This window comes from Actinopolyspora alba, assembly GCF_900112765.1.
In the GTDB taxonomy this organism is placed as follows: Bacteria; Actinomycetota; Actinomycetes; order Mycobacteriales; family Pseudonocardiaceae; genus Actinopolyspora; species Actinopolyspora alba.
Genome location: NZ_FOMZ01000010.1, coordinates 1 through 230,686, shown reverse-complemented (window position 1 = coordinate 230,686; position 230,686 = coordinate 1). Strand labels below are relative to the sequence as shown.

General features: G+C 68.0%; 210 protein-coding genes, 1 tRNA gene and 1 pseudogene (1 of these 212 cut by a window edge). 141 read left to right on the top strand and 71 right to left on the bottom strand.

Going from position 1 to position 230,686, the window contains the following annotated elements; all coding sequences use genetic code 11:
* The 3 genes from BM150_RS16825 to bluB form a co-directional block, all read right to left on the bottom strand.
* Positions 1-639, bottom strand: partial view of a hypothetical protein gene (locus BM150_RS16825; RefSeq protein WP_245755554.1) — the 5' end (the start) only. Its footprint begins 672 nt before the window's first position; only the first 639 of its 1,311 coding nucleotides appear in the window; it begins with the start codon at positions 637-639; its stop codon lies beyond the left edge, outside the window.
* A gap of 60 nt (positions 640-699) precedes the next feature.
* Positions 700-2,235 carry a GGDEF domain-containing protein gene (locus BM150_RS16820; RefSeq protein ID WP_245755553.1) on the bottom strand — a complete coding sequence of 512 codons (1,536 nt, stop codon included), beginning with the start codon at positions 2,233-2,235 and terminating at the stop codon, positions 700-702.
* 63 nt (positions 2,236-2,298) lie between these two features.
* The gene (gene bluB, locus BM150_RS16815) at positions 2,299-2,979 is read right to left on the bottom strand and encodes a 5,6-dimethylbenzimidazole synthase (protein ID WP_092928220.1); all 681 of its coding nucleotides are present in this window, start codon (positions 2,977-2,979) and stop codon (positions 2,299-2,301) included.
* A gap of 218 nt (positions 2,980-3,197) precedes the next feature.
* Here bluB and BM150_RS16810 point away from each other — a divergent pair, with 218 nt between their 5' ends.
* The 7 genes from BM150_RS16810 to BM150_RS16780 all read left to right on the top strand — a co-directional run bounded on the left by BM150_RS16810 (position 3,198) and on the right by BM150_RS16780 (position 10,583).
* Positions 3,198-3,890 carry a response regulator transcription factor gene (locus BM150_RS16810; RefSeq protein ID WP_092928219.1) on the top strand — a complete coding sequence of 231 codons (693 nt, stop codon included), beginning with the start codon at positions 3,198-3,200 and terminating at the stop codon, positions 3,888-3,890.
* On the top strand, positions 3,887-5,350 hold the full coding sequence (locus BM150_RS16805) for a sensor histidine kinase (protein WP_092928218.1): 1,464 nt from the start codon (positions 3,887-3,889) through the stop codon (positions 5,348-5,350). Before BM150_RS16810 ends, BM150_RS16805 begins: the two co-directional genes overlap by 4 nt.
* 310 nt (positions 5,351-5,660) lie before the next feature.
* A complete protein-coding gene (locus tag BM150_RS16800; RefSeq protein ID WP_092928271.1) occupies positions 5,661-6,500 on the top strand; it encodes a DeoR/GlpR family DNA-binding transcription regulator in 840 nt (279 codons plus the stop codon).
* Positions 6,497-7,594, top strand: a complete 1,098-nt coding sequence (gene galT / locus BM150_RS16795) for a galactose-1-phosphate uridylyltransferase (protein WP_092928217.1) — start codon at positions 6,497-6,499, stop codon at positions 7,592-7,594. Before BM150_RS16800 ends, galT begins: the two co-directional genes overlap by 4 nt.
* A 95-nt stretch (positions 7,595-7,689) precedes the next feature.
* Positions 7,690-9,516: a S1C family serine protease gene (locus BM150_RS24785; protein WP_245755551.1), complete on the top strand. Its 1,827-nt coding sequence runs from the start codon at positions 7,690-7,692 to the stop codon at positions 9,514-9,516.
* Between the two features lie 205 nt (positions 9,517-9,721).
* Positions 9,722-10,222 (top strand): molybdenum cofactor synthesis domain-containing protein, encoded by a 501-nt coding sequence (locus BM150_RS16785; RefSeq protein WP_092629600.1) that lies wholly within the window; start codon positions 9,722-9,724, stop codon positions 10,220-10,222.
* A 172-nt stretch (positions 10,223-10,394) separates the two neighbouring features.
* Positions 10,395-10,583: a hypothetical protein gene (locus BM150_RS16780; RefSeq protein WP_092928269.1), complete on the top strand. Its 189-nt coding sequence runs from the start codon at positions 10,395-10,397 to the stop codon at positions 10,581-10,583.
* A 116-nt stretch (positions 10,584-10,699) separates the two neighbouring features.
* Here BM150_RS16780 and BM150_RS16775 read toward each other — a convergent pair whose 3' ends face one another.
* From BM150_RS16775 to BM150_RS16765, 3 genes are all read right to left on the bottom strand, one after another.
* The gene (locus BM150_RS16775; protein WP_139219566.1) at positions 10,700-11,356 is read right to left on the bottom strand and encodes an SAF domain-containing protein; all 657 of its coding nucleotides are present in this window, start codon (positions 11,354-11,356) and stop codon (positions 10,700-10,702) included.
* Between the two features lie 303 nt (positions 11,357-11,659).
* Positions 11,660-12,019: an FmdB family zinc ribbon protein gene (locus tag BM150_RS16770; protein ID WP_092928215.1), complete on the bottom strand. Its 360-nt coding sequence runs from the start codon at positions 12,017-12,019 to the stop codon at positions 11,660-11,662.
* Positions 12,020-12,241: 222 nt separating this feature from the next.
* Entirely contained in the window at positions 12,242-12,838 is a 597-nt protein-coding gene (locus tag BM150_RS16765; RefSeq protein WP_217641698.1) for a 5-formyltetrahydrofolate cyclo-ligase, read from the bottom strand.
* Positions 12,839-12,875: 37 nt separating this feature from the next.
* Between BM150_RS16765 and BM150_RS16760 the strand changes: the two genes are divergently transcribed.
* The 6 genes from BM150_RS16760 to BM150_RS16735 all read left to right on the top strand — a co-directional run bounded on the left by BM150_RS16760 (position 12,876) and on the right by BM150_RS16735 (position 17,866).
* The gene (locus tag BM150_RS16760) at positions 12,876-13,799 is read left to right on the top strand and encodes a UTP--glucose-1-phosphate uridylyltransferase (RefSeq protein ID WP_092928213.1); all 924 of its coding nucleotides are present in this window, start codon (positions 12,876-12,878) and stop codon (positions 13,797-13,799) included.
* 64 nt (positions 13,800-13,863) lie between these two features.
* A complete protein-coding gene (gene glp / locus BM150_RS16755; protein WP_092928212.1) occupies positions 13,864-15,087 on the top strand; it encodes a molybdotransferase-like divisome protein Glp in 1,224 nt (407 codons plus the stop codon).
* Positions 15,088-15,166: 79 nt separating this feature from the next.
* Entirely contained in the window at positions 15,167-15,832 is a 666-nt protein-coding gene (locus BM150_RS16750) for a GNAT family N-acetyltransferase (RefSeq protein ID WP_092928211.1), read from the top strand.
* Positions 15,833-16,344: 512 nt separating this feature from the next.
* Entirely contained in the window at positions 16,345-16,986 is a 642-nt protein-coding gene (gene sepX, locus BM150_RS16745; protein ID WP_245755548.1) for a divisome protein SepX/GlpR, read from the top strand.
* 90 nt (positions 16,987-17,076) lie between these two features.
* Positions 17,077-17,149 (top strand) — tRNA-Ala (locus tag BM150_RS16740).
* 339 nt (positions 17,150-17,488) lie between these two features.
* On the top strand, positions 17,489-17,866 hold the full coding sequence (locus tag BM150_RS16735; protein ID WP_092928268.1) for a DUF1330 domain-containing protein: 378 nt from the start codon (positions 17,489-17,491) through the stop codon (positions 17,864-17,866).
* 102 nt (positions 17,867-17,968) lie between these two features.
* On the opposite strand, the gene BM150_RS16730 is transcribed toward BM150_RS16735, so the two are convergent.
* From BM150_RS16730 to BM150_RS16715, 4 genes are read right to left on the bottom strand one after another with little or no spacing between them, the layout of a single operon-like run.
* Complete coding sequence (locus tag BM150_RS16730) at positions 17,969-19,015, bottom strand: acyltransferase family protein (RefSeq protein WP_217641697.1); 1,047 nt, start codon at positions 19,013-19,015, stop codon at positions 17,969-17,971.
* A complete protein-coding gene (locus BM150_RS16725; protein WP_092928209.1) occupies positions 19,012-20,007 on the bottom strand; it encodes a D-alanine--D-alanine ligase family protein in 996 nt (331 codons plus the stop codon). Before BM150_RS16725 ends, BM150_RS16730 begins: the two co-directional genes overlap by 4 nt.
* Complete coding sequence (alr, locus tag BM150_RS16720) at positions 20,004-21,149, bottom strand: alanine racemase (protein ID WP_092928208.1); 1,146 nt, start codon at positions 21,147-21,149, stop codon at positions 20,004-20,006. Before alr ends, BM150_RS16725 begins: the two co-directional genes overlap by 4 nt.
* Positions 21,146-21,757, bottom strand: a complete 612-nt coding sequence (locus BM150_RS16715; RefSeq protein ID WP_092928207.1) for a M15 family metallopeptidase — start codon at positions 21,755-21,757, stop codon at positions 21,146-21,148. The genes alr and BM150_RS16715 overlap by 4 nt, the downstream gene beginning before the upstream one ends.
* Before the next feature lie 560 nt (positions 21,758-22,317).
* On the opposite strand from BM150_RS16715, the gene BM150_RS16705 reads away from it, so the two are divergent.
* The 4 genes from BM150_RS16705 to BM150_RS16690 all read left to right on the top strand — a co-directional run bounded on the left by BM150_RS16705 (position 22,318) and on the right by BM150_RS16690 (position 26,027).
* Positions 22,318-23,781: a catalase gene (locus tag BM150_RS16705; protein ID WP_092928205.1), complete on the top strand. Its 1,464-nt coding sequence runs from the start codon at positions 22,318-22,320 to the stop codon at positions 23,779-23,781.
* Positions 23,782-24,001: 220 nt separating this feature from the next.
* Positions 24,002-24,550 (top strand): RNA 2'-phosphotransferase, encoded by a 549-nt coding sequence (locus BM150_RS16700; protein ID WP_092928204.1) that lies wholly within the window; start codon positions 24,002-24,004, stop codon positions 24,548-24,550.
* A gap of 162 nt (positions 24,551-24,712) precedes the next feature.
* Positions 24,713-25,516 carry a maleylpyruvate isomerase N-terminal domain-containing protein gene (locus tag BM150_RS16695; protein WP_092928266.1) on the top strand — a complete coding sequence of 268 codons (804 nt, stop codon included), beginning with the start codon at positions 24,713-24,715 and terminating at the stop codon, positions 25,514-25,516.
* 259 nt (positions 25,517-25,775) lie between these two features.
* Complete coding sequence (locus tag BM150_RS16690) at positions 25,776-26,027, top strand: SHOCT domain-containing protein (protein WP_092928203.1); 252 nt, start codon at positions 25,776-25,778, stop codon at positions 26,025-26,027.
* 74 nt (positions 26,028-26,101) lie between these two features.
* Here BM150_RS16690 and BM150_RS16685 read toward each other — a convergent pair whose 3' ends face one another.
* Entirely contained in the window at positions 26,102-27,847 is a 1,746-nt protein-coding gene (locus tag BM150_RS16685) for an SDR family oxidoreductase (RefSeq protein WP_092928265.1), read from the bottom strand.
* A 183-nt stretch (positions 27,848-28,030) separates the two neighbouring features.
* Entirely contained in the window at positions 28,031-28,954 is a 924-nt protein-coding gene (locus BM150_RS16680) for a LysR family transcriptional regulator (protein WP_092928202.1), read from the bottom strand.
* A gap of 72 nt (positions 28,955-29,026) precedes the next feature.
* On the opposite strand from BM150_RS16680, the gene BM150_RS16675 reads away from it, so the two are divergent.
* Positions 29,027-30,508 (top strand): MFS transporter, encoded by a 1,482-nt coding sequence (locus BM150_RS16675; protein ID WP_245755547.1) that lies wholly within the window; start codon positions 29,027-29,029, stop codon positions 30,506-30,508.
* A 57-nt stretch (positions 30,509-30,565) separates the two neighbouring features.
* Here the strand turns inward: BM150_RS16675 and BM150_RS16670 are convergent, their stop codons facing one another.
* From BM150_RS16670 to BM150_RS16655, 4 genes are all read right to left on the bottom strand, one after another.
* Positions 30,566-31,189 (bottom strand): bifunctional 4-hydroxy-2-oxoglutarate aldolase/2-dehydro-3-deoxy-phosphogluconate aldolase, encoded by a 624-nt coding sequence (locus BM150_RS16670; RefSeq protein ID WP_092928200.1) that lies wholly within the window; start codon positions 31,187-31,189, stop codon positions 30,566-30,568.
* Positions 31,190-31,642: 453 nt separating this feature from the next.
* Positions 31,643-32,593, bottom strand: a complete 951-nt coding sequence (locus tag BM150_RS16665) for a sugar kinase (protein WP_092928199.1) — start codon at positions 32,591-32,593, stop codon at positions 31,643-31,645.
* The gene (locus BM150_RS16660; protein ID WP_092928198.1) at positions 32,590-33,483 is read right to left on the bottom strand and encodes an SMP-30/gluconolactonase/LRE family protein; all 894 of its coding nucleotides are present in this window, start codon (positions 33,481-33,483) and stop codon (positions 32,590-32,592) included. Before BM150_RS16660 ends, BM150_RS16665 begins: the two co-directional genes overlap by 4 nt.
* Before the next feature lie 76 nt (positions 33,484-33,559).
* Positions 33,560-34,318: a FadR/GntR family transcriptional regulator gene (locus BM150_RS16655; protein ID WP_092928197.1), complete on the bottom strand. Its 759-nt coding sequence runs from the start codon at positions 34,316-34,318 to the stop codon at positions 33,560-33,562.
* Between the two features lie 310 nt (positions 34,319-34,628).
* On the opposite strand from BM150_RS16655, the gene dgoD reads away from it, so the two are divergent.
* Positions 34,629-35,774 carry a galactonate dehydratase gene (dgoD, locus tag BM150_RS16650; RefSeq protein WP_092928264.1) on the top strand — a complete coding sequence of 382 codons (1,146 nt, stop codon included), beginning with the start codon at positions 34,629-34,631 and terminating at the stop codon, positions 35,772-35,774.
* A gap of 652 nt (positions 35,775-36,426) precedes the next feature.
* Here the strand turns inward: dgoD and BM150_RS16645 are convergent.
* Both BM150_RS16645 and BM150_RS16640 read right to left on the bottom strand, forming a co-directional pair.
* Positions 36,427-36,657, bottom strand: a complete 231-nt coding sequence (locus tag BM150_RS16645) for a DUF397 domain-containing protein (protein WP_342752589.1) — start codon at positions 36,655-36,657, stop codon at positions 36,427-36,429.
* Complete coding sequence (locus BM150_RS16640) at positions 36,635-37,480, bottom strand: helix-turn-helix domain-containing protein (protein WP_092928196.1); 846 nt, start codon at positions 37,478-37,480, stop codon at positions 36,635-36,637. The genes BM150_RS16645 and BM150_RS16640 overlap by 23 nt, the downstream gene beginning before the upstream one ends.
* Before the next feature lie 852 nt (positions 37,481-38,332).
* On the opposite strand from BM150_RS16640, the gene BM150_RS24205 reads away from it, so the two are divergent.
* Together BM150_RS24205 and BM150_RS23815 are read left to right on the top strand one after the other, a co-directional pair.
* Positions 38,333-38,854, top strand: coding sequence for a hypothetical protein (locus BM150_RS24205; protein WP_175496874.1), 522 nt, complete (start codon positions 38,333-38,335; stop codon positions 38,852-38,854).
* Positions 38,851-39,384: a hypothetical protein gene (locus tag BM150_RS23815; protein ID WP_139219565.1), complete on the top strand. Its 534-nt coding sequence runs from the start codon at positions 38,851-38,853 to the stop codon at positions 39,382-39,384. Before BM150_RS24205 ends, BM150_RS23815 begins: the two co-directional genes overlap by 4 nt.
* A 302-nt stretch (positions 39,385-39,686) precedes the next feature.
* Here the strand turns inward: BM150_RS23815 and BM150_RS16625 are convergent, their stop codons facing one another.
* Positions 39,687-41,726, bottom strand: coding sequence for a neutral/alkaline ceramidase (locus tag BM150_RS16625; RefSeq protein ID WP_092928194.1), 2,040 nt, complete (start codon positions 41,724-41,726; stop codon positions 39,687-39,689).
* 210 nt (positions 41,727-41,936) lie between these two features.
* On the opposite strand from BM150_RS16625, the gene lat reads away from it, so the two are divergent.
* A complete protein-coding gene (gene lat / locus BM150_RS16620; protein ID WP_092928193.1) occupies positions 41,937-43,301 on the top strand; it encodes an L-lysine 6-transaminase in 1,365 nt (454 codons plus the stop codon).
* Between the two features lie 37 nt (positions 43,302-43,338).
* Here lat and BM150_RS16615 read toward each other — a convergent pair whose 3' ends face one another.
* Positions 43,339-43,941 (bottom strand): response regulator transcription factor, encoded by a 603-nt coding sequence (locus BM150_RS16615; protein WP_092928192.1) that lies wholly within the window; start codon positions 43,939-43,941, stop codon positions 43,339-43,341.
* A gap of 97 nt (positions 43,942-44,038) precedes the next feature.
* Positions 44,039-45,226, bottom strand: a complete 1,188-nt coding sequence (locus BM150_RS24535; RefSeq protein ID WP_217641696.1) for a sensor histidine kinase — start codon at positions 45,224-45,226, stop codon at positions 44,039-44,041.
* 168 nt (positions 45,227-45,394) lie between these two features.
* Between BM150_RS24535 and BM150_RS16605 the strand changes: the two genes are divergently transcribed.
* Complete coding sequence (locus BM150_RS16605) at positions 45,395-46,333, top strand: ATP-binding cassette domain-containing protein (RefSeq protein WP_092928261.1); 939 nt, start codon at positions 45,395-45,397, stop codon at positions 46,331-46,333.
* Positions 46,330-47,070, top strand: coding sequence for an ABC transporter permease (locus BM150_RS16600; protein WP_092928191.1), 741 nt, complete (start codon positions 46,330-46,332; stop codon positions 47,068-47,070). The genes BM150_RS16605 and BM150_RS16600 overlap by 4 nt, the downstream gene beginning before the upstream one ends.
* A gap of 42 nt (positions 47,071-47,112) precedes the next feature.
* On the opposite strand, the gene BM150_RS16595 is transcribed toward BM150_RS16600, so the two are convergent.
* Positions 47,113-48,690, bottom strand: coding sequence for a dolichyl-phosphate-mannose--protein mannosyltransferase (locus BM150_RS16595; RefSeq protein ID WP_245755546.1), 1,578 nt, complete (start codon positions 48,688-48,690; stop codon positions 47,113-47,115).
* An 11-nt stretch (positions 48,691-48,701) separates the two neighbouring features.
* On the opposite strand from BM150_RS16595, the gene rsmI reads away from it, so the two are divergent.
* From rsmI to BM150_RS16560, 7 genes are all read left to right on the top strand, one after another.
* Positions 48,702-49,562 carry a 16S rRNA (cytidine(1402)-2'-O)-methyltransferase gene (gene rsmI / locus BM150_RS16590; protein WP_175496873.1) on the top strand — a complete coding sequence of 287 codons (861 nt, stop codon included), beginning with the start codon at positions 48,702-48,704 and terminating at the stop codon, positions 49,560-49,562.
* A gap of 83 nt (positions 49,563-49,645) precedes the next feature.
* Complete coding sequence (gene upp, locus BM150_RS16585) at positions 49,646-50,269, top strand: uracil phosphoribosyltransferase (protein WP_092928189.1); 624 nt, start codon at positions 49,646-49,648, stop codon at positions 50,267-50,269.
* Positions 50,270-50,718: 449 nt separating this feature from the next.
* A complete protein-coding gene (locus BM150_RS16580) occupies positions 50,719-52,104 on the top strand; it encodes a glycoside hydrolase family 18 protein (RefSeq protein WP_092928188.1) in 1,386 nt (461 codons plus the stop codon).
* Between the two features lie 290 nt (positions 52,105-52,394).
* Entirely contained in the window at positions 52,395-53,576 is a 1,182-nt protein-coding gene (locus tag BM150_RS16575) for a glycosyltransferase family 2 protein (protein WP_245755545.1), read from the top strand.
* A gap of 619 nt (positions 53,577-54,195) precedes the next feature.
* On the top strand, positions 54,196-56,031 hold the full coding sequence (locus BM150_RS16570) for a RiPP maturation radical SAM C-methyltransferase (RefSeq protein WP_092928187.1): 1,836 nt from the start codon (positions 54,196-54,198) through the stop codon (positions 56,029-56,031).
* 24 nt (positions 56,032-56,055) lie between these two features.
* Entirely contained in the window at positions 56,056-56,658 is a 603-nt protein-coding gene (locus BM150_RS16565) for a DUF5825 family protein (RefSeq protein ID WP_092928186.1), read from the top strand.
* Between the two features lie 135 nt (positions 56,659-56,793).
* Positions 56,794-57,939: an MFS transporter gene (locus BM150_RS16560; protein ID WP_217641693.1), complete on the top strand. Its 1,146-nt coding sequence runs from the start codon at positions 56,794-56,796 to the stop codon at positions 57,937-57,939.
* 63 nt (positions 57,940-58,002) lie between these two features.
* Here the strand turns inward: BM150_RS16560 and BM150_RS16555 are convergent, their stop codons facing one another.
* Positions 58,003-58,455 carry a flavodoxin family protein gene (locus tag BM150_RS16555; RefSeq protein WP_092928184.1) on the bottom strand — a complete coding sequence of 151 codons (453 nt, stop codon included), beginning with the start codon at positions 58,453-58,455 and terminating at the stop codon, positions 58,003-58,005.
* Between the two features lie 597 nt (positions 58,456-59,052).
* Here BM150_RS16555 and BM150_RS16550 point away from each other — a divergent pair.
* Positions 59,053-59,781, top strand: a complete 729-nt coding sequence (locus BM150_RS16550; protein WP_175496871.1) for an FkbM family methyltransferase — start codon at positions 59,053-59,055, stop codon at positions 59,779-59,781.
* A gap of 522 nt (positions 59,782-60,303) precedes the next feature.
* Entirely contained in the window at positions 60,304-60,597 is a 294-nt protein-coding gene (locus tag BM150_RS16545; protein ID WP_217641692.1) for a peptidase inhibitor family I36 protein, read from the top strand.
* A gap of 150 nt (positions 60,598-60,747) precedes the next feature.
* Here BM150_RS16545 and BM150_RS16540 read toward each other — a convergent pair whose 3' ends face one another.
* Entirely contained in the window at positions 60,748-61,065 is a 318-nt protein-coding gene (locus tag BM150_RS16540) for a hypothetical protein (RefSeq protein ID WP_139219563.1), read from the bottom strand.
* Positions 61,066-61,316: 251 nt separating this feature from the next.
* Between BM150_RS16540 and BM150_RS16535 the strand changes: the two genes are divergently transcribed.
* Positions 61,317-62,279, top strand: a complete 963-nt coding sequence (locus BM150_RS16535) for a pentapeptide repeat-containing protein (protein ID WP_217641691.1) — start codon at positions 61,317-61,319, stop codon at positions 62,277-62,279.
* A 590-nt stretch (positions 62,280-62,869) separates the two neighbouring features.
* Here BM150_RS16535 and BM150_RS16530 read toward each other — a convergent pair.
* The 3 genes from BM150_RS16530 to BM150_RS16520 form a co-directional block, all read right to left on the bottom strand.
* Positions 62,870-64,570: a phospho-sugar mutase gene (locus BM150_RS16530; protein WP_092928258.1), complete on the bottom strand. Its 1,701-nt coding sequence runs from the start codon at positions 64,568-64,570 to the stop codon at positions 62,870-62,872.
* 46 nt (positions 64,571-64,616) lie between these two features.
* Positions 64,617-65,435, bottom strand: coding sequence for a purine-nucleoside phosphorylase (locus tag BM150_RS16525; protein WP_092928179.1), 819 nt, complete (start codon positions 65,433-65,435; stop codon positions 64,617-64,619).
* A gap of 151 nt (positions 65,436-65,586) precedes the next feature.
* Positions 65,587-67,434, bottom strand: coding sequence for a serine/threonine-protein kinase (locus BM150_RS16520; RefSeq protein ID WP_245755544.1), 1,848 nt, complete (start codon positions 67,432-67,434; stop codon positions 65,587-65,589).
* A 340-nt stretch (positions 67,435-67,774) separates the two neighbouring features.
* Here BM150_RS16520 and mbhE point away from each other — a divergent pair, with 340 nt between their 5' ends.
* The 11 genes from mbhE (at position 67,775) to BM150_RS16465 (ending at position 79,859) form a co-directional block, all read left to right on the top strand.
* Positions 67,775-70,324 carry a hydrogen gas-evolving membrane-bound hydrogenase subunit E gene (gene mbhE, locus BM150_RS16515; protein WP_245755543.1) on the top strand — a complete coding sequence of 850 codons (2,550 nt, stop codon included), beginning with the start codon at positions 67,775-67,777 and terminating at the stop codon, positions 70,322-70,324.
* Positions 70,321-70,887 carry an MnhB domain-containing protein gene (locus tag BM150_RS16510; protein ID WP_092928177.1) on the top strand — a complete coding sequence of 189 codons (567 nt, stop codon included), beginning with the start codon at positions 70,321-70,323 and terminating at the stop codon, positions 70,885-70,887. Before mbhE ends, BM150_RS16510 begins: the two co-directional genes overlap by 4 nt.
* Positions 70,884-71,306, top strand: coding sequence for a Na(+)/H(+) antiporter subunit C (locus BM150_RS16505; RefSeq protein ID WP_092928176.1), 423 nt, complete (start codon positions 70,884-70,886; stop codon positions 71,304-71,306). Before BM150_RS16510 ends, BM150_RS16505 begins: the two co-directional genes overlap by 4 nt.
* The gene (locus BM150_RS16500) at positions 71,303-72,838 is read left to right on the top strand and encodes a Na+/H+ antiporter subunit D (RefSeq protein ID WP_092928175.1); all 1,536 of its coding nucleotides are present in this window, start codon (positions 71,303-71,305) and stop codon (positions 72,836-72,838) included. The genes BM150_RS16505 and BM150_RS16500 overlap by 4 nt, the downstream gene beginning before the upstream one ends.
* Entirely contained in the window at positions 72,831-73,445 is a 615-nt protein-coding gene (locus BM150_RS16495; protein ID WP_175496869.1) for a Na+/H+ antiporter subunit E, read from the top strand. The genes BM150_RS16500 and BM150_RS16495 overlap by 8 nt, the downstream gene beginning before the upstream one ends.
* A complete protein-coding gene (locus BM150_RS16490) occupies positions 73,445-73,711 on the top strand; it encodes a monovalent cation/H+ antiporter complex subunit F (protein WP_092928174.1) in 267 nt (88 codons plus the stop codon). Before BM150_RS16495 ends, BM150_RS16490 begins: the two co-directional genes overlap by 1 nt.
* On the top strand, positions 73,708-74,058 hold the full coding sequence (gene mnhG / locus BM150_RS16485) for a monovalent cation/H(+) antiporter subunit G (protein WP_092928173.1): 351 nt from the start codon (positions 73,708-73,710) through the stop codon (positions 74,056-74,058). The genes BM150_RS16490 and mnhG overlap by 4 nt, the downstream gene beginning before the upstream one ends.
* 207 nt (positions 74,059-74,265) lie before the next feature.
* Positions 74,266-75,924, top strand: coding sequence for a BCCT family transporter (locus tag BM150_RS16480; RefSeq protein WP_092928172.1), 1,659 nt, complete (start codon positions 74,266-74,268; stop codon positions 75,922-75,924).
* 435 nt (positions 75,925-76,359) lie between these two features.
* Positions 76,360-76,728, top strand: coding sequence for a hypothetical protein (locus BM150_RS16475; RefSeq protein WP_092928171.1), 369 nt, complete (start codon positions 76,360-76,362; stop codon positions 76,726-76,728).
* 405 nt (positions 76,729-77,133) lie between these two features.
* Positions 77,134-78,453: an amidohydrolase gene (locus tag BM150_RS16470; RefSeq protein ID WP_092928170.1), complete on the top strand. Its 1,320-nt coding sequence runs from the start codon at positions 77,134-77,136 to the stop codon at positions 78,451-78,453.
* Positions 78,454-78,497: 44 nt separating this feature from the next.
* Positions 78,498-79,859, top strand: coding sequence for a M20 family metallopeptidase (locus BM150_RS16465; RefSeq protein ID WP_425427427.1), 1,362 nt, complete (start codon positions 78,498-78,500; stop codon positions 79,857-79,859).
* A gap of 165 nt (positions 79,860-80,024) precedes the next feature.
* Here BM150_RS16465 and BM150_RS16460 read toward each other — a convergent pair whose 3' ends face one another.
* Complete coding sequence (locus tag BM150_RS16460) at positions 80,025-80,231, bottom strand: DUF397 domain-containing protein (protein ID WP_092928169.1); 207 nt, start codon at positions 80,229-80,231, stop codon at positions 80,025-80,027.
* 17 nt (positions 80,232-80,248) lie between these two features.
* Complete coding sequence (locus tag BM150_RS16455; RefSeq protein ID WP_092928168.1) at positions 80,249-81,118, bottom strand: helix-turn-helix domain-containing protein; 870 nt, start codon at positions 81,116-81,118, stop codon at positions 80,249-80,251.
* 537 nt (positions 81,119-81,655) lie between these two features.
* Between BM150_RS16455 and BM150_RS16450 the strand changes: the two genes are divergently transcribed.
* From BM150_RS16450 to BM150_RS16440, 3 genes are all read left to right on the top strand, one after another.
* Entirely contained in the window at positions 81,656-82,219 is a 564-nt protein-coding gene (locus tag BM150_RS16450) for a hypothetical protein (RefSeq protein WP_092928167.1), read from the top strand.
* A gap of 456 nt (positions 82,220-82,675) precedes the next feature.
* The gene (hisS, locus tag BM150_RS16445; protein WP_092928166.1) at positions 82,676-83,971 is read left to right on the top strand and encodes a histidine--tRNA ligase; all 1,296 of its coding nucleotides are present in this window, start codon (positions 82,676-82,678) and stop codon (positions 83,969-83,971) included.
* 107 nt (positions 83,972-84,078) lie between these two features.
* Complete coding sequence (locus BM150_RS16440; RefSeq protein WP_092928165.1) at positions 84,079-84,714, top strand: hypothetical protein; 636 nt, start codon at positions 84,079-84,081, stop codon at positions 84,712-84,714.
* A gap of 888 nt (positions 84,715-85,602) precedes the next feature.
* Here the strand turns inward: BM150_RS16440 and BM150_RS16430 are convergent.
* Entirely contained in the window at positions 85,603-86,061 is a 459-nt protein-coding gene (locus BM150_RS16430) for a gamma-glutamylcyclotransferase family protein (RefSeq protein ID WP_092928163.1), read from the bottom strand.
* Between the two features lie 423 nt (positions 86,062-86,484).
* On the opposite strand from BM150_RS16430, the gene BM150_RS16425 reads away from it, so the two are divergent.
* From BM150_RS16425 to BM150_RS16410, 4 genes are all read left to right on the top strand, one after another.
* The gene (locus BM150_RS16425; RefSeq protein ID WP_092928162.1) at positions 86,485-87,888 is read left to right on the top strand and encodes an NAD(P)H-quinone dehydrogenase; all 1,404 of its coding nucleotides are present in this window, start codon (positions 86,485-86,487) and stop codon (positions 87,886-87,888) included.
* 260 nt (positions 87,889-88,148) lie between these two features.
* Positions 88,149-88,556: a thiol-disulfide oxidoreductase DCC family protein gene (locus BM150_RS16420; protein ID WP_092928161.1), complete on the top strand. Its 408-nt coding sequence runs from the start codon at positions 88,149-88,151 to the stop codon at positions 88,554-88,556.
* 313 nt (positions 88,557-88,869) lie between these two features.
* The gene (locus BM150_RS16415) at positions 88,870-89,781 is read left to right on the top strand and encodes a neutral zinc metallopeptidase (RefSeq protein WP_092928254.1); all 912 of its coding nucleotides are present in this window, start codon (positions 88,870-88,872) and stop codon (positions 89,779-89,781) included.
* Between the two features lie 206 nt (positions 89,782-89,987).
* Positions 89,988-90,875 carry an MIP/aquaporin family protein gene (locus tag BM150_RS16410; RefSeq protein WP_092928160.1) on the top strand — a complete coding sequence of 296 codons (888 nt, stop codon included), beginning with the start codon at positions 89,988-89,990 and terminating at the stop codon, positions 90,873-90,875.
* Positions 90,876-90,893: 18 nt separating this feature from the next.
* On the opposite strand, the gene BM150_RS16405 is transcribed toward BM150_RS16410, so the two are convergent.
* Positions 90,894-92,219 carry an aminodeoxychorismate synthase component I gene (locus BM150_RS16405; RefSeq protein WP_092928159.1) on the bottom strand — a complete coding sequence of 442 codons (1,326 nt, stop codon included), beginning with the start codon at positions 92,217-92,219 and terminating at the stop codon, positions 90,894-90,896.
* A gap of 160 nt (positions 92,220-92,379) precedes the next feature.
* Here BM150_RS16405 and BM150_RS16400 point away from each other — a divergent pair, with 160 nt between their 5' ends.
* From BM150_RS16400 to BM150_RS16365, 9 genes are all read left to right on the top strand, one after another.
* The gene (locus BM150_RS16400) at positions 92,380-93,048 is read left to right on the top strand and encodes a Maf family protein (protein ID WP_092928158.1); all 669 of its coding nucleotides are present in this window, start codon (positions 92,380-92,382) and stop codon (positions 93,046-93,048) included.
* Between the two features lie 65 nt (positions 93,049-93,113).
* Positions 93,114-93,209 carry a putative leader peptide gene (locus tag BM150_RS25285; RefSeq protein WP_425427425.1) on the top strand — a complete coding sequence of 32 codons (96 nt, stop codon included), beginning with the start codon at positions 93,114-93,116 and terminating at the stop codon, positions 93,207-93,209.
* A gap of 156 nt (positions 93,210-93,365) precedes the next feature.
* Positions 93,366-94,757: a dicarboxylate/amino acid:cation symporter gene (locus BM150_RS16395; RefSeq protein WP_245755540.1), complete on the top strand. Its 1,392-nt coding sequence runs from the start codon at positions 93,366-93,368 to the stop codon at positions 94,755-94,757.
* A gap of 359 nt (positions 94,758-95,116) precedes the next feature.
* Positions 95,117-96,904 (top strand): acetyl/propionyl/methylcrotonyl-CoA carboxylase subunit alpha, encoded by a 1,788-nt coding sequence (locus BM150_RS16390; protein ID WP_092928157.1) that lies wholly within the window; start codon positions 95,117-95,119, stop codon positions 96,902-96,904.
* A 50-nt stretch (positions 96,905-96,954) separates the two neighbouring features.
* On the top strand, positions 96,955-97,350 hold the full coding sequence (locus BM150_RS16385; RefSeq protein WP_092928156.1) for a DUF1707 SHOCT-like domain-containing protein: 396 nt from the start codon (positions 96,955-96,957) through the stop codon (positions 97,348-97,350).
* A 134-nt stretch (positions 97,351-97,484) separates the two neighbouring features.
* Positions 97,485-98,126 (top strand): DUF3558 domain-containing protein, encoded by a 642-nt coding sequence (locus BM150_RS16380; RefSeq protein WP_245755539.1) that lies wholly within the window; start codon positions 97,485-97,487, stop codon positions 98,124-98,126.
* A 190-nt stretch (positions 98,127-98,316) separates the two neighbouring features.
* Positions 98,317-98,697, top strand: coding sequence for a PE domain-containing protein (locus BM150_RS16375; RefSeq protein WP_217641689.1), 381 nt, complete (start codon positions 98,317-98,319; stop codon positions 98,695-98,697).
* Between the two features lie 28 nt (positions 98,698-98,725).
* Complete coding sequence (locus BM150_RS16370; protein ID WP_092928155.1) at positions 98,726-99,616, top strand: PPE domain-containing protein; 891 nt, start codon at positions 98,726-98,728, stop codon at positions 99,614-99,616.
* Positions 99,617-99,648: 32 nt separating this feature from the next.
* The gene (locus BM150_RS16365) at positions 99,649-100,443 is read left to right on the top strand and encodes an ESX secretion-associated protein EspG (RefSeq protein ID WP_092928250.1); all 795 of its coding nucleotides are present in this window, start codon (positions 99,649-99,651) and stop codon (positions 100,441-100,443) included.
* A 94-nt stretch (positions 100,444-100,537) separates the two neighbouring features.
* On the opposite strand, the gene glpD is transcribed toward BM150_RS16365, so the two are convergent.
* Positions 100,538-102,280, bottom strand: coding sequence for a glycerol-3-phosphate dehydrogenase (glpD, locus tag BM150_RS16360; RefSeq protein WP_092928154.1), 1,743 nt, complete (start codon positions 102,278-102,280; stop codon positions 100,538-100,540).
* Between the two features lie 149 nt (positions 102,281-102,429).
* On the bottom strand, positions 102,430-103,224 hold the full coding sequence (locus BM150_RS16355; protein WP_092928153.1) for a DeoR/GlpR family DNA-binding transcription regulator: 795 nt from the start codon (positions 103,222-103,224) through the stop codon (positions 102,430-102,432).
* A 342-nt stretch (positions 103,225-103,566) separates the two neighbouring features.
* Here BM150_RS16355 and BM150_RS16350 point away from each other — a divergent pair, with 342 nt between their 5' ends.
* The 5 genes from BM150_RS16350 (at position 103,567) to BM150_RS16330 (ending at position 107,890) form a co-directional block, all read left to right on the top strand.
* Positions 103,567-104,310, top strand: a complete 744-nt coding sequence (locus BM150_RS16350; protein ID WP_092928152.1) for an MIP/aquaporin family protein — start codon at positions 103,567-103,569, stop codon at positions 104,308-104,310.
* Between the two features lie 226 nt (positions 104,311-104,536).
* Positions 104,537-106,045, top strand: coding sequence for a glycerol kinase GlpK (gene glpK, locus BM150_RS16345; RefSeq protein WP_092928151.1), 1,509 nt, complete (start codon positions 104,537-104,539; stop codon positions 106,043-106,045).
* Between the two features lie 146 nt (positions 106,046-106,191).
* Positions 106,192-106,986 (top strand): putative protein N(5)-glutamine methyltransferase, encoded by a 795-nt coding sequence (locus tag BM150_RS16340; RefSeq protein ID WP_217641688.1) that lies wholly within the window; start codon positions 106,192-106,194, stop codon positions 106,984-106,986.
* Between the two features lie 94 nt (positions 106,987-107,080).
* Positions 107,081-107,383 (top strand): hypothetical protein, encoded by a 303-nt coding sequence (locus BM150_RS16335; RefSeq protein ID WP_245755538.1) that lies wholly within the window; start codon positions 107,081-107,083, stop codon positions 107,381-107,383.
* 198 nt (positions 107,384-107,581) lie between these two features.
* Positions 107,582-107,890, top strand: a complete 309-nt coding sequence (locus tag BM150_RS16330) for a DF family (seleno)protein (RefSeq protein WP_092928247.1) — start codon at positions 107,582-107,584, stop codon at positions 107,888-107,890.
* 179 nt (positions 107,891-108,069) lie between these two features.
* Here the strand turns inward: BM150_RS16330 and BM150_RS16325 are convergent, their stop codons facing one another.
* Both BM150_RS16325 and BM150_RS16320 read right to left on the bottom strand, forming a co-directional pair.
* Positions 108,070-108,354 (bottom strand): acyl-CoA carboxylase subunit epsilon, encoded by a 285-nt coding sequence (locus BM150_RS16325; protein WP_245755537.1) that lies wholly within the window; start codon positions 108,352-108,354, stop codon positions 108,070-108,072.
* A gap of 118 nt (positions 108,355-108,472) precedes the next feature.
* Complete coding sequence (locus BM150_RS16320) at positions 108,473-110,110, bottom strand: acyl-CoA carboxylase subunit beta (RefSeq protein WP_092928149.1); 1,638 nt, start codon at positions 110,108-110,110, stop codon at positions 108,473-108,475.
* A gap of 219 nt (positions 110,111-110,329) precedes the next feature.
* Here BM150_RS16320 and BM150_RS16315 point away from each other — a divergent pair, with 219 nt between their 5' ends.
* The 11 genes and pseudogenes from BM150_RS16315 to BM150_RS16265 all read left to right on the top strand — a co-directional run bounded on the left by BM150_RS16315 (position 110,330) and on the right by BM150_RS16265 (position 120,393).
* Positions 110,330-111,163: a biotin--[acetyl-CoA-carboxylase] ligase gene (locus tag BM150_RS16315; protein WP_092928148.1), complete on the top strand. Its 834-nt coding sequence runs from the start codon at positions 110,330-110,332 to the stop codon at positions 111,161-111,163.
* Between the two features lie 259 nt (positions 111,164-111,422).
* Complete coding sequence (locus tag BM150_RS16310) at positions 111,423-111,932, top strand: PH domain-containing protein (protein ID WP_092928147.1); 510 nt, start codon at positions 111,423-111,425, stop codon at positions 111,930-111,932.
* 132 nt (positions 111,933-112,064) lie between these two features.
* On the top strand, positions 112,065-113,015 hold the full coding sequence (locus BM150_RS16305; RefSeq protein ID WP_092928146.1) for a hydroxymethylglutaryl-CoA lyase: 951 nt from the start codon (positions 112,065-112,067) through the stop codon (positions 113,013-113,015).
* The gene (locus BM150_RS16300) at positions 113,012-113,680 is read left to right on the top strand and encodes an adenosylcobinamide amidohydrolase (RefSeq protein WP_092928145.1); all 669 of its coding nucleotides are present in this window, start codon (positions 113,012-113,014) and stop codon (positions 113,678-113,680) included. The genes BM150_RS16305 and BM150_RS16300 overlap by 4 nt, the downstream gene beginning before the upstream one ends.
* Positions 113,681-113,825: 145 nt before the next feature.
* Positions 113,826-114,320: a YbaB/EbfC family nucleoid-associated protein gene (locus tag BM150_RS16295; RefSeq protein ID WP_139219562.1), complete on the top strand. Its 495-nt coding sequence runs from the start codon at positions 113,826-113,828 to the stop codon at positions 114,318-114,320.
* Positions 114,320-114,649 carry a WXG100 family type VII secretion target gene (locus BM150_RS16290; RefSeq protein WP_092928143.1) on the top strand — a complete coding sequence of 110 codons (330 nt, stop codon included), beginning with the start codon at positions 114,320-114,322 and terminating at the stop codon, positions 114,647-114,649. Before BM150_RS16295 ends, BM150_RS16290 begins: the two co-directional genes overlap by 1 nt.
* Positions 114,650-114,654: 5 nt before the next feature.
* Positions 114,655-117,081, top strand: coding sequence for a TNT domain-containing protein (locus tag BM150_RS16285; RefSeq protein ID WP_139219561.1), 2,427 nt, complete (start codon positions 114,655-114,657; stop codon positions 117,079-117,081).
* 234 nt (positions 117,082-117,315) lie between these two features.
* Positions 117,316-117,573: pseudogene (locus BM150_RS25130) on the top strand (hypothetical protein); the annotation flags it as partial.
* A gap of 394 nt (positions 117,574-117,967) precedes the next feature.
* Entirely contained in the window at positions 117,968-119,176 is a 1,209-nt protein-coding gene (locus BM150_RS16275; RefSeq protein ID WP_092928246.1) for an MFS transporter, read from the top strand.
* Between the two features lie 64 nt (positions 119,177-119,240).
* Positions 119,241-119,822: a sugar O-acetyltransferase gene (locus tag BM150_RS16270; protein WP_092928141.1), complete on the top strand. Its 582-nt coding sequence runs from the start codon at positions 119,241-119,243 to the stop codon at positions 119,820-119,822.
* Positions 119,823-119,835: 13 nt separating this feature from the next.
* The gene (locus BM150_RS16265; protein WP_092928245.1) at positions 119,836-120,393 is read left to right on the top strand and encodes a TetR/AcrR family transcriptional regulator; all 558 of its coding nucleotides are present in this window, start codon (positions 119,836-119,838) and stop codon (positions 120,391-120,393) included.
* A gap of 144 nt (positions 120,394-120,537) precedes the next feature.
* Here the strand turns inward: BM150_RS16265 and BM150_RS24775 are convergent, their stop codons facing one another.
* From BM150_RS24775 to BM150_RS16230, 7 genes are all read right to left on the bottom strand, one after another.
* Complete coding sequence (locus tag BM150_RS24775) at positions 120,538-120,933, bottom strand: hypothetical protein (protein WP_245755535.1); 396 nt, start codon at positions 120,931-120,933, stop codon at positions 120,538-120,540.
* Positions 120,934-121,002: 69 nt separating this feature from the next.
* Complete coding sequence (locus BM150_RS16255; protein WP_092629473.1) at positions 121,003-121,485, bottom strand: hypothetical protein; 483 nt, start codon at positions 121,483-121,485, stop codon at positions 121,003-121,005.
* Positions 121,482-122,825, bottom strand: a complete 1,344-nt coding sequence (locus BM150_RS16250; protein WP_092928140.1) for an RAMP superfamily CRISPR-associated protein — start codon at positions 122,823-122,825, stop codon at positions 121,482-121,484. Before BM150_RS16250 ends, BM150_RS16255 begins: the two co-directional genes overlap by 4 nt.
* Entirely contained in the window at positions 122,822-124,045 is a 1,224-nt protein-coding gene (locus BM150_RS16245) for a type III-B CRISPR module-associated Cmr3 family protein (protein ID WP_092928139.1), read from the bottom strand. Before BM150_RS16245 ends, BM150_RS16250 begins: the two co-directional genes overlap by 4 nt.
* Positions 124,042-124,599, bottom strand: a complete 558-nt coding sequence (locus BM150_RS16240; protein ID WP_092928138.1) for an RAMP superfamily CRISPR-associated protein — start codon at positions 124,597-124,599, stop codon at positions 124,042-124,044. The genes BM150_RS16245 and BM150_RS16240 overlap by 4 nt, the downstream gene beginning before the upstream one ends.
* Positions 124,596-126,011, bottom strand: a complete 1,416-nt coding sequence (locus tag BM150_RS16235) for a Cas10/Cmr2 second palm domain-containing protein (protein WP_092928137.1) — start codon at positions 126,009-126,011, stop codon at positions 124,596-124,598. The genes BM150_RS16240 and BM150_RS16235 overlap by 4 nt, the downstream gene beginning before the upstream one ends.
* The gene (locus tag BM150_RS16230; RefSeq protein ID WP_175496868.1) at positions 126,008-128,080 is read right to left on the bottom strand and encodes a TIGR03986 family type III CRISPR-associated RAMP protein; all 2,073 of its coding nucleotides are present in this window, start codon (positions 128,078-128,080) and stop codon (positions 126,008-126,010) included. Before BM150_RS16230 ends, BM150_RS16235 begins: the two co-directional genes overlap by 4 nt.
* Before the next feature lie 104 nt (positions 128,081-128,184).
* Between BM150_RS16230 and BM150_RS16225 the strand changes: the two genes are divergently transcribed.
* Both BM150_RS16225 and BM150_RS25280 read left to right on the top strand, forming a co-directional pair.
* Positions 128,185-129,351: a hypothetical protein gene (locus BM150_RS16225; protein WP_092928135.1), complete on the top strand. Its 1,167-nt coding sequence runs from the start codon at positions 128,185-128,187 to the stop codon at positions 129,349-129,351.
* A 1,734-nt stretch (positions 129,352-131,085) separates the two neighbouring features.
* A complete protein-coding gene (locus BM150_RS25280; RefSeq protein ID WP_175496867.1) occupies positions 131,086-131,271 on the top strand; it encodes an Imm1 family immunity protein in 186 nt (61 codons plus the stop codon).
* Between the two features lie 134 nt (positions 131,272-131,405).
* Here BM150_RS25280 and BM150_RS16215 read toward each other — a convergent pair whose 3' ends face one another.
* From BM150_RS16215 to BM150_RS16205, 3 genes are all read right to left on the bottom strand, one after another.
* The gene (locus BM150_RS16215; protein ID WP_092928133.1) at positions 131,406-131,597 is read right to left on the bottom strand and encodes a DUF397 domain-containing protein; all 192 of its coding nucleotides are present in this window, start codon (positions 131,595-131,597) and stop codon (positions 131,406-131,408) included.
* Between the two features lie 535 nt (positions 131,598-132,132).
* Positions 132,133-132,324 carry a DUF397 domain-containing protein gene (locus BM150_RS16210; protein ID WP_092928132.1) on the bottom strand — a complete coding sequence of 64 codons (192 nt, stop codon included), beginning with the start codon at positions 132,322-132,324 and terminating at the stop codon, positions 132,133-132,135.
* Entirely contained in the window at positions 132,321-133,181 is an 861-nt protein-coding gene (locus tag BM150_RS16205; RefSeq protein ID WP_175496866.1) for a helix-turn-helix domain-containing protein, read from the bottom strand. The genes BM150_RS16210 and BM150_RS16205 overlap by 4 nt, the downstream gene beginning before the upstream one ends.
* A 151-nt stretch (positions 133,182-133,332) precedes the next feature.
* Here BM150_RS16205 and BM150_RS16200 point away from each other — a divergent pair, with 151 nt between their 5' ends.
* From BM150_RS16200 to BM150_RS16175, 6 genes are all read left to right on the top strand, one after another.
* Entirely contained in the window at positions 133,333-133,557 is a 225-nt protein-coding gene (locus BM150_RS16200; RefSeq protein WP_092928243.1) for a hypothetical protein, read from the top strand.
* Positions 133,554-133,805, top strand: a complete 252-nt coding sequence (locus tag BM150_RS16195) for a hypothetical protein (RefSeq protein WP_092629492.1) — start codon at positions 133,554-133,556, stop codon at positions 133,803-133,805. The genes BM150_RS16200 and BM150_RS16195 overlap by 4 nt, the downstream gene beginning before the upstream one ends.
* Complete coding sequence (locus BM150_RS16190) at positions 133,802-134,230, top strand: hypothetical protein (RefSeq protein WP_092629494.1); 429 nt, start codon at positions 133,802-133,804, stop codon at positions 134,228-134,230. The genes BM150_RS16195 and BM150_RS16190 overlap by 4 nt, the downstream gene beginning before the upstream one ends.
* A gap of 333 nt (positions 134,231-134,563) precedes the next feature.
* A complete protein-coding gene (locus BM150_RS16185; protein ID WP_217641687.1) occupies positions 134,564-135,448 on the top strand; it encodes a radical SAM protein in 885 nt (294 codons plus the stop codon).
* A 12-nt stretch (positions 135,449-135,460) separates the two neighbouring features.
* A complete protein-coding gene (locus tag BM150_RS16180; protein ID WP_217641686.1) occupies positions 135,461-136,210 on the top strand; it encodes an AAA family ATPase in 750 nt (249 codons plus the stop codon).
* On the top strand, positions 136,207-137,085 hold the full coding sequence (locus BM150_RS16175) for a hypothetical protein (protein ID WP_092928130.1): 879 nt from the start codon (positions 136,207-136,209) through the stop codon (positions 137,083-137,085). The genes BM150_RS16180 and BM150_RS16175 overlap by 4 nt, the downstream gene beginning before the upstream one ends.
* Positions 137,086-137,437: 352 nt before the next feature.
* On the opposite strand, the gene hisN is transcribed toward BM150_RS16175, so the two are convergent.
* The gene (gene hisN / locus BM150_RS16170; protein ID WP_092928129.1) at positions 137,438-138,220 is read right to left on the bottom strand and encodes a histidinol-phosphatase; all 783 of its coding nucleotides are present in this window, start codon (positions 138,218-138,220) and stop codon (positions 137,438-137,440) included.
* Positions 138,221-138,511: 291 nt separating this feature from the next.
* On the opposite strand from hisN, the gene BM150_RS16165 reads away from it, so the two are divergent.
* The 7 genes from BM150_RS16165 (at position 138,512) to BM150_RS16135 (ending at position 148,177) form a co-directional block, all read left to right on the top strand.
* A complete protein-coding gene (locus tag BM150_RS16165; protein WP_092596070.1) occupies positions 138,512-139,186 on the top strand; it encodes a response regulator transcription factor in 675 nt (224 codons plus the stop codon).
* Between the two features lie 105 nt (positions 139,187-139,291).
* On the top strand, positions 139,292-140,560 hold the full coding sequence (locus BM150_RS16160) for an ATP-binding protein (protein WP_092928128.1): 1,269 nt from the start codon (positions 139,292-139,294) through the stop codon (positions 140,558-140,560).
* Between the two features lie 245 nt (positions 140,561-140,805).
* Positions 140,806-141,807: a hypothetical protein gene (locus BM150_RS16155; protein ID WP_139219559.1), complete on the top strand. Its 1,002-nt coding sequence runs from the start codon at positions 140,806-140,808 to the stop codon at positions 141,805-141,807.
* The gene (locus tag BM150_RS16150) at positions 141,797-142,876 is read left to right on the top strand and encodes a hypothetical protein (protein WP_092928126.1); all 1,080 of its coding nucleotides are present in this window, start codon (positions 141,797-141,799) and stop codon (positions 142,874-142,876) included. Before BM150_RS16155 ends, BM150_RS16150 begins: the two co-directional genes overlap by 11 nt.
* A 6-nt stretch (positions 142,877-142,882) precedes the next feature.
* Positions 142,883-143,599 (top strand): ABC transporter ATP-binding protein, encoded by a 717-nt coding sequence (locus BM150_RS16145; protein WP_092928125.1) that lies wholly within the window; start codon positions 142,883-142,885, stop codon positions 143,597-143,599.
* A gap of 259 nt (positions 143,600-143,858) precedes the next feature.
* Complete coding sequence (locus tag BM150_RS16140; RefSeq protein WP_092928124.1) at positions 143,859-146,402, top strand: alpha-L-arabinofuranosidase C-terminal domain-containing protein; 2,544 nt, start codon at positions 143,859-143,861, stop codon at positions 146,400-146,402.
* A 272-nt stretch (positions 146,403-146,674) separates the two neighbouring features.
* Entirely contained in the window at positions 146,675-148,177 is a 1,503-nt protein-coding gene (locus BM150_RS16135) for a family 43 glycosylhydrolase (protein ID WP_092928123.1), read from the top strand.
* A 138-nt stretch (positions 148,178-148,315) separates the two neighbouring features.
* On the opposite strand, the gene BM150_RS16130 is transcribed toward BM150_RS16135, so the two are convergent.
* Positions 148,316-149,002 (bottom strand): GtrA family protein, encoded by a 687-nt coding sequence (locus BM150_RS16130; RefSeq protein ID WP_245755534.1) that lies wholly within the window; start codon positions 149,000-149,002, stop codon positions 148,316-148,318.
* A gap of 149 nt (positions 149,003-149,151) precedes the next feature.
* Positions 149,152-151,770, bottom strand: coding sequence for a sigma-70 family RNA polymerase sigma factor (locus tag BM150_RS16125; protein WP_092928122.1), 2,619 nt, complete (start codon positions 151,768-151,770; stop codon positions 149,152-149,154).
* 367 nt (positions 151,771-152,137) lie between these two features.
* Between BM150_RS16125 and BM150_RS16120 the strand changes: the two genes are divergently transcribed.
* The 4 genes from BM150_RS16120 (at position 152,138) to BM150_RS16105 (ending at position 155,419) form a co-directional block, all read left to right on the top strand.
* Positions 152,138-152,929: a hypothetical protein gene (locus tag BM150_RS16120; RefSeq protein ID WP_092928121.1), complete on the top strand. Its 792-nt coding sequence runs from the start codon at positions 152,138-152,140 to the stop codon at positions 152,927-152,929.
* Positions 152,930-153,023: 94 nt separating this feature from the next.
* On the top strand, positions 153,024-154,208 hold the full coding sequence (locus tag BM150_RS16115) for a 5-(carboxyamino)imidazole ribonucleotide synthase (RefSeq protein WP_092928120.1): 1,185 nt from the start codon (positions 153,024-153,026) through the stop codon (positions 154,206-154,208).
* A 224-nt stretch (positions 154,209-154,432) separates the two neighbouring features.
* Complete coding sequence (locus BM150_RS16110) at positions 154,433-154,654, top strand: DUF397 domain-containing protein (protein ID WP_245755532.1); 222 nt, start codon at positions 154,433-154,435, stop codon at positions 154,652-154,654.
* Positions 154,655-154,957: 303 nt separating this feature from the next.
* On the top strand, positions 154,958-155,419 hold the full coding sequence (locus BM150_RS16105) for a DUF2599 domain-containing protein (RefSeq protein ID WP_092928119.1): 462 nt from the start codon (positions 154,958-154,960) through the stop codon (positions 155,417-155,419).
* A gap of 67 nt (positions 155,420-155,486) precedes the next feature.
* On the opposite strand, the gene BM150_RS16100 is transcribed toward BM150_RS16105, so the two are convergent.
* Positions 155,487-156,401, bottom strand: coding sequence for a DMT family transporter (locus BM150_RS16100; protein WP_092928118.1), 915 nt, complete (start codon positions 156,399-156,401; stop codon positions 155,487-155,489).
* 74 nt (positions 156,402-156,475) lie between these two features.
* On the opposite strand from BM150_RS16100, the gene BM150_RS16095 reads away from it, so the two are divergent.
* Positions 156,476-157,399, top strand: coding sequence for a LysR family transcriptional regulator (locus BM150_RS16095; RefSeq protein ID WP_092928117.1), 924 nt, complete (start codon positions 156,476-156,478; stop codon positions 157,397-157,399).
* Between the two features lie 135 nt (positions 157,400-157,534).
* Positions 157,535-158,026, top strand: coding sequence for a 5-(carboxyamino)imidazole ribonucleotide mutase (purE, locus tag BM150_RS16090; RefSeq protein ID WP_092928238.1), 492 nt, complete (start codon positions 157,535-157,537; stop codon positions 158,024-158,026).
* Between the two features lie 35 nt (positions 158,027-158,061).
* Here purE and BM150_RS16085 read toward each other — a convergent pair whose 3' ends face one another.
* From BM150_RS16085 to BM150_RS16070, 4 genes are all read right to left on the bottom strand, one after another.
* The gene (locus tag BM150_RS16085) at positions 158,062-158,847 is read right to left on the bottom strand and encodes a thioesterase family protein (protein ID WP_092928116.1); all 786 of its coding nucleotides are present in this window, start codon (positions 158,845-158,847) and stop codon (positions 158,062-158,064) included.
* 64 nt (positions 158,848-158,911) lie between these two features.
* Complete coding sequence (locus tag BM150_RS16080) at positions 158,912-159,643, bottom strand: TIGR03089 family protein (RefSeq protein WP_092928115.1); 732 nt, start codon at positions 159,641-159,643, stop codon at positions 158,912-158,914.
* A 117-nt stretch (positions 159,644-159,760) separates the two neighbouring features.
* A complete protein-coding gene (locus BM150_RS16075; RefSeq protein WP_092928114.1) occupies positions 159,761-161,239 on the bottom strand; it encodes an LCP family protein in 1,479 nt (492 codons plus the stop codon).
* A gap of 235 nt (positions 161,240-161,474) precedes the next feature.
* Positions 161,475-162,905 (bottom strand): LCP family protein, encoded by a 1,431-nt coding sequence (locus tag BM150_RS16070; RefSeq protein ID WP_245755530.1) that lies wholly within the window; start codon positions 162,903-162,905, stop codon positions 161,475-161,477.
* Between the two features lie 565 nt (positions 162,906-163,470).
* Between BM150_RS16070 and rfbB the strand changes: the two genes are divergently transcribed.
* Together rfbB and rfbD are read left to right on the top strand one after the other, a co-directional pair.
* Positions 163,471-164,445 carry a dTDP-glucose 4,6-dehydratase gene (rfbB, locus tag BM150_RS16065; RefSeq protein WP_092928112.1) on the top strand — a complete coding sequence of 325 codons (975 nt, stop codon included), beginning with the start codon at positions 163,471-163,473 and terminating at the stop codon, positions 164,443-164,445.
* A gap of 326 nt (positions 164,446-164,771) precedes the next feature.
* Positions 164,772-165,683 (top strand): dTDP-4-dehydrorhamnose reductase, encoded by a 912-nt coding sequence (gene rfbD, locus BM150_RS16060; protein WP_092928111.1) that lies wholly within the window; start codon positions 164,772-164,774, stop codon positions 165,681-165,683.
* A gap of 46 nt (positions 165,684-165,729) precedes the next feature.
* On the opposite strand, the gene BM150_RS16055 is transcribed toward rfbD, so the two are convergent.
* The 3 genes from BM150_RS16055 to BM150_RS16045 form a co-directional block, all read right to left on the bottom strand.
* Positions 165,730-166,218, bottom strand: a complete 489-nt coding sequence (locus BM150_RS16055; RefSeq protein ID WP_092928110.1) for a VTT domain-containing protein — start codon at positions 166,216-166,218, stop codon at positions 165,730-165,732.
* A 130-nt stretch (positions 166,219-166,348) separates the two neighbouring features.
* The gene (locus tag BM150_RS16050) at positions 166,349-167,443 is read right to left on the bottom strand and encodes a glycosyltransferase family 4 protein (RefSeq protein WP_342752591.1); all 1,095 of its coding nucleotides are present in this window, start codon (positions 167,441-167,443) and stop codon (positions 166,349-166,351) included.
* Positions 167,424-169,910, bottom strand: coding sequence for a glycosyltransferase (locus BM150_RS16045; RefSeq protein WP_139219567.1), 2,487 nt, complete (start codon positions 169,908-169,910; stop codon positions 167,424-167,426). Before BM150_RS16045 ends, BM150_RS16050 begins: the two co-directional genes overlap by 20 nt.
* 218 nt (positions 169,911-170,128) lie before the next feature.
* Between BM150_RS16045 and BM150_RS16040 the strand changes: the two genes are divergently transcribed.
* The 5 genes from BM150_RS16040 to BM150_RS16020 all read left to right on the top strand — a co-directional run bounded on the left by BM150_RS16040 (position 170,129) and on the right by BM150_RS16020 (position 173,022).
* Positions 170,129-170,587 (top strand): YbaB/EbfC family nucleoid-associated protein, encoded by a 459-nt coding sequence (locus tag BM150_RS16040; protein WP_092928108.1) that lies wholly within the window; start codon positions 170,129-170,131, stop codon positions 170,585-170,587.
* Positions 170,588-170,590: 3 nt separating this feature from the next.
* Positions 170,591-170,923, top strand: a complete 333-nt coding sequence (locus BM150_RS16035) for a type VII secretion target (protein ID WP_092928107.1) — start codon at positions 170,591-170,593, stop codon at positions 170,921-170,923.
* 1 nt (position 170,924) lies between these two features.
* A complete protein-coding gene (locus tag BM150_RS16030; RefSeq protein ID WP_092928106.1) occupies positions 170,925-171,866 on the top strand; it encodes a hypothetical protein in 942 nt (313 codons plus the stop codon).
* 91 nt (positions 171,867-171,957) lie between these two features.
* Entirely contained in the window at positions 171,958-172,452 is a 495-nt protein-coding gene (locus BM150_RS16025) for a DUF6346 domain-containing protein (RefSeq protein WP_139219558.1), read from the top strand.
* 51 nt (positions 172,453-172,503) lie between these two features.
* Entirely contained in the window at positions 172,504-173,022 is a 519-nt protein-coding gene (locus BM150_RS16020; RefSeq protein ID WP_092928104.1) for a DUF6346 domain-containing protein, read from the top strand.
* Between the two features lie 31 nt (positions 173,023-173,053).
* On the opposite strand, the gene BM150_RS16015 is transcribed toward BM150_RS16020, so the two are convergent.
* Positions 173,054-173,983 (bottom strand): glycosyltransferase family 2 protein, encoded by a 930-nt coding sequence (locus BM150_RS16015; RefSeq protein WP_245755527.1) that lies wholly within the window; start codon positions 173,981-173,983, stop codon positions 173,054-173,056.
* Positions 173,984-174,068: 85 nt separating this feature from the next.
* On the opposite strand from BM150_RS16015, the gene BM150_RS16010 reads away from it, so the two are divergent.
* From BM150_RS16010 to BM150_RS16000, 3 genes are all read left to right on the top strand, one after another.
* On the top strand, positions 174,069-175,232 hold the full coding sequence (locus BM150_RS16010; protein WP_245755526.1) for a glycosyltransferase family 4 protein: 1,164 nt from the start codon (positions 174,069-174,071) through the stop codon (positions 175,230-175,232).
* A gap of 125 nt (positions 175,233-175,357) precedes the next feature.
* The gene (locus tag BM150_RS16005; RefSeq protein WP_175496864.1) at positions 175,358-176,488 is read left to right on the top strand and encodes a glycosyltransferase family 4 protein; all 1,131 of its coding nucleotides are present in this window, start codon (positions 175,358-175,360) and stop codon (positions 176,486-176,488) included.
* A 118-nt stretch (positions 176,489-176,606) separates the two neighbouring features.
* A complete protein-coding gene (locus BM150_RS16000; RefSeq protein ID WP_092928235.1) occupies positions 176,607-177,497 on the top strand; it encodes a glycosyltransferase family 2 protein in 891 nt (296 codons plus the stop codon).
* A gap of 256 nt (positions 177,498-177,753) precedes the next feature.
* Here BM150_RS16000 and BM150_RS24195 read toward each other — a convergent pair whose 3' ends face one another.
* Entirely contained in the window at positions 177,754-178,236 is a 483-nt protein-coding gene (locus BM150_RS24195; protein WP_175496863.1) for a hypothetical protein, read from the bottom strand.
* A gap of 344 nt (positions 178,237-178,580) precedes the next feature.
* Here BM150_RS24195 and manB point away from each other — a divergent pair, with 344 nt between their 5' ends.
* The 16 genes from manB to BM150_RS15915 all read left to right on the top strand — a co-directional run bounded on the left by manB (position 178,581) and on the right by BM150_RS15915 (position 195,007).
* A complete protein-coding gene (gene manB / locus BM150_RS15990; protein WP_092928234.1) occupies positions 178,581-179,678 on the top strand; it encodes a mannose-1-phosphate guanylyltransferase in 1,098 nt (365 codons plus the stop codon).
* Between the two features lie 667 nt (positions 179,679-180,345).
* Positions 180,346-181,575, top strand: a complete 1,230-nt coding sequence (locus tag BM150_RS15985) for a sedoheptulose 7-phosphate cyclase (RefSeq protein WP_092928102.1) — start codon at positions 180,346-180,348, stop codon at positions 181,573-181,575.
* Complete coding sequence (locus BM150_RS15980; protein ID WP_092928101.1) at positions 181,572-182,663, top strand: ROK family protein; 1,092 nt, start codon at positions 181,572-181,574, stop codon at positions 182,661-182,663. Before BM150_RS15985 ends, BM150_RS15980 begins: the two co-directional genes overlap by 4 nt.
* On the top strand, positions 182,660-183,796 hold the full coding sequence (locus BM150_RS15975; RefSeq protein WP_175496862.1) for an alcohol dehydrogenase catalytic domain-containing protein: 1,137 nt from the start codon (positions 182,660-182,662) through the stop codon (positions 183,794-183,796). The genes BM150_RS15980 and BM150_RS15975 overlap by 4 nt, the downstream gene beginning before the upstream one ends.
* Positions 183,796-184,563, top strand: coding sequence for an SDR family NAD(P)-dependent oxidoreductase (locus BM150_RS15970; protein ID WP_092928099.1), 768 nt, complete (start codon positions 183,796-183,798; stop codon positions 184,561-184,563). The genes BM150_RS15975 and BM150_RS15970 overlap by 1 nt, the downstream gene beginning before the upstream one ends.
* Complete coding sequence (locus BM150_RS15965) at positions 184,560-185,393, top strand: sugar phosphate isomerase/epimerase family protein (protein WP_175496861.1); 834 nt, start codon at positions 184,560-184,562, stop codon at positions 185,391-185,393. Before BM150_RS15970 ends, BM150_RS15965 begins: the two co-directional genes overlap by 4 nt.
* Complete coding sequence (locus tag BM150_RS15960) at positions 185,393-186,046, top strand: HAD-IA family hydrolase (RefSeq protein WP_217641685.1); 654 nt, start codon at positions 185,393-185,395, stop codon at positions 186,044-186,046. The genes BM150_RS15965 and BM150_RS15960 overlap by 1 nt, the downstream gene beginning before the upstream one ends.
* A gap of 69 nt (positions 186,047-186,115) precedes the next feature.
* Positions 186,116-187,198: a zinc-dependent alcohol dehydrogenase gene (locus tag BM150_RS25125; protein ID WP_092928097.1), complete on the top strand. Its 1,083-nt coding sequence runs from the start codon at positions 186,116-186,118 to the stop codon at positions 187,196-187,198.
* 25 nt (positions 187,199-187,223) lie between these two features.
* Complete coding sequence (locus BM150_RS15950; RefSeq protein ID WP_092928096.1) at positions 187,224-188,126, top strand: NADP-dependent oxidoreductase; 903 nt, start codon at positions 187,224-187,226, stop codon at positions 188,124-188,126.
* Positions 188,127-188,246: 120 nt separating this feature from the next.
* Positions 188,247-189,431 (top strand): acyltransferase family protein, encoded by a 1,185-nt coding sequence (locus BM150_RS15945; RefSeq protein ID WP_175496859.1) that lies wholly within the window; start codon positions 188,247-188,249, stop codon positions 189,429-189,431.
* Between the two features lie 78 nt (positions 189,432-189,509).
* A complete protein-coding gene (locus BM150_RS15940; RefSeq protein WP_092928094.1) occupies positions 189,510-190,709 on the top strand; it encodes an MFS transporter in 1,200 nt (399 codons plus the stop codon).
* 106 nt (positions 190,710-190,815) lie between these two features.
* The gene (locus BM150_RS15935; RefSeq protein ID WP_217641683.1) at positions 190,816-191,952 is read left to right on the top strand and encodes an acyltransferase family protein; all 1,137 of its coding nucleotides are present in this window, start codon (positions 190,816-190,818) and stop codon (positions 191,950-191,952) included.
* Between the two features lie 80 nt (positions 191,953-192,032).
* A complete protein-coding gene (locus BM150_RS15930) occupies positions 192,033-192,815 on the top strand; it encodes an alpha/beta fold hydrolase (RefSeq protein ID WP_092928092.1) in 783 nt (260 codons plus the stop codon).
* 146 nt (positions 192,816-192,961) lie between these two features.
* Positions 192,962-194,185, top strand: a complete 1,224-nt coding sequence (locus BM150_RS15925; RefSeq protein ID WP_092928091.1) for an MFS transporter — start codon at positions 192,962-192,964, stop codon at positions 194,183-194,185.
* A 169-nt stretch (positions 194,186-194,354) separates the two neighbouring features.
* Positions 194,355-194,621 carry a FitA-like ribbon-helix-helix domain-containing protein gene (locus BM150_RS15920; RefSeq protein ID WP_092928090.1) on the top strand — a complete coding sequence of 89 codons (267 nt, stop codon included), beginning with the start codon at positions 194,355-194,357 and terminating at the stop codon, positions 194,619-194,621.
* Positions 194,622-194,671: 50 nt separating this feature from the next.
* On the top strand, positions 194,672-195,007 hold the full coding sequence (locus BM150_RS15915) for a PIN domain-containing protein (RefSeq protein ID WP_245755525.1): 336 nt from the start codon (positions 194,672-194,674) through the stop codon (positions 195,005-195,007).
* 123 nt (positions 195,008-195,130) lie between these two features.
* On the opposite strand, the gene BM150_RS15910 is transcribed toward BM150_RS15915, so the two are convergent.
* The 6 genes from BM150_RS15910 to BM150_RS15885 form a co-directional block, all read right to left on the bottom strand.
* Positions 195,131-195,760 carry a hypothetical protein gene (locus tag BM150_RS15910; RefSeq protein WP_245755524.1) on the bottom strand — a complete coding sequence of 210 codons (630 nt, stop codon included), beginning with the start codon at positions 195,758-195,760 and terminating at the stop codon, positions 195,131-195,133.
* 11 nt (positions 195,761-195,771) lie between these two features.
* Complete coding sequence (locus tag BM150_RS15905) at positions 195,772-197,019, bottom strand: WXG100 family type VII secretion target (protein WP_092928088.1); 1,248 nt, start codon at positions 197,017-197,019, stop codon at positions 195,772-195,774.
* Between the two features lie 19 nt (positions 197,020-197,038).
* Entirely contained in the window at positions 197,039-197,317 is a 279-nt protein-coding gene (locus tag BM150_RS15900; RefSeq protein WP_092928087.1) for a WXG100 family type VII secretion target, read from the bottom strand.
* Positions 197,314-197,685 carry an SAV_915 family protein gene (locus BM150_RS15895; protein ID WP_092928086.1) on the bottom strand — a complete coding sequence of 124 codons (372 nt, stop codon included), beginning with the start codon at positions 197,683-197,685 and terminating at the stop codon, positions 197,314-197,316. The genes BM150_RS15900 and BM150_RS15895 overlap by 4 nt, the downstream gene beginning before the upstream one ends.
* Positions 197,686-198,014: 329 nt before the next feature.
* On the bottom strand, positions 198,015-198,200 hold the full coding sequence (locus BM150_RS15890; protein WP_092928085.1) for a DUF397 domain-containing protein: 186 nt from the start codon (positions 198,198-198,200) through the stop codon (positions 198,015-198,017).
* A 14-nt stretch (positions 198,201-198,214) separates the two neighbouring features.
* Entirely contained in the window at positions 198,215-199,057 is an 843-nt protein-coding gene (locus BM150_RS15885; protein WP_092928084.1) for a Scr1 family TA system antitoxin-like transcriptional regulator, read from the bottom strand.
* A gap of 154 nt (positions 199,058-199,211) precedes the next feature.
* On the opposite strand from BM150_RS15885, the gene BM150_RS15880 reads away from it, so the two are divergent.
* Complete coding sequence (locus BM150_RS15880) at positions 199,212-199,544, top strand: hypothetical protein (RefSeq protein WP_217641681.1); 333 nt, start codon at positions 199,212-199,214, stop codon at positions 199,542-199,544.
* A gap of 117 nt (positions 199,545-199,661) precedes the next feature.
* On the opposite strand, the gene BM150_RS15875 is transcribed toward BM150_RS15880, so the two are convergent.
* From BM150_RS15875 to BM150_RS15860, 4 genes are all read right to left on the bottom strand, one after another.
* Positions 199,662-200,240 carry an NUDIX hydrolase gene (locus tag BM150_RS15875; protein WP_092928083.1) on the bottom strand — a complete coding sequence of 193 codons (579 nt, stop codon included), beginning with the start codon at positions 200,238-200,240 and terminating at the stop codon, positions 199,662-199,664.
* On the bottom strand, positions 200,237-201,580 hold the full coding sequence (locus BM150_RS15870; RefSeq protein WP_092928082.1) for a coenzyme F420-0:L-glutamate ligase: 1,344 nt from the start codon (positions 201,578-201,580) through the stop codon (positions 200,237-200,239). Before BM150_RS15870 ends, BM150_RS15875 begins: the two co-directional genes overlap by 4 nt.
* Positions 201,577-202,587 carry a 2-phospho-L-lactate transferase gene (gene cofD, locus BM150_RS15865; protein ID WP_092928081.1) on the bottom strand — a complete coding sequence of 337 codons (1,011 nt, stop codon included), beginning with the start codon at positions 202,585-202,587 and terminating at the stop codon, positions 201,577-201,579. Before cofD ends, BM150_RS15870 begins: the two co-directional genes overlap by 4 nt.
* 131 nt (positions 202,588-202,718) lie before the next feature.
* A complete protein-coding gene (locus BM150_RS15860; RefSeq protein WP_092928080.1) occupies positions 202,719-203,468 on the bottom strand; it encodes a site-2 protease family protein in 750 nt (249 codons plus the stop codon).
* Positions 203,469-203,916: 448 nt separating this feature from the next.
* On the opposite strand from BM150_RS15860, the gene BM150_RS15855 reads away from it, so the two are divergent.
* Together BM150_RS15855 and BM150_RS15850 are read left to right on the top strand one after the other, a co-directional pair.
* Positions 203,917-204,228, top strand: a complete 312-nt coding sequence (locus BM150_RS15855; protein WP_092928079.1) for a WhiB family transcriptional regulator — start codon at positions 203,917-203,919, stop codon at positions 204,226-204,228.
* A 332-nt stretch (positions 204,229-204,560) separates the two neighbouring features.
* On the top strand, positions 204,561-208,058 hold the full coding sequence (locus tag BM150_RS15850) for a glycosyltransferase (RefSeq protein WP_139219557.1): 3,498 nt from the start codon (positions 204,561-204,563) through the stop codon (positions 208,056-208,058).
* Positions 208,059-208,322: 264 nt separating this feature from the next.
* Here BM150_RS15850 and BM150_RS15845 read toward each other — a convergent pair whose 3' ends face one another.
* Positions 208,323-208,796 (bottom strand): metallopeptidase family protein, encoded by a 474-nt coding sequence (locus BM150_RS15845; RefSeq protein WP_245755523.1) that lies wholly within the window; start codon positions 208,794-208,796, stop codon positions 208,323-208,325.
* A gap of 265 nt (positions 208,797-209,061) precedes the next feature.
* Here BM150_RS15845 and BM150_RS15840 point away from each other — a divergent pair, with 265 nt between their 5' ends.
* The 6 genes from BM150_RS15840 to BM150_RS15815 all read left to right on the top strand — a co-directional run bounded on the left by BM150_RS15840 (position 209,062) and on the right by BM150_RS15815 (position 215,645).
* Complete coding sequence (locus tag BM150_RS15840) at positions 209,062-209,418, top strand: DUF3499 domain-containing protein (RefSeq protein WP_245755522.1); 357 nt, start codon at positions 209,062-209,064, stop codon at positions 209,416-209,418.
* A gap of 140 nt (positions 209,419-209,558) precedes the next feature.
* Positions 209,559-210,908: a phosphomannomutase/phosphoglucomutase gene (locus tag BM150_RS15835; protein WP_092928076.1), complete on the top strand. Its 1,350-nt coding sequence runs from the start codon at positions 209,559-209,561 to the stop codon at positions 210,906-210,908.
* 105 nt (positions 210,909-211,013) lie between these two features.
* A complete protein-coding gene (locus BM150_RS15830) occupies positions 211,014-211,241 on the top strand; it encodes a Trm112 family protein (protein WP_092928075.1) in 228 nt (75 codons plus the stop codon).
* Positions 211,242-211,246: 5 nt separating this feature from the next.
* Positions 211,247-212,326 carry an SIS domain-containing protein gene (locus BM150_RS15825; protein WP_245755521.1) on the top strand — a complete coding sequence of 360 codons (1,080 nt, stop codon included), beginning with the start codon at positions 211,247-211,249 and terminating at the stop codon, positions 212,324-212,326.
* A 157-nt stretch (positions 212,327-212,483) separates the two neighbouring features.
* Positions 212,484-213,767, top strand: coding sequence for a mannose-6-phosphate isomerase, class I (manA, locus tag BM150_RS15820; RefSeq protein ID WP_092928073.1), 1,284 nt, complete (start codon positions 212,484-212,486; stop codon positions 213,765-213,767).
* A gap of 372 nt (positions 213,768-214,139) precedes the next feature.
* Positions 214,140-215,645 (top strand): amino acid permease, encoded by a 1,506-nt coding sequence (locus BM150_RS15815; RefSeq protein ID WP_092928229.1) that lies wholly within the window; start codon positions 214,140-214,142, stop codon positions 215,643-215,645.
* Between the two features lie 437 nt (positions 215,646-216,082).
* On the opposite strand, the gene BM150_RS15810 is transcribed toward BM150_RS15815, so the two are convergent.
* Positions 216,083-218,749, bottom strand: a complete 2,667-nt coding sequence (locus tag BM150_RS15810; RefSeq protein WP_092928072.1) for a hypothetical protein — start codon at positions 218,747-218,749, stop codon at positions 216,083-216,085.
* A gap of 263 nt (positions 218,750-219,012) precedes the next feature.
* Between BM150_RS15810 and BM150_RS15805 the strand changes: the two genes are divergently transcribed.
* From BM150_RS15805 to secA, 7 genes are all read left to right on the top strand, one after another.
* Positions 219,013-219,654, top strand: a complete 642-nt coding sequence (locus BM150_RS15805) for a dTMP kinase (protein ID WP_092928071.1) — start codon at positions 219,013-219,015, stop codon at positions 219,652-219,654.
* A 127-nt stretch (positions 219,655-219,781) separates the two neighbouring features.
* On the top strand, positions 219,782-220,459 hold the full coding sequence (mtrA, locus tag BM150_RS15800) for an MtrAB system response regulator MtrA (protein WP_043576314.1): 678 nt from the start codon (positions 219,782-219,784) through the stop codon (positions 220,457-220,459).
* A 151-nt stretch (positions 220,460-220,610) separates the two neighbouring features.
* Positions 220,611-222,257 carry an MtrAB system histidine kinase MtrB gene (gene mtrB, locus BM150_RS15795; protein ID WP_092928228.1) on the top strand — a complete coding sequence of 549 codons (1,647 nt, stop codon included), beginning with the start codon at positions 220,611-220,613 and terminating at the stop codon, positions 222,255-222,257.
* Positions 222,254-223,990: an LpqB family beta-propeller domain-containing protein gene (locus tag BM150_RS15790; RefSeq protein ID WP_092928070.1), complete on the top strand. Its 1,737-nt coding sequence runs from the start codon at positions 222,254-222,256 to the stop codon at positions 223,988-223,990. Before mtrB ends, BM150_RS15790 begins: the two co-directional genes overlap by 4 nt.
* A gap of 155 nt (positions 223,991-224,145) precedes the next feature.
* Complete coding sequence (locus BM150_RS15785; protein ID WP_092928227.1) at positions 224,146-224,841, top strand: ComF family protein; 696 nt, start codon at positions 224,146-224,148, stop codon at positions 224,839-224,841.
* A 487-nt stretch (positions 224,842-225,328) separates the two neighbouring features.
* Positions 225,329-226,084 carry a ribosome hibernation-promoting factor, HPF/YfiA family gene (hpf, locus tag BM150_RS15780; protein ID WP_092928069.1) on the top strand — a complete coding sequence of 252 codons (756 nt, stop codon included), beginning with the start codon at positions 225,329-225,331 and terminating at the stop codon, positions 226,082-226,084.
* Between the two features lie 336 nt (positions 226,085-226,420).
* A complete protein-coding gene (secA, locus tag BM150_RS15775; RefSeq protein WP_092928068.1) occupies positions 226,421-229,288 on the top strand; it encodes a preprotein translocase subunit SecA in 2,868 nt (955 codons plus the stop codon).
* A 105-nt stretch (positions 229,289-229,393) separates the two neighbouring features.
* Here the strand turns inward: secA and BM150_RS15770 are convergent, their stop codons facing one another.
* A complete protein-coding gene (locus BM150_RS15770; protein WP_092928067.1) occupies positions 229,394-229,756 on the bottom strand; it encodes an Rv3235 family protein in 363 nt (120 codons plus the stop codon).
* A gap of 132 nt (positions 229,757-229,888) precedes the next feature.
* On the opposite strand from BM150_RS15770, the gene BM150_RS15765 reads away from it, so the two are divergent.
* Complete coding sequence (locus BM150_RS15765; RefSeq protein ID WP_092928066.1) at positions 229,889-230,329, top strand: HAD-IA family hydrolase; 441 nt, start codon at positions 229,889-229,891, stop codon at positions 230,327-230,329.
* Positions 230,330-230,686 lie beyond the last annotated feature (357 nt).

The following is a 230,686-nucleotide window of genomic DNA, read 5'->3' as shown; positions in this document are numbered from 1 at the left end:
TGCTCGCTCCCGCAACCGCGGGTTGTGCCGACCGAGCAGGGCCAGCTGGTCCTGGTGCGTCAGGCAGACCGCGGCGGGAACCGGCTCGCCGTCCCGCAGCAGTTGGTCGCGGGAGAGTCCGGCCACCTCCGAGGTGAATCCGGTCGTCGCGGGGCGGTGCTTGTGGTGGCCCGCCCCGTGCGAGAGCGTGAGCACCGGCATGTCGAGTTCGTGCAGTGCCCCGTTGCCGCTGGGGGAGATCGCCAGATCGAACTCCGCGGCGCTCGCCCGCTGCCACGGGACCACGCGCATCCCGGCCCGCCGGAAGTGGTCGGACAGGTCCGTGTCGAACGCCGACCCCTCGGCACGGGTGAACCGGGTCTCCACCCGGAAGTCGTCGGCGAGAACGGGCAGCACGTCACCGAGCCGGTCCAACGCCGTCAGGTTGCGTACGACCCCCAGTACCCGGCGCCGTACCGGAACGGTGCCCCACGGCTCCCGGCTCCCGGCTCCCGGCTCCCGGCTCCCGGCTCCCGGCTCCCGGCTCCCGGCTCCCGGCTCCCGGCTCCCGGCTCCCGGCTCCCGGCTCCATGCCCGGATTGTATCCGACGGCAGGCGGAACGAACCGTTCTCGCCGGAACGCTCCGGGGCGGAGGCCACGACCGTGAGCCGCGACCCTGTCGCCGCGCGACACGCCAGGGGTGGTGCCCGGAGCACCGCTCAATCGGCGGACAGGGCCTCACGGCGCTCCGGGCCGTCGACCTCCACGCGGTTACGCCCGCCGTGCTTGGCGCGATAGAGCGCGACGTCGGCAGCCGTGAACAGTTCGTCCAGTCTGGCCGGACCGGCCGCCGCGCCGATGCTCACCGTGGGTGGTTGCTCGATCTCGCCGAGAACCTGTCGCCAGTCGTGCCCGTCCACCGCCGCCCGGATGCGTTCGGCCACGGCCGGTCCCGCCGTGCGCGAATCCCCGGAGTAGGCGGCCAGCACCACCACGAACTCGTCGCCCGCCCAGCGGCAGATCAGGTCCTCGGCGCGGCATTCGGCCCGCAGCAGCGACGCCACCTCCCGCAGCGCGGCGTCGCCCATCGAGTGTCCCGCTCCGTCGTTGACGTCCTTGAACCAGTCCACGTCCAGCAACAGCAACCACGGAATGCCTCCCTGGGAGGCGCTGCGCTCCAGCAGTGCCGGTGCGTAGCGTTCCAGCCCCAACCGGTTGGCCAATCCGGTGAGCGGGTCACGCAGCGCCGCTGCCTCGGCCGCATTGGCCTTGCGCTGGGCGTGTACCGCGATGCGGCGTTGTTCGAGTGCCTGACCGAGCCCCTCCTGCAGCACCTGGATGGTTTCGTTGGCCGCACGCACCGCTCGCCGCAGGGCGGTGGCCTCGCCCACGTGGTCACCGAGGCGTTGGCACACCGACGACAGGTCGGTGGAGATGCGGTTGATCAGCATGGTTTCCCTGATCGTCTCCGCCTGGTACAGGGCACGACTCGCCAAGGTCCTCGCCTGATTCAGCAGGTTCTGCCGCCTGCGCACCTCGGCGAGCGTCCAGTTGGCGATGGACTGCGCGTACATGTCCGAGGCTTCCTCGGCTTCCGCCAGTGCCGAGGTGGCGCGTCGCTGCGCGTCGTCGACCTCCTCCAGTGCCACCAGTACCCGGCCGCTGCTGGCCAGTGCACGCCGGTGCACCGCCCCCTGCGTCCCCAGCCGGAACACCTCGTCGAACCGCACCAGCGAGTCGGACAGGTAGCGTTCCACGGACACACCGGAGACGACCACTCGTGAGGCCAGTGTGGCCCCCTCCCGCAGCAGGCAGTGCGCGAGCGTGGCCGGGTCGCCCACCTCCCGTGCGATCCGCACCGCCCTGCTGAGCAGTTCGATCGCGGGGGCGCTGTGCCCTTCGAGCAGATAGCCGAGCATGCTCAGCGCGTGGGCGGTCTCCGCGTCGCGGTGCTTCTCCGCGTCGAGCTCGGTCCAGGCGTCCGCGGCGAGTTCGAGGGCCAGCGAGATCCGTCCCAACCGCCAGGCGAGGATCGCCCGGTTCACGAGTACGATCGGGCGGTTCCACTCGCTGCCGACCAGGTTCGGCGCGCTGGCCACCGAATCGTCGAAGGCCGCCTCGCACTGCTCGATCAGGCCGGAGTCGAGCAACAGCCGTACTTGACGGTCTTGCTCGGGTATCCGGCCCGCCAGCAGCGGATCGTCCTGTTCCACGGCGTCCTCGCACTCGCAGATCGCGGCGCTGCGGGTTCTCACCGAGCCCGCGTGGGTCGGGTACCCGGAGTCTCCGCTTCGACTACCTGCTCTTCGAGCAACAGGCTACCGGGTGAAATCGTGCCGATACTTGCCGTCGTGTACAACATCCTCCAACCGCAACCTGCTGCGCCAGCCGTGGCGTTCCAGGTCAGGGGTCTCGGCTAGCTCACGAACCGGCCCGACGCACAACCAGGCGACCGGCCGGACGCCCGAGGGGATGTCCAGCAGTCTGCGCAGGAATTCCTCCCGGTAGAAGCTTACCCAGCCCACGCCGAGTCCTTCGGCCGTGGCTGCCAACCACAGGTTCTGGATCGCCAGGCACACCGAGTACAGCCCGGCGTCGGCGATGGCGTGCCTGCCGAGCACGTCCGGTGAACCGCGTTCCGGGTCGTAGGTCACCGCTATGCCGAGTGAGGACTCCACGATGCCCTCCACCTTGATCTTGGAGAAGGTCTGGGCGCGTTCTCCGCTGAGCTCGGCCGCGAACACGCTTCGTTCCGCCAGCACGTGCTCGCGGAAGGCGCGTCGAGTGGCCTCGTCGCGTACGAGGACGAAGTCCCACGGCTGGGAGAGCCCCACGCTCGGGGCGCTGTGCGCGGCACCCAGCACGCGGTAAAGCACCTCGGGGTCGAGCGTCTCGCCGGTGAACTCGGAGCGTACGTCGCGCCGACGGTTGATCACGTCGTAGAGGTCGGATACCGGCTGTCGGGATTCGGAGCGGCCGGATCGGTCTGCCGTTGTCATCCCGGCTATCCTGCCGTGCTCGCGGGTGTGATTCCCAGTGCCCCGCGACTGGAATGACTCCGCACACCATCGCCGCCCGCCGCGTCGGTCCGGCGTGCGGTGTGGCGGTCTCCTTGGGCGGTGCTCCGTTGTGATGCGCGCCATAAAACCCCGACTCGCCGGTGGCGACACCCCCACTTCTCAGTTCTCTCTCAGGGCTTCGGGTAAGACTGGGGGACATGCGCATACTCGTCGTCGACGACGACCGTGCCGTTCGGGAGTCATTGCGAAGATCTCTCGAATTCAACGGTTACCAGGTGGAACTGGCCTCGGACGGTCAGCAGGCCCTGGACTCGCTCGCCGCCGCGCGACCGGACGCGATGGTCCTCGACGTCATGATGCCCAAGGTGGACGGTCTGGAGGTCGCGCGCAGACTGCGGGGGACCGGTGACGACCTGCCGATCCTGGTGCTCACCGCGCGCGAGGCCGTTTCGGATCGCGTGGCGGGCCTGGACGCGGGGGCGGACGACTACCTGCCCAAACCCTTCGCCCTGGAGGAACTGCTCGCCCGACTGCGAGCGCTGTTGCGCAGGGCGAGTCCACCGGACCCCGAGGAGGGCATCCCGGAGTCACTGCGGTTCGCCGACCTGGAACTGGATCCCGGCACCCGCGAGGTGCGGCGGGGGAGCCGTGCGATCAGCCTGACGCGTACCGAGTTCGCGCTGCTCGAACTGCTCATGGCCCACCCCAAGCAGGTGCTCACTCGCAGCAGGCTGCTGGAGGACGTCTGGGGCTACGATTTCCCGACGACGGGCAACGCCCTGGAGGTCTACATCGGGTATCTGCGCCGCAAGACGGAGGCATCGGGTGAACCGAGGTTGATTCACACCGTCCGCGGTGTCGGCTACGTGCTTCGGGAGAATCCACCGTGACCACACCGGCCCCGCCACCTTCGGAACTGAGCGGCTCGCCCGCGTCCGAGGGACAGACCGGAAGATGGCAGCGGGCTTCGCTGCGCAACAGGGTGACCCTGCTGGCCGCCGCCTGCGTGGCGGGGGCCGTCGCGCTGGTCTCGGTCGGCGCGTTTCTGACGGTTCGGGACAGCCTCTACGAACAGGTGGACCAGAACCTGCGGGAACGCGCCAGCCAAGCGGTCTCCGGCCCGCAGGTGCTGGAACCCAACCTGCGTTCGGTTCCCGCGGCTTTCTACGCGGCGGCCAACTTGCGAATCTGCCTGGTCACCGCCGACGGCAGGGCGCTGACCGGGCCCGGTAAGACCCCGCCGTGGGGGCCCGCGGAGTTGGCGGTGGCGCGTGGTCTCACGGAGTCCTCGCTGCGCACCGACGACGCCACCAACAGCAGGGTGGTGGCGCTGCCCGCCGGGAACGACCGTGCCCTGGTCATGTCGCAGTCGCTGGCCTCGACCAAGGCCACGTTGGCCCAGCTCAGCGTGGTGCTCGTCGTGATCGGCGGTGCGGGCATCCTGCTCGCCGCCGCCGCTGGGACCGCCGTGGCTCGCACGGCGCTGCGACCGGTGCAACGACTCACCGCGGCCACCGAACGTATCGCTCGGACAGGCGACCTGCGTCCGATTCCGGTCAGCGGCGACGACGAGCTGGCACGGTTGACCACCAGCTTCAACAAGATGCTCGGGGCACTGGCCGAGTCCCAGGAACAACAGCGAAGGCTGGTCGCCGATGCCGGGCACGAACTGCGCACCCCGCTGACCTCGTTGCGCACGAACCTCGAACTGCTCATGGCCTCCGACCGGCCGGGCAGTCCCCGGCTGTCCGACGAGGACCGTGCCGAGATGCTCGGTGACGTGCAGGCGCAGATCACCGAGCTGTCCGCGCTGGTGGGAGATCTCGTGGAGCTGGCTCGGGAGGACGCGCCGAACGCGGTGCACGAGCCGCTCGAACTCGTCGATGTCGTGGAGCGGGCGCTGAGCCGGGCCAGGCGGCGTGCCTCCGAGGTGGAGTTCGACGTTCGGCTGGAGCAGTGGTCGATGCTCGGCGACGCCACCGCGTTGGAACGTGCGGTGCTGAACCTGCTGGACAACGCGGCCAAGTGGAGCCCCGCAGGGGGGATAGTGCGGGTGGAGTCCCGGCGGCTCGACGCGGGATTCGCGGTGTTCGAGGTCGCCGACAGCGGGCCGGGTATCCCGGAGGAGGACCGCAGGCACGTCTTCGAGCGGTTCTACCGTTCCACCGAGGCCAGGCCGTTGCGCGGCTCAGGGCTGGGACTGGCGATCGTCAAGCAGGTGGCCGAGCGGCACGGCGGAAGCGTGGCCGCGGGCGAGGCACCGGAGGGCGGAGCGATGATCTCGATGTATCTGCCCGGCCACGCCGATCCCGAGCAGAGCGATCCCCAACGGCCCGCGCGTTCGACCTGAGGCGGACCCGCCGTTCCTTCGGGGCGTGCCCGGTTCCGTCGCGCTGCCCGGCGCGGCTCGCGGACGGCGGTTACACCCGCCCTCCCGTCGCCGGCCCTGTTCCGGTTTCCCGTCCTGCCGACCGGACGGCTTCCCACGTCTCAGCGCACCCGGTGGGGTGGTGCCGGCTTTGTGTGGTTTCTATGCTGCTTCGTGTAGGGTATTGTTGGTTTGTGTTTACTTGACGAGTAAAGTTCGCGTGGTTTCGTGATGATTTCGATCGCGGCACTCGCGTCGGATTCGCGACGAACACGGCGGGGTTGGAGTGGTGATGCTGGCACGTCAGCGTCAGGACATGATACTGGACGAAGTTCGTAGAACCGGCGCTGTGCAGGTGAGCGACCTCGTGCAGCGCCTCGGCGTGTCCGACATGACCATTCGCAGGGATCTGGACACCTTGGCGGCGCGCGGTGCGGTCGAGAAGGTCTACGGCGGCGCCACCTCCGTGCTGGACCGCAGCACCGACGAGCCCGGTTTCGAAGCCAAGTCGGTGTACCAACCCGCGGAGAAGGAAGCCATAGCCGAGCGAGCCGCGCGGCTCGTCCGCCCGGGATCGGCCATCGGCCTCTCGGCGGGCACCACCACCTGGACGCTGGCACGTCATCTCGACGACGTCGCCGATCTGACCGTGGTGACCAATTCCGTGCGCATCGCCGATGTACTCCAGCAGCGCGGCCGTGCCGATCGCACCGTGATCCTGACCGGTGGGGTGCGTACCCCCTCCGACGCGCTCGTCGGTCCGGTGGCCGTGCGCGCGCTGCACTCGCTGCACCTGGACCTGGTCTTCCTGGGGGTGCACGGGATGAGCACTCGCGCCGGTTTCACCACACCCAATCTCGACGAGAGCGAGACCAATCGCGCCCTCGCGCGGGCGGCCAACCGGCTGGTCGTGATAGCGGATCACGCCAAGTGGTCCACGGTCGGTATTTCCACCATCGTCGGCCTCGAGGAGGCCGACGTGCTGATCAGTGATGACGGGTTGCCCGAGGAAGCGCGTCGGGTGCTCGGGGAGCGGATCGCGGAGCTGTCGATCGCTCCCGTCTCCGGTGAGCGGGACGAACCGGCCGATTCCACGTATGAGGACACTATGCGGGCGGAGAGTGAGCAGTGAGGCGAACCGCGCGGCAGCTGGCCGACGGGCGGGAAATCATCTACTTCGACTCGGAGGCCACGGCGCCGGAACGAACCGCCGAGGACCTCCGCGAGCTCGACGGGCCACCTACGGCACCGGAGATGCGGCGTGATCCGTTGACCGGCGAGTGGATCGCCATGGCCGCACATCGGCAGAGCCGCACCTACAAGCCGCCGGCCGATCTGTGCCCGTTGTGCCCCAGCGAGCCGGGCAAACCCAGCGAGATCCCGGAGAGCGACTACGAGGTCGCCGTGTTCGAGAACCGGTTCCCCTCGTTCGCCGCGCCCGAGGAACCGCCCGCTTTTTCCGGACCCGGAGTGCTGGACACCGATCCACTGGTCCGACGGGCTCCGGCCAGTGGCAGGTGCGAGGTCGTGTGCTTCACGTCCGAGCACCGCAGCTCGTTCGCCGCGCTGACCCCACGACACGCACGCACCGTCGTGGACGCCTGGGCCGACCGCACGGCCGAGCTCGCCGAGGTGGACGGGGTGGAGCAGGTGTTCTGCTTCGAGAACCGGGGCGAGGAGATCGGGGTTACGCTGCATCATCCGCACGGCCAGATCTACGGGTATCCCTTCGTCACCCCCAAGACCAGCCAGCTGCTGCGAAACGCCGAGGAACACCACCGAACCCACGGCAGTCACCTGCTCGGTGACGTGCTCGCCGCCGAGCGTTCCTCCGGGCAACGCGTGATCCGCGAATCCGAGCACTGGACGGTGTTCGTGCCACCCGCAGCCCGTTGGCCCGTGGAGCTCATGGTCGTCCCGCACCGTCGGGCCCCCGACCTGACGGCCCTCACCGCCGAGGAACGCGACGACCTCGCCGAGGTCTATCTCGACACGCTGCGCAGGTTGGACCGGCTCTACGACAGGCCGCTGCCCTACATCGCGGCATGGCAGCAGGCGCCCGTTCGGTTCGGCAGGGAACTGTCCTGGCTGCACCTGAACCTGTTCTCGGTGCTGCGCTCGCCGGACAAGCTCAAATACCTGGCCGGTTCGGAGTCGGGGATGGGAGTCTGGATCAGTGATGTGACCCCGGAACAGGTCGCGGAGCGACTGCGCGAGGTGTCCTGACCGGCCTGCCCGGCCCGGGGAGGCGGAACGGATTCATCGTTCGCTTCCAAGCCTGATCTCAGGCGGCTCTCAGTCGGATAGCGCAGAGTGGAGACATGAGCGAAAATCACCCTGGTTCTCCCGAGGAAGGTCAGGATCGCCCCGACACACCGGCCGAGTACGGTCCGTCCCGGCCGGAGTCCGGTGAACAAGGCGTCGCCGGTGCCGCTTCGACGGGGTCGGCGGACTCCGGAGAATCCCGGGAAAGCTCGGAGGGGCCGCCCCCGGACTCGACGCGGCGAGTCGACGCCTCCGAAGCCGCACCGGACAGCACCGAGGAGCCGACCACGTGGCAACGGGGAGTCCCGCGGCCCGGAACCGACCACCCCACCTCCACCGGTTCCCCCACCGGCACGGAAGCCACCGCCTCGTCCGACCCGTCCGGGGCCTCCGAACAGCCACCGTGGAGCCCGCAATCCGGTACGGAACCCCAGCAGCCGTACACCCCGCAACAGCCCCCGCAGCAGTCCCAGCAGCCCCACGGCTTGGGCAATCCGCCGCAGCAGTACCCGGGGCAGCAGTACCCGGGGCAGCAGTACCCGGGGCAGCAGTACCCGGGACAGCCGGGACAGCAGTACCCGGGGCAGTACTCCACCCAGCCCGGACAGCCGATGCAGCCGGGGCAGTATCCCGGCCAGTACGCGGGCCAGCCCGGTGCTGCCGCGGGTGGCCCGCAACAGCCGGGACAGTACGGCGCGCAGCAACCGCCACCACAGACCGATCCGCAATACCCCTACATGACCCAGCAGTACCCCCAGCCACCGGTCGAGGAGCCACCGAGATCCGGGCGTGGCGGTGCTCGTGGGCGTCTGCTGGTCGGTGTGACCGCGTTGGCCCTGGTGGCCGGCCTGGTGGGAGGCGCTGGGGGAACCTACGCCGTTTACCAGGCCACCGGGGGAAGCGGCGTAGTCACCTCCTTCGATCAGCAGGCACCCTCCTCCGAGAACAGCAGCAGCGCGCCCTCGGGGTCGGTGCAATCCGTCGCCGACACGGTGCTGCCGAGCGTGGTGCAGATTCAGGTGCAGACCGCCAGGGGTGCTTCGGGCTCCGGCTCGGGAATCATCATCAGCAAGGACGGCTACATCCTCACGAACAATCACGTCGTGGAGGGAGCCTCCCAAGCGGGCGGTGATCTCGTCGCGCGCTTCAACGACGGACAGGTCAGTCAGCTCAGCGTGGTCGGTACCGCCCCGTGGTCCGATCTCGCCGTGGTCAAAGCCGATGTCACCGGTCTGACCCCGGCGAAGTTGGGTAACTCGGGAGAGCTGGATGTCGGGGCCGGAGTGGTCGCGATCGGCTCCCCGTACGGGCTTTCCGGGACCGTGACCAGCGGTATCATCAGCGCCAAGGATCGCCCGGTCCGCGCGGGCGGGCAGAGCGGGACCCAGGCCACGGTGCTCAACGCGCTGCAGACCGACGCCGCGATCAACCCCGGCAACTCGGGTGGGCCACTCGTGGACATGAACGGCCGGGTGATCGGCATCAACTCCGCCATCTACAGCCCCAGTTCCTCCAGCGAACAGGCCGGATCGGTGGGGCTCGGTTTCGCCATCCCGATCGACCACGCCCGCAGGATCGGCAAGCAGCTCATCGAGGACGGGTCGGCCGCTCGTACCACGCTCGGTGTGCAGGTGCGGGTCGTCGGGAACGTCAACGGCGGTCTCGTCGTGGGGGTGCCCCCGGACGGGCCGGCGGCCGAGGCCGGCGTCAAGAGCGGTGACGTCATCACGAAGGTGAACGACCGCACGATCACCAGCGGCGACGAGCTGATCGCGGCCATCCGTTCCTACGCGCCGGGCGATACCGTCACGCTGACCATCACCAACAAGCAGGGTGGCAACAAGCACACGGTCGAAGCGACGCTGACCGGCCAGGAGCAGTGAGACCTCCGGCGGTGGTGCCCTCCCCCTTGAGTCCCCGGAGCCATCGAGCACCCGGATGGATCCGAGCACCACGCCGCACCCCCGATGATCAGGAGCAGACATGAACGGTCGATACGGCCGTGTCGTAGACCACCCGCTCCGCGAGGTGAAGACGTCGGATCCACTGGATCCGGACGACGATCCGTCGACCGCTACGGTGAGCGATATGGAACGCAACGCGCAGCGGTTGGGACGAGCGCTGGTGGTCGTTGTCGACGACCGGGTCGCGCAGAGTGAGCAGGAGGACACCACCGGTCCGTTGGTGACCGAGCTGTTGGAGGAGGCGGGATTCATCGTCGACGGCAGCGTCGCCGTCGCCGGTGAGACCGTGGAAATCAGGAACGCGTTGAACACAGCCGTGATCGGCGGCGTGGACATGGTCATCACCGTCGGCGGCACCGGGGTGTCGCCGCGCGACGTCACGCCGGACGCCACGTCCGGCGTGCTGGATCGGCCGGTTCCCGGGATCGCCGAGGCGTTGCGTGCCTCCGGGCTGGCGGCGGGAGCCGTCGACGCGGGGGTTTCCCGCGGTCTGGTCGGCGTCTCCGGCAGCACGCTGGTTGTCAACCTGGCCGGTTCGCGCGCGGCCATCCGGGACGGCATGGCCACGCTGACCCCGCTGGTCACGCACGTGATCGAGCAGCTTTCCGGTATCGACGGCATCTGACGGCGGTGCCACGTCGCGGGCGCGGTGCGCGGCGAAACAGGCCACCACCGGCCGTCACGGCGAACGGAGCACCCTGCAGGAGCACCACACGACCTCCCCGCTGTGGAGCACCGGAGGTGCGCACGGGGACGGCTCCGTGGCGGCGGGTGAGAACGAGCGGGACAATGGCGTCGTGAACCAGCAGGAATATCAGGCCGGGCGACAACCGGCTTCGCGGCGCCGATCCCGTTCGGTCGACGAGATTTTCGGCGATGTACTGCCGGAGACCACGGTGGACGAGCGTGACGGCCGTGACAGCTCCGAAAACGGGGGCTCGAACTCCTGGTACCTCGAGAACAGGCCGCCGCACCACGACTCCTGACCTTTCGGGCGAGGTCGGCGGGGCGGCGATTTCGCGAGAAATTGACGCCGTTCCAGCCGCGCGGCAGTTGGGGGTGAGAGCGATTCAGCGCGGGGTCGATTCAGTGCGGGGTCGATTCAGCGCAGGGTCATCGTCACCGATTCGTGTAGCGCCGCCGCGGCCACGTCGGCGGCGCGGCGGCGTTCGAGCCCGACGACCACAAGTGTGTCGCCTTCGGTGTCCCCCTGGGAGGGATGAACCGCTACGACGGCCGCTCGCTCGGCCAGTATCCGGGTGTTTCCGCTCCTGCTGCCGACTATGTCCACGTGCAGGCCGGGATGAAGCAGTTCGGCCACCGCCTCGTCGGCGGGCCGGATCGCGACCGCGGCTTCGGTTTCGCCCGTGGTCAGCTCGGTGAGCGGATCGTCCAACAGGCTCAGATCGGTCAGCGGTTCGCCGCGCCGTGCCGCGCGTGCCAGGACCTCGCCGGTGACTCGCTCCCGCTGCCGCAGCGCTCGGTCCGGAACCAGCCGCTCCGGCATCCGGACCGTCGTGACGTCCTGCGGGCCGACCCGACTCCCCGGAGTCAGATCTCGGGATGCGGTCAGTACCGTCTTCGTTCTCGAAGCGGTCCCGGAGTGCGCGGGCAGTGCGTACCACCCCGCCATCAGCAGCAGCACGGCCGCCAGGGCACGACGGAGCAGCACGATTCGTCTGCCCCGCAGCCGCATCGTCTCGCGCAGCCGTTCCCGCACGCCTCGCCGTAGCCGTCGGTCAGCGGTGCTCTCCCGCAATTCGATCTCCCGCTCGGTTCGTGGTGATCCTCGTCACCACGAGTCTGGAGCGGGGCGGAGGTTCCGAACAATCTCGACCGGATCAGCTGTGGAGCGTCGATCCGGATGTGGACGGCAGCGTGTGCGCGGAACCGGGCCAGGAAACCCGTGGCCCCGTGCGTCACTCTGCCGCGAGCCACCGTGCGGCCGAGCCGCGGAACGGATGGGGTGCCGAGCCGGGCCTGCCGGTGCGATCTCCCGCTGTCCGCCCGCGGCTCGCCCGGACAGCGGACGTACCTCGGGCTCCGAGAGGGAGCGGTTCTGTCAGTTCGTAGCCGCGGAGGTCTGCGTCTGGGATCCGGATGAGCTCGATTCCGAGGAACCACCGGAACTCCCGCCCGACGACTCGGAACTCCCGGAGCTTCCCGAACCGGAGCTGTCGGAGGAGCCGTTGCCCGAGCCGGAGTTCGTCCCCGCCGAGGCCCCGGACTCGCTCGACGAGTTCGACCCGCGGCTGTCGTTGCGGTAGAACCCACTGCCCTTGAAGACGACACCCACCGCGTTGAACTTCTTCCGCAGCTTGCCCGAGCACTCCGGGCAGTCGGTGAGCGAGTCCTCGCTCAACGACTGGAAGGTCTCAAAATCGTGCCCGCAGGCGGTGCAGGCGTACTGGTAAGTGGGCACGGGTCTCATACCTCCGGAATCGGACGGCGACGCATCGACGCGCCGCGCTCGGTGACACACGCGGTGCCGGTCCCCGGACAACGACATTGGCACTCGAACGGGACGAGTGCCAATACGATAATGCTGCACGGCTGGACACCGACGCAATCGGGGCTGCGTCACAATGCGACGTCGATAATGTCACGCGCCCGAAGGGGCTTCGGGAGTCGCCCGTAACCGAGATCACACCGGTAGGCGGGTGAATCCGGAAGCGGGGGTCATGACTCCGGTGACACGCACGTCGTGTGCCTCGGCGGGCAGTTCCTCGACGAACTCCGAATCCCGAACCACCGCCGCGAGCTCGGCCGAATCGTCGGCCAGCGGCAACGACCGGTCGTAGAAACCGGCACCCTTACCCAAGCGTACCCCTCGTCGGTCCACGGCCAGGGCTGGAACCAGCACCGCGCCCGCCTCCGAGATCGCCCCCGCGCCCAGGTGGGGCGTGCTCGGTTCCAGCAGTCCGTAGGTCGCACGACGCAGCGAGTCCGGCCCCTCGTAGGCCGCCCACTCCAACGGGTTCCTGCCCGCCATGACGGGCAGCAACACGCGGTGGCCCAGTGCCACGAGGCTGTCGAGCAGTTCCGGTGATCCAGGTTCGGACCCCACCGGTACATAGGCGCAGACGGTTGTGATCCGTGTCTCGGACAACCATTCGATTATCGTCGTTCGCAGCGCACGGTTCTCCTCGGTACGGGTTCGTTCGGTGAGCGCGTCACGTTCCGAACCCAGCCTGCGTCGCCACTGTTCTTTTCGGTTCAGTTCGTCTGCCGAGAGCGTCACGAGACGAAGGGTAGTCAATATCGCTAGGCTCGCGGTCATGAGTAGCCTGACAAGCTCGCAGGCGGCTGCGGCTTTCCGCACCGCGATCGTTCCAGCGGCGGGGCTGGGAACTCGCTTTCTCCCGGCCACGAAATCCGTGCCCAAGGAATTGTTGCCGGTCGTCGACACGCCGGGAATCGAACTGGTGGCGGAGGAGGCGGCCGAAGCCGGTGCCGACCGTCTGGTCGTCGTCACCGCTCCGGACAAGAGTTCGGTGGTCGAACACTTCCACCCCCAGCCGGAACTGGAAGCCACTCTCGAGGCCAGGGACAAGCAGCGACTGCTTCGCAAGGTGCGCCGGGCCCCGGAACTCATCACTGCCGATTCCGCCATCCAGGACAAGGCACTGGGACTGGGGCACGCCGTGGCCTGTGCCGAGCCGAACCTCGGTGCCGACGAGGACGCCGTCGCGGTGCTGCTGCCGGACGATCTGGTCTACCCCGCCAGTGCCGACGAGAGCGGTGTGCTGACCAGGATGTCCGAGGTGCGTGCCCGTTACGGCGGCAGCGTGCTGTGCGCCTTCGACGTGCCGCCCGATCGGACCTCTTCCTACGGCGTCTTCGACGTTTCCGACACCGAGGAGTCCGATGTCAAACGTGTCCGCGGCATGGTGGAGAAGCCCCAACCCGCCGACGCCCCCTCCAATCTCGCGGCCGCTGGCCGCTATCTGCTCGACCGCCAGGTGTTCGACGCGTTGCGGCGCATCGAACCGGGTGCCGGCGGTGAACTGCAACTGACCGATGCCGTAGCGTTGCTGATCGCCGAGGGGCACCCGGTCCACGTCGTGGTCCATCGCGGGACGCGGCACGATCTGGGAAATCCCGGAGGTTTCCTGAAAGCGGCGGTCGATTTCGCGCTGCGGGACTCCGAGTACGGGACTGACCTGCGAGAGTGGCTGGGCGAACGGTTGAACCGGAGCTGAGCTCCGTACGCCGCTGTCCCGTGCGCGTACCGGTCAACAGTGTCTTCGCCGAAGAGGTCGAGCCATGAGATCAGTGGATGAACAGCTTGCACGGGTACTCGCGGCCGCCGTGCGGCCTTCACCTGTTCGGGTGGCAATAGCGGAGGCACAGGGGCTGTTGTGCGCCGAGGAAGTCGTGGCGGAGCGGGCGTTGCCGGGTGCCGACCAGGCCGCCGTGGACGGCTACGCGGTTCGCAGCGTCGATGTTCGCCACGCCGGTAGTGAGCCGGTGGAGCTGCCCGTAGTGGGTGAGGTGACCGCCGGTTCACGACAGCCCCGTCGACTGCAGCCGGGGCAGACGGTTCACGTCACCACCGGCGCCCCGCTGCCGACGCTGGCCGACGCGGTGGTGCCGGTCTCGGAGACGGATCAGCATCCCGCCAAGGTCACGATCTGGCGTTCGGTGCCCTCGGCCGCCTTCGTCCGTCGCGAGGGTGAGGACGTGCGGTCCGGTGACGCCGCGGTCCGGCGGGGCACGGCGATCGGTCCCGCCCAGGTGGGGCTGTTGGCCGCGGTCGGCAGGAGCAAGGTGCTGGTGCATCCCAGACCGCGGATATCGATCATCTCGTTGGGCCCGGAACTGGTCGATGTGGACCGCACTCCCGGTGCGGGGCAGGTTTACGACGTGAACTCCTACGCGCTGGCGGCGGCGGCCAGGGATGCCGGTGCCGAGGTGACCAGGGTGGGCATCGTCGATTCCGATCCCAGACGCCTGCGCGAGGTGGTGGAGGGCAGGCTGCTGCTTTCCGAGATCGTGATCATCGCCGGCGGGGCGGGCGGCTCCGCCGCCGAGGAGGTCCGCTCCTGTTTGGCGGAGCTCGGCGAGCTCGACACCACGAGAGTGGCCATGCACCCCGGTTCCACCCAGGGATTCGGACGGCTGGGGCCCGACCGGGTGCCCACTTTCCTGCTCCCCGCCAACCCCGTAAGCGCTCTCGTCGTCTTCGAAGTGCTGATAAGGCCGCTGTTGCGCTCGGCGCTGGGCAAGGCGAATCCGCATCGTCGTTCCATAGCAGCGGAGCTGGTGTCGCCGGTTTCGTCCACGAAGGGGCGACGCGGCTTCGTGCGGGGCAGACTGCTGCGCGACGCCGAGGGCGGTTCCTACCTGGTGCAGCCGGTCGGTGGCTCCGACGAGCACCTGCTGGCTTCGCTGGCCGAGGCCAATTGCCTGATGATGCTCGACGAGGACGTCACTCAGGCCGTGGCCGGCGAGTGGCTCCGGGTGAGCTTCCTGTCACAGCGGTCCTGAGAACAGTGCTGACGCATTCGCTCGGCGTGGCGGTGTGCTTTCGAGTCAGCGTTTCCAGTGATGGGAGCCGGTGTTCGTTATGGCGGGAGCCGTCCCCGAATTCGAGCTCGCCGAGGGCAGACATCCCGGTTGGCCCGCCAGGGTCGGACCGCTGGTGGTGCCGGCGGGCAGGGTGGTGTTGCGTCCGCCCAGGCTGCGCGACGCCGCCGCTTGGAGCGAGGTGCGGCTGCGGGACAGGGACTACCTGCGACGTTGGGAACCCACCGGCGGTGACTGGAATCAGCGCAACACGAGCACTGCCTGGTTCGGACAGTGGAACGCGCTGCGCAGGATGGCGAGACGCGGCCATGTGCTGCCGTTCGTCATAACGCTGGACGGGGCGTTGGCGGGACAGCTCACCATCGGGAACATCATCCGGGGTGCGTTGCGTTCCGGATGGATCGGCTACTGGGTCTCACAGCGGAGCGCGGGTTCGGGAGTGGCCACCGCCGCCGTGGCGCTGGCCGTGGACCACTGCTTCGGTCCGACCGGACTCCACCGACTGGAAGCGACGGTGCGTCCGGAGAACTCACCCAGTGTGCGGGTCCTGGAGAAGTCGGGGTTCCGCCGCGAGGGGTTGTTCGAGCGGTATCTCGACGTGGCCGGAGCCTGGCGCGACCACTGGGTTTACGCGTTGACCCGGGAGGAGGTCCCCGAAGGGGCGGTGGCCGCGTTGATTCGAGCGGGTCGTGCCGAGCGGCCCTGACGGAGCCGCTCCGAGTCGGCTGCCGGGGCACCGGGCGTTCCGGCCGTTGTGCGGGGTCGATGATTCCGCCGAACGCGCTCTCTGATGATGTTGTGTATTGACGATCACACGATCTCATTAGGAATCACTGGTTCTTTCGGGTGAAATCCATCGACAAAATTTGATCACTGCGTGTCGTATCTTGCCCCGTTTGCGGGATTTTCGTGCGTGCTTGGAGCGAGCCGGGCTCGGCGTGGCTCCAAGACAGGTATGAGGGTTCTGGATAACGTGGACAGTGCAGGTGTGTGCCGCCGTTTGCCAGGGGGAGGTGGCAAGGTGTGCTCAGCGCACTGATTTTCGTGGGGTTGGCAGCGGCTTGGCTCGTCGTTCTGGTGCCCATGTTCGTCCGCCGCGGCCGACGAGTCCCACGTACGACGGATACCGCGTTGAACTCGCGAGTGGTTCGGCGCGGTGGCCAGTCCCGGCCCGGGGCGGGTGGAACGAGCGGCAGTGGAAACAAGGAGGCGCTCACGATGCCTGACAGCACAGCAGGCAAGTCCCGTTCATCGGCCGCGCGGGACGACTCGGACCGGACCGACGTCGACGACGAGTTCGACGCCACGGGGCGCGAGCACTGGCGTGGTCCGGACAGCGACGAGACCGGGGCGGGACGGCGTTACCGCCCCGGTCGTGGTGGCTTCGATCCGGACGCCGCCGCGCTGGCGGCACGTACCAAGTACGCGCGCAGACAGCGGATCGTGCTCGCCATGCTCGCGGTGGCCGTGGTGACCGCCGTGCTCGCCGGGTTGTCCTGGTCGGCGCTGTGGTGGGTGCACGGTCTCACCGATCTGCTGCTGATCGGGTACCTGGGGTATCTGCGTAAGCAGGTGCGGATCGAGGAGGATGTGCGCAGTCGCAGGCTCGCGCGGCTCTCCGGTGAGTCGGACGAGCGTGACGACGAGCGTGACAATGGGCACGAGGGCTCCCCGCACGCTGTGACCGAGTCCGGTTACCCGGCCGACGACCTCGTTCCGGATGAGAGGCCCGCGGGGGCGCGACCGGACGTTTCCCGTTCCGGGGACGCCGAGGTACTCGACATCGACGACGAGGATCCCGAGTTCGACGAACTCGACGACCGGTTGTGGCAGCCGTACCGCCGTGCGGTGGGAGAATAACGTCGAACGGCGGATGGGTGGGGGGTGTGCCCATCCGCCTGAGGCGGTTGCTATGCTAGTCGCGCACTCGGTCGGAAGGCCGGGAGCGCCGGGGCTGTAGCGCAGTTGGTAGCGCGTCTCGTTCGCATCGAGAAGGTCCGGGGTTCGATTCCCCGCAGCTCCACCGGGTCGCTCACTGTGCGAACCATTTTTCGAGGCCGTTCCCGCTGGCGAAGCGGGGACGGCCTCGTTTTTATCGCAGAGCCGGGTCGCGTGCCTCCTGCCCGCCAGGCACCAATGCGACACCAGCCCGACCTGATCATCGGTTACCTCGCCAAGACCGGGCTGGACCTCCCATCGCCATAACTCCGATCTCCAACCACCTCTGGCGGCGCGCGGAGGTATCCGAGTAGCGTACCGACTGGACGGTATGCGTGTCGGTGCTCGGTGTCCGAACTCGGGCGACCTTAGTGCTGTAGCGAATGCCGTCGCTACGAAAATCCGACCACGACAGGGAGTGTCGATGGCAGTCGATCCTGCGGCGGACGATCTCGCACGCGTGCTGGACGAAGTTCCGGAGGGACCTTTCGTGATGCTCAACCTGCTGCGGTTCACCCCGGACGGCCGCTCTTCATACGAGGAGTACTCGAGGCGGGCCAGGCCCTTGCTGCAACGTTACGGGGGTGAGGTCATCTATGTCGGCGATGGAACGACACCCTTGGTGGCCGAGGAAGGACAGGATTGGGACGCGGTGTTGCTCGTCCGATATCCCGATCGGGAGGCGTTCAGCCGTATGGTCGCGGATCCCGAGTACCAGCAGATCACCGGTTTGCGCGCCCGCGGGCTCGCCGAGGCCGTGCTCCAGCCGACTCTCCCCTGGGGCTCGCGTCGCGAATCCTGACGAGCTCGGGCTGCGGGGAGCGTCGCGCCGACCGCCAGGGTGAATCCCGGTACTGCAGGGCCGATTGTCCGGTAGGCGTCAGGTACCCCTCGAGTCCGCTGGTCATCGGGGTGCGGCCTCGGACGGTCGCCCGCGCCGTGTTCGGCCGCCTCGCATGACCGGTTGTTCGATGAATCGCCAGCTCAGCGCCGCCGCCACGATGGTCAGTACCAGGCCCAGTGGCCCGGCCACCGCACCCAGCTCGGGTCGCAGCCACAGGGTCAGCGGGTAGTTCCACAGATAGGCCCCGTAGGAGACGAGGCCGAGTGCCGCGAGTCCCCTGGTCAGCAACGCGCGGTCGGCCAGCTCTCGCCAACGTGACCAGACCAGCAGGAGCGCTGCCGTCAGAGTGGCGATCGCAGGGCCGATCAGCAGGTAGGTCAGCACGTGGCCGCGCAGCGGCAGGACCGACAGCACCGCCAGCCCCGCGAGGGCGAGCGGTACCAACTTGGCGGACATCCACTCCGGGCCGCGTAGCCGAGTGGCAGCGCCGATCACGAAGCACACGAACCACGAGGTGGGCAGCCCGTAGGCGTTGTCGGGGTACGGCCACAGCCAGACCAGGGTCGCCACACAACCGGCCAGCACGATCACCGCGGTGCCCACGAGCGCGGCCGTGACGCTGCGACGGGTCCAGGCCAGCGCCAACAGCGCCGGCCATACTAGGTAGAACTGCTCCTCGGTGGCCAGTGTCCAACAGTGGAACGCGGCACCGCCCAAGTGGATGACCGGCAGGTTGCCGGTGAACGTAAGCATCACGGCGACGGTGCTGGGCAGGCTGCCACTCTCGTCCAGCGGATCGACGGTCGCCGTCACCGCGATGAACACGACGACCATCGCGAGCAACGCGGGCAACAGCCTCCGGGCCCGGCGCAGGTAGAATCGCCGGTAGTCGATCCGGCCGTTGCCTGCCAGCTCCTTGGTCAGTACCCCGGTGATCAGGTAACCGCTCAAGGTGAAGAACATCACGATCCCGACCACGCCCGCACCGGGGAAGATGTCGGGGAACGCGTGACGCAGCATGACGAGCAGGACCGCGAGACCTCGCAGTACGTTGAGACCGACGATCTGTCCGCCCCGTGTGTTCTGTCCCTCTCCTGCTCGGCTCACCCGACTGCCTCTACGGTCGTTTCGTCGTCGGTCAGGGCCGATCGGATGAACCGGTCCAACAGCTCCGGGTAGGTCAGTCCCTCGGCGGCGAACATCTTGGGTACCTGGGACTCGGCCGTCATGCCGGGCATCGTGTTCACCTCGTTGAGCACGAAACCGTCGGAGGTCAGGAAGAAGTCGATCCGAGCGAGCCCGCGACAGCCCAGGGCGTCGTAGACCCGCAGGGCCGAATCGGTCAGTTCCCCGAGCTCGGCTCCGGTCAGCCGAGCCGGGATCTCGAACGCGGCACTGCCGTCGTACTTGGTGGTGGTGTCGAACAGTCCGTCGTCGACCAGAATCTCCAGCGGCGGTCCGACCCGGCGCCCGTGCTCCGGATCGTCGATCACGGTGACGTCCACCTCGCGGCCGGTCACCACGTGCTCCACCAGCACCCGTTCGTCCAGTTCCAACGCTGCCCGCAGTGCCGGTTCGAGTTCCGCCGCGTTCTTCACCAGGCGTACCCCGAAGCTCGATCCCGCCGCGATCGGCTTGACCACCACGGGCCGGTCGAAGACTACTGTGGACAGATCGTTCCGCGTGACGAGCCTGTCCGGCGCGGTTCGTACCCCGACTGCCTCGGCCACCCGCTTCGTCGCCCACTTGTCCATCGCGAGTGCGCCCGCGCGTACCGGCGCACCGACGTACGGGATTCCGGCCAGCTCGCACAAGGCGGCGAGACTCCCGTCCTCGCCTCGCGGTCCGTGCAACAGCGGCACCACCACGTCGCAGTCCGCGAGTACCCCGAGCGCGGCGGCGAGGCCGTCCGCGGGCGAGTTGCCGAGTAGCTGTTCGTCGGGACCTAGCCACCTGCCGTCGCGGCGGATGGTCAACGCCACCGCCTCGTACCCGGCGGGGTCCAGCGCCGCACGTACCGAGGCCGCGGAGGCCAGGGATACCTCGTGCTCGCTGTTCTGCCCGCCGCCGATCACGGCCACCCGTAACCGTCCGCTCATCGAATGCTCCTCCGAATCCGGTGACCGATACCGGTCACGATCTCGTGTGGGATGGTGCCCACCCAGTGCGCCCAGTCCTCGACGGTCGGTTCGCCGTCGTCCCCCGGGCCGAACACCACGGCCTCGGTGCCCGGCTCGACCGGATCGTCCCCCAGATCCACCACGACCTGATCCATCGAGATCACCCCGACCAGCGGACACCTCCTGTCCGCGATCAGGACACAAGTCTCCTCCGATACGTCCCGACGCAGTCCGTCGGCGTAGCCGATCGGTAGTAACGCCAGGTTGGTAGCGCGATCGGTCACGTGGGTGTGCCCGTAGCCGATTCCGGTCTCGGCGGGTACCCGCCGCACCTGGACGACGGGTGCGGTCAGCCGCAGCGCGGAGCGCAACCGTGTGCTGCCGGACGGGTCGATGCCCACCAGCCCGGCCCCGATCCGAACCAGGTCCAGATGGGTGTGGGGGTCGGTCAGCGTGGCGGCCGTGGCAGCCAAGTGCCGAATCGAGGGACGCAGCCCGACCTGTTCGGCCGCCTCCACCCCGTCGAGCATCACCCGCAGTCCGGTCGTGTTCGCCGGGTGGCCCGGCTCGTCGGCCCTGGCCAGGTGGCCCATCACCCCCACGACCGTGATGTGTCCGGCGAGCTCGGCTCGCCTGGCGGCCGTCATCAGGTCGGCCCACTCGTCCGGGGCGGCGCCGTCGCGGGCCATTCCCGTGTCGAGCTGGAGGTGCACTCGGGCCCGGTATCCGGACCACGCGGCGGCCTCGACCACGGCCGCCAGGTGGTTCTCACTGGGCACGGCGAGGTCGACCCGGTGCCTGCAAGCGGTCGTCACGTCGGCGTCCACCGGGTTCAGCCAGCTCAGCACCGGTGCGTCCACTCCGGTGGCGCGCACGGCCAGGGCCTCCGTGATCGACGTGGTACCGAGCCAGGTCGCGCCGCTCGCGAGCGCGGTTCTGACCATCGCGTGCAACCCGTGTCCGAACCCGTCGGCTTTCACCACGGCCATTACTTCGCCGCGTGCCTGCCTTACGAATCGACGGGTGTTGGCGGCCACGGCGGCCAGGTCGATCTCCAGCGTGGGCTCGTGGCCTCCCGCGGTGCTTCGGGAGGTCCGTGGGCGAGTCGCCGGCGCGTTCATGCCGGCACCTTCGCTTCGACAGGTCCGTAGATGGCGTGTCCGCTTTCGGTCAGTAACGCCCAGTACCGGTCCCCGTAGGACCAGTGCCACCACTCGGTGGGGTAGTTGACCAGCCCGGCGTTACGGAGAGCGCGTGCCAGTGTCGTCCGGTTGCGCCGTGCCGTCCGGTCCACCTCGGCGTCGAACCAACACGCGCCGTCGCTGTGCTCGGGGGTGGCGTCGACCGCCGTCCCCATCCACAGTTCCTCGCCCTCGTCGTCGACCAGTGTCAGGTCGACCGCCGCTCCGGCCACGTGCGGAGCCACCGCCACGGGGGCGACGAACCGGCTGGACAGCCGCTCCAGTTCGGCCTCGTCGGCGTCGGGATGCAGCACGCGTAACTCGCTGGTGTAGTCATCGATGATGGCCTGCTGATCGCTCACGCTCCGGTGGCCCTCCAGGACCCGCAGGTCCACACCGGACGGCAGCGCGTCCCTGGCATCGTCCAGCCGGTTGGCGAGCCCCGATCGCACCATGACCCCGGACGCGAAATCCAAAGGTATCAGCGGGTCACCGTTGTCACGCACACCGATCGCGCGAACTCGCGGGTCGGCCAGCAAGATCGTCATGTTGTCGACACTATGAATACACCGCGTGTCACCACATCGTCCGGAAGTACGAGCGACAGCGCCGAAAGGCCGGTTTTCTCTCCGCCCGGATGGGTCGATCGGTCGAGTGCCCGAGGAGGACGCTGTCGCTGCCTCCGTCCACACCTCGGGCAACACGATCAGTGTCTTTCCGCGTGTCCCGATTTGCTCCGTTCCGGATACGGGAGTGCACTGGGTGTATGGGGAACGGTGGTGTGCCGGTACACGGGATTCCACGCTCGGTCGGTCACTCGGTGTCCGGGTCGACCTCGCCGGAGCGGACGGATTCGGTCCGCGCGTGGCGCACGGGGGCTGATCGCCCGGCCCTGTGCGGTGCCGCTCCGGTGCGGAGTGCGGTCTCGCCGACCGGGGCTTACCAGGACGTACGTGTGCCCGGTACCGCGCCGTTGCCTGAATCCCCACGAGGACGGCGTGGACATGCTCGCCAGGGCCGAGGTCGTGTTGTGGGACCCGTCGCGGGGCCCGCCGGGTGAGCATGCGGAATTCGCCACCTCGAAACCACCACGAGGAGGGCACCAGCAGTGACGCAAGAGAAACCCAAACCCCCGACCACCACCGATGCCGGAATCCCGGTCGAAAGTGACGAGCACTCGTTGACGGTGGGACCCGACGGGCCGATCCTGCTGCAGGACAACTACCTCATCGAGCAGATGGCGCAGTTCAACCGGGAGCGGATTCCGGAACGCCAGCCGCACGCCAAGGGCAACGGCGCGTTCGGTGAGTTCGTGGTGACCAACGACGTCAGCGCCTACACGAAGGCTTCCGTGTTCCAGCCGGGCACCCGGACCGAGATGATGATCCGGTTCTCCACGGTCGCCGGTGAGCGCGGCAGCCCGGACACCTGGCGCGACCCGCGCGGTTTCGCGGTGAAGTTCTACACCAGCGACGGCAACTACGACATGGTCGGCAACAACACGCCGGTGTTCTTCGTCCGCGATCCGATGAAGTTCCAGCACTTCATCCGTTCGCAGAAGCGACGCGCGGACACCAATTCGCGCGACAAGGACATGCAGTGGGACTTCTGGACGCTCTCCCCCGAGTCGGCGCATCAGGTCACCTGGCTCATGGGCGACCGGGGGATCCCGAAGACCTGGCGGCACATGAACGGCTACTCCAGCCACACCTACATGTGGGTCAACGACCGGGGTGAGAAGTTCTGGGTCAAGTACCACTTCAAGACCGACCAGGGCGTCGACTTCCTCACGCAGCAGGAGGCCGACCATCTGGCCGGTGCGGACGGCGACTACCACCAGCGGGACCTCTATCAGGCCATCGAGAACGGGGATTACCCCAGCTGGACGCTGTACATGCAGATCATGCCGTTCGCCGAGGCCGAGACCTACCGGTTCAACCCGTTCGACCTGACCAAGGTCTGGCCCCACGGTGACTATCCGCTCATCGAAGTGGGGCGGATGAAGCTCAACCGGAACCCGACCGATCACCACACCGAGATCGAGCAGGCCGCGTTCGAACCGAACAACCTCGTTCCGGGAATCGGTCCGAGCCCGGACAAGATGCTGCTGGCCCGGTTGTTCTCCTACGCCGATGCCCACCGGGCGCGACTGGGAGCCAACTACAAGCAGATCCCGGTCAACTCGGCGGATGTGCCCGTCCACAGTTACAGCAAGGACGGCAGCATGCGGGTCAACAAGATCTCGGACCCGGTGTACGCACCGAACTCCTACGGCGGTCCCGAGGCCGACACGGCCCGGTTCGGCGAGTACTCCGGTTGGCACACCAGTGGGGATATGGTGCACGAGGCGTACACCCCTCGTCGGGACGACGACGACTTCATCCAGGCGGGCACGCTGGTTCGTGAGGTTATGGACGACGCCGCCCGGGAACGGCTGGTCAACAACGTCTCGGGGCACCTGCTCGACGGCGTCACCGAGCCGATCCTGCAGCGCGCCTTCGAGTACTGGCGCAACATCGACGAGGACATCGGCAAGCGCATCGAGCGGGCGGTCCGCAACCACAACGGCTGACCGTTCGGTTCCACTCGCCGCGCCTCCATCCGGGGGTGCTCCGGTGCGGTCGGGGCGCCCCCGGGTTGCGCGCGGAGCGTACCGCCAGCCGCGTGCCCGTCGATTTCGCGAGAAATCGACGTCGCCCAGCGGGTTGTGGCCCCACCGAGCGGTTGGTCTCCCGAGTCGCTCCCGAAAAGAAGTTGCGTTTCGTCCCGGTCGGTGCGTCAATGACCGGCGAATGGAACAACGGGAAATAGTGCGCGTGTCCAAGCGGCTCGCGCTGTATCTGCGCCATGCTCCCGACCGCATCGGTATCCGCCTGGATGCCGACGGCTGGGTGAGTGTGGACGAGCTGCTGTCCGCGTTGGACGAGCACGGTATGCCGCTCACTCGTGCTCGGCTCGCCGAGGTCGTGCTCCGCAACGACAAGTCACGCTTCTCCTTCGATCGCACCGGCGAGTCGATCAGGGCCAACCAGGGCCACAGCGTCGCCGTCGATCTCGATCTGCCGGTGACCTCGCCACCGGAAGTGCTGTACCACGGCACTGTCGAGCGCTTTCTGCCCTCGATCCGTGCCGACGGGCTCCTGCCGAGGAATCGCCACCACGTCCACCTTTCGGCGAGCGTCGCCGAAGCGCGTGCTGTCGGTGCGCGCAGGGGAACACCTGTCGTACTGGAGATCGCCGCACGCGAGATGGTCGAGGCGGACCACGAGTTCCGGGTCAGCACGAACGGGGTGTGGTTGGTCGACCGTGTCCCGCCGGGGTTCCTGCGTCGCGGTACCTGACCCGCTGCCACCCTCATTCCGGGACACCGGATGCTCTTTCCGCGTGCCCGGCGATTTCGCGAGAGATCGTCGCACCCCGTGCGGCTCCGTTCCCGCTCAGCGCGGCGGCGATTTCGCGAGAAATCGACGCATGGCGGGGTGGTTCGGCTCTACGGTGTAATCATGGGTGCACTGGACCACGAGCGCTACTGCTCGGAGATCGTCACGCAGGCCAAACTGCTGGGCAAAGCCGTCGACGGCGCGGAACCGGGCTCGGCCGTGCCGAGCTGCCCGGACTGGAACCTGGAGCGGTTGATGCTGCATCTGGGAGGTGAGTACCGCTGGGCGGAGCAGATCGTGCGCACGCGTGACCAGGTAGAGATCTGTGCCGCCCATGCCGACGGCGCCCCCGAGCCCACGGGGCAGGATCCGGCTTCCCTCGGGACGTGGTTGGTCGAGGGCGCCGAGGGGCTCGCGGATGCGCTGCGTGCCGCGGGGCCGGGGGTGGAGGTCTGGAACCCGATCGCCGGAGTGCCGTGGAACGCGCTCTCGTGGGCTCGACGCATGACGCACGAGACGTTGTTGCACCGGGCAGACGCGGAGTTCACGGTCGGCGCGGAGTTCACAGCGGATCCAGAGCTCGCGGTGGACGCGCTGGACGAGTGGATGCTGCTGTGCGCCCTGCCGCAGCTGTCGCAGGCCGATCCCGAGCTGCGGCGGTTGCTCGGTGACGGGAACACGGTGCACCTGCACGCCACCGACGTGCCCGACGAGCTCGCGGCGGAGTGGTTGGTCGACCTCACCGGGGAGGCGATCACCTGGCGTCGTGCGCACGAGAAGGCGACCGTGGCGCTGCGGGGGTCGCTGACGGGGTTGCTGCTGGCCGCCTACCTGCGAAAGCCGTTGTCCGATTCGGATCTCGAGGTGTTCGGCGACACCGAGCTGCTGCGCGGCTGGTTGGAGCGCGTCACCGTCTGGTTCCGCTAGGTTCCGCGCGGTTCGGTGGCCGCGCGGACGCGTCACCGGAGAACGGTGCCGCGCCCGCCCGGGCGCGTCACCGTCCGCGAGTGGGTCCTCACTTCACCGAGGCCACTCCGGCGCGGCCGCGTCGACGAGTGTGAAGTCGGACCGGGCCGTGCCGCCGGTGGTTCCGAAATCCTCCCGGTAAGAGACCGAAGTCCCTGGCCGTTTCCCGGTACTCGGCCAAGACTGGTGGTACGGGCGATCGCTCTCGGAAGGGGACACCATGATGTATGGCTATGGCCCCGGGTTCGTGTGGATGCTCGTTTTCTCGCTGGTGTGGATCGCTCTGGTTGTGCTGATCATCTGGGCGGTTGTTCGCCTCGTCCAGGACCAGCGTGTTCGACGTGGCGATCCGGAACCGCGCGTGGACGAGCCCGAGGAGATCCTGGCCAGGAGATACGCTCGGGGTGAGCTCGGCACCGAGGAGTACCAGCGGATGCGGGCCGAACTGGGGGAACGCAGAAGGCCGGATTGATCCAAGGCGATGGGACTCCCGGGGACGCCGATGGCATTCATCGCCCCGCGATCGGGTGAGTCCGAGGCGGGGGACTATCCCTGGGCTCCCTTTCCTCCTTGGCGGGAGCGAGTCACCGTTCGCAACAGGCCGGGCGTCAACCGCGAGAGCAGCAGGCCCGCCCTGGCCTCCGGGGTGATCGGTGCGACGGCTCGGTCGCGGCGTGCCGCCCGCAGGATCTCCGCCGCGGCGGCCTCGGGGGTGAAGGCGCGACCACGGTAGAGGCGCCCCGCTCGCTCCCGCTTGCGCCGTTGCTGTTCGGGCGAGCTTCCCACGAAGGTCGTCGTGTCGGTTATGCCGGAGCTGACCACGCCCGGGCACACCGCGGTGACCCCGATGCCGTGCGCGGACAGCTCACCCCGCAGTCGTTCGGAGAGGGCGAGCACGGCGGCCTTGGAGCTCGCGTAGGCGGGCAGTCCCGGTACCGGCAGATAGGCAGCCGCCGAGGCCACGTTGACGATCCGGCCGCCCTCGCCGCGCTCGATCAGCTGTTCGGCGAACGCCCGGCAACCGTGGATCACGCCCCACAGGTTCACGTCCAGGACCCGTTGCCAGTCGGCCTCCGTGGTGTCCATGAAGGAACCGGACATGCCGATCCCGGCGTTGTTGATCACTATGTCGGCTACGCCGTGCTCCTCCCGTACCCGTTCGGCCAGCTCCCGCACCGAGGAGCCCGTCGCCACGTCCACGCCGTATCCCGCGGCCACGGCCCCCTGCTCGCGCAGTCGCGCCGCGGTCAGCCGGGCCGCGGCTTCGTCCACATCGGCCGCCACGATCTCGGCGCCCTCCGCCGCGAAGGCGTGCGCGGTGGCACGGCCTATCCCGCTTCCCGCTCCGGTGACCACGACGAGTCGGTCCGCGAAACCCCGCCGGTCGACGTCGGTTCGGGCCCTGCGCAGTTCCCTGGACTGCTCCCCACCCTCCAGGTGCCGGACGAACTCCTCGGTGACGTGGGCGATCCGTTCCGGTGCGCTGCGGGGCAGCCAGTGCCCGCCCCGCAGGTACCGCACCCGCAGGTCCTCGACCCAGCGGTCGATCTCGGTCTGCATGGGGGTTCCGACGAAGGAATCGCCCGTGGGGGCGAGTACCTGCACCGGTACCGAGGTGGCGCGCGGGTTCGGAGTGCGGAACCGCCGCGAGGTGTTCCTGCGGTACAGCGCGAGCCCGGCCACCCCGTCGCCGGTTCGCGCCGTGATGTGCCGGGCACTGGGGTCCAGCAGCCGTATCACCCGCCGCATGATGCCGGTGCGCCACGCCAGTTCGGGGATGACGGGAAGCTGGAAGAAACCGATGTAGCCGGAGTGCGTGAGTTGGCTCACCAGGTCGCGGAGCCCTCGCGGCGTGGGACGGCGGAGTTTGCTCCGCATCCACTCGCCCGCGTGGTCGAGAGAGGGCCCCGAGATCGTGGTGAAGGAGCGGATTCGTTCCCGCAGCCGCGGATCGGTGACGGCCTGCCACGCCTGGATCGATCCCCAGTCGTGGGCCAGCAGGTGCACGGGGCGTTCGGGACTGACCGCGTCCATGACCCGTTCCAGGTCGGCGGCGAGCCGGTCGAGATCGTAGGCGTCGTTCCGGCGGGGTCTGTCCGATTCGCCCGCGCCCCGCACGTCGTAGGTGACCACGTGATACCGCTCGGCGAGCAGGGAGACCACCTCGTCCCAGACGTGCCGGTCGTCGGGATACCCGTGTACGCACACGATGCACGGACGTGCACGGTCGCCGTGCTCGCGCACCGCGAGCCGGATTCCGTCGCTGGTGTGTACTCGCGGACTCGCCGTCATGATCACGTCCTCGTCGGGTTCCCGAAGTCGTCGGCCCGCCGGGGCGGGCAACCGACCGGTCCGGGCGTCACTTCGTCCGGCCCGATCGACGAAGTAACTGTTACCACGAGTAACAGGAGGTTGTCGAACACCGAGCGGAACCCGTGAATCCGCCACGAGTCGTCGACTCACATCCCGCGCTCGTTACCCATGGGCAGGCGGGGGAAGGAGCGTGCCGGCGGTTCGGGTGATCGTGTCCAGCGCGGTGGCGATCGCCGGGCGGTCCCGGCTGCCGAGCCTGTTGGCCGCGAGGATGCGCCTCGCCGGTGCCGGCTCACCGCGCAGCGGGATGCGGGTGACGGGCCAGTCCTGGTGCAACCTGGCGAGCCTGGGAACGAGGATGATGCCGAAGTCGTTGGCCACCAGAGCTGTTCCGGTCTCCCACTCGTCGGCGTAGTGCGCGATGTCCGGGGTGAACCCGGCCGCCATGCACGCGGTGCGCACCAGGTGGTGATAGGTGCTGCCCGGTCGTCCCAGTATCCACGACTCGTCGGCGGCGTCCGCGAGCGTGACCGTCCGGCGCTCGGTCAGGTGGTGGTGCTCGGGTACGACCAGGTCGAGCGGATCGTCGAGCAGTGGATGCTGGTCGAAGCGGGTGTCCGAAGCGGGCGGCGTTTCGTCGGTGGCGATCAGCAGTGCCAGATCGGCATCGCCCGCCAACAGCAGATCGAAGCAGCGGGCCGGTTCGGCCTCGATGACCCGGACCCGCAGGTGCGGGTAGTGGTCCCGCAGCGCGGCGGCTGCCGGGGGAAGCAGGTGAGTCGCCGCGGTGGAGAAGCCGCACACGGTGAACGAGCCCTCGGTTTCGTCGGTGGCGGCGGCCAGTTCCGCCCGGGCGCGCTCGGCCTGTGCGGACAGCACCTCGGCGTGGCGCAGCACGGTCGTGGCGGCGGCGGTCAATCGGACGCCGCGTCCCGATTGGGCGATCAGCTCCACTCCGAGCTCGGCGGCCAGCTGGCGCAACTGATGTGACACGGCCGAGGGCGTGTAGTGCAACGCCTGGGCGGCGGCGGTAACCGTGCCGTGGTGGGCCACCAGCTGCAGCACCCGCAACTTCGGATCGATCATGTAATCATTTTGCACGGTCACATACGAAAACGTTTGCTTCTCTGCAGCAGTTGTCGTGGACAGACTGGTCTCGTGCTGTTCCGGAGATTTTTCGACGAAGACGGTTCCGGTCCCCGACTCACCACGGGCGGGATTGCCACCGGTCGCGCCCACGAGGTACGTACGGCGGTCTACTTGCTGGTCGTGCTCACCGCGGGGGCCTATCTGCCCAGCCCGTTGTACCCCGACTACCAGCAGGCCTTCGGATTCGGCGATCTCACGATGACGTCGGTCTACGCCACCTTCGCACTCGTCAGCGCGCCCGCCCTGCTGCTGTTCGGCCCGGCTTCGGACGCGCTGGGTCCCAGAACGGTACTGCGCGCGAGCGTGCTGGCCGACGCGCTCGGTTCGTGCTGCTTCGCGCTCGCCTCCGGTCCGGCCTGGTTGCTGGTGGGGCGCGCCGCGCAGGGAACAGCGCTGGGAGCCGTGACCGGGGCGACCAGCGCGCTGCTCGTCGAACGGGCCGCGAACAGGGACAGGTTACGTGCGTCCACAGTGGCCAGCATGGGATTCGTGGCGGGGACCGCAGTCGGGCCGCTCGTCGCGGGGGTGCTGGCCCAGTACGCGCCCGCGCCCCGCCTCTCGCCCTATCTGGTGCACCTGGCGCTGCTGGCGGTCGGGTGGTGCCTGGTCTCGGGGCTGCCCGCGGCCACTTCCCGAGTCGGTCGCTGGCGCCCGACACGCCCGCGGATACCGGCGGGGATACGAGCCTCGTTCACCACGGCCGCCGCTTCCGGCTTCCTCGCCTGGACCGGCGCGGGCCTCTTCCTGGCGGTCGTGCCGGTCGTGCTCGGTCGCCGGGCGGGAATCGAGAATCCGGCGATCACGGGCGCGCTGCTCTGCGCCGTGCTCACCTGCTCGGTGCTGATCCAACCGCTGGTGACCCGGTTCGGACCCCGCCTGGCGCAGCTGCTCGGGCTCGGCGCGTTGCTGAGCGGGCTCGTGCTGCTGGCGCTGACCGGCGGTGGTTCGCTTTCGGTGACCGCGATCGCGGCGGTGGCCACCGGAATCGGGCACGGCCTCACCTACAGCGGCGCCGGTGCCACCATCGACGCGGTAGCTCCCGAACGACAACGCGCCGGGGTGACCTCCGCGCTCTACATCGCCTTCTACGCCGGTGCCGGGCTGCCCGCTGTGGCGGTCGGACTGCTGACCCGCTGGCACGACATGGCCACAGCCGTGTCCTGGCTGGGTGCCGTCGCCGCTTCGCTCGTGCCGCTCGTCGTGGGGGCGCTGCTGCTGGCCGACCGCAACCGGCGGGTGTCGCGTACCGAGTTCCAGGCACGAACCATCGCCACGTACCAGTCGTTCCGCGAGCCCCGTCGGTTCGGCCGACTCGCTCGACGCGACGCGCCCGCACACCAGGACCGGCTCGAACCGGCCGGGGCCGAGCTCACTCGGCCGGGAGCCGGGCTCGGCAACGCTGCGTCCGAGCCGAACAGGGTGGGATCCGAGTCCAGCGGGGCGGAGTTGGAATCCAGCGGTGCGGGGTCCGAGCTCAGCCGATCGGGATGAGCCGTCTCGCCACCGGTCCCGCGTCGCGTCTCCCGGCCGTACCGGGTGCGAGCGTGATCAGCCGCGGGCCTGCCGAATCCGTCCCAGCAGTCCCGAGATACGTTCGGTGGCCTCCGCCTGGTCGCCTTCGGACAGCGCCGACCCCATCCCGACCGCGACCGCCCCGTTCGCTATCCAGTCGGGGGCCCGGTCCACCGAGACTCCGCCGGTGGGAACCAGCGGGGCCTGCGGCAGCGCCGCGAGCACGTCCCGCATGCTCTCCGGCGTCCACCTGCTGGCGGGGAACAGCTTGATCGCGTCGGCACCCGCTTCCAGGGCCCGCACCAGCTCGCTCGGCGTGTCGACACCGGGCAGCACCGCCGCGCCGTAGCGGTGGCCGGTGGAGATCACCTCGTCGTGCAGCGACGGCGATACCAGGAACCGAGCCCCGGCGTCGACGGCGAGCCGGGCGGAGGTGGCGTCCAGCACTGTTCCCGCCCCCAGCAGCGCGTTCGGGTACTCATCGCGGAGCTCCCGCAGCACCGTCGTGGCGCCCGACGTGGTCAGCGAGACCTCCAGCACCTCCAGGCCCGCGTTCAGGCAGGCCGTGGCGCGCCGCCTTGCCGATCGTGCGTCGGCGGCCCGGACGATACCCACCACCCCGTGCTCGGCGATGGTGCTTGATACCTGCCAGCGGTACATTCCTCTCCTCCGTACAGAACTCGAAACGGTATTCGTGTGCGTGCTCGGTTAGCCGTCACGTGAGTCGGCGCCTTGGGAGTGTTGGGCCGGCTCTTGAGTAGCGACCTACGCGGCGAGCGGCCCGGCCTCGCAATGCATCCGACTCACGCACCGGGGACACCCGCGCTGCGACACTCACGGTCGCTTCCCGGCGGTTGCTCCCACGGCGGTTGCTCCCACGGCGGCGATTTCGCGAGAAATCGACGCCGCACGGAAGAACCCGCGGCGGTGCGAGCTGCGCGGGTGGTTGGGGGTTCGGCACTGGAAGTGGCGAAGGCCCGGCATCGAAGCGGCCCGGCGATTTCGTGGGAAATCGACGCCCGCCTCCGCCGTGCCGCCCCAGCGGCACGTCAATTTCGCGAGAAATCGACGCCACCGGGGCCGTGCCGACTCCGCAACGGGTGGTCGAACGGTTCAGCGTGCGGTGACCTGCTCGTCCCCCACGGCCAGATCCCGCAGCCGCGCGTCGGGGAGGCCGTCCATGTCCCCGGGGATCTGCACCACGCTGCTCGCCACGGTGGCGGCCTCGGACAACGCCTCGGGCACCGGAATCCCCCGCAGTTGTGCGGAGAGGAACCCGGCGTTGAACGCGTCACCCGCCCCCACCGGATCCACAGCGGGCACCTCGGCCGCCCGCTGGAACCACTCCCGCTCACCGTCGGTGGCCCAGACGCCGCGCGAGCCCAGTTTGAGTACCACCAGCCGAGCACCCCGTTCGAGCAACCACCCGGCGGCGGCACGCTCGCCGACGCCCCCGCTGATCTCCTCGGCCTCGTCCAGACCGGTCAGTACCAGGTCGGCTCGCTCGGTGAGTGGGCGCAGCAGCTCGACCCATCGCTCGATCCCGGCGAGTTTGCGCCGGATGTTGGGATCCAGACTCACCGGAACCCCGGCATCCCGCGCCGCCCGCACCGCCCGTTCGGTGGCCGTTCTCGCGTCCTCGGACAGCGCGGCGGTGATGCCGGTCAGGTGCAGCAACCCGGCCCCACCGATCCACTCCTCGTCCACGTCCCCCTCGTGCAGGGCGCTGCCGGCCGAGCCACTCCGGTAGTAGCAGACCTCGATGGGGCGGTGCGCGTGCGCGTCGCGCACCAGCAGCCCGGTGGGCAGCGACTCGTCCACCACCGCCCGGGAGACGTCGACTCCTTCGCCGCGCAGGGTACGCAGCGCGGAACGGCCGAACGGATCGTCGCCCACCCGCCCGAACCACCCCACGCGGTGACCGAGACGGGCCAGCCCCACGGCCGTGTTCGACTCCGCTCCGGCGATCGAACGCCGGAACCCCGCCGCGTGTTCCAGCGGTTGTCCCTGCTCCGCCAGCAGCAGCCCCATCGTCTCGCCGAAGGTGATCACCTCGGGACTCAAGCGTCCTCCTCGGTCCGGAACGGGTGCACGCGGTTGCCCCGGACATCGGGATCGAAGCGGAACAACGCGCCCGCGTGGGGGTCCTCCCGGTTCTCGATGCCCTGCCGGGAGGTGGTGATGTAGAGGGTGTCCAGGTCGGCTCCGCCGAACGCGCAGGCGGTCACCTGGGGTGTGGGTAGCTCCACCCTGGTGAGTAGCTCGCCCTCCGGGCTGTAGCGGTGCACCGCCCCGCCCTGCCAGAGCGCGACCCACAGGCAGCCCGCGGCGTCCAGCGTCAACCCGTCCGGAGCGCCGAGCTCGTTCGGAATCCGCACCACGGGACGCCTGTCGTGCAGCTCGCCGGTGCCCGGCGTGACGTCGAACCGGTCGATGCGCCGGGTGGGGGTGTCCACGTAGTACGCCGCCCCACCGTCGGGGGTCCACACCAGACCGTTGGAGATGGTCACCCCGTCCAGCACCCGTTCGGTGCTCAGGTCGCCGTGCAGCCGCCACAACGCCCCACGACCGGGGGATTCGTCGTAGGCCATCGATCCCGCGTAGAACCTGCCGAGGGCATCGCACCCGCCGTCGTTCATGCGCACCGAGGGGTCGCTCCACAACTCGGGCAGTGACTCCGGTGTCTCGTTGCCCGGCCGCAGCAGGGCGAAGCCCCGTTCCAGCGCCAGCACCAGACCACCGCCCACCACCGGCCGTGCCACGGCGGCCACGGTTCCGACCTTGGTGCGGCCGACGGTGCCGCCCGGGACCATGCTCAGCAGGTCCCCGGCGAGCATGTCCACCCAGTGCAGCTGTCCGGTGGCCTCGTCCCAGACCGGTCCCTCGCCGTGCTCGGCGCGGTTCTCGGTCAACTGTTCGGCCCGGTGTACGGCAACGTTCGAATCGCTGTGCAAGCCGAAGAATCCTTTCGTGCCGGGTTCTGCCGATCCGGACGGTGCCGCCCGGTTCGGACACTGCCGCTGCTTTCGCTCAGCAGTCCGAATCCTGTCGCTCGCCCGGGGGGTCTTCTTCCGGTTTCCCCGGGGGTGTGTTGAACACGGCGCGCAGATCCCGCTCGGTGGTTCGCAGGTGCCTGCGCATCGCCTCGGCCGCTCCGCCGGGATCGCGTCGTCGGACCCGGTCGAGTACCTCGCGGTGCTGTTCGGCCGCGTCGGCGTGCGAACCGCCCAGCTTCCGGTGTCCCCGGTAACTGGCGATCATGCTGTCGTGCAGGCTGCCCGCCAGCGCCTCGATGAGCAGTGCCAGCATCCGGTTGCCGGAGGCTCGCGCCAGCAGTTCGTGGAACCGCAGGTCGGCCTCGTGGTACTCGGTGGCGTCCTCGGCCTGGTCCATCGCCCTGATCGCCAGTTCCATCGCGGAGACGTCGCTCGAACCGGCGTTGTTCGCGGCGAGCGTGCTGGTCTGCGTCTCCAGGCCGTGCCTGACTTCGAGCAGTTCGAAGGCCGAGCCGGGGTTCCAGCGCAGCAGGGTGTTGAAGAAGTCCCCGATCTGGTCCCCGCTGGGTGCGGTGACGCGGGGACGTCTTCCCTTGCGGATCTCCACCATGCCCCGTGCCTGCAGTGACCGGATCGCCTCGCGCACGGTCAGCCTGCTGACACCCAGCCGGGTCGCCAGCTCGGACTCGGAGGGCAGCAGCTCGCCCACCCCGAACCGTTCGAAGATCAGTTCCTCGAGTTCGGTCGCGGCGTCCCGAGTTCCCGGGCGCTCCGGTTCGTCGGTCTCGCTCATCCGTGTCCTCGGTCGCTCGTCGGGCGGCATCCGCCGAGTATCCCCGGCGTTCGGATCGGAAACCTATCAGATACGTTCTCACATCGATAGGCTTCATCCGGTTCGGACGAGTCGGCGAATACGCAGTTCATACTAATCGAGTGGTCCGATGATCGGGGCTTGATTGCTCCGGATGTGGTGTTGACGCGGATTTACCTGTCATACAGAATCTCTCGCTCGGCTCTGCACTCCTCCGGGAGGGCACGCGACCCCCGGCAAGCGCGGACACCGAACCCCACGAGCGAAACCCGACAGGCGAAACGGAGTGAACATGCGAATCACGGGGCTGGAGACTTTCCCGGTACCGCCTCGCTGGCTGTTTCTCAGGATCTCCACCGACGAGGGGATCGTCGGCTGGGGCGAACCGGTGGTGGAAGGGCGTTCCCACACCGTCGCGGCGGCCGTCGACGAGTTGTCCGAGCTGCTGGTGGGGCGCGATCCGCTGGCCATCGAGGATCACTGGCAGGTGATGACCAAGGGCGGTTTCTACCGTGGTGGTCCGGTGCTCTCCAGCGCCGTGGCGGGCATAGACCAGGCGCTCTGGGACATCGCGGGCAAGAGCTACGGCGTACCTGTGCACCGACTGCTCGGTGGGCCGGTGCGCGAGCGGGTCCGGGTGTATCAGTGGATCGGTGGTGACGAGCCCTCGGACGTGGCCGAAGCCGCCGCCGAGCAGGTCGAGGCCGGTTTCACCGCCGTGAAGATGAACGGCAGCGGCAGGCTGCGCCACATCGACACCCCCGCCGAGCTGGACGCGGTGGTCAGCCGGGTCGCCGCGGTGCGCGAGGTGCTCGGCGACGAGCGTGACGTGGCGGTGGACTTCCACGGTCGGTTCTCCACCGCGATGAGTCGCCGGGTGCTGCCCCGGTTGGAGCCGCTCTCCCCGCTGTTCGTCGAGGAGCCGGTGCTACCGGAGAACACCGCCAAGGTCCGCGACCTCGTCACCTCGACTTCCATTCCCATCGCGCTGGGGGAGCGGTTGTTCTCTCGCTGGGACTTCCGCGATGTGCTGACCTCCGGAATCGCCGTGGCGCAGCCCGATCTCTCACATGCGGGCGGGATCTCGGAGGTGCGCCGCATCGCGGCGATGGCCGAGGCGCACGACGTGACGCTGGCGCCGCACTGTCCACTCGGGCCACTGGCGCTGGCGGCCAGCCTGCAGGTCGCCTTCGCGACCCCGAACTTCCTGATTCAGGAGCAGAGCAGGGGAATTCACTACAACGTGGGCTCGGATCTGCTGGACTACCTGGTCGATCCGAGCCCGTTCCGGTTCGACGAGGGGCACGTCGCCGCGCCGCAGGCACCCGGGCTGGGCGTCGAGATCGACGAGGCGAAGGTGCGCGAGGCCGCCGAGCGCGGTCACCGCTGGCGCTCGCCGGTCTGGCGTGATTCGGACGGCGCCTTCGTCGAGTGGTGAGCCGGTGTCACGTCCTGCTCGGGTTGGGCGAGATGTCCGGGATCGCCGTGCCGGAGGCTGATCTCGAGCTGTGTGCGCTGCTCCGTGATCGTGGAGTCGAGTTCCGAGGCGAGGCGATCGACCCGCCCAGCACCAGCCGGAGGGGTGCTGGGCGGGTGGCACCACTACTGCCGGATGCGTACCGAGTACCTGATCGCTGCCGGTGACCACGCGCCGCCCAGCCCGGTCAACACGTGTGGAGAGAACCCCCTCGAACACCATCAGGCTGCGACGACGACCGGTCCACCTCCACGCCCGTGGAGAGCACGAACCGATCATCGACGAGCGCACCTGGGTCGACGGTCCACCTCCACGCCCGTGGAGAGCACGAGGTGGCGCGGCGTTTCTCGGCTTCGGCGGACGGTCCACCTCCACGCCCGTGGAGAGCACCCTCTGCGACCTGCGACGTTATGACCGCCGTTGCACGTTTTCGAGCCACCGCGACATCGCACCTCGGATGTGAGCTCAGTACTTCTCGGCCGGTTCCGGTCAGGAGCCATCATAGCCTCGGCAATCGAACGCCTCGATCTCGGCACATCACGATCAGCCATCGTGGCCGGAGAAGCGAAAAGTCCCGCCCGGCATGTACCGAGCGGGACTTCACGGCAGTGGTTCAGCCGTCGAGGCGGTCGCTTTTGATCGCGTCGAGGAAGGAGCCCCACCGCGAACGTGTGAACGCGAGGGTGGGGCTGTCCTCACCCAGTTTCGTGTCGCGTACTCCAGCGGCGGAAGGCGCGATCCCCACGTCAACGCACGCGCCGGTGCCATTGCTGCGGGTGGATTTACGCCACCGCGCCTCGGTGAGGTCGGGGGTCATGCCGTCACCCTCCAGCGCCAAGGTCATTCATGGTCTGTCGCAGCACGGATTGGGACTCGTGCAAGCCGAGCGCGTCCATCCGTAGCCGCTCGTAGACCAGGTTATACGTATCGAGGTGGTGCGGTCGATCCAGGTAATCCGCGCTTGTGATGTCTTCGACATAGATCGTGTGCTTGCGATTGTTGTGCAGCCGCAGGATGGTGAACGAGGTTCCGAGCGAGGCGTGGCTACCGGTACTGAACGGCAACACCTGCAGTGTGACGTGCTGGAACTCGGCGAGTTCGAGGAGCAGGTCCAGTTGCTCGTGCATGACCTCGGCTCCACCGATCCGACGTCGCAGCGCTGCTTCGCCGAGTATCACCGACAAGCGTGGCGGATCCGTGCTGTACAACTTCTCGCGACGTTGGACACGTCGTTTGACGAGCTGGTCGATATCGGGAGCCTTTGCCAGCACTGATGCTTTGGCTACCTCACGCGCGTAGTCCTCGGTCTGCAGCAGGCCGGGAATCAGCTCCTCGGCGAAGAGGAGGATCTCGGCAGCCCCGGCTTCCATCCCGACATAACTGCGAGCCCAGTCGGATACCTTGCCGTAGCTGCCTCGTCTGCGAGCTTCCTTACCGAGCTGACGTACCCGCTCAGCTGTGGTCTCGTCTACCTCGAAGTACCCGAGAAGCACCTCGATTTCAGCCGCGCTGAGCGTGGCCGCTCCGGTTTCCACCTTGCCGACTTTGGTGGGGTACCAACCGAGACGCTCAGCTACCTCTTCTCGTTCCTTGCCTGCTTGTGTGCGGAGCTGTTCCAACTCCATGCCGAGTTGGATGCGATGCATCGTCGGTTCCGAAGTGCCCATGCGTCTGCCTCCCGGTGGGCATCACAGCAGGATCGCCCCGGCTGAGGAGCAGCTACTGTCGCCCGTTCGCGGTAAATATAAGTCGTAATCCTACTTGTATTTCTTGTTAGCTTGTCTTCTTGAGTGTATACACTGTACTGTATCGAGTACAAAGCGACGTTGGTTGACTACCTAATGCGACAAGCTGGGTGGGGAGAGTCGGCCATCGTCCGTTTCGGATCGATTGAAGAAAGGGTTGGTTCGCAGCCTGTGGAACCTCGTGCCCTTGCCGGATCAGGCCACTTAGGTCAGCGATGCGGTATGGCGTGTATGTGGCTCAGATGCGTGTCGGTGCTACTGGAGCGAATTCGTGTAGCGCCAGGTGGCTCGAAAGCTGAGTCATCGATGTTTTGACCACTCGTCCGGTGGCGACCACCGGACGAGTAGCCCTTCCCGCGTCGTGTGCTTGGCGGCCTCGGACGCGGGGTTGGCTCCGTCATCCAGTCACTACTGATGTGGAGCGTTGTTGATGCTATCGCTTGTGATGGGACGCGTGTCTACGCGTCTGGAACCTTTGCACCTCGGCTGCCTGGTGGGGGTGGTGTGAGGTGGGTTCGTTGTTTCCGCGCAGTCTGGTGTGTGTGGTGTTGGCCGCGACGGAGGCCGATCACCGGTCTGGCCGGACACCACGGCTGCATGCGATCGAGCATCACCCCGGTGAGTACACGGCGTCGTGGGTGTTGTCGCTGTGTCAGGTTTATCTGGGGTTGGGGGAGGTCACGTCGCTGGGCGAGCCGGAGGCTGATCCGGAGCTGTGTGCGCAGTGTTGTTCCATGATCGCGTGGTCGGGTCGGCGGGGGCAGGTGGTGCGCCATGCCGTCGCTCGGTGAACTGTCCGTGCCGCCGCCCCGGTTCGTGACCGGCACCGGTTCGGGCGAGATTCATGCCACCGCCCCGTATAAGCGTGCCGAGTCCGCCCGTGTAGGTCAGGGGAAGGTGGCGTGTTTCTGTGGCGAGGCGGTCGAACTCGCCCCGCACCCGCCGGAGCGGATTCTGGGCGGGTGGCATCACTACTGCCGGGTGTGTTTGCAGTATGTGATCGGCGGCAGCGAGGCCCACTCGCCGAGCCCGGTCCATTCCTACGAGCCCTGGCTTCGTGACCTGGCCCAGCTCGACGTTTCGGCCACTGTGGACGGTGTGTCGGAGTGGTCGGTCGTCCCGTGTCGCCAGCAGCGTCACGGCCGAACGGTGCTGCGGATCAAACCCACTGCCGCCGGGATCGCGATCCTCGCGCCTGCCCCGGCTGCGGCTTCACTGTTCACGCTCGCCGAGGCGCGGCAGCTGCGGGATGCGTTGGAGGAGGCCATCGGTGCCAGAGCGGGGTGGTCCTGGTGACGCTGACTCTGCTGCTGCTCGCGCTGCGCCACCTGGTCAGGAGGGGACGTGTCCGAGTTCGAGATCGCGGTGCTGCTGCTGGCGCTGCTGACCCTGGTGTTGGCGCGGCTGGCCTGGGGACCGAACCGATAACCGACCCTCCCGGTCACGCCTGGTTCGCCAGCGTCTTCGAGTCGAAGTGGCACGCCTGCCCCAGCAACACACCAGCGGGAAACCACGGGCTGCGGGCGTTGTGCGGGCACCTGTCCCGACGCGGCCCCTACCGCGCTCGGGCCAGCAGCAGCCCGCCCGACGAGGACGACCGGTCGGTCTGCGACGCCTGCCTGCACGCCATCGGGCACCTGCCGCCCCGACCACCACGGCTGTCCCGGCTTCCTCCGGTGTGGATCGCCCACGGCGAGACCGAGCAGGGCTGGCCCACCACCGAGCAGGACTGGCCGACGACCGACCCCGACGAGCCTGCCGAGGACACCACCGCTAGTCCTTGTCCAGTGAGGACTTTCAACGACGGTCTCCGCCAAGCGGCCTGACCCCTGACCCGGGCGTGTGCCGTGACACCCCGACACCTCCGGCACACGCCCGCCCTGGCCCCGCACACCGCCGTGCGGGGCCACCCACACCGTCAATTTCGCGAGAAATCACCGCCCCCACTGCGGCAATTTCCCACGAAATCGCGGCCGCAGCGCCGTCAATTTCTCGCGAAATCGCCGCGACCGAAGCAGGGCACACCCCCAGACCGGTGCCGCGCCGGAACCTTCCCTTCCCCATCCGGCACGGCACCACCCCGGCCGGGGAACAGGGACCGCTCCCACCCCACCCCCGGCCGGGGATCTCACCCCACCCGGAACGTCCGCGACGTTCCGGAGAAGGGGGTGATCTCCCCGCCCACCGCCTTGGCGGCGCCGTGGTGCACCACGCGGTATTCGCCCTCGGCGGCGTCCGGTGGGATCGTCCAGCTGACGGTCGCGGTGGAGGCCGCCACCCCGCGACGTGCCCAGCGGAACCGGGTCGACCAGTCACCGTCGTCGGCCACCGTCACCCAGCCGTCGGCCGAGCGGCGCTGCACCAGCAGGTAGCTGCCGTCGCGGTGCAGGTCGTTGTTGGGGTGTGCCGAGGCGAACACCACCCGCACCGTCCCTCCGCGCCGGTAGTGCTCCTGGGGCTGTTCCAGCACGTCGCCGAACTCCCGGCCCACGGGTGGGGAGTCGAACACTACGCCCGGCTGCAACCGCACCCCACCCCCTTCGGGATTGCCCGCTGGGGACGGCCCCGGTTCGCTGTCCCGACCGGCGGCCATATCGGCCGCGATCCTGGCGAACTCCTGCTGGTAAGCGGGCAGCGACCACCTCCCGAACATGGTGTGACCGCCCTCGTAGGCCTGCTGGTCGTACTCCTCCGGAGTGGTCAGGTACCCGGCGTAGTCGTTGGCGTAGCCCGCCACCACGACGTCGGTGGGATACACACCGAGTTCGGCGGCCACTGTGCGGCGCAGCCGCAGACCGCCGACGATGCTGACCTCCTGCGGAATCCCGACCAGGTACAGCGTGCCGATCCGCACCAGCTGGATCGGCAGTATTCGCGGTACCCAGCCCATCGACCCCACCGGCAACAGGATCTCTTTCGGTGCCTGCCGGTCCCGCAGTCGCGGTGACGCCCGGTACAGCGCACGGCTGATCGTGCCGAAGAACGGGTTGTTGCCCGCCCCCTCCTCGAAGAAGGACGGCCCCGGACCGTCCTCGGCACCCGCCGCGAACGAGGCTCCCAGCGCCGCCGCGCAGGTCCGGTGCGAACTTCCGTCACCGGTGAACTCCGGGGCGACACGGGTGTCCGACATGTCGACATAGGACATTCGGTGGTCGATGCCGCCGTCCACGGCGGTGGTCGCCTCCCGCAGCAGCCGGGCCGCCGCGGTGTACTGCCGATCGCCGATGATTCGGGTGTTGGCGAACTCGTCGTCCGTGGGGCCGGTTCCGGGGCGCAGCTCCAGGTTCGGCGACATGTCGGCGGCGTTGGACTGCGCGAACGCGGCGACGAACCCGGGGTCACCCGTGCGGTAGTCCACCCCCGCGATCTCGCGCTCCCACCGGTAGGCGGCGTAGCCCTTGTTGTCGCCGCTGATGAGCGTGTTGTCCGGGCTGAGGCTGGTGGCGTGGGTGGCGAACCAGTTGATCGCGCCCACGGCTCGTCCGCCGCGTTCGAAGCGCAGCAGCACCGTGGCCGGGTCCGTGGCGTCGGGGAAGTGGTTCCGGTCCGCCGCCGGGTTGCGGTCGAACGCCGCGCGGGAGCGGTTGACGCTGGCGTTGGTCAGCTCGCCGCGTGCGATGTGGAGGTTGCCGGGAGCCAGGTCGGCGTCGGCGCGTTCGATCGATTCGGTGATGCCCGCCACCAGCGCTTCGAAGGTGCCGGGCTGGAATCCCAGCGTGGTGACGTTGTAGAGGGTGTGGCAGGAGAAGCCACCCGGTCCGGCGTGGGTGTGGGTGGCCGTCAGCAGCACGTTGTGCTCGCCGTAGCGCGTGCCGTGTGCGCGTGCCAGGCGTTCGAGCACGGCGCGCCGCACGGCCCCGAAGATCATTCCCGCGTCCACGGTCACCACGGCCACCCGCCGTTCGGGGGCGGTTCGTTCGGCGATGACGAAGGCGCGGGCGCGTTGCCGCTGGTGGATTCCGGTGGTGCGCTGTTCCAGCCGGGCGTAGCCCATCATGCCGTTCTCGGCGGGCTGGCCGGTCACGTCGCCGATGCCGCGACCGAGCAGGTAGTGCCCACCTCCGGGCTCGCTCGCCGCGGCGGTGCGTCCCGCGGCGGCGGCCGTCAGTAGTGCGGCCAGGCCGCCCCGCAGTACCGGGCGTCTGCCGAGCGTGGTTCCGCCGTCCATTGCCCACCTCCACACCGGGGATGACGCGCGTCACAGTAGCGCGGCGATCACCGAGAAGTGAATCTTTCTCGCTTAATATCGCCCAAAGGGATGACACCAAGAAAATCTTTCTCTTTGTTCGGAGTTAAAACGGAAAATATTGCTCGTTGTTCGTGATTTGGGGTATGAATTCCTTAAGGCGAGGTAGTCGCGGCCCACAGGAGGCTGAACATGACCGCACAGCGACTCGCACCGGTCGAGCACGACGCCGCTCCGGAGGCGCAGTCCCCGAACGTCGTCGACGAACTCCGCTCGCGGGTGACCGGTGATCTGCTCGACGTGGTCGTCGATCTCGACTCCGGCGAGGGATGCCGCCTCAGCGACCTGCGGGACGGCACCCGGTATCTCGACATGACGATGTACTTCAGCTCCGCACCGCTCGGCCACGGTCACCCCGGTCTGCGTACCCCCGAGTTCGAGGCGGCCCTGGTGCGGGCGGGCAGGGTCAAACCGGCCAACCCGGACTTCGCCACGATGGAGCAGGCCCGGTTCGTCGAGACCCTGCGGCGCGTGTTCGGGGATCCCGAGCTGCCGTGGTTGTTCTTCATCGAGGGCGGCGGTCCGGCCGTGGAGAACGCCCTCAAGGTGGCTTTCGACTGGAAGACCAAGCACAACGCGCGGCGCGGCGTGCCGATGCGCGGCTCGCGCGCGATGCATCTGCGGTGGGCCTTCCACGGTCGGACCGGTTACACGATGTCGCTGACCAACACCGACCCCAGGAAGGTGCGCGACTACCCGGCCTTCGACTGGCCCAGGATCCCGAGTCCCGCCGTGGAACCGGGGCCGCGGTGGGACACGGCCGAACTGCTACCAGCAGAACGGGAGGCACTGGACGCGGCGGAGGCCGCACTGACCCGCTACGGCAACGAGATCGCCTGCTTCGTCTACGAGCCGATCCAGGGGGAGGGCGGCGACCGGCATCTGCGTCCGGCCTTCCTGCGCGAGATGCAGCGGCTGTGCCGGGAGCACCACGTGCTCACCGTCGCGGACGAGGTGCAGAGCGGTGGCGGCATCACCGGCCACCCCTGGGCGCACCAGGCCCTGGGGCTGGAACCCGATCTGGTCGCCTTCGGCAAGCGACTGCAGGTGTGCGGCGTCATGGGCGGTAGGCGGGTGAACGACATCGAGGACAACGCCTTCCGCGAGCCCAGCAGGATCAGCTCCACCTGGGGCGGTTCCCTGGTGGACATGGTGCGAGCCACCAGGATCCTCGAAGTGATCGAGTCGGAGAACCTGCTGAACCACGCGGCGCGGATGGGGGAGTTGTTGCTCTCCGAGCTGCGTGGGCTGGCCGCTGAGTACCCGGATCTGGTCACCGCTCCTCGCGGTCGCGGTCTGATGGCCGCGCTGGACTTCCCGGACGGCACGCTGCGGGACCGGGTGACCGCCCTCGCCAGGCAGCGTCATCACACCGTTTTCCTGCCCTCCGGTCCGCGTTCGCTGCGGTGGCGCCCCGCGTTGTCGGTGCGCCCGGACGAGCTCACCGACGCCGTGGCCGCGCTGCGCGCGACACTGCGGGAGCTGTCCTCGGAGTGAGAATCCACAGTGGAACTCTCGTGCGTGGCGGGGGAGGTCAGATCCAACCTTCCTCCCAGGCACGACGAGCGGCCTCGTGCCTGGTCTCGGCACCCAGTTTGCTCATGGCCGCGGACAGGTAGTTGCGAACCGTCCCCGGAGCCAGGTGCACCCGCTGGGCGATGGTGCTGACCGAGGCCCCGTGCTGGGTGTGCCGCAGCAGCTCGATCTCGCGCTCACCGAGCGGGCAGTCCCCCTCGGTGAGCGCGCTGGCTGCTATCTCGGAGTCGACGTAGCGCCCGCCGTTGTGGACGTCGCGGAGAATGGCCGCGAGCTTGCTCGCCGGTGTCGTCTTCGGCACGAAACCACGCACCCCCGCGCTCAACGCACGCTTGAGCACTCCCGGCCTGGCGTGCCTGGTGACCAGTACCACCGGGGTCGCCGTGTCGCGCGCGATCTCGGCCGTGGCCTCGACACCGTCCAGTTCGGGCATCTCCAGATCCAGCACGGCCACGTCGGGGCGCTCGCGTGAAACGGCCTCGACCGCCTCGGTGCCGCTGCTGGCCTGCGCGAGGACCTCGATGTCGCTTTCCAGGTCGAGCAGTGCCGCCATGGCACCACGGATCAGGTCCTCGTCGTCGGCCAGCACGACACCGATCATGCTCGGGCGTCCTTTCGGAGTTTCCGTTCCGCCTCGGGTACTCGGGTGGTTCGTGCCGGTCGTTCCGATGCCACCGAGCGGGCCGCGGGGGAAGTCCTCAATCCTCCCCGGGCACCGGGGCGTGACCGACCAGCTCGAACCACTCGCCACGACGTTCGGCCGTAACGCTGCCGTGCATCGGGTCGAAGCGATCCCGCAGTCCGGCGATCCCCGAACCGGCGTCGTGCTCCGATCCGTTCCCGGCCCCATCGTTGCACAGGGTCACCGATATGCCGTCGGTGTCGTCGATGCGCAACTCGCACCGCCGGGCACCGCTGTGCCGGAGGATGTTGGTGGTGCCCTCGCGCACCATGGCGGCGAACAGCGACTGCAGCGGCGGCGGTACCGAAGTGCTGCTGCCCTCGACGGTCGTCTCGATGCTCGCCGCCCGCAGGATCCGTACCGCGTTGTTCAACTCGGTGGACAGATCGCTGCGCCGGTAACCGTGCACGACCTCGCGGGTCTCCCGCAGCGCCCGACGGGCCGTTTCGGCGATCTCGGCCGCTTGGGAGCGCGCGGCGTCCGCATCGCTGTCGATCATGCGTTCGGTCAGTTCCCCCTTCAGCGCGATCACCTGCAGGTGATGCCCCTGCACGTCGTGCAGTTCGCCGGCGAACCTCAGCCGCTCCCGCGCCACGGCCAGTTCCGCCTCCGTGCCGCGGGCCCGGTCCAGCTCGCACACCACGTCCCATATCCAGCCCTGCACCAGCAGCATGAACACCGTCATCGCCACCAGGAACGTCGCGTAACCCACCGTCACCGGGACGAACTCCTCGTTCCCCGTCACGACCACGCTCGCGCTCGCCACCCCGGCCGTCAGCACCGCACAGCCACAGCCCATCCACCAGCGGTGTTCGCGCCGTGACCCCGTCACGATCGCCGCCGCGAACAGGGCGGGCAGCAGCGCGAACACCAGGAAGGCGGGGATCTCCCGCGTGGTCACGTAGCCCAGCACGACCAGCGACGCGGCGAAATCCGCTGTGATCCGAACGGGCTCCCGCACGCCCGCGCCCATGCCGCGCATGATCATCCCGCACGCCCGGGCGCCCTCCACCGCGATGACCAGCACCACCGCCAACAGCACCGCCAGCTCGACGTTGTTGTAGAGCCCCGCGACCCGGCCGTGCACCAGATTGACGATCGCGAGCAGACAGTAGATCGGCGCGGTCGGCATCACCATCCACCAGGTGTAGCGGTGCACCCGGCGTACCCGTGCGGCGCTGTTCTCGGAAGCACTGGAGTCCACCGGGGCAGCATCCCCGATCCGGGCCGAGCCACACACACCGCAGGGGCGATTCGAGCGCGGTTGTCACGTGCCCCGATGACGGATGTCATCACCTCGACCGCCCCGGTCACCGACATCGGTGATCGCTGTTCCTACCGCACCGTCCCCGTGGGCAGCAGGCTCGGGGACATGTTCGAAGAAGTCGTCAACGTCGACGGGGTGCGCTGCTCCTACGGTTCCTTCGAGGCCGTGCGCGGCGTGCGATTCGACATTCGTGCCGGTGAGCTGTTCGCGTTGCTCGGCACCAACGGTGCGGGCAAGACAACACTGCTGGAAACCGTCGAAGGGCTCCGCCCGGCCACCGAGGGAAGCGTACGGGTGTTCGGCAAGGATCCGTGGCGGCAGCGGGCCGAGGTGCGCCCCCGCACCGGGATCATGCTGCAGCAGAGCGGATTCGCCGGGGAACTCACCGTGCTGGAGACGGCCCGGTTGTGGCGTGCCATGCTCCCGAACGCGAAGGACCCGCGCGCCGCTCTGGAAACCGTCGGGCTGCGGCACCGCGAGCGGGTTCGCGTCAAGCGGCTCTCCGGTGGTGAGCGCCGTCGGCTGGATCTGGCGCTGGCCACGCTGGCCCGCCCCGAGCTGCTGTTCCTCGACGAACCCACCAGCGGGCTCGATCCGGAGTCGCGAAGGGCCAGCTGGGAACTGGTGGCCGGTTTGCTGGCCGAAGGAACCACCGTGCTGCTGACCACGCACTACCTGGAGGAGGCCGAGCGGCTGGCCCACCGGCTGGCGATCATGCACCGCGGCGGGATCGCACTGTCGGGAACGCTGTCCGAGGTGCTGTCCGCCGAGAGCGCCCGCATCCGGTTCTCCGTCTCCGCGAGAGCTCCCGGACTCCCGGAACTGGCGGGAGAGGTGGAGCGGGACGGCACGGGCCGGGTGGACATCCGCACCGAGTCGTTGCAGCCCGATCTGCACCGGGTGCTCGACTGGTCGCGGGAGCACGGGATCCACCTCAGCGGCCTGCGCGCCCGGCAGGCCTCCCTGGAGGACGTCTTCCACGCGGTACGCGAGAGCGACGGCCGTCCCGGTCGGGCAACACAGCAGGAGGTGAAGTTCCGATGAGTACACCACTGCGGACACCACGTACCGCGATACCGGCGCTGCTGCGTGCCGAACTCAACCTGTTGCTGCGCAACCGTACTGTCGCGGTGACCGCCACGCTGCTTCCCGTGCTGCTGGGACTGCTGCTGACCAGGACATCCGGGCCCTCGACGGCGGTGCCCGCGCTGGCGACGCAGATCCTGACGATCCTCGGATTCACCGTCTACCTGACCGTGACCACCACCCTCACCAGCAGGCGCCAGGAGCACTACCTCAAGCGGCTCTGCTGCGCCGCGCCCTCCCCGGTGACAGTGCTCAACTCGCTGGTGCTCGTGCCCGCGCTGCTCGCCGTGGCGCAGCTCGCGGTAGTGCTCGCGATCGGGCTGCGGCTGCTCGCTCCGCTGCGGGTGGATCCGCTGTTCCTGCTGCTGGCGGTGCTGGCGGGCACGGTCTGCTGCGCCGTGGTGGGGGTGGCCACCACCGGTTTCACCTCCAGCGCCGAGCACGTCCAGATCACCACGTTGCCGTTCCTGCTGTTGCTGCTCGGTGGTGGGGCGGGTTCGGCCGTGGCGGGGCAGGCCGCTGAGCCGTTGCGGTTCACCCCCGGCGGGGCGGTCACCGACCTGGTGCGGCGTGCCGTGGCCCCGGGCGAGGGCGTGTTCACCGCGACGCTTACGGCTCTGGCGGTGCTGGCCGCGTGGACGCTGCTGGCCCTGCTGGTGGCGCGGCGCACCTTCCGCTGGGAGCCGCGCAGCTGATCGGAGTTCTCCGGGATTCCGGGGCGCTCGCGGCCGGGCCGTTCACCGCCACGAGGGGAGCCAGAGCTCGGCCGCCCAGCGCGCCTCGGTGATCGGGAAACCGTTCAGGATCGGCCACAGCCACACGAAGTTGGCCACCACCAGTCCGACGTAGAGCGCGACCACCAGCAGACCTGTCTTGCGGCGTTCGGCGCTCGCGTTCGAACGCCCCAGGATCTCGCCGAGCACCAGCACGATCCCCAGCACCAGGAAGGGCGCCAGCGGGGTGGCGTAGAAGTAGTACATCTGCCTGTCGAGGTTGACGAACCAGGGCAGGTAGCCGGCGCAGTAGCAGACCAGCACCGCGGCGTAGCGCCAGTCCAGCCGTCCGACGGCACGCCACACCGCCCAACCCGCGACCGGCAGCGCCACCCACCACAGTGCCGGGGTACCCAGCAGCATCGTGGCCTGCACGCAGTCGTCCTGGCCGCAGCCGGGCATGCCGGACTCGTAGTAGTAGAGCATCGGCCGCATGCCCATCGGCCAGGCCCACGGCTTCGACTCCCAAGGGTGCGGATCGTCGCCGGTGACCAGATGAGTGTGGAACTCCAGCACGTTGAAGTGGTAGTACAGCAGCGATCGGGCCATGTCGGGCAGGAAACCGAATCCCACGTCGTCCGCGACGGCCGCCGCGTGCCGGTCGGTGGCCGTCTCGCTCGCGTACCAGGCGGCCCAGGTGGCGAAGTAGACCACCAACGGCAGTACGAACAGCGAGGCGAACGTGGGCAGGGCGTCCCGCAGCAACGCGCCACGCCACGGGCGGGCCACTCCCGCGCTCCGCCGGGCCAGCGCGTCCCAGACGAGGCTGAGCAGGCTCAGGGCCAGCACGAAGTAGATGCCGCTCCACTTCACCCCGCACGCCAGTCCCAGCAGGATGCCCGCGCCGAACCGCCACCAGCGGAACCCCAACCTGGGCCCCAGCTCCGAGTCCCCGATCCGCTGTTCGGTGACGACCAGTGCCAGGCGGGCGCGCATTCGGTCGCGATCCACCAGCAGGCAGGCGAACGCGGCGAGCACCAGCACGGCGTGGAAGATGTCCAGCATGCCCACGCGCGCCTGCACGTGGCTGAGCCCGTCGCAGATCAGCAGGATTCCCGCCAACGCGCCCAGCAGGGTGGAGCGCGTCATGCGGCGTGTGACGCGCACCAGCAGCAGCACCATCAGCGTGCCCGCGACCGCGGCGCTGAACCGCCAGCCCAGCGGGGTGTAGCCGAACAGCCACTCACCGACCGCTATCAGGTGTTTGCCCACCGGCGGGTGGGCCACCAGCTCGTAACCGGGATTGTCCTCGAAGCCACCGTTGCGCAGCATCTGCCACGCCTGCGGGACGTAGTGCTTCTCGTCGAAGACGGGGGTGCCGTCGTCGGTCGCCTGTCCCAGTCGCCAGAAGCGGACCACACCCGCCAGCAGCGTGACCACCAGGGTCACGATCCATCCGCGCAGGCGATCCGTCGGTTCCCTCGGCGACAACAGCTTCGCCCGGTCGTGTTCGCCGGGATACCGGACCGGCGGGGTTTCGCCGTCGCGAACGGCTTCGTCGCGGGCGCTGCTGCCACCGGAGCTCGGCACGAGGACGTTCACACGCAAATCGTATGGTGGTTCTCGTGACTGGCGAATCCGGATCGGGCACATTGTTGCTGGCGGCCACCCCACTCGGCGACGCGCGCGACGCCTCCCCGAGGCTGACCGAGGCGTTGGCCACGGCCGATGTCGTCGCCGCCGAGGACACCAGGCGGGTCCGTGCGCTGGCGGGTTCGCTGCGAGTGGCTCCCTCCGGGCGGGTGCTGAGCTATTACGACGCGGTGGAGGAGAGCAGGCAGTCCACGCTGCTGGAGGCGCTGCGCGGTGGTTCGACCGTGTTGTTGGTCACCGATGCGGGAATGCCCAGCGTCTCCGATCCCGGTTACCGCCTGGTCGCGGCGTGCGCGTCGGAGGGCCTGCCCGTGACCTGTCTGCCCGGACCCAGCGCGGTGACCACCGCGTTGGCGCTGTCCGGGCTCCCCAGCGACCGGTTCTGCTTCGAGGGATTCCCACCGCGCAAGTCCGGGCCGCGCAGACGCTGGCTGGCCGGACTTGTGGCCGAGCGGCGCACCGCCGTGTTCTTCGAGGCGCCGCATCGCATAGCCGACACGCTCGACGACGCGGTGACCGTGCTCGGCCCACGGCGGCGTGCCGCGGTGTGCCGGGAGCTGACCAAGACCTACGAACAGGTTCGTCGTGGTGAGCTGGGCGAACTCGCCGAGTGGGCACGGGAGGGCGTGCGCGGCGAGATAACCGTGGTGCTCGCCGGGGCGGAAACCGCGGCACCCGAGGACCCCGCGGAACTCGTGGCCCAGGTCGAGCAGCGTGCGGCCACCGGGATGCGGCTCAAGGACGCGGTCGCCGAGATAGCCGAGATGGGCGGGGTGCGCAAGAAGGACCTCTACGACGCGGTGCTGGCGGCACGCGGCTGACGCGATCCCCGCCGAGGGCGAGCAGCGGAGTCCGCCGAGGGCGAGCAGCGGACCGCCACTGACTTGCCGATACCGTGGCGGTCATGGATGTGCGGGTCATCGATCACCCACTGACGCGGGCGCGACTGTCCACCATGCGTGACGCGCGGACCGACAACGCGGCGTTCCGGGCCGCGCTGCAGGAACTCACCCTGATGCTGCTCTACGAGGCGATCAGGGACGCCGAGGTGGCCGAGGAGCCCATCCACACCCCAGTGGCCCGCACCACCGGGTACCGGCTGGCGAACCCGCCGCTGCTGGTGCCGGTGCTGCGCGCCGGGCTCGGCATGGCCGATCAGGCCCACCGGCTGATCCCGGAGGCGCAGATGGGATTCGTCGGCCTGGCCAGGGACGAGGAGACCCTGCGTCCCACGCCCTACATGGAGTCGTTGCCGGACGATCTCTCGCGGCGTCCGGTGATCGTGCTCGATCCGATGCTTGCCACCGGCGGGTCGATGGTCCACACGATCGGACTGCTGCATCAGCGTGGCGCGAGCGACGTCACCGCGATCTGCACGCTGGCGGCCCCGGAAGGGATCGATCGGTTGTCCGAATCGGGGCTTCCGATTCGCGTGGTTACGGCGAGTGTGGACGAACGACTCAACGAGTCGGGGTTCATCGTCCCCGGGCTGGGCGATGCCGGTGATCGCGAGTACGGACCTCGATAATGTCCGACGGGGAGCTGTGCGTGCGTGCCGGGGACACCCACGCTGCTCACCCGCATGGTCGCGTCGCGACGGCGGTCTCGTGGGCGTCAATCTCGCGAGAAATCGACGCCGCACGGGAGGCCCCGCGGCGGTGCCGAGTACGAGGGTAGTGGGAGTTCGGCCTGCGTCGAAGGCCCGGCGATTTCGCGGGAAATTGACGCCGTCGCGCTGTGTGTCGAGTCATCACCGTGTGCGCCGCAGTGGGACCGCCACGGCGTCCCGAGCGTGGCAGTAAGTCCAGCGTGGATTCGAAAAGTCCGTCGTCCCCGGTGAACCGTGTCCACGGCATCGCGGATCCGGTTCCGCGGCCCTGCGTCCGAACGGGTGAAAGATTGGTCCATACCTTGACCAAACTTGGTCTAGACCACACGGTGTTGGGCATCACGTACCGACCCCATCGGGAGTGAGCGATGTCTCTGAGTACACGTTCGACGTGGCGATTATCAGCACTGGCAGCCGGAGCCGCGCTGTTCACCGGTCTGTTGGCCGCACCGGCCGTGGCCGACGGCGGTTCCGACCGGCAACGCGCCGATTCCGCTTCGTCGGCCACCGCCGAGGCGGCAGCCCAAAGTGGATCCCGCAAGGTCGGCTACTTCACACAGTGGTCGATCTACGACCGGCAGTTCTACATCAACGATCTGGTCACCTCGGGTACCGCCGAGAAACTGACCCACATCAACTACGCGTTCGGAAACCTGGACGCCTCCGGGCAGTGCTTCACCGGTAATCAGGCGGGTGAGGCCGACGCGTGGGCCGATTACCAGAAGCGGTTCTCGGCGGCCAACTCCGTCGACGGCGTCGCCGACACCTGGGACCAGCCGTTGGCGGGCAATCTCAACCAGCTGGCCGAGCTCAAGGAGATGTACCCCCACCTCAAGGTCTACATCTCGCTGGGCGGCTGGTCGTGGTCGGACAACTTCCACACCGCGGCCGCGACTCAGCAGTCCCGTGCGCAGCACGTGAAGTCCTGCATCGACATGTGGTTGCGGGGCGACCTGCCGCAGCTCGGCGGTTCGCCGCAGGGCGGCGAGGGCGTCGCGGCGGGCATCTTCGACGGCGTCGACATCGACTGGGAGTGGCCCGCTTCCGAGGGCGGCCCCGGCACCATCGTGGATCCGGCCGACAAGCAGAACTACACCGCCCTGTTGCGGGAGTGGCGCAGCCAGCTCGACGGTCTGGAAGCCGAGACCGGCGAGACCTACGACCTGACCGCTTTCCTGCCCGCCTCCCCCGAGAAGATCGACGCGGGCTTCGAGGTGAACAAGATCTTCGACTCGCTGACCTTCGCCACCGTGCAGGGCTACGACCTGCACGGTGCATACGAGGAGACCACCAACCACCAGTCCGCGCTGTACAGCCCGGCCGGTGATCCCTCCACCGAGCGGTTCAGCGTCGACAAGGCGATCGACACCTATCTGGCCAGAGGGGCTCCGGCGAACGAACTGGTGCTCGGAGTCCCGTTCTACGGCCGAGGATGGACCGGGGTTCCGGACCAGAACAACGGTCTGTTCCAGACTTCCACCGGGCCTGCTCCCGCCACTTACGAAGCGGGATACGAGGACTACAAGGTGCTCAAGGACAAGGTCGGCCAGTACACGATCCACCGTGACGAACAGGCGGGCTTCGCGTGGCTGTTCGACGGCAACACGTTCTGGACCTTCGACGATCCCGTGGAGATCGCCAGGAAGATGGACTACGTCAACGGCAACGGTCTGGGCGGCGCCATGATCTGGTCGCTGGACGGTGACACCGCGGACGGTGAACTGATGACCGCCATCGACGAGAACCTGAACTGATCCCTTCCCAGGCATGGGCCACGTGGCGGGCCCATGGTCCGCCCCGGCGATCCCCGTCGCCGGGGCGGATTTCCGCGGCGCGGCGATTTCGCGAGAAATCGCCGCCGGTCGGGGCCGCACCGCCGCCACCGCCGCACTGGAGCGGCGAACGGCGTTGATTACCGAATGTGACCGCGAGTCCGGCCGATCAGGCCGTCCGAACATCGCTAACCCGGCGTACGCACGTTGTTGACGTGCGGTTCGCACTGCCGGTGGGGTCCTTTTCCGGGGACGCATGGCAAGCTGTGCGTGTGGTATCACGACATAACGCTGTCCGAGGTGCTCTGCTGGCCGCGACGGTGGGCGGGACCGTGTATCGCAGCCTGCGCACCCTTCGGAAAGCGCGAGCCATTCTGCCGTTGGAGCAGCAGCCGGCGAGCACCGTGCTGCCGCCTACCGTGACCGTGGTGGTTCCGGCTCGCAACGAGGAGGACGTGCTGGACAACTGTCTGCGCGGCATCCGCGAGCAGACCTACGGTCGCGAACGCGGTCCGGACGACGAGGAACCGGCCCTGCGGGTCGTGGTGGTCGACGACGGCTCCACCGACGGTACCAGCGAGATCGCCGCCCGCCACGCGGCCGAGGATCCGCGAGTGCGGGTCGTACGCAGCGAGGGGCCGCCGTCGGGGTGGACCGGCAAGGTGCACGCGATGCACGTCGGTGTCGAGGCCGCGGGCGAGCCCGAGGCGGGCGAGTGGCTGATGTTCGTCGACGCCGACACCGTGCTCGCTCCCGAACTGCTGGCGAAGCTGCTGGCGACCGCGGAACACGCGGACGCCGATCTGGTCTCCACACCGGGCGGACCGCCCGCCGAACACTCGGCGAGCTGGCCGATACTGATGCCCGCCGGGCTGCAGATGATCGGTGAGAACGCCGATCCGGTCGGCAAGGGAAGCAAGGCGTTCGCCATCGGCCACTGCATCCTGCTGCGGCGCTCGCACTACGAGAAGATCGGCGGTTGGGCGGCACTGTCCGGACGTCGCAACGAGGACATCGCCATCGCCACCACCGTACGCGATCACGGCGGGATCACCAGGGTGGTGGAAGGGCTCTCGTACGCGACCACCAGCGGTATGGACCCCTTCCGGCAGGGATGGGACTCCTTCCGCAAGAGCTTCGTGGCGGGGACCAACGGTTCGCTTCCGCTGCTGCTCGGCATCGGGCTCGGCCAGATCTCGCTGTCGCTGGCCTCCCCGGTGATCCTCGCGGCGGGAGTGCGTGCTCGGAATCCGGCGTTGATCGCGCTCGGCTCGCTCGGTTGGGCGGCACAGAGCGCGACGCACGCCCGTACCGCGCGGGTCATGCACGCGGGATCCTGGTTGGCACCGGCCGCACCGTTCACCAACGCGGTCTTCGGCGGCATCATGCTGCACGGTGCTCTCGAGGTGGCTCGGGGAGTGACCAGCTGGAAGGGACGCGCCGCGAAGTTCTGAAGCGGGGCATCGCCGTTGGGCGGTCTCGCGTGGTGTGTAACGTCGCCGTAGGTCGGATGGGCGAGAACCTCACGGCGGATTGTCGCGAGATCGCGGTCCGCCGCCCGAACGCACGGCGGACGCGCCCTGTGTTGAACACGTTTTGAATTTTTTAGCTTACATTTCGTGACGGCGCTCCTTTCTTTCGGCTCGCCGGTGGGGGAGTGCTTCGGCTGATGCCCCGGGGAGCGGTGCCGAACTTTCCACGCCACTTCGACGTCCCCGACTTCCGGGCCCGCGGGATGCGGCGAACGGGCCAGCCGAGTCCGTCGAAATTTCCTGCTATCGGATCAGAGTGAATCCCGGAAGATTTGGATAGTGTCCGGTGTGGAACTTCGTTCTTGTCGAGGTGTGACGATATTTTCGGTCGACTCGCCGGGGCGGGGTTTCTGTTTTCGGATTTCCCGTGGGCACACGCAGGGAGGTGGATTCCGTGGAGCGGAAAACAGTTTACAACAATCCGAACGCTTCCGGGGTGAACGGGCCCGTCGGAGTGCGGATATCGTTGAAGTGACTCCGCGCGGATGGGGCGTCGCCCGCCCCATCCGTCCGTCCGCGTCTTCGAACTCGGGGTGCGACAGTGGAAATCACGTTGGTCAATATGCCGTGGGCTTCCCTGGATTTTCCTTCGCTGGCTTGTGGGATTCTGAAGTCCGCTGTGGAGTCCGCGCCGGAAAGAACGGATTCCGTGACGGTTCTGAATGCCAATCTGGACTTCTTCGACCGATTGAACGGTCGTTTCGGTGTGGATACCGAGGATTACGACTTCTTCTCGTTGGAGTCCTACTTCCAGGGTTGCGGGGACTGGGTTTTCGCCGCCGCGTTGTACGGGCGGAGCCGATGGCGCGTAGCGGAGTTCCGCGAACGTCGTGCCACGCGACTGTCCCCCGAGCGGCTGGACCTCTGTGAGCGGCTCCAGCCTCGCGCTGCTGAGTGGATCGGCGAGTACGCCGCCGAGCTCGCTCGCACGTGCGGGGAGGTAGTCGGCTTCACCACCACGTTTCAGCAGAACACAGCTTCACTGGCTCTGGCGGGTGAGCTCAGGAGACTTCGCCCCGACGTGCGGATCGTGCTGGGCGGGGCCAACTGCGACGGAGCTCAGGGGGCGGCCTGGCACCGGAACTTCCCTTGCCTGGATTACGTCGTGCGCGGTGAGGGAGAGGCCGCTCTTCCCGAGCTGCTCGAACGACTGGACAACACCGAGGAACTGTCCGGGATAGCCGGGTTGTGCTGGCGGGACGAGTCGGGGAATCCGGTCGTCAATCCCATGACCGCGACTCCGTTGGACGCGACCCGGATCGTCGCCCCCGACTTCGACGGCTATCCGGAACGCTTCGACCGCAGTGCCGCCTCGAACAGGCTCGAACCCAAGCTCGTGCTGGAGGGGGCGCGCGGATGCTGGTGGGGCGAGAAACACCACTGCACCTTCTGCGGGTTGAACGGTTCGTTCATGAAGTTCCGCAGCAAGACACCGGAGCGCTTCTACGAGGAACTGGTCGAGCTGGCCGGAAGACACCGCCTGCTGGACGTGTACCTGGTGGACAACATTCTGGACATGGAGTACCTGCGCACACTGCTACCCCGGATCGCCGACGCGGGGTACGACTTCAGGATCCAGTGCGAGATCAAGTCGAACATGCGCTACGAGCAGTTGCGGGAACTCGTACGAGCGGGGGTGGTGCAGGTACAGCCCGGGATCGAGAACCTGTCCTCACGGGTGCTGGACATCATGAAGAAGGGCGTGAGCGGTTGCCAGAACGTGCGGATGCTGCGCGACGCCCGTTCGCTGGGGCTGACGGTCATGTGGAACCTGCTGTACGGCTTCCCGGGTGAAGGGGCCGAGGACTACATCCCGCTGTTGGACCAGTTCCCGGCTCTGGCGCATCTACCGCCCATGGACGGTGCGAACCGAATAGCCCTGGAAAGGTTCAGTCCGTACTTCGACTTTCCGGAGCTGGGCTTTTCGGAACGGAGCCCGGACGACCAGTACTTCATCACCTATGACCTCCCTCGGGAGGAACTGGCCGACGTCGCCTACCTGTTCGAGACGAGCCCGGCCGGAATAGGCGGAACGCCGGAGCGGAAACTGCTGCACGCGGTGGAGGAGTGGTCGACGGCCCACTCGCGCAGCTGGCTCAAGTACGTGCTCGCAGGCGACGAGATCGTGATTCTCGGTGACAGACCGGCGTTTCCCGACACCGAGCTGGTGCTCGCGGGGTCGTTCGAAACGGAGCTCTTCCGCGTGCTCGATCAGCCACGCTCGACCCGATACCTGAAGCGTCGTTTCGGGGACGACCCGAAGTTGACCGCCAAACTCGACGAGTGGACCGCTTCCGGACTCGTTTTCACGGAGGGCGGCGAGTACGTGCACGTGGTGGCCGAGGACAACAACCAGGAGCTGTTTCAGCTGCGCTGATTCCGTCCCGACCGGAGGTCGAACGTGAGAGTTCTGTTGCGTGATTCGGCTGTCGGCTCCGTGGCCGAACGGTCCACCGATCTCGTGCCGCGAACCGATCCGGTCACCGAAGCCGCCGAGTTGTTCGAGGCGGGAGTGCGCGGTGTGGTGCTGCGCGATCCGGTTCGCCTCGACGGGAGAGCGGACGCGGCACGAGCTCTGACGCTGCTCCGCGAACTCGGAAGCCGAGGGGTCTCCTGCCGCTGGGAACTACGCGTCGAGGAAACGGAATTCGACTGGGTGGCGCTGTCCCATCTTCCGCCGCCGTCGCGGGCGTCGGGCCGCGTTCCGGTGGACGTCTCCGCCTGGACCGACTCCTGGTTCCCGTGCAAGTGCGTTCAGCGGGAAGGACCGGGTTTTCTCCAGATCCGGGACAGGAGGGGATCGGCTATGGAATGCTACACGGTGAGTGATCCGGAACTCGTTCGCGCGGCCCGTTCGCTGGCGGGTGGAACGACGCCCGACGGGATCGATTCCGGCACGAGGGAACGGTTCGCGGACAGTGGCCTCATCGTGCGGTTGGGGTCTCTGGAGTGGTGGGCTCCCGCGAGGATTCGTCGCTGGCCCGTGCCCGCGATGGCGGTGTGAACCACTGTCCGGTGTGAGCGGCTGGGAGAGCGTGTAACTGTGAACAGTGCTCCGGGGAATCGCACGGAGCGAGCAGTTCGCGGGGTACGGGGTGAACCGTTCCGGCGGCTGCTGGCGACCTGGACCGCTACTTCGGTGGCCGACGGGGTACGTGCCGCCGCTCTGCCGCTTTACACGGCGGTCAGCACTCGTGATCCGCTGGCTGTCTCGGCCGTGGCCGTGGCCGAGGTGGTGCCCTGGCTGCTGATCGCGCTGCCCGCGGGCGCGTTGGTGGATCGGCTTCGTTGCCGCGGCACGTTGGTGCTGGCCCATTCCTTCCGTGCGGTCGTGACCCTGCTGCTGGTGTGGTTCGTCCACACCGGCCAAGCGGGTTTGTCCGTGCTGCTCTGCTGCGCGTTCCTTCTCAGCAGCGCGGAGACCTTCGCCGACTCCGCGACGCAGTCACTGCTGGTTTCCGCCGCGGGGGAGAAGGATCTGGAGCGGGCCAACGGGCGCTTCGTCGGGGCGGAGACCATCGGCGTGGAGATCGCCGGGCCGCTGGCCGCCGCGGGACTGTTCGCCTGGCGGCCCTCGTTGTGTTTCGCGCTGACGGCCTCGGCCTTCTGCTTCGCGGCACTGTGGATACTGCGGGTGCCCCCCGAGATCGAACCGGAGCGTACCGGGGGCGAGCGTTCGATATTCGGGGAGATCAGGCAGGGTGCCGTGTTCGTGCTGGGCAGCCCCGGCTTGCGTGCCGTGGTGGGGACGGTGGGGGTGGTAGCGCTGCTGACCAGTGCCGTCAACACGATCGCGGTGCTCTTCGCGCTGGATGCGCTCGGACTCGCCCCCTCGACGGTGCCCACGCTGCTGGTCTGCGCGGCGGCCGGAACACTGGTGGCCTCCCGGGTGACCTCGGGGATGTCCGAGCGTTTCGGTGGGCCTACCGTGATGATCGCGGCTCTGCTCGTGCTCGCCGGTGGCATGGCCACACTGGAACTGGTGCGGATGCTGGCAGCGGCCTGGTGCTCCTACTTCGTCATGGGGTTCGGGGCGGGGATGTGGAACGTGCTGTCCGCCGCCAATCGGCAGCGGTTGACCCCGGAATCCATGATGGGACGCGTCACCAGCGCCTATCGGGTCTTCGCCTGGGGGCTGATGCCGTTGGGGGCCGGAATCGCCGGTCCGCTGGCCGAACTCACCTCACCGGGCACGGTCATCGTCGTGGCCGCGCTGTTGGTCGCGTTGGTGGCCGTGGTTTGCGCCCCGCTGCTGCGTGGGCTGGACACCGCTCCGCGTGGCTGAGGGAGTCCCGGTTCGGGCTGCTCCCGCTCGTGTCGAGCCCCACGGGGCGGGCCGGGCACGGACTCACTCCATCAGGTTCGCCGCCACGGTGGCGCCGAGTTCCCAGCACGCGTCCAACCCCGTCGAGTCGGGTTGTCCGGTGAGGTCCACCGGTTCGGCGACCTGCTGCCACCCCAGACCGGTGGTGATGGAACGAGCGGCTCGGAGCGCGCCCTCGGTGCCCTCGTTGCCGTGCACGTAGATCCCGAACGGCCTGCCGCCGGTGGCGTCCAGACACGGGTAGTAGATCTGGTCGAAGAAGTGCTTGAGCGCGCCGGACATGTAGCCGAGGTTGGCCGGGGTGCCCAGCAGGTATCCGTCGGCGGCCAGCACATCGGCGGCAGTGGCGGACAGCGCGGCCCTGCGCACCACCTCGACACCCTCGATCTCGTCGGTGGTCGCCCCCTCGACGACCTTCTCGAACATCGCCTGCATCCCCGGCGAAGGGGTGTGGTGCACGATCAGCAGTCGGGCCATGCCGCCAGTCTAGGAGCGGTGCGTCCGCTCGGTACCGCGACGGGTACGGGAATTGCTCACCGCGGTGATGACTTGGCCTTCGAGTTTGACCCGACCTCGGCGGTGTATTCCCGACTCGGTGAATGACCGATTGATCCTATTTCGGTTCGTCCGCCGACTGCGGATGCGGTACTTCTGCTCGTCGCTCCGTTGAACGTACGCGGTGATCGGGTCGCTATGTGCCTTCACTCTCCGGTGAGCGGTCCATCGTGCACTGCTCCGATTACTGCGGTAGATCGGTCCGTCTCGGAGCGCCGCACTTCAATCGTTGTGACGTATCGCACTGGTGGTAGCTCCGAATTATCCGTTCCAGTGGTGCGATGATCCCCTTCTCTGGTACATGTATAAAGGCCAAGATCATCACCTCGGGAAAGTTGCGTATTCCACCGATGTCCGCTTGCCTCCACTGCGGCTTCGGGGTTGTGCTTCCGTTCGTGGAAGATATCCCTTCGGGATGGGGAAACGTGATGCGCGCCCGGGGGACGATTGATTTTGTGGACCATTTTCGGGGTTGAACTGATGTTTGGGGACTACGTGTCGGGTACTAAATTTTCCGGAATGCCCTCGAAGGCTGTTTCCTTCGGGCTTCATCGACTTTCACGGCTGCGTCTGGTGGAGCCGGAGATCCAGGGTTTGAAGCGAGTGGTCGGCCCGGGTGACATCTGTTTCGACATCGGTGCCGCCTACGGTATGTACAGTTTTCCGTTGGCGGAACTCGTCGGGAAACAGGGGGCCGTTTATTCCTTCGAGCCGCAGAAAAAACCACACCGGATCTTTTCCTCGTTGGCTGGTGTGATCCGGAACCGGAACATGAGTATAACCCGAGGTGCGGTGGGTGAGACATCGGGCCGGAATACCGTAGCCGTTCCCGTGCGTTTCGGTCTCCCGATCCACGGTCATGCTCACATCCTCGACTCCGAACTCTCCCGTTCGGGAACCCAAGATTCGGGGAGTTTTCGTACGGTCGATGCGGACACGTTCTCCGTGGACGAGACGTGCGAGAAGATGGGGATCCAGCGGGTGGACTTCATGAAAATAGACGTGGAGGGGTACGAGCCCTCGGTGCTGGCGGGCGCGGAAAAAACGTTGAAACGGTTCATGCCGTCACTTCTGATGGAAATCGAGAAGAGGCATCTCGACAAGTACGGGGTGGATCCCGAAAAATTTGTTCGCCAGCTTCTTGAGCAAGGATACGACATGTACTTCTGGCACGGCGGTAATTGGCGTAGCGCCGATACTCTGATAGACGGTGTTCGAAATTATCTCTTTGTTCTCAGGAAAAGGTGAGTATTCCGAAATTCGACCGGAAAGGCCGTGTTTGCTAAATTTTCGGGACCTCTCGTCGGGGGAATTTTCCGCGGACCGGGTTTTGCCGGCGATTCGATGCCTGTCTCCGGTGATTCGGAAATATTTTTAACTTTATCCGCGGTAGTGCGGATCGCTGATTTTTCCCAGTGCTGCCGACCAACGTGCTCCGTCAAATGTTCTATTGACTGCACGGGGTGCACTGTGAAGATTCACGCGGGTTGTCTGTGTCGATACAGAACGCAACACTATCATAGATTTTTCTTGGTGTTTTCCGTGGAGAATATTTGTGACTTGTTCAACAGGTTCGTTGTTTGCGGGTTCACTCGTTGATCGGCATCGATGTCGGTCACTCGCTGGGGCCGAAAGATTACGAGGAGAAAAGAGGTTGTGTTGCGTAACTTGGTTAAGTTCTCCGTGACTGCTCTGATGACTGTCGGTGCGTTGTTCGGTTCCGCGTTGACCGCTTCAGCCGCGACATCCGTGACAGCGGAGGAGAGCTCTGTGACCGCAGGTGCTTCGGATTGCCCGCAGTACTACGTTTGCCTCTGGGTGGATGCCGACTATTCAGAGGCCATGTACAAGGTTCCCGGCTGGGAGGACAACCAGTGGCATCGTCTGCCCAACTGGATAAACAACAAGGCTTCCTCCTACTACAACAACACTGAGGGGCCGGTCACCTTCGGCGCCGGTGAAGGCGCTGCCTGGACCGTCGCGGCAGGTAAGGCCGAGAGTGACCTCTGGGCCGTTTTCGGTTCGTGGAATGACAGCATCACCGACGTTAAGCCTCTTGTGTGATAGTTAGGATCTGTCCGTGGGACACGGCTGTTGCCGCGTCCCACGGGCGTTTTTGCGGTAGTGTGTGGAATCCGAGCTTCCGATTCCCTCGTCGGAGTTGGTGAGGTGCCAACGCACCGTTCCTCGTTCGACTCTGCTGTGCCGCGGTTGTCAGCGGCGGTTCTCCCACCAGTTCCCGTTGGTCCACGTGGGGACCGGGACTGTTTTGGCGATGTAGAGCTCGTCCAGCGGTGCGACCTGGGAGCGCAGCTCCCTGGCGAGATGTCTCGGCAGGGCTCGGAGCGCGCGTTCCAGGTCGTCCCTGGCGAAGGGGGCGACGAACTCGGTGAGGTCGTTGTGCTCGCCCTGAAGTCTCGCGGCGGGGGCGTGACAAGCCCACTTCCATCGCTTGAGCGCTACTGCCACGCTCGCCGCGTCGAGATCTTCGCGGCCCAGCCGGTCCAGGGCGTGTGCCACGCGGCGTGACACACCGGGAATCTCGGTCGTCGGAGTCGTCCGTGGTGCGCGCCGAACGCGCGCGGGCCGGTTACGCGGCATCTTCCCTTCGGGAAGGGATCATCTCGGTAGCCATATCCCGAACGTACCCTGATCGCGCCCGTTCTTCGAATGCTTTGTTTCTCCGTAGCACGGCGTGGTGCCGTCGCGGCACCGGAGACTTCGAGCGGGGAGTTCGTCGATTCCGGCCAATCGCGCCGCGGGGTTTGCCATGATCGGGAACCGTGGCACGTTCCCAGCGAACCCCGGAAGTTCCCCGGGTGCTCAGCAACAGGGCGATCACGATCGGCGCCGTCGTGGTCGTCGGGATCACGCTGCTCTCGACGACCCTGCTGGTGGTCGTGCTGCGGGACGCGCCGCCCAAGGTGATCCTCGAAGCCGTACGCACCTCGGCGAGCATCGGAGTGGGCACGGGCGGCGCCGCCGCTCTCTGGTTGGCGGCCCGGCGGCAGCGCAGCACCGAGGTCAGCATTCTGCGCCGGGATCACGATGCCACCGAGACCCGGGTCACCGAACTCTACGGCAGAGCCGCCGAGCAGCTCAGCGCCGACAAGGCCCCGGTGCGGCTGGCCGGGATCTTCGCCCTGGAACGGCTCGGCCAGACCTACCCGACGCACCGGCAGACGATCGTCGATCTCATCTGCGCCTATCTGCGGATGTCCCCGGAGGCGTCGGACGAACAGCCGAGCCCCGAGCACGGCGGTCCCCAGGAGTTCGAGGTGCGGCAGGCCGCGCAGCAGGTGCTGGTCACCCACCTGCGGCTCGACGAGGAACCGGCGGAGGACTCGCTGTTCTGGCCGGACATAGCGTTGAACCTGTCCGGAGCCGTACTGCACACCTTCACGTTCTCCCGGTGCCGCGTGCGTTCGGCCACTTTCGCCGATGCCAGTTTCCACGGTCCGGCCGTGTTCCGGGGGACGCTGTTCGAGCGGCAAGCCGATTTCCGCGGAGTGCGATTCAGCGGCCTCGGGGATTTCCGCCGCGTCGGCTTCGAGGGCGAGGGCGTGACCTTCCGAGGTGCGACCTTCGCGGGAGAGGTGGACTTCGGCACGCAGACCACTGCCGCACTCACCGGGGCGATGACCCGGTTGGACGACGACACGCGCCGGAAATGGCCCGCCGACTGGGCCGAACGACCGTTGCCCGACGAGCCGGGTTGGGCCGAGCTCGTGGCGCGGCGGGGTTGAATCCCGCGAAACCGAGCTCGCGGGGGCTCGCCGCCCATCCCGCTCGGAAGAGCCGATCGGAAGAATCGACCGGAGATCTCCGACACGATGGAACCGAACGCGCTCGTGTCGCGTCACATCCGTGATGCTCCCGAACGGAACGGGAACATCCGGTTCGACACCGGTCGAATCGAGGCGAGTATTCGGTAGGGGAGCGAGGGGTATGTCCTGTTCGGTCCGGTCCGGCAATGAGGCGGATGCCGCGGAACACGCTGTACGTCGAACAGCGTGGCGACATTCCGGTGCCATCGCGGCCGGGCGGTCGGAGGGCGTGGCTTGGGGGTCACGCCACGCGGCTTGGCGGTCGCGTGCCGCCGCCGTGATGGTCCCGCGAAACCGCGTCGCCCACGGCGTTCGTACGGTACCGCCTACTCGTGTGCGCTTCGGTCGGTACGTGAGCCTCCCGGTGGACACCACCGCACGGCTTGGTGGTCGCGCGGGTCCCTCGTAGGTGATCGCGCTTTTCGATACCGGCACACGAGTCGGGTCGTTTCGACTCCTCCTGCCGAAGGGGAACCGGCCGCGGTTCCCGAACTGTCGGGCCGGCGCTTTCAGGAGCCGACCAACGAACGAACCTCCGAGGTGAGCGCGGCGAGCAGTTCCCGCGCACGGCCGCGCGCGGCTGTCAGCCCCGATACCCGCTCCGAGCCCTCGGTCGACTCCGGTCCCTCGACCGGGACGATCGTCTGCAGATAGCACTTGAGCTTGGGCTCCGTCCCGGAAGGACGGATCACCACCCTCGGTCTTCCGGACTTCTCGTCGCCCGCGTCCCGCAGAATCAGCACATCGGCCTCGGGCAGCAGGTCACGTGTTTCCATCGGTGTTCCGGCCAGTTCGGTCGGCGGGTTCCGCCGCAGCAGTCGCATCGTCTCCGCCCTCGTCCCCGGATCCGTCATGCGTACCGTGATCTGTTCCGTCTCGTGCACCCCGTGCTCGATCTCCAGCTCAGCCAGCCGTTCCGACAGCGTCGTGCCGTCACGTGCCAGCGTGGCCGCGAGATCGCAGGCCAGTACCGCCGTGGCGATCCCGTCCTTGTCCCGCACGTGATCCGGGTCGACGCAGTGCCCGAGCGCTTCCTCGTAGGCGTAGACCAGCCCGCCGCCACTGCCGTCGCCCGCTCGCATCAGCCACTTGAAACCGGTCAGCGTCTCGTCGTAACGCGCCCCGTGCGCGCGTGCCACCGACTCCAGCATGGAAGAGGAGACGATCGTGGTCGCCACCAGCGGATCCGGGTCGACTTCTCTGTCCATTGTGGATAGCACGTGGTCGCCGAGCAGCACTCCGGTCTCGTCACCCCGCAGCATCCGCCAGCCGCCCTCCCGGGTGGGCACGCCCAGCGCGCACCTGTCCGCGTCCGGATCCAGCGCCACGGCGAGGTCGGCGTCGATGTCACGTGCCAGTTCGAGTACGGCGTCGGTGGCGCCCGGTTCCTCCGGGTTGGGGAAGTCCACGGTCGGGAAGTCGGGATCGGGTCGCCGTTGTGCGGCGACGAAGTGCGTGTCGGTGAAACCGGCGTTCCGCAGGGCCCGTTCCAGCGGTTCGGCCCCCACACCGTGCAGTGCCGTCACCGCCACCCTTAGTCCTCCGGCACCGTCCCCGACGAGTTCGGCCACTCGTTCGAGGTATTCGGGCAGCGCACGCTCGTAGTGGTGCCAACCGCGCTCCCGGGGCACGGTGGCGGCGGCGCCCACCTCGGAGATCGCACCCTCGATCTCGGCGTCGTACGGTGCGGCGAGCGGGTCGCCTCCCGCCAGGTAGACCTTGTAACCGTTGTCGGTGGGCGGGTTGTGCGAAGCGGTCAGTTGTACCCCCGCGACGGCTCCCAGCGCCCGTGTCGCGCGAGCCAGCACCGGGGTGGGCAGCGGTTCCGGCAGTACCCGCACCTCGAAACCGGCCGCGCACAGCACGTCGGCCGCGTCCACGGCGAACCGGCGGGAACCGTGCCTGGCGTCGTGGCCGACGACCACGGTGCCCACCGTGCCGCGCCGACGAAGCCAACCGGCCAGCCCGGCGGTCGTGCGGATCACCACGGCGCGGTTCATCCCGTTCGGTCCCGCCCGGAGCGACGCGCGAATCCCGGCCGTGCCGAAGGCGGGTGAGCCCGCCACGCGGTCCGCGAGGTCCGACGCGGCGTCCGAGTCCCCGTTCACCGCACGCCGCGTCAGCTCGGACAGCTCCGCGTGGTCGGCCTCGTCGACCTCGCCCGCCAGCCACTCCCGCGCGGCTTCCAGGACTCGTCGTTCCCGGGACATCACGATCACCTCCGGCGATGCGCGCCGATCGGGCCGGAGAACTCGATCAGGAGCGCTCGGCCAGCGAGCGCAACAGCTTGCCCATCCTGCCCGCGGCGGCCCTGCCCGCCTCCAGCACTTCCTGGTGGTTCAGCGGCTCCCCGGTCATGCCTGCCGCGAGGTTGGTGACCAGCGACAGCCCGAACACTTCGGCGCCTCCCGCGCGTGCGGCGATCGCTTCCTGCACTGTGGACATGCCCACCAGCTCGGCACCCAGGGTGCGCAGCATCCGGATCTCGGCGGGTGTCTCGAAGTGCGGTCCCGGCATGCACGCGTAGACGCCCTCGGTCAGCGAGGGGTCGATCGAGGTCGCGATCTCGCGCAGCCGCGTCGCGTACAGGTCGGTGAGGTCGACGAACCTGGCTCCCACCAGCGGGGAGCGGGCCGTCATGTTCAGGTGGTCGCTGATGAGCACCGGCTGCCCCACGCTCATGTCCTCGCGCAGACCCCCCGCGGCGTTGGTAAGCACCACCGTGCGACAGCCCGCCGCCACGGCGGTCCGCACCCCGTGGACGACCTTTTCCACCCCGCGACCCTCGTAGAGGTGGGTTCGGCCGAGCAGTACCAGGACGCGCTTGTTCCCGATGCGCAGCGAGCGGATCCTGCCGGTGTGTCCCACCGCCGCCGGCGGGTCGAAACCGGGCAGTTCGGACATGTCGAGTTCGCTGTCGGGCGTTCCCAGCTCCTCGGCCGCGGGCTGCCACCCCGAACCGAGCACCACCGCCAGGTCGTGACCGGCGACTCCGGTCAGCTCGGCCAGGGTCGCAGCCGCGTTGCTCGCCACGGCCGCCGGATCGGGCAACTCCGATGTGGTGGAAGACGTCACAGTCGGTCAGCCTAACCAACGAGCCCGTCACGAGTCTCTCGCCCGTGCCGGAGCTCGCTCGGAACCGTGGTTCCTCCTCGCCGTGCTCGGGGGCGGCTCCGCGCGATCGGGAGTCGGCGCGCGATCGGGAGTCGGCCTGTTCGGCGAGTGGTCAGCTTTGGGTCTCGAACCGGTTCACGGTTCGTGCCAGCAGTCGTTGCGCCTCTCGCATCGTGGCGGAAGTGGTCACCCGCACGATCCACAGATCACCGTCGCGGGACATCAGCCGAGCCGCCACGTGACGCAGCAGTGGCTCCCGCTCCGTCGGATTCGCGTCGTACGATCTGATGAGCACGTTGTACGTCAGCTGCGTATCTCTCGGCGCGCCTCTCGCATCGCTGACGATGAATTTCCTGGAGCGCAGCTCGAAGGTGTTGTTCGCGCCGCGCTGTCTTTCCTCGAGGGCGGCTATGTAGCCCTCCGTGGTGTAGTCGCGCTCGTAGTAACCCCCGAACCGCTGCACCGCCAGTTCCGTCCTCCCGCCAGGGGAAACGAACCGAGCGGTCATGCTGCGGGTCGGGGTCTCACTGGTGTACTCCTGGTAGCGCGTCCACCCCTCGGGCACGGGCATGGAGTAGTAGCCGCCACCACCGTCGTTGCGATGTTCCAGCGTTCCGGTGTTCCCCTCCAGCTCCACGAGTTCCTGCCGCTGGAGGGTCTCGGGCCCCGGGTCGTCGTAGTCGGGGATCACCTGTTCGCCGGCGAGTATCCGGGTTCCCACGAACGATGCTCCCGCGGCCGGTACGAACAACAGCACCGCCGCCAGCGTCAGCAGCAACACGCCGAGCGGCGAGCGACGCTTCCGCTGCCTCGGTGGCTCGCTGGGGGTGAACGGCAGTGGTCCCGGATCGGCCGCCAGCGGGGCCGAACCCGGTTCGTCCGGTGCCCCGCCCGAAGCGGTGAGGTTCTCGGAGGCCCCACCGCTGTACCGCGGACCGTTGTCGCGCTGGGAACCGCTACCGGAGGCTTCCCCCGAGCCCCATCCGGATCCCGAGGCGGGCTCCGCGGGCCACGAGGATCCGGACCGTCTGCCCGGTTCCGAATCGGACCCGTCCGGCAGCGGTGTCCGCACCGTCGCCGATTCCTCTGGAACCAGCCCAGCGAACGGCTCCGCGCCGGGATCCGGCAGCAGCGGTTGCACGAGACCGCGCACCTCGCGCAGCGACATGCGCCGTCGCGGATCCTTGACCAGCAGGGCCGTGATGACCTCACCGATCGGGCCGGGTCTGGCCGTGCCGGGGACGGGGCCGTTGACCACCGAGTTGATGGTGGCGACCGGATTGTCGTCGGTGTCGTACGGCGGCACGCCCTCCGCGGCGGCGTACAGGGCCGCACCCAGTCCCCAGAGGTCGGCCGCGGCGGTGACGGTCTCGCCGGCCGCCACCTCCGGAGCGATGAATGCCGGAGTGCCCAGCATGATCCCGGTGCGGGTGAGCGTGGGCTCTGCCACGTTGCGGGAGATTCCGAAGTCGCTGAGCTTGATCCGCCCGTCCGCGGCCAGCAGGATGTTGCCCGGCTTCACGTCCCGGTGCACCACACCGGCCTGGTGTGCGGTCTCCAGCGCCGAGGCGACCGAGTCGATCACGACGGCGAGTTGGCCGTCGTCCAGCGGGCCGTGGTCGGCGATGATGTTCGCCAGGCTGTGCGAGGGCACCAGCTCCATCACCACGAACGGCTCGTCGCCCTCGCGGGCGACGTCGTAGAGGGTGACCACGTTGGGATGGACCACCACCGCGGTGGCGCGTGCCTCCCGCAGCGTGCGTTCGCGTATCTCCGCGGCCTCGGCCTCCGGGATGCCCGGTGGTAGCCGCACAGCCTTGATGGCGACCGGCCTGCGCAGCAGTTCGTCCATGCCGGACCAAACCGAGCCCATCGCCCCGCCGCCGATCCTGGCGCGCATTCGGTATCGGTCGGCGATCAGCCGACCGATACTGCTTTCTTCCGGTTCCTCCTTGGGCACGCCCCGATTCTCCAACAAGCCGCCACGACTGCTCCACAAGGTGTTCGGGCGACTTCACGGCGGCGTGATGCCCGGTACGGCGACCCCGCGCCGCCGTACCGGCCGACTTCCGGGAGCGAACGGGCAAGCCCGACGAAATGCCCCCGTTCGTGTTCCCGGCGTGTTACGGACAGTGAACTTTCCCACGTGATCGACTCTTCCGGAAGCCGGCCGCACGGCCGGTTCGCCGCCGAAACCGGCGGAAACGCTCCGGCCTGCCGCGAAACACCCTGGTCCGCGAGCCGGAACGATCGGGTGTTTCGGGCGATCGTGGGCTAAGTTTGACGGTGATCGGGCCATCGTGGCTGGTCCGGACAGCACAGACGCGGTACCGCTCGGGGTTCGCAACCGGCCCGCCACCACGGCGGCAGGCGGTGGCGGAAGCACCGTCGCACGGACCGTGTCGCGGCGCCGACGGCCGCAACGCCACAGCAAACCCGCAACGCCACAGCGGACCAGCAACGCCACAGCAGGGGAGGGATTCGTGCTCGCGCTGGTGATCTCGCACCTGCTGGTCGCGCTCCTGCTGCCTCCGGTCGCGATGCGCCACACCCGCGCCGCCTACCTCGTGGCCGCGCTGCCGCCCGCCGCGGCGCTGTGCTGGGCACTGGCGCACGCGGCGGCGGTGCTGGCAGGTGATCAGCCCGTCGAACGGGTGACCTGGTCGGCAACGCTGGGGCTGGAGTTCGTGTTCCGGCTGGACACCCTGGCGTTGGTGATGACGCTGCTGGTGTCGGGGATCGGTGTGCTCGTCCTGCTGTACTCCAGGTGGTACTTCGAGACCCCGAGCGGTGACGCGAAACGTTCCGCCCCGCTGTTGTTGGCCTTCGCGGGCGCCATGTTCGGACTGGTGCTGGCCGACCACCTGCTCACCCTCTACATCTTCTGGGAACTGACCACGATCTGCTCGTTCCTGCTCGTCGGTCAGTCCGGGGTGAGCAGGGAATCCCGCCGGGCATCACTGCAGGCCCTGCTGGTGACCACGCTGGGTGGCCTGGTGATGCTGCTGGGGTTCATCGTGCTCGGCGAGACGAGCGGCACCTACCGGATCTCGCGACTGGCGGCCGAACCGCCCACCGGTTCCGCCGCCGCGATCGCCACCGGGCTGATCCTCGTGGGGGCGTTCACCAAGTCGGCGCAGGTTCCGTTCCACAACTGGCTGCCCGCCGCGATGGTCGCCCCCACCCCGATCAGCGCCTACCTGCACGCCGCCTCCATGGTCAAAGCGGGCGTCTTCCTGATCGGAAGGCTAACGCCGGTACTGTCCGAAGTGTCCTATCTGCCCGTGGTGACCGCGGTGTTCGGGCTGGTTACCATGTTCGTCGGCGGTTGGCGTGCGCTGCGGGAGTACGACCTCAAACTGCTGCTGGCCTACGGCACGATCAGCCAGCTGGGGTTCTTGATGGTGCTGGCGGGCTCCGGGAGCTACACCGGAGAGCTGGCACTGGCGGGCATGCTGCTGGCCCACGGCGCCTTCAAGGCGACGCTGTTCCTGGTCATCGGTATCGTCGATCACCAGACCGGCACCAGGGACATCCGTGAACTCTCGGGGGTCGGTCGCCGTCTTCCCTGGGTGGCCACGGTGGCGGCGCTGGCCGCCATGTCCATGGCCGGGGTGCCTCCGATGATCGGATTCGTGGCGAAGGAGGCCGCGTTCGAGGCCTACCTCGGCGCCGGACCCGCGGTCGCGGTCGAGGTGGGGCTCGTACTGGGATCCGTGCTCACGGTGGCCTACACCGCACGACTGCTGGTCGGCGGTTTCGCGTCCAAGCGCGACACGATGCCCACCGAGGTCCACCCCCCGCCCGTCGGGATGCTGCTCCCACCCGCCGTCACGGCGCTGCTGTGCCTGGCGCTCGGGGTCGCCTACCCGGTGACCGACGAACTCGCCGCCACCTACGCCGAACGAGCCGTGGGCCACTCCGGGGAATACCACCTGGGGCTCTGGCACGGCTTCAACCTCCCGCTGGCGCTCTCCCTGATCACACTGCTCGGTGGCCTGGCGCTCGCCGCCTACAACGCCGGACTGAACCGGCTGCGCGACCGGTTGCCGAGCCCGCTCGACGCCCAGCGCGGCTACGAACGCGTCATGGGCTCGTTGGAACGGCTCGCCGTCGGGGTCACCGGCCGGGTGCAGGTGGGTTCCCTGCCCACCTACCTCGGGATCATCCTGCTCACGGTGCTGGCCGTTCCCGGCTCGGTGCTGTTGATCAGGGTGACCCCGATCGAACAGCTGCGCTGGTGGGACAACGTGCTGCAACTGCCGCTTGCGCTGGTCATCCTGATCGCCGCGGCAGGGGTGGTCCGCGCGACACGACGGATCACGGCGGTGCTGCTCGTGGGAGTCATCGGTTACGCCATCGGTGGGATGTTCATCGTCGGCGGCGGTCCCGACCTCGCGCTGACCCAGTTCCTGGTGGAGACGCTGACGCTGATCGCGTTCGTGCTGGTGCTGCGCCGGTTGCCCGCCCGGTTCACCGAGACTCCCTCCTCACGTCGGGTGCGGTTGCCGAAGGTGCTGATCTCGCTGGCGGGCGGGGTGTTCGTCGGGTTCGCCGCGCTGATCTTCAGCTCGGCGCGCGACACCCCCTCGGCGGTGAGCAGGGAGTACCTGGAACACGCGGAGGAGGGCACCTCCGCCACCAACGTGGTCAACGCGATCATCATCGACTTCCGCGCCTTCGACACCGTGGGCGAACTCTCGGTACTGGCCGTGGCGGCCACCGGAGTGGCCAGTCTGGTGCTCAGTGCCAGGTCCGCACGTCGCAGGAAACACGCCAGGTCCGACTGGGAATCCCTGTCCACCGCCGGGCGGGCTCCCGGCGAACGCGGCGGAAAGGGACGCACATGACCGATTCCCGAGCATCCGACGGGCAGGGCGAAGCGGCCGAGGGTGCCTGGTTCCATTCCGACGCTCCGGCCGAGCGCTGGTTGCTCTCCGGGTACAGCCGGGATCCCCGGGAACGAACCATCCTGCTGGAGCTCGTCGCACGCGTGGTGTTCCCGACGGTGATCGTCTTCTCGGTGTACCTGCTGTTCGCCGGGCACTACCGCTCCGGCGGCGGATTCAGCGGTGGTCTGGTGGCGGGGCAGGCATTCGTGCTGCGCTACCTCGCGGGCGGCAGGCTGGACGACAGCTCCACGGTGTCCATGCGCCCACCGGTGCTGATCGGGATCGGACTGACGACCGCCGTGCTCACCGGTCTGGTGCCGGTGCTGTTCGGCGGTGTGGTGCTGGAGAGCGCGAGCTTCACCTTCGCCGTCCCGCTGCTCGGCAAGATCAAGGTGGTCAGCAGTCTGTTCCTGGACATCGGTGTCTATCTGCTGATCCTCGGAGTGGTGCTCGACCTGCTGCGCACACTCGGATCGGGAATCGAGGCCGACATCGCCGCGCCGGGAGGTGGTCCGCGATGAACACCGTGAACCTGACGATGGCGATCGTGCTCGGCGGGCTCTACGCCACCGGGTTCTACCTGCTGCTGCAGCGTTCCCTGATGCGCGTGCTGCTGGGCATCGTGATCCTCGGGCACGGCGCCAACCTGCTGTTGCAACTGGCGGGTGGCAGTCAGGCCGGACGCCCCCCGATGCTCGGCGATGCCCCGATCGAGCGGATGGCCGATCCGTTGCCGCAGGCCATGGCTCTCACGGCCATCGTCATCACCTTCGCGTTGACCACGTTCCTGCTCGCCCTCGCCTACCGCGCCTGGCAGTTGCTCGGGCACGACGAGGTGCAGGACGACGTGGAGGACCGCAGGATCCGCAGGCTGGAGGCCGAGTTGGCCGAGGCGGACGAGGAGACCGAGCGGGAACTGGATTCGGAGGCCACCCGGTGAGCGAACTGGTAGCCGTTCCGGTGCTGCTTCCGCTGGCGGCGGCCGGACTGTCCATGGCGTTCGGACGGTTCGCCGACGTGCAACGCCTGCTCGGGCTGCTGGTACTCGGCGTGATCGTCGTGGACGCGGCTGTGCTGCTGTACTTCGCCGATGTGCACGGACCGCTGGTGCTGCACCTCGGCGGTTGGGCCGCTCCGGTCGGGATCGCGCTCGTGGCCGACCGGTTGGCCGCGCTGCTGCTGCTGATCAGCGTGATCGTGATGTTCGCGGTGCTGCTGTACTCCATCGGTCAGCGCATCACCGACTACGGGCGCGGAACCGCCAGCACCACCTTCCACCCCATCTACCTGGTGCTGTGCTCGGGAGTGTCACTGGCCTATTTGACCGGTGACCTGTTCAACCTGTTCGTGGCGTTCGAGATCATGCTCGCCTCCTCCTACGTGTTGATCAATCGGCGCACCACCGCGAGCCGGGTGCGGGCCGGGATGACTTACACGATCGTGAGCCTGTCCTCCTCGGTGCTGTTCCTGACCATGATCGGGCTGGTCTACGCCGCCACCGGCACGGTGAACCTGGCCGACCTCGCCCTGGAGATGGGGCAACTGCCGCCCGCGCCGGTGCGCGCGCTCGCGCTGCTGATGGTCATCGTGTTCGGCGTCAAGTCGGCCATGGTTCCGCTGCACTTCTGGCTGCCGGACAGCTACCCCAACGCGCCCGCGCCGATCACCGCCATCCTCGCCGCGTTGCTGACCAAGGTCGGTATCTACGCCATGATCCGCACCCAGATCCTGGTCTTCGAACGCGAACCGAGCTGGCCGCTGATGCTCACGCTGGCGATGGCGACGATGATCGTCGGCGCGCTCGGCGCGCTCGCGCAGAACGACCTCAACCGGATGCTGTCGTTCCTGCTCGTGAGCCACATCGGGTTCATGCTGTTCGGACTCGGCGTCTACGACATCGCCGGGCTGACCGGGGTGATCCTCTACATCGTGCACCACATCACGGTGCAGGCGACGCTGTTCCTGGTCAGTGGTCTGATCACCCGCTACACCGGAACGGTCGCGCTGAGCAGGATGGGGGGTCTGGCCAAGATATCCCCACTGGTGGCCGTGCTGTTCGCCGTGCCCGCGTTGAGCCTGGCCGGAGTGCCACCGTTCTCCGGCTTCGTCGCCAAGCTCGCCTTGCTGCGGTCCGGGATCGGGGTCGGCACGGTCTGGGGCTACGTGGCCACCGGTGTCGTGGTGCTGACCAGCCTGCTCACGCTCTACGCGGTGGCCCGGGTGTGGAGCCGGGCCTTCTGGGGCCAGGTGCGTGACCCCGAGGGCGATCCCGACCCCACCGACGAACTCGTCGTCGGTACCGGGGACACCTCGCCGGGGATGGTGCGGGCCACCGGGGTGCTGGTGCTGTCCACCGTGCTCGTCGCGGCACTCGCCGGACCGCTCGCCGAGGTCAGCCGGCGTGCCGCCACCGACCTGATCACCGGGGAGGCGTACCGCACGGCGGTGTTGGGAGGTGATTCCGGTGGTTGATCCCGAACCGCGCCACCGGCACCGGCGCCGCCCTGGCGGCGAGCACGTGGTCAGCAGACGGCACCCGATCGGGAGAGCCGTCCGCAGGTTGCCGCTGCTGGTCTGGCTGGTGCTGGTCTGGTTGCTGCTCTGGGGGACCTACGATCTCGGCACGGTCTGCTTCGGGATCGTGGTGGGGCTGCTCGTCATCGGGTTCTTCCCGGCACCGCCGATCGCCACCGACATCCGGCTGCGTCCGCTGCGCGCCGGTCAGCTCGTGCTCTTCCTGGCATGGGATCTGGTGGTCTCCACCGGGCGAGTGGCTTTCGAGGCGGTCGTGCGGGGGCCGCGAGTGCGGGCGTCGATCGTGGCGGTGACGCTGGTCACCGACTCGGATCACCTGATGGCGATGGTGGCCAACGCGGTCTCGCTCGCCCCCGGCAATTTCGTGCTGCAGATCGACCGAGCCAACCGGATCTGTTACGTCTACGCGCTCGGTGCGGGGGCACACGCCACCGATCGGGTGCGGCGTGAGGTGCTCGGCTGGGAACGCCGGGTGGTTCGCGCGGTGGGAACGGGCGAGCAGGTGCGGATGGTGGATCGGAATCATCGGTCGGAGGTCGGATGATGGGCGTGGTGTTCGCTATCACATTCGGTTTGTTGTGTCTGGCCGGATTGCTTTCTCTGGTGCGTTTGCTGCTCGGACGGGGCACTTTGGATCGCATAGTGGCGTTGGACGTGTTCATCACGTTGATCGTCGCCGCCACATGTGTGGGGATGGGCATGAACGAGGACGGATCGAATGTCGCGTTGGCCGCGGCATTCGCCCTGCTGGCGTTTATCGGTTCGGTCAGCGCCGCTCGTCTCGTCGAGAAGAAGGAGTCGCATCGATGAGCTGGCTGGATCTGTTCTCGGCGGTATGTCTGATAGCCGGTGCCGTGTCCTGTCTGTTCGGTGCGATAGGATTGTTGACTTTTCCCGATGTCGCGGCTCGGCTGCAGGCGGCGACCAAGCCGCAAACCCTGGGCCTGGTGTTGATACTGCTCGGCAGCGCGGTACATCTGGAAGTGCGATACGCCTCGGGGCTCATTCTGGTCGGGTTGTTCCAGGCCATCACGGCACCGGTGTTGGCGCAGCTCGTCGGGCGTGCCGCCTACCGGGCGGGCAGTGTTCGCCGTGAAACTCTCGACACCGACCACCTTGCGCGACGGATCGAGCACGAACGCGGTCGGACTTTGTGACCGGCGACATTTCTCGTGTTTCAACTGCATATCGTTTGGCGCTGGAGTTTCACATTCGGCGGAACAGTCTTTACCGTGGTTCGCTGTGATATGCGGTCCGCGCTGGGGAAGCCACCACAGTGGCCGAACGCGTCCGTTGCGATCTTTGGTTGCTTACGGCGCAGATGGCAATTGTGTCGATATGCGCTGGAAAGGTGACGTACAGTAATGAAACAGCATCTGAAAGAGCACACCAATCCCCCGGTGTTCATCACCTCGGGGATCCTGGTGATCGCTTTCGTGCTTTGGGGCGTGCTCGCGCCGTCGAATCTGAACACGGTCTCGACCAATGTGAATAGCTTCATCACCACCAACTTCGAGTGGCTCTACATCCTCTCGGCCACGTTCTTCGTGGTCTTCGTGTTGGCGATCATGGTCAGCCGCTTCGGCACGATCCGGATCGGTCCCCCCGATTCCCGACCGGAGTACAGCAATCTCGCGTGGTTCGCGATGCTGTTCACCGCCGGTATGGGTATCGGCCTGGTCTTCTACGCCGTCGCCGAGCCGGTCTGGCACTTCGGGAATCCGCCGGTCGGTGAGCCGGGAACCCAGGCCGCGGCGCAACGCGCGATGAACTTCACGTTCTTCCACTGGGGCCTGCACCCGTGGGCGATCTACATCGTGCTCGGCCTCGCGCTGGGTTACTTCGCCTTCCGCAAGGGCCTGCCGCTGCGTCCGGCCGCCGCCTTCTACCCGTTGATCGGCAACTGGATCTACCGCTGGCCGGGCCACATCGTCGACGTGCTCGCGGTGTTCGGCACGCTGTTCGGCCTGGCGACCTCGCTGGGGCTCGGCGGTAACCAGGTCGGTGCGGGCCTCAACGCGGTGTTCGGCATCGAGAACACCACGATGCTGCAGGTCATCGTCATCCTGGCGATCACCGCCGTGGCCGTGGTCTCGGTCATGTTCGGCATCGACAAGGGCATCCGGAACCTCTCGCTGATCAACCTGTGGTTGGCGTTCATCCTGATGCTGTTCGTGTTCTTCTTCGGTCCCACGCTGGACCTGCTGAACATGCTGGCCAGCAACGTCGGCTACTACTTCCAGCACCTGCCGGAGCTGAGCTTCCAGACCTTCCCGAACAACGGCAACGGCAGCGCCCAGGAGTGGCAGGCCGGCTGGACGCTGTTCTACTGGGGCTGGTGGATCGCCTGGTCGCCGTTCGTGGGTATGTTCATCGCCCGGATCTCCTACGGCCGGACGATCCGCAACTTCATCGGCGGCGCCATGTTCGCCCCGGTCGGTGCCTCCTTCGTGTGGCTGAGCATCTTCGGCAACTCAGGCCTGCGTAATGTGCTCTCCGGTAGCGAGGACGGTCAGGCACTCGTCGACGCCGGGTTCAACAAGGCGATGTTCGTACTGCTGGACCAGCTTCCGGTCGCCGACATCTTCTCGATCCTCGCCTCCGTGCTCGCGGTGGTCGTGGTCGTGCTGTTCTTCGCCACCTCCTCGGACTCCGGCTCGCTGGTGGTCGACATCCTCACCAACGGCGGCGACCCGAATCCGAAGTGGCAGCAGCGACTGTTCTGGGCGATCTCCGAGGGCGTCATCGCCTGCGTGCTGCTCGCAGCCGGTGCGGCCAGCGGCGCCGACGCGCTGAGTGCGTTGCAGACCGCCTCGATCGTGACCGGGCTGCCGTTCTGCATCGTGCTGCTGCTGATGTGCCTGGGTATCGCCAAGGCGCTCAGCCAGGAGCGGCCCAACCTGGCCGTGCAGCGTGAGCCCAGCCCGGTGGAGGGCATCCGCAGCAGTGCCGCCAGGACGCGCGCGAGCACCGGTAGCGGTTCCGGTTCGGACGGCTCCGTCAAGAAGGATTCCGACTCCTGAGCTGAGTCCGTTCGCTGAGACTACGGGGCTTCCCGGCCACACCGGCCGGGAAGCCCCGTTCTCTTTTCGAGAGTGGCTGAGCGGTTTGGGTGGCGGTGCGAGAGCCGCACCGCTGCGCCGGCGCGGCGATTTCGCGAGAAATTGACGGCGCTCGGACGGCAGCGAGCCGACCGACGTGCCCGGGAACCGTGTGGCGGTGGTCACAGGGGTGGTTTCGCCGTCCGGTCGGCTTCCGTCTCGGCTGCGCGTTCGAGACTTACGCGTTCGAGTGACCGTTGGTGGTCGTTCTGCTCCGATCTGGGGGATTTTTCGCTGAAAAGTCACTCATGGTGCCCAATATGGTGCAATGGTCACACTTAAGAGTGGCCACGGTTGGAGGTTCGGTTGTCTGTTGCGTGTGCTGTCCGAAAGCGACCCACGAGAGCAGGCGATCGTGTGACCGAAGCCACGCGACGCCGCTCGGCGCCGGTGCTCCTGTTCCGCTCGTTGCTGTTCGGCTTCGCGATCCTCCTCGCGGGGCAGTCCGGAGTCGCGGTGGCCGCCGAATCCCAAGCTCGTCCGGTGGTGGCCGAGTCCGCCGCTTCCGAGAGCCCGAGCCGCGCAGCGCGCGGCGTCGCGTCGCGTGAGGACGGTCACACGGTGGCGCAGTCGGAGGGGAACTCGCCCTCCGAGGAATCCGGGGGCGGGCAGGACAGCAGAACCGTGATCGGCGCGCTCGGTGTCGTTCTCGTCGTCGGGGTGCTGTTGCTCCGTCGCAAGCGCGGCAAGCAGTCACTCATGGTTCGGTGGCGCAAACGCAGCTGAACCCCCGCTTAACAGAACTCACGGTCTGTTTTGCGTGAATTTTCCGTCACTTGGACTAGACCTGAGCGAAATCCTGTGGGAGTTTCACAGTCGACGGATCGCGTGGCGAACCGACGACACTGTGACGTTGTCGGAATTCGCCTCTCGACTTCGGGCACTCGCCCGGAGAAGTGGGTCGGCGCCGGGAAGCCCCCCGACCGGTGCCGATCCACCCGACACCCCCGGCCCACAGCGCGCATTCGCCCGATGGCGCCGCTCGTTCACCGGTGGCCGTGTGGCGGCTTCGTCCGGTCTTCGGTCCCCCTGAACTCCTTCGCCCGTTCGGCGCGCCGAAGCGACCGGTGAGCTATCCGAGGCGAGTCCGAGGCGGCCACGAGTGCTCGTATCCTGCACTATGGGTCGCAAATGAGTACCGAATCCCCGCACAACAGTGGTCACGACACGGTTCGTCCGGCGAGGGAGCCGCTCGGTTCCGCCGGGCCGGAACCGTCGACGGGTGACCCGGGCCTCGCTTCGGCGTGGCGCGCCGCGGTGGACGAGTACCGAGCCGAGCTGCTGGGGCTGTCACACGGTCTCCACGCCGACCCGGAGGTCAGTTTCGCCGAGCACCGTGCCGCCGAGACCGTCTCCGGAACACTCGCCGCGCACGGTTTTCGCGTCCAGCGACCGGTGGCCGGGCTCGACACCGCTTTCACCGCCGATTACGGCTCCGGGGAGTTCGTCGTCGGGCTTTGTGCCGAGTACGACGCGCTGCCCGAGGTCGGCCACGCCTGCGGGCACAACATCATCGCGGCCGCCGCCGTCGGGGCCGCGTTGACGCTGGCCGAGGCAGCCGAACGACTCGGAATCACCGTGCGTGTGCTCGGCACACCCGCCGAGGAGATCGGTGGTGGCAAGATCACGATGCTGGAGGCGGGGCTGTTCGATCCGCTGGCGGTCGCTCTGATGATCCACCCCAGTCCGGCGGAGGTGTGTGCGCCGCGTTCGCTGGCCATCACCGATCTGCGAGTCAGCTACACCGGACGTGCGGCGCACGCGGCCGCGGCTCCGGAACTGGGGGTCAACGCCGCGGACGCGCTCACGGTGACCCAGGTGGCCGTCGGTCTGCTGCGGCAGCATCTGGAAGCCGGTCAGATGGTGCACGGCATAGTGACCTCCGGAGGGGCCGCGCCGAACATCGTGCCCGAGCGGGCCGCGGCCGAGTACAACCTGCGAGCGGCCGATCCCGAGTCGTTGGCCCGGTTGGAGGACCGGATACGCGCCTGTTTCGAGGCGGGGGGAACCGCCACCGGCTGTTCCACGGAAGTGGTGCGTGTCTCGCCCGTCTACACCCAGCTGTCCTCCGACGAGTGGCTCGCCGATGCGTACCGCCGCGCCGTGGTCGACCTCGGCCGTGATCCGGTCGCGCGTGCGGCCGAACGCGAGGGCGTGATCGGCAGTACCGACATGGGCAACGTGAGCCTTCGGGTACCGGCCGTGCATCCGATGATCGCCCTGGAGTGCGGGGATGCGGTCAATCACCAGGCGGAGTTCGCGGCGGCGTGCGCTTCACCCTCGGCCGACCGGGCCGTCCTCGACGGTGCCGCCGCCCTCGCCCGCACCGCGGCGGCTGCCGCTCTCGACGGGGACCAGCGAGAGCGCTTGCTGGCCGCCGTCCGCAATCGAACCGCTTCCGGGTTTCGACGGTTGTCGAACCGATTCCTCGCGTCGGGAGGCGTGACGTGACCGCGTTGAATTCGCTAGGTCCCAACACCCACGGTGGCAACTCCGTGGTCGACCATCCACCCGCAGACCCACTCGCCGAGGAGGACGCCGCGCGGGCACCCGGTGACCCCGGTGACAGGTCCTTCCGGGCGGAATCCACGACCGCGGTCGTCTCCAGCGGGCCGGAACGCGTCACGGGCGAGACCATCGGTCCCGTGCGATCCGGGGTTGCGGATCCGGGACAAGGGCGCGGGCCCGCCTGGCTGGACGAGTGGATGGCCGACAACTCCGATCTCGTCGTGGCCTGGCGCAGGGAGCTGCACTCCAACCCCGAGCTCTCGCGCGCCGAGCACCGCACCACGAGGCTGCTGGCCGAGCAGCTCGAATCGCTCGGTCTCCGCCCCCGCAGACTGCCGGTCGGGACCGGGTTGATCTGTGACATCGGGCAGGAGACCCACGTCGCCCGCACGGTCGCGCTGCGTGCCGACATCGACGCGCTACCGCTCACCGAATCCACCGGTCTGCCGTTCGCCTCCAACACCGAGGGAGCGGCGCACTGCTGCGGCCACGACGCGCACACCGCCGTGCTGTTGGGGACCGCGATGGCGCTGGCCTCGGCTCCCGGAACGCTGCCCGGTCGAGTGCGGTTGATCTTCCAGCCCGCCGAGGAGGTCATGCCCGGTGGCGCGCTGGACGTGCTCGCCGCGGGTGGGCTCGACGGTGTCGACCGGATCTTCGGGCTGCACTGCGACCCGCGGTTGCCGGTGGGCACGGTCGGGACTCGTATCGGAGCCCTCACCTCGGCCAGTGATCCGGTGGAGGTGCGGTTGACCTCGCCGGGTGGTCACACTTCCCGGCCACATCTGACCGCCGACCTGGTGCACGCGTTGGGGACGTTGATAACCGGGTTGCCGACGCTGCTCTCGCGCAGGGTGGATCCGCGTACCGGGACCGTGCTCGCCTGGGGCGCGGTGCGTTCCGGGGAGGCACCCAACGCCATCCCGCAGGAGGGGACCCTGCGCGGCACGCTGCGCACCGCCGACCGTGACACCTGGGCCGAGCTCGGTCCGCTGGTGCAGGAGCTGGTCCAGGGGCTGCTGGCCCCGCTCGGGGTCGGTTACGACCTGCAGCACCGGCGCGGTGTGCCGCCGGTGGTCAACGACGCGGAGAGCACCCGGCTGATGCGAGCGGCCATCGGTGAGGCGCTGGGGGAACAGGCGCAGAGCGGTACACCGCAGTCCTCCGGCGGTGAGGACTTCGGGTGGTACCTGGAGCACGTGCCCGGCTCGTTCGCCCGACTCGGGGTGGCGGGTGAGGGGATGCCGGCCAACGACCTGCATCAACCGAACTTCGTGCTGGACGAGCGCGCGCTGCTGGTGGGAGTCCGGACGATGGTCCACACCGCGTTGACCGCGTTGCGGGAGTAGGGAAATCCACCTTCCACTGTCTCCTGTGCGGATGGTGCTTCGTCCCTGATTTCTGTCCTGGAGTATCGTTTTCCTTGCGTCGACGAGCTTTCCCTGGGCAAAACGGCCCGCTTTCGGTTTACGCGTGGGGAATGCCGGAAGCGGGCCGTTCCCGTTCGAGCAGGCTCAGGTGAGACCGTTGTTCTCTCGCTTGATCGCACCCAGGAACGATGCCCATTGGCCGATGCCGAACACGAGCGTGCCGCCGTCGGGGTTCTTCGTGTCGCGTACACCGGCGAAGCCGGGCACGAGTGCTGCTTCCACACAGGCATCCTGTGTTTGGCTGCGACTGCTCTTGAACCAGTGAGCGCCCTGCAAGTCAGGCTTGTGCACGGTGTGGGACCTTTCGCTTATGTCTCGGGGGCATACGACTGCTCGGCCACTGAGCGGATCAGTTCCAAGGATTCCCTGGGGCCCACTGCGGCGGCTTGCAGTCGGTTCCACAAACTAACGTAGTCGCTCACGGCTTCCTTGCTGTCCAGGTATCTCGCATCGTCGAACGATTCGACGTAGACGAAGTCCAGGTCGGGTGTGGTACCAGGTGAGGGGATTGTCAGGATCGTGAAGTCGTAGCTGATCGCTCCCGCGTACGTCTGAGCGTCGAAAGGTATGACCTGCATGTGGATGTTGTCTTCCAACGCCAGGTCGTACAGATAGTCAAGCTGCTGTCGCATGACCCCACGATCGCCGATCTGCCGACGTAGACACGACTCGGAGAGTACGAAGGATGCCGAGGGTGGGGTCGACCGGGTGAGGATCGACTGCCGCTCCAGTCTGGCGGACACCGCCGCGTCCACATTGCTGTCATCGGCTCGTGGCGAGGACGTCTCCAACGCTCGGATGTATGCCTCTGTCTGCAGGATACCCGGCATGATTTCGCCACGAACCTGACGTATGTCGCTGGCGTCGGTCTCCAGGTCCACGTACTGCCGGAACCACTCGGGGAAGACAGACCGGTAACCACCCCATCTGCCGCGTGCGCTCCGGGTGCGTGCCAATTCGAGCAACCAGTCCTTGTGTTCCTGCGTGTCACCGTACTCATCGAGTAGCAACAGCAGATCGCCCTTGGTGATACCGGATTGGCCCAGCTCCAAGCGGCTGATCTTCGTGGTTGCGCAGTCGAGGATGCGTGCGGCATCCGCCTGTTCGAGGCCTGCCGCCTGACGGGCGTGGCGTAGTTCGTTGCCGAGCTGCAACCGCCTGACCGTGGGTGTGGCCATCCGTGTCCTCCAGGGGTGCCGAGTTTCTGCCGGGCACATTATCGATCACCGCACTTGCGGTTCGACGATCACCCTTTAGGAGTATTCACAAAGTAGGATTGCAGATTTAGAATCCTATAAAGGAAACCTACTTTAGTGAGGCTACATTGGAGATGCACTTTAATGCTTCTGCTGGAGCAGTGTTGATCGGTTACCCGGTGTTGCTCCTGGTCGCGATCGTCGTAGCGGTGTGGCTGGTAATCGACGTCGGCCGTGACACGTGGGGCCGGTGAGTGCTGTGCAGATCGTGATGTTCGGAGTCATCATCTTTTCCGCGCTCCTGCCTTGGGCAGTTGTGATCTACGACCTTGAGTCCATGCGCACTTGGCGGGCTGTTCGCCGTGCGCGGCGAACGACCCGCGCTATGTGGGTGCGCTACCCCGAGGCGCGACCCGCGCATGGACACCTGCCCGCCCAACACCCGGACAGCGGCGGACAGGTCATACCTCCGGTGGCCGGAGGAGTAGCAGGGATGGTCGCTGAGAGACGGGGGGCTCGATGAGCGTGATCTTGGCGCGCCTGCACGAGCGTCAGGCACCCGGCGCTCAGATGGTGCACATCTTCGCTGCTGAGCAGGACTCGCCGGATGGCATGCGCAAGGCGTATTGCGGATTCACCGCGCATTACTCGTGGCTGAAGAGTGTCAGCGGGTTGGCGGGTATGCCGTGCGAGCTGTGCCTGCTCGATGCGCCGCTGAAGGTCGCCGAGACGTCGGCCGAGGTGATCGAGCTGTCGACCGAGATCGACATGGCGGGGCCGTTGTTCGCCATTGGGTTGCGCGGCGAGCGCGTGTGGCACGAGGTGCCAAGTGATCCGATCGTCGGCGACTACGAGAGTCGCTCGGTCGTGCTCACCGTCTGTGGCTGCGTGGGTTGGCTCATGCCCGGCGATCCGTATCCCGATTGGAGCAGGTGTCGAGAGTGCGACGAAACACGAGGAGTGAGCGCGAGTGGCGACAATCCGGCCTGGATGGGTTCAGTCACGGATTTCGCGCCGAGGGCGGCTGCGTCCCTTCCGCTGATCGCCACGTCTCCGAGGAGACCGATCCGGTGGAGTGCCTGATCAGTGAGTGTGGCGAAGTGCTGCCGCTGGCGTTCGTGATGCACCACGACGGCGGACAGCGATGCGCCGCGTGTGCGCGTCTCACGTGCTTGTCCGGCTCGTGACGTCTACACGAACCAGATCGACCAGAGCCCGGCCTACCGTCGCTGCGCCGACCTTCGGCGGTGGGCCGGTTCCATTTCGAGGACGACTCATGCCCGAACCGCGTGGCTACATGCTGGCTATGAGTGGTGACCTGAACCCGGACCTTCCGACCCCGTAACCATTTCCGTCCGGGCGCGGACGTGGCCGGGTCGCAGAGTAGTGAGTGGTCGTCCCAGTGGGCTCCGCCCGCGCCTGAACTGCTGCGAGAGGTTCTGGACGGGTTGAGCAAGCTCACCTGACGCACCGTGCTGTTGGAGGCGACCGTTACGCTTAGTGCGGACCCGTAGTCATCGAGTCGCCCGAAGGATCACCGTGAGCGAGTACCTGTCCACCGAGCCCTACCGTGGAACCCGCGACTTCCTGCCCGACGAGATGTCGGTGCGCACTCAGGTGTTCCATCGGCTCTACGAGGTACTCGAACGTTACGGCTACCAGCGCTACGACGGTCCACAGTTGGAGCCGGTCGAGATTTACGAGTCCAAGTCCAGCCAGGAGATCGTCAATCAGCAGCTCTACACGCTGACCGATCACGGTGGGCGACGGCTCGCGCTGCGCCCGGAGATGACTCCTTCGGTGGCGCGCATGATCGCGGGCAACGCGGGTTCGCTGACCTTCCCGGTGCGCTGGTACAGCCACCCGAACTGTCACCGCTATGAGCGCCCCCAGCGCGGGCGCGTGCGTGAGCACTGGCAGATCAATGTCGACCTGTTCGGCTCGTCCTCCACGGCGGTGGAGGTGGAGTTTTTGGAACTGATTCACGACATGATGGCCAGCCTGGGCGCGAGTACCGACATGTGGCGGTTGAGGGTCAGCGACCGAGTGCTGCTGGACGCGCTGCTGACCCACATCGTCGGCGTTCCGCACGACAAGGTGCGCGAGACCGCGAACCTGCTGGACCGCTGGGAAAAGGTCAGCGCCGACACGCTGGCCGAAAGTGCTACCGAGATCGGCCTGTCGGAGGAACAGTTCGCCCGGCTGGCCGAGGTCGTCAAGGACGGTCGCGCCGCGATCGAGGAACTTCCCGTTGAGGTGCGCAACCAGTCCCGACTCATGCAGGTGCTCGACACGAGTGCGGCCGAGCTGATCGAGTTCGATCCGTTGATCGTGCGCGGGTTCGACTACTACACCTCCACGGTGTTCGAGGTGTTCGACACCGACCCGAGTAACCGCCGGTCGCTGTTCGGTGGTGGCCGCTACGACAACCTGGTGGGCCTGTTCAGCAACAAGGAGATCCCCGGCTTCGGGTTCGGGATGGGTGACGTCACGATCATCGACTTCCTCGACACCCACGGCCTGCTGCCGCGGCCGCGCACCGATGTGGATGTGGTGGTGATCCCCACAGCGGAACAGTTGTTCGATCCGGCGCGACGCGCTGCTCGGGTCCTGCGGGACGCGGGCCTGCGGGTCACCACGCCGCTGGATACGCGCAAGCTCGGCAAAGAGATCCAGCGCGCCGACAAGGCCGGTGCGCGAGCGGTGGTCATAGTCGGTCCGGACGACTGGGTATCCGAATTGGTCACCGTGCGGGATCTGGCCAGCGGGGAGCAACATCAGACGACGTTGCACGCGCTGGATTCGTCCGTACGGGCGATCATTCCGTCCGAGTGACACTCGTTTGTGAGCGTATGACCCACGATCGGAGTCTGGGCTGAAAAATAGGTTCCTATTTAAGCTGTTGCGGTATCAGGATTACCGGAAAGTGAAGGTAGGTTCCCATGCCCCTGAGCGGTACCCAGTTCCTCAACGGCATCGCAGAGCACGGTATCCCCCCGACTTGGGACGAGTTCGGCACGTACATGTCGCAGGACGGCGCGCTCGTGACTCATCTCGTCGCGGCGGTGCGGGAAGTCCACAACACCGGCAGCGATCAGGCGCGGGACGCCACCCTGCGCCTGTTCGATGAGAAGCGGGGCAACCTGGCCGCTGCCCGGAATCTGCTCGCCGACCGGATCGTGGCGTATCGCGAGTCCGGTCGGTGGGCGGAACTGGACGCGGTGGTGCGATCGGCCGATGTGGATCAACTCATCGACAGCATGCGTGTTCACTTCGGCTTGCACCCGTTCCCCATCGCGCTGGAGTCGGTGCGCTTCAACTTCGAGTACGTGCGCCAGCACGGCTTCGAGGCGTTCTACCGGATGACCGATGAGTACCTGTTCGAGATCGAACGCCTCACCACCGAGGCCCGGACGGCGTTCGAGACCGAACCGATTGGCGAGAGTTTCCCGCCGTTCTGGCTCTACAAACTCGACATGGTGAGTACGGAGGTTCCGTCGCATTGCCACATCTGCCAGAACCTGATCACCTTCGCCGAGCGCGCGCTGGATGATGATCGCGGCAGTTCTTTCGCGTAGAGCGCGATGAACAGGGCTTCGTTCTTGCTGCGATCACACGGAACCCTTGATGTGGAGTAGTCGCTCTCCGGTCCGTTGTGCAGGCCGGATCGGGATCCTCGTAGCGGATTCCTCGTCGCACTGCTCGCTGCCGGGTCGTACCGGGTTTCCCTGCGAAATCACCCGTCCGGGATGTATCACCGCGTGCCGTTCGGCTCTCTTGTCGGTATGAGCGAACGAACGGAACGAATCCTGTCGCGAGACCGGTGCGATCCCGAACTGCTCGCGGCCGTGCGTGCCGCCGGGGCGTTGCCCCGGGGGCGGCTGCGCGCCCGGTTCGGGCAGCGGCGACTGAGCGCCGCGTTGTCCCGTGGAACGCTGGCCGCGCAGTGGCCGGGAGTGCTGGTGCCTGCCGAGTCGCTGCACCGGCCGCGCACCCGCGCCCTGGCCGCGCTGTTGTGGGGAGCGCCCGGGGCGGTGCTGTCGGGGCCGACAGCGCTCGCGGTGCACGGCTGTGCTCCCGTTCCCACCACGACGTACCTCACCGTTGTCCACGACAGGCGGCCCCCGAGGGGAAGCGGACTCGTGGCCCGGCAGAGCCGGGTCCGCGAGTCCGAGGTGGTGGAACTGGACGGGCTGCGCACCCAGGTGCTCGACGTCGCGCTGACCGAGGTGCTGTGCACGGCGGGTGACGCGACGTTCGCCTCGGCGTGCCTGCGGCGGACGCTTTCGGCGATGACGCCCGCCGCGGCGCGCCAGCTCGTCGAGCTGGTGCGGCGGCGCGTCGCCATCAGGGCCGACCGGCGCGGTACGCGCCGTGCCCTGGCGCTGCTCGCGGCCTGTCCCCCGGTCGACGGCCGTGTCGATGATCGGATCCTCGCTGAGGAGGTCGCCGAAGGGACGGAGGGCTCAGCGAGCCGGGCCGGTGTTGCTGCAGGGCAGGGTGCGCAGTTTGGTCACGTAGTCGTTCGGCGCTCCGGCCCGCTCGGCGGCCTCGGCGATCAGTCCCAGGTAACGCGCGGAGGGCAGACCGCCCTCGTAGGCGTCGAGCACGTACAGCCAGGCGAGTGTCGGACCGTCCAGGGTGTGGATCCGTAGCCGCAGTTTCTTGTGCAGCCCCAGATCCGAGCCCTCCCAGCGGTCGAGTTCCTGCTCGTCCTCGGAACTGACGTCGTAGAGCACGGTGAAAACCTGCGCCTCCGGCTCCTCGACGATCGTCGCGAGTGCCCCTTCCCAGCCCACGTCCTCACCGCCGAAAGTGAGCCGCCAGTCCATCAACCAGCCTGTTCCCGTCATGGGCGAGTGAGGAGCGCGTTGCAGCATCTGGGTCGGATCCATGTTGGATCCGTAAGCGGCGTATAGCGGCACGGCTCACAGGATAACCACGCCTCGATCCGTTGTCCCCTCCAGCTGACCGTGCTCGGTTCGCTACTTCGTGTGCTCGCGTGACACGCGGGTTCCGGCGGGTACCGGTGGGCCGTGCGAGCGGGGTGGCGGCGTACCGTTGGACCGGCGGTTGCGAGCCCGGGGCGAGGGGTGCGAAATGGTCTCTACCAATTCCGGGCGAGGGCGATTCCGTCCCGCACGGCCGCGAGTTCGCCCGAGTGCCGTGGCCGTCGCGTGGTGCCGGAGGACGGTTCGGAACGCGAGCGGCGCGGAGCCGAGAACACGGTCCCGTGAGCGTGCCTACTCGATGTCGGTCCTCCCGGAGCGAGAACCGGTGGGAGGTTCCGCCGAGCAAGTACCCCGGCCAACCCGGGGTGACAAAGTCCTACGAGGAGGTAGAGCGAAGTGTCCCGCATCGTAATCATGGGAGGCGGGCCCGCGGGCTACGAGGCCGCCCTCGTGGCCGCCCAGAACGGGGCCGACGTCACGCTGGTCGAGGCCGAGGGGCTGGGCGGAGCCTGTGTGCTCTACGACTGCGTGCCGTCGAAGACCTTCATAGCCTCCGGGGGCGCTCGCTCTTCCATCCGTGATGTGCAGGAACTCGGTATTCGGGTCAAGGAAGGTGCCGCGGACGTGGACACGGCCGTGGTGCACGGCAGGGTCAAGGGGCTCGCGCTGGCGCAGTCGGCCGACATCCGTTCCCGGGTCCACCGGGAGGGCGTCCGGATCCTGGGTGGCCGTGCGCGGTTCGTCGACGAGACACCGGGGCTGGCGCAGCACCGTATTCGGGTCGACCTCAGCGACGGTGGGCAGGAGGAGCTCGTCGCCGACTCCGTGCTGATCTCCACCGGTGCGACACCGCGCGTGCTGCCGGGGGCCCAGCCCGACGGCGAACGCATCCTGACCTGGCGACAGCTCTACGACCTGCCCGAACTCCCCGAGCACCTCGCGGTGGTCGGTTCCGGCGTCACCGGCGTCGAGTTCGCGTCCGCCTACGCCGAGATGGGCGTGAAGGTGACGCTGGTCTCCAGCCGTGATCGGGTGCTGCCGCACGAGGACGCCGATGCCGCCGCTGTGCTGGAAGAGGTGTTCTCCGAGCGGGGAGCCAGTGTGGTCAAGCACGCCCGCGCCGATCGCATCGACCGCACCGAGTCCGGGGTGCTGATCCACCTCAACGACGGGCGTCGGATCGAGGCCAGCCATGCGTTGATGACCGTGGGGTCGGTGCCCAACACCGCCGACATCGGACTGGACCACATCGGTATCGAACCGGACCGTGGAGGCTACATCCCGGTGGACCGGGTGTCCCGAACCAGTGCGACCGGCGTCTACGCGGCCGGGGACTGCACCGGCGTGCTGCTGTTGGCCTCGGTGGCCGCGATGCAGGGGCGGATCGCGATGTGGCACGCGCTGGGCGAGGGGGTTACCCCGATCAAGCTCAAGACGGTGGCCGCCAACGTCTTCACCCATCCCGAGATCGCGACCGTCGGGATCAGCCAGCAGGCGATCGAGTCCGGCGAGGTTCCCGCTCGAAGCGTCGTGCTGCCGCTCTCCGGTAACCCCCGCGCCAAGATGGAGGGGGTGCGCCGCGGCTTCCTCAAGGTCTTCTGCCGTCCGGCGACCGGTGTGGTCGTCGGTGGTGTGGTCGTGGCCCCCAACGCCAGTGAGCTGATCCTGCCGTTGGCGCTGTCGGTGCAGAACCAGGTCACAGTGGAGGACCTGGCCAACACCTTCTCGGTGTACCCGGCGCTTTCCGGGTCGTTGACCGAGGCCGGTAGGCAGCTGATGCGCCACGACGATCTGGATTAGTGAGAGTCGGTGCCACGTTCTGCGTAGCTGGTTGCGTGGCGGAACCTCTCGCGGGCTCTCGCTCCGGGGAGGCCCGACATCGAGTAGGTACTACGCCACGTCGGGCCTTCCTCGCGAGAGCACCACGAGAGAACCCGCGGCGGTGCGAGGTGCCGTCGTGGCACCGGATTCGGGCCAGGAGCGCCGATGTCGGTTTCCGGTCATCGAGGCTTCCGTGCCTCGGTGTGCGGTGCGGGGGCGGTTCGCGGGACATTGGTGTCGTGACTGAGCTTCCCGCGCTGATCTACGACGGTGACTGCGGGTTCTGCACCCGCAGCGTGCGCCTGGCCGACCGGCTTCCGGTCCGGGTCAGTTCCGTGCCCTGGCAGGAGGCGAACCTGGAGTGGCTGGGAGTGCCCGAACAGCGGGCGCGGAACGAGGTCGTGTTCGTCGACGAGTACCACCGACTCCACGGTGGGGCCGCCGCGGTGGCGACGTTGTTGCGGCACTGCCGGGGCCCGTGGCGGCTGGCCGGATCCGTGCTCGCCGCGCCGGTGATCCGCTCGGTGGCGGAGGCGGTTTACCGCCTCGTGGCGAACAACCGGCACCGACTACCGGGTGAGACTCCCGCCTGTCAGCTGCCACCCGAGCGCCGCCCCGGCAAGCCCGATCGAGATTCCGGCCGCTGATCGGAGTTTTCCGGTCGGGTTGTCGGGTCGCTCGCTTGGGCGGAACCTCACGTCGGTTCTCGCTCCGGGAGGTCCGACATCGGGTGGCGACAACCGGTCGATTGGGACTTACCGTGTAACGGTTCGACATCCACTCCGGATCTCCTCGCGGAGTCCCGAAAGGTTCCGTACCTGGTCAGTACCGATTCCGACTCCGAAGATCCCCGGCCGCGACCACCGAAAACCATGAGTCCGGTGTCACCCTTTCGTGGATAATCATTCGGGATTGTCGCTGCCGAGTTTCCCGCGGGCAGGCGGGTAGGAGAGAGTGAAGGTGTTTCGGAGAAGACGTGGCGGCGCGGTCCCCGACCCGTGGGAGGACGATCCGCAGCCGGGCAACTCGCCGTTGGCGATCTTCGGTGTACTCGGCGTCGTGTTCCTGATCGTGCTGCTGGCCGTGGTGGCCGAGCCGGGCAAGCTGTTGGCCGGTGGGGGTGACGACTCGGAGACCACCGAGGTTCCCGAGATGCGCGACGGCGTCCCGCAACCCGGATTCGAGCCCGTCGCCCTGTTGGAGCACAACCCGCTCAATTCGGACAACGCCTCGCTGGAGCCCGCCGACTGCCGCATGCCGGAGCTCGTCGAGTCCGAGACCAGGATGCGGTCCTATTACGATGCTGCCGTGCGCTGCCTGAACACTCTCTGGCGTCCCGTTGTCGTCCGGGCGGATCTGAGCTGGGCACCACCCGAGGTGAGCCTGCGGTCCCGAACGAGCGACTGCAGTGAGACAGAGGGCACGAGCCGCCCCACCGCCTTCTACTGCGACGGCACCATCCACATGCCACGCCAGTGGGTGCTCTCCGACATCGGTACCCGGGAGCCCGCCCACCTGATGCTGCTGGCGCACGAGTACGGCCACCACGTGCAGCAGCGCGCCGGGATCCTGCGCGCTTCCACCGTCCGTCAGGAGGGGGTCGAGGTGCGAAGCCCGGAGTGGCTCCGGATCTCGCGCCGTCTCGAACTGCAGGCCGACTGCTATTCCGGAATGTTCATGGCCGCCGCCTCCGAGGGCGGGATGCTGCGGGACCGCGTCGCGGAGCGGTTCGTCTCGGCGGCGGGGAGCACCGAGCTCGGCGACACCCACGGTTCACCGGGCAACCAGCGGGACTGGAAGCTGACGGGCTTTCGGGAACGCACCACCGCCGCCTGCGACACGTGGAACGTCTCCGCCGAGCGGGTGCGCTGACTCCGCCATCCGTTCCCGCCGGTCTCGGCTGTCCGGCGTTCGCCCCGGTGTTCGGTTACGCTTTGTCCGTCCGTTCGCGCGGAGCGTGTGATCACCGCTCCGGCAGGGACGGAACCGGGGATTTCCGGCCGGGGACTCCGGACTGGGGGACTCAGGACAGGGGATTCCGGGCAGACACCACACGGCCCTCCGGGCGAGGAGGATCGATGTCCGAAAACGCCGCGCACGCACGAACACACTGGCGTTACCGACGGGGACTCGGCGGCGAGATGCTCGCCGAGGTGCTGGGGACCTTCATCCTGTTGCTGCTCGGTTGTGGCGCCGTCGCGGTGGCCGTGGCCGCGCTGCCCGAATCGGGCCGACAGGTGACCGACTTCGGCCCGGCCAACTGGCTGATCATCATCTGGGGCTGGGGCTTCGGCGTGGTCTTCGGGGTCTACGCGGCGGGTGGTGTCAGCGGGGCGCACATCAATCCCGCCGTGACCCTCGCGTTCGCCGTTCGCAGGGCCTTTCCCTGGTACAAGGTGGTGCCCTACTGGTTCGCCCAGGTCGTGGGGGCGTTTCTGGCGGCGGCGCTGGTCTACGCGGTCTACGCGCCCGCCATCAATTCCCTCAACACCTCCGAGGGGCTGGCTCGCTCCGAGTCGCTGGACACCTTCTCCATCTTCGCCACCTTCCCCGCCGAGTACTTCGGCGGCGGCTGGTGGGGGCCATTCTTGGACCAAGTGGTCGGCACCGGGATTCTGGTGTGCCTGATCTTCGCGTTGATCGACACGCGCAACATGGCGCCCTCCTCCAACATGGGCCCGTTCCTGATCGGGATGGTAGTCACCGTGATCGGCCTGACCTTCGGGCCGAACGCGGGCTACGCCATCAACCCGGCGCGTGACTTCGGCCCGCGGTTGTGGACCTTCGTGGCGGGCTGGGACGAGATCGCCTTCCCAGGCAGCTACGAGTGGTTCTCGTGGTACTTCTGGATACCGATAGTGGGGCCACTCGTCGGTGGTGTGATCGGTGCGGTGGTCTACGACCTGTTCGTCGGTCAAGTGCTGACGGAGCGGGCGAAACCCGAGGTGGGCCGCGTTCCCGAGTGACCACCCCGGCCGGGGAACCTACTCGCCCGGCCGTTCCAGCAGCGAGAGCAGCGGCGCCGCCTTGGTCAGGCACTCCTGCCACTCCGCGGTCGCGTCCGAGTCGGCGGTGATCCCACCGCCCACCCCGAAGGCGACCTCACCGGCCGAGTACTCCAGCGTCCGGATGGCCACGTTGAGCTCGGTGCCACCCACGGGCGAGGACATGCCCACGGCACCGCAGTAGACCTCCCGGGGGTCGGACTCCAGCTCGGAGATGATCTCGAGCGCGCGCACCTTCGGAGCGCCGGTGACCGAGGCGGGCGGGAAGGTGGCTCGCAGCAGCTCGGCGTCACCGGTATCCGGGGGCAACTCCGCCCGCACCTCGGAAACCAGGTGCCACACCCCGGGATGTGCCTCGACACGCAGCAGTTTCGGTGTTGTCACGGTGCCGGTTCGGGCGACCCGCCCCAGATCGTTGCGGGACATGTCCACGATCATCACGTTCTCTGCGATGTCCTTGCGCGAACCGCGCAGCACATCGGCGTTGTGATCGTCCTCGGGGCCGCGTCGCGGCGTGGTCCCCTTGATCGGGCTGCTCCGCACCACCCTGCCGTGCCGGGCCAGGAACAACTCCGGCGACAGCGAGGCCACCGCGCCCCAGTCCCCGGCCACATAGGCGGCTCGGGCGGGATCGAACCGCGCGCTGCCGGTGGCGAACAGCTCCAACGGGCTGCCGGTGAACGGGACCGCGAACCGGCTGCAGATGTTCGCCTGGAAGATCTCGCCGTCCGCGATCTCCTCCACACAGCGCCGCACGGACTTGCGATGTCGGTCGGCGTCGGGCACGACGACCGTGCCCGCGCCAGCGGTGTTCCCGGCCTTCCGGCCCGCCGCTTCCGCGACGAGCGCACCGAGTTCCTCGGCCCGCGCGTGCGAGTCCCCCTCGGTGATCGTCTCGAACCACCACTGCCCCCGCCGGTCGCGCCGCAACACGTGATCCGTCCAGCCCCACGCCGTCACCGGGAGACGTCGCCTGTCGGGGCGTGCTCCGGGCCTGTCGGGGCGTGCTCCGGAGGGATCGGTCAGTTCGTAGCCCAGATACCCGATCCAGCCCCCGCCGACGGCGTCCTCCGGGGCCCCGGGTTCGCGGGTGACCTCCGGCTGCCGCTCGATCACGTCGAACGCGGTGTCCGGCTCGACCGGAAGCACCCGGACCGAGGGAACCAGGACGGTGCTCCCGCCGAACCAGTTGCCCGTCAGCGCCGCGGGGGGTGGCAACCCGCGATCACTGGCACGTTGTTCGAGAGCACGCAGCACGTCGGTGGCTGCCGCGGCGCTCTCGAGGGGCCGGACGACTAATCGCACACCGCCAGTATGCAACCGTGCCGAACAGTCGTCCCGGGCTCACCCGAATCGGGTAATTTCGGTCACCGCTGTCGGCGGGGCGCGCGTCTCCGTAGCGGGCCACCAGCTTGACGGGACCACCGCGGCGAACCGGTCGCGGTTCACGACTACAGTCCTCGGTGTGCGTTTGGTACTGGCTTCCGCGTCGCCCGCCCGCCTGTCCGTGCTCCGCGCCGCGGGGGTGGAGCCGGTGGTGCGGGTCTCCGGGGTCGACGAGCACGCGGTTACCGCCTCGCTGCCCGATCCCTCGCCCGCCGAGGTCGTCACCGCCCTCGCCCGTGCGAAGGCTTCGGCCGTGGTGGATCGAGTGGCAGCCGAGTTCCCGGACGCGGTGATCGTGGGCTGCGACTCGATGCTGTGGACCCCCGGCGAGCACGCGGACGAACTTGTGGGCAAGCCCGAGACCCCGGAGCTGGTCGCCGAGCGCTGGGGACGGATGGCCGGCGGCACCGGCAGTCTGCTGACCGGCCACGCGGTGCTGCGGCTGCGGGACGGCACTACGGTGGCCGAACACAGCGATCACCTCGCCACGACCGTCCGATTCGGTCGACCTTCCCGCGCGGAACTGGACAGCTACATCGCCACCGGTGAGCCCATGAAGGTGGCGGGCGGGTTCACCCTGGACGGATTCGGCGGCTGGTTCATCAGTGGAGTGGACGGCGATCCCGCCAGCGTGCTGGGCATCAGCCTCTCGCTGACCAGGTCGTTGCTGGCCGAGGTCGGGGTCAGCGTGGTCTCACTGTGGAACGCGCCGAGCGCCGAGCGTGACGAGGCCGCCGTACCGGAGTGAGCACGGTTACATCCGGTGCTTTCGCGGAACAAAACGAAATCGCGGCACCGTTGACCACGATCGCGATGGCACCTTCACCCCGCCGGGCCCCGGCGCTGTACCTGACGCAACGCCTGCACGTCGATCTGCGACGGCAGGCCAGTTGTGTTTGTCGCCCGTGATTCCTCCGGGCGGAGTCCTCTCCCACCAACGGCGGTGATCGCTGCCTCCGAACGCGCGATCCCGTTCGACTTCTCCCGAGCCGATGCCGTTCTCGTGTCCGTTCCTCGACCGCCCCGATCACGGCGGTCGAATCCGTGAATCTCCGGGAGACAACCGTGTCCGATGTCGAATCCCCGCGACCAGCTCGTTTCCGGTTACGTTTCAATCCCAAGGTGTTCGGGCTGGCGGTGCTCGCCTCGCTGGTGCTCGGCGCCCTGCTCGGTTGGGTCGCCGACTCGACCGGGGCGGGCTGGCTCGTCACCACGCTGGACACCATCGGGTCCACTTTCACCAAGCTGCTGACCTTCACGGTGCTGCCGCTGATCTTCACCGCGATCGTGCTCGGCATCACCAGTCTTCGTTCTGTGGGCGGCGGCCGGACCGCTGCCCGCCTCGGCGGTAAGACCGCCGTGTGGTTCGCCGCCACTTCGTTGATCGCGGTGCTGATCGGTATCGGGGTGGCCAATCTGCTGCGTCCCGGCCAGGGGCTCGACATCTCGCCGGACCAGCAGCGCGTCGACGAGGTCAACGAGATGACCGGCGGCTCGTGGCTGGATCTCGTCACGGGACTCGTCCCCGAGCACCTGGTCGGTGCCTTCGCCAACGGTGAGACGCTGCAGGTCGTTTTCGTCTCGCTGCTCGTCGGGGCGGCGGCCTACAGCCTGGGGGACAAGGCCGGCCCGTTCGTGGAGTTCAACCGGGCCGTGTTCGAGATCATCCAGCGTGTGCTGGGATGGATCATCCGGCTCGCACCGCTCGGAACCCTCGGACTGATCGGCAACGCGGTGGCCAGCTACGGCAACGAGTTCTTCGTCCCGCTGCTCAAGCTCACGGGAGCCACCTACCTGGGGTGCGCGTTGGTGCTGTTCGCCGTCTACCCGCTGTTGCTGTGGTTCGTGGCCAGGGTCAGCCCCGCGAAGTTCTTCGGCAAGGCGTGGACGGTGCTCCAGTTCGCCTTCGTCTCCCGCTCCTCCGGTGCGAGCCTGCCGCTGAGCCGCCAGACCGTGGTCAACCTCGGGGTGGAACGCTCCTACGCGAGTTTCGCGGTGCCACTGGCGACCACCACGAAGATGGACGGCTGCGCCGCGGTGTACCCGGCGGTGGGCTCCATCTTCATCGCGAACCTGTTCGGCTTCCAGATGGGGCCGGTGCAGTACCTGACCATCGTGGCCGTCGCCGTGTTCGGCGCGATCGCGACCGCCGGGGTGACCGGCTGGTTCACCATGCTGACGTTGACCGTGGGGGCGCTGGACTTCCCGCCCGCCATGATCGCCACCGGAATCGCCATCGCCTACGCGGTGGACCCGATCATGGACATGATGCGCACGATGACCAATGTGGCCGGTCAGATCACCGTGCCCACGGTGGTCGCGCGTACCGAGGGGCTCCTGGACGACGAGGTGCTGCGCGCACCCAGCACCCCACCGCTGTTCAACGACCCGGAGGAGGCGACTCCCGCCGACTCGCGGGGCCCCGGCACGGGTGAGCCCGTTCCGGCGAGGGCCTGATCGAAGTTTTCCGGTCGCTCTGTCGAGCTACTCGCTCGGTGAACCTCCGGCCGGCTCTCGCTCCGGAAGGCCCGACATCGAGTAGGTAGCTGGATCCGTCGTGTTCCTGTTCCCGGCCGGTTGGGTAGCGCAACTTTCTGAGAGCCCACTCGACCGGGAACGTCGCGACGACCGGTGCCGTGTGGCCGGGGCGGGCCGTTTCGGAGGTCAGCCGCCCCGGACGGGGAGTGGGTGGCGGGACGTCCGGTCCGGCTCGCCGACGGCTGTGTCCGTTCGTGCTTCGACGGGCACCTACCCAGGTGAGGTGTCGAGCTCTTAGACTCTTGAGCGGCCCACGCTGTCGTGACAGGAGGTACGAGGTGCCCGAGCAGGACTCGACCACGCGTAATCGGATACGCAAGGTGCTGGTCGCGAATCGGGGTGAGATCGCGGTCCGCGTGGTGCGGGCGTGTGCGGATGCGGGCATCGGTAGCGTGGCGGTCTACGCGGAGCCCGATTCGGAGGCACCGTTCGTCCGGCTCGCGGACGAGGCGTTCGCACTCGGGGGAACCACCGCGGCCGAGAGCTATCTCGACATCGCCAAGGTCGTCGAGGCCGCCCGGCGCAGCGGCGCCGACGCGGTGCATCCCGGCTACGGTTTCCTGTCGGAGAACGCCGACTTCGCCCAGGCGGTGCTGGACGCGGGCCTGACCTGGATCGGCCCGTCGCCGCGCGCGATTCGGGATCTGGGGGACAAGGTCACCGCTCGGCACATCGCCACCAAGGCGGGCGCGCCGCTCGTTCCGGGAACGCAGGATCCGGTCTCCGGCTCCGACGAGGTCGTCGAGTTCGCCAAGGAGAACGGTCTGCCGGTGGCGGTCAAGGCCGCGTTCGGCGGCGGTGGGCGCGGCCTCAAGGTGGCCCGCACCATCGAGGAGATTCCCGAGCTGTACGACTCGGCGGTTCGGGAGGCCGAAGGGGCCTTCGGCCGTGGGGAGTGCTTCGTGGAGCGCTACCTCGACCGGCCGCGCCACGTGGAGGCGCAGGTGGTGGCCGACCAGCACGGCAACGTGATCGTGGTGGGCACCAGGGACTGCTCGTTGCAGCGCAGGCACCAGAAGCTGGTGGAGGAGGCTCCCGCCCCGTTCCTGACCGACGACCAGCGGGAACGCATCCACTCCGCCGCCAAGGCGATCTGCTCCGAGGCGGGATACCACGGTGCGGGCACCGTGGAGTTCCTGGTCGGCGAGGACGGCACGATCTCGTTCCTGGAGGTCAACACCAGGCTGCAGGTCGAGCACCCCGTCTCCGAGGAGACCACCGGCATCGACCTGGTGCGGCAGCAGTTCCTGATCGCCGAGGGCGAGCGGCTGGAGTTCACCGCGGACCCACCCGCGCGGGGACACTCCATCGAGTTCCGCATCAACGGTGAGGACGCGGGCAGGAACTTCCTGCCCACCCCGGGCACGGTCACCGGGTTCGTGCCGCCGGCAGGACCGGGTGTCCGGGTGGACGCGGGTGTGGAGACCGACAGCGTCATCGGCGGCCAGTTCGACTCGTTGCTGGCGAAGGTGATCGTCACCGGTGCCGACCGCACCGAGGCGTTGCAGCGTTCCCGCCGTGCGTTGGACGAGATGGTCGTGGAGGGCATCGCCACGGTGCTGCCGTTCCACCGGGTGGTGCTGCGCGATCCCGCCTTCACCGGCGCCGACGGTTTCACCGTGCACACCCGCTGGATCGAGACCGAGTTCGACAACACCATCGAACCCCACACGGGCGGCACCGACGCGGGGGAGAGCGAGCAGCGCCAGCGCATCACCGTCGAGGTCGGTGGCAGGCGGCTGGAGGTCTCACTGCCCGCCGGTCTGGGGGCGAACGTGGGGGGAGCGGACCCCGCGCCGGCCGCCAAGCCCCGTAAACGGCGTTCCGCCACCTCGGGGGCGGCCCCGTCCGGTGACGCGGTGACCGCCCCGATGCAGGGCACGGTGGTCACCGTCGCCGTCGAGGACGGACAGCACGTCGAAGCGGGCGATAAGCTGGTGGTGCTGGAGGCCATGAAGATGGAGAATCCGGTGACAGCGCACAAGAGCGGAACGGTCACCGGCCTCAAGGCGCAGCCCGGTGACTCCATCAGCCAGGAGACGACGCTCTGCGAGATCAAGGACTGACCGAACTACCTCCGGGCGACAACACGAGCGGAAAAGCTGGGTGAGCACCGTTGGCCGAGCGGGGCGATGGGGTTCGTATCGGTGATCAGGACCGCGATCGGGTGATCGCCCTGCTCGGCGAGCACTTTTCAGCCGGAAGGCTGGAGATCGACGAGTTCGACGAGCGGTGCACGCGGGCGGCCCGGGCGCGGTTCCGCGCGGACGTGGCGGTGTTGTTCGCCGATCTGCCCGCTCCTTATCCGGAGGTGTTGGTTCCTCGCGACTCCGGTCCGGCGGTCGAACCGGAGCGGGAAGGCGCGTCGCGCGCGCCGCGTGCTCGGCGCGGCGCGTTGCTCGGGATCTCCGTCGCGGTCGCGCTGCTCGGTCTGCTGGTGGTCACCAGACAGTTCTGGGCGCTGCTGCCGATGGTCGGTTTCGTTTTCGTCTGGTTCGGCACGCGCAAGTGACCTGTCGGTCCCGGCGGGGCGGAGCTCGGGAGCGGATTCGCCGATGGGTGTTTCGGTGACCCGCCCACCGGATCGGAGATCCGCGTGGAGTGCGTGACGAACACCAGCGGTGTCCGGTGGGTTACGCTGGCGGCATGCGCAGCCGGATGACCGCTGCACGGTTTCTGCTTGCCGGATTGGGCGGTGTGCTGTTCCTGCTCGGTGGATGTGCGGTGCTGCCGACCCGTGAGGCCGCCGACAGCGCGCCGATTCCGCCCGAGCCGATCCCGTTACCCGAACGCGAGAGCGGTTCGTTGCCGCCTCGGCCCACCGAGCTCTCGCTGCGGGGGCTGAACCCCTGTGGGCTGCTGACAGCGCGGCAGCGTACCGCGCTCGGCTTCGACCGCGACCCGTTGCCAGGAGTCGAGGAGGGGTTCGACAACGCTTCCACCTGCAGCTACCGGAACAGCCGGGCCAAGGTGGGAGCCCGGTTCGCACTGGTCACCGGTGAGGACATGAACGTCTGGACCAGCGACACCGCACAGGTCAGGGCGACCCCGGTGGTGCTCGACGATTTCCCGGCACTGGTGATTCGCACCCCCGGTCTGCGGCTGGCCTGCAACGTGGCCGTGGACGTGGCGGATGGGCAGCATCTGGACGTGCTGTACCGCGACGACGGTGCCGATCGTCCAGCCACATTGGACCAGCTGTGCGCGGGCGCGCGTCGGGTGGCCACGGCGGCGGTGCGAACGCTGCGGGGCCCGGTCAGCACCGAGTCCGCAGCGCCCGGCGGCTGACTTCGTGCGGTGCGTGGCCCCGGGTGGCGTCGATTTCTCGCGAAATCGCCGCCCCCGCACCGCCGAGCGCCCCGAGGTGACAGCTTCCGAGTAACGTTGCGTGTCTAAATCTTGCCGCTATCGGACTACTGCCTATCTCCCGCATGAGCCATTAGAGTGTGCTGGCGGATTTCCGAGAGTGGAGGCGATCGTGCCGAATGGTTCCGAACTGGACGGTGTGACCGATTCGCCCTCCGCCGCCGAGGCGGTAGGAGCCGGATCCGTGCGCGTCGAGCCGTCAGCCATCCCGAACCTGATCAGCTCGTTGCAGTCCTCGTTGGACGCCGTCGGTGTGCAGATCGAGCACGCCATCACCGAACTCCGGATTCATCCCTGGGCCGGGGACCCGGTCAGTACCGGAGTCGCCGCGAAGTTCAACGAGCACTCGGTCGGTGGTGACCGGGCCGCACTGACCGCGCTGTACGGGTACCGCGACCGATTGCAGTCCGCTTCCGACGCGTTGCGTGCGGTGGAGCGCCGCTACTCGGAGACCGAGGACGCCAACACTTCCCGGATGCGGACGGGCTGCTGACCGGTCGAGTTCCCGTGGGAGGACGTCGATGAGTGACCACCGTTGGCAGGGCTACACCCATGCCGAGCTCTTCGAGTTGCTGCACCAGGGGCCAGGTCCCTCGGCTTCGGGATCTTCCGCGCATCGGTGGCGCGAGTTGGAGACCGCTTTCCGAGAGATCGACGACGGCATGGCCGCCGCGTTGAAGGCGGTGGCCGCGGATTGGGAGGGCGAGGCCTCCGACAGCGTCCGTCGTGGACTGCTACCGCTGCACGAGTGGGCCGACGAGGTCACGCTGGCCGCGGCACGGATGCGGCAGTGCTCCGAGCACCAGGCCGAACTCGTCGCCAGGGCGCGGGCCGAGATGCCGCCTCCGGTCCGGGTGACGGCCGAGGAACCGAACGCCTTCACCTCGACCCTGGTTCACCTGTTCGGCGGGCAGACCGACTACGAGCTACGCGAGCAGCAGCAGCACGCCGCCGAGCAGCGCGCGTTCGACGTCATGCGCCGTTACCAGGCGGCTTCCGAGGCGAACACCACCTCGCTGGCCTCGTTCGAGACACCGCCGCAGGTGGTGGTCGACGCTCCCTCCGGGACCTCTTCGGGCAGCGGGACAGGCCGGGGTGACATCACGATCTCCTGGGCCCGATCGCACTCGGACGGCGCCGTCACCGGCAGGGGCGGTGCGGGCGGTGGTAACGCCACTCCGAGCGCCGCTCGTCCCACCGGTGGAAGCACCAGGGGCGGTTCCCCTCGCTCCGGTTCCGTCAGCGGATCCCCGGCGAGTCCCCACGGCGCGGCGTCACCGCGATCCTCCCGCCCCGAGCGGGAGGAGGAAAGCGAGATCTCGGTCGAGGCCACCGAGACCGAGGGAGGAACCGGCCCGTTCGACGAACACCGGATTTCCGCTCGTCCGGTCATCGGCGGTGAGCCCTCGTGACCGGAGTTCCCCTCCTGACCGGAGTTCTCGGCGTGAACGATCCCGTCGAGCCGATCTCGTTGTCGGACCTGGAGTTCGACGTGTTGCTGGAGCACCTGGGCATCGCCGATCCGCCGCTGGTGCTCAAGGTGCCCTCACCGGGCAGAACCCACGAGCGGCGCCGCGAGCTGTGTGAAGCGGCCTGGCGCTCGATGAGCGAGCGCGGGTTGTGCGCCGGAAACGCCCCGGTCGACTCGCTGCGGCGGATGATGTCGGTGCTCGAAGCACCCACCCGCGAGGTGGACGGTCGCTGTTGGTTGGGCCGCGGTGTCCGGGTGCTGGCGGCGGCGCGCGGGGAGGGCGACTCCGCCGAGGCGGTACTGGCCGTCAAGGACGAACAGCGGCTTCTGCTGCGTCCGGCCGCTATCACCGGGCTGGCCCGTGAGGCGCTGTCCGTGCTGCCCGACGTCGCCGCGGGAAGTGGACATTCGGTCAGTCTGCCGAGCGCGGATCTGGAAGCCGCGGCCTCCGAAGCGGGTGACGATCTCCCGGCGCTGCGTGCCGCGCTGGCCGCGCGCGGGGTGCGCGCCGACGAGGCCGATGTGCTGGTGGGAATGCTGGACGGAGTGCACGCCAGCGGCCAGTTCGGCGCCGCGGTCCGGCTGGGGTCCGCGGTGCGGCACCGCGCCGAGCACGTGGTCGGTTTCTTCGACTCCCGCGCCGGTCGCCATGTCCAGTTGCGGCGCGACACCTCCTCCGGCGAGCCGTGGAGCACCGTCGCGCCCGTGGACCGGCGCGGTCTGGTGCACCGGGTCGCGGAGCTCGCGACGGAACTACTGCCGGCCTGAGCGACCACTCACCCCGACGGTGGTTGCCCGGCGGTTCGGGAGCCGGAGCCGTTCCGGCTCCCGAACCGCCGGGCTGCGACCGCCTTCCCGGTGCTCAGCCCACCGGTTCCACGATGCCCTCGCGGGCCTCGGGGGCCGCCACCCGAGTGGCGTCGGCGGCCTGGTCGTCCGGCTGGCTCTGCGACTCGCGTTCGGCGGCCACCCGCGCCGAGTAGCGCTCGACCTCACTGGTGATCCGCTGCTCGTCCCAGCCGAGCTCGGCGCCGATCAGCCTGGCCACCTGGTCCGCGCAGTCCACCCCGCGATGCGGGTACTCGAAGGAGATGCGGGTGCGCCTGGTCAGTACGTCCTCCAGGTGCAGCGCCCCTTCGTAGCGCACCGCGTAGGCGACCTCGGCCCGCAGGTAGTTGGGGGCCTCGTCGATCGGTTTCAGCAGCTCCGGGTCGCTGTCGCCGAGTGCGAGCACCTCGTGGATCATCGAGCCGTATCGGTCCAGCAGGTGCCGCACGCGGTAGGGGTGCAGCCCGTGGGCCGCCGCGAGCTGGTCGGCCTGGTTCACCAGCGCGTGGTAGCCGTCGGCCCCCAGCAGCGGGACCTTGTCGGTGATCGAGGAGGCCATGCGGCCGGACACGTCGTTGCCGACGGCGTCCACCGCGTCCTTGGCCATCACCCGGTAGGTGGTGTACTTGCCGCCCGCGATCGCCACCATCCCCGGGGCCACCCGGGAGACCTCGTGCTCCCGGGAGAGCTTCGAGGTGTCGTCGTTCTCGCCGGCCAGCAGCGGACGCAGCCCCGCGTAGACCCCCTCGATGTCCGAGTGGGTCAGCGGGGTGGCGAGCACGCTGTTGACGTGGTCCAGGATGTAGTCGATGTCGCGCTTGGTGGCCGCGGGGTGCGCCAGGTCCAGGTTCCAGTCCGTGTCCGTGGTCCCGATGATCCAGTGGTTGCCCCACGGGATCACGAAGAGCACGGACTTCTCGGTCCGCAGGATCAGCCCGCTGTCCGAGACGATCTTCTCGCGCGGGACCACCACGTGCACGCCCTTGCTCGCGCGTACCCGGAAGTGCCCACGTCCCCCGGACAGGCGCTGCAGCTCGTCGGTCCACACACCTGTCGCGTTGATGACCGCCTGGGCGCGGACCTCGGTCTCCCTGCCGTCCTCGACGTCACGCAGCCGCGCGCCCGCGATCCGGTCCGCCTCGTGCAGGAACTCCACCACCTGCGTGGAGGTGCGTACCACCGCGCCGTAGCGGGCCGCGGTGCGCGCCACGGTCATGGTGTGCCTGGCGTCGTCGGCCTGGGCGTCGTAGTAGCGGATACCGCCGATCATCGCGTCCTGCTTGAGGGCGGGCACCATTCGCCGCGCCCCGGCGCGTGTCAGGTGCTTCTGCCCCGGAACCGACCGTGCACCGCCCATGCGGTCGTAGAGCAGCAGCCCGGCGGCCGTGTAGGGGCGTTCCCACACCCGGTGGGTCAGCGGGTAGAGGAAGCTGACGGGTTTCACCAGGTGCGGCGCGAGCCGGTTGAGCATCAGCTCCCGCTCGTGCAGCGCCTCCCGCACCAGGGAGAACTCGAGCTGCTCCAGGTACCGCAGCCCACCGTGGAACAGTTTGCTGGAGCGGCTGGAGGTGCCTGCCGCCAGATCGCGTGCCTCCACCAGCGCCACCCGCAGTCCCCGCGTGGCCGCGTCGAGCGCGACCCCGGCTCCGGTGATACCGCCACCGATGACGACGACGTCGAACTCCTCGTTGCCGAGGCGCCGCCAGTTCTCCTCGTGCTCCTCGGGGCCGAGCTTGCCCTGTGGCTGCCCGGTGACTTCCGGTTTGTCGCTGGCCACCAGCGTCCTCCTCGCTCGTTTCGCAGCCCACCGCCCCCGGGCGGAACGCCTCATCGCCAGTACGTCCGACAGCGCTCATCATGCCGGATCGACACGCCCCGCGCGTGGTGCGTTACTGACAGTGTCGGGGTCGCGAGGTCGGGCCGGGGTCATCCGGCTCGCCGCACCGTCGCTCCCCGCTCTCGCAGCACCTCGACCTCGGCTTCCGGGGTTCTCGAATCCACGATCACGGTGTCGAAGTGCTCGGCGGGTGTGACCGCGTGCAGTGCGCGCCTGTTGAACTTGGTGTGGTCGACGTAGAGCACGCGGCGACTCGCCGAGGCGAGCATGGCCTTCTTGAGCTGCACCATTTCCTGTTGCGGATAAAAGCAGACACCGTCGGTGACTGCCGAGACGGACATGATCGCGAGATCCACTCGCATACCGCGGAGCGCGTCCAGCGCCATGCCCCCTACGAAGGCGTCCGCCCAGGGCAGAAAGTCGCCTCCGACGCAGATCAGATGGATTCCCTGCTGTCCGGCGAGTTCGTCGAACACTCCCCGGTGGTTGGTCACCACGGTCAGCGGAGCCCGTTCCGGCAGCAGCCGTGCCAGGTAGACCCCGGTCGTCGAATCGTCGAGCACCAGCGCCTGTCCGGGCTCGACCAGTTCGACGGCCGCCCTGGCGAGCTCGGTCTTCTCCGCCTCGTTCTGCTGCATCCGGTACTCGGACGCGGCCTCGTACAGCAGCGAGGAGGCGGCGGAGACGTATCCCCGGTTGCGGTGCACCAGCCCCTGGGACTCCAGTTCGGCCAGATCCCGGTAGACGGTCATCGCGCTGGCTTCCACTGTCGCGATCAGGTCGTCGATGCGCAGGGTTCCCTCGGCCATGACCAGATCGGTGATCTTGCGCCTGCGGTCCTGTTGTCGCCCGGAAGGTCGCCTGCCCTGCGTGGCCATCGTCATTCCTCTCGCACCACTCCTGTTTCACGGACAGGTGCCATCCTCCACCGCCGCCGGAATCCCTGTCCGTCATCCGGACGGGTTCGCATGAGCGGGGAGTGCTCCCGGACATCACAAGTAAACCATCTGAACCGATAAAAACATCAAGCTGAGGTTATTGCAATGTTTCTTTTCACAGGTCTAGTGTGACCCAATCTTCCATGCCGAGAAACCCGGGATTCAGCCGGAGGTGGTAACCGATATGCGGTGGTACACGACACACGAACAGCCTCGGTCGCGACCGAGTAGCGCCCCGATGAGCAGCGCACTGGCCCGTCCGATCGATGTGCCGACGGGAGGGGCGAGATGAGCGCGGGTGCGATCTTCCTCTTCGAACTGCTGGGCACGGCCACGCTGACCCTGCTCGGCTGCGGTGTGGTCGCCAACGTGACGTTGCGCGACACGCTCGGGAACAGCGGTGGATGGCTGCTGGTGAACTTCGGTTGGGGCTTCGCGGTGTTCGCCGGTGCGAGCATCGCCGCCCCCGCCGGGGCGCACATCAACCCGGCCGTGACCTTCGGGCTGGCGGTCAACGGGCAACTCGACTGGTCGCTGGTTCCGGTTTACCTGTCCGCACAGCTCGTCGGCGGCGCGCTGGGTGCCGCGGTCTGCTGGGCCGCGTACAAGCTGCAGTTCGACAGCCACGACGACCCGGCCAACACCCTGGGCATCTTCGCGACCGGCCCCACGGTGCGCAACGCGCCGTGGAACCTGGTCACCGAGATCATCGGCACCTTCGTGCTGGTGTTCTGGATCCTGCTCAGTCCCGGCGCCAGCTCGGGACCCGACGGTATTCCGGAGTTCGGCAACGCCGCGCTCGGTTACGCGGCCGTGGCCTTCATCGTCATCGGCATCGGCAGTTCGCTCGGCGGGCCGACCGGGTACGCCATCAACCCCGCCCGCGATCTCGGTCCCCGTATCGCCTACGCACTGCTGCCGATCAAGGGCAAGGGCGGCGCGGACTGGGCCTACTCCTGGGTTCCGATCCTCGGCCCGATCATCGGCGGTTCCGCCGCGGGAGCACTCGCGCTCGCCATGCCCCTCGGGTGATCGGGTTCCGCGCGGCTGAGCGCTTGTCCGGCCGGACCCTGACCGGCCGTGCTCGGGCTGGCCGGGCACGGCCGTCGTCCGACCAGGTCGGCCCGAGCGCTGTCCGCATCCGATCCGAGCCCTACCCGCACCCGGTCCGAGCCCTGCCCATCGCTGTCAAAGCGGGCATTCTCGGAGCCGACACCCGCACATCACCAACCACACGCGTCGATCGGAAGGTAGCGACATGGCCTCCTACATCGCAGCCATCGACCAGGGGACGACCTCGACCCGGTGCATCGTCTTCGACCATGCCGGACAGGTGGTCTCCGTAGACCAGGTGGAGCACCAGCAGATCCTGCCCAGGGCGGGCTGGGTCGAGCACGACCCGATGGAAGTCTGGACCAACACGCGGCAGGTGTGTGCCGGTGCGCTGGCCAAAGCCGACCTGGTGCTGTCCGAGATAGCCGCCGTCGGCATCACCAACCAGCGCGAGACCACCGTGGTCTGGGACCGCCACACCGGCGAACCCGTCTACAACGCCATCGTCTGGCAGGACACCCGCACCGACACCATCGTCAACGAGCTGGCACAGGGGGAGGGCGGCCAGAACAGGTACCAGTCCCGGACCGGACTGCCGCTGGCCACCTACTTCGCCGGTCCCAAGATCCGCTGGATCCTGGACAACGTGGAGGGGGCGCGGGAGCGCGCCGAACGTGGCGAACTGATGTTCGGCACCATGGACACCTGGGTGCTCTGGAACTCCACCGGAGGTACCGAGGGCGGGCTGCACATCACCGATCCCACCAACGCCTCCCGCACCATGCTGATGGACCTGCGGACGCTGAGCTGGGACCCCGACATCTGCGCGGAGTTCGGCATCCCCATGTCCATGCTCCCGGAGATCCGCTCCTCCTCCGAGATCTACGGTCACTTCCGGGAGCGGGGCGTGCTCGGCGGGTTGCCGATCGCGGGAATCCTCGGTGACCAGCAGGCGGCGACCTTCGGACAGGCGTGCCTGACCCCCGGCGAGGCCAAGAACACCTACGGCACCGGTAACTTCCTGCTGCTCAACACCGGCACCGAGCCCGTGCTCAGCGAGAACGGTCTGATCACCACCGTCGGCTACAAGATCGACGACCAGCCCACGGTCTACTGCCTGGAAGGCTCGATCGCCGTCACCGGCTCGCTGGTGCAGTGGATGCGCGACAACCTCGGCATGATCGGCAGCGCCCCCGAGATCGAACCGATCGCGGCCTCGGTGGAGGACAACGGCGGCGCTTACTTCGTGCCCGCCTTCTCCGGGCTGTTCGCGCCGCACTGGCGCTCGGACGCTCGCGGCGTGATCGCCGGGCTGACCAGGTTCGTCAACCGCGGCCACATCGCGCGCGCGGTGCTGGAGGCGACCGCCTTCCAGACCCGCGAGGTCGCCGAGGCCATGAACGCGGACTCCGGTGTCGAGCTCAAGGCGCTCAAGGTCGACGGCGGGATGGTCAACAACGAGCTGCTGATGCAGTTCCAGGCCGACATCCTCAACGTGCCCGTCATCCGTCCGAAGGTCAACGAGACCACCGCGCTCGGCGCGGCCTACGCCGCCGGGCTGGCCGTCGGATTCTGGTCCGGTGAGAAGGACATCCGCGCGAACTGGGCCAAGGACAAGGAGTGGGACCCGAAGATGTCCGAGCAGGTCCGGGAACAGCAGTACGGCGAGTGGCAGAAAGCCGTGACCAAGACCTTCGGCTGGGTCGAGGAGTGAGTTCCCAGCGGAAGTAATCGCTCCCGCCGGGTCACCTCGGCGCCCACTGGAGGTGACCCGGCGGGGCGGTTCGCGTTGGTGCGGGGCCGCCGTCGGCCGCCCTGGCTTCCGAGCCGGTGCGGTGCGCTCGGTAACGTATCCGACTCGTGAGCGTCGAGGGCGAGTCCCGACTGTTGACCGACATCATCACCGAACTGCGCGCGGCGGGCTGTGTGTTCGCCGAGGACGAGGCAGAACTGCTGCTCCGGACCGCCGGGACGCGTGCCGAGCTGGCCGAGCTGACCCGGCGCAGGGTCGACGGCCTGCCGCTGGAGGTGGTGCTCGGCTGGGCGGAGTTCCTCGGTGACCGATTCGTGGTGGAACCCGGCGTGTTCGTCCCCCGACGGCGCAGCGAGTTCCTGGCCGAACAGGCGATCTCGCTGGCGAGACCCGGTGCCGTGGTGGTCGAGCTGTGCTGCGGCTCCGCGGCGATCGTGGCGGCAGTGGCCCGCGCTGTGGAGCGGATCGAACCGCACGCCTGCGACATCGACCCCAACTGCGTGCGCTGCGCGCGCCGCAACCTCACGGACCTCGGTGGCACGGTCCACCGCGGAGATCTCTACGAGCCGCTGCCCGGGGAACTGCGCGGGCGGGTAGAGCTGCTGCTGGCCAACGCGCCCTACGTGCCCACCGACGAGATCGCGTCGATGCCACCGGAGGCGCGGGAGCACGAGCCACCGGTGGCGCTGGACGGCGGGACGGACGGGCTCGACGTGCATCGCGCGGTCGCCGCCGAGGCCCCGGAGTGGTTGTCGCCGGGTGGACGGCTGCTGCTGGAGACCAGTGGGCGGCAGGCCGAACGCTCGGCGGCCATCTGCGCCGAGTACGGGCTGGACACCCGGGTGGCCCGCTGCGAGGAGACCGATGCCACCGTCGTCGTGGCGACCGCACCCGAGTCCTGACCCCGGTGGCCCGGCGATTTCGCGGGAAATCGAGGGCGGCGCCGCTGAGTCCCGCACGGGGGAGACCCGGCTACGGCCTCCCGGAGGGGCGCGGATGGCAGCATTGGGGAAGCGAGCCGATCCGGCCGTCCCGGCGACCGTTCCGGCCGGTTATCCCAGCGAAGCGGCGCACGAACGAGAGGCGCGGGGAATGAACGAGCAGTACTCACCGAACTTCAAGCACGGGCCGAACACGGTGTGCCCGAACTGCGGCGGATTCCAGAAGGTCAGCGAACCCCGCCTCTACATGATCCGGGCCACCGAGGAGACCCACGCCGGGATGACGCTGGGAGAGTGGCGGACCTGCCCCCAGTGCCAGGGAGACGGACACATCCCCGGCCTCCGCCCTCCGGTGTAGTGAGAGGTCGTCGGGTCGTCTCTCGTAGGCGGTTTCGTGGCGGAACCTCTCGCACGACTCCCGAGCAAGCCCTCCATCCGTGGCCATGTTCGTTGTGGTTGAGGGGACTCGGTACGGTCACGCGTTCCGAGTGCGCGGAGTTAGGACGCCCGCCCTGCCTGCTTGATGCCATTCTCGAAACGCGTGGACCATGAACCCGTGGAAATCGAACTGCTTTACTCTGCTGACTGCCCGAACTGGCATATCGCGCGGGCACACCTCGCCGAAGCTCTCGAAGCCGTGGGAAACCGAACTCATGAACTCGTTCTCCGTGCCGTCGGGACCGACGAAGAGGCCCGGGCGCTGCGATTCCCGGGTTCGCCCACCATCCGTCTCAACGGGCATGACCTCTTCCCCGACACGTCCCGGAACTACGGTTTGGCCTGCAGGGTCTACTCAACCCCTGACGGACTCTCCGGCGCGCCCACCGTCGATCAGCTCGTCCAAGCGCTCACCAACGGAACCTGAACCGACACTTCCCCCGGAGTCCCGGCGCTGGCAGCCGTGGAAGGTCGATGACCGGTCGATGGCTGAGTTCGGCGCGGAGCAGAGCAACGCCTTTTCTTCCTCGCCTCGGTGAGCGGTTCGGATAAGTGGTCGTCGAAGCCGCGGTGTGGCCCGCCGTAGGAGCTTCGCTCCATCTCACCTCACATCGGCAGGGCGGAAGCGCGCCAGGCGTTCGGGCCGGGCCGCATCGGCCGCCTGCCACCGGGATAGCGCAGCGCGGAGCCGGGGTCACCCCACATCGACATGCGTTCGGGCCGTTCGCCCCCGCCGGAGCTCGCCGCCGCGATTCCCACCAGCGCCGCGGTCAACGCGGCCACCTCCACGTCGTCGGGCCTGCCCCGCTCGACCCGCAGCACGGGCTGCTGGGCGCCCTCCGTCTCGGAAGCGGGTGACTCACCGGACTCGGCAACGGGTTCGTCGCTCAAGGTGCACCTTCCATCGGCGGGTGTGCGTGCCGGAGACGTCAGCATAACGACGCTCGGCACGCGGTGGACAGTGCTCGCGGCACCAGCGTCGCGCCGCGAGCATCAAGGCCGGACCCGCTCACAGCGGGATGTTGCCGTGTTTCTTGGCGGGCAGCGTGTCCTTCTTGTTCCGCAGCATCCGCAGCGATCGCGCCAGGTAGCCCCGGGTGTGGGAGGGCGGGATCACCGAGTCCACGTAACCGCGCTCGGCCGCCTCGTACGGGTTGCACAGGGTGTCCTCGTACTCCTGCTGCAACTGCGCACGCACCGCCTCGACGTCGTCGCCACGCTCGGCGGCCTCGGACAGCTGCTTGCGGTAGAGGATGTTGGTCGCGCCCTGCGCGCCCATCACCGCGATCTCGGCGGTGGGCCAGGCCAGGTTGATGTCGGCGCCCAGGTGCTTGGAGCCCATCACGTCGTAGGCACCGCCGTACGCCTTGCGGGTGATGACGGTGGCCAGCGGAACGGTGGCCTCGGCGTAGGCGTAGAGCAGTTTGGCACCGCGCCTGATGATGCCGTTCCACTCCTGGTCCGTGCCGGGCAGGAAGCCGGGAACGTCCACGAAGGTGACCACCGGGATGTTGAACGAGTCGCAGGTGCGGACGAACCGCGCGGCCTTCTCGCTGGCTTCGATGTCCAGCGTGCCCGCCAGCTGGGCGGGCTGGTTGGCGACGATTCCGACGCTGTGGCCCTCGATGCGTCCGTACCCGATCACGATGTTGGGCGCGAACAGGGCGGAGACCTCGCAGAAGTCGCCGTCGTCGAGCACCCGGGTGATCGCCTCGTGGATGTCGTAGGGCTGGTTCGGCGAGTCCGGCACCAGCGTGTCCAGCTCCCGGTCGGCCTCGGTCAGGTTGTCGGCGACCGTCCCGCTCTCGGCGGGCGCGTCCGACACCGGCGGCTCGGCCAGGTTGTTCGACGGCATGTAGGACAACAGCTCCTGCACGTAGGCGATCGCGTCGTCCTCGTCGGAGGCCATGTAGTGCGCGTTGCCGGACTTCGAGTTGTGCGAGTGCGCTCCGCCGAGCTCCTCGAAGGTCACGTCCTCGCCTGTGACGGTCTTGATCACGTCGGGGCCGGTGATGAACATGTGTGAGGTCTGGTCGACCATCACGGTGAAGTCGGTGATCGCGGGGGAGTACACCGCACCACCCGCGCACGGTCCCATGATCAGCGAGATCTGCGGGATCACCCCGGAGGCGTGGGTGTTGCGCTTGAAGATCTCGGCGTAGAGCCCCAGCGCGGCCACGCCTTCCTGGATGCGGGCACCACCGGAGTCGTTGATCCCGATCAGCGGGCACCCGGTCTTGAGCGCCAGATCCATCACCTTGACGATCTTCTCGCCGAACACCTCGCCCAGCGAACCGCCGAACACGGTGAAGTCCTGCGAGAACACGCACACCTGGCGACCGTCCACTGTGCCGTAACCGGTCACCACGCCGTCGCCGTACGGGCGGGACTGCTCCATTCCGAAGTTCGTCGAGCGGTGGCGGGCGTGCTCGTCCAACTCGATGAACGAGCCCTCGTCCAACAGCATGTCGATGCGCTCGCGGGCGGTGTACTTGCCCTTGGCGTGCTGTTTCTCCACCGCACGTTCGGAACCGGCGTGTACCGCCTCGTAGTTGCGCCGATACAGATCGGCCAACTTCCCGGCCGTGGTGTGAATGTCCGGCTCACCGACAGACGGCTCACCAATCGGTTCGGTCGCACTGCTCATGCCCGGCAGCCTAGCCAGCCGAGCTCGTCCGCCACGAAGAGGTCTCGGGTGACGAGTATCACCTTTTCGGTGGGTGGGGTTCCGCCGATCGCCCGTCGGGGACGGCGGGACGTGACGCCGCGTTCGCGGTCGGGCTCGTATCGCACCTCGGCCCCGGTGACGCGCGGCACATCGGAAGACCGGTCACCACTCGGGCCATCCACGGCATAGCCTGGTCGCATGACCACCCCGCCCCCGCTGGACGCCGACGCGCTGCGCGCCCGCCTGCTCGACGACGGCCCGTACCGGGCGCTCGACGTGGTGACCGTGACCGGTTCGACCAACACCGATCTGGTCGCCGCGGCCAGTGCCGGTTCCCCCGACCGCACCGTGCTCATCGCGGAGGAACAGCAGGCTGGCAGGGGAAGGATGCGGCGCTCCTGGGTCTCGCCGCGTTACTACGGGCTGCACGTGAGCGTGCTGCTGCGTCCCGTGGTGGCGGCGCGTACCGCGCTGTCCTGGCTCCCGCTGCTGGCGGGTACCGCGCTGGCCGAGACGGTGCGGGAGACCACCGGGCTGGTCGCCGAGTTGAAGTGGCCCAACGACCTGCTCCTGGGAGACGACCGCAAGGCGGCGGGCATCCTGGCCGAGGCGGTGAGCACTCTGGACGGTATGGCGGTGGTGCTGGGCATCGGCGTCAACGTCCACCACGACGCGGCGAGCCTGCCCGAGAGCGCGGGTGGTCTGCCCGCCACCTCCATCGCCGCCGAAGGGGGCAAGGTCGACCGCACCGAGCTGCTGGGCGGTCTGCTGGAGCGGTTGTCCGAGATCGAGCTGCGCTGGCGCGAGGGGGTGTCCGAGGACGCCCTGGACGGCGGTGTGCTGGAACGCTATCGACCGCTGTGCGGCACGATCGGCCGCTGGGTGCGTGTCGAACTCGGTGGTGGCCGGATACTCGAAGGCGAGGCCCGCGACGTCGACGCCCAGGGCAGGCTCGTGGTCCGCGACCGCGACGGGACGCGCACGCCGGTCTCCGCCGGTGACGTGGTGCACCTGCGTCCGGCCCAGCGCTGATCACAGGAGAGTGTTGAGCACGGCGCAGCGTTGACCACGGCCCGGCGTCGATTACGGCGATTACGGCCCGGCGTCGACCTCGGTTCGGCTGCTCCGATGTCGGGTCGTCGGTCCGTCTCCGACGTGGCACGATCCCGCCCCGAATCGGTCGATCCGCGCTTCGCGGGTCGTGCTCGCTATCTCCCGGACAGGCACGGGAACCGGTCGAGGTTCCGGTACGGTGAGCGTGGCTCGCCGCTGATCCGAAGGGGGACTACAGGTGGCTTATCCCGATGATCAGCTCGGTGAGGGTGAGCAGGTGCTGGTGCACCGTCACCCCCACTGGAAACTGCTGGTGGGTCCGGTGCTCGCGCTGCTAGTGGTGCTGGTCGGCTTCGGCGCTCTCGTGCTGTTCACCGGGGCGCTCGCCTGGCGCACCCCGGTACTCGCCGCGGGTGGGATCGTCGGGTTCGTGCTGCTGCTCTGGCTGGTGCTGACTCCGTTGCTGCGCTGGCGCACCACCCACTTCGTGGTCACCAACCACCGGCTGATGATCCGCGAGGGGGTATTCACCCGCTCCGGCGTGCACATCCCGCTCGGGCGGATCAACAGCGTCCGATCCAGCCGGGGGCTGCTGGACCGGCTGCTCGGCAGCGGAACGCTGATAATCGAGTCCGCCTCGGACGAACCCCTGGAGTTCGACGACATCCCGGAGGTGAACCGGGTGCAGTCGCTGCTGTACGGCGCGGTCGAGGGCGAGCCACACGATCACTACCCGGAGGATCGCTGACCGCTCGCCGTCCCCGGACGAGGCGATGATTCCGGGATTCTCCCGCCGATGCTCCGTATCGAGTAGCGTCCTACGCCCGTTGGGACCAACGAGAAGCGGTGCGATCCGCGACCTGTGGAAGGAGACTTGTTGATGGGTGTACGTGCGCTGGGTCTGCCGGAGGCCACTCGTTCCCCGAACACGCCGGAACTCCCCGAACGGGTGACCATCTGGGAGGTGGGGCCTCGTGACGGGCTGCAGAACGAGAGTGGGGTGATCCCCTCCGACGTCAAACTCGAGTTCCTCAACCGGCTCAACGCCGCCGGCCTGCCGGTCATCGAGACCACGAGCTTCGTGCACCCCGACTGGGTTCCGCAGCTGGCCGACGCGGGCGAGGTCATCAACGGGCTCTCCCCCAAACCCGGCGTGCGCTACCCGGTGCTGGTGCCCAACCAGCGCGGCCTCGACCGCGCCAGGGAGGCAGCGGTCTCCGACATCGCGATCTTCGCCTCCGCCACCGAGAGCTTCGCCCAGCGCAACCTCAACCGGAGCTTCGAGGAGCAGTTCGAGATGTTCCGTCCGGTCGTGCGGGGTGCGGCGTCCTTCGGCATGCGGGTTCGCGGCTACCTCTCGATGGTCTTCGGTGATCCGTGGCAGGGTGCCGTGCCGGTCGAGCAGGTGGTCGACGCGGGTAAGCGGCTGCTGGGAATGGGCTGCGACCAGCTCTCGCTCGGCGACACCATCGGTGTGGCCACGCCCGGCCAGGTCGAGAGCGTGCTGCGCGGCTTCTACGCGGCCGATATCACCGCTGACCGGCTGGCCGTGCACTTCCACGACACCTACGGGCAGGCACTCGCCAACACCTACGCCGCGCTGCGGCTGGGGGTCAGCACCGTCGACGCCTCGGCGGGCGGCCTGGGCGGCTGCCCCTACGCGGGCTCGGCGACCGGCAACCTCGCCACCGAGGACCTGGTCTGGATGCTCTCGGGGCTGGGAATCGAGCACGGTGTCGACCTGGAACTGCTCGTGGACACCAGCACCTGGATGGCCGAGCGACTCGGCAAACCGAGCCCGTCGCCGGTGGTCAAGGCACTGGTGCGATGACGACCTCGGAGACCGTGCGCTTCCCGGGCGCGAGCACGCGCACCCTGCGGGGACGACCGCTGCTGGCCTGGGAGTGCCCCGGCGAGTGGTTGGCCGTTTCCTCCGGCTCGTACGGCGGCGGTCTCGGACTCCGCCGCTGGGTGCTCAACGCCACCGTCCCCAGTGGATACGACCGCCCCGACCCGGCTGAGCACATCGCCGAGATGGCCGGGGAACTGGAGCTCGAAGGACCGGGCACCGGCCTGTTGACCGCGGTGGACGTGCGGCACGAGGTGACCGCGGCCGAATCGGGTGTGCGGGCGAGCGTGACCACCGGGGTGGGTTATCCGATCTGGGCCGCGCACGATGCCGCCGACACCTCGCACCTGGTGCGGGACCACATGCCGGGAACCATCAACGCGGTGTGCTTCCTCCCGGTGCGGTTGAGCGAGTCCGCGCTGGTCAACCTGGTCGCCACCGTCGCCGAGGCGAAGGCGCAGGCCCTGTCGGAGGCGGGGGTGCCCGGTACCGGCACCTGCACCGACGCGACCGTGCTGCTGTGTCCGCCCGACGGCGCGCCCGAGCCCTACGGCGGGCCGCGTTCCGTGCTCGGCGCACCGCTGGCCCGCGTGATCCACCGGGCGGTGACCGAGGGGCTGCGCGTGACCAACCCGCGGCACGGCTGAGCGCCTGCCCCGGCGATCCGTCCCGGCAAGTTCTTGCCCGGACGGAACCGGTTCGGCGGTTCACACGTCCGAACGGGCGGCTCGCCCCTGTCCGTCGGAGCGGGCCCGAGCGAGGTGGCAGGCAGCGGGAGGAAGGTGAGTGGCGTTGACCGACCATCGGACGCAGGTCGAGGAGATGATCGCCGACTACCGGCGCAGCAGTCAGCGGCTTTCCGAGGTCGACGAGGAGCTCGCCTCGATCGAGGAGACCGCCGCTGACGAGCGGGGGGACGTATCGGTCACCGTCGGCTCGGGGGGAGCGTTGCGGCGGGTGTGGCTGGCCGAGCAGGTCTACCGCACGCACTCCCCGGACGAACTCGGCGGGCTGATCGTGCGACTGTCCGCCACGGCCACCGCGCGGATCGCCGAACGCACCGACGCGGTGCTCGCGACGGTGCTCCCGTCCGGCTCCGACCCCGCCGCCTTACGCGCCGACTCCACGACGACCGCTGCTTCCGCTGTCACCGGGGTGTCGGTGCCCGATGGATCCGCCGTTGCGGACAATGGGCCGCGGAATTCGGCAGCGGAGCCCGAGCAGGACGAGTCGCTCGAACCCCGCAGCTGGCTGCGGGACGTCGGAGCGGCGGAACGGGACCGGTGATGACAGGTTTCCACAGTGAACTCGGGAAGCTCACCGAGCACGCCGGGGAGTTCACCGAGCACGCGGAACACGCCAGGCGGATCCGGGACGAGCTGCGCACCGCCCTGGAGGTCTCGGGCGACTGCTGGGGTTCCGACGAGGCGGGAGCCAGGTTCGCCGAGCTGTACCTCCCCGGCGCCGAGCGCGCGCTGCGCGGGCTCGAACGGTTGCCGGACGAGCTCGCGGAGATGGGAACGAAGCTGTCGGAGGTGGCCGAGACCTACCGCCGCGCCGACGAGGCGGCGGCCGAACGACTTGACGGGATCGATGCCGGGCCGGAACGGGAGTGATCGGAGTGGGGATCGAACTTCCCGTCGAACTGCGCGGGGTGGCCGAACGCACCGGCACGCACTGGCCGGAGGCCGACGAGGACGCCATGCGCGAGGCGGCGGCCGCCTGGCGCCGTGCCGCGGGCTCGCTGCACAGGTTGGCGGCCACCTCCGACACCTCCGCCGGCGGAGCGCTCGCCTCTATCGAGGGTGAGACGGCGCGGGCCGCGAGCAGTCATTGGCAGGGGTTCGTCGACCCGGACACCGGCCGGTTGCCCGGTTGCGCACGGGAGTGCGCGGCCGCGGCCGACCGGCTGGATCACGCGGCGGACCAGGTGGGCGCCGCCAAGGTGCGCATCGTGCGGGAGTTGGTCACGCTGGCCAAGCGGACCGACGCTGCCGAGCGGGCCGCCGCGGCGGGGAACCCCTCCGCGGCGTTGCGGGCCGAGTCCGCTGTGGGGGATGCGGCCACCAACATCGCCGAGCTGAACCGGAGCCTGGCCGGGGCGGTGGACAGTTCGGGCGGGGTCACCATCGATTCGAGCGCATCCCCCGGTTCCGCACCGCCCGAGTCCGCACCGCTCGGCGCTACCGAGGCGGCCGCGAACCCGGTGTCGGATGTGAGTTCGGTGGGGGACGCCGTTTCGGTGGCGGGTGCCGTGGTGGATGAAGGCGCTGTCGGTGAGGCGGGGAACCGTGCGGCTTCGCCGGCGGACCCACCGTCGGCACCGCATGACGAGCCCGCTAAGCCGGGGCAGGCGTCCGAGCGCGGGGAGCCCGACACGCCCCGCAGCCGGATATCGGAGCTCCTCTCGCCCGTGTCCGGATCCGACGAACGGGGTCCTGCCGTGGGACCGGATGGCGCGGGACCTCCCCCGCACGCGAATCAGTCGGGAGAGGCTGCCGACCGGGAGCTGACGGGACCGGTCTCGCCGGAAACGGTTCGGCGTGCCGCTGCCGGACCGGTGGGCGGCCCGGATGCCGGAACCGGCCCCATACCTGTCGTGGATCCCGCCGCGTCCTCGGCTCCCGGCGCCGCACCGGCATCGGGTGTGGGGGGCGAGCGCACCGATGTCGGGCGTGACCCGATCACCGCCCCGCAGGCCGTGCACCAGGCATGGGCGTCTCCCGCCGCCGCACCGCCACCCGCGCCGTCGGGTCCGTCCGCACCGCCACCCGCCGGTCCCGCACCACAACCCGGCGCCGTCCCGCAGGGACCCGCCGGACAACCGGGAATGGCGGGACAGCCCGGGCCCACCGGTCAGCCAGGCCCCACTGGTCAGCCGCGGCGACCGGGTGCTCCACCGCCTCCGGCTGCTCCCGGGCCTGGCAGGGGCGCCGGACAGCCGGAGCCCGGACAGGCGGCTCCGCTCCCAGGACCTCCGGTGCGGGGCGGTTACCAGCCCACCGGGACGGCCCATCCGGGTGTGGCGCCACCGGTGGGACGTAGTCCGTTCGCTCCCGGCGGCGGGGTGCCGCAACAGCCCCCGCCACCCGCGCAGCAACCCCCACCGCAGCAACCCACCGAAGGGCGACGCCCGTTGCGGGAGAACCAGCGGGACCCCGCAGTCGTGGCGTTCGTGCTGCACCAGTTCCCGCTGGGGCACATGCCGGTGGCCGAGACCCGCCCGAGCAGGCAGTGGTCACCCTCCGGGCAACCGTCCGAACGGGACACCTTCACGGTGCCGCCGCGGTCACATCCGCGTGCGGACCTCGTCGAGAAGTTCGCCGTTGCCGGGTCCTCGAGCTCCGCCGAACGCCGAGCCGCGCCGGGAGCGGCGGAGGACGCGGAGCGCACGATCCCCGAGGAGCTGCTCGTCGGCTACGAACCGCTCGGTCCGGAAGCCGAGGTCGGCGAGTTCGAGTGGGAACGGCGTTACCTGCTTCCCGGGCCGGGTGGGAATCGGACGCACGCCTACGACTGGCCGGTGCGGCACGGTTTCGCGGACAACGGTGTCGAGGAGCCCGATCCCGAGGTGTTGCCGCCGGGCACGATGCTCGATCGGCTGGGTGACGAGTGGGGGCTCGTGCTGGCTCCCGAGGGGACCGCGTTCGCCGACCGTTCGCTGCCTCCGGAGTTCCGGGAGCGGACCTATCGGCGTTACCGGGTGGTGCATCCGTTGCCGGTGTGGCTCACCCGGGCGGTCGCCTGGTTCGAGCAGCCCGGCACGGGTCTGCGCTACCGCACGACGCACCCCATCGCCGAGCTGCTCGCCCTGGGCCTGCTGGCCGATCCGGCTGTCGAGTCCGAACCGGACACTGAGGCCCAACACGGGGATGTCTCCGGACAGGAAGTTTCGTCCGGTGGTGTCGATGTTGCCGGGCGGAACGACACGTCCGAACAGGACGAAGCGGCTGACTCCGAAACGACGGAACGAACGGTGCGGATCCATAGTGAGGACACGGGCGTCGAGGTGAGGTCGATGACGGCTTCCGCCGAGACGCCCCGCTGATGCTCGCCGCTGTGTCGACGCTGGAACAGTTCCTCCGCGTTCACAGCGCCGAACCACAGCCACTCTCGCCACCGGCACCGCCGCGGGTTCTCCCGTGCGGCTCTCGCGAGGACGGCCCCGACGTTGTGTGTCGCTACCCGATGTCGGGGCACCCGCAGCGAGAGCCGTGCGAGAGGTTCCACCAAATGACCCTCTACGCAAATCGAGGTACCAGAGTCCTGCTGAGGAGGCCCTGTGAATTCCGAATCCGTGCTGGGATGGCTGGAGGCGATGGGAGTGCCACCGCGGGTGGTTTCCGTCGCGGCCGAGCGCGACGACGCCTGGTGCCTGCTGCGGGACGACTCCGAAGGGCAGCAGGTCTGGGAGGTGTTCTGGCGTGAGCAGGGCAACCGCTACGACTGGGCGCGGTTCTCGGACGAGCGGGTGGCCTGTTTCTACCTGTTCGGGCGGTTGACCTGGACCCAGGCACTGCGGGGCGCGGTCGGCCCGCTCGACTCCGGCAGCACACCGCCCAGGGGAGTCCCGATCCCCGGCGGCTCCGCTGATCCCGGGAGTGGCTCCTCCGAATCCGCCGGCGCTTCTTCGGGGTTTGGGAGCGTTTCTTCGGGTTCCGGCAGCGGCTCCCCCGATGCGAGCAACGGCCCGGCGACCCCCGCCACCGGCAACACCCCGGCCGAGCCCGACTCCGGGACTTCCCGCCGGGAAACTTCCGGAACCGAGCCGGGCACCGCCGGGTCGGAACGGCACACCTCGGGCGGCTGAGCACTCCCCACCCGCGCGGCGATTTCGCGAGAAATTGACGCCCAGGCCGGTCGACGCGCCTCCTCCTGGAACGGTTCCGAAAACGAGTGTACGATCGTCCGCTCCGATGGGTAGGCTGCCGCGCATGACCGTTGCCGCACCATCCCGACCCACGCAGGTCGAGCGGCGGGCTCGCGTGGCCGTGGCCGTGCTGTTCTTCACCAACGGAGCGCTGTTCGCCAACCTGCTGCCGAGGTTTCCGCAGATCAAGGCGGATCTCGGACTCGGCAACACCGCCTACGGGGTGGCTGTCGTGGCGTTCCCGATGGGGTCCATCGTCGCCGGTCTGGCCGCAGGGGTGGCCGTCCGGCGGCTGGGTTCCGCGCGGGTGGCGGTCGCGGGCACCCTGCTGACCGCGGTGGGAATCCTGGTCGCGGGAACGGCGGGTTCGGTCGCGATGTTCGCGGGAGCACTGCTTCTCGCCGGTGCGATGGATTCGTTGACCGATGTCGCGCAGAACGCCCACGGATTGCGGGTGCAGCGCCGCTACGGACGCTCCATCATCAACTCGTTCCACGCCGTCTGGTCCATCGGGGCAGTGACCGGCGGATCCATGGCCGCCGCCGCAATGGCGCTCGGGCTCTCGCGGGGGCAACACCTGGCGATCTCGGCGGCGGTGTTCGTGCTCGCGGCCTGTGCCGCTTGGATGCTCTGCCTGCCCGGGCCCGACGACGAATCCATCCCGGGAGCCGATGCCGACCTCGGGGAGGCGGGACGGGCGGAGCGCGTGCTCCCGGGGCGGCGCATCGCGTTCGTGCTGGCAGCACTCGTCGTCATCGCCATGGCCGGAACACTCGTCGAGGACGCGGGCAACTCCTGGGCCACGCTCTACCTCTCCGAATCGCTGCACGCGCCCGCGACATTGGCGGCCCAGGGCTACGTGGCGCTGGTTGCGGCCCAGTTTGTCGGCCGCATCCTCGGTGATCGGCTCGTCGGACGGTTCGGGCAGCGCACCGTGGCCCGTTCCGGTGGTCTGATCACCGCAGTCGGTATGGGCCTGGCGCTGGCTGTGCCGACCGTGCCCGGCACGGTCCTCGGCTTCGCCGCCGCCGGGTTCGGGGTGGCGACGCTGGTGCCCGCCGCGATGCACGAGGCCGACGAGTTGCCCGGGCTCAAGCGGGGTTCGGGGCTGACCGTGGTCTCCTGGCTCATGCGGCTGGGCTTCCTGCTGTCCCCGCCGCTGGTCGGCCTGGTCGCCGATACGGCAGGCCTCCGGGTGGGGCTGCTGGTGGTGCCGCTGGCCGGGGTGCTCGTGCTGTTGTTCGCGGGAGTGTTGAGCAACCGGCGCGCCTGAGCCGTGATCGGTAGATGCTCCGATTCGGGCGTTCCGGATCGGACCGGAGCGTACGATCGTACGCGTGTCGAGTGACTACTTCGCGGACGATCCGCGCACGAATCTCGAACGCATGGCGGCCGGGGACCTGTATATCGCCGACGACCCCGAGTTCGGCCGCAGGCAGCGGCGGGCAGTACGGCTGGCCGCCCGCTACCAGGCCGCCTACGTCGAGGATCCGGACGCGGCGCGGCCGGTCCTCGCCGAACTGCTCGGCTCGGTGGGCGATGAGGCGCACCTGCGGCCACCGCTGCACGTGGACTACGGCAGCAACATCACGATCGGGGCGCGCAGCTTCGTCAACTACAACCTCACCGCGCTGGACGTCGCCTCGATCACCATCGGTGAGGACTGCCAGCTCGGTCCGGGAGTGCAGTTGCTCACCCCGACGCACCCGCTGGAACCGCAACCCCGGCGCGACAAGCTGGAGGCGGCGAGCCCGATCACCATCGGCGACAACGTGTGGCTCGGCGGCGGCTGCATCGTGCTGCCCGGCGTGACCATCGGCGAGAACTCCGTCATCGGTGCCGGTGCGGTGGTTACCAGGGACGTGCCCGCCGACGTCGTCGCCGTCGGCAATCCGGCCCGCGAGGTCCGCGACCTCTAGGATGCTCGGTGTCATGGCTACCGGACACACCGACCCGCGGCGCCGCGAGCGCATCATCGACGCGACCCTCGACCTGATCGCCGAGGAGGGAATCGCCAACGTCTCCCACCGCCGGATCGCCACCCGGGCGGGGGTGCCGCTGGGATCGATGACCTACCACTTCGGCGGGCTGGAGGAGCTGCTCCGGGAGGCGTTCGGCAGGTTCGCCGAGCGGATCGTCGCCCTGTTCGACAGCTACCTCGCCGCGCCGACCGACCGGGAGCGGGCCAGGGACGCGGTTACCGACCTCATCCACGAGCTGTCCGAGGACGATCAGCGCTACCTGGTGCTCACTCAGGAGCTCTACACCCTGGCCGCCCGGCAGCCCGCCTACCGGGAACTGACCAAGGAGTGGATGCGCCGCAGCCGGGTCCACCTGGAGAGGCACTTCGACCCGGACACGGCCCGCCAGCTCGACGCCCTCATCGAGGGGATGACCCTGCACCGCGCCCTGACCCCCGAACCCCACGATCGTGCCCTCACCCGCGAGGCCGTCACCCGCATCACCACTGCGGGTGCGGCGGAGCGCTGACCCGAGCTGTTGCCGAGGCCCTGCCTCCGCTGTGCCGCTCCCGCCGCCCCTGCGTCGCTGCGGCGCTGCGATTTCGTGGGAAATTTACGCTCACCGATCACGAGCCGGGACTTGGCGGTCGGGCTCCGGCCCTCGGAGATGCCGTCAGCCGCTTCGCCTCGCCCCGGAACCGGTGCGGGATTCGCCGTCCGGCTTCGGGAACCTGCTCCCATCGTTGTGCTCGGCTTCGAGTCGTTCGACTTCGCTGCGCAGTGCGTGCTCCGTGAGCTCGTAGAGGCTCGCGGTGTGTGCCACGCGCCCGTCGAGCGCGCCCACCGCGTTCTTGGCCCGATCGAGGGTGTCCGGCGCTACGAACGACTCCACCTTCAGGTTCTCGATGCTCCGTGCCATCATCTCGCGCCCGGCCTCGGCCGCCACCAATATCACGGTCAGCACGCCGATCGTCCACAGTATCCATTTCTCGACACCGAGAAACAGCAGTAACAGAAACATCGCCACCGCGAACACGGTGACGACTCCTCTCGGGGGCGTCCGTTTCACCGCGTCCCGACCTCCACGTCGTCATCGCCCGGTCGTATGTCCGGGCGACAACCTACCGGTGTTTCGCCGCTACTTGCGCAGCGATTGCGGCACCGAATCCTTGCCGCCGATGAAGGTGGCGGTGGTCGGCCGGGAACGCAGCGGAACCAGCCGGAAGATCTCGTGGTCGAACGGTCGCTCGTTCGGGCTCCGGAGCTGCTGGATGCGCTTGTCGTTCGAGTCCCAGTGCAGCACTCGATCGATTCGCGGCTGTGCCACGTCATCGGCCGACCACGACTCCTCGACGAGATCCTCACCGCCGTCCTGCTCGGACTCGTAGCGCAGCACCGCCGCCCACCAGTGCGGCGGGTCCAGCCGCACCCGCAGCCACTTCCGCGTGGTCCATGCCCACAACTGGGTGGTCACCGGCGCCCGCTCGGGCATGACCTCCAGATGGAAGCCGTCGTTGTCCGACCACGCCGCCGTCCAGTCCTCGGCCATCCGGTGCAGCCCAGCCCAGCCGTCATCCAGGCGACGACGTCCGCTGCCGTGCAGCGTCCACGAAGTCCTCATACGTGCTCCTCACGCAGCCGTTCGGCCAACTCCGTCATCTCGGCGGGGCGCTGCCAGTCGGGATCGCTGACGCTGACGGTGCCGCACCCCGCGGTGGTCCTCCCACCGATGCCGACCAGCCCGTCGTGGATGTCGGTCAGCGCCGCCTCCAGCAGCAACCGGTTCGTTCCGGTGCGGTTTTCTGGAGTAGCAGCCGAGTTCGACACCCCGGCCGGTTCCGGCTCGTCGAGCGGTTCGAGCTCGTCGATACGCAGCCGGAACCGTCCCGCCGTCACCACCTCGTCGGTGTAGAGCAGCTTCGGCCGTGCTCCGCCGGTGAACCTGTCAATCGCCACGTGCTGCCGCCGTTCCGCGACGTGATCGGTCACGGTGCTGTCGTGCACCGCGATCCTGGCTCGGCGGGTGTGCGCTTCCTTGCCGCTGAATCCGAAGATCCGGCACGGCCTGCACCGCCCGCAATCCCCGCGATCTTCGCGATCCCCGCGATTCCTGTCCGTGCACGCCGGAGCGCCGACCACGCGGCAGATGTACTCCACGCGGGAGCGCAGCACTCCCTTGAGGCTGGTACCTGGCACCAGGAACTCGTCCTCGTCGCGCCGGAGCGCTTGACTGATCAGCTTGCCGCTCTCCGAATCCGTCTCGGGCTCTCCCGCGCCGATGTGCAGGCCGTCTTCGATGCGCAGTTCCACGTCGATCAGCCTGTCGTCCGGAGCCTCGCTCGTGCACGGCTCCGCGGTCGGGTAGTCCTCCGGCGAGTCGAGTCCGATCCAGTCCAGCAGGTCCGTGCTGTTGTCGAGGTCGTAGACGCGGTGTCCGAGTCCGACCACCTGGCACTTTCCGGCTCCGTGACTGGCCCCGCGCCCGATGCTCGGCCGCCACTCCCGCAACGCCCGCAGGAACGTATCGAGGCGCTCGTCCGGGTGCTCCCAGCGCAGCACCACGTCGAACTCGGTCCCGGCGGCCAGCAGCTCGGTGTGGTGCAACTCGGTGTTGGCCGCCGCCCCGCGTTTCCGGTCGATCGAGGTGCGCTTGGCCGTCGAGGTTTCCTTCTCAACACGCAGCAGCGTGCCCAGCACTCCGACCGGTGAGGCGGCGCGCCGCTCGTTCGGTTCCGGAGCTGGGCCGAACAACTCCGGCAGATCTCCGGTTTGGTGCAACTCGGTGTAGTGGGAGCAGTGCTCCCGCAGGCTGCCCGCCACGGTCGAGCCGGGGAGATGAACGTTGTTGTTGTGGTCCCGGCGCAGTTCCACGGTGTTCTGCGGTGCGTCGAGTGCTTCAGGCGCGGTCACCCCGCCGGGAGTGAGCATCCGCAGCCGGAGGCTGAACAGCGCGCTTTTCATCGGTTCTGCTCCATGTACCTCAAGATCTGCTCGTAGATTTCCGCGTCCTTGACCGTCAGCACCGCTTGGATGGCCTGGTGGATTCGATCGTCGTACTCGGTCGACCGGAGCGCATCGTCGAACTGGGAATCGTCGGCATTGTCCAGCCGGATTTCTTCGAGCCGTGCCTGGAATCGGGAAACCAGCTCCGGATGAGCCCGCAGTGCGGCTGCGTGCCCGGTAAAGGAGCTGATTCCCCACGGCGGTTCGCAACGGTAGAGCGCCCCGAACCCCTCGCGGCGGCGCAGGCCAATACCGCGTGTCATCAACCGGCGTCGGGCGGTTTCGGTGGGAGGTTCCGCGCACCTCACCCGGTAGGTCGAACCGGCCGAGACCACCCGCTCGACGGGTTTGGGCAGCCCGCTGGCCGCGTGCCACCCACCGGCCTCCTCCCAGCGGCTCCAGGAGTCGATGATCTCCACTTCGGACACGCCCAGCTGTTCGGAGAGCTCGTCCGGGTCCGGTGTCGCACTGGGCATGCCGAACTCGTCCACGAACGCGCCGGGCGCGGCGAGCCGCAGCACGACCTCCTCGCCGTAGAGCTCCACCGGTTCGGGAACCGCTTCGGTGTCCACCTCGACCGTGGCTTCGCCACGAAGGCTGCGCCGCGATCCCAGCAGCAGCGATTCGATGGCCGTGCCCTCGGGGTACAACGCCCGCACCGCGTCCCCGTAGACCCAGCCGCGCAGCAGCAGGCCGTCCTGCACTGCCCGCTGGCTGTAGAGGCTGCCGTCCAGCGCCACCCCATCGGTGGACAGCGCGACCATGGTGCGGTCGACGCTCGGAACCTTGCCGTACGGCTGTCCCTTGCTTTCCTCCAGCTGACTGCCACATCTGTCGTTCGGGCAGTGGCTCGCTTTCTCACCGCGAGCCTGGTCCCACCACAACTGCTTGCAGGTGTTCGCGGGCTCGTACTTGTGCGTCAGCATCGACAGCGGGACGGGTTTGCTCGACGCGTAGTGCAGCGGACCGAAGGAGCCCTCCCCCTCGAAGACCCGCTCGAACTCCGGGGAAGTGTTGGCCTCGGTGCCGTGCTCCCGCAGCCACACCGCCGCCAGCGCCCCGCGCAGCACCGAACCGGGCACGTGGTTGTGGCTGTCCTGCCGGGAGTCGGCGCGCGGGTTCTTGCCCGCCACCATCGGCTCTTCGAGACGCACTGTCACCAATGCGTGTTGGGTCATGCCTGCTTCAACTCCAGGAATTCCGCTACGGATCGCTCGTCAAGTTCGACGTTGGTGCAGCTGATGCCGACCCAACCCAGGCCGCGCCGGGTCTCCGCACCGAGCGAGTGGATGGCCTGCCCGGTCACGGCCAGCACCAGCCGGTGTTTGCGCAGCGTTTCCCCACTCAGGTGGCCGCGTGATTCGACGCGGAACTCGGCGCGCTCGGCCCAGGTCTGTTCGCTGACCGCCAGCATGTCCTCGCTCGCGCTGTGGGTACTCGGGTCGATCCGTACCCGCGCCGCAGGCTGTGGCGCGGGCCAGCTGGAGGTTCCGGGCTTCGCGCTTTTCCAGCGCCACGGGGACTCGTGGCGGTAGGAGCCGAACACCTCACCGACGATCGCCGCTTCCTCACCGAGCAGCCGCTTGGCGGTGGCGCGCATGACGCCCTTCAGGCTGGTGTTGGGCAGTCGCTCGGTATCGGGGACGGAAGAGTCCACTCCCGAGCGGGCGTGCCCGGTCGATACCCGGAACGGTCCGTGGAAGGTTATCTCGAATTCCACCGTGGATTTCATGACCACTCCTTCCACCAGCGCACCATGCCCACCGCGTCCGCGAGTGGGATGGAATCGGAATCGAACCTCGCCACGAGTTCCTCGCGGCCCAGCCGCTCGGCCTGTTGGTGGAGCCGCTGTTGATCGTTCGTGCGGGCGAGTTTCGCCAGGTTGGCGAGTGCGGAGCCGCCGAGCCTCGACAGTTCCGTCAGGTAGTGCCAGCAGTGCTCCAGCGTTTCCGGAGTGATGCCGCCGCGTCCGACCGGGTGCGGCCCGTCATTGGTGATGTCCTGCCAGCCCAGCGAGGCCCTGCTGCTTCGGTAGTCGCGCTTGGTCTCCTGCAGCAGCTCCTCGGCCAGGTCCGAGGCCGTCGCCAGCGGGCTCGAATGGTGGTGGAACACCATGCCCACGGACTGCGTGGGCACCTTGATGGTCCCCAGCCCGGCATCTTTGAGCGTTTTCCGTAGTGATTCGTTGAACTTCCGCTGCATCTCCAGGGCGAACCGCCACGCGCGGTGCGCGGGCAGGCTGACCAGCACGTCGTCGCCACCGACGAGGTGCGCCACGAGCGGCAGCGTCTTGATTCCGGAGTCGCTCTCAGCGTCGGGGTTGGCGACCGCTTCGATTCCTCGCAGCAGGGCGCACCAGGTCGCGTCATCGATGGCCTTGGCCATGTCGAACTCGCCGCCACGACCGCGAGACCGCTGCTTGTGCAGCTCCTTGCCGAACTGGCTGATCGCGTCGCCGTCGGCGTACACGGTCGCCAGGTGCGTGTTGTCGCCCCGTTCGCCGAACTTCTCGACCAGCTCGGGGAACTTGTCCGGAATTCGCGCAGCGGTGTTGTGCTGCTTATCCCAGAGGTCCAGCAGGTCCCGTTCAGTACCCGGGGTCCGCTCCGCCTTGTCACTGGATGGGCTTCCCGCGTTGTCATACCGGAGCAGGCAGTCCGGGCACAGCGCTTCCTGCTTGCGTTTTTCCTTCGCCCCGGTCCAGCGGTGGTCCTTGGCGGGCCACGTCTGACACCAGTCGCACTGCTTGCCCAGCGGCCATTCGGAGACGGCGGCGGGCCAGTCCCGCTCCCAGCACGCGGGGGCACCGTCGTGGGCGGCCAGCCAGTCCTCACCCCGCCGCAGCGTGCTGCGCAGCGAAGCTCCCGGTAACCGCTCGCGCAGGTGACCCACCACGAGCCGCTCCACTTCGCGTCGCGTCTCCTCGTCCTCGGCCCGCAGCCGCAGCGGCACCACGCCGTCCACGTGGCCCGCCTCGGCGCACCGCACCGCGTGGTCCTCCCAACCCGTCAACAGCGAGTCGATCGCATCGCGCTCGGTGGCCCGTCTGATCATGGCGGAGGCACCCCGTCGTCCGGCGAGATCCGGGACCCGGCTCAACCACGACTGGATGCGCACCACCGCCACATCCAGATAGTCACTCATCGCCGCTTGCCTTTCGGGTGGTTCTTCCAGTTCGCGTTGTCCCGTGTGCCGCTCCGCCGGTTACTCGGAGGCCACACCTGGTTCGGCAGCTTTTCGGACTTTTCCTCGTCGCCGCCCTGGGCGTTGGGAATGATCGGCAGTTCCTGGCTCTGCTCGTCGATGTCCGGCAGTGCCAGCAGCGGGTAACCTATTCGGGGACCGTCGGTATTGGGCTTCAACTCCGTACCGCTGGTCCGCTTCCAGAACTCGTAACCCCGGTCGAAGTTCTCGGAGTCCTGCTGGTTCCAGTACGCGCCCGGTGGGTACCACACCGAGTTCGGATTCACGGTGTTCGGTGACAGCGCCTTTCTCAGTTGCGGCCAGAGTTCGTGAGCTGCCGGTGCCTGTTGGCGCATCCAGCTCTGGAACTCCGCCCGGAACCGCTCCGGGCTCGGGTCCACCGGTTCTTGTGCCGCGCCGTACCGTGCCCCGGAACGGCGGATCTCACTGGCGTGCTCGTCGAGCTCGAACGTGCAGGAGCCGAGCCCGAGCGGGCGACCGCCGCCGACGTGCTGCCACAGTTCTCCGCCCAGCACCGAGCTCGGAGACAGGCAGGCCAGCAGGCCACCGAGCTGGACCTCGTCGACATCGGTGAAGGCGATGGTGACGGTGAAGCGGGTTCCGGTCGGGAACAGCTTCGCCTCGCTGGTCATGTCGCTGTTGAGTTGGTGTTTCCGTGCCTCGGCTCGACTCGGCTTTCCCCCGTTCTCGGTTGGGGTGTGCCAGTAGTGCTTGCGGCCTCGGAGATCGCGCGGCTGATCACCTTGGTCGGCGGCCGAGCCCCACTCTCGCAGTGGCGGGTCCACCGCCGCGTTGCCTCGAACCTTGGCGTCGTTGACCAGGTAGAACTGCCCGGCGCCGGGACGTGGGATGCCCATCGGCGGCAGCGTCACTGACCACGGGGTCACTTCGTCCAGCGCCACCGCGTCGCCGACGCGGACGTGGCCTCGGTAGGAGCGCTGCTGTGCTTTCTCGCTGTCCTTGCCCGCCGTGTCCGCGGAACCGAACAACCGGCAGCTCGGGCACAGCTCCTCGTGGTCACGGCAGGGCAGCAGTTCGGGCCTCACTCGGTCTCCGGCGGGGTACTTACCGGCGTGACGGCCGAGCATGCCCAGTCGCAGACTGTCGATCTCGCCGTTGGACTTCGTGGTCACCCACACCGGCTGGCCAGGGCGCAGTCGTTTAGAGGCCAGGTGTCGCCTGCCCAGCTCGTACCTGGTGCCCTGCTCGGCCTTGCGACCTTTCGGGACGTGGGTGAAGGTGACCTCGGTGAAGGGGTCCTGTTCGTCCCGCTTGCCCTGCTGGGCGGTGCGCAGCTCGTCGGCGTTCTCGACGGCGCTGCGGAAGTCGTCCCAAACCTCTTGTTGAAGCTGTTGTTTGGGGGATTCGCCGGTGAAGCTGCGGATGTGCGCGTAGTAGGGCTGGTGCTGCTTGCGGGCACTCGCGTCGCTGAGTAGCACCACCCACTCACCTTCGGAGTGGTGGTGGGCTCGTACTGGCCTTCCGCTTTCGTCGTCGAAGTCCACCTTCAGCCGGTCACCGGAGGTCAGCGGCTCTTCCTCGCGGTGGAGTCGCGCTAGTTCCTCCTGGCGCAGTCGGGCTTCGGTAGATCCCTTGTCGCACACTCGCAGCACCGGTGGGGTGTCCTCGCTGTCGTGCCGCTCCACGATCGCCATGTGCCGCTTGCCGGTTTTCTCCGTGGAGGCGGGATCGCGGTATCCGGGAACGAAGTCCTCGTCGAACACCCGCAGGCAGCTGCCGGTCAGGGTCTCGTGCAGCGAGCGCAGGGCTCCCTTCAGCGAGGAGCCGGGGATGATCGGGGTGCCGTCGGGTCTGCGCGGCAGGTCGGGTTCCGCTCGCTTCGTGTCGTTCATCTCGCGGATCAGCAGCGGGGTTCGCGCGTGGAGCGCGAGCACCAGCTTCCCGGAGAGCAACTCGCCCTGTCCGAGGTGACCGTGTGGTTCACAGCGGTGTGGTCCGGCTTTCGGGAACGGAACGAAGGTGTAGGGGTTCACGAAGGTGTCGTTCAAGCACTGCCTCCCCAGGCTGCGCGAATCGAATGCGCGTTCGGCAGAACACCAGCGGTGATCACTGCGGTAGGTTACCGAACGATCATCGTTCGTGAGGGGGATTCATGGTCAAATTCTGGCGTCGTCAGTCACTGCGAAGCGGTGAGACCCAGATCTTCACCGCGAACGCGCTGGTCGTGGTGGCCGCCTCGCTGATCACCGCCTCGCTGGCGCTGGTGCTGGAGGACCTGTTCCCGAAGGATCCGGACGATGGCTACGTCGTGCTGACGCGCTGGGCAGTGGGGATCTCGGCGCTGTGCGCGTTGCTGTCCGGGCTGGCCTGGCGCGCGTGGCTGCACCGGAGGCTGGGCACGCTGTTCTACGTCCACCTGCTCGACGAGTCGATGCCGAACTGGCACGAGCGCTCGCTGCGCGCCGCGCGAAGCAGCCGGATGTCGATGCGCTCGGTGGTTCGCTGGGTGGATCTCAAGCAGCGCACCAGCGGCGGGGTGATCGACGTCGTGCAACCGTGTCACGAGATCGGCGCGGTGATCGAGGAGGCGATCAACAACGATCGCGACGACACCGGCTACACCGTGGCACCGAACATGCTCTGGCCGATGGCGCTGACGGTCGGTGCCTACCTGCCGCACCCTGACAGCCTGCGGCTGCTCGAACTGCTGCCGAACAACACCGAGCAGCAGTTCGCGCTCACCGCACGACCCCGCAGCCGCACCAGTGCGGCGTTGAGCCGACTCGACGGGCGGTCGCACGGTCGGGGCAGGGTAGGGGTCTGGTTGGCTTTCGGGGACGCCAGTCGGTACTTCTCGGAGGAGGGGTTCCGGCGGTTCGGGGTGGACGAGCTGCATCTGATCAGTTACCGAGGCGGAATGCCCGAGTCGGGTGGTCCACCCGATTACTCGGCCGATGAGCTGGGGCACCTGGGTAGCGAGATCGCCGATCACCTGGCGCGTATCAAGGCGGAAGCCGGGGAGCGGGAGCTCGTCATGATCGCGATGGCGCCCAAGGCGGTCGTGCTCGCCGTGGGGTGGCACCTCTCGCAGCACGAGTGCCGGTTCTTCCACGGCACGCACCTGATGCACTTCGACCGGGACAGCGGCAGCTACATCCCGATGCGGGTCCGGGAGTCGCAGCCCACGATCCCGCCGTTGCCCTCCGAAGTGGATTCTGCTGCACCGGCCGAAGAGTCCGACCGGAATCCCGAGCAGCCGAGTGAGGAGCTCGAAGTGCATTCCGCCGAGCCGGAGACCGAAACCGTCCGCGACGGTTGACCGAGGATGTGTCTTCGTTGGTCCGAGCCGCCCGACGCGGCGATTTCGTGGGAAATCTACGCCTTGCCCCGGACGAGGAAGGAGTGCCGAGTCAGCCGATGCCGCCTCACCGAGTGGTTCTCAACGCGCGCTCGCGCTGCTAACATCCCAGCGCAGTGAGTGTAGGCCCCGCGCACGCGGGGATGGACCGCATGTGCAGGCTCTCCCGCACCGGCCGGATCGGTAGGCCCCGCGGGGGGCAAACCATCGCTTCGCCGCCACCCCGGTGGCGGCGGCGATTTCCCGTGAAACGCAGATCTGTGATCTGACGTCTTACGCCGCACTTGGTCGCGGCTGGCGAACTAGCGGTTCGAACATCATGAAGCCCGGTGACTGTGTCCGGCAGTCACCGGGCTGCACTGTTATTCCCCATCCTTCATTGGCCGAGTGCCGACCACCCTCGAACAACCAGGCAACAGGCGTCTTACCGCCGCGAACCGCGTTCCATTCCGTGAGGGGTATTCGAGTGCGTCGGATGGCTTTTCGTAATGCGGCTGGACCACGGGATATGGCCCGAGGTCTGGAAAGAACCGGGAGAAGTGGGACGCGAGCGTGTACAGCTGCTGGTCACAGCATCGAAGATGAGTATGTGCTCGCTCTAGAGCTGGCTGAGTCAGCAGCCTGGCAAGCTGTGATGTTCGAACTTCCCCGGCTCTTCCGCAATCCCCGCTGCGATCGAATCAACGACTCACGACACTGGACCGGTGTCGGCCATGGTACGCGGAGTGCTCTCGGGGAGGGTTGTTCCATGCTCTGCAGCGCCGCTGTTGTGCCGTGCGAACACCAGCGTGAGAGCTCCCAGCGGTATTAACGGCAACAGTAGGATGCACAACATACTCGACGGAACACCACCGATCAGCATCGATGCTGCCAGGATAAGCATCCCTGTCAGCAGTGCGGCACCGAGGAAAAATTTCTCACGCATCCGATTCATCCTGTAGGTCCTAAGAAAACAGAACGATCCCTGATGACGTTAACGCGGTTAGAGCCGATACGCAAGCTAGCGCGACGATCGCCTTGCTGTGCCCGATTTTGTCTCGTAAATACAATACGATTATGGCGGCGAGACACAAAAGGTTGACGAGGAGCAGCGTGGACACGGCGGACACGACGATCAGCGGCCTTTCGGGGGAACGTTTCCGTGTTTAGAATACTGTACAGATTTGCCAGACGTTCCGAGCGGCGAACGCGTAGATCGCCGAAGCAACCGCCCAGGTACACGTTGAGGCTGGCCTCTGTCCAGTCGGTGCGGTCGAGATATTTCTCTGCATGCCTTTGTCGGCGACAAGCGGTGGATCGTTGCTCGTTCCGAGGCTGGGGTGTCGTAAGGGACGGCCGTCCCAGCTCGCGCCGTTCTGGGGTCTCAGTGGTTGGTGGTGGCAGCAGTGGCCGCGCCGGTTCCGACAATCGAGAAGGTTGTTGCTCCGTCGATGCGGAAGCAAACAACTTGCCAAACGATATTTACTCCAATTTGGGTAATATTGAAACCCGCTGAATTTTATTGCAAGGTCAATGCTTGCAGTGTTCGCATGGGCGGGGCAAGGCACTGTGTCGATCACCACGATGATCTACTTTCGTTTAACGGCGTTCAAGCGGGAACAAGATTCAGTCGAATCCCTAGAAACACGATTCGGGTGGAGTAATTGCGATCCGCTGTTTGCTCGAACAAGTTGATACATCCCCCGGAAGGATGAGTTGTACATCACCCACAACTCGGATGTTGAGTCTCGAGCGGATCTTCTCACCGATGGTGGTACTCCTAGCTACTGCCCACGTTCCGCTGCTCTGCCACTGGGCGATATCCGCAAAGCTCTTGTCGAGTTCGTCTCCACCGGCAAACGTCCTGCGGGAGTCGATCGAAAGTGGTTCGACAGACTGTAAGGAACCGACGAGTACTACCGGAGGCGCATGTTCGGTGCGGCCGGTGGGGTAGGCCCGGCGCACGCGGCAGCGGGGACAGTAAAGCGCCTCCGGAGTGTTGAAGTGGTCCGGAGGCGCTGTGCTGCTGGTGGGTTTCAGTCGAAGCGGTCGGTCTTGACCGCGTCGATGAACGCCGCCCACTGCTGGCCGGTGGTGGTGAAGTACCCGGCCGAGCGGTCCTTGGTGTCGCGCACGGCCGCGCCGTCTTGAGTGCGGCCGACTTCGACGCAGGCTGTTTCCTGCTGGGTGTATGTGGATTTGCGCCATCCTTTGGGTGATGCGTTCATTGGGAGTTCCCTTCGGACTCTTGTGCGGCTGGTTCTGCGAGGTGCTCCAAGTATGCGGTGCTCATGGGCGTGTCGCGGGGGTTCAGAGTCCGCGCATGTCGCTGCGGCTGGAGAGTCGATCAGCGTTGGTGGGTGTCGATTTCTCGCGAAATGTACGAGTGGGGGCGCAAATCCTGTTCTCGTCCTGGAGGCGCTGTTGCCACTCTCAGCTGGACTGGCGAGGATTTTCTGAGTGAGAGGTGGAGCAGCTGCAACCGCGGAAGCGACGGGGATGAGGCCAGTTGCTGGCCATCCAGCGTCGTGAGCGGTATGGCGCGTGTGCCTGTGCTCGGAGGGGTGTTGCCAAGTGGTTCTCAACGTGCGCTCACGCTGCTAACATCCCAGCGCAGTGAGTGTAGGCCCCGCGCACGCGGGGATGGACCACGAGTGGGGTTGTTGGCGACCGTGAAATTGGCGTAGGCCCCGCGCATGCGGGGTTAGAGAGAGCAAAAGCGCCTCTGGACCGCTCCAGAGGCGCTGTGTTGCTGCCGTGGTTTCAGTCGAAGCGGTTGGTCTTGACCGCGTTGAGGAACGCCGCCCACTGCTGGTGGGTGGTGGTAAAGTGTCCGGCGGCGCGGTTCTTGGTGTCGCGCACGGCGGCGCCGTCATGGGTGCGGGCGACTTCGACGCAGTGTGAGTGTTGGTTCGAGCGGCTCGACTTTTGCCAATTTCGGGGGCGTAACGTCATTTCAGACTGTCCTCCAGCTCGGCTATGACACTGGCGATGAGTTCCGTGGAGTCCTCTGGGCTCATCGCTACGTCACGGAGGTTAGCTACCGCGTTCTGATACGCCTCGATCTCCCCGGAGCTACTCAGGAAAGCGTCGGACTGCAGGTGTTCCACGTGCACGACCGGGGCTGCCTTGGCGAACTCGAACAGGAGGAAATGACCTGCGTGGGCCGGAGTCCAGCCGCCGGTTCTGCTGGGTACGACCCGCAGAGTCACGTTGTCGAGCTCTGCCATCTTGGCAAGGTGTCGTAGCTGGTCAGCCATCACTTCGGCACTACCCATCGGTTCACGGAGCGCCCATTCGCCGATGAACAAGTGGAGTCGTGGGGGGTTCCGTCGCGTGAGCACGTCTCGGCGTCCGATCCGCATGGTGACGTGTGCTTCGAGCTCCTCGGCGCGCATCCCGCTCGCCATGACCGCTCGTGCGTAGTCGGCGGTCTGCAATGGTCCCGGAATCATGATCGGTGACACGTCCACGATCGAAGTGGCTGTCCGCTCGAACTCGATCAGTGTGGTCAGGTCGGGATTCACCGATCGGTCTCTTGGCTTGATCCAGTTCGTTTCCTCTGTCGCATCGCGTGCCATCGACGCCAACCTGTCGCGTTCGGATTCCGACGCTCCGTATGTCGCCAACAGTGCGACGACGATTTCCGGTGATTGGGGAGTCTGTCCGGTTTCAAGTCGGGCGTATTTCGAGTGATGCCCGCCGAGGCGCTCTGCTACGTCGCGCACGGTCATTCCAGCTTGCTCGCGAAAATCCCGCAATTCTGCGCCAAGGGCGCGTGCTCTGGGCGAAGTACGTTTGGTGCTTGTCATGCGACAAGAGTATGTCGCAGATCCGAAGTTTTGTAGCAGCATCACTCGATCGAATTATTGTTATTGGTGCGTGCGACAAAATACTGTCGCAATGTCAGAACGAAGGAGAGCGACGACGCTTCGTCGCTCCTGAACGTATGGAGTGCGCGGAATGCCAACCAGCTACGAGGTGCGTCATCCGGGTGTGCGGGTGTGGTGTGGCAACGAGTCGGGGTGGTCGTCGTCGTTGCTGGTGTGGATCTCGCGGTGGACGCCGGAGGTGATTCGGATCGAGACGCCGACGGTGTTCAACCGGACGGTGTGGACGGTCGAGCAGGCGGTTCAGCTGCGGGATGTGCTGCACGCTGCGGTGCGGACTGGGAGTGATGCTCGATGACCAGTTATGCGGGCAGGTTGGGCATGTGGCTTGCCCACGAGCAGTGGAAGCTGGAACAGGCTTCCTACGACATCCCGGCGCGGCAGGCCACCCCGAGGCAGTGCGCCGAACTCGCCGGGGTGCTGCAGCGATTGTCGGATGAGCTGCGGGACTACGCCGCCGGACTGGCCTTCGGCGGCGGAAACCCGCCGGAATCGGGGTCGATCGACCCGCCGGACGAGTTCCGCAGGCGGGGTGATGCGGAGTGAGCACGCATCCGGCGATGCTGCTTTCCACCGCCGTGGTGCTGGCCGCCACCGCGATCGTGCTGGGCGGCTGGGGCAACCGGGTCAGTTACCGGCCCCGCCATGCCGGTGGCAGCGGCCCGGCCGCCAGGCGCCTGGCCGCACTCCGACTGGAGTCGTATTTCCGGGACGAACGCCCCACCACCGAGCTGATCGGCTGGCCGCTGTGCGACCCGGACGAGCATCCGCACCTGTTCCGCCTTGACCCACCGGCCCCCGTGGCACCGTCTTTGGAACCGGCACCGGCAGCGCCGCATCATCTCGCCAGCCCGACCACCGTGAATACCGCTCCCGCCATTTCCGCAGCCTCCCCTGAATCCGCATCGGCATCGGAACACTCCGAGCTGGCACTCATGCGCCGCGTTCTCGACGGGTTGCACCGCCTCTAGACACCTCAGCACCATTCTGATCTTCCGTCCCCCGCAGTCCACTCCCCGTGAAGACCGGCCCGGAACCGTGCACTCGGCCAACCCCCGACAACCGCCGAGACACACCCCGGGCCATCGGTGGCGGGGCGACAATTTCCCACGAAATGTACGCACCGCCACCACCAAACCCCGCCCGGCCGGGCCTCCCTCCCCGCTCCCACCCGGCCGGGCGGGGACCCGCCTCACCAGCCGTGAAGGCGGGAAACACCCGTTGTCTGTTCGAAGCCGAGCGGCGTTCTGACAACGCCGCCGGTGGAACGTGTTCGAGATCGCCGACTTTTATTGGAGGTCGCGGTGCGCGACTTGTCGTTCGTCTGGCTGGAGATCACCGGAAAATGTCAGCTGGAATGCACTCACTGCTACGCCGATTCCGGCCCTCGCGGCAGCCACGGAAACATGACCGAAGCCGATTGGTGCAACGTCCTCGATCAAGCCGGACGGCTCGGTACTCGGCTGGTGCAGTTCATCGGGGGCGAGCCCACCCTGCACCCCTCCTGCTCCGCTCTGGTGGACCACGCCCTGAACAGACGAATGCACGTCGAGGTGTTCTCGAACCTGGTACACGTGCGCCCCGCCATGTGGGAAGTGCTCTCTCGGCCGGGAGTGCGGCTGGCGACCTCGTACTATTCCGACGATCCGTCCGAACACGCGGCTGTGACACGGCGCGACACCCACGCACGGACGAAGGCCAACATCGCCGAAGCCGTCCGCCGCTCGATACCGCTGCGAGTGGGGGTGGTGGATCTCGCAGACACGCAACGCAGCGAACAGGCCGTGGCCGAACTGCGAGAACTCGGAGTCACCGATATCGGAACCGACCGGCTGCGTCAGGTTGGTCGCGGCGTCCGGGAAGACGAGACCGGCCTGGACCAACTGTGCGGACACTGCGGCGACGGCGCGGTCGCGATCGCTTGCGACGGTGAAGTGTGGCCCTGCGTATTCGCCCGCTGGATGCCCGTCGGAAACGCCCGCCAGAACACCCTGTCCGAAATCCTCGCCGGTAATCGTATGCACTCCGTCGAACGACAGCTGCGTGACCACTTCGGCACGGTCCCTGAAGCGGCGTGCGATCCTAAGTGTGGACCGAACTGCGGTCCAGCCTGCAGTCCTTCGTGCTGGCCTACCGGCGCGGGTCCGTGTGGTCCCAAGGGCGGGTGCCAGCCGAACTACGACGTCTAGGAGACCTGCCGGGTGTTCGTGCGACGAGCCCGCGTACGCGAGCGGGATGCCCCCGACCGCGCCGAACGCGGTCGGTGGCCGTTCACGGTGCCGTGCGTGGCCGAACTCGTCGAACACGGCCTGACTTTCCGGGCTCCGGTGACGTTCCTGGTGGGGGACAACGGTTCCGGCAAGTCCACGCTGGTGGAGGCCGTCGCCGAAGCGTTCGGACTCGACTCTTACGGAGGCAAGCTCGCCGCGAAGCGCGGGCACCCCGAACCGGGCACGACCGAACTCGGGCAGCGGCTGAACCTGGAGACGACCCCGGCGGGCTCGCGGATGCTCGGCGGGCCGCGCTCGAAGAAGCAGGGGTTCTTCCTGCGCGCGGAGACCGCCTTCCGGATGACCGAGCGACTCGGCGGCGTCCCCGGTTACTGGGAGCCGGACACCAGCTCGATGTCGCACGGCGAAGGCTTCCTGACCGTGTTCCACGAGATGATGGCCAGCCCGGGGTTCTACGTCATGGACGAACCCGAAGCCGCGCTGTCCTTCACTTCCTGTCTGCGGTTGGTGGCGCTGCTGCATCAGCTCGGCGAGAGCGGTGCCCAGGTCGTCTGCTCCACCCACTCGCCGATCCTGGCCTCCACTCCCGGTGCGGATATCCTCGAAGTGGGCGAGCGGGGGATCGACCGCGTCGAGTGGCGATACCTGGAGCTGGTCGACCACTGGCGGCGCTATCTCGACAACCCCGACGCCTATCTGCGTCACCTGCTGGACACATGAGTCCCACCGAGTCCGAGATCGCCCGGGCCGACCGCGAGTTCGCCGCCTGGATGCGTGCGAACCTCGACCACGCGGCCGAACACTTCGGACTCAGCGCTCTCGGCGAACCGGTTTACGGCTGGCGGTTGTTGTCCATCGGGGCTCCCGCGTTCGGCGCCGACGGGCGGTACTGGCTGCGCGTGGTCACCGAGGAACCCCGTTGGGCCCACGGCGACCGGTGGCGGGGGAACACCGACGCGAACGCCGTCACCGGCATCCGCAAACCCCGCGTGCTCGACACCCACGAATGGGACATCCCCGGTATCCGACGCCAACGCGCAGAGCTGATGACCCACCTGGCCGGGCAACCCTGCGGTGGTGAAGACGCGCTCCACGAAGAGATCCAGCTCCCCGACTCCTGGTGGCGCGAACTGCGCAGCGGGCTCGATCACCTGGCCACCATTCCCACCGAACGCGAGCACAAGAACGCGGCGGAAGTCGCCGAACGGCTCGAACGAGTCGGCGCGCACCACGGGGTGCGGCGATGGGAGAGCGCAGGACGCTGGGAAACCGTGCACGGGGACCTGCACTGGACGAACCTGCTTTGCCCCGAGTTCGGGCTGCTCGACTGGACGCTGTGGGGACGTGGACCAGTGGGCACCGACGCGGCCACGCTGTACTGCTACAGCCTGCTCGCGCCGCGAACGGCCGAGACAGTGTGGCGGACCTTCGCCGACGTGCTGGAAACCCCGAACGGCGAGATCGCGCTGCTGCACGTGGCGGCTCGGCTACTGCGCCGAGTCGAGATCGGTGATCACCCCGAGCTGGCGGCACCGCTCAGGGAACTGATCCGGCGAATCCGATCCCTCAGTCGTTCGACCGAGGCCGAGTCGTGACGGAGTGGTTCTCAACGCGCACTCGCGCTGCTAACATCCCAGCGCAGTGAGTGTAGGCCCCGCGCACGCGGGGATGGACCTCGGTTGATCAGTCATGACGTGCTGCTCCTGTCGTAGGCCCCGCGCACCCGGGGACGAGCTGCGGACTCACGCGGCGATCGGCGCGCGGGTAGTGCTCATTCCTCGGGAAAATCGAGCGCTACCCGGCGATGCCTTGGGTTACAGTGCGCTGCGTGCCGCGCGTGCCCAGCCCACTGCGCGAATTCAAAGCAACCAGCGCATCCGGCGCGCCCCCGCCGATCAGCTGCGCGTCACCCCGTCCGGCAAGGTGCCCCGGCAACCAATCGGCCCCTCAGCCGTCCAGCGCGCGCAGCGCGGCCCGGTGCAGCGCGCCGTTGGAGCTCAGCGCGTTGCCGCCGTCGAAGCGCGGCTCGCCCGCCAGGTCGGTGAAGCCGCCCCCGGCCTCCTCGACGATCACCTGCGCCGCCGCGAGGTCCCAGGGATTGCCCAGCGGCTCGGCCGCCAGATCTATCACGCCCTCCGCCACCAGGCAGTGGTGCCAGAAGTCCCCGAAAGCCCGGCTCTCCCAGCAGCTGTCCACCAGCCGCAGGTAGTCCGCGCGCCGCTCCAGCTCGGTCCAGCTGCCCAGATTCGTGGTGGAGACATATGCGTCGCCCAGCTCGGTCACCCCGGACACCGAGATTCGCTCCGCGTCACCCTCGGCACCGACCCGCCGATAAGCACCCTCACCAGCGGCGGCCCACCAGCGCCGCCCCAACGCCGGAGCGCTGATCACACCGATCACCGGCGCCCCGTTCTCGACCAGCGCCAGCAGCGTCGCCCACGCGGGCACCCCGCGCAGGAAGTTCTTGGTCCCGTCGATCGGGTCGATGATCCAGCTGCGCCCGGTCGTCGCGCTGCCGCCGCGCTCCTCACCCACCACCACGTCGTCCGGGCGGTGCTCGGCCAGCTCCGCGCGCACCGCGTCCTCCACGGCCACGTCCGCGTCGGTCACCGGAGTCCGGTCGGGCTTGCTCGTCGTCCGCAGATCGGCCGCCTGGAACCGGGCGGTGGTGATCTCGTCGGCACGGTCGGCCAGGCGTTGCGCCAGCTCGTGATCGGTAACTGCGCTCACGCCCGCAGCCTATAGACCACCGCCGCCGCACCCACCCGGTGGTGGCACCGGGTGCCCCGCGGTCGCCGGACTCTCGCAGCCCCCTGCGCCCCCAACCGGGCACCCACCCAACCGGGCACTCGGCCGGGCGTCGATTCCTCGCGAAATCGTCGCCCAAGTGCGGCGGTGCGGTACCAGAGCTCCGTCAATTTCTCGAGAAATCGCCGCGCCCGTGAGGGGAAAACCCCGCCCTCGGTGCACGCACGGCGACACACCGGCTCGGGGGCTCCGAGTGCAACTAGGCTGGGAGCCGTGAGCGTAGTGCTGCTGGCCGAGGATGATCCAGCCATCGCGATGCCACTGTCCAGGGCGCTGCAGCGGGAAGGCTACTCGGTGCGGGTGCTGGAGGACGGCAACGCGACGTTGCGTGAGACCTGCGCGGGAGGTGTCGACCTGCTGGTACTCGACCTCGGGCTTCCCGGGATGGACGGGCTCGAGGTGTGTCGCAGACTCCGCGCCCGCGGCAGGGGAACACCGGTGCTCATGCTCACCGCGCGCACCGACGAGGTGGACTTCGTCGTGGGGCTGGACGCCGGTGCGGACGACTACGTGGCCAAGCCCTTCCGGCTGGCCGAACTCATGGCGCGTATCCGCGCGCTGCTGCGGCGCAACTCGCCCGAGACGCTGGAGGCCGGTGGCGTCCGGCTGGAACTCACCGCCCGGCGGGTGCTGGTCGACGACGAGGAGGTTCAGCTGGCCAACAAGGAGTTCGAGCTGTTACGCGTGCTCATGTGGCACGCGGGGGAAGTGGTCACGCGGGAGGAGATCCTGGAGCAGGTCTGGCCCGAACCCAGCCGCAAGGGCAGCAAGACGCTGGACATGCACATCTCCTGGCTGCGCCGCAAGCTCGGTGACGGCCACTACCGGACCGCCGAGCAGCGGATCGCGACCGTGCGCGGCGTCGGTTTCCGGTTCAACACCGACTGATCCCGCGAACAATCGGGGAATCGGACTTCCCGCGCCGCCAGCCCGTGACCTCGGTTGCTTCCCGCGCGGAATCATCCCGACAACCCGATCGGAAAAGCCCAACCAATGCGCAAACGACTGCTGCAGGCGACCCTGCTGGCCGTCGCCGTCACCGCGTTCGTGCTCGGTATCCCGCTCGTGGTCAGCGCGCTGAAGCTGGTCGAGGACATCACGCGCGGGGACCTGTCCGGCAGGGCACAGCAGATCGCGACCCGGCTCGACGAGCAGGTCGCCGCCGGTGAACCGATCGAACTGTCCAACGTCCGGCTGGTGGTGCCCGACGACGCCAGGCTGACCGTCCGGATCAGCGACCGCACCTACACCTACGGCACGGATCCCGGTGAGGACCCGCTGGTCGAGACGGTGTCGATGGTGCAGAGCGGCACCGTGCGGCTGGCGGTGCCCAGCTCCCCGGTGCGCACCCAGCAGCTCCAGGTCGCGGGCGGGATCTCGCTGCTGGCGGTGCTCTCGGCCGCCACCGGCGGCTTCGTCGCCATCGTCACCGCGCGCAGGCTCGCCGACCCGCTGCGCCACGTGGCCGACCGGGCCAGCAGGCTCGGGGCGGGGGACTTCCGGCCCGACCCCAAACGGCACGGCGTGCCCGAGCTCGACCGGGTCGCCGACGCGCTCGACGCCTCCGGGGCCGCGCTCTCGCAGCTCATGCAGCGGGAACGCGAGCTGGTCGGTGACGTCTCCCACCAGCTGCGCAGCAGGCTCACCGCGCTGCAGCTGCGGCTGGAGGCGCTGGCCGAGACCGAGGACGAGGAGACCGCCGAGGAGGCGGGCGCCGCGCTGGAGCAGGCCGAACGGCTGTCCGGGGTGCTGGACGACCTGCTGGCCGCCGCCACCGCCGCCAGGGCGCGCGACGCCGAACCGCTCGACGTCTCCGCCGAGCTCTCCGGGGTCGCCGAGGAGTGGCGCGAACAGTTCCGCTCCCAGGGACGCACCCTGCGGCAGCGGATCGAGAAGGGCCTGCTGGCCAGGGCCACCCCGGCGCGGCTGCGCGAGGCGCTGGGGGTGCTGCTGGACAACGCGCTGCGGCACGGCGAGGGAACCGTCACGCTGTCCGCCAAGTACGGCAGCGGCACCGTGCTGGTGCAGGTGGCCGACAGCGGCGGCGGGGTTCCCGAGGAGTTGGCGCCGCACGTGTTCACCCGTGGTTTCTCCGGTGGCGGTTCCACCGGCGTGGGGTTGGCGCTGGCCCGAGCCCTCGTCGAGGCCGACAGCGGTCGGCTGGAGCTGAGCCGTCCGGCCACCTTCGAGATCTACCTGCCGGTGGCCAGGGCCGACGACGTGCTCGGGGTCCCGTGGCAGACCGACTCCACCCCGCGCTGAGCCCGGCGAACCGGGTTGATCCCAGTGGGCCGGGTTGCTCCGGGCGGACTCGTCCAGCACGGTGAACCGCGTTGTCCTCGGTGGTTCCCGACCCGGGACGCTCCTTCGGCTCTATGCTGAGCCGGTCCGGAACGATGTGATCATCTTCATCGGATCGCCGTTTTCGGCCTTGTCCGCGAGCCAAGGTTGCTACCGTCGCGATGATCTTTCTCGCGGAGGTGCCCGGTGGCGATGCGGAACCGCGCATGCGGGTGAAGCTGGTTGTCAGCGGTCTGCTGCTGGGGGTGCTGAGCGCGTTCGCCGCGTGGGCGGTGCACTGGTCGCTCGAGGATTACCAGGAGACCACCTACGAGCTGCCGGGCGCGGTGACCAAGCTGTCGCTCGGTCACGGGCCGCAGCAGGTCGATCCGGCGGCCCGGCCCGAGGCGGCGGTCGAGCTGCGCGAATACCTCGTCGAGCACTCGCTGACGCTGGTCGTCGCTCCCGCCGGTGACGGCCCGCCCCGGTTGGTGGTGGCCGATCCCGCGGGCGTGCTGCCCTGGTACACCCCGCCGAATCCCACGGGGAAGCACGAGCCGGGCCGGGCGCGGCGGGCCTACGCGTTCGAGGGCACCTACTCGCAGTGGCAGTGGCTGCGGGGGAGTTCCCCGGCGCTGGTGCCCGAGGATGTCGAGATCGTCGGCACGGTCTCTCCGCCCGAGGATGCCGATGATTTGCAGTACGTCCGTCCGCTCGCCGAGTACCCGCTGCCGCTCGGCCAGTACCTCGTCGACACCGACGACCCCGGCGAGCTCGCCGAGATTCGGGACATCGCGTATCGAGCCGGTTTCGCGGACTTCTCGACGGAGCGCGTGCCGTTGTGGGAACACCTCCGCGATGACCCGTTGGTGGGAACCACCGGCGCGCTGCTGGGTGCCGGGTACCTGGCGGCGATGCTGTTCTGGACGCTGGGGCTGCGTGACCGGGCCGGTGAGTTCGCGATCCGGACCCGGCACGGTGCCACCCGTGCCCGGTTGGTGCGGCAGGTGTGGCCGCGCGGCCTGCCGTTCCAACTGCTGGGGATCGTGCTCGGGGCGGCGATCACGGGAGCACTGGTGTCGCTGGTCGGTCTCCGGCCACCGGATCGGGCCGACTGGCTGGTCATGGCCGCCGCGGTGACGAGCGGGCTGCTGCTGGCGGCGCCGACGTGGCTGCTGGCCGCAGTGCTCGGAACCCGAGTGCGAAGCGAGGTGGGGCGTGCCGGGTGAACTCCGGGGTGGTGCCCGGATGGCGCTGCGGCGCCGGCCCACCATGCTGTCGCTGGCCGCCATGATCGGGCTGGCCTGCGTGGTGCTGGTCGTGCTGCTCGTCGACGTGCTCGTCCAGTTCAAGGCGCTGCGCGGCGGCCACGAGCTGCGCGAGCACGGCGCGGTGGTCTTCAAGCCGTACTACGGCGCCTCCGAGGTCACCTCGGTGCCCGATCGGACGGTCGCCGATCTCGTCGACATGATCCGCGCGGAGCGCGCCTACACCGCCGTCATCAAAAACGCGCGGGTCGACGATCCGGACTTCGCGGGTGGTGTGCCGACGGTGCTGCTCATCGGCTCGGAGCTGGCGGAGACCGTGCCCGACCTGGAGCTCTGCGAACCCGCTCCCTGCGCCATGCGCGGCGCCGAGGCGGCCCCACCGGCCGAGCCGGTCGGGATCGCGGGCCACACCTTCACCGACTTCGAGCGGCTGCCCCGCTCCGCAACCCACTTCGAGACCTATCTCGGCGCGGTGCCGCTGGACGAGCGGGTGGTGCTGAACCTGCCACCGGAGAGTCTGCACCGGCTCAACCGGTACGAGCGCGAGGAGGCGATGTCGCGGGCGGTGCTGCTGGACGTGAGTGACGCCGAACTCGACGGCTACCTCGCGGGCAACGCGGCGGGCGAGCTCTACCTCGTGCCGCACCGCGTCGCGGTCGACCAGCCGAAGCGGCTCTCCGGGATCATGGTCGCCGCCACGATGTACGTCGCCGGAATGGCGGCCTTCCTCGCGCTGGTGCTGCTCGCGTTCGCCGTCACCGCGCGGCGGACGCTGTATCGGGAGCGGGCGGTCTTCGCGATCCGGCGCACCCACGGCGCGAGCAGTGGGCACCTCGCCGTCCGGCTCGCCGGGTTCGTCGGCGTCGTGGTCCTCCTCCCGCCGTTGCCGCCGCTGGCCGTGCTCCTGCTGTTCGGCGGTCCGTTCGCCTCGGCGGCGGGGTGGATGGCGGTGCTGGTCGTGGTGATCTTCCTGGGGCTGTGGGGCTGGACCGTGAAACAGCAGCGCGGACACGAGCTGAAAGGCCGGTGAACCATCATGGCCCTGTTGCGGGCATCCGGACTGTCCAAGACCTACGGGCAGGGGAGGCTGCGTGTCGAGGCGCTGCGCGAGGTGTCGCTCTCGGTCGGGGTGGGAGAGGCGGTGGCCCTGATGGGGCCTTCCGGCTGCGGCAAGTCCACCCTGCTGAACCTGCTCGGGCTCACCCTGCCGGTGACCAGCGGCGAACTCCTCGTGCGCGGCGAGCCCGCGCCCACCCGGGAGCGGGATCGGGCGCGGCTGCGCAACGAGTTCTTCGGCTACCTCCACCAGGAGTTCGCCATCGTCGAGTCCGACACCGTCGCGGCCAACGTCACGATCCCGCTGGAGTACACCCGGCCGCGAATCGGCAGGCGGCAGCGGCTCGAACGCGCCCGCCGGGCCGTGGAAAGCGTCGGGCTCGGTTGGGCACTGCGCCGCAGGGCAGCGGAACTCTCCGGCGGCGAGCGGCAGCGGGTCGCCATCGCGCGGGCACTGGTCAACGAGCCCCACCTGGTCATCGCCGACGAACCCACCGCCGCCCTCGACCTCGCCACGGCCCGGGAGATCGTGACGTTGCTGCTGTCGATGCGGCAGCGGGGCGCCTCGATCCTGGTGGCCACGCACGACCCCCGCGTGGCGGAGCGGTGCGACCGCGTCGTCGCGATGTCGGACGGCGGATTGGCGGCCGAGCGGACCAATCCGCACGCCGCTACCGGAAACCACGGCAGCACGTAGTGCGGTTCGACCGGGAAGCGCTGCCAGCAGGGTGAAAGCTCGCGTCGGAGACGGCTTACCGGTCTTCGACCACCGGCGCCTCGTCCCCGGTGTCGCCGCGCGCCGATAATTCCAGCTCGGCGGCGGTCCGGGGGTAATCACGCTGTCACATGCTGTTGACCTTCCGTGTGAGGGCGGTTACTTTTTCGGAATACCGGACTTAGTTCGGTATATCAAACAACGAGGATCTCGGTCATCCGAAAACGGACTTGGAGCCCGCATGTCCCGATTACACTCGGCGGTCGGCCTGGCCACAGCCGTACTGCTGGGCGGCGCGCTGCTGCCATCGGCTCTCGCGGACACCGCCGAAAGCTCACCGATCGACTACTCGCTGCAAGTGGATGCGGCGGGAGAGACCAAGTCGATCCCCGACACGATGCACGGAGTCTTCTTCGAGGACATCAACGACGCCGCCGACGGCGGCATCTACGCGGAGCTGGTGCGCAACCGCTCCTTCGAGTACGACACCGTGGACAACCCCTCCTACACCCCGATGACCGGCTGGAGCACCACTTCGGTCGGCGGCGCCGAAGGATCCGCCGAGGTGGTCGACGACGCCCAACGGCTCAACGAGAACAACCGTCGCTACCTGCGCCTGCGACCGAACGCCCGAGGTCGAGCCGCCTACGGGGTGACCAACGCCGGATACCACTCCGGAATGTCGCTGGAACGAGGCGAGAAGTACGACTTCTCGATCTGGGCCCGCAGCGACCAACCCGGCGGCACCCCGCTGACCGTGACCGCCACCGACGGCTCCGGCTCACCGGTCGGCCGCACCATGCGGCTCCGGGTCCGGGGCGATCAGTGGACCGAGTACAGCGGGACCTTCGTCGCGGACGACGACACCAACAGCGGTGGGCTGCGCGTGCTCGGACACGGTGCGGGAACCGTGCGGCTGGACATGGTCTCGCTCTTCCCCCGTGACACCTTCAAACACGAACCCAACGGGCTGCGCGAGGACCTCGCCCGCAAGATCGAAGCGCTCAACCCCGGCTTCCTGCGGTTCCCCGGCGGATGCCTGGTCAACACCGGCAGCCACGAGTCCTACCAGGCCCCCGACTGGGAACGTCGCCGTTCCTACCAGTGGAAGGACACCGTCGGACCGGTCGAACAACGTCCCACCAACGCCAATTTCTGGGGCTACAACCAGTCCTACGGCCTCGGGTTCTACGAGTACTTCCGGTTCGCCGAGAACATCGGCGCGATGCCGCTGCCGGTGGTGCCCGCCCTGGTGACCGGTTGCGGTGAGGACGAGGCCACCCACGATCCGCAGCTGTTGCGGCGCCACATCCAGGACACCCTCGACCTGATCCAGTTCGCCAACGGGTCGGTGGACACCGAGTGGGGCGGCAAGCGAGCCGCCATGGGCCACCCCGAGCCCTTCGGGCTCACGCACCTGGCCGTGGGCAACGAGGAGAACCTCCCCGAGGACTTCTACGAGCACTTCGAGAAGTTCCGCGACGCCATAGAGCAGCGCTACCCCGGGATCACCGTGGTCGCCAACTCGGGGCCCGACGACAGCGGAGCCGTCTTCGAACGCGCTTGGGAACTCGCCCGCGAGCAGAACGCGGAGATGGTCGACGAGCACTACTACAACAACCCGCGGTGGTTCCTGGAGAACAACCGGCGCTACGACTCCTACGACCGTTCGGGGCCGAAGGTCTCGCTGACCGAGTACGCCTCGGAGGGCAACAGGTTCTACAACGCGCTGGTCGAGTCGGCCTTCATGACCGGGCTGGAACGCAACGCCGACGTGGTGCGGATGAGCTCCTACGCACCGCTGCTGGCCCACGAGGACGATCCGCAGTGGACTCCGGACATGATCTGGTTCGACAACCACCGGTCGTGGGGCTCGGCCAGCTACGAGGCCCAGAAGCTGTTCGGCAACAACGTCGGTGACGAGGTCGTGCCCAGCGAGGCCTCCTCGACCCCGGTCGAGGAGAAACCGATCAGCGGTGCGGTGGGACTGTCCACCTGGAACACCAGCGCGGCCTACGACGACGTGCGGGTGACCTCCGCCGACGGCGAGACACTGCTGGCCGACGACTTCTCCGGCGACGCGTCGAAGTGGAGCGAGCTCACCGGCACCGGCGACTGGTCGATCGAGAACGGGTCCTACGTGCAGTCGGACGCCTCGGTGCAGAACACCATGGTCACGGCGGGTGACGAGAACTGGAGCGACTACGACCTGAACCTGACCGCCACCAAGCGCGCGGGCAGCGAAGGGTTCCTCGTCGCCTTCGGCGTCAAGGGAACCGGCAACTACTACTGGTGGAACCTGGGCGGCTGGAACAACACCCGCTCGGCGGTGCAGCAAACCACCGCGGGCAGCTCGCAGACCGTGCTGTCCAAGGACACCACCATCGAGACCGGCCGGGAGTACGACATCAGGGTCGAGGTCCGGGGCCGGCAGGTGACGCTGTTCCTCGACGGCGAGAAGTGGGGCAGCTTCACCGACGAGCAGAACGCCGAACCGTTCCGCCAGGTGGTCACCAGGGACAACGAGACCGGTGAGCTGATCGTCAAGGTCGTCAACGCCCAGAACGACCGGGCACGTACCCAGCTGGACATCAGCGGTGCCTCGCGGCTGGCGAACACGGCGCGGCTGACCACGCTGCAGGGCGACCCCCAGGCGGTCAACACCGCCGAATCGCGACCGATCAAACCCGAGAAGTCGGTGATACGGGGCGTGGACGAGAGCTTCAGCCACACCTTCCCGGCCAACTCGATCACCGTGATGCGGATCAAGACGCACGACGAGTGAGTCGAATCCGCCGACCGGTTTCCCGAGGGGCTCGGGTGGCGGAACCTCTCGCACGGCTCTCGCTCCGGGGAGGCCCGACATCGGGTAGTCACTACACAACGTCGGGCCTTCCTCGCGAGAGCCGCACGGGAGAACCCGCGGCGGTGCGAACTGCGTAGGTGGTGGGGGTTCGGCACCGCTGAGCCGAAACATCACTTTCGCCGGTCACAACACGGAAACCCCCTCACAACGCGGAAAGCCTCCACGCCACTTTCTCCGAACAGGAGTACGACATGACGCAGAACAATTTGAATCGCCGTTCGCTGCTGCGCGGCGGTGGAGCGGCAGCGGCGGGAGCGGCGGCCGTGCCGCTGCTCGGCACCTCGGCGAGCGCGGCGACACAGCGGTCCGGCAGGGGACACGGTCAGGATCCCGGTCGGGGCTCCGGCGTGCTGACCACCCGCGACCCGTTGATCGAGCAGCGCGCCGATCCGCTCATCACCTACCCCCACCGGGGGATGTACTACATGACCGGATCGGTGCCCGAGTACGACCGCATCGTGGTGCGCGGCGCCCCCACCATCGAGGGGCTGGCCCACACCGGGGAGCGCACCGTCTGGCGCCGCCCGAAGTCCGGGCGGATGGGCGGCCACATCTGGGCGCCGGAGCTGCACCGCATCGACGGCCGCTGGTACATCTACTTCGCCGCCGGTGACTCCGACGACGTGTTCCGCATCCGGATGTACGTGCTCGAATCCCGCGCCGAGGACCCCCGTGAGGACGCGTGGGAGCTGCGCGGGCAGATCACCACGGCCTGGGACACCTTCGCGCTCGACGCGACCACCTTCGAGCACGCGGGTACCAGGTACTACGCGTGGGCGCAGGCGGAACCGGGCATCGACACCAACAGCAACCTCTACATCGCCGAGATGGCCTCCCCTGTGGCGATCAAGGGCGATCCGGTCCGGATCGCGGTGCCCACCGCCGACTGGGAGACCCGTGGTTTCAAGGTCAACGAGGGCGCGTACGTGCTGGTCCGCAACGGGCGGGTCTTCATGACCTTCTCGGCCAGCGCCACCGACGCCAACTACTGCGTGGGGCTGCTGACCGCCGACGCCCGCGCGAATCTGCTCGATCCCGCTTCCTGGACCAAGTCGCCGCAGCCGTTGATGGAGACGAACGAGGCCAACAGCAGGTACGGCCCCGGGCACAACTCCTTCACGGTGGCCGAGGACGGCGAGACCGACGTGCTCGTCTACCACGCGCGGTCCTACCAAGGGATCGAGGGCGATCCGCTGTACGACCCGAACCGCCACACCAGGGTGCAGCGGCTGAACTGGTACCCGGACGGCACGCCCGCACTCGGGATACCGATCGCCGAGGGTGAGCCCGTGGTGCGGCTCTCGCCGTTGGACAGCCCGGAGTCCTTCGTGCGGCACGGACAGGGCGGCCGGCTGGTCGTCGATCGGGTCGCCGACCGTGTCGAGCGGAGCCAGTTCCGCATCGTGCCCGGCTTCCTCGACCCCGGCAGGGTGGCGCTGCGGTGCGTCGATCTTCCGGACCACCACGTCCGGGTGAGTGACGGCTCGCCCGTGGTGGAGCCCTACGCCGACAGCGACGAGTACGGCCGGGCCAGCGGATTCATCCGGGACGAGGGGCTCGCCGACCGTGACGGCGTGTCCTTCCGGCTCTCGCACGAGCCGCACAGCTACCTCGCGCACCGCGAGGGCAGGCTCGTCGTGGAACGGCCCAGAAGCCGAGCGGACCGGGAGCGGGCGACCTTCCGACTCCGCTGAGTCGCCCACCACGGCGCCGTGAGCCCTCGTCCGGCGCCGTGGTCGGGTTCCCGCGATCCACGTACGAAAACTCGCCCCCCGCGTGCGTGGATCCCCGGGTGGATCCCTAGGTGGGGTCCACCCGGTTCCGGGGCGGTTTCACCCGGCGGCAGGACGGGAGATGTCGTGCTCCTCGGCCGATCCGTGGGAAGCGCTGTTCGGGGTGGCACCGTGTTCGCCTGCGGCGAGGTCGGCAGCCGCTCGTTCGGTCGCCGCGCGTTCGACGGTGGCTCGCTCGACAGGGAAGGGCTCGACGTTGGAGAGCTCTGTGACGTCTTCGATGGGACGCTCGGTGGTCTCCGTTCCCCGGGTGGGAAAGACCCAGCGGCGGAAGGCCCACCAGCGGAACGCCATACCCAGCAGCACGCCGAGTATCTGGCCCGAGGTGAAGTCCGCGATCTCCTCGACCAGCGGTGTGGTGTAGGGCGTCTGCAGGTGCAGCAGGTATCTGGAGACCCACAGCGGCGCGGCGTAGAGCCCGATCGCGATACCGCTGAACAGGAAGTACAGGCTGGCCTCGTGGTGACGCTCCCTGCCGCCGCGAGTGCGGAACGCCCACTCCCGGTTGAGGACGTAGGAGACGATCGTGGCCACCAGCACGGCCACGACCTTGGCCGTGACCGGCTTCGGGGCGAGCACGGTCCACTTGAGCGCGAAGAAGATCACCGTGTCGATGACGAAGGTGCTCGCGCCCACCATCGCGAACTTCAACAGCTCGCGATATCGCAGCGCCAGCTGCCGTACCGGGCGGGAGAGTTGGGTGAGCACCTCGTCGACTACCGACACCCGACGAGTCTACGGAGTGTCTCCACTGCCGTTCCGCCGCACACGTCAGTCCCCTCCGGTCGAGTGTCACACCTCATAACCCCGGAGCCTCCGGGGTGTCAATTCCTCGCGAGATCGCCGCGCCGGACCGGGGCACGGCCACGGTGGGTTCAGTCCGAGGCTCCGACGTAGGGCAGCCCGTCGAGGAACTTCTCCAGGTCGAACCCGGACGAGTCCTCGTCGTCCGACTCCTCCGGCTCCCGTTTCGCGCTGCCCTCGGAGGACTCCGGCGATTGCGACTCCGGTTCCTCGGTGGCTTCGGCCGGTTCGGGGCCGCTCGTTCCCTCGTGTTCCGGCGTCGGCGGTGTCGGCGTGCTCGCCTCGGATCCCGGGGGCTCGGGAACGGGGGAGTTCTCGTGCGGGGAACCGCCGGACCGTCCCGCGCCGTTTCCGTTCGGTGCCTCCGGGGCGGTACCGGGCTCCGTGCTCGGGTCGGGCGGTCCGTCGGGACCGGAGTCCGAACTCGCCGGTTCCCTGCCGTTCTCGGAGTCCTGCGGGGCACCACTGTCCGAGCCGCCGTCGTCCGACCCGCTCGGCCGTTGCTCGGTGGGCGCCCGGTCCTTCGATGTGTTCCAGCCCTCCGGCGTGTTCCAGTGTTCCGGGAGTTTCCAGTAGCCCGGCAGCCGGGACCACCACGGTTCCAGGGTGACTCGCTCGCTGTCGCGGGCGTCGGACAGTTCGGCGCTGACCGTGATCCGGGTCGGACGCGACCACTCGGTCGCCGACTCGTCGAGCAGTCCCTCCTCGGACAGCGGGCGTGCGGACAGCCAGCGGGAGTCGCACAGCCACACCGCGAATTCGGTGGTCTCGGTGGGCCGCAGGCGCTCCGAGCACCGCACCGTCGAACCCACGCGTTCGCATCCCGAGGGGATCGTCACAGCTCGGGTGCCCTCCGGCAGTTCGAACACCACCCGTGCCGTTCCGGTGGTGTCCCCGGTGTTGCGGGCGTGCGCGCGCACTCGCGAGCCGCTCCAGGGAAACGCCCCGCTCCAGCTGTCCGTCGTGAGCGCTATGCCCGGTTCGGTGCTTGGCTTCACCCGGACACGCACCTCGGCCAGCGAGAGCGAGAGCCCGCCCGCGCTCGTGATGTTCACCGTCACCTCGCCGCTGCGCGCGGTGCTGTCCGCGCGAACCCGGAAGTCCAGCGGCAGCTCCTCGCCTGCCCGCAGCCCGCGTTCGGTGGTGCAGGTCATGGAGCGTCCCTCGGAAGTACAACCGAGGCCGGGACCGGTCCCGTTCGAACCGGACACCGCTGGCTCGGCCCGGAGCGCTCCGTCCGCGCTGTTCCCCGTGCTCGCCGGGACCACCGCGTTTCGCGCGCTCGCCGAACGTGCTGCCGCCCATGCCGGTTCGGTGCTCGCGGCGCCGCTGCCCGGTTGCCCGGCGGCTCCCGAGCCATTGCTCACGCCGGGGAGACGGGCGCTGATTCCCCTCGGCAGCGCGAGACGCACCGTGATCGGTTCGGAGATTCCCGCCCCGTTGTTGCCGATCGTGATGGGCAGCTCCGCGGGATCACCACCCGCGATCAGGTGCACCGGTTGTCCCGGCCCGGACGCAACGAGGTTCGGCTCTCCCGGCTCGGGTGCCGGCTGGGGAGACTTCTCGGGAGGCGGGCTCGGTTCGGGGGAGGGGCGTGGCGAAGGTCGTGGCTCGGAGGGCTGCCGCGTCGGCTGCTCCGGTGCGGGCGGTTCGGGGCGCGGCGGGGGTTGTTCCGAGGTGGGGGGCGCGGCGGCCGCGGGATTCGGTTGTTGGTCACCCGCCGCCAGGCCGAGAGCCACCGCGACGACCATCGCGGCGGTCGAGGCGGTCGTACCCACGATCTGCCGGGGCAGTGAGCTCGCCGCCCCGACAGCACCGGCGGCGCCCGTACCTCCCGCACCTCCGGCGGCGGCGAATCCGGCCGCGGCGGCCGTTCCCGAGTTGCCCGCCAGATATCCCGCCGCGCTGGTGCCGAGGACGAACGGCGCGACCACCAGCCGCAGACCGCCGTTGACGTCGCCCAGCTCGGCGGACAGCGCACGACAGCTCGTGCAGGAGTCCAGGTGCGTGTCCACCTGCGCTGACTCCCGTTTGGACAGCCCGCCCCTGGTCCAGGAGCCCAGCCGCTCGACGGTGGCGCGGCACTGCTGCGACTCCGCCTCGTCGGATTCCAGCTGACCGAGGTGGACCTGCAGGTATGCCTGTCGTAACCCCTCGCGCGCCCGGTAGGCCAGCGCCGAGACGCCGTTGGATGTCAGCCCCAGGACCGGGGCCACCTCGGACGGTGACTCGCCCTCGATCTCCAGGTGCCACAACACCGTCTGCCAGCGTTCGGGCAGCCTGTTGAACGCCTGCGCGGCCAGTGAGCGTTCCAGGCCCGCCACCGCCGTGTCGGTGAACGGCACGCTCACGTCCGCGCCGTCCTCGGCACCCACGTCGGCCGAGTACCGCACTCTGCGCTCCTTGCGGGTGCGGTCGTAGGCCGTACGGCGGACCGCCGTGAGGAGGTAGGCCCGGAACGCCGTGTTCGGCCCGTGTCCGGAACGCAGCCCGGTGAGTACTTTCGCGAACGCCTCGGAAACGAGGTCGTCCGCTTCCGACGAGTCGTTGGCCACCTGGCGAGCCATGCTGTGGGCCGCGACACTGTGGCGCTCGTAGAGCACTCCGTACGCTGCGGTGGAACCTCCGCGAACGGCTTCGATCAGCTCGTTGTCACCCGCGTCCTCGAACTCGTTCGGATCCGTGCCCACGCCGTACGCTCCCCTCGGTGTGTGTCGATGACGGCTCGCGGCGTGTCCGCGGCGTGATCAGCACTGTACTCAGCGGTTATTGTGATCGAACTCTCCGGGTGAACGCTATTCGAATCACCGTCACGGACCACTCCCCGAGGCGTCCCCACGGCGGGGAGTCACCAGAAGGGGAGGAAGAATGGAACCTCCGAGGGAGCAATCACCCGAACAGTCGAGATGTGGCGGGGAATCGAACGACCCCGGAACGTCGCAACCGCGGGATTCGAATCCGGGGCAGCGCGGCTCGAATCCTGGGCAGCTCGGTGCGCGGGCGATCCCGTCCGGTCGCGCGACGAGCGTTGCGGGTGGGGCGGAACGCTACCGCGCGTTGCGGTCCCGGTGGCGTGGCGCGACGCTGGCCTCCGGCTGGCCGTTTCCCGGCGACTGGGCCTGTCCCGCGGTCGACCGGGTGTGCGAGGCCGTGATAATCGGCGACGATCCGGGGGACGCGGTCGATGAACTCGCGGCGCAGCGGGCGGATTCCGGGATCGGGCTGGACGAGACCCTGCGGGACCTGGGAGTGCTGCACGCCGTGCTCTCGCGTGAGGACACCGGCACCGCCCTGGTCAGCGAGGAGTGCGACGACGTCCCCACGTGGTTGCTGCGCCGCGCCGCGCTGGCATGGGCCGACGTGGTCGCGGGCCGCTCGGCGGCCCGGGAGGTCACCGACGCGCTGACCGGGCTGAGCACGCTGTCCTACCTGCGGATGCGGCTGTACGAGGTGTACCGCGAGACCCGGGCCGCCGGAGCCGGGTCGGCAACGTCTCCCGGACGGGACAGCTACGCGCTGCTCGTCGTCACGCTCCGGCTGCCGGGGGACGATCACCGGTGGGCGCGGCTGATGGCGGTGGTGCTGGCCGCCGATGTGCTGCGGGACGTGTTCGACGCCGGTGAAACCGTGTCATTGCTGCGCGAGTCCACACCCGTGGTGCTCACGCGGGACGACACGCGGCTGGCGGAACGCTGTTCCCGCGCCGAGACCGCGATCAACGAGCGCGTGCTGGCCGATCCGGAGCTGGCGCGGGCACTGGACGACTCCGGCAGCGCCGTGCGAATTCGCCGGTCGCCGCTGCCGACCGAGTACTCGGGAGCCTGCGAACTGCTCACCTCGCTCCGCTGAGTCGCTGATCGCGTTGTCGAACCCGCGGCGGGGGAGTTGCGGTGGGGATACCGACGCTCGGTCCGGTCCCTCGAACGGGTAGGCTATCCGGGCTGTGGACCACCGCACTGCAACTCCCGTCGTCGGCATGGTCGGTGGCGGTCAACTCGCGCGCATGACACACCAGGCCGCCATCGGGCTCGGTCAATCGCTGAAGGTGTTGGCGGCCTCCCCGGACGAATCGGCCGCACTGGTCGCGCCGAACATCGAGATCGGTTCGCACACCGACCTCGCCGCGCTGCGCACGTTCGCCGAAGGCTGCGACGCCGTCACGTTCGACCACGAACACGTCCCCAACGAGCACCTGCGGGCGCTCGCCGCCGAAGGCGTGGCGGTGCACCCCGGGCCGGACGCGCTGCTGCACGCCCAGGACAAGCTCGTGATGCGACGCAAGCTGCGTGACCTCGAACTGCCGGTACCCCCGTTCGCGGAGGTCGGCAGCGTCACCGACGTGCTGGAGTTCGGCGCCGCCCACGGTTGGCCCTGCGTGCTCAAGACCGCGCGCGGTGGGTACGACGGCAAGGGTGTGTGGGTGCTGGACACACCGGACGGCGCGCGCCGCACCACCGCCGAACTGCTCGATGCCGGGGCGCCGCTGCTGGTCGAGCAGCGGGTGGCGCTGCGCAGGGAACTCGCGGTGCTCGTCGCCCGCTCGCCGTTCGGGCAGGGGGGTGCCTGGCCGGTGGTGGAGACCGTGCAGTCCGAGGGCATCTGCGTGCGAGTGCTCGCCCCGGCGCCCGACGCCTCCGAGGAGCTGACGCAGCGGGCGCAGGACATCGCGCTGCGCATCGCCGAAGAGTTGGGCGTGGTCGGCGTTCTCGCGGTGGAGATGTTCGAGACCGCGGACGGCCTGGTGATCAACGAACTGGCGATGCGACCGCACAACTCCGGACACTTCAGCATCGACGGGTCGCGGACCTCGCAGTTCGAGCAGCACCTGCGGGCCGTGCTGGACTACCCGCTGGGTACCACCGAGCTGACCGCGCCCGCCGTGGCGATGGGCAACATCCTGGCCGCCCCCACCGAGCCGCGGATGAGCGTGGACGAACGGGTGCATCACCTGTTCGCGCGTTTCCCCGGGGCCAAGCTGCACCTCTACGGCAAGACCGAGCGGCCCGGACGCAAGGTCGGCCACGTCAACATGCTCGGCGAGCGGATGGACGAGGTCAGCGAGCGGGCGCGGCTGGCCGCGCACTGGCTCGCGCACGCCGAGTGGCCCGATGGTTACTCCATCCACTGATGGATACCGTGTTGGACCCGCTCCTCGACGTGGTTGGTTAGCCGGCACGTGAGTCGGCGCCTTGCCGCGTTGGACCGGCTCTTGAGTAGCGACCTACGCGGCGAGCGGCCCGGCCTCGCGATGCATCCGACTCACGCACCGGGGGCAACCGCGCTGCTTGCCCGCATGACGGGTGTGCGGAAGCTGCGGCCCGCGTTGCTCCGGCGCGGCGATTTCGCGAGAAATTGACGCCCGGGCCGAGTGATGGCGGCATCGGTTCGGCGCTGTGGAGCGGAAGCACATGGCGCAAGTCCAGTCGCAGCGATCCGGAGCGCGACTGTGTAGAGGTCGCTTCGGCACTCGACGTGGTTGGTGTGCGGGACAGCAAACGGGGTGATGCCTCGCCGGTGCTGGTGTTCGACCCGTTACGGTGGCGCGAGTTCGTGGCAGCATTGCGAGATGGTTGAGCTCTTCCCCGCGTAACCTTCATTCGGTCCGGCGGCTGCTCTGCTCTTTCCGTGGTAACCGGATCCGATGAGATCCACATCTGAACCGATCCGATGTGGCGAACGTGGTTTTCCGTGTGATTCGGACTTGTTAGAACCAGCGGCGGTCATCGAGTGTTACGAGGTATCGCTGTGAGTGTCGGACGTCCTCCGAGGTTCGCGGCCGTCTCCCCGAATCGGGACGGCCTGCTCCGGCGATTCGCTTCCGTGCTCGACCGACATCGGTGAAACACCGCGTCTGCCGAAAGCGTGAGGAGCGTAAAGATGCTCGGATCCACCAGGACCGCCCGCGCGACGAAACGGTTCGCACTCGTGGCGGTCACCACGTTGGCCGCCACACTGCTGGGTGCGGGACCGGCCGCGGGTCAGGCACAAGCCGCCCCGCTGCCACCGGACCAGGGCTGGCGTTCCTGCGGCAGCCTGCTGATCAACAAGGCGTCGGTGGACAACAGGGGTGACATGTTCAAGGTCAACATGGTCCCGTCGCACGCCCTGCGCGTCCCCCACCCCTCGGTCGGGGTGGCCTGGGGTGATCTGCGGAACTGCGTGAGCTTCCCGAACCGGGACACCCTGCGCCAGCAGTTCGACTGCCACGCCGCGTTCGGTCGCAAGGAGCCGGAGTGGAACATGGAGTCCGACCGTTTCTCCAACCCGGACTGGAAGACGGACAACCCGACGCGGCACAAGTGCAACTGGGGCAGCAGTGACGGTGGCGGATCCTCCTGATCGAAGTTCGCTGTCCTCGGGCCTCGCGGCCCGGGGGCAGCCCCGGACCACCGCAGCTCGTGGTGCGTCAGGAGCGCACCCGACGGCTGGTGAACCAGACCGTCCCCACCACCAGTGCGCATCCCAGCAGCTGCCACCACGTGGGTGATTCCCCGAGCAGCAGCACTCCCCACAACACGGCCAGCACCGGTTGCAGCAGCAACAGGGTGCTGCCGACGCTGCTCGGCACCCGAGGCAGCGCCGACCCCACCACCAGTAGGCCCGTCACCTGTGACGAGAGTGCGAGCGCGGCCAGCCAGCCCAGGGCGGGCCAATCTACCGCCAGTTCCACGCCCTGCCACGGTCCGCCGAGCAGCAGCGCGGTGGCGGCGGCGGAGGCGGAGGCGAGGCAGACCGGCGAGAAGCGGTGCCTGGCGTGTCGCGTACCGCCCAGTCGCAGCAGGAAGAGATAGCCGCCGTAGGCCACTCCCGAAGCGGCTCCCAGCAGCGCGCCGTAGGCGGGGGCATCGCCGAAGGCTTGGCTGTCCGCTACGCCGCCCACCAGCGCAACCCCGGCGAGCATCACCGGTGTGGCCAGCAGGAAACCCGTCGAGAGTCGTTCACGGGTGATCAGCAGCGCCAGCATCGGTGCGGCCAGCACCTGGACGTTGTTGAGCACCGTGGCGATGCCGGTGCCGATGTTGACGATGGACTCACCCCACAGCACCAGGTCCAGTCCCAGGAAGAACCCCGCCAGCAGATCCAGCGCCTGCCACCGGAAAGCCCGGCCGCCGAGTCGGCGCCGTTCGAGCAGTGCCAGCGGAAGCAGCACCGGCAGTGCGAGCAGGCAGCGGTAGAACGCCGCCGTGCCCGCCGTCGTTCCGGACAGCTGCATGAACAGCGCGGAGCCCGACAGGATCGTGGCACCGATCGTCAGTACCAGTCGTGCGTCGGGGGCGCTGGCGCGTTCGGCAGGACGTCGTTCGGTGTCGGGGGTGGTCATGACTTCAACGATGCGGGTCGAAAATATTCAGCACAATCGAATGTTTCTGGTCGGAATTCGGTAGTATCACTTCCGTGTTCAACGTGGAGCGACTCCGTGCGTTGCACGCCGTCGCAGCGCACGGATCCGTGGCGCTGGCAGCGTCGGTGCTGCACGTGACTCCCTCCGGCGTCTCGCAGCAGCTCGCCAAGCTGGAACGTGAGGCAGGACACCAGCTGCTGGAGCAGCACGGTCGCGGTGTCCGCCTCACAGCCGCGGGTCACGTGCTGGCCAAGCACGCCTCGGAGATCCTCTCGCGGATGTCGGAGGCGCAGTCCGACCTCGACGGCCTCAGCGAGGAGATCCTCGGTCCGCTGCGCATCGGCTCGATCTCCACCGTGCTGCGAGCGGTGGTTCCCGGTGCGTTGAGCGCGCTGCACCGCAGGCACCCACGGTTGGAGGTGACGCTGCGCGAGGGTGAGGCCGAGGAGACCCTGCCCGCCCTGGTGGGGCGAGACCTCGACCTGGCGGTGCTGGAGAGCTGGGACCGGCTCCCCGCGCAGCTGCCCGCCGAGGTCGGCTACCGCAGGTTGTGCACCGACACCGCCGACGTCGCGCTGCCGGAGCAGCACCGGCTCGCCCACCGCACCACGGTCTCGCTGCACGAACTTGCCGACACGCCGTGGGTGAGCTGGGCCACCGGGACCGCCTGCCACGAGTGGTTGGTGCAGACCCTGCGGGCCCAGGAGTTCGAGCCGCGCATCACCTGCAACGTCGCGGGGTATCCCACCCAGCTCGAACTGGTGGCCGCCAATCTCGCGGCGGCGCTGGTGCCCAGACTGGCCCGCGACTCGGTGCCCGGCGGAGTAGCGGTGGTGCGAACCAGACCGGTGCTGCAGCGGCAGGTGCTCGCCGTCTGGCGTACCGACTCCGAGCGCCCGGCGATCCGTGCCTGCGTCGACGCGTTGGCGACCGTGACCGAGCAGCAGACCCTGGCGGCACCGCAGGACCACCAGTAGCGGCTCCCCGCTGGTTTCCACCGCCCGACCGAACTCGCGTCCGGGCATCTAGGCTCGCCGGGAAAGCGATTTCGACGACCTCGGGAGGAAGCGTTGGTGGAGTCCGACGAGCGGACGCCGCTGGTGGGTCTGGTGATGGGCAGCGATTCGGACTGGTCGGTGATGCGCGAAGCGGGGGAGGCGTTGCGCGAGTTCGACGTCCCCTACGAGGTGGGCGTGTACTCGGCGCACCGCACCCCGCAGCGGATGCTGGACTACGCGGGCGGCGCGGCCGACCGCGGGATCCGGGTCGTCATCGCCGGGGCGGGCGGTGCCGCTCACCTTCCCGGCATGGTCGCCTCGGCCACCGTGCTGCCGGTGATCGGTGTTCCGGTGCCGCTGAAGTACCTGGACGGGATGGACTCGCTGCTGTCCATAGTGCAGATGCCCGCCGGTATCCCGGTGGCGACCGTGTCAGTCGGTGGCGCCCGCAACGCCGGGCTGCTCGCCGTGCGCACGCTGGCCGCCGACTCGGGAGAGCTCGGTGCGCGACTGCGCGACCGGATGAGCCGGTTCCAGGACGAGCTGGAGACCAAGGTGCTGGACAAGGACTCCGCGCTGCGTGAGCGGGTCGCGGGCGGGGAGTAGGAGAGTCAACCCCGTGCGGAACCGGGAAGCCCCACTCAACCGAGCTCGTTGACGAGGACCGCTTCCTGGGCCGTGCCGATCGGGCCGTAGGTGTCGAACAGCCGCGCTCGTGCCACCCCGATGCCGCTGGTCTCGACGTCCCGCCGGATCTCCATACCGAGCCATTCGCCTGCCAGCTCACGATGCAGGTAGCAGGTGATGTCGGTGTTGATCCAGGGGCCGAACAGCTCGCCTATCGGGCTGGCCGCGCTGATGCAGTCCACCAGGGTGGCGGTGTGCACCAGCGGGGTCATCGGCTCGGTCGGCAACAGCGGCACCGGCATCCGCATCCACACCCTGCTGGCGTCCGGGCTGCTCTGGTCGTCGATCCACCGCACGTCGACCACGTCGTGCACTCCCCAGCGCAACCCGAGTTCGGGAGGGATCAGCGATCCGTCGGCGATCCCGTCCGGGCCGGTGAACGGCGGAACCGACGTGGAGTTCGACCCGTCCAGCTCGCTGCGCCGCAGCAACTGGGCGGTCGCCCGGGTGAGCGTCTCTTCACCCCTGTTCAGCTCCGCTTCGATCACCTGGAGGCGTTTGCCCGACCGCAGGGTGCGGGTCGATACCGCCACGTGTTCGCGGGGAACCGGACGCATCAGGTCGAAGGTCATCCGGGCCACGAACAGCTCGGGATCGGCCGCCGCGCGCTCGATGGCGCGCGCCAGCAGTCCCGCCACCGGCCCGCCCCCGGTCAGTTCGCCCCAGGGGTTGCCCGCGGCCTCGGTAGGGACGAATCCGGTCCCGTCGGTCTCGAACAGCGTCCGCGTCGCATCTGACACACCCTGATGCTACTTGCGAGTAATGCAAATTGCGAGACGTGTCGGATCCGGTTTTGTCGTCCCGTCAGTCCTCTGCGCCCAGCTCCACCGTGATCTTCTCGTCGGAGCGACGTTTGTTCAGCAGCTCGGTGTTCCCGCTCTCCGGCAGGCCGGTGAGCTGTACCAGTGATGCCCGCGCGGACAGCACCGCCAGCAGGCCGTCCACCGCCCCGTCCGGGAGCTTCCAGTCCAGCGTGGAAAGTACCCGGTCCTGTTCGCCGATGCCCGAGCTCGCGGCACTCCGCCGCGCCGCCTCGATCACCTCGTCCACGGTGGAGTCGAACAACGCGGGGGTGTCGCCGGGAACCGGCAGCAGCGGGCTGAACTCGTCACCGCGTATCCGCACCTCGGAGGCGTAGTCCAACACCTTGTCTTCGAGTCCCGCCACGGATCCCCCGAGGGCGTCCAGCCCCACCGCGACGACGGTGTGCGCTCCGCTGCCCTCGGAAACCCGTTGTCCCGGGACGAACGCCGCCTCGGCTCCGGCAGGGGAGTCCGTCACGCGAGCACCGCACCACCAGGCGCCGAGCAGGATACCGGCGGTCTGCCAGTGGGCGGGCAGCCGAACGGCCACCGACATGCCCGGTTCGAGGTCGAGCTCCTCGGTCAGCCAGTTGGCCGTTTTCGCGGCCCAGTTGCCCACCGTGGCGCGGGAGAGCTCGATCCTGCCTCCCGCGGCCTCGTCGTAGTGCGTGATCAGCGGGCGCGCGGATCCGTTGGTAAGCAGGGGTGACAGCAGGGTCGCGGTGACGCTCATGGGGGCAGGCTAACCCACCGGGGCGGGCGCCTACTCGATGTCTCCACCTGCAGCTGAGGGAGTCGCCCCGGCAAGGGAGCCGCTCGCTCTCCGCCGTGCCAGGGCGGGAAGCCGTTGTCAGTGGACGCAGGGAATCCCCTCGGCGGTGATCTCCCGCTGCGTGGCTTCCGCCCGAGCGGTCCGCGCGGCCCGCACGCCGTCCAGCCGTACCAGTGGCTCCCCGGTCATCCGATGCGTCGGTTCGGTCGAACCGGGCCGGGACTGGGATGAACCGGGTTGGTGCTGGGTGGAACCGGGTTGGGACGACGCACCGGGCGAACCGTTGTTCGGGTCCGAAGTGGTCCCGGCGACGTCGTGGCCGAAGCCCGCGACGAACTCGTGCACCCGTTCCTCGTCGACGCTGACGATGCTGCGCCCCGCGGAGTTGCGTGCCGTGGTGTCCTCGACCGGGATGGTCACGAAGCCGATGTCGCCGGAGGCCAGTGACTGCATCCGTCGCACGAAGTCCAGCACTCGCCAGTCGCTGTCCAGCACCACCGATTTGCGGGCCGCGTCCATCAGGTCGCGGAGCTTGCCGGTGTCCGTCAGGGTTCCGCTGGAGAGCACCTTGTCCGCGACGGCGGCCATGAACACCTGCTGCCGCACGATCCGGTCCAGGTCGCCGTTGGGCAGGCCGTGGCGCTGCCGGACGAACGCCAGCGCGTCACCACCGGAGATCGTCTGCTCGCCCGCCGGGAACTCGGCGCCGGAGTTCTCGTCGCTGGTAGCGCGTTTCAGACAGACCCGCACCCCGCCCAGGGCCTTGGTGACCTCGTAGAACCCCAGGAGGTTCACCTCGGCGTAGTGATCCACCCCGACGCCCGTCAACGACTCCACGGCGCTGGTCAACGCGCGGATTCCCGCCCGCTTGGACAGCTTCTCGATCTCCGCCGCGGTGTGGTCACCGGTGGCGCGCAGCTCGTCCTCCCTGGCGGTCTTGGTGAGCCCGTAAATCCCGTTGATCTTCCTGGCCTCCCCGGAGCGCTGTACCGCCGTGTCGCGGGGTATCGAGATGGCGGTGGAGGCCGTTCCGTCGTCGGGCACCCGCAGCAGGATGATCGTGTCCGTGTTCAGCCCGCTGGCCGACTCGGTGCGCAGCATGTCCAACACCTCGTCCGGCAGCGGGTTGCCCTGGGCGTCGGTACGACTGTCGCTTCCCACGAGCAGGATGTCGGTCGCGGTGTCCGCCGGCATCCGCCGGGTCGAGTCACCGGTTCGCAGGTCGACCTTGTTGGACTGGTTCTCCAGCATTCCCAGCGCGGCCCAGCCCAGTCCGGTCCCGGCCAGTGTCACGACCGAGGCGAGCACCAGCAGGGAGCGCATCGTGATCCGGACCGTGCCGCGCAGCACACGGCTGCCGCGGCCACCGGCGGTCGCCGTTTCCCCGACCGAGGTGACGGCCTCGGGAACATGCGAAGCCGCTGCCTCCCCGTCGTTGTCCGAAATGCTCTCCGCCTCGTTCTCCGGGAGCTCCGAGTCCGACTCCGCGTCACCGGCCGCCGCGTCCTCGTCGCGCGGTTCCTCCGACGACGTCGCGTGCGTGTCGGGCTCGTCCACTTGGGTCCTCCTGGAAAGCGGCCGTTTTCCCTTCGGTGGTCACGTCGGGACCGCGACACGCCACATCGCACTCCGGAAAGTGGCGCACACCGAACTCCGGATCAGCGTGTGGAACCGGGAGTCCAAGGTTAACGTGCGGAGACAGCGTCCATGTGAGGATATTTCGATTATCGGTGTCGTGTCGCCGCTGCTCGGCCGATCGCGGCCGGCCCCGGTGTACACCGAAGCAGCTGGGTCAGTTCACGCAGCGAACTCCTCCCGCCGTGATCGGCTGCTTGCCGGTGCTCGGCTCGGTCTCCGAATCCTGCGCCAGTGCCGTGCCGTCCAGCCGTACAGCACCTTCGCCGGTGAACCGGCGGGTGCCGGGGCCGGTGTAGTCGTCCCCCAGATACACCGAGACGGTGCCCGCTGCCACGTCCTCACCCGCTTCCACCGGCACGCCCCCGAGGTCCGATGCAGCCAGCTTCGCGGCCCGCTCGGTCCCGGAGGTGTAGCGCACCACCGAGTCCGACATCATGCTCTCCGCGTTGGCCGCGACCCCGCTGTCGAACCCCTTCTCGGCGAGGTCCTCCAGCACACGTCCGGCCAGGCCCGATACGCCCGAGGCGTTGTAGACGTTGACCTCGGTGTCGGCGCGCAGCTCTTCGGCCTGTTCGGCGTCCTGCCGCGCCTGTTCGCGTTTCCGCTGTGACAGCAGCAGGTTGTCGACGAACCGCTTCACCTCGTCGGGATCGGCGCGCAGCCCCGAGCTGGGGCCGTTCATCTCCACGGGGATGGTGTAGAACTTGATGTCACCGGCGGCCATTCCCTGCATCTGCTTCGCGAAGGACAGCACGTCCCAGTTCTTGTCCAGTGTGATGGAGTCCTGCAACGCCTTGAACAGATCGTTCAGCTTGCCGGGGTTGCTGAGCATGCCCGCCGAGAGCATCTTCTCGGCCAGGCCCGACATGAAAACCTGCTGTCGCGCTATCCGGTCGAGGTCACCCCTGGGCAGCCCGTGCCGCTGTCGGACGAAGGCCAGTGCGTCCCCCTTGGAGAGGGTGTGCACCCCGGCGGAGAAGTCGGCACCGGAGTACGGGTCGTCCACCGCGTTCTTCAGACACACCTTGACGCCACCCACCACTTCGGTGAGTTTGTAGAAACCGAGCAGGTTCACTTCCGCGTAGTGTTCGATCGTCACGCCGGCGAAGTCCTCGATGGTCTCCATCAGGAACTCCTTGCCGGCCTTCTCGGACAACCTGTTCAGTTTCTTCTCGTCGGTGATCCCCTGCGCTTCCAGTTCCTCCCGCTTCGCCACGCGCTTCCGGTTCAGCGCGGAGTTGAGCTTGTTCTCGCCGAACTCGCCCATGTCGACCATGGTGTCGCGCGGGAAGGAGACCGCGCGGGCGCGTTTGCCGTTGTCGGGGATCCGCAGCAGGATCATCGTGTCGGTCAGGTGCCCGCCCCCTTCACTCGCGCGGAGCTTGCGCAGCACCTCGTCCGGCAGCGGGTTGCCCTGGGCGTCGGTGCGGCTGTCGTTGCCGATCAGCAGGATGTCGGTGGCGCCGTCCGGCGAGTCGCGTTCGTTGTTGATGTCGATGTTGCCCCGCAGGCCGGAATCGAGCTGACTGACCTTGCCCCAGCCGTATCCGGTGGTGCTCAGCACGACGAGCGAGAGCAGCAGCACCAGAATCCGGGGAGCGATCCGGGCCCGGCCCCCGCGACCACCTCCCCGGCCGCCTCGCCGGTCCCACACGTCGTTCGGCGGCGGGGGCTGTCGGGGGTCACGCGGTCGGCCCTGTCGCTGTTCCCGCTGGCTACTGTGCGTACTTCTGGTTTCGTGCTGCCGTCCCGCTCGTGCGGCGGAACGCCCCCCGGTCTCGGGCCGCCTGCCGTCAGCGCGGTCACCGGTGTCGCGGGGCCGGCGGGAATCGGGCCTTCCGGCGTGCCCGTTCGGGCCACCCGCTCGTCGTGGCCGGTTGTTCACGCCGAATCCCCCTTGAGTTCCTGAGCGGGGCGGTGCCATCGACGGAGGTCCACCGCCCTTGCTGCTGTGTGTAGGTTAACGCTGATCACGGCAGTACGTGGTTCGTAGCGGGAAAAAGTGGCCTATACCCTTCCGGGTGACGTATAGCGTTCACGTTGGGTTGCGTATCAGCTGAGTTCGCCCGCCGAACCGCATGGCAGACTCGGATGGCCGCCGCGGCCCCGGGCTCGTGCCGCGGACGGAACACCGTGATGGGAAAGGTGCCATGAAAGTCCTGGTCACCGGCGGAGCCGGTTTCATCGGTTCGTACTACGTGCGGCAGCTGCTCACGGGCGGGTATCCGGCTTTCGACGGTGCCGAGGTAGTCGTGCTGGACAAGCTCACCTACGCGGGCAACCCCGAGAACCTGGCCGAAGTGGCCGATCATCCCCGGCTGCGGTTCGTGCGGGGCGATGTCCGCGATCCGGAACTGCTCGCGGAGTGGCTGCCGGGGACCGATGTGGTGGTGCACTTCGCCGCCGAATCCCACGTGGATCGTTCCATCACGGCGGGTGGTGACTTCGTGCTGACCAACGTCGTCGGAACCGAGAACCTGCTGCGCGCGGCGGTCTCGGCCGAGGTCACCAGGTTCGTGCACGTCTCCACCGACGAGGTCTACGGCTCCATAGCCGAGGGTTCCTGGTCCGAGGACCATCCGCTGGAACCGAACTCGCCGTACTCCGCCTCCAAGGCCGGGGCGGACCTGCTGGCCAGGGCCTATCATCGAACCCACGAACTGCCGGTCTGCGTCACACGCTGCTCCAACAACTACGGTCCCTACCAGTACCCCGAGAAAATGATCCCACTGTTCGTGACCAACCTCCTGGACGGCAAGGAGGTCCCGCTCTACGGCGACGGTGGCAACGTCCGCGACTGGTTGCACGTGGCCGATCACTGCAGGGGAATACAACTGGTAGCCGAATCCGGTGAGCCGGGCGAGGTCTACAACATCGGCGGCGGTACCGAGCTGAGCAATTCCGAGCTGACTTCCAGGCTGCTGGAAGCAGTGGGTGCGGACTGGTCGATGGTGCGGCCGGTGACCGACCGCAAGGGGCACGACCGCCGTTACTCGTTGCGCCACGACAAGATCAGCAACGAGCTCGGCTACAGCCCCACGGTCCCGCTGCGGGAGGGGCTCGCCGAGACGGTGGAGTGGTATCGACGGAACCGTGCCTGGTGGGAACCGCTCAAGCACGCCTGACGCCCGAGTGCAGCTCGACGCCCCGGGCTTCCGAGCCCACCGCCGAAGTCCTTCCGTATGTCTTCTCCTGTACGGGGCCCGCCGGTTTTCTCGGCGCGGCAGCGCCGCAACCACCACGTACGCGGCTCGACCACCCGCGAGAGGTCGCGCCGTTCGACTTCGGTGCGGCGTCGATTTCTCGCGAAATCGTCGGGACGGTAGTGCGGTGTGGCCTCGGGTGCGTCAATTTCTCGCGAAATCGCCGCGCGGGGCGCCGAGTCACGTGACGGCTACCAGACCACGTAACCAGGTCCAGTCATGAATTCCGAACGACGAGGAGAAAGTCGATGCCGCCACCCGCACTGCTGATCCCGGGAGGACGTGGCCAGCTCGGCGCCGACCTGGCGGCCTGCCGGGGCTCGGCGGGGTTGCTGCACGCCCCCGGCTCCGCTGAACTCGACATCACCGATTCCGGAATGCTCGCCGACGCGGTCGACTCGTTCGCCGACGCCGCGAGCGACGCGGGGCTGCGGCCGGTGGTCATCAACCTGGCGGCCTACACCGCGGTCGACGACGCCGAGTCCGACCGCGCGACGGCGGAGCGGGTCAACACGCGCGGTCCGGCCGAACTCGCCAAGCTGTGCCGTGACCGCGGGATGCCGCTGCTGCACGTGTCCACCGACTACGTCTTCGCCGGTGATGCCGTCGAGCCTTACGAGCCTGCCGACGAGACCGGCCCGCGCAGCGTGTACGGCAGCACCAAGCTGGCGGGTGAACAGGCCGTGCTGACCGCTCATCCCCGCGCCTGGGTGGTGCGCACCGCGTGGCTCTACGGTGCGCGGGGAGCGAACTTCGTCAGCGCGATGGCCCGGTTGTGCGCCGAACGTGAGACAGTTTCGGTTGCCGAGGACCAGATCGGCTCACCGACCTGGACCGCCGACCTGGCTCGTGGGCTGTCGGAACTGGCCGACTCGGTCGCGCGCAGGGACCAGCCCGCGGCACGGGTGCTGCACTGCACCAACACCGGCAGCGTGAGCCGCTACGAGTTCGCCAGGGCAGTGTTCGAGGAGCTGGGCGCCGATCCCGACCGAGTGCGTCCGGTCGCCACGGCCGATGTTCCGCGACCGGCCCCCAGGCCCGCGTTCTCGGTGCTGTCCGACCGGCAGTGGACCGAGAGCGGTCTCACTCCGCTGCGGCACTGGCGGGAAGCGCTGCGCGCGGCTTTCGAGCGGCACGGTGCCGTCTGGGGCGCGAACTGAGTTCCGTGCGCTCGCGGCCCTGCCACGGTTCCAGCGGTTGACCGGCTCAGGCGGGTGGCACACCCGCCAACGGAGTGCCGAACCGCAGCAGTCCCGGAAGTGCCGCGAGCAGGCAGAATCGTGCCACTCGGCCGGTGGCGGCGCTGGGCAGCCACACCGGCCACGGAACTCGCAGCATCCCGGCCGCGAGAACGACGGCGGCGAACGGTGGCACGCCGACCAGGCCGCTGAGCAGCACCGTGCTCGCACCGCCGACGGGGTGTCGTCGGCACAACTCGCCCAGCCGGTGCGGCCACCGCCACCCCTTGCGGCGGCCGTCGCGGTTCAGCAGCCTCGGCAGCCGTACGGCACCCCGGGCGGCGAGGTAGTGCACCGCCTTGCCCAGCAGCTGCCCCACCGCCGCCACCGGTCCCAGCACCCACCAGGGCGGGCCGTGCTGGGTCAGCACCACCGAAACCAGGTACACCTCGGCGCTGAACACCGGTACCACGGCGGTGCCCGCGCTCATCGCGAACACGCTCAGCGCCCAGAGCACCTTTCCTCCGCGAAGCGGATCTACCCGGTGCCCCACCGAACCGTGCGGACACCCGGGGTTCACTGCTGATCACCTTCGGTGATCCTATCGGGTCCGAAGTCGTCGCGGTGTTGAATGGTGTGAGATCCAGTCAGGACCGCGCCAGTCGATAGGCCCGCATCGTGGCTTCGGCGCACCCCTGCCAGGTGAACCCGGCGGCGTGCTCGCGTGCCGCTTCCCGGGATTCGTGGTCCCCGACCGACTCCACAGCCCGACGCAGTGCCGCGCGCAGTGCCGTGGCACGTCCGTACGGAAACAGGTGGGCGTGACCCGCCGTCACTTCGCGCAGCGCGGCGATGTCGCTGCACACCACCGGAACTCCGGCGGCCATCGCCTCCAGGACCGGTAGCCCGAATCCTTCGTCACGCGAGGGAAGGACCAGGGCAGCGGCGCCAGCCACCACGCCGCGCAGCTCCTCGTCCGGCAGGTAGCCGGTGCGCGTCACCCGCTCGGGAGGCAGCGAGTCCTCCTCTCCCGCGCCGCTCGGGCCCGCCACGACGAGTGGCGGCAGCGTGGGGTCCAGGGCTTCCAGCAGTGTGGACAGTCCCTTGCGCGGGCCGTCCTGGCCCACGAAGAGCAGGTAGCTCGCCGGCAGGCCGTACTGTCGCCGCACCCGCGGGTCCGGCGGTCGCGCCTCGAACCACTCCCGATCCACCCCCAACGGGGTTACCACCGTGCGCCGCGCACTGATCCCGAAACGTGCCACGACACGCTCGGCGACCGCCGAGGTCGGGGTGCACACCACCCTCGCTCGTCGCACGGAGCGGGCCACCAGTCTCTCCCGCCCGTCACCGCTCGCGCCGTTCGCGGATGTGTCCAGGAAGTCGAGATCGTGAATCGTGACGACCCCCGGGGTGCGCGCCGCGGCGGGCTGTACGAAGTTCGTGCCGTGCACCACGTCGCCGTGCCCACCCAGTGGTTCGATCGGCGGGAACTCCGAACGCGACCAGCACGCCGCCAGCAGCCTGGCGGGAAGCGGCGGGCCGATCGCCCTGGTTCCCGCCGGGGCCGCCCCGCGCAGTGCGTACCAGCCACGAGCGGTCAGTCCCAGCAGCCGCACCCGTGTTTCGGGGAGTTCGGCCAGCGCCTCGCTCAGACGGGCGGTGTAGCGCCCGATCCCGGTGCGCGTTCCCAGCAGTGGAGTTCCGTCCAGCACTATCCGCACGTCAGGGGTTTCCCTTGCCACGCAGCCGTTGTCCGGCGACTCGTCGCAGCCTGCCCGCCGCACGTTTGGTGACCTCGCGTATCCCGCCCTGATCCAGGTATTCGCGCAGCAGTCCGACATCGTCGCGCAGCGCCGCGGTCCTCGACGGTCGGGGTGTTCGCGTCAGCGGCGCACTCGCCGGTAGGCGGTCCGGCGCGGGACGCGGATCGCGGCAGAACTCCGTCAACGGTCGCAGCGCCGTCTCCCAGGTGAACCGTTCGCGCACCTCGGCGATCCGCTCCTCGCACCCCTGGATGAACGGTTCGTCGTAGAGCACCCGTTCCAGGGCTTCCGCCAGGGCACCCGGATCCTCGGCGGGGACCACCACGCCGAGCCGCTCGTCCCGCACCAGGTCGGCGAACGAGTCGCCGTCGGTGGTGACGACCGGAAGCCCCGCCCACAGGTAGTCCAGCATCCTGGTGCGGAACGCGAAGGTGGTCTCGACGTGTTCGAAGTGCGTGGTGACTCCGCAGTCGGCGTCCAACAGGTAGTTCTGGCGCTGCTCGTACGGAACCCAGGTCTCGTTGAAGAAGACCTGCTTGTCGGTGAGCCCCAACCGGTCGGACAGCTCCCTGGTCCGGTCCGCCATGCCCATCTCCGGGACGTCGGGATTGGGATGCCGCATCCCGAGGAAGAACAACCGCAGTTCGGGGTGGTGCTCCGACAGCCGGTGCACCGCGTGCAGCAGGGTGAGCGGGTCGAACCAGCTGTACACCCCACCCGCCCACAGCACGATCTTGTCCCCGTCCCCGATGTTCTCCCGCTGCCCGCGGATGCCCGGGCCGGTGCGGTTCGGCGGCCTGTTCGGCAGTCCGAACGGCACCACCGAGATCATCGAGCGCATGGTCGGATCGTCGTCGTAGACCGAGGGTGTGATTCTGCCCAGCGCGGCGAGGTGGCCCAGCCAGAAGTGCCGTTGCCGCTGCGAGGCGCAGAGGAAGAAGTCGCCGCGCCGCAGCTGCTTGTTGAGCACCTCGGTGGTGCCGCGCAGATCCGCGTCCCTGCGCTGCTCGTCGGTGTCCCTGCCCTGCTCCAGCAGTTCCAGGTGCATCGGATCGTAGATGTCGCAGACGACGATCGTGCCGGAGTCCTGCCGCCGCAGCGCGGGCACCATCTCCAGCACGTGCCCCTGCACCACCACGATGTCCGCCCAGTCCACGTGCGACGGCAGGTCGCGCGGTGCGGCGCGCAGCACCGCGAAGTCCGCCTCGGTGGGGGCGACCTCGGCGTTGACGCTGACCAGCCGCACCTCGTGCTCCACGGCGAGCGCTTCCGCCGTGTGCCAGGCCCGGATGGCGGGACCAGCCATCCGCTCGGTGATCGCGTCCCCGGTAAGCACCGCGATCCGGCGCGAGCCCCCGAAGACGGTTTCCAGCTCGAAGGCCTCCACCAGCGCGTCGTGCGCCGCGAGGTAACGCGGTAGCGGATAGGCGGGTTCCATCGCTTTGCGCAGCAGCGGAACCAGGTCGGCGTCCGAGCGGATCCGCTCGCGCTGCTCGACCTCGCGGGCGCGTTTGAACTCGGGCAACAGGTCGACGAACCGGTCGATGGCCAGCACCCCGGCCAGGGCCTGTCGGTCGACGGGGACGGGTGTTTCGTCCTCGCGCGGATCAGCGGGCCTGCGGTCCAGTTCCAACTGGTGCGGATCCAGTTCGCCGCGCGCGGTCGACCTGCGCACGTTCAGCGCGAGCGCTGCGGGCAGCGCACGCGCCAGGGTCGCTTCGGAGACGTTCTTGTACAGCGCGGCCAGGGCGTTGCGTTCCAGCAGGTAGTGCTCGCGTGCCGAACTCACCGCGGCCATCGACTCGTGGTGCCGGTGGTAGGCCACCGAGGCCGGCTCGTAGCGCACCCGCCAGCCGCGCAGGTTCAGCCGCCACCCCAGGTCCACGTCCTCGTAGAACATGAAGAACCGCTCGTCGAACCCGCCGAGCGCTCGGAAGAGCTCGGCGCGTACGAACAGCGAGGAACCGGTGCCGAACAACACGTCGCGGGCGCCGTCGTGACTGCCCTCGTCGAGCTCGCCCGCGTGGCGCTTGTAACCCATGCCGAACCAGGTCAGGCCCCCGTCGACGAAGTCGATCCGGCTGCCCTGCCAATCCAGCACCTTGCCCGCCACGGCTCCCACCGTCGGTGCGGCACGCAGTACCCCGACGGCCGCGCGCGACCACCCCGGATCCGGTACCGCGTCGTTGTTCAGGAACGCCAGCACGGTGCCGTTCGCCTCTCGGGCCCCCAGGTTGCAGCCGCCCGCGAATCCGAGGTTCTCCCGGGACGTCAGCAGTTTCACCCCGTCGAGCGCACCGAGCCGTTCCGCGCTGTCGGCCGAGGTCTCGTTGTCCACGCAGATGAGTTCGAGCTTGTCGGGCGGGTAGTCCAGTTCCCGCGCCGCGTTCAGACAGGTGATGGTGCTGTCGGTGCCGTGGTAGTTGACGGTGATCACCGACACCATCGGCAGCTCGGCACTGTTCCCGGGGTCAGCCACGTCCACCAGACTGCCCTATCGGGTGAGTACCGCTTCGCGCAGGCACCCGGTGTCGGGTATCCGCTGTCCGGAATGATTCGTTCTGCCCAACGCGGCGTCACTCGTCTGGTGTCATGTCGCTGCGAATCGCTCCGTAGTATCCGTACGAGTTCGGAGCACGACCGGGTGAAAGGACGACGGGAAAAGTGAGCACACCTTCCGATCCGGACGAGATGCTGGCCGGTTTCCGGCAGCAGATCCAGGACAAGATGCAGCAGGCACAGCGCATCCAGGACGCTGCTTCGGCCGTGTCGGGCGAGGCGAGCAGTGGGGACGGTTCGGTGCGGGTGACCGTCGACCAGAACGGCAACATGTCCGACCTGCGGCTGGAGGACGGTGCGCTGCGACAGCGACCGGAGCAGCTGTCCGAGGCGATCCTGACCACGGTGCGTTCTGCGCAGGCGCAGCTCACGGACCGGATGCGGGAAGCGATGGAACCCGTCCTGGGGGAGGACAGCGAGACGATGGATTCGGTGCTGTCCGGGATGCGCGACCGGTTTCCGGTGGAACCGGAGCAGGGGGGCGCCGCGTCCACTCGTGGCGGACAGGACTCCGGCGAGGAGCAGTACGACGAGTACGACTGGCTGAACCAGCGCAGGAGGTGAACCTTGGGAGAACAGCGCTTCGGCGTCAACACCGACGAGATTCGCGCGCACGCGCAGCACCTGCAGCAGGTGACCGACCGGATCGGCACGGCGCAGGACGCCGCTGGTGAGGTCTCGCTGAACGGCACGGACGCGTACGGGATTCTGTGCAGCCCCATCCTCACGCCGTTGATCGGTGCGATCGAGGTGCAGGGCATGGCGGCCATCGCGACGGCCAACGCGGCTGTGGAGGCGACGGCCACCGGGATCGAGGGAGCCGCAGCGACCTACGACGCCGTGGACCAGCACGTCTCCGAACTGCTGGAGTCGGTGCGCAACGAGTTGGGGGAGATCTGACGTGAGCCAGGACAATCCGCTGGTGGAGGCGCCGAAACCCCTGGTCAGTAAGGAGGACGGCCTGGCGGTGGTCGATTTCGGGCACGACGCCTTCGCCGCCGCCGACCGAGGGGACTGGTGCGAGGCGGGTATCGATCTGGGCGCGGGAGCGCTGGACACCGTTATGCTCGCAGCCGATCCGTTCGGCACGCTGCTCTCCTCGGCGTACGCGTGGATGATGGAACACGTATCGCCGCTGCCCGAGATGCTGAATTCCATCGCCGGTAATCCGGATGTGGTGCATGTCAACGCGCACACCTGGGCGAGGATCTCGGATCACCTCAAGCAGGCCTCCGAGGAGATGTCTCGGACGGTGGAATCCGACACTTCGGGCTGGCAGGGAGCGGCCGCCGAGACTTACCGCCTCATGGGGGCGGGCGAGGCCACGCTGATCGAGGGAGCGGCACACTCGGCTTCGGCGGTCGGCGCGGCCGTTTCAGGGGCGGGGACCGCGGTACAGATAGTCCGCACCATCGTCCGTGATCTGATCGCGTCCGCGATGGCGGATTTGACGACCAAACTCGTCGAGTGGGCCGCCGCGATGTTCCTCACGCTCGGTGCGGCGACCCCGGCTCTCGTCGCCGATGGCATACGACTGGTGGCGAAGTGGTCGACACGGGTCGCCGAGTGGTTGGACAAGATCGTCAGTTCGTTCAAGAAGCTCGCCCAGATCGTCGAACGTGTCAAACCCGCACTGTCCAAGGTCGACGAAGCGATGCAACCGGTCAAGAAGGCCGGTGGGAAGGTGGGCGACCTCGCGCGGAAACCGGGGCTGCACGACATGAGCTTCGCGGACGAGGCCGTGTTCCACACGGCCCGCAACACCAGCGCGATAACCCCGACCAATGACGATCAGGCGTACGCGCAACATGTTTTCGGTGATGACGAACACGCTGATGCCTAGGTCTTTCCAGTAGCGTTGGCTCTCCGTGTCCTTTTCGGCTCGCTCTCGGAAATGACACGGAGACTTTTCTCGGAGGATTGTTTTGCGCTTGTTGCGCGACCTGCTTTTCCTGTTGCTCGGCGTTTCGTTGTTCTTCGCGGCGATCTTCGTGGTGTTTCCGTACTTCGGAACCGGCGCGGCGGGGACCGAGGTCTCGGCGCGCGGTACTGCTGTCGCGCAGCAGTGCCGCTTCGCGGGGCCGATCGCGAAGTCGAGTGCCCCGAAACAGGAGAACGTGATCGGTTTCGGTTGGATCTGTCGAGCTCGGGTTCACTGGAACGACGGCAGTGTGGAGACGCGCGAAGTGAGCGGTTCACAACTGACCGGGGACGATGTCGGGAACAGGGTGGACGTTGTCGAGCGGCAGATCGACTACTCCAAGGGCAGCGACACGCGTCCGCAGATCTACCGTGCCGACTTCGAACCACACGTGCTCTTGGCGTGGAGTTCGGTCGTGGCTACGTGTCTGTTGGGATTCGTGTTCGCCGCTCTCGGAATTTCCGGGCTGTCCCGGATTTTCTCGAGGAAGGGCGTTCCGGTCGAGTGAGTGGAGTTCGTTCGGCTCGGTCGCTGAAAAACTGGGTAGGAAGAGTTCGGCGTGCGTATTGTTCGTGTTGTCCGTGACGTGTTGCTGATTCCCATCGGGATAGTGTTGTTCCTGTCGGGGATCTTCGTGGTGATCCCGTTCTTCGGCATCATGGTTGCCGGTTCGGAGGTGACGGCTCGTGGTACGGCTGTGGCGCAGCAGTGCCGGTTCGACGGCCCGATCACGGAGTCGGACGCTCCGAAGCGGGGCAACATCGTCGGTTTCGGTTACATCTGTCAGGCGCGGGTGACCTGGCGGGACGGCACCACGGAGATGTGGGAGGTATCGGGTTCGCAGCTCAAGCCCGGCGATGTCGGTGAGGAGGTCGCGGTGGTCCGGCGGGCCATTAAAATCGGTGGTTCCGGGAGCATTGACACTCGTCCTGAGGTCTATCGGGCCGACTACGAGCCGAACAGGTGGCTCGGGGTGCCCGTGATGCTGGCCGTGATGCTGTTCGGGCTCGTGGTGGGAGGGCCCGCCTGTTCCCGGCTCTACCAGACGTTCAGCAGGAAAGAGCCCGCCGTAACCTGATCTCCCGGCCGGGAAGGCGGGCCTCCGTCCCTCACTTCCCGGCCCAGCTCCGCCAGAGGTGGCGGCGATCGACGGCACACGCCTCGGTGATCCTGCGTCGCTGCCGCAGGGTCGTCGGTGTCCGCGCGGCCACTTCCGCCAGCACTCCCAGCCGCAGCGGCACCCGGAAGTTCGCGGCGTCCGGGACTTGTCGCTGTCGCAGTCTGCGCCAGGGCAGCGCGAGGGTGATCGCGCCGAACCGCAGCAGTTCCCGCAGGGCGATCTCCCCAGGCGCACAGCGCAGCAGCGTCAGCAGCCGGTTGCGCTCGTTCCAGCGGTGGAACCGTGCCGATCCGGGATCGGAGGACGAGCCGTGCGAGTGCTCGCAGCTCGCGGCGCTCCGCGTGATCCCGTATCCGGCCAGCCGCAGGCGCCAGGAGGTGTCGGTGTCCTCGTAGTAGCAGAAGTAGTCGGCCGGGATGCCGCCGACCGTCGAGAGCGCCGAGGTGCGCAGCAGGGCTGCGCCGCCGCAGAACCCGAACACCTCGTCCTCCGCCACGGTGTCGGCGCCATACCCCGTGCCGGTCAGCCGAACACCACTGGAGAGCGGCCCCCACCGGTTCCACATCCGGCTCGCCGCCGCACCGGCACCCGGATCGCGGTCCAACGAATCCTCCAGTGTGGCCAGCCAGTCCGCTTCCGGTGCGGCGTCGTCGTTGAGCCAGCCGAAGTAGGGTGTCCGCACCAGCCCGAAGGCGGCCGCGAGACCGCCCGCGTAGCCGAGGTTGCGGGGTAGCCGGAGAACCTCCGGAGCCGAGGGATGTCGGGCCAGCAGCTCGCTCGTGCCGTCGTCGGAGGCGTTGTCCACCACCACCAGCCGGTGGTTCCGCTGCCGGGCGAGCGCGTCCAGACACGCTCCGATGTGCTCGGCACCGCGCCAGGTCACCACCACGATCGTGCTGCGGGCCCGCTCCACGGTCACCTTCGCAGCCTATCGCCTCGGACCGGTCACGGATGTGGTTGGCTGTCGGGCAGCGGTCGGTGAAACGCGTGGACTGGGGGCGGCTGTGCCGGGACTGGTGGTCGTGGCCGAGCAGTTACTGGCACCGGTACCGGGCGGCACCGGGCGTTACACCCGCGAGCTGCTGCGCTCGTTGGCGGCCACGGCTCCGGCCGGGTGGGAAGTGAGTACGGTCGTCAGCTCCGACGGTGATCCGGCCCGCGCCGAGGTCGACGGTGTGGGCGGCCCGGAGGTGTTGCCACTGCCGAGAAGGGCGTTGACCCTGGTCTGGCAGTACGGCCGGTGGCCCCGCGTCTCCGCCGATTCGGTGCACGCCCCTACGCCGCTGTTCCCGCCGGTCGCTTCCGGCCGCGGGTTGGTCGTGACCGTGCACGACACGGTTCCCTGGACCCACCCCGAGACGCTCACCGCTCGTGGCGCGGTCTGGCACCGGCGAGCCGTGTCCAGGGCGGCGCGAAAAGCCGACTCGCTGGTGGTGCCCACCGAGGCGGTCGCCGTTGACCTGCGGCGAAATGTCCCGAGTGCCACGCGGATCGAGGTGATCGGCGAAGGGGTCAGCACCGCCGTGCTCTCCCCCGGCACAGCGGAGGCAGGGGAATCAGGGGAGCCGGCGGAGGAGACGGCGCGTCGGCTGCGGCTGCCCCCGAGATACCTGCTCGCCGTGGGCACGATCGAGCCCCGCAAGGGCTACGAGTGGTTGATCCGCGCGTTGGCCGCGCCGGAGGCCCCGGACGTTCCGCTGCTGGTGGTGGGAGCACCCGGCTGGGGCGATGTCTCGTTGTCGGATCTCGCGGCTCGTCACGGGCTCCCACCCGGCAGGCTCCGGTATCTCGGTCCCGTCGCGGACAGCGACCTGGCCGTGCTGCTGCGCCGCTCGGCCGCGCTCGTGGCACCCAGCATGGCCGAGGGGTTCGGGCTGCCGGTGTTGGAGGCGATGGCGGCCGGAACACCGGTGGTGCATTCCGACGCTCCCGCGCTCGTGGAACTCGCCGACGGAGCGGGCGTCACAGTTCCCAGGACTGACGCGGCCGCGCTGGCGCTGGCACTGCGTGAGGTGCTCGACGATCGACGTCGCTCGGCCGGGATGATCGAAGCCGGCAGGTCGCGGGCGAGGCGGTTCGACTGGCACGAGACCGCCCGCCGCGTCTGGCGCCTGCACACCGGTGCGGCGGATGCCCGGCAACGCCACCGGCATTCCGGCATTCGGTGAGCGATCCCCTCGACGGGTGGGAGCGCTGTCACATTTCGGACTTCGCGACGGTGGATTTCACCATCCCGCCCCAATGACCGATGCCTACCTCCTAGGCTGCTCGCGTGCACCGAGGAGATCCACACGTGCTTATCGACGCCACCGCCGTACCCGCGGACCGAGGTGGAGTCGGCAGATACGTCGATTCCCTGCTCGCCGCGCTGGACACCGCCGGAACACCGATGAGCGTGGCCTGCCAGCCACGCGACGCCGAGCTCTACGGCAGGATCGCGCCGCACACCCGGATAGTGCCGGCCGCCGAATCGGTCGTCACCCGCACCGCCCGGCTCTCCTGGGAGCAGACCACCCTGCCGAGGCTGGCCAGGCGCCTGAACGCCCGTGTGGTGCACTCTCCGCACTACACCGTGCCACTGGCCAACACCAGTGCCTCGGTGGTGACCCTGCACGACGCGACGTTCTTCTCCGACGCGCCGCTGCACTCGCCGGTCAAGGCCCGGTTCTTCCGCGCCTGGACCAGAGCGGCGCTGCGCCGGGCCACGGTTTGCGTGGTGCCCAGCAGAGCGACCTCCAACGAACTCGTACGTGCGGCCGGAGCCGACTCCGCGCGACTGCGGGTGATGTATCACGGGGTGGATCCGGAGCGGTTCCACCCGCCCGCTCCCGAGGAGGTCACCGCCGTTCGGCGTTCCCTCGGTCTGGGCGATCAGCCCTATGTGGCCTTTCTGGGAGCGCTGGAGCCGCGCAAGAACGTCCCGGCGCTGATCCGCGGTTTCGCCCGCGCGGTCGCCGACCGCCGCGATTCCCCCGCTCTGGTGCTGGCAGGACAGGCCGGGTGGGACACCGATGTGGAGAACGCGCTCGAATCGGTGCCGCACCGCGTTCGGGTGATTCGTGCCGGTTATCAACCGTTCGACCGATTGGCCGGTTTTCTCGGCGGCGCGGCCCTGGTGGCTTATCCGAGCATCGGGGAGGGGTTCGGGCTTCCGGTGCTGGAAGCCATGGCCTGCGGTGCGGCCGTTCTCACCACCCGAAGACTCAGCCTGCCGGAAGTGGGCGGAGACGCGGTGGCCTACTGCGGTGTGGCGGAACGAGGGATCGCGCACGGAATAGCTGAGCTGCTCGACGATCCGGTGCGTCGTTCCGAACTGTCCAGCGCGGCGCAGCAGCGTGCCAAGGAGTTCACCTGGGCCGACTGCGCGGACAGGCATCGCGCCGCCTACGAGCACGCCGAGTACCTGCACCGGCGCAACCGGTGAAACCGCTGTAGCCGGTGAAACCGCTCCGGGCCGACGCGCCGTGCGGTGCGGTCGCGACCGAGTCGTCCCGGACCGCGCGTCCCGGTCGGCGGCTCCCGGGGCCGATCGGTTCGGCGCCATGCGTGAGAATGACGACGTGCGCGACTCCCACAGTTACGGCGAGGGGCTCGCCGTCGTCACCGTCACCTATTCGCCCGGCAACACGCTGGACCGTTTCCTGGAGACCCTGCCCAAGGCGACCGATCGGCAACTCAGCGTGATCCTCGCCGACAACGGTTCCACCGACGGCTCCCCGGAGCGCGCCGCGCTGCGCCCAGGTGTGGAGCTGGCGAGGATGGGCACCAATCTGGGTTACGGCTCGGCCGCGAACCGCGGCATCGCCGAGTTGGGCGACGACATCGGTTGGGTGGTGGTCGCCAATCCCGACGTCGAGTGGAGCGCGGGCAGCCTCGACGAGTTGCTGGCGGCCACCGAACGCTGGCCGCGCGGCGGTGCGTTCGGCCCGTTGATCCGGGAACCGGACGGCAGCGTCTACCCCTCGGCCCGCTCGTTGCCGTCACTGGGACGAGGTGCCGGGCACGCCCTGCTGGGCGGGATATGGCCCGACAATCCGTTCAGCCGAGCCTACCGGCAGTCCACCGACAGCTCCGCCGAGCGCACGGCCGGGTGGTTGTCCGGCTCCTGCCTGTTGCTGCGCCGAGCCGCGCTGGATTCGGTGACCGGTTTCGATCCGCGCTACTTCATGTACTTCGAGGACGTCGACCTCGGAGACCGGTTGGGCCGAGCGGGCTGGCTCAACGTGTACGTGCCCGACAGTGAGGTGACGCACATCGGTGGGCACGCCACCGCCCGTTCCTCGGGACGGATGCTGCACGAACACCATCGCAGTGCCTACCGGTACCTCGCCGACCGGAATACCGGGCCGACCAGGGCGCCGTTGCGGGTCGCGTTGCGGGCCGCGCTGGGCGCACGCGCCCGGTTCGTCGCGCGCAACTCCGACCGGTCTTGATCGAGTGGGCCTCTCGGCCTGCCAGGCGGTGCGGGTGGCGGAACCTCTCGCACGGCTCTCGCTGTGGGTGCCCCGACATCGGGTAGGTACTACACAACGTCGGGGGCGGCGATTTCGCGAGAAATCGACGCCGCTGCGGGGACCCCCGCGACGATGCCGATCGCGAGGGTGGTCGGAGTTCGGCTCGGGAGCGCTGCGGCGTACGACCGTTCGGTGAGCTTCTTTCCCGAGCGAGGGGTTCTGCCGGGACGCCGAGTCAGTCGAACCGCTGTGGACCGCGCCTGGGATCGTGCTGGTAGGCGGCGTTGTCGATCCGGTGCGGTGTGGTGGGAGAGTCGGAGTCGTAGGTAGGCCAGGCCCGCTGTTCGGCCGCGGGCTGCTCGGCTGTTGGCTGTTCCGACGGGGGGTACTGCTCGGGCCGTTGCGGCTCCGGCTGCCGGGTGCTCTCCTGCTCCCCTTGTCGGGGACCCTGGTCCCACTGGTTGGGCTGTTCCCGTCGGGGGTTCTGCTGCTCCTGCTGGTTGCTCCGCTGCTCCCGCTGGGAGGACTGTCCCGTCGAGTCCGGGATGAGCTGAGTGGAGTTCGGATCGTCCCGCTCCACGTCACGCACCGAGTCGCGCGGGATGCGCACGGTCTGCGCCGCGTCCATCGGTGAGGTGGCGCTGTCCGGTGTGACGACGAACGCTCCTCGTGCCCGCGCACGAGCAAGTGATTCGTCGGCTCGGTTGCGGGGGTCCATGGGTCCCTCTCAATGCTGGCCGGTGGATTTTCAGCCGCAGCGTGGCCCGTCCGTCCGGTGGATTAGCCGGTCCCGAGTCGGCCGACCTCACGGCTCGACCCCGTGGTGGCAGGTCCATCGTGACAGAGTGTTCGACACCGCGTGGTTTCGCATTGGCGGACCGTGCCGACCAGGGGCGCCATGCCAGGTGGGTGCTGCTACTGCCAGAGTATTCCTCATGGATTCCTACGTCAGGGTGATGAGTTGGTCGAATTCGACGACCGAACGAAGTCGCCGTGTCGTAGTCGACGATCACCCTTGCGAGTCGTATCGAGCGGACCCTCGGTCCGGGGAGGTGCATGGCGATGACGAGTCCCGACGACCACGCGCCGACGAGCGGTGCGGAGGCCGTGGTGCTCGTGGGGGGCCGAGGCACGCGGTTGCGTCCGCTGACCCTTTCCGCCCCCAAACCGATGCTGCCCACTGCCGGAGTCCCGTTCCTGACCCACCTGCTCTCGCGGATCCGGGCGGCGGGGGTCACCAGGGTGATACTCAGCACCTCCTACCGGGCCGAGACCTTCACCGAGTACTTCGGTGACGGTTCCGGCATGGGGCTGGAGCTGGAGTACGTGGTGGAGCACGAGCCGCTGGACACCGCCGGTGCGATCCGCAACGTGGCGGACCGGCTGCGGGAACCCGATGTGCTGGTGTTCAACGGGGACATCCTCTCCGGCGTGGACCTGCCCGCGCTGCTGGGCGAGCACCGCGCGGATGCGGCCGACGTCACACTGCACCTGGTCAGGGTGGACGATCCCGGCCGGTTCGGCTGCGTGCCCACCGACGAGAACGGCAGGGTGACCGCTTTCCTGGAGAAGACGCCGAATCCGCCGGTGGACCAGGTCAACGCGGGGTGTTACGTCTTCCGGCGTGAGGTGATCGACGGGATTCCCGCCGGCCGTCCCGTCTCGGTGGAACGCGAGACGTTCCCGGGGCTGCTGGAGTCCGGAGCGCGGTTGCACGGGTACGTGGACTCCAGCTACTGGCTGGATCTGGGGACGCCCGCCGCTTTCGCACGCGGCTCGGCGGATCTGGTCCGGGGCGTCGCTCCCACGGAGGCGCTCGACGGCAGGGTGGGGAAGTCGCTGGTGCTGCCCGGTGCCTCTATCGCCGACAGCGCCTCGCTGCGTGACGGAACCACGGTCGGTGCGGACTGCGTCGTGGCCGAACGGGCCGCGCTCTCGGCGGCCACGCTGTTCGACGGGGCCCGGGTGGACGCCGGTGCCGAGATCACCGACAGCGTCGTGGGGGCGGGCGCCGTGATCGGGTCGGGCACGGTGCTGCGTGGTGCCGTGGTCGCCGACGGTGCCGTGGTCGGCGCGGGCTGCGAACTGCTCGAAGGCGTGCGCGTCTGGCCCGGCGTGGAGCTGCCCGCGGGCGGGGTGCGCTTCTCGCACGACTGCTGAACTCCGGGGCGACGTGGTTGAGGCCCGCTTGCCGTTCCGGAGCCCTTCGTCCTTCATCGTCGATGAGTTCGTTTCCGACGGGTTGACTGGCCTCTCGAACCACACAGTGGTACGTGAGGGTTCGGGTGTAGCCGAAACCACCTGCCGGTTCGCCGGGTTCCGTTCCGGTCTGTGCAGGAGAGAGGCTCAGTGCTCCGGTCGGTTTTAACTCAAAAAAACATACTGTTAGGTATTTTTTTCTTGTGGTTCATCTTCGGGTAACTCTTGACGTCGGGTCGTGCGCGGAGTGCCTGTTATAGCTGTTTTTTGCTGCTAATTCCGCTGACTTGCGGTGTCGACGCAGGCTCGCGGGGCGCTCTTCGCGACCTGCTGAAAGCTGTAGTAAATAGTGATTTATATCACGTTTTTTTGTCTTGAACAAACAAACCGAGCGGTTTTATTTTTGTTGAGGCGGTGCGGCAGCCGGAAACCCCGGAGGCGGCCGCGAGGGAGCCCGCGGTAACGGGAGCGAAGCCCGTTCGCCCGTGGAGCCCACCGGACGAGCGATGGGGGACTGATCCGCTCCGTTACCTGTCTCGCCCGTGTTCGCGGGTCGAGCGCGTGCGGGGTGATTACCCCGTGATCGGACAGTTGTACGAATCGACTTTCAACGGATTGTGAGCTCTCGATGTCCATTCCCACTGTCAATCCAACACCGACGAGCATCACCGCCGCGTTCGACCTTCCCAAGCCCCCGGGGGTCAGCTGGCGAGTCCGGTCCCAGCAGGTGGTGGATTACGAAGTGAGCATGACCCGTGGACTGCTGTCCACATCGAACTCCACGTTCGCCCATGCCTGCGGTGCCGATGGAAAGCGCAGGACTCGTTGTCTGGTGGTGGTGGATGATGCCGTGGAGCAGCTCTACGGCGAACGGTTACGTGCCTACTTCTCGGCTTGGCGGATAGCACACAATTGGAGAGTCGTCCCCGGCGACGAGAACACGAAGCAACTCGACACGGCTCTCGGGCTCGTGGACGACATGAGTTCGATGGGCATACTCCGCCGTGCCGAGAAGATCGTGGCGATCGGCGGCGGAGTGGTGCTCGACGTGGTCGGTATGACCGCGAGCCTGTACCGCCGAGGTGTTCCCTACATTCGGGTTCCCACCACTCTGATCGGCCAGGTCGACGCGGGAATCGGCGTCAAGACCGGCATAAATCACGGGCAGCACAAGAATCGACTCGGAACGTACTGTGCTCCGGAAACGGCTCTCATCGACCCCGAGTTCCTGCGCACCGTGGATCGTAGGCACATCAACAACGGGCTGGCCGAGATCATCAAGATGGCACTGATCAAGGACTCCCAGCTGTTCGATCTGCTCGAAGCCACCGTCGCGTCGATCGATCCGGAAACGCTCGCCGACTGCGGTCCGGCCGGTGGTGAGATCCTGTCCCGCTCGATCGCGGGAATGTTGGACGAACTCGAGCCGAACCTGTGGGAGAAGGTACTCGAAAGGGCCGTCGACTACGGCCACACTTTCAGTCCCTCGCTCGAACTCCGTGCCGACCCTCCGCTGCTGCACGGGGAAGCGGTGGCCGTGGACATGGCCATCTGCGTCGCTTTGGCCCGCAACCGCGGCCTGCTGTCGGAGCAGGATGCCGACCGGGCACTCACGCTCATGAACGCGGCGGGACTGCCGCTCACTCATCCCGTATTCACCGCGGAGTTGTTGGAACGTGCGCTGGAGGACGCCGTCAAACACAGGGATGGCTACCAGCGCATGCCGCTGACGGCAGGTATCGGTTCAGCGGTGTTCGTGAACGACATCACCGCCGACGAGCTGCAAGCGGCGTTGTCGTTCGTGGCCCATCGGGATCATCGAGCGGCTGACTCGGATGTGCTGGAGAGCGCGCGATGACAGTGCCGGAGACGTTCCAGGACGAACATACGGGCGCCGCGAGTGCCGCGCGTGAGGCCGTGGTGTTCGACATCGGTGGTACTCACTTCCGGTGTGCCCGTTGGTCTCCCGAATCGGGAGTGCGTCGGATGTGGTCCAAGCCTTCGCCGAGCGTTCTCGTTCACCCGGACGCGGGCGCCGACGAACTTCGAACGCGGCTGATCGACGAGATATGCGCCGGGGTGGGCCAGGAAAAGGGCACCACAGCCGGTATCTCGTTGGGAGCGGCGCTGGATCAGCGCAGTGGTGTGGTATATGCTTCCGCTCCGCTCTGGGGTGACAGCGTGACTCGATTCGACCTGCTGGCCGGGTTGCGAGAGCGAAGGCCGGACGTCGATTGGCACCTGGTCAACGACGTGACAGCGGCACTGCTCGGACTGGGGGAGACGCCGCGGTTCGACGGGTTTCGTCGGCTCCTCCTCGTTACGGTGAGCAGTGGTATCGCGTGCAGGCTGGTGGATCGTCGACTGCGAACCATCCCGGTCGACGTCTGCGGTCTCCAGGGGGAGATCGGTCATATCCCCTCCGGCACCACTCTCGCGGGAAATCGGGTGGAGCTGAACTGTGACTGCGGGAGCCCGGACCATCTGGCCGCGTTCGCCTCGGGGCCCGGGATCCGCCGGCTGGCCGAACGACTCCGCGAGCTGGAACCGCGGCGCTGTGCCGTCTCACCGCTGTTCGACGAGGACATCGAGTTCGAAAGTACGTTCCGCCGACTCCTGGACGACGATGATCCGCTCGCCCGGGAGATCCTCGACGCGGCCACGTCGCCGTTGGCGGATGTACTGCGAACCGCCTGGTGTCTGGATCCCTCCATAGATCGGATCGCGCTCACCGGGGGAGTCGTGGACGGTCTCGGCGAGCACTATCACCGCGCGCTGGCTGAGCGGTTGACCAGGGACGGTGTTTACCTGACGAGTCGATTTCACCCGGAATGGCTAGCCGAGCGCCTCGTGCGCTGCGACAGTTCCGAGGCCGATGGCCTGGTGGGAGCCGGTGTCGCCGCGGTCGGATCCGGACGTTCGGCCAGGATCGGGGTGGAATCGTGACGGGAAACGCACAACCCCGCAACAACGCACTCGTCCGAGCGGGAGCTCGCGTCACGGTACGGCAACGTCCGACCCCGGTCCCGGCCGCGGGCGAGTTGGTGGTGGCCACCGAGGTCGCGGGACTCTGCGGCACCGATATCCAGATACTGCGCGGTTCCCGGAAGGAATCGGCCTCCGTGCTGGGGCACGAAGGGATAGCGACGGTGGTCTCGGTCGGAGAGGGGATCCGGGACTCGTTCTCGCCGGGGGATGCTGTCGTGATCAACCCCACCCATCCGAACGATCCGGGTTTCCTCCTCGGACACAACGTGGACGGGTTGTTGCAGCGACGGACCCTCGTGCCCGCCACCGCGACACGAGCAGGCCTGGTCCTCGGACTGGATCAGCGCCCCGAAGCTGAGCTCGCCGCGCTGGTGGAGCCACTGGCGGTGGTCAACTACGCGCTACGGGCGCTGAGCCGGTTTCGGCCGTCGACACTGCTGGTGGTCGGGGACGGAACCATCGGGCAGCTGGCCGTTCGCTCAGCCGCAAGATGGGCGACGACCGTGAAGCGGACCGTGTTGGTGCACCACGGTGAATCGGGCAGGCAGTGGACACTGCGCTCCGGACTTCCACCCGATGACTCTCTCGTGGACGGCGAGGATATGACGGGGGTGCTGCACGATGGGCCGGTCGGAGTCCTGCTGGCCACCCCGCGGGAGAGCACGGGGCCTTGCCTGGAACGAGTGCTGCGTTCCGTCGGGGACGGTTCGGTCATCGACGTCATCGGCGGAGTACCCCCCGGACTTACCGTGAAAAGCCTTCCCGGAACCGATCTAGCGGGAATCCGGGCGGCGAACCTCGCCGGGCGGCCCGATGTCCCCTTGACTGTCGAACGCACCGCGACAACGGGAAGTCGGATCAACTTGTTCGGCCATCGGGGGGTGTCCAACGCTCACCTCGGCACGGCTGTCTCCGAACTGGTCCGCAGCCCGGAGCGATACCGGGAGCTGATCACCCATATCGGGGATCTCGAATACGCGTCACGAATCATGAGCGACCTCGCTTGCGGCAACGAACGAATCGCCGAGGGCCGAAGAATGATCAAGCTGGCTGTCCGGATGTCACCGACCTGTCGAAAAGGAAACGACTGATGACGCAGTCCGATGACGAATCCCCCGCAGGGAAGCGCGCCCTGGTTGTCGGCGGCTCCACCGGTATCGGCAGGGGAATAGCCGACGCCTGGGCCGCCGAAGGAATGGATGTCGTCGTACTCAGCCGAAGTGAACCCTCCGATGCGTCGAGCTCGAACCTTCGCTGGGAACCGTTGGACCTCCTCGATGCCGCGAAGACGAAGGAGCGGCTCGCCGACCTCGCGGTCGATCCGTTGTGGGCGGTGTGTTTCTCCGCCGTCGACTACGGGGCGAAGCGCGCTCCGCTCGGCGAGGTCACCGAAGCGGAATGGCGAACCCAGTTCGAGATAAACCTCCACGGGCTGTGGCTGACCCTGAGCGCGACGCTGCCCGCGTTGCGTGCCTCAGCTCCGGGGCTCTTCGTGGGGGTTTCCTCCGAAGTCGTCCACAATGCCGGACCGATGCGGTCCGGCTACGCCGCGACGAAGGCGGCAGGGGCGGCCCTGCTCGATTCGGTTCGGTTGGAGGAGAGCACGGACGAGATCCGGATCGTTCAGGTGTTGCCCGAGGGGATGGTGGACACCCCCGGCATACGCCGCAGGCGGTCCTCGGATTTCGACTTCAGCTCCTACATGACTCCCGACACCTTCGCGCCGCTCGCCGCTGAGCTCGTGCGAACCAGGGGAGTCGAATTCCAGGGAGACAGCCTCGTGGTCGGTTCCGGAGGCGACTGGCGCTCGCTGTCCTCGGGGGCTCCCGTCTCGCAGAGTCGGAGAGCGGGATCGTGACCGGCGGGAATCCAGCGATCGGGCTGGCCGAGTGGCGTCTGCCGGTTCGTGGGGCCGAAGCGGTCGAGCTGGCCGCCTCCTACGGTGTCCGGGGGATCCAACTCGACTTCGGAGGTTCGGGGCGTGGGGTGCCGCTGGACACCCCCGGCAGGGCGCGCTCGCTTCGCCGGGAAGCCAACGGTTCGGGAGTCGAGTTGTTGGCGGTGGCGGGAAACCTGCTCAACGACATCGGCCTCACCGCGCCGGAGAGAAGCCGGGCGGCACGGAGTGCCCGCGGCGCGGTGATCGCGTTGCTCGACTCGGCCGTGGCTCTCGGCGTGCGACTGGTCCTTGTGCCGAGCTTTCGTGCCAGCACGATCGACGGTCCGGAAGCGTTGGATCGGACGGTCAGCGTACTGCGGTGGGCGGCCGAGGAGGCTCGGACCCGGAACCTGGTGCTGGCCAACGAGAACGTGCTGTCGCCCACGACGGCGGTCGAACTGTTCGAGCGGGTCGGATCGGACTCGTTCAGGCTCGTGCTGGACACCGGGAACCCGGACGTGGAAGGGACGGACGTACCGGGACTCGTCCGAACCCTGGGGCCGCGTATCGCGGACCAGGTTCACCTGAAGGACGGGCCGCTCGGACTCGGAGACGAGTGGCGTGGTTCCGGAGAAATCCGCTCCACTGAACTGTCGCGCGCATTCGCGCGAAGCGGGGTGTCGGTGAACTGGCTGATTCTCGAGAACGACTATCGCGTCGCCGATCCCCGTGTGATCGGCCTCGATGTAGCGGCCGCTCGTCGGTTCGCGGATCGGATTGTTCCAACGAAGACCGGAGACAGCGGGTGATGCACGTGTTTCTGAATTTCTCCGCCCTGTTGTTCGACATGGACGGTACATTGGTCGACTCAACGGTCGTGGTCGAACGCACTTGGCGACGTTTCGCCCGTAGGCACGGAATCGACGCCTCGGAAGTGCTGGCCGACGCGCACGGGCGCCCCACCGGTGAGACCGTGCTGCGTTTCGCCCCCGACGGGGCGGACGTGGCGCGTGAGACCGCGACCCTCGTGGCCGAGGAAGTCGAGGACATCGAGGGTGTGGTTCAGGTGCCGGGGGCGGCGGAGTTCCTCCGCCACGTTCCCGAATCCCGCATGGCGGTGGTTACTTCAGCCAGCCGCGAGCTGGCCGTACGGCGGATGGAGGCAGCGGGAATACCACTCCCGAACGTACTGGTGACCGCCGACGACATCTCCTCCGGAAAACCGGACCCCGAGGGATACCTCAAGGCGGCGGAGCTGCTGGGAGTGCCGCCGTCCTCCACGGTCGTGTTCGAGGATGCCGAATCCGGCCTGTTGGCAGCGGAGGCGGCCGGCACGACTCCGGTGGTCGTGGGATCCCACGACCGCGCCTCCGCCGCGGGACGTATCGGAATAAGGGATTTCCACGCGATAAGTGTCGCCGGTTTCGACGAGGACGGGCGGGTCGGAATATCGTTCGAATGATTACTCGATTCATGCCTGTTCGGTTCCGCTGAGTCGGACCGATCGCTGCGGTAGGTGACGATTCTTCGCATGGATCGGTTCGTAAACCATTTGTGGGGAGACATGACTCAAAAAACACCTTCCGGTCGGCTGTCGACCGCCACGGTTTCTCTCGTGTTGGAATCTCCGGGACGGCTCGCGCACCGCAGTTTGCCAGTGCACGAGCCCGCGCCGGGCCATTGTCTCGTCGCGGTGGAACACGTCGGTCTCTGCGGCACGGATCTGGGTTTCTACACGGGTACCAGTAGTTACCTGCACACCGGTCGCAAGAGCTATCCGTTCGTACTCGGTCACGAGTGGAGCGGAGAAATCGTCCTCACCGGCGAGGGCGTTACCGGCCTGCGGGAAGGCGATCGGGTGTCCGGGCACAACTTCAGACGTTGTGGAAGCTGTGCCGTTTGTGCGGCGGGCGGGACCTTTCACTGCCCGTACCGCACCGAGATGGGGGTTGTCGGCGAGGAGCCGGGCGCCGCGTCGGAGTATCTCTCCGTGCCCGCCGAGACGGTCCACCGGATCCCGGACGGAGTAGACAATCGTGCTGCTGCCCTGCTGGAGCCGTGCTCCGCATCGGTACACGCCCTGCGACGGCTCGCGATTTCCGGAGCGGACAGCGTCGCGATTCTCGGAGCCGGAACACTCGGCTTGGCGGCCGCCCAGTTGGCCGTTTCGCGAGGTGCGAGTGTGACGGTTCTCGACCCCAATCCCCGGCTCGCCTCCCTGGCAGCCGAACTGGGGACAGACCGCGTCGCGGCTCCCGACGAGGTGCGCAGCGGTAACTACGACGTGGTTGTCGAGGCATCCGGTGCGAGCGAGGCGGTGCGTCAAGCGATCCGGCTCTGCGGCCAGAACGCCCGGTTGGCGCAACTCGGTACGCCCCACGGGCCGGTCGATGCCGTCCCCGTCGACGAAGCGGTGGGGAAAAACCTGGTGACGCACAATGTTCTGTCCGGAGCGGACCACTGGCCGCAGTTACTGGAAGAGGTCGCTTCGGGAAATCTCCGGTTGGAACCGATGATCGATCGAGCGTTCTCTTTTCACGAAGCGGACAAGGCATTCGAAAGACTGAACGACAGCGGGCGGGACCGCCCGAAGGTTCTGCTGAATATCCGTTGAAACGTATCTCACGAACGGGGATGAAATGCGTGCGGTAAGAATCGAGGAAACCGGGGGCCCGGAGGTTGTCGGCGTCGAGCGGGTCGAGGCCCCCGCTGTCGGTGCCGGTGACGTTCTGATCGAGGTGGTAGCCGCCGGGGTGAACCCGATAGACGTGGCGACGCGAAACGGCACGGTGCCGACCGACCTCCCGGCCTTACTGGGGTGGGACGTCTCCGGGACGGTACGCGATGCGGGGAAGGACGTGACGCGGTTCGACGTGGGGGATCCGGTCATCGCCATGTCCGCGCAGGCAGCCACCGGACGGGGAACCCACGCCGAGTACGTGGCGCTGCCCGAGAGTCTCCTGGCGCCCGCACCACGTGAGCTCGATCAGGTGGAAGCGGCTGCCTTGCCGTTGGCGGGACTGACCGCTTCCCAGACCGTGGCCGAGCTCGGTTCCCCCTCGAACGGAGCGGAGGAATTGCTGGTCGTGGGGGCACAGGGCGCGGTAGGCAGCCTCGTGGTTCAACTGGCCCGGCTGAACGGCTGGCGGATCTCGACTTTCGTGCGGCCGAGCGACGTGACCCGGAAACCGCCCCGGGGTGTGTTGCGGCAGTACTCCGAGGAACACCCACCACCTCCCGCCGGTTTCGCCGCGGTCGTCGACACCGCTGGAGTCCCGGAACACCTTCGGTCGGTGTGCGACGAGGGGAGATACCTCACGACGACACCGTTCGCGCAACCGGAACCGAGTCGAGGAGTGCGGATCGTGCTGATCGGTGTGGAGCAGGACGGTGACGAACTCGCCCGACTCGGAACTCTCGTCGACGAGGGAATTGTCGAACCGGGTAAACCCTCGGCTGTCGTCGACTTCGAGCGAGCAGCTTGGGCACATCGGACACTCGAAAACGGTGGAACCAGGGGAAAACTGATTCTGGTTCCCTGAGAACCCCGGGTGGGATTCCTGGAATTACTACACGAAAGAAGTGAAAGTATGACGGTTGTGGAAGAAAAAGCCAAGTCGGAATCGGATCGACGTAGATCTCGATTACCCTCCTTGACCGGGATGCGTTTCCTCGCGGCGCTGGCGGTTTTCGGGTTCCATTCTTCACTGCAGATACCCGCCAATTCGGTGTTCGCGCACGACGGGGTGGCCGACACGTACCAGAAGATCATGTCCCAGGCCGGTGCGGCGGGCGTCACGTTCTTCTTCGTGTTGAGCGGCTTCGTGATGACCTGGTCGTACAAGCCGCACGACCGCAACGTGGATTTCTGGCGCCGCAGGCTGGTCAAGATCTACCCGAATCACGTGGTGACGTGGGCTGTTGCGCTGCTGCTGTTCGCGGCCGTCTACACGCACCCCTACCAGGCCGTGGCCAACCTGTTTCTCGTGCAGGCGTGGATCCCGGAGTACGACACCTACCTCAGCGTCAATCCGCCGAGCTGGTCGTTGTCCACCGAAGTGGCCTTCTACCTGCTCTTTCCGCTGGTGTTCGCGGTCGCGCGCAAAATTCGCGAGCAGTATCTGTGGTGGTTCGTCTGGCTGACCGTGGCGTTGGTGGCGATCACCGCCCTGGTGGCCTACGTCCTGTTGCCGGAGCATCCGCGTCCACCGGACGGCCTCCCGATCTCCACTTACCAGTACTGGGTGAACTACGTCTTTCCGCCGCTGCGGTTGTTCGATTTCTTCCTCGGCATACTGCTGGCCCGCATCGTGCTGGCCGGAAGGTGGGTGCGTGTCGGGATCGGTCCACTGGTGTTGGCGCTGCTCGGTTGCTATACCGTTTCCCTGTTCGTGCCCTACCTCTACGGTATGCGCGCGGTGTGCATCGTTCCGCTGGCACTGCTGATCCCGGCGGTCGCGACGTCCGATGTTCGAGGTGAGCGTTCGTTCCTCCGCGGCCGCACCATGGTATGGCTCGGTGAGATCTCCTTCGCCTTCTACCTGGTGCACGCCATAGTGCTCGTCACGGGACGCGAGTTGTTGGGAGACAGTTACTTCGGTACTCCGTTGGCGACCGGAGTTCTCCTGCTCTATCTCGTGCTGAGCATCCTGCTCGCCTGGGCGCTGTACGAGTTCGTGGAAAAGCCCACGACGAAACACTGGTCGAAACCGAAGAAGAAGGGTTTCGGCAAGAGGAACTCAACTGCCGCGGAAAGCTTGGGAGCTGGGGATTCCCGGAACGAAAGGACAGTGGATTCCGCTGTCGGAGAGAACGAGAGCAGGAGCTCGGCGACCGCTGATCGGTGACCGGGCGGAAATTCGGTTGTAGGCTGAATCGCCTCGGCTGTTCTCGTGGAACGTTACGAGATGTGACAAGGGGACCTCGTGTATCTGCGGATAGTCGGTCTGATCGTGGCCATCTTCGGGGTGGGTACGTCGGAACTCATGCCGAGCGGAATGCTCGAACAGTTGGCGGGAGGACTCGACATCAGTCTGGCGACCGCCGGACTGTCCGTGACCGTTTATGCCCTGACGATGGCTGTCGGTGGTCCGCTGGTCTCGGCGGCCACCACGGCGATGACGCGGAAGAGGATCCTGCTGTTACTGCTCGGGATCTTCGTGCTCGGCAACGGCATCATAGCCGCGGCCCCCGGATACACGGTGGTCCTGATCGGCCGGGTGCTGACGGCTCTTACCCATGGAACCTTCATGGCCGTCAGCGTCGTCACCGCGGGCAGCATGGTCCCGGCTCACAAGTCCGGAAGCGCCGTGGCCGGGGTGCAGCTGGGTATCAATCTGGCGACCGTGCTGGGGGTTCCGTTCGGGACGTTGCTGGCACAACGGCTCAGTTGGCGTTCGAGTTTCGCGGCGGTGTGCGTCATAGCGGTACTGGCCGCCGTGCTCATCATGATCACGGTACCGGACTCGGGCACGCCCGAGTCCTCGAGCGTGCGGTCCGAGGTCCGGGCGTTCAGCAGGTGGAACGTCGTCACCACGGTGGTCGCGACCGTGCTGTGCTCAGCCGGAATGTTCACGATCATCACGTACTTGGCCCCGTTGCTGACCAGGGGAGCGGGGTTTCCGGCCGAGGTGGTTCCCCTGCTGTTGCTGGGTTACGGGGCCGGTTCCGTGATCGGCAACTCCGTCGGAGGCAAGCTGGCGGACAAGTCCCTGTCCGCGGCGACGGCGGTTCTGTCGGGGTCGCTGACACTGACCTGCCTCCTCTGCTGGCTGGGAACCTTCTCGCGAAGTGCCATGATTCCGGTGCTGCTGGTGTTCGCGCTGGTGACGTTCGCGCTGATCCCGTGCCTGCAGACGAGAGTGGTGAAAACTGCGGAGGAGGCTCCGACCCTTTCGTTGACCGTGAACATGTCGGCATTCGGTCTGGGTGCCGCGATCGGTTCCTGGTACGGCGGAAAGATAATCGAGCTCGGTGTCGGTGTGCGGACCGTTCCGATCGGTGCCGCGGTTCTCGCGATCGCGGGAATGTCGGTGATCGTGATAACCGTGCTTCTGGAGCGCGGGGACACCGACGCCTCTCGTGCTGATTCGCGAAGCAGGATGACGGAAAAAGAAGTCACTTGATTTTGGTTCGAGTCGCAGAAAATGCTGATAAGGGAGCGATATGTCGTCCTCGGTAATTGGTGAGAGAGCCTACTCGGCTTATTCGAGGTTACCCTCGCTCACCGGGATGAGATTCATAGCGGCGGCTATGGTGTTTTTCTTCCACGCCTCGCTGACGGATCCGCCGCAGAACCCATACGCAGACCCGTTCGCGTCCGATCTCTATCAGACGCTCTTCAGTAAGGCGGGTTGGATGGGAGTGTCCTTCTTCTTCGTGCTCAGTGGCTTCGTGCTGACGTGGTCAGCGCGTTCCACTGACACGATGGGAGGATTTTGGCGAAGGCGTCTGGTGAAGATTTTCCCGGCGCACGTGGTCACCTGGGCGCTGGCCATGATACTGTTCGCCGCCGCTGCCTCCGATCCACACCAGTGGTTGCCGAACCTCTTCCTGATCCACTCCTGGTTCCCGCAGCACGAGATCTTCATCAGCGTGAACCCGCCGAGCTGGTCGTTGTGCAGCGAGCTGCTCTTCTACATGTGCTTCCCGTTCATCATCAAGGGCGTCGTGCGGATCAGGCAGGAACGCCTCTGGTCGTACGCCGGGCTGATGATCCTGGGGATGGTGGGTGTCCAGGTTTTCACCCAGTTCGTGCTTCCCGACACCCCGCAGACCCCCGAAGGGTTTCCGGTGTCGGTCTGGCAGTTCTGGTTCGGTTACAACTTCCCTCCCGTGCGACTTTTCGAGTTCGTGCTGGGGATGCTGTTGGCGCGAATCGTGATGTCCGGAATGTGGTTCCGCTCGGTCGGATTCGTTCACGCGACGGTACTGGCGGTGGCGGGATACGCGCTCGCCATGGTCGTGCCGTGGTTGTACGGGCTCAACGTGGCCACCATCGTTCCGATCGTCGTACTGGTGTGTACCGCCGCGACCGCGGACATAGAGGGGCGGCCGAGCGTGTTGCGCAGTCGCACCATGATTTGGCTCGGTGAGGTTTCCTTCGGTTTTTATCTCGCGCAGTACGTTGTGATATATTATCTGCGACAGCAGATGGATGCCCGTCTGTTCAGCACTCCCGTGGGCACTCTCGTCCTATTGGGGCTCTTCTTTGTCACGCTGTTGGTCGGATGGCTGGTGCACAAATTCGTGGAGAAGCCCGCCATGCGTCGTTGGGGACGTCCTCGTGGCGGCGGCGGAAGTTTTCTCGCCAAGCCCATGGTGGGACGGGAATCGGATTCCCCTGCCGGGGAGAAAGCACGGCTCTGACGTAGGTTTTACGCCTGCCCGTGTTTCGCGACACGTCTTTTGCGGACGATTGAACTCTGTTTCTCTAGGAGGTTTTGGAAATGAACGTGCAGTACGTTGAAGCGGCTGGTAAGCGGGTGCCGGTGCGTATCGAGGGGGAAGGCCCCGGTCTGCTGTTGGTGCACGGCACCGGAGCGACGGGGGACGCCAACTTCGGACACCTGCTGGAAAGTTTCACCCCCGATCACACCACGATCGTGCCGGACTACGCCGGAAGCGATGACGACACCGTCGATCCGGGGGAACTCGATCTGGATCAGCTGGTGGAACAGGTTGTGGCCGCGGCCCGCGCGGCCGAACTCGACGAACCCGTGGACGTGGTGGGGTATTCGCTGGGCGCTGTTGTCACCGCGGCGGCGGCTGCCAAGTATCCGAACCTGTTCCGCCGAGTAGTTCTCGTTGCGGGATGGGTCACCATGGACCCGAGGCAGCGGCTGGTCTTCGACCTGTGGCGCAGGCTGGCCGACACCGATCCGCAAGCGTACTCGCGGTTCGTAACCATGCTGCTTTTCACCAGGTCGTTCATGAACGGTCTCGGCGACGCGGGTCTGGAGGAAGCGGCTTCCGGTACCGGTTTCACTCCGGCGACACTGCGGCAGATCGAGCTGAACAGCAGGATCGACATCAGCGATTCGGTGGGGGACGTGATCGCTCCCACACTGGTCATCGGCTGTTCACACGATCAGCTCATCCCCGTCGAACACGCGAAGCAGCTGCATCAGTCCATCGGCCAAAGTGACTACGTCGAGCTGGAGAGTGGTCATCTGGTCGTGGTGGAAAAATCCGACGAACTCGTCAAGCGCATTTCCGAGTTCCTCAAGTGACGGACCGGCTCGGTGGACGGGTGGGGGCGGTGTCGCCGAACGCCGCCCCCACCCGGTCGAAGCGGCGGTCCGGGGCCGGCCCTCGGTCGGCCCCGCGTCCGTCGGACCTATCGTACGAACGACCTGGTGGGAGTTGAATCGCGGAGATGTCTTTCGCCGTCCTCGCCCTGATGCTCTGTGTGTTCTGTCTGGGAACCGCGGAAGTGGCGCTCTCGGGCATCCTCCCCGAAGTGGCCGCGGACCTCTCGGTCTCGATTCCCTCGGCCGGGTTGCTCGTGACGGCCTACGCCGTGGGTGTGGCCGTCTTCGGCCCACTGGTCACGCTCGGTACCCTGAAGGTGTCCAGCAGAAAGCTCATGCTCGGACTGATGGGGGTCTTCCTGGTCGGCAACGCCCTCTCCGCGTTCGCCGCCAACTACGAACTACTCGTCGGAGCGCGACTCCTGACGGCCCTCAGCCACGGGACGTTCGTCGCGATGGCCGGCTTCGTCGCGGCCGGGATGGCGCCGCCGGGCAAGGAGGCCTCCGCGATAGCCAACATATCGCTGGGGTTCAACCTGGCGAATGTGCTGGGCGTCCCGTTGACGACGATGATCGGGCAGGCGTTCGGTTGGCGAATGACCTTCGCCGCAATCACGCTGGCGGCGGTCCTGGCCACTGGTCTGGTCGCCTGGCAGGTTCCCCGGAAGGACGTGCGTGGCGGCTCCACCGAGTTGGCAGCGGGCGGTGTGAAAGCCGAGACACGGGTGTTGCTTCGTCCCGTCGTGCTCGGCACGGTCCTGGTGACGGTGCTCGCCCAGGGTTCGGTTTTCGCCGTCTCCACCTACATATCCCCCCTGCTTCGGTTCGTCGCGGATTACCCGGCGTCCTCGGTGAGTCTGCTGCTTCTGGTGTTCGGTGCCGGGTCGGTCTGCGGAAACTTTCTCGGCGGACGTGTCACTGACCGTAGTACCAGCGTGGGAGTTTTCGGCAGTCTCGGTGTGCTCACCGTCATGCTCGTTGTGTTCTGGGGTTTCCTGCCGGTGTCACCGGCCGTTCCCGTTGTGCTTTTCCTGTTCGGAGCGGCGGGATTCGCGATCATACCGGCGCTGCAGACTCGTATTCTGCGGTTGTCGGCAGCCGCTCCGATCCTCGCGCTCTCGGCCAACGTCTCGGCCTTCAACCTCGGTAACGGGTTCGGCGCCTGGATGGGCGGGACCGTGATCGAGCTGCAGTGGGGTGTGCGAAACGTGCTTCTCGTGGCCGGAGCGATCACCCTGGTGGCGCTTTCGCTGGCCTGGCTCATCGATCGGTTGAGCAGAACCTCGGGCTCGGCACCCGTGGCGCACCGAACCGCCGAGTCGGAGCTTTCCGTCGGTGAGGCCGGTTGAGAAGCCGCTCCCCCGCTACGACCGTCGGACGGTCCGGTCCGTCGTCAAGCCCTTGTCCGTTCCCGAGCACCGCGGCCCGGTGATTTCGCGGGAAATCGACGCCCGCGTCGGACAGCGCTGCTGCTTCGACGCTGTTGTTGGGATGGCAAAATGCAGCTAGAATGCATGCATGACTACGGTTACCGTGCGTAACGTTCCCGAAGAGGTCCGCGACTTGCTCGCCGATGCCGCACGACGCAGTGGCCAGTCGCTGCAGAGCTACCTGCTGCGGGTGTTCGAGCGGGAGGCGCGGTTCGCGCGCAACGTCGAACTGACCGAGCTGCAACCGGTCGGTGGTGGTCTGCTCAGCATGGACGAGATCGTCGAGGCCGTGCACGAGGCGCGCGGGGAGGCACCGGGGCCGGAGGATCAAGCGGGGACGGCTTGCTGGTCGTAGACACTTCCACGCTCGTCGCGTTCTTCCTGGGGGCCGGCCACACTAGTCCGATGGTGCGAAAGACGTTGGGGACCGACCCGCACTGGGCGGCACCACCGCACCAGCCGGTCGAGATGCTGAACGTGCTCCGCGGTCTGGTGCGGGGCCGCAAGATCTCCGAGCGCGACGCGAGCACGGTCCTGGATCGCTGGGCCTGCGCCGCGGTGGAGACGCTCGATTTCACGACACCGGTGAACGGGCGGATCTGGGAACTGCGGGACAACCTCTCCGCCTACGACGCCGCGTATGTCGCCGTCGCGGAGTCGCACGAATCGGTGCTGGTCACCGGCGACACGCGGCTGGCGAGCGCTCCTCGACTGCGCTGCGAGATTCGCCTGGTGCGGTAGTTGAGGATCCCGGAGCGCTGGGGTGTCGGGAAACCGATTCGGGTGGTACGCGAAGTGCTCCCGTCGTCTTTCGCGCCCGACGATTTCGCGAGAAATCGACGCCCGCGCCGGGAATCGCGCCGCTCACTCTCCCCGGAACCGCAGCGGGTTGTCGAGGTCGAGGAAGGTTCGGGCGAGCTTGTTGGTCTCGGCGCCGTTGCCGCGCACCGAGTGCAGGATGCCGTTGTAGACGAGGTCCCACAGCTCGCGGTTCCGCTGGAGATCGTTGAGCTGTGCGGAAAGCTCCCGTCCCGCGTCGTCGTTCAGCTGTAGTATTCGGGAAGCGCCTTCCGTGGTTACCTTCACCGAGGTGAGTTCGTACGTTCTGATGAAGCCGTTCTTCCCGTAACGAAGCCAGTCCGCTCCTGCCGACATGCGCGTGTTGCGCCCTGTCAGCAACGTGATGAACGGCCACGGAACTATGAACAACCAGAGCCACCACGTCGTCATCCATCCGAACCCGCTGTCTCTGATGACACCGAACACGAGGACAACGAGGGATATCGTCAGTCCGATACCGAACGATTGGCCCCGGGCCGGATAGAACCACTCGAGGACGGGGGACTCATCTTCCGGAGCTTGCGGGGCTTTGTTCTCCCCACCCGAACGTTTCTTCTCGGCTCGTTTCCATTCGGGTTCCAGCGGTGCGCGTGGTGGTCGTGGTTGCCCGGTGTGGGGGTCGGGTTTGGGTGGCAGTCCGGCTGTGTGGCTCATGGGTGCTCGTTTCAGAAGATGTCGCCGACGAAGTCGCCGACCGCGTCCGCCGCGTCGCCGAGCTTGTCGCCGGTCCAGCTGGCGGCGTCGCCCACCGCGTCCACGGCGTCGTCGCCCCATTCGTCGATGGCGAAGCCGACACCGACGCTGACCACGACACCTCCGGCCACGGCCCAGCCGACCGGGGTGCTCATGGCGAGCAGTCCGGCGGTGGCAGCGGAACCGGCAGCGTAGCCGCCGAGGTTGACGGCGGCGCTCTCGCCCACCGATTTGTCCGAGGTTTGGACGTCGTAGCCGATACTGAACCCGGTTATCCCCAGCCCGACAACGGGGAGTCTGCTCGCGGTGCGGAGACTGCCCCGGAGTAACTTGTTGCCGACGTTCTCCGGACGCACGCCGAAGTTCATGTTCAGCTGGAGAGCCTTCTTCACGCTCGGACTCAGCTTGTCGACCAGCCGCGCGGTCCGGGTAGCGGTGGCCTTGTTCTCCATCGCCGTCTTGTTCAGCTGGTTGCGGACGTGGATGGCGGCGGCGCGGGTCTGGTTGCGCAGTCCCAGGTTGGGGCTGTGCATCAGCTTCTCCGCCCGCGCGATCTTGCCGCTGTCGGCGATCTCGACCGCCGCTGCCCGCATCGCGCTGGTGCTTCCGGCCACCGCACCCGCCAGCCCGGTGGTGAAGTCGGTGATGGTGAAGGGGCTCTTCTCCACGAGCCCGGAGACGAACCTGTTGAGCACGCCGAGTGCACTGTTGTGCTGCTCGCGGGCTTCGGTGACGATCTGACTGCACTCCTGGTACGCGCGGACCTTGCGCGCGTAGGCGGCCTGCGCCTGGGTGGCCGAGGCGTGGGCCCGCTGTTCCTCCGGAGTGGCCGCACGATTCTCGGGCAGCGGTTTCGGAGCGGCCGGTTCCGGTCCCGGCTCCATGACGCGTTGCTCGGTCACCGTCAGACCGGCTTCTCGCGCGATCTCGCGAGCACGCCGCATCCGTTTCTGGGCGGTGTCCAGCTCGTCCGCGTACTTGTTCAGTTCCCGGCACATCGCCGCGTGGTCCTCGGCGACCTCGTCGACTTCGGGGCCAACCTTGCTCATCACAGCGCGGAACGAGTCCCCGGCCTCGCCGGACCAGGCGCTCTCTGAGCCGTTGTGAGCGCGAGTTAGCTGCGTACCGGTCTCGTGAACGGACTCGGACACGGTGCTCATCCAGCGGGCGCTCTCCCGAATGCTCGACGGGTTTCCCCGGATCTCCAGGTCGAGTGGCATGTGTGTCGCTCCCCAGCGGTCAGCCCGGTTGCTCGTCGAACCGTTCGGCGTTGGAACGATCCGTCTCCTCGTAGAGATCGCGTCCCTCGGCGACGGCGTCACCGGCCGCGCCGAGCCCCTCGACGATTCCCGCGGTGGAACTGGTCAGCAGCGCCATCGCGCCCGCGACCGCCTCGGTCGCTTCGCCCACGTCGGGTGCGGGCGGGGGTGACGAAGTGTCGTCCAGACTCGTCGCGGCGTTGCGCAGCTTGTTTGCGACTCCGGTGAGTTCTTCCGGATCCACGTGCGTCCCGCTCACTGCCGAGCCTCCTCCTCGCCGTCGTTGCGCTGCTCCTCGGGAAGCCGAGCGTCCCAGAGCACGAGGTCCGCGCCGCTGCGCCGCTGTATCTCCTCGACCTTGTCCATCGGCAGCGAGGCCCAGGGCTGTAGTTCCCCGCAGCAGGCGACCAGCGAGTCCAGCGAGGAGTAGGCCAGCACCGCCAACCTGCCGTCGGCCAGCCTGCGCAGGTCGAGGGTGACTTCGGTGTCCTGTTTCAGCACCCGCTTCGACGGGAGATAGGCGGTAGTCGGTTCCACACCTTCGCGTTCGGCGATGTAGTCCGCGCCGATTACCGCCGGAGCCTCCGACTCGTGCTGCCGAAACACGTGTTCGTCGCCGATCGCCAACGGTCCTCCCCAGCCGGCCGAAAGTGAATCATTCGGCAGGGTGTCACTCTGAAGGGCGAGATCGACAGGGTGGGACTACTCAGGATGAGCGGTTTCGTGTGGCGTGTCACAGCGAGATGGTGGCACGACGCGATTCGTGCCGCCACGCGCGAGATCATTCCCCGAATCGTCGATCGGTGCGTTCGGGTGCTGTGGTGCTCTCGGCGCTGCCCGAAGTGATTCGGTGCCCGACCCCGGTGGTCTCCGGCGAGATCCGCACGCGCGTCGGAACGGGTTCGGGCGTGGTGGCGGTGCGTGCCGCACGAACCACGCCCGAGGTGCGGTGTCGATCAGCCGCGCAGGCTGTACAGGAAGTTCCGCCACTGCTGGTGGTCGAAGGTCAGCACCGCGCCCTGGCGGTCCTTGGAGTCGCGGGCGGCGACCGCGCCGGGCAGCGCGGCGACTTCGACGCAAGCACCGTTGTTGCCGCTGTAGCTGGATACCCGCCAGTCGAGACGGTGGTCCTTGCCGGTCATCGTTCACCTTTCGGTCAGTCGTGGAGCAGCTCCTCGATCAGCGCGAGGGAGTCCTCGGGCTGCATCGCGACTTCCTGAAGATTCCTCGCTGCCATCGTATACGTGCTTACCTGGTCGGGGTTCTGCAGATACACGGCTCCTTCGAGGAGTTCGTTGTAGACGATGGGGCGTGCGGCATCGAAGTGAAGCAGGAAGAACGGGCCGCACACACCCGCGTGCGCGCCATCCTGTGCTCGGATGACCTGGATGGTCACGTTCGGTTGGTCGCCGAGTTCGAGTAGGTGGCGGTACTGCTCGCGACGTGTATCGCTGTCACCGATCCGGCGTCGTAGAGCCGATTCCTCGATGACAGCGTGCAGGTTGAGTGGATCCTCCTGCGATAGCCGTTGCGCGCGTGTCACTCGGAAGGAAACGAACCGTTCGCTGTGGTCCGGTCGTACGAATCCGGTCGAGTTGGTGGCGGCGTGCGCGTAAGCCGCTGTTTGCATCAGCCCCGGCAACAGGGCTGTTTCGTAGTTGAACTCGGAACGTGCCAAGCCTTCCAAGCCTACGAAAGTCTTGAGCCAGTCCGGGACCACGTTCGCCCACGGAGCCCACCAGGTGTGCGAGTTGGAGCTGGCGGCGAGTGAAGTCAAGCGCTCGATGTCGTGCCGGGCCACTCCGTAGAAGTCGAGCAGCGCACTGATCTCATCCGGTTGCTGCTGGTATCGCCCCGTCTCCAAGTGGGTGATCTTTCCCGCGGAACAACCGATTGTTTTCGCCGCTGATGCGGCCGTCTTGCCCGCTTCGTTCCGGTAGTGCCGAAGCTCGTTGCCGATCAGCCAGCGAAGCGCTGAGGGGTCACTACGTTCCACCAATACCTCCTGACCTCACATCAAGTCTGACGATCTCTTGCTGCTGCCCCCAATCGGGTGTAATCCACTGTCCTCATGCGATCGGGCGATCGCATAGCTATAGCCATAGCTATAGCGTCTACTGTGTCATCGATTACAACGACCCGAGGAGACGGCGATGATCGACGGTGGCGCGGTGAACGCAGCGGAGATCGCGGTGGACGAGTCCGAGCTCGCCCCGCTCGGCACTCACGAGGAGTTCCGTGAACTGCTGGTTGACCTGGTGCAGGCGAGCGCGCCCGAGGTGTTCGCGCTGTGCGAGGAGATCGGGGACCGTGCCGACGGCGTGGTGCGCTACTGGGGGCTGTCCCACGAGGACGGAACCGAGGTGTTCGCGCCGTACGGCGGTGTCAACGGGAGGTTCCGCAGCCCGGAGTCGGCGCTGCGCCTGCTCTCAGGCGGGCGGCCGATGCACCTGATCCGCCTCGGTGTCGAAGCCGACACCCCGTGAGGTTCTGGATCTTGCTACTAATCCCCGGAAGTCCGTCACAGTCGGACGGAGTTGGGGTAAGGCGATGATCTCGGCGACGCTACTCGGCCGCCGGGGCTCACCGTAGTCGCGCGGCCGTCAATTTCTCGCGAAATCGCCGCCCAGGCGGGAGGACGCGGCCGTCACCAGCGGCGTGAGATCGCCGCCCCCGGGCAGCGAGTCCAGCGGCCACCAGCGCAGGTCCACCGACTCCTCGCTGCGGCGCGGCACGGCTCCGGAGGGAGCGCGCACCACGAACCGCACGTCGAAGTGCCGCGTCGGTTTGCCCAGGGAGCAGTTGACCGGGTGCACGTCCAGGTGCACCGGGTCGGGATCGACCACCAGCCCCTCGATGCCGGACTCCTCGGTGGCCTCCCGCAGCGCCGCCGCGGCCAACGTCTCGTCCGCGGGCTCGCAGTGCCCGCCCAGCTGCAACCAGCGTCCGACCCTGGGGTGCAGCGTCAGCATGGTGTGCTCGCCGCTGTGGTCCAGCACCAGCGCCGAGGAGGTCACGTGGCCCGGTTCGCACTCGCGCAGGCAGGAGTCGCCACGCGCCCGCAGCAGCCCCACGAAGGCGTGCCGCAGCGCCTCCTGCCCCGGATCGGGGACCCCGCCGACCACTGTGGGCGGTGTCCAGTCCTCCAGCGTGTGCAACGCGTCGGTGTGCGGCCCGTTCAAAGCTCCACCAATCCCTCTTCCGGATCGCGCGGTTCTCGCGGCCCCTCGTGCGGCTCGGCCGGATACCCCACGGCCACCGCCCCCAGCGGCTCCCAGTGCTCGGGCAGTTCCAGCGTGTTCCGCACCACCTCGGGGCAGAACAGCGTGGAGGACACCCAGCAGGAGCCGATGTCCTCGGCGGCGAGCGAGACCAGCAGGTTCTGCACGGCGGCTCCGCCCGCGACCACGAACATCGAGCGCTCGGCGTCGGTTCGACGCTCGTCCGGGTAGTCGTGCGCGCCGTCCCGGAGCAGGAACGGCACCACCAGCTCCGGCGCCTCGTAGAGCAGATCGCCCCGGCCGACCCTGCGGCGGGCCCGCTCCTCGGAGAGCCCGTCCGCGCGCAGGTCCTCCAGCCAAGCGGTCCGCATCGCGTCCAGCAGCTTGCCGCGCAGCGCGCGGTCCCGCAGCCACACGAATCTGACCGGTCGGGTGTGGTGCGGGGCGGGCGCGGTCAGCGCCGCCCCGACCGCCCGGCGCAGCGCCTCGGCGTCCACCGGTGTGTCGGCGAACTCGCGCACCGAGCGGCGCAGCAGCACCGCCTCGCCGCGTCCCCGCGCGATCGCCTCGGCGGTGCCCAGCCGGAACAGGTCCTCCTCGACGGTGCGCACCAGATCACCCGCTCGTGAACCGTCGTCGCGCTCGTCGATCCCGCGAACCACCGCCACCGGGGTTCTGCCCAGTTTGCCCTTGACCAGGTCGGCGGCGCCCGCGATCTCGTCGGCCACCGCCACCTCGGTGACCTCCAGCGCGTTGCCGAGCGAATCCGTGCTGCCCGCGTAGCGGTGCAGCACCGCCACGCCCGCCGAACCGATCGCCACGTCGGTCTGACCGACCCGCCAGGCTCGCCCCATCGTGTCGGTGATCACCACGGCCACCCGGATCCCGGCCCGCTCGGCCAGCTCGGCGCGCAACCGCTCCGCCGTGGCGTCGGGATCGCGGGGCAGCAGCGCGATCTGGTCGGTGGCCACGTTGGACGCGTCCACCCCGGACGCGGCCTGCACTATGCCGAGCTTGTTCTGCGTGATCAGCGTCCTGCCCTTGCGGGCCAGCACGTGCTCGGCCTCGGCCAGCACCTGTTCGCGCCGCAGTGCGTCCCGCTCCTCGGGATCCGGCGGCGTGTCCATGACCCGTCCTTCGATCTTGGACACGATCTTGCTGGTGATCACCAGGACGTCGTCGTCGCGCAGCCAGGGCGCCGCCGTCAGCAACGCGCCCGCGAGATCGTCACCCTCCGCGAATTCCGGCAGTCCCGGAACGGAGTGGACCCGCAGTTCCTCGTCTGCGGCGTGGTCGTTCATGCGGTCACCTCCGGAGCGGCCACCCCGCCGATGTCGAAGGCCGCTCGCGCCATCTCCGCGCTCGCCGCGGTGTCCGACATGAGCAGCGGCACCGAACGGGTCGCCACGCCCGGCACCTGGGCGGTGTCGGTGCTGTGGACCAGCCAGGCGTCCAGGATGCCTTCCCCGGAGGTGGAGCGGGAACCGTAGTGCTCGCCCACCGCCTGGGCGGTGCTGCTCACCCCGATCGCGCGCAGGCAGGCGTCGGCCATGCCGCGCACCGCCCCGCCGCTGATGATCGGGGAGAGCCCGACCACGGCCGCCGTGGTCTCGCGCAGCGCCGCACGCACCCCCGGCACGGCCAGCATCGTCCCGATGCTGACCACCGGGTTGGACGGCGCCACCAGCACGATGTCGGCCTCGTTGATCGCCTCGGTAGCCCCCTCGTGGGCGGTCGCCTCGTCCGCGCCGACCGGAACGATCGCGTTGGCCTCGGGCCTGGCGCCGTAGCGCACCCACCACTCCTGGAAGTGCACCGCTCGCGCACCCGAGCCGGAGGGGTCCTCGATCGCCACGTGCGTCTCGACGCGGTCGTCGGTAACCGGCAGCAGCCGCACGCCCGGTCGCCACCGGTCGCACAGCGCCTCGGTGATCTCCGAGAGCGGATACCCGGCCCGCAGCATCCTGGTGCGGATCAGGTGGGTGGCGATGTCGCGGTCCCCCAGGCCGAACCAGGTGGGTTCGGCCTCGTAGGCGGCCAACTCCTCCGCGACCGACCAGGTCTCCGCCTCACGACCCCACCCCTTGGCGGTGTCGATGCCACCACCGAGGGTGTACATGCAGGTGTCCAGGTCCGGGCACACCCGCAGACCGTGCATCCAGACGTCGTCGGCGATGTTGACTATCGCGGAGATCTCGTGCGGTGCGGATTCCTCGGGTTCGCCGACCGCGGGTAGCCCCAGGGCCCTCTTGACGCCGAGCAGGAACTGCGCTCCACCGACTCCGCCGACCAGTACTGCGACCTTCACGTCCCGAATCCTCCCACGGGCAGGGGCGGGGGCTGTCCCGCGGCTCGGTGAACCCCGCCCGCGACAACCGGTGCCGGGTGGAGCGCTGAGCCGTCCGGCGTGCTCGCCCGTGGCGGGTCACGCGACGAGCGTCACTCCCAGAAGCGGAAGTACAGATTGCCGTACGCGTAGAGGCGGGTGTTACCACCGACCGCGTTGAACAACGCGTCCGCGCCGTTGAAGAAGACGTAGCTCGCTCCGGGGATCACGAACAGGATCAGCACGATCCCCAGCGGCGCCCACGGTCGGGCCTGTTCACCGAAGTGCCGAGCCTTGGGCGAGAGCCAGGGTTCGATGGCGCCGTAGCCGTCCAGGCCGGGAACCGGCAGGATGTTGAGCACGAAGGCGATCACCTGCAGGAAGGCCAGGTAGGACAGCCCGGCGGCCAGCCCGAACGGCATCTCGATCGTGGCCACCGAGGCGGTCAGCCCGATCCCCAGCAGCAGGTTCATCGCCGGACCGGCCAGTGAGACGTTCGCCTCGTCCCGTTTGGACCGCAGCGCCCCGTGGTTGATCCACACCGCGCCGCCGGGCAGCGGGATGCCGCCGATGAGCACGAACAGGATCGGCAGCAACAGGCTCAGCACCGGATCGGTGTAGCGCCTCGGGTCGAGGGTGAGATAGCCCTTCTCCCGCACCTCGCGGTCACCGCCGCGCAGCGCGGCGACGGCGTGCCCGAACTCGTGCAGGCACAGCGAGGTGGCCCAGCCACCGAGCACGAGGAGCACGACTCCGGTGATGATCAGCGCCCGGTTGTCCGAGGTGGCCAGCACGCCGCCGAGGACCGTGACCGCCAGCAGGGCGAGGAACAGTGGGCTGATACGTGTCGGGGTGTTTCGCACCCCACCAGTCTCCCGGTCGCTCGCCGGGCATTGTCGCCGCATCGGTGGTATTCCTGGGTCCGAGGATCTTGAGCGGTTCGGACGGGGGATCCCCGTTGGACTGTTCCGGTTACCCCGTTCTGCTCCTTCGGTAGGTGGAACCGTCCCTCTACGGGATGGTCTCCGCTTGACCGTGGCGGGCTACACGGGTGTAATCACATTGGTGTTATTTACCGCTGGAAAGATTGATCGGTTGACTCGGTGGGATGGGGAAATCGATCACCTGATCGGCGGTGCCGGGTAACGGGAGGCCCGGTTAGTGCACGGTCGGAGGAGCCGCGATGGCGTGATCGCGATTTCGTCCGGCGGTCGGTATTCCGGCCACGTCGAACCGGTTGTCCGGTTCATCACGTCCCGTGAGTCCTGGGGAGGGCCGCGGGAACGGAAAAATTTAACGGGGGAGGTTCAAATGTTGCGGACCGAGCAGGAAGGTCTGACAGCGGGGGAGGACGCTCGCGTCGCCGAGCTCGACGTTCTGGCCGGACTGATCGAGGCGGAGGAAGATCAGGACTGGCAGGAACGCGCGCTGTGCGCCCAAACCGATCCGGAGGCGTTCTTTCCGGAAAAAGGCGGTTCCACTCGCGAGGCGAAACGTATTTGCGCCGGATGTGAAGTACGTTCGGAATGTCTCGAATACGCCCTGGAACACGATGAAAGGTTCGGTATTTGGGGAGGACTTTCCGAACGGGAGCGGCGCAGGCTCAAACGGCAGGCCAGTTGACCGGACTCTTCGGTTCCGGTCGTCGAGGGGTCGGGTGGCGGGGGCCTCCCGCGAGCTCTCACCTCGGGATGCTCTGACACCGAACGGGTGCCGTCTCACGTCGGGGGCGTCCTCGGGAGCGCACGCGGGAGAACCCGCCGCGGTGGCGGCTGCTCGGGCGGTTTCCGCTGCTGTCACACCGAGTACACCGCCATCCGATGATCAACTCGATCGTTCGCCACGTCGTCCGCTGCGGTAACGAATTCCTACTCGTCGGTAAGAGCATGTCCCGGAACGCGTGGCCGTCCATTACCGTCGTGCGGTGATCGGACCACGGCACGCGGGAGGACACGGTGGCCGCATTACGTTCCGCCGGGGAAACGAGCGGTGAGCACCACCCGAGCACGGCACCTGTGCTGGCGGTGCTGGTGTGTCATCGGGGCGCGGAGTCGTTGCCGGAGATGCTGACGGCGCTGCGGCGCCTGACGGTGTTGCCGCGCCACTTCCTGGCGGTGGAGATCGGCTCGGACGAGGAAACCGTCGAACCGCTCGCGGCGGAGGCAGCGCTGTCGGCGACCGACGGTGCCGCTCCGGACGGTGCTGCCATGGACGGTGCCGCGACCGACGTCGCGGGATCGCTGGACGGTGTGCTCACCGTCGGAAGCGACACCGGCTTCGGCGCGGCAGTGGCGCACGCCGTGGCGCACGCCGAGCAGCGCTGGGGCGATCCCGGTAGCTGGCTGTGGCTGCTGCGCGACGACGCCGTTCCCGAGCCCGACTGCTTGGACACGCTGCTGCGGGTGGCCGCCAACGATTCCTCGGCGGCCGTGCTCGGCCCGCTGGGACTCGACCGGGACGATCCGCGGCTGATCGTCGATGCGGGCCTGTCGATGGACACGTCGGGCCGGGTGCGTACCGGTTCCCGATCCCCGGGACTCGATCCGGCGCTCGGCAACACCCCGGGCGGTGCGGGCTCCGCGCTGCAGGTGTCCGAGGTGCTGGCGGTCTCCGGGGCGTGTGCGCTGGTGCGGCGCGAGGTCTTCGACGAGCTCGGTGGATTCGACGAGCGACTGCCACCGGGCTGCGCGGAGGTCGACCTGGGTTGGCGGACCAACGCCGCGGGACACCTCGTGCTGTGCGTGCCGGAGGCCCGCATGCGGCGCGTGGTCGCCGCGCGCGCCGGCGAGCGGGGTGAACCGCGCGACGAGGGTGCGGACTCCCGCACCGCCGCCACCGTTCGGCGCCAGGGCGAGGTACTCACCTACCTCGCGAATGTGGGCAACCGCGCCTACCGCTTCGGCGTACCGCGGCTGGTGCTGCTGGCGCTTCCTCGGAGCTTCGTACGGCTCGTGACGGGACGGGCACCGGAGGCGTTCGCGGAGCTCGTGGTGGGAATCCGACTGCTCACGGGAAGACTGCGGCTCCGTGACGCGCGACTCGACCACGGCAGAGCCGCCACGGCGGGCAGCGGGGTCGACGGCCTGTTGACCGGCAGGGGCGACCGGACACGCGATCTCGTGCTGAGCGGATACGCCCGGTTGGTGCGTAACCGGGTGCGGCACGACGCCCGGATCGGCCTCGACCGGTCGAGTGCGTCGCCCGCCCGGGTGCCCGACGTGCCGAATCCCGCCAAGCACGGACCGGACGCGTTGCCGAGCGGAGCGCTGGGGCACGCGGGTACCCGCCGACGCTCCGCGATGGGGCTGCGCAGACCCACCGATCCGGTTGTGGTCGCCGTGCCCGAGCACCACTCCGCCGCACGGGAGGCCGAGGCCGGAGCTGACGAGGTAGGCGACGGAACCGAAACGCGGGCACGCCCCACCCCGACCCCCCGCGACGGCGCCGCCGACACCTCGCCGGCCGCGGCGGAACTGCTGTTCGTGCCGGTCGACCGGCGGCGGGTGCTGCGCGAGCTGCTGCTGAACCCGCCGCTCGTGCTGTTCGTCGGACTGGTACTGCTGGCCCTGCTCGCGCACGGCCCGTTCGCCGAGACCTCCCGGCTGGGGACGGAACTGCACGGTGGCAGGCTGCTGCCCGCGGCGGGGCTCGAGCAGACGTGGTCGAACTACCTCGCCGCGTGGCACCCGATCCACGGCGGAACCGGAGCCCCCGCACCGCCGACCCTGCTGGTGCTGGGGTTGTTGGGCGGGCTGCTCGCCCCCTTCGGCGGTCCACCCGCCGCGGTCGCCCTGTTGCTGCTGGCGCAGTTGCCCGCCGCCGGTCTGTCCGCCTATCTGGCGGGCCGTTCGATCCCGGTTCCCCGGAGTTGGCTGGCGTCGGCCGCCGCGGCCTACGCGCTGCTTCCGGTCGCGATGGCGGGGGTCGTGCAGGGACGTCTCGACGCTGTGCTGGCGCATGTACTTCTTCCGCCGCTGCTGGCGGGACTCGCCGGGTTGTTGGGACTGGTGCCGCGATACCGGGGCGGGCGGCCCAACTGGTTGGGCACGGCGTGCCGCACCGCACTCGCGGCGGCGGTGCTGGCCGCGTTCGCCCCCGGCGTGTACGTACTGCTGGTGCTGCTCGCGGTGCTGGGCTTCCTCTGCCCACCCTTCGCGCCCGCGGGTGCGGTGCGCAGGCTGGCCGGGCTGGCCTCCTTCGTGCTGCTTCCCGTCGCCTGTCTGCTGCCGTGGCCGGTGGTGGCGCTGCGGCATCCGGAGCTGCTGTGGCACGGTCCCGGCGTCCCGGTGACCGAGCACCCCGCCGGGCTCTCGCTGCTGGCGTTGCACTCCGGAGACACCGCGTGGGGCTGGGTCGCCGTTTCACTGCCGGTGGGTGCGGCGCTGCTCCTGCTGTTCCGGACGCCAGGTCGTGCCGCGTTGCCCGGGTTGGTGGTGGCCTGTTTCGGCTGGGGCGCGAGTCTGCTGGTCGCACGGATCGCCCTGCCACCGCTGCTCGGTGGGACCGAGAGCGTCGGGTGGGCCGGTGGAGCGTCGTTGCTGACGGCGTGCGGCCTGCTCTGGGTCGTGCTGGCCTGCCTCGCCGGACCTCGGAGGTGGTCGGCGGGTGTGCCCTCGTGGCGACCGATGGGGGCCGTCGCCGTCGTGGTGCTGCTGTCGCTGGCGCTCGGGACGCTTTTCACGGCACGGTCCGGTCCGCTGCGTCCGGTTCCCGAGACGTCGACCGCGGCGGACGACACCGGCTACTGGCTGACCCTGCGCCCCGATTCCGGAGTGCCGAGCCTCACACCCCGGCCGCGGCCCCGGTTCGGAAGTGCTTCGCTGGCGCCGGCTCCCGGCGCCGTCGCGGCGCTCTCGCGCATCCAGGCCGATCTGCTGTCGGGTGAGGCGGAGCGGGTGCGTTCCGGGGTGGCCGCTGCCGCTTCCAGGGGAGCGGGGCGCATCGCGATTCCCGGTGACACCGGCTCGGGGCAGTTCGTGGAACTCTCGGGCCGAACCGTCGCGGCTACCGGGGAGTCCGTGAGCGGGCGGCGGGTGTTCCGGGTGCTGCTTCCCCACACCCCCGTGACGCTGCTCGGCCCCGCGCTGGCGCGCAACGCTCGGGAGGACGTCTCACCGCGCCCCAGAACCCGACCGATAGGGATATCCACCCGATTGCCGCACGTGACGATTCGGGTCTCCAAGGGCGGTCCCGGAAGGGTGCTGCTGCTCGCGGCCCAGCGGGAGTCCGGTTGGCGGGCGTACATCGACGGTTCGAGCGTGGGCCTCGCCACTGGTTGGGGCGAGCAGGTGGCCGTGCCGCTGCCCGAGACGGGTGGGCAGGTGAGGATCGGTTTCACCGCCGTGCCACGTACCAGTCTGCTCGCGTTCCAGGCCGCCGCGATCCTGTTCACGCTGATCGGTGCGTTCCCCGGTCGTGGTCGACGGCAGCGGGACGACTCCACGGAACACTGAGACGGCGCGATCCCCGCCCGGTGTCGATTTCTCGCGAAATCGCGGCGCCCCATCGACGCAGGCCGAGTCCGAGCACCCTCGCAGGGCGAACTCCGACCACCCTCGCCACCGGCACCGCCGTGGGTTCTCTCGTGGTGCTCTCGCGAGGACGCCCCCGACGTGGCGTAGTACCTACTCGATGTCGGGGGACCCGCAGCGAGAGCCCGCGAGAGGTTCCGCCACGGAACCACCCCGCCAAACCGAGGCGATACAGCCACAATCAGGTCAGTTGCCGTCGATCACTCCGGGATCGAGCCCGAGGTAGCTGGCGATCTGCTCCACGAGCACGTCGTGTATCAGGTCCGTCATGTCCGTGCCGTTGCCGGCCCTGGCCTCGAGCGGACGCCGATACAGCACGATTCGCGCCCTGGTGGGATTGCCGCGCCGGTCGGTGCTCTCCGGGACGAGACGCGCCAGTGGCACATTGGAGTCCACGACCATGTCGTCGCCCCACACCACGGACTCGGGTGACGTCACATCGACTTCCGGTACCTCGTCGACCGCCACGTCGAGCTGGGTGAGTTCGGTGTGCCACCGCTGCTCGATCGGTTCGAGGGCGTCGAGCACCAGCGCGTCGAAGCGCTGCGAGCGGCTCCGGGCGGCAGGAACCGAGGACGGGTAGAGCGGACCGCGCATGCCGCGGCCTCGTCGGTCCCGTCGCTTTCCGGTGCGCTGTCGAGCCTGCCGTGTGGTCACCACGCGGTGAGGATACTCCGCCCGAAACGGGATACGGAATCGTGCCCGCACCAGTAGCTACCGAACGTGTTCGTGCGATACGTTTCGGATAATTCGTCCGCGTAGTTTCGCTATCGTGCGCAACTTCACCAACAGGATGATCAATGCAGCGCAACGGATCGCCATGTCCGGATGAACGCCGGACGGCAGTTCCCACATCGGGTTATTCCGCCCGGTTTTTCCGCGTGCCGTCGAGTACCGACGTGACAAGAGCGCTATGGTGCCAGGCGTGCGGAGCGTGAGGCGTTGCTCTCGAACCGGGTGCACCGACCCGGCGGTAGCGACGCTGACCTATGCCTATGCGGATTCGACCGCGGTGGTCGGCCCGCTGGCCACTTATGCCGAACCCCACAGTTACGACCTGTGCGAGGAACACGCCCTCCGACTGACGGTTCCCAAGGGCTGGCACGTCGTACGGCACGAGGGGGAGTTCAGCGCCGATCAGCCTTCCGGTGATGACCTCACGGCGCTCGCCGAGGCGGTTCGGGAGGCGGGCCGTGCCGATCCCGCCGACTCACCGGGGTTCCACGGCGGCGGAAGCAAACGAGGCCACCTGCGTGCGCTGCCCGATCCGGGCAACGAGTAGCGCCCGGCGAGCTCGTCGTCGCCACGTTCTCGTCTTTCCCGCTGAATCCCGATGGCAGTCGGCGGACACCACGGCCGAGCCGTTCGCGGGTAAGCTGCGGCACGCAGGCAAAGGATGCCGTCATTACGGGAGAGTGCAGCGTGCGGGACCTGTCGGGGATCGTCAAGGCGTATGACATCCGGGGTTTGGTGGGCGATGATCTGAACACGGATGTGGCCCGCGAAGTCGGTGCCGCGTTCACGAGACTGGTCGGTGGCCCCGCGGTGGTGGTGGGGCACGACATGCGGGATTCCTCTCCCGAGCTGGCGGCGGCGTTCTCCGAGGGAGTGACCGGGCAGGGAATCGATGTGATTCACATCGGTCTGGCCGGCACCGACATGCTCTACTTCGCCTCGGGGCAGCTGGATCTTCCGGGAGCGATGTTCACGGCCAGCCACAACCCGGCCCAGTACAACGGGATCAAGCTGTGCCGTGCCGGAGCCGCCCCCGTCGGGCAGGACAGCGGGCTGTCCGAGATCAAGGAGCTCGTGGGGCACGGCGTGCCCGAGTTCCTCGGTGCGCAGGGCACGGTCACCGAACGCGACATGCTCGGCGAGTACGCGCACTACCTGCGCGGACTGGTCGACCTGACCGCGATCCGACCGCTGAAGATCGTCGTCGACGCGGGCAACGGCATGGCCGGACACACCGTCCCCAGCGTTTTCGACGGTCTGCCCGTCGAACTCGTGCCCATGTACTTCGAACTCGACGGCACGTTCCCCAACCACGAGGCGAATCCGCTGGAGCCCGCCAACCTCGTGGATCTCCAGGCCAAGGTGCGTGAGGTCGGGGCGGACGCGGGTCTGGCCTTCGACGGGGACGCCGACCGGTGCTTCGTGGTCGACGCGGCGGGTGAACCGGTCTCCCCCAGCGCGATCACCGCTCTGGTCGCCACGCGGGAGCTGGCGAAGGAACCCGGCGCCGCCGTCATCCACAACCTGATCACCTCGAAGGCCGTGCCCGAGATCGTCACCGAACAGGGCGGCAAACCCGTACGCACCAGGGTCGGTCATTCCTTCATCAAGCAGACCATGGCCGAGACCGGCGCGATCTTCGGTGGAGAGCACTCGGCGCACTACTACTTCCGCGACTTCTGGCGCGCCGATTCGGGGATGCTGGCCGCACTGCACGTGTTGGCGGCGCTGGGTGGCCAGTCCGGTTCTCTCGCGGACCTGATGGCGAGCTACACCCGTTACGCGGCCTCCGGCGAGGTCAACTCGACGGTCGACGACCCCTCGGCCCGGATGCGTGCGGTGATCGAGACGTTTCGCAACCGCAACGGTGCTCGTATCGACGAGCTCGACGGGCTTACCGTGGAGTTGTCGGACGGGTCGTGGTTCAATCTTCGCCCGTCCAACACCGAGCCGGTCCTTCGATTGAACGTGGAGGGTGGCGACTCGACGAGCATGGTCGCGTTGCGCGACGAGGTGCTGACTGTACTGCGGAAGTAATCCCGCCCCGGGCGGGACGAGCGGTGTCTTGGCCGATGCGTCTTGGTGTTCCGGCCGGTTGTGGACCGTCCGAGCGATGGTGCGGTGTGATTCCAGGGAGGAAGAGTGACTGTGGCGATCGATCCCCGACTGCGGGAGATCCTGGTGTGCCCGTGCCCCCGACACGCGCCGCTGCGGGACGGTCTGCCGGACGATCCGGACGCCGAATACCTGAGCTGCACCTCCTGCGGGCGCGGCTTCCCCGTCCGGGAGGGAATTCCCGTCCTCCTGCTGGAGGAGGCGCTTCCCGCCCCCGGAACCGGTCCCACCCCCGACGAGCCAGGGGAGGGGTGAGGACGGTGTTGGACGACAGCGTCCTCGATGACCAGCGGCGAATCTTCGAGCTGGACACCGGGGGTCTGCTCCGCATGGCCGCCCTGGGGGGCGCGCAGGTTCGCGCGGCCGCCTCCGCCGCCTCGGAAGCGGGTGTGGACGACCTCGCCGGTTACAAACCGCGTGCTCTGGTGCTGCTGTCCACATCCGGTGTCGGGCCCGCCACGTGTCGGTTGCTGGCGGCCCTGCTCGGTTCCTCCTGTCCGGTTCCCGTGGTGACCACCGACGTCGTGCCCACCTGGGTCGGTCCGTTGGACGTGGTCTTCGCCTACGGAGCGGACGGTGGGGACACGTCGCTGGCCGAGTCGCTGGAACTGGCCACCAGGCGCGGGGCGAGCGTGATTCTCGCCGCTCCGGACGAGGGCCCCGTGGGGGCCGCCGCCGCGGGGCGGGCGAAAACGATATCCCCCAGGATTCCGGTGCCCGAGCCGTTGAGCATCGCGCACGCCTTCACGGCGGGGGTGAGGGTTCTCACGGCATTGGGACTGCTCGACACCGACACCGACGCGTTGGCGGACGCGTTGGACGAGCAGGCGGAGCGTTCCCACCCACGACACGAGATCTCGGAGAATCCCGCCAAGACACTGGCGTTGCGGCTGGCCGACCGCATCCCGCTGCTGTGGGGAGTGGACGGACCGTCCACGGCGGTCGCCGAGCACGGCTCCTTCGTGCTCGGGCGTTACGCGGGGATACCGTGCGATGTCACCGACTATCAGCAGTCGGTGCATCGTGCGGCGTTGTACCGCGCCGCCGCGACGGTCGGCAGCGAGGCCGATCTGTTCGCCGATCCCACGGAGGAAACCACGGCCGGGTGGCGCGTCGTGCTGCTGAGCACCCGCGACGGTGAACGGGCGCGGTTCACCGAGCGAACCGCCACAGCGGCACTGCCCGGCGCCGACGTGCTCGCCCCGAACGAGTCCCAGCAGGGGGACGGGGTCCGGAGTTCGCTGTGCCTCGCCGTCGGGTTCGACATGGCCGCGGTCTACATCGGGTTGGCTTCGGACTCGTTGAACGGGGACGACAGACCGGTGTCGGCGGCGCGCTGAGGACCTGGGTGCTTCGGCGCCCGCATCCCCGGCCGATTCGCACGGAGTTTCCGGTGTTCTCCTGCGAAGCGCGGGCGGGACACCATTCGTTGTACTCCCGCCGGGCGGTATCGGTTCCGTCGGGGAGACGCGGTTAGACGAGGAAGCGAGAACGACTGTGGAGTTACTGCGCAACGCGGTACGCCCGTATGCATGGGGGTCCCGGACCGCGATCGCGGAGCTACTCGGCCGTCCCGTCCCCGCGCCACATCCCGAAGCCGAACTCTGGATGGGTGCCCATCCCGGAGATTCCTCGCGGTTGCTGTGTCAGGACGGATCGGAGATTTCGCTGGTGCGCTTGTTGGACGCGGAGCCGACCCATCAGCTGGGGCGGGCGTGCACCGACATATGGGGCAATCGGCTGCCCTACCTGATGAAGGTGCTCGCCGCGGACGAGCCGTTGAGCCTGCAGGCCCACCCCTCCGCCGAGCAGGCGGCCGACGGGTTCGCCCGGGAGGAGGCGGACGGGGTCCCGCGCGGTGCCGCCGACCGCAACTACCCGGATCCCACCGCGAAACCCGAGTTGATCTGTGCGTTGACCGAGTTCCACGCGCTCGCCGGATTCCGCGCCGCCGAAACCACCGTTCGGTTGCTGCACCAGCTCGACGTGCCGAGTCTGCGGGCGCACACCCGCCTGTTGGCCGATCAGCCGGATCGGGACGGGCTGCGTGCGTTGTTCACCACGTGGATCACCCTTCCGGAGGACACCCTCCGTGCGCTGATGCCGGATCTGTTGCGGGCGTGTGCCGAGCACGTGCGTTCCGGGGGTGAATTCACCGAGGAGTGCCGCACGGTTCTCGAACTGGGCGAGGACTACCCGAACGACGCCGGGGTGCTGGCGAGTCTGCTGCTGAACCGAATCGTGCTGCGTCCGGGGGAGGCCATCTATCTCGCACCCGGGAACCTGCACGCCTATCTGCGCGGGACCGGGGTGGAGATACTGGCCAATTCGGACAACATCCTTCGGTGCGGCCTGACCCCCAAGCACGTCGACGTGGCCGAACTGCTGCGGGTTCTCGACTTCGAGAACGGTGAACTGCGAATACTCAACGGTGAACGGCGCGACACCAATCTGACGGTATACCGCACCGAGGCCGACGAGTTCGAACTGTCCAGAGTGGAATGGCGTCACGGTGACCGGTCCGGCGTCCTGCTCGACTCCGCGGGACCGCAGATCCTGTTGTGCACCGAGGGCAAGGTCAGGTTGTCCCCCTACGCAGCGGGAGTCGGTACCAACGGGAACGGCAGCCACAGCGGTGGCTCCGGTAACGCTCGCGAACTGGAGCTCTCGCGCGGGGACTCGGTCTGGCTCGCTGCTTCGGACCCCTGTGTGCTGGCGCAGCCGCTCGGTGAGGCGGGCGAAGGGGTGCAGCTGTTCCGGGCGGCCCCCGGCGCTGTCTGACCGAGGTTTTCAGCCGGGGTCGTCCCGGCGGGCGTGTTCGGACGGAGCCGCCGTTCGTTCCCGCCCGCTCTCGACAGCGGTGCCCGACATCGAGTGGCCGCACCGCATGCCTCGCCGTCTCGCGGTACGCCGGAATCGCACTCGGGCCGACTCACGCTCCGGGAGAACTCGGTCTCGCGGAGCGGTGCTCGCATTAAAAGAGTATTTTTCACGAGCAATTAGTGGTGTCGCGCAACTTTTCCGGACCTCGCGGTCCCGATTCGCGCGGATTCGGCGGCTCGTTAGTAGATTGTGCTCTCAACCACCATCGGCAACGGTCTCGCGCCCGTTATCGTGCGGTGCCACCAGTAAGCATGATCAGAGGAGGCAGTGGTGCCAGGAAACGGAATCTGGCGGACCAAAACGGTTGAACAATCGATCCTGGACACCGATGAACCCGACACCAGACTACGGAAGAATCTCGGTACCTGGGATCTGATCGTTTTCGGTGTTTCGGTGGTAATCGGTGCGGGGATCTTCACGCTCACCGCACAGGTAGCGGGTGACACCACCGGTCCCGCCGTATCACTCGCCTTCGTGCTCGCCGCGATCGCCTGCGCCCTCGCGGCACTGTGCTACGCCGAATTCGCCTCCACCGTTCCGGTGGCAGGCAGCGCCTACACGTACTCCTACGCCACGTTCGGCGAGTTCTTAGCCTGGATAATCGGCTGGGACCTGATCCTGGAGTTCTCCATCGCGGCTTCGGCCGTCGCCAAGAGCTGGTCGTCCTACCTGCAGCAGGTCATGTCCGGCATCGGGATCTCGCTGGACACCAAGCTCCCGCTGGGGCCGCTGCAGTTCGACTGGGGAGCCATGCTGCTCGTCGCGGTGCTGATCGCGGTGCTGATCACCGGAACCAAGCTCTCGGCGCGGGTCAGCATGGTGATCACTGCCATCAAGGTCGGGGTGGTGCTGTTCATCATCATCGCCGGGATCGCCTACATCAAACCGGACAACTACACCCCGTTCATCCCGGAGGGGCAAAGCACGTCCGAAGGCGGTCCCGCCCTGCACCAGTCGCTGCTCTCGCTGCTGCTCGGGGGTGAATCCAGCACGTTCGGCATCTACGGGCTGCTGGCGGGGGCCTCGGTGGTGTTCTTCGCCTTCATCGGCTTCGACGTGGTGGCTACTACCGCGGAGGAGACCCGCGATCCGCAGCGCAACGCGCCGCGCGGCATCCTCGGTTCGGTGGTGATCACCACCGTGCTGTACGTGGGAGTCTCACTCGTGCTGACCGGCATGGTGCGCTACACCGAGCTGGCCACCGGCCCCGACGGGCAGAGCGCCACCCTCGCGACCGCTTTCGAGATCAACGGCGTGAACTGGGCCGCCACACTGATCTCGGTGGGAGCACTGATCGGTCTCATCACCGTGGTGATGGTGTTGCTTCTCGGCCAGACCAGGGTGCTGTTCGCCATGGCCAGGGACGGGCTGCTGCCTCGCGGCCTGGCCAAGACCGACCCGCACCGCGGAACTCCGGTGCGCACCACCGTGCTGGTGGGAGCGGTGGTGTTCGTCGCTTCCGGCTTCTTCTCGTTCTCCAGCCTGGCCGAGATGGTCAACATCGGTACTCTGTTCGCGTTCGTGCTGGTTTCGGTCGGCGTGATCGTGCTGCGTCGCAAGCGTCCCGACCTGCCACGCGGCTTCCGCGCACCACTGGTTCCGGCGGTTCCGATCCTGGCGGTGCTGGCCTGCCTGTGGCTGATGATCAACCTGACCGCGTTCACCTGGATCAGGTTCCTCGTGTGGATGCTCGCGGGTGTGATCATCTACGCCCTTTACAGCCGCACCCACTCGGTGCTCGGGCAGCGGGAGAGGGCCGACAACCTCCCCGACTGACGTTTGGAGAGGTCGGCCGTGCCAGCTGCTGAGCTGGTTGCGTGGCGGAACCTCACGGGCCGTCTCGCTGCGGGATCCTCGACATCGAGTAGTTACTACGCCACGTCGAGGCTGTCCTCGCGAGACGACCCGTGAGAACCCGCGGTGGTGCGGTCTGCGGGGGTGGTCGGAGCTCGAGCTGCGGGAGTGGTCGGAGCCCGGCCGCTCGTCGGTGTTGGCGTCCCGGCGATTTCGTGGGAAATCGCCGGATCCGGGGGCACACCGCCGTGCTGGGACGTCGATTTCTCGCGAAATCGCCGCACCTGTGGTGGGGTAGCCGTCCGGTCACCGTCAATTTCCCGCGAAATGTACGCGGGGCGTGCCCACGGCGTGGCAGTAATCGCTCCGCGAGCGGGCCGCTGATCGACGAGCGCGGCTCACCGGCTCACCGGCTCGGCTCACTGGCTCGACGGACGCAGGGCGGGACCGCGTTCCCATGGCGGCGTCATCCCGGGCAGGTCGATGATCTCCGGAAGTTCGGTGTGCGGGAGCCGAGTGGGCTCTTCGGTCCCGGTGGTTTCGGCGGTGTGACCCTCCTGCCCGTCCGGATCGTCCTCCACCGTGAGCTCGGTGGCCGCGGCGGCGACCCCTTCCTCCCGTCGGACGGTGTCCCCACCCGTTACGGGGTGCGAGCCCACCTTCGTCGAAGACCCACCGGTGGGACGGTTCGCCGCGCGGTCCTCGGAGGTGTCCGTGCGATGGGTCTTGCCGTTCCGGGAGCTTCCCGCTGGGTCGACCATCGTCGTGCGCAGCGGGAGGTTCGTGCCACGCGCCGGGACCTCCAGGGCCGCCGCCATCGACACGGCCCTGTCCCACTCGGGGTCGCCGCTGTACTCGGAGTGCCGCGACAACCCGGCCGTCCAACGTCGATGCTCGAACGGTCCGCGCTGCGGATCGGGCAACCAGTGATCGCTACCGAGCACCAGCGCACCCGTGGGACCGCGTGCGGCGGCGGGCAGCGGCCCCTCGCTGCCGTCCGGGCGGAATCCCACCCCCAGCAGCTTGCCGTCGTGGACCTGCCGGTTCCACGTCCCGACCGCACCACCGATCGGATCAGTCCCTCGGCACAGTGAGCGCCACTGCCCGGCCAGCGAGCCCGCCAGGGAGCGCTGCGCCTCGTGGCCGAGGAAGCCGGGAAATCCGCGAGCGTACGCCCACTGCAACTGTGAACCGGCCGTGACCAGGCCGATCCGTTCGTGGTCCTGTTCGTCGAGCCTGCCGAGCAATCTGGCGGCGGCGACGGAGGCGAGCAGGCTGCCCTGGCTGTGGCCGGAGAGCACCACGCGGGTGTTCGGGTCCGCCAAGTGCTCACACGCCCGGTCGACCAGTTCGGGGATTACCTTCAGCGCGTAGCACGGCGGCACGATCGGATGAGAATCCCGCGGCCAGAACAGGGTCAGATCGCACAGCAGACTCAACTGCCGTCCCGCGTTCGGACGACGCACCGCCAGGTGAACCATTCGCAGCAGCGTCGCCGCCAGGGTAGCGAGCGTTCCCACGCCCAGCAGCAGCAACCAACGTCCCCAGAAGGGAGGTTCGGGACCGCCGAGGCGCAGCACCAGCGCCAGGGCCGCTCCCACCGTCAAGGCACCCGCCAGCAGCAGCACCAGCCGATGCCCGTGGCGGCGTTGCAGCTCGGCCCATTTCCACGCGCGTTCGGCGCTGCGTTGATCCGCGGGGCGCCCGGCGTGCAGCAGCTCCACCTCGGGGGAGACCCCGTCCGTGCGGATCGCCCGCCACCAGCGCAACCACGCCCACGGCACCACGACGAGCCCCGCGAGTACGAGCGCGGCCGTCGCCGCCCCCCACAACAGCGTCACGGTGTCGTAGGAAGCCGGTAGCAGTAGATCCGTACCGAGCACCTGCCGCGCACTCAGCGTCAGACCCGCGCCGAAACCCGCGCCGAGCAGGCACGCGATCAGCAGTACCGGCGCGGCGAACCAGCCACCGGCCCACGGGCGCAGTCTGGAGGGGAGACGACGCCACGAGCGACGAGCCAGCAACGCGGCTGGTAGCAGCAGCGCCCCGATGCAGCCGCACAGTGCCAGCAGGCCGAGAGTCAGCGAGTCGGTCACCGGTCCCGAGCCGGGGAGCGGGCCGGACAGGTGAGTCGGGAAGAGCGCTGTGAGCAGCAACAGCAGCCCGCTCGTGCCCAGCAGCAGGATTCGCGCGTAGCGCCCCACCAGCGGGTGCACGGAGTGGCGGAAACCGCTCTCGGAATCTCCCGAACCGGTCGGGTCGTCCAACAGCAACGTTCCCAGTACGCACAGCGCGGTTACGGCCGCTGCCGCCACCCAGCGTGGATCAGTGGCGGCGGTCGGTCCGCCGAGAGCCAGCAGCACCACCGTGCACAGCGCGGCCACCGCGTGCAGCGTCCGCAGGGCGGGAGTGCTCGGATCGCGCACCACTCCGGCCCCCGGCAGTCTCGGTGCCTGCGCGCTGTGCTCGTCCCCGGAACCGCTCGGGTTCCGAACCTGCCAGGACATCGCGGACAGGCGGTACATGCCGAACACGGCGGCCACCACGAAGAGCAGGGCCGGGACCGAACGCAGCGGTTCGAACGCACGCAGCTCGTCGGGGACGGCGCTCAGACACCCGGTCCCCGCGCGCAGGCACTGGGCCGCCACCAGATCCAGGCTCAGCACGGTCAGCTGCGCGGTGAACAGCATCGTCAGCAGCAGCCCCGCCAGGCGCAGTCCAGCACGGAGCAGCGCTCCCAGCGAGCGCGACCAGTGGCTGTCCCGGTCGACCGGCGGCAGCATCCAGTGCGCCAGGTTCGCCAGCGCGAACGGGAACAGCAGTGCCCACAGTGCCTTGCCGCGTCCGGAGGTCATACCGCCCCAGACATAACCCTCGACCGAACGGGGGACGGTTCGTTCCCCCGCGGTGAGGTCTGGCCCCGGGATCGGGCGCAGCAGTCGGTCAGCGGGACTGACGATTCGTCCGGTGCCGTCGCCTGCCACGTCCACCGAAGCCACCGAATCGGTCAGGTCCCGCGGTTCCGTCCCGAGGACGCCGTGTACCCGCAGCTCGACCACGCGAGTGTCCGGCCCGGGTACGTGCACTGTTCCTCCTGTGGGTCGGTGCGGTGCGGGGGAGTCCGCGTTCTCCGCGGAGTTCGCGAGTCCATTCACGACGGACGAGCGGCTCCCGCCTCGGTCCTGTGGGAGCTGATTCTCCCGGTTCGATTGTCTCTTCTCGACGGTCCTGTCGCGACCTACTTCCCGGAATCCTTTCATCGATACTTTCCCGTCGTCCCGAAGAGGCGTGCGGCCGGGTGGCCCATGCGGTCGCTACTCCGGTGGATGGACTGCGTAGGGTTCGCACCATGGGGCGACTGATCGTGATCGAAGGGCTGGACGGGGCGGGAAAGCAGACGCTGACCGACGCGTTGAGCGGCGAGTTGACGGCCAGGGGGCTGTCGGTGGGCCGCGCGGCCTTTCCGCGTTACGGCCAGGACGTGCACGCCGATCTCGTCGCCGAGGCGTTGCGGGGTGCGCACGGCGACCTGGCCGAGTCCGTGTACGGCATGGCCGTGCTCTACGCACTGGATCGGCAGCGCGCCGCGGAATGGCTGCGAGCACGGCTCGCCGAACACGACGTGCTGTTGCTCGACCGGTACGTGGCCTCCAACGCCGCCTACGGGGCGGCCCGGTTGTGGCAGCACGCCGACGGTGAGTTCGTCTCCTGGGCCTACCAGCTCGAGGTCACCCGATTCGGACTGCCGGAGCCGGAACTGCAGATCCTGCTACGCGTTCCCAGTGAAGTCGCCGCGGACCGGGCCGAACGCCGGGAACGATCCGGCACGGCGGACGGCAGGGACAGGTTCGAGTCGGACTCGGGACTGCAGGACCGCTGTGCGGCGGTTTATCTGGAACTCGCCGATATGTCGTGGTGGTCACCCTGGCACGTGGTGGACGACGCCGCCACCACGGATCCGGCGGGACTGGCCGACCGCGTGCTCGCGTAACCTACTCCACCGTAGTGCTCCGTTCGGCGGTACCGTAGCCCTCGCACTGGGCAATGATCCGACGACCTGCGGTGATGAATACCGGGTGGTGCTTGCCCCCGTGGTGCAAAGTGCAACCATGTGGGGCATGAAGTCACGCGTGCTCGTGGTGGACGACGACCCTGCCCTGGCGGAGATGCTGACCATCGTACTCCGTGGTGAAGGGTTCGATACCGCCGTCGTCAACGACGGCACCAAGGCGATGCCCGCGCTGCGTGAACTCAAACCCGATCTGGTGCTGCTCGACCTGATGTTGCCGGGCATGAACGGCATCGACGTGTGCAAGGCCATTCGCGCCGAGTCGATGGTCCCCGTCGTCATGCTCACCGCGAAGAGTGACACCGTTGACGTCGTCCTCGGGCTGGAGTCCGGTGCCGACGACTACATCGTCAAACCGTTCAAACCGAAGGAGCTGGTGGCACGGCTGCGGGTGCGGCTGCGCCGCACGGAGGCGGAACCCGCCGAGGTGCTCTCCATCGGTGATCTTACGGTCGACGTCCCCGGGCACGAGGTCACGCGCGACGGAGTTCCGATCTCGCTGACGCCGTTGGAGTTCGACCTGCTGGTCGCGCTCGCGCGCAAGCCCCGCCAGGTCTTCACCCGTGAGGTGTTACTCGAGCAGGTGTGGGGCTACCGGCACGCGGCCGACACCCGGTTGGTCAACGTACACGTACAGCGACTCCGGTCGAAGATCGAGAAGGATCCGGAGCACCCGGAGGTCGTGCTGACGGTTCGGGGCGTCGGGTACAAGGCCGGGCCGCCATGATCGCCGAACACGATGATCGTCTCGACACGGCAGGACGGACGGGGTGAACGGTGAGCAGTCTCGTGCCGGCGCCGATCGTTCCTTCCCGGGCCGGCTCCGGGATGACGTCCGCAGGCGCTGGCACTGGTTCGAATCGACCTGGCGCCGCTCGATGCAGCTGCGTGTCGTCGTCAGCACCCTGGCGCTGTCCTCGGCCGTGGTCTTCGTACTGGGGATGGTGCTGCAGACGCAGATCACCAACAGACTGCTGCAGAACAAGGAGGACGCCGCGGTCCGGCAGGTCGAGCAGAACCTGCCGATCCTGGAGTACCAGCTGACGGCGGTCGATCCCAATTCCGGCGATGTCGCCGAGCGGCTGGAAGCCGCGCTGAACCAGCTGACCACCAGCACCGCGGACAAGACCGAGACCGACTCGCTCGCCGGGAACTACGTGCCCGCCCTGGTGGACGGTCAAGCCATCACCGAGAACGGGGAACAACCTTCCGCCGGGCCCGTCGACAGCGTTCCGCAATCGCTGCGCAAGCTCGTCAAGGAGGACAACCTGGCGAGCAAGATCGAGACGGTCAGGCGCGACGGTGAGACGGTCACCATGCTCATCATCGGCAGCCCGGCCGGAACCGCCACCCGACCGTTGCAGGCCTATTTCCTGTTCCCGCTGGAGTCGGAGCGCAAAACACTGGGGCTGGTGCAGAGCACCCTGCTGGTGGGCGGTCTGGCGCTGCTCGTGCTGCTCGGCGCCATCACCAATCTCGTCACCCGGCAGGTGGTGCGTCCCGTCCGGCAGGCCGCCCACACCGCCGAGCGGCTGGCAGCGGGCAATCTCGACGAACGGATGCGGGTCATCGGCGAGGACGACATGGCCCGACTCGCGGACTCGTTCAACGAGATGGCCGACAGTCTCAAGCAGCAGATTCAGCAGCTCGAGGAGTTCGGCCAACTCCAGCGGCGCTTCACCTCGGACGTCTCGCACGAGCTGCGTACTCCGCTGACCACCGTGCGGATGGCCGCGGACGTGCTGCACGCCTCCCGCGACGACCTGCCGGACGGACTGGAGCGCTCCGCCGAGCTGCTCGTCGACGAGCTCGACAGGTTCGAGTCGCTGCTCGGCGATCTGCTGGAGATATCCCGGCTCGACGCCGGGGTCGCCGATCTGTCCACCGAATCGCTCGACGCGCCGGACCTGGTGCGTCGCGTCATGGATTCGCTGCTGCCCATCGCCAGGACCGGCGGAGTCGAGCTGCGTGGCGACTTGCCCACCGAGGGTGTTCACATCCTCGCGGACGCTCGGCGGGTCGAACGCATCGTCCGAAATCTCGTCGCCAACGCCATCGACCACGCGGAAGGCAGGCCGGTGGACATCAACTTCGCCGCGGACGACCGCTCGGTGGCGGTCACCGTGCGCGACTACGGTGTCGGGCTGCGACCCGGTGAGGCCGAACTCGTGTTCACCAGGTTCTGGCGAGCCGATCCCTCGCGGGATCGACAGACCGGCGGGACGGGGCTCGGACTCTCCATCGCGGCCGAGGACGCTCGGCTGCACGGTGGCTGGCTCGACGCCTGGGGCGAATCCGGTAAGGGGTCCTGCTTCCGGCTCACCCTGCCGCGCGACTCGGGCGACCGGGTCGACACGAGCCCGTTGTCGCTGCCGAGTACCCGCAGCATCGCCGCGCCCGAGGCGTTGCTGGCCGTGCCCGGGGACGCGACGGACAACGGTTCCACACCCCCGGACGAGGGATCCGACCAGAGCGATCAGGGACCGGCCCGAAGCCCCGGTCCCGGCGAGCAGGAGAAACGATGACGTTGCGACGGCGACTCGTCCGAGTGGTGACTCTGCTGCTGGTGCTGTCCGTTCCGCTCACCGGTTGCGCCTCGATACCGGAGGAGACCAACGCCGGGGTGATCAGCCAGGTCGAGGAGGCTCCCGAAACGAGCACCGAGGCCCAGCCACCACCCGAGAACCTCAACGACACGGACCTCGTCCGCAGTTTCCTGGAGGCCACCGCGGAGCCCGCCAACGACTACGCGGCGGCTCGACTGCACCTGACCGAGCAGGCGGCCGACTCGTGGCAGGCCCCCTCGGAACGGTTCATCGTCGACAGCGTCAACACCGTGCCGAAGTCGGAACCGGAAACCGCCGACTCCGTCCGAATAGTCGGTCTGGACGTGCACCAGCTCGGCAAACTCCGACAGGATCAGTCCTACGTTCCCGAGGAGAAGGACCTCAGTCTGCGGGTCAAGGTCCGGCAGCGTTCCGACGGGCAGTGGCGGATAGTCGATCCGCCTCGCAAGCTGCTGGTCGCCAGCGGCGCCTTCAAGTCCCGCTACCGAGCCGTATCGGTCTACTTCCTGGATCACCAGCGCGAGGGGGTGATCCCCGACATCCGGTGGGTGCGGCAGAACCCGAAGAGCACCCTGCCCTCGCGGGTCATCAGCCTGCTGCTGTCGGGCCCGTCCGAGGGGTTCGACCTGGCGATGAAGACCGCCATACCGGAGGGCACCACCACGGCGAGCAACGTGAGCGAGACGAACAACGGTGCGCTGCTCGTCAATCTACGCGACCTCGGTGATCTGAGCGACAAGAAGAAGCGGCTGATCGCGGCCCAAGTGGTGCTGACGCTGCGCGGAGTCCGCACCGCCCGAGTGAAGCTGCAGCACGAGGGCGCGTCGTTGCTGTCGAACATCGAGGTGCTGCGTCCCTCCGACGTGAGTGATTACGAGCAGCGGAACGAGGTCCCCCGGGACGTGAAACCACTCGCGGTCGTCGATGAACGACTGCTGGTGTTCAGCGAGAACGCTCCTCAAGTCCCCGGACCCGCGGGCAACGGGAGCTACCGGATCACCACCGCCGCTCGTTCCGACGACGGTTCCCGAGTGGCCGCTGTGGTACGCCGAGGCGACAGCGGAGTCGAGCTGCGTGTGGGTCCATACGGTGGCGAGCTGCGGAGACTCGGGACCCGAGGCAGTTTCATGAGCAGACCCACCTGGCGCAGCGAGTCCGAGTTCTGGACCGTCGTCGACGGTGAACGGGTGATGCGGGCGACCCGGGACGAGAACGGCTTCTGGTCGGTCAGCCGGATCGACGCGAGCGAGTTCCCGGGCGAGGGGAATATCGAAGCCCTGCGGATCTCCCGAGGCGGTACCCGGCTCGCCGCCGTCGTCGACGGGCGAATAGTCGTCGCGGGTATAGCGGGTGGCGATTCGGACGTGTCACTGCAACAGCCCGTGACGTTGAGCGGCGGCACCGGGGATTCCGAGATCAAGGGGGTCGACTGGCTCACCGGCGATTCGCTGGTGGCCATCACCGGCAGGGACAGTCAGCCCGCGGTCAGGGTCTCGGTCGACGGTTTCAACTGGGACTCCTACCGGCCCTCCAACCTGCGCAACCCCAAACTGGTGACCGTGGGGCCGGACCAACGGGTCATAGTCGCCGATGAGTCCTACCTCTGGCAGGCCAAGGATCTGTCCGATTACTGGGAGGTGCTGCGGGAGATCCCGATCAAGGCGAACTCGATCCCCTTCTACCCGGGGTGATCGAGGTTTTCCCGGCGGTTCGGTCGGCGGCTCCCGCGCCCCGTGCGTCCCGGGCGGTACGAGCGATCGGCACTGACAGCGTGTAAGGCCGACACGCCGAGCCGCCGGTGGCGGGGCGACCCGCACCGGCCCACGCGCGAGTCAACCTCGTCGGCGTGTCATTCGATCGCTACTCCCGCTCTGTCGTTCCGTCGGGGCTGGTGGATCTGCTGCTGCCATTGCGCTGTGCGGGCTGTGGTCTCGCCGGGGCCGTGCTGTGCGCCGAGTGCCACAGTTGGTTCCACGAGCCGCGCGTGATCCGTCCTCCCGCGCTGGTCCGGGAACCGCCGATTCACGCCTTGGCCCGTTATCGCGGTCGGGTGCGTACGACGCTGCTGGCCTACAAGGAGGGCGGTCGTCGTGACCTGGAGAGACCACTGGGAGAACACGTGGCCACCGCGGTCCGGGCCGTTCTCGCCGCATCCGGCTCGATCACCGAAACCGACTCGCCCCGTCTGGTGCCGGCCCCGTCGAGGGACGCGGCCGTGCGGCGCAGAGGCAGGGCGCACCTGGCGCGGCTCACCCACCGCGCGGAGCGGAGGTTGCCCGGCGTGCGCACGGCTGACTGCCTTCGGTTGAGTCCGCGAGTGCGCGATTCGGTGGGGCTGAACAGCGGAAGGCGTTTCGAGAACCTGCGTGGCGGGGTGCTGTCGCGCCCCGGTCGTCTGCCGCCGCCGGGCACTCCCGTGCTGCTGCTCGACGACGTCCTCACCACCGGTGCCACGGTGCTCAACTGCCTACGAGCGCTCTCCGAGGCCGGGCTCCCGGTGGTGGCCGTGCTGGTGCTGGCGAGCGCCTGCCGGGAGTCCTGACCGGCCCGTGTCCGCCCGGTTTGTCCGGAGCGTCCCGTTGCCCACCCCGGTACGTCCCGCCAGGAGAAACGGATTCCGCCCCGACGGGAACCGATGGTTTGTCTCATGCGTTTGCCGGGTATACGCGGATGGCCGTACCGCCCGGCGCGGGCACGGTGCGGACGTCCGGGTACAGGTCCGAAAGGGCGAGCACGGGACACGGCCGTGCTACTGCTGTCGTCGGGACCGGCCCTGCGCCGGGCGGAGGTGTGTCATTGCGAACCCGGGACCATGCCAATTACTCAGGGTGTCCGATTGACTTCACCCGACTCGGGGGGTGTCACAACTCCGCAACGCGAGCTAACGTGCGTTCCCATCAAGCCGTTTTCCGGCAGTGGAATGAGGTGAGGCAGTGATGACCCTGACGCCGGAAACGAGCTGAGCACGCTCACTCCGGTGTCGCCGTGATCGTCATTCACGGAAGCACGCTGAGCAACGGAGGTCGTGAATGGACATCGTCGTCAAGGGCCGCAACGTCGAGGTGCCCACGCATTACCAGCAGCACGTCGACGAGAAGCTGAGCCGCCTCGACCGTTACGACAGGAAGGCCATGCGGGCCGACGTGGAGCTCCGGCACGAGCGTAATCCACGCCAGGCGAAGAACTGCCAGCGGGTCGAAATCACTCTCAAGGGACGCGGACCGGCGGTACGAGCCGAGGCCAGCGCGGTCGATTTCTACGCCGCCCTGGATGCCGCGTCGACGAAGCTGGAGAACCGGCTACGCAAGATGCACGACCGCCGGAAGGTGCACTACGGTCGGCGCAACCCTCGTTCCGTGGCGCAGGCCACCGCCGCGATGGCGGATCGTCCGGTCGCCGTCGCCGGTGCCGGTGGCACGACCGGCGGCCGCACACGCACGACACTCCTGGAACCGCCGGCCGACCAGCTGCGATACGACAGCGCGGAGGGGAACAGCACCGTGAGCGACAGCGCCGTGAGCAATCAGCGGGCTTCCCGGACAACCGAACCTCCCGCGGGCGGCGCCGGATTCCCGCAACAGCGTGAGGAAAGCAGCGACTACGAACCCGGTCGAATCGTCCGCGAGAAGGAACACCCCGCCACACCGATGACCGTGGACCAAGCCCTCTACGAGATGGAGTTGGTGGGACACGACTTCTACCTGTTCTTCGACGCGGAGGCCGACAAGCCCAGCGTGGTTTACCGCCGCAAGGGATTCGACTACGGAGTGATCAGACTGGCCTGACCCGGGTGGCCCTGGCGGCTACTCCAGCCGTACCGATTTGGTACGGACCATAACCATCGTGGCCGTCCGCCGCGTACCGTGGTGCGCGGGGACGGCCACGTCTGTGGTTCGACGCAGCCGACGGGCGGCCAGATTCCCCCTGCCACCGCACGATCGGGTGTGGCGGGAACACACGTGCGTGCCGGAAACGTTCGTGGTCCGTGGCCACTTCCCGCGTTCGCGCAGTGAGCATCGGCCGACGGTGCCTGAGCGAACCGTGCGGAGGTGGGCTTCTAATACTATGGCCGTAAAGCGTCCGTGACGGGCGCGTCACGATCAGCAAGTGAGGTCGACCGGATGGTCCTGTCCCGACTGCTCCGCGCTGGCGAAGGTAAGATGCTCAAGCGTCTGCGTTCCATCGCGGCGCACATCAACGAGCTCGAAGACGACACGGTCGCGCTGTCCGATGACGAGCTGCGGGCCAAGACCGATGAGTTCAAGGGCCGTTACGCCGACGGCGAGCAGCTGGACAAGCTCCTGCCCGAGGCCTTCGCGGTCGCTCGTGAGGGTGCCAGGCGAACGCTCGGCAACCGGCATTTCGACGTTCAGCTCATGGGCGGCGCCGCGCTGCACTTCGGTCAGATAGCCGAGATGAAAACCGGTGAGGGCAAGACGCTCACCTGCGTGCTGCCCGGTTATCTCAACGCGATCACAGGCAACAGCGTCCACGTCATCACGGTCAACGACTACCTGGCCAAACGTGACTCGGAGTGGATGGGCCGAATATATCGTTTCCTCGGTATGGAAGTCGCCGCCATCACGGCCGACATGTCCCCCGAGCAGCGCAGGGACGCCTACAACTGTGACGTCATCTACGGCACCAACAACGAGTTCGGCTTCGACTACCTGCGCGATAACATGGCCTGGAGCCTGGCCGAGTGCGTCCAGCGCGACCACAACTTCGCGATCGTCGACGAGGTCGACTCGATCCTCATCGACGAGGCCAGGACCCCGCTGATCATCTCCGGTCCCGCCGACCAGTCCTCCCGCTGGTACCAGGAGTTCGCGCGACTGGCTCCGATGCTGACCCGCGACGAGCACTACGAGGTTGACGAGCGCAAGCGCACCATCGGTGTCACCGAGGAAGGCGTCGACATCATCGAGGACCAGCTCGGGATCGACAACCTCTACGAGGCCGCGAACACCCCGCTGGTCGGATATCTCAACAACGCGCTCAAGGCCAAGGAGCTCTACCGCAGGGACAAGGACTACATCGTTCGCAACGGCGAAGTGGCCATCGTCGACGAGTTCACGGGGCGCGTACTGCACGGACGCCGTTACAACGAGGGCATGCACCAGGCGATCGAGGCCAAGGAAGGCGTCGAGATCCAGGCCGAGAACCAGACCCTGGCCACGATCACGCTGCAGAACTACTTCCGGCTCTACGACAAGCTCGCCGGTATGACCGGTACGGCCCAGACGGAGGCCGCCGAGTTCCAGAGCACCTACAAGCTCGGTGTGGTCTCGATCCCCACCAACGAGCCGATGATCCGGCAGGACCAGCCCGACCTGATCTACAAGAGCGAGGAGGCCAAGTTCGCCGCCGTCGCCGAGGACATCGAGGAACGGCACGGCAACGGACAGCCGGTGCTGGTCGGTACGACCAGCGTCGACCGGTCGGAGTACCTGGCGAAGCTGCTCACCAAGCGCGGTGTTCCGCACAGCGTGCTCAACGCCAAGCACCACGAGTCCGAAGCGGGCATCATCGCCGAGGCGGGCCGCAGGGGCGCGGTGACCGTGGCCACCAACATGGCCGGTCGTGGTACCGACATCGTGCTCGGCGGCAACGTCGATCACCTGGCCGACAGCGAGCTGCGCAAGCGGGGCCTCGATCCGGTCGACAACCGGGAGGACTACGAGGCCGAGTGGCCCGCGGTGGTCGACAAGATCAAGGAGCAGGTCGAGTCCGAGGCCGACGAGGTGCGCGAGGCGGGCGGGCTCTACGTGCTCGGCACCGAACGGCACGAGTCGCGCCGGATCGACAACCAGCTGCGTGGCCGTTCCGGACGTCAGGGCGACCCGGGCGAGTCGCGGTTCTACCTCTCGCTCGGTGACGAGTTGATGCGCCGCTTCAACGCCAACATGGTCGAGACCGTCATGACTCGACTGAAGGTGCCGGACGACGTTCCGATCGAGCACAAGATGGTCACCAGAGCCATCCGAAGCGCTCAGACCCAGGTCGAACAACAGAACATGGAGATCCGCAAGAACGTCCTCAAGTACGACGAGGTGCTCAACCAGCAGCGTTCGGTGATCTACACCGAACGCAGGCGCGTGCTGGAAGGCGAGGATCTGCGCGAGCAGGTCGAGCACATGATCGAGGACGTGATCAGCGCCTATGTGAAGGGCGCGACCTCCGAAGGCTACGCGGAGGACTGGGATCTCCAACAGCTCTGGACCGCTCTCAAGACCCTCTACCCGATCTCGATCCACTGGGAGGACATCGCCGAGGAGGACGGCGACCTCAGCAGCAAGAAGGTGAACGACGCGGTTACCGCCGATGCCAAGCGTGCCTACGACGCGCGGGAAGCCGAGATCGAGGAGATGGTCGGCGAAGGCGGCATGCGCGAGCTCGAACGCCGTGTCGTGCTCAGCGTGCTGGACCGCAAGTGGCGTGAGCACCTCTACGAGATGGACTACCTCAAGGAAGGTATCGGGCTGCGTGCGATGGCACAGCGGGATCCGCTGCTCGAATACCGGCGAGAGGGCTTCGACATGTTCAACGCCATGTTGGAAGCGCTCAAGGAGGAGTCCGTCGGTTACCTGTTCAACGTCCAAGTCGAGGCCGCCGAGCCGGAGGAACCGGCGGAGCCGTCGGTGCCGGTTTCGGTCAGCCAGAGCTCCGGCGGTGACGGCGTCGCGGCCGAGGACGGTCAGGCCGCTGCCAAGCCGAGTTCCAAACGCGGCAAGAACTCCCGGGCCGCGGGTCCCGCGTTGAGCCAGCTGGGTTCGCAGCAGGACGAGCAGTCGCAGGTTCCGGCCGCACTGCGGGGCAACGGTGCCGGAAGGTCGGGGCAGCGGCTCAGTTACTCGGGGCCCTCGGAGAACGGTGGTGTCGAGACCAGCAACGCCGAGTCCGAGGACTCCGCTTCGGAGCAGCAGGGCACGAGGCGCGAACGTCGTGCCGCCGCCAGGGCCGAGTCGAAGAAGGGCAAGAAGCGCTGAGCGAGGTTCCCCGAACTCGCCGACGTGGTGCTCGGCTCGACGGGATCCCGCTCTCGCTCGAGTGGGATCCCGTCCCGAGCGGCCGTCCACACGCACCTTCCGGGATCAGAGCAAGGAAAGCAGGGTGCACCACCATCCGGCGTCCAGTCGTTCCAGGCGGAGCGTCATGGCGCGGTGCCGGTTCGGTTCGTGGATGATCACGCAGACCTCCACGGTGCTGGAGTTGGTGGGGCAGGCGTGTACCGAGTTCATCCGGGTACGGAAGTCCAGCGGGGTCTCGCGTCGGGTGAGGGTCGTCAGCAGGCCGGCCACCGGTCTGCTCAACCACCGACGTATCTGATGGAGTGGCCTTCGCCCGGTCAGTACCTCCACCATGCTTCTGGCCGCGCCGTGAGCCAGTGCCGATGCCGAGTAGGACGGCGGGGTGCGGTTCTCGTTGTCGGCGAGCACGGTGGTTCCCTCGCGCATGACGGTGTTCTCCCTTCCGGTGGCTTCACGGATTAGGAGTGGGTGGCCTCCGCCGCACGTTCGCTCCGAACCGGGCAACCACCCGATGGGATGAGCTCGGCCGTTCGAGCGATCGCGAGTTAGGTTGTCGTAATGACTTTGTCGGCGCTCGTGGTCGATTTCGGTGGAGTCCTGGACGACTTCGGTGAGCGTTCGTCGGGACAGGCGGTCGATACCGAGGTGGAAACAGCGCCGGTGGTACGGGCGCTGGAGTGGTTGCGCCTTCGTGGCGTGTCCGTCGCTTTGTTGTCGAACGGGGACAGTCGGCCCACGGCGATCGACTGCGACCGGTTGTTCGACGCCGTGGCCGTATCGGCCGAGACCGGGTTTCGGAAACCCGCTGCCGCGAGCTTTCGGCACGTGCTCGGACAGCTGGGGGTTCCCGCCGAGCGGTGTGCCTTCCTGGATGACGAACCGCGCAACGTTGCCGCGGCCGTCGAGACGGGCATGGTGGGGATAGTGCACTCCGGCGTCGAGTCGACGCTGCACGAGCTTTCCGTGCTTTTCGCCCCGGAGTTGGACGAGCAGTCCTGATAACCCCGTGTTCACCTGGTGTTTTGGTGGTTGGTGGGGGTGGGTGTGTGGGGTGGTGTGGTGGGGGTTTAGAGTGGTTGTTGTCAGCACGGCGGTGCCGGGCTGGAAATCACGAGGGTGGATGAGCTGGGACGTGGTTCTGGTTTGTTCGGTGGTTTTCGGGTTTCGGTTCGTGGTGGTGGCTGGTTGTTTGAAGAACTGCATGTGGTGCCTGGTGCTTGCTGGCTCGGGCTTGCCTTGTTGGGGTGAGTGGTGAGTTGGCGGGTGGGTGACCCCCCGGTGAGTGGGGGGTTGGTTGGGGTGCTACGGTGAATGCGGTGAACAACGGAAAAGCATTCGGGAATTTCCGCTGGCTGG

Bases quoted from the DNA above. Each gene is read 5' to 3' on its own strand.
- BM150_RS16215 (WP_092928133.1), bottom strand. From the start codon at position 131,597: ATGAACGCATCACCCAAAGGATGGCGCAAATCCACATACACCCAGCAG.
- BM150_RS16645 (WP_342752589.1), bottom strand. From the start codon at position 36,657: ATGACCTTGGCGCTGGAGGGTGACGGCATGACCCCCGACCTCACCGAG.
- mtrB (WP_092928228.1), top strand. From the start codon at position 220,611: ATGCAGCTGCGTGTCGTCGTCAGCACCCTGGCGCTGTCCTCGGCCGTG.
- dgoD (WP_092928264.1), top strand. From the start codon at position 34,629: ATGCGAATCACGGGGCTGGAGACTTTCCCGGTACCGCCTCGCTGGCTG.
- BM150_RS16320 (WP_092928149.1), bottom strand. From the start codon at position 110,110: ATGAGCAGTGCGACCGAACCGATTGGTGAGCCGTCTGTCGGTGAGCCG.
- BM150_RS16600 (WP_092928191.1), top strand. From the start codon at position 46,330: ATGAGTACACCACTGCGGACACCACGTACCGCGATACCGGCGCTGCTG.
- BM150_RS16810 (WP_092928219.1), top strand. From the start codon at position 3,198: ATGCGCATACTCGTCGTCGACGACGACCGTGCCGTTCGGGAGTCATTG.
- BM150_RS16625 (WP_092928194.1), bottom strand. From the start codon at position 41,726: ATGGACGGCGGAACCACGCTCGGCAGACGCCCGGTACTGCGGGGCGGC.
- BM150_RS16655 (WP_092928197.1), bottom strand. From the start codon at position 34,318: ATGAGCGAGACCGACGAACCGGAGCGCCCGGGAACTCGGGACGCCGCG.
- secA (WP_092928068.1), top strand. From the start codon at position 226,421: ATGGTCCTGTCCCGACTGCTCCGCGCTGGCGAAGGTAAGATGCTCAAG.
- BM150_RS16680 (WP_092928202.1), bottom strand. From the start codon at position 28,954: ATGATCGATCCGAAGTTGCGGGTGCTGCAGCTGGTGGCCCACCACGGC.
- BM150_RS16440 (WP_092928165.1), top strand. From the start codon at position 84,079: ATGCCCCTGAGCGGTACCCAGTTCCTCAACGGCATCGCAGAGCACGGT.
- BM150_RS16245 (WP_092928139.1), bottom strand. From the start codon at position 124,045: ATGACCCAACACGCATTGGTGACAGTGCGTCTCGAAGAGCCGATGGTG.
- glp (WP_092928212.1), top strand. From the start codon at position 13,864: ATGAGATCAGTGGATGAACAGCTTGCACGGGTACTCGCGGCCGCCGTG.
- BM150_RS16335 (WP_245755538.1), top strand. From the start codon at position 107,081: ATGGCAGCATTGGGGAAGCGAGCCGATCCGGCCGTCCCGGCGACCGTT.
- BM150_RS16550 (WP_175496871.1), top strand. From the start codon at position 59,053: ATGCCCTCGAAGGCTGTTTCCTTCGGGCTTCATCGACTTTCACGGCTG.
- BM150_RS15910 (WP_245755524.1), bottom strand. From the start codon at position 195,760: ATGAGCCACACAGCCGGACTGCCACCCAAACCCGACCCCCACACCGGG.
- lat (WP_092928193.1), top strand. From the start codon at position 41,937: ATGACCGCACAGCGACTCGCACCGGTCGAGCACGACGCCGCTCCGGAG.
- BM150_RS15915 (WP_245755525.1), top strand. From the start codon at position 194,672: ATGGTGCGAAAGACGTTGGGGACCGACCCGCACTGGGCGGCACCACCG.
- upp (WP_092928189.1), top strand. From the start codon at position 49,646: ATGGATGTGCGGGTCATCGATCACCCACTGACGCGGGCGCGACTGTCC.
- BM150_RS16685 (WP_092928265.1), bottom strand. From the start codon at position 27,847: ATGACGGCGAGTCCGCGAGTACACACCAGCGACGGAATCCGGCTCGCG.
- BM150_RS16695 (WP_092928266.1), top strand. From the start codon at position 24,713: ATGGGTGCACTGGACCACGAGCGCTACTGCTCGGAGATCGTCACGCAG.
- BM150_RS15925 (WP_092928091.1), top strand. From the start codon at position 192,962: ATGTCTTTCGCCGTCCTCGCCCTGATGCTCTGTGTGTTCTGTCTGGGA.
- BM150_RS25285 (WP_425427425.1), top strand. From the start codon at position 93,114: ATGGCACCTTCACCCCGCCGGGCCCCGGCGCTGTACCTGACGCAACGC.
- BM150_RS16750 (WP_092928211.1), top strand. From the start codon at position 15,167: ATGGCGGGAGCCGTCCCCGAATTCGAGCTCGCCGAGGGCAGACATCCC.
- BM150_RS15880 (WP_217641681.1), top strand. From the start codon at position 199,212: ATGATCGACGGTGGCGCGGTGAACGCAGCGGAGATCGCGGTGGACGAG.
- BM150_RS16700 (WP_092928204.1), top strand. From the start codon at position 24,002: ATGGAACAACGGGAAATAGTGCGCGTGTCCAAGCGGCTCGCGCTGTAT.
- BM150_RS16605 (WP_092928261.1), top strand. From the start codon at position 45,395: ATGTTCGAAGAAGTCGTCAACGTCGACGGGGTGCGCTGCTCCTACGGT.
- BM150_RS16480 (WP_092928172.1), top strand. From the start codon at position 74,266: ATGAAACAGCATCTGAAAGAGCACACCAATCCCCCGGTGTTCATCACC.
- BM150_RS16135 (WP_092928123.1), top strand. From the start codon at position 146,675: ATGACGCAGAACAATTTGAATCGCCGTTCGCTGCTGCGCGGCGGTGGA.
- BM150_RS16505 (WP_092928176.1), top strand. From the start codon at position 70,884: ATGAACACCGTGAACCTGACGATGGCGATCGTGCTCGGCGGGCTCTAC.
- glpK (WP_092928151.1), top strand. From the start codon at position 104,537: ATGGCCTCCTACATCGCAGCCATCGACCAGGGGACGACCTCGACCCGG.
- BM150_RS15790 (WP_092928070.1), top strand. From the start codon at position 222,254: ATGACGTTGCGACGGCGACTCGTCCGAGTGGTGACTCTGCTGCTGGTG.
- rfbB (WP_092928112.1), top strand. From the start codon at position 163,471: ATGAAAGTCCTGGTCACCGGCGGAGCCGGTTTCATCGGTTCGTACTAC.
- BM150_RS24195 (WP_175496863.1), bottom strand. From the start codon at position 178,236: ATGGACCCCCGCAACCGAGCCGACGAATCACTTGCTCGTGCGCGGGCA.
- BM150_RS16145 (WP_092928125.1), top strand. From the start codon at position 142,883: ATGGCCCTGTTGCGGGCATCCGGACTGTCCAAGACCTACGGGCAGGGG.
- BM150_RS16210 (WP_092928132.1), bottom strand. From the start codon at position 132,324: ATGACGTTACGCCCCCGAAATTGGCAAAAGTCGAGCCGCTCGAACCAA.
- BM150_RS16315 (WP_092928148.1), top strand. From the start codon at position 110,330: ATGACCACCCCGCCCCCGCTGGACGCCGACGCGCTGCGCGCCCGCCTG.
- BM150_RS16355 (WP_092928153.1), bottom strand. From the start codon at position 103,224: ATGACGATGGCCACGCAGGGCAGGCGACCTTCCGGGCGACAACAGGAC.
- rsmI (WP_175496873.1), top strand. From the start codon at position 48,702: ATGGTGGTTCTCGTGACTGGCGAATCCGGATCGGGCACATTGTTGCTG.
- BM150_RS16580 (WP_092928188.1), top strand. From the start codon at position 50,719: ATGTCTCTGAGTACACGTTCGACGTGGCGATTATCAGCACTGGCAGCC.
- BM150_RS16715 (WP_092928207.1), bottom strand. From the start codon at position 21,757: ATGACGATCTTGCTGGCCGACCCGCGAGTTCGCGCGATCGGTGTGCGT.
- BM150_RS15950 (WP_092928096.1), top strand. From the start codon at position 187,224: ATGCGTGCGGTAAGAATCGAGGAAACCGGGGGCCCGGAGGTTGTCGGC.
- BM150_RS16100 (WP_092928118.1), bottom strand. From the start codon at position 156,401: ATGACCACCCCCGACACCGAACGACGTCCTGCCGAACGCGCCAGCGCC.
- BM150_RS16800 (WP_092928271.1), top strand. From the start codon at position 5,661: ATGCTGGCACGTCAGCGTCAGGACATGATACTGGACGAAGTTCGTAGA.
- BM150_RS16250 (WP_092928140.1), bottom strand. From the start codon at position 122,825: ATGAAAAGCGCGCTGTTCAGCCTCCGGCTGCGGATGCTCACTCCCGGC.
- hpf (WP_092928069.1), top strand. From the start codon at position 225,329: ATGGACATCGTCGTCAAGGGCCGCAACGTCGAGGTGCCCACGCATTAC.
- BM150_RS25125 (WP_092928097.1), top strand. From the start codon at position 186,116: ATGGATCGGTTCGTAAACCATTTGTGGGGAGACATGACTCAAAAAACA.
- BM150_RS16735 (WP_092928268.1), top strand. From the start codon at position 17,489: ATGGCAGTCGATCCTGCGGCGGACGATCTCGCACGCGTGCTGGACGAA.
- BM150_RS16290 (WP_092928143.1), top strand. From the start codon at position 114,320: ATGACAGGTTTCCACAGTGAACTCGGGAAGCTCACCGAGCACGCCGGG.
- BM150_RS15855 (WP_092928079.1), top strand. From the start codon at position 203,917: ATGTTGCGGACCGAGCAGGAAGGTCTGACAGCGGGGGAGGACGCTCGC.
- BM150_RS16160 (WP_092928128.1), top strand. From the start codon at position 139,292: ATGCGCAAACGACTGCTGCAGGCGACCCTGCTGGCCGTCGCCGTCACC.
- BM150_RS24785 (WP_245755551.1), top strand. From the start codon at position 7,690: ATGAGCGAAAATCACCCTGGTTCTCCCGAGGAAGGTCAGGATCGCCCC.
- BM150_RS16350 (WP_092928152.1), top strand. From the start codon at position 103,567: ATGAGCGCGGGTGCGATCTTCCTCTTCGAACTGCTGGGCACGGCCACG.
- BM150_RS16300 (WP_092928145.1), top strand. From the start codon at position 113,012: ATGACGACCTCGGAGACCGTGCGCTTCCCGGGCGCGAGCACGCGCACC.
- BM150_RS16195 (WP_092629492.1), top strand. From the start codon at position 133,554: ATGACCAGTTATGCGGGCAGGTTGGGCATGTGGCTTGCCCACGAGCAG.
- bluB (WP_092928220.1), bottom strand. From the start codon at position 2,979: ATGACAACGGCAGACCGATCCGGCCGCTCCGAATCCCGACAGCCGGTA.
- BM150_RS16670 (WP_092928200.1), bottom strand. From the start codon at position 31,189: ATGTACCGCTGGCAGGTATCAAGCACCATCGCCGAGCACGGGGTGGTG.
- BM150_RS16380 (WP_245755539.1), top strand. From the start codon at position 97,485: ATGCGCAGCCGGATGACCGCTGCACGGTTTCTGCTTGCCGGATTGGGC.
- BM150_RS16200 (WP_092928243.1), top strand. From the start codon at position 133,333: ATGCCAACCAGCTACGAGGTGCGTCATCCGGGTGTGCGGGTGTGGTGT.
- sepX (WP_245755548.1), top strand. From the start codon at position 16,345: ATGCCTGACAGCACAGCAGGCAAGTCCCGTTCATCGGCCGCGCGGGAC.
- BM150_RS16080 (WP_092928115.1), bottom strand. From the start codon at position 159,643: ATGAGCGTCACCGCGACCCTGCTGTCACCCCTGCTTACCAACGGATCC.
- BM150_RS16640 (WP_092928196.1), bottom strand. From the start codon at position 37,480: ATGGGCACTTCGGAACCGACGATGCATCGCATCCAACTCGGCATGGAG.
- rfbD (WP_092928111.1), top strand. From the start codon at position 164,772: ATGCCGCCACCCGCACTGCTGATCCCGGGAGGACGTGGCCAGCTCGGC.
- BM150_RS16530 (WP_092928258.1), bottom strand. From the start codon at position 64,570: ATGTCCCGGGAACGACGAGTCCTGGAAGCCGCGCGGGAGTGGCTGGCG.
- BM150_RS16235 (WP_092928137.1), bottom strand. From the start codon at position 126,011: ATGAGTGACTATCTGGATGTGGCGGTGGTGCGCATCCAGTCGTGGTTG.
- BM150_RS16690 (WP_092928203.1), top strand. From the start codon at position 25,776: ATGATGTATGGCTATGGCCCCGGGTTCGTGTGGATGCTCGTTTTCTCG.
- BM150_RS15985 (WP_092928102.1), top strand. From the start codon at position 180,346: ATGTCCATTCCCACTGTCAATCCAACACCGACGAGCATCACCGCCGCG.
- BM150_RS16410 (WP_092928160.1), top strand. From the start codon at position 89,988: ATGTCCGAAAACGCCGCGCACGCACGAACACACTGGCGTTACCGACGG.
- BM150_RS15890 (WP_092928085.1), bottom strand. From the start codon at position 198,200: ATGACCGGCAAGGACCACCGTCTCGACTGGCGGGTATCCAGCTACAGC.
- BM150_RS16155 (WP_139219559.1), top strand. From the start codon at position 140,806: ATGCGGGTGAAGCTGGTTGTCAGCGGTCTGCTGCTGGGGGTGCTGAGC.
- BM150_RS16785 (WP_092629600.1), top strand. From the start codon at position 9,722: ATGGAACGCAACGCGCAGCGGTTGGGACGAGCGCTGGTGGTCGTTGTC.
- BM150_RS16225 (WP_092928135.1), top strand. From the start codon at position 128,185: ATGGTCAAATTCTGGCGTCGTCAGTCACTGCGAAGCGGTGAGACCCAG.
- BM150_RS16105 (WP_092928119.1), top strand. From the start codon at position 154,958: ATGCTCGGATCCACCAGGACCGCCCGCGCGACGAAACGGTTCGCACTC.
- BM150_RS16240 (WP_092928138.1), bottom strand. From the start codon at position 124,599: ATGAAATCCACGGTGGAATTCGAGATAACCTTCCACGGACCGTTCCGG.
- BM150_RS15765 (WP_092928066.1), top strand. From the start codon at position 229,889: ATGACTTTGTCGGCGCTCGTGGTCGATTTCGGTGGAGTCCTGGACGAC.
- mtrA (WP_043576314.1), top strand. From the start codon at position 219,782: ATGAAGTCACGCGTGCTCGTGGTGGACGACGACCCTGCCCTGGCGGAG.
- BM150_RS15945 (WP_175496859.1), top strand. From the start codon at position 188,247: ATGCGTTTCCTCGCGGCGCTGGCGGTTTTCGGGTTCCATTCTTCACTG.
- BM150_RS16045 (WP_139219567.1), bottom strand. From the start codon at position 169,910: ATGGTGTCGGTGATCACCGTCAACTACCACGGCACCGACAGCACCATC.
- BM150_RS15960 (WP_217641685.1), top strand. From the start codon at position 185,393: ATGCACGTGTTTCTGAATTTCTCCGCCCTGTTGTTCGACATGGACGGT.
- BM150_RS16305 (WP_092928146.1), top strand. From the start codon at position 112,065: ATGGGTGTACGTGCGCTGGGTCTGCCGGAGGCCACTCGTTCCCCGAAC.
- BM150_RS16615 (WP_092928192.1), bottom strand. From the start codon at position 43,941: ATGATCGGTGTCGTGCTGGCCGACGACGAGGACCTGATCCGTGGTGCC.
- BM150_RS15930 (WP_092928092.1), top strand. From the start codon at position 192,033: ATGAACGTGCAGTACGTTGAAGCGGCTGGTAAGCGGGTGCCGGTGCGT.
- BM150_RS16450 (WP_092928167.1), top strand. From the start codon at position 81,656: ATGAGCGTGATCTTGGCGCGCCTGCACGAGCGTCAGGCACCCGGCGCT.
- BM150_RS16265 (WP_092928245.1), top strand. From the start codon at position 119,836: ATGGCTACCGGACACACCGACCCGCGGCGCCGCGAGCGCATCATCGAC.
- BM150_RS15980 (WP_092928101.1), top strand. From the start codon at position 181,572: ATGACAGTGCCGGAGACGTTCCAGGACGAACATACGGGCGCCGCGAGT.
- BM150_RS16275 (WP_092928246.1), top strand. From the start codon at position 117,968: ATGACCGTTGCCGCACCATCCCGACCCACGCAGGTCGAGCGGCGGGCT.
- BM150_RS15905 (WP_092928088.1), bottom strand. From the start codon at position 197,019: ATGCCACTCGACCTGGAGATCCGGGGAAACCCGTCGAGCATTCGGGAG.
- purE (WP_092928238.1), top strand. From the start codon at position 157,535: ATGGGCAGCGATTCGGACTGGTCGGTGATGCGCGAAGCGGGGGAGGCG.
- alr (WP_092928208.1), bottom strand. From the start codon at position 21,149: ATGAACGCGCCGGCGACTCGCCCACGGACCTCCCGAAGCACCGCGGGA.
- BM150_RS15970 (WP_092928099.1), top strand. From the start codon at position 183,796: ATGACGCAGTCCGATGACGAATCCCCCGCAGGGAAGCGCGCCCTGGTT.
- manB (WP_092928234.1), top strand. From the start codon at position 178,581: ATGACGAGTCCCGACGACCACGCGCCGACGAGCGGTGCGGAGGCCGTG.
- BM150_RS15920 (WP_092928090.1), top strand. From the start codon at position 194,355: ATGACTACGGTTACCGTGCGTAACGTTCCCGAAGAGGTCCGCGACTTG.
- BM150_RS16725 (WP_092928209.1), bottom strand. From the start codon at position 20,007: ATGAGCGGACGGTTACGGGTGGCCGTGATCGGCGGCGGGCAGAACAGC.
- BM150_RS16470 (WP_092928170.1), top strand. From the start codon at position 77,134: ATGAGTACCGAATCCCCGCACAACAGTGGTCACGACACGGTTCGTCCG.
- BM150_RS16000 (WP_092928235.1), top strand. From the start codon at position 176,607: ATGCGTGAGAATGACGACGTGCGCGACTCCCACAGTTACGGCGAGGGG.
- BM150_RS24205 (WP_175496874.1), top strand. From the start codon at position 38,333: ATGCCGTCGCTCGGTGAACTGTCCGTGCCGCCGCCCCGGTTCGTGACC.
- BM150_RS15935 (WP_217641683.1), top strand. From the start codon at position 190,816: ATGAGATTCATAGCGGCGGCTATGGTGTTTTTCTTCCACGCCTCGCTG.
- BM150_RS16760 (WP_092928213.1), top strand. From the start codon at position 12,876: ATGAGTAGCCTGACAAGCTCGCAGGCGGCTGCGGCTTTCCGCACCGCG.
- BM150_RS15805 (WP_092928071.1), top strand. From the start codon at position 219,013: ATGGGGCGACTGATCGTGATCGAAGGGCTGGACGGGGCGGGAAAGCAG.
- BM150_RS16510 (WP_092928177.1), top strand. From the start codon at position 70,321: ATGACCGATTCCCGAGCATCCGACGGGCAGGGCGAAGCGGCCGAGGGT.
- BM150_RS16255 (WP_092629473.1), bottom strand. From the start codon at position 121,485: ATGAGGACTTCGTGGACGCTGCACGGCAGCGGACGTCGTCGCCTGGAT.
- BM150_RS16490 (WP_092928174.1), top strand. From the start codon at position 73,445: ATGGGCGTGGTGTTCGCTATCACATTCGGTTTGTTGTGTCTGGCCGGA.
- BM150_RS16555 (WP_092928184.1), bottom strand. From the start codon at position 58,455: ATGGCCCGACTGCTGATCGTGCACCACACCCCTTCGCCGGGGATGCAG.
- mnhG (WP_092928173.1), top strand. From the start codon at position 73,708: ATGAGCTGGCTGGATCTGTTCTCGGCGGTATGTCTGATAGCCGGTGCC.
- BM150_RS16455 (WP_092928168.1), bottom strand. From the start codon at position 81,118: ATGGCCACACCCACGGTCAGGCGGTTGCAGCTCGGCAACGAACTACGC.
- BM150_RS16205 (WP_175496866.1), bottom strand. From the start codon at position 133,181: ATGACAAGCACCAAACGTACTTCGCCCAGAGCACGCGCCCTTGGCGCA.
- BM150_RS16140 (WP_092928124.1), top strand. From the start codon at position 143,859: ATGTCCCGATTACACTCGGCGGTCGGCCTGGCCACAGCCGTACTGCTG.
- BM150_RS16370 (WP_092928155.1), top strand. From the start codon at position 98,726: ATGAGTGACCACCGTTGGCAGGGCTACACCCATGCCGAGCTCTTCGAG.
- BM150_RS16175 (WP_092928130.1), top strand. From the start codon at position 136,207: ATGAGTCCCACCGAGTCCGAGATCGCCCGGGCCGACCGCGAGTTCGCC.
- BM150_RS15770 (WP_092928067.1), bottom strand. From the start codon at position 229,756: ATGCGCGAGGGAACCACCGTGCTCGCCGACAACGAGAACCGCACCCCG.
- BM150_RS15870 (WP_092928082.1), bottom strand. From the start codon at position 201,580: ATGAACGACCACGCCGCAGACGAGGAACTGCGGGTCCACTCCGTTCCG.